Source organism: Pseudomonas sp. MTM4 (assembly GCF_019355055.1).
Lineage (GTDB): Bacteria > Pseudomonadota > Gammaproteobacteria > Pseudomonadales > Pseudomonadaceae > Stutzerimonas.
The window spans coordinates 1829417-2060102 of sequence record NZ_CP048411.1 but is presented as its reverse complement, the minus strand read 5'-3'; the positions used below and the strand labels follow the sequence as shown (position 1 = coordinate 2060102).

General features: G+C 59.4%; 197 protein-coding genes, 2 tRNA genes, 1 other RNA gene, 11 pseudogenes, 1 riboswitch and 1 other annotated feature (2 of these 213 cut by a window edge). Of the genes and pseudogenes, 118 read left to right on the top strand and 93 right to left on the bottom strand.

Annotation, left to right across the window (positions count from 1 at the left end; genetic code table 11):
* Window positions 1–710, bottom strand: partial view of a TerC family protein gene (locus tag GYM54_RS09395; RefSeq protein ID WP_181104995.1) — the 5' portion only. It extends 298 nt beyond the left edge of the window; 710 of the gene's 1008 nt are visible here — the first part of the coding sequence; it begins with the start codon at window positions 708–710; its stop codon lies beyond the left edge, outside the window.
* A gap of 336 nt (window positions 711–1046) precedes the next feature.
* Between GYM54_RS09395 and GYM54_RS09390 the strand changes: the two genes are divergently transcribed.
* Complete coding sequence (locus tag GYM54_RS09390) at window positions 1047–3620, top strand: mechanosensitive ion channel family protein (protein WP_231752244.1); 2574 nt, start codon at window positions 1047–1049, stop codon at window positions 3618–3620.
* Window positions 3621–3743: 123 nt separating this feature from the next.
* Here GYM54_RS09390 and GYM54_RS09385 read toward each other — a convergent pair whose 3' ends face one another.
* Window positions 3744–4877 carry an SRPBCC family protein gene (locus tag GYM54_RS09385; protein WP_197445816.1) on the bottom strand — a complete coding sequence of 378 codons (1134 nt, stop codon included), beginning with the start codon at window positions 4875–4877 and terminating at the stop codon, window positions 3744–3746.
* An 87-nt stretch (window positions 4878–4964) separates the two neighbouring features.
* On the opposite strand from GYM54_RS09385, the gene GYM54_RS09380 reads away from it, so the two are divergent.
* Window positions 4965–5873, top strand: a complete 909-nt coding sequence (locus GYM54_RS09380; protein WP_197445815.1) for a LysR family transcriptional regulator — start codon at window positions 4965–4967, stop codon at window positions 5871–5873.
* Between the two features lie 707 nt (window positions 5874–6580).
* On the opposite strand, the gene GYM54_RS09375 is transcribed toward GYM54_RS09380, so the two are convergent.
* Together GYM54_RS09375 and GYM54_RS09370 are read right to left on the bottom strand one after the other, a co-directional pair.
* Entirely contained in the window at window positions 6581–6787 is a 207-nt protein-coding gene (locus GYM54_RS09375; RefSeq protein ID WP_197445814.1) for a hypothetical protein, read from the bottom strand.
* 68 nt (window positions 6788–6855) lie between these two features.
* Complete coding sequence (locus GYM54_RS09370) at window positions 6856–7752, bottom strand: LysR family transcriptional regulator (protein WP_079329350.1); 897 nt, start codon at window positions 7750–7752, stop codon at window positions 6856–6858.
* 140 nt (window positions 7753–7892) lie between these two features.
* Here GYM54_RS09370 and GYM54_RS09365 point away from each other — a divergent pair, with 140 nt between their 5' ends.
* The 5 genes and pseudogenes from GYM54_RS09365 (at window position 7893) to GYM54_RS09345 (ending at window position 10722) form a co-directional block, all read left to right on the top strand.
* Entirely contained in the window at window positions 7893–8882 is a 990-nt protein-coding gene (locus GYM54_RS09365; protein ID WP_041756905.1) for a zinc-dependent alcohol dehydrogenase family protein, read from the top strand.
* A 149-nt stretch (window positions 8883–9031) separates the two neighbouring features.
* Window positions 9032–9343, top strand: a pseudogene (locus GYM54_RS09360) (transposase); the annotation flags it as partial.
* Window positions 9327–9794, top strand: coding sequence for an inositol monophosphatase family protein (locus GYM54_RS09355; RefSeq protein WP_157372375.1), 468 nt, complete (start codon window positions 9327–9329; stop codon window positions 9792–9794). The pseudogene GYM54_RS09360 and the gene GYM54_RS09355, both read left to right, overlap by 17 nt.
* Before the next feature lie 101 nt (window positions 9795–9895).
* Entirely contained in the window at window positions 9896–10222 is a 327-nt protein-coding gene (locus GYM54_RS09350; RefSeq protein ID WP_015275815.1) for a type II toxin-antitoxin system PrlF family antitoxin, read from the top strand.
* Window positions 10219–10722, top strand: a complete 504-nt coding sequence (locus GYM54_RS09345) for a type II toxin-antitoxin system YhaV family toxin (RefSeq protein ID WP_015275816.1) — start codon at window positions 10219–10221, stop codon at window positions 10720–10722. Before GYM54_RS09350 ends, GYM54_RS09345 begins: the two co-directional genes overlap by 4 nt.
* Window positions 10723–11366: 644 nt before the next feature.
* Here GYM54_RS09345 and GYM54_RS09340 read toward each other — a convergent pair.
* Window positions 11367–11669 carry a putative quinol monooxygenase gene (locus GYM54_RS09340; RefSeq protein ID WP_007182542.1) on the bottom strand — a complete coding sequence of 101 codons (303 nt, stop codon included), beginning with the start codon at window positions 11667–11669 and terminating at the stop codon, window positions 11367–11369.
* 66 nt (window positions 11670–11735) lie between these two features.
* Between GYM54_RS09340 and GYM54_RS22025 the strand changes: the two are divergent.
* The 3 genes and pseudogenes from GYM54_RS22025 to GYM54_RS09330 all read left to right on the top strand — a co-directional run.
* Window positions 11736–12317 (top strand): annotated as a pseudogene (locus tag GYM54_RS22025) (DJ-1/PfpI family protein); the annotation flags it as partial.
* A gap of 123 nt (window positions 12318–12440) precedes the next feature.
* Window positions 12441–12749, top strand: a complete 309-nt coding sequence (locus GYM54_RS22020; protein ID WP_369806812.1) for a helix-turn-helix domain-containing protein — start codon at window positions 12441–12443, stop codon at window positions 12747–12749.
* Window positions 12750–12953: 204 nt separating this feature from the next.
* Window positions 12954–13148, top strand: a pseudogene (locus GYM54_RS09330) (transposase); the annotation flags it as partial.
* Window positions 13149–13251: 103 nt separating this feature from the next.
* Here the strand turns inward: GYM54_RS09330 and GYM54_RS09325 are convergent.
* The 5 genes and pseudogenes from GYM54_RS09325 to GYM54_RS09305 all read right to left on the bottom strand — a co-directional run bounded on the left by GYM54_RS09325 (window position 13252) and on the right by GYM54_RS09305 (window position 17412).
* Window positions 13252–14587, bottom strand: a pseudogene (locus GYM54_RS09325) (DUF3422 family protein).
* A 185-nt stretch (window positions 14588–14772) separates the two neighbouring features.
* Window positions 14773–15171, bottom strand: coding sequence for a VOC family protein (locus GYM54_RS09320; RefSeq protein WP_003291554.1), 399 nt, complete (start codon window positions 15169–15171; stop codon window positions 14773–14775).
* A gap of 43 nt (window positions 15172–15214) precedes the next feature.
* Window positions 15215–16324 (bottom strand): S-(hydroxymethyl)glutathione dehydrogenase/class III alcohol dehydrogenase, encoded by a 1110-nt coding sequence (locus tag GYM54_RS09315; protein WP_003291553.1) that lies wholly within the window; start codon window positions 16322–16324, stop codon window positions 15215–15217.
* A 59-nt stretch (window positions 16325–16383) separates the two neighbouring features.
* Window positions 16384–16608, bottom strand: coding sequence for a metal-sensing transcriptional repressor (locus tag GYM54_RS09310; protein WP_013970887.1), 225 nt, complete (start codon window positions 16606–16608; stop codon window positions 16384–16386).
* Between the two features lie 60 nt (window positions 16609–16668).
* Window positions 16669–17412: an SDR family oxidoreductase gene (locus tag GYM54_RS09305; protein WP_031633346.1), complete on the bottom strand. Its 744-nt coding sequence runs from the start codon at window positions 17410–17412 to the stop codon at window positions 16669–16671.
* A 144-nt stretch (window positions 17413–17556) separates the two neighbouring features.
* Between GYM54_RS09305 and GYM54_RS09300 the strand changes: the two genes are divergently transcribed.
* From GYM54_RS09300 to GYM54_RS09275, 7 genes and pseudogenes are all read left to right on the top strand, one after another.
* A complete protein-coding gene (locus GYM54_RS09300; protein ID WP_021702752.1) occupies window positions 17557–18471 on the top strand; it encodes a LysR family transcriptional regulator in 915 nt (304 codons plus the stop codon).
* A 355-nt stretch (window positions 18472–18826) separates the two neighbouring features.
* Window positions 18827–20049, top strand: a protein-coding gene (locus GYM54_RS09295) for an IS3-like element ISPst4 family transposase (protein WP_219232623.1) whose coding sequence is annotated in 2 segments (ribosomal slippage) — window positions 18827–19112 and window positions 19112–20049 — 1224 coding nt in all. Because the reading frame shifts where the segments join, the coding sequence is not laid out codon by codon here.
* Window positions 19105–19221, top strand: a sequence feature (AL1L pseudoknot). It overlaps the preceding gene by 117 nt.
* 306 nt (window positions 20050–20355) lie before the next feature.
* A complete protein-coding gene (locus GYM54_RS09290) occupies window positions 20356–21495 on the top strand; it encodes a glutathione-independent formaldehyde dehydrogenase (RefSeq protein ID WP_003291480.1) in 1140 nt (379 codons plus the stop codon).
* A 730-nt stretch (window positions 21496–22225) separates the two neighbouring features.
* Window positions 22226–22368 (top strand): annotated as a pseudogene (locus tag GYM54_RS22015) (hypothetical protein); the annotation flags it as partial.
* A 129-nt stretch (window positions 22369–22497) separates the two neighbouring features.
* On the top strand, window positions 22498–23802 hold the full coding sequence (locus GYM54_RS09285) for a VRR-NUC domain-containing protein (protein WP_307876493.1): 1305 nt from the start codon (window positions 22498–22500) through the stop codon (window positions 23800–23802).
* A pseudogene (locus tag GYM54_RS09280) lies at window positions 23799–24375 on the top strand (ATP-dependent DNA helicase); the annotation flags it as partial. The gene GYM54_RS09285 and the pseudogene GYM54_RS09280, both read left to right, overlap by 4 nt.
* A gap of 8 nt (window positions 24376–24383) precedes the next feature.
* Window positions 24384–27035: an excinuclease ABC subunit UvrA gene (locus GYM54_RS09275; RefSeq protein ID WP_197446077.1), complete on the top strand. Its 2652-nt coding sequence runs from the start codon at window positions 24384–24386 to the stop codon at window positions 27033–27035.
* A 79-nt stretch (window positions 27036–27114) separates the two neighbouring features.
* On the opposite strand, the pseudogene mobH reads toward GYM54_RS09275, so the two are convergent.
* The 7 genes and pseudogenes from mobH to GYM54_RS09240 form a co-directional block, all read right to left on the bottom strand.
* Window positions 27115–28956: pseudogene (mobH, locus tag GYM54_RS09270) on the bottom strand (MobH family relaxase).
* Between the two features lie 177 nt (window positions 28957–29133).
* A pseudogene (locus tag GYM54_RS09265) lies at window positions 29134–29628 on the bottom strand (IS66 family transposase); the annotation flags it as partial.
* 267 nt (window positions 29629–29895) lie between these two features.
* Window positions 29896–30201, bottom strand: a complete 306-nt coding sequence (locus GYM54_RS09260) for a helix-turn-helix transcriptional regulator (protein ID WP_015275824.1) — start codon at window positions 30199–30201, stop codon at window positions 29896–29898.
* 138 nt (window positions 30202–30339) lie between these two features.
* Window positions 30340–31323 (bottom strand): LLM class oxidoreductase, encoded by a 984-nt coding sequence (locus GYM54_RS09255; protein ID WP_015275825.1) that lies wholly within the window; start codon window positions 31321–31323, stop codon window positions 30340–30342.
* A gap of 66 nt (window positions 31324–31389) precedes the next feature.
* On the bottom strand, window positions 31390–32514 hold the full coding sequence (locus tag GYM54_RS09250; protein WP_015275826.1) for an alkene reductase: 1125 nt from the start codon (window positions 32512–32514) through the stop codon (window positions 31390–31392).
* A gap of 63 nt (window positions 32515–32577) precedes the next feature.
* Window positions 32578–34077, bottom strand: coding sequence for an aldehyde dehydrogenase family protein (locus GYM54_RS09245; RefSeq protein ID WP_003291466.1), 1500 nt, complete (start codon window positions 34075–34077; stop codon window positions 32578–32580).
* Window positions 34078–34676: 599 nt separating this feature from the next.
* Window positions 34677–34928, bottom strand: coding sequence for a hypothetical protein (locus tag GYM54_RS09240; RefSeq protein ID WP_003291464.1), 252 nt, complete (start codon window positions 34926–34928; stop codon window positions 34677–34679).
* A gap of 920 nt (window positions 34929–35848) precedes the next feature.
* Here GYM54_RS09240 and GYM54_RS09235 point away from each other — a divergent pair.
* From GYM54_RS09235 to GYM54_RS09210, 6 genes are all read left to right on the top strand, one after another.
* A complete protein-coding gene (locus GYM54_RS09235; protein ID WP_049326336.1) occupies window positions 35849–36253 on the top strand; it encodes a hypothetical protein in 405 nt (134 codons plus the stop codon).
* On the top strand, window positions 36253–36567 hold the full coding sequence (locus tag GYM54_RS09230) for a hypothetical protein (protein ID WP_003291462.1): 315 nt from the start codon (window positions 36253–36255) through the stop codon (window positions 36565–36567). Before GYM54_RS09235 ends, GYM54_RS09230 begins: the two co-directional genes overlap by 1 nt.
* A gap of 517 nt (window positions 36568–37084) precedes the next feature.
* Window positions 37085–37738, top strand: coding sequence for a 3'-5' exonuclease (locus tag GYM54_RS09225; protein ID WP_197446076.1), 654 nt, complete (start codon window positions 37085–37087; stop codon window positions 37736–37738).
* Between the two features lie 208 nt (window positions 37739–37946).
* Entirely contained in the window at window positions 37947–40430 is a 2484-nt protein-coding gene (locus GYM54_RS09220; RefSeq protein ID WP_197446075.1) for a TerB N-terminal domain-containing protein, read from the top strand.
* Entirely contained in the window at window positions 40427–41722 is a 1296-nt protein-coding gene (locus GYM54_RS09215; protein ID WP_003291459.1) for an ATP-binding protein, read from the top strand. The genes GYM54_RS09220 and GYM54_RS09215 overlap by 4 nt, the downstream gene beginning before the upstream one ends.
* Window positions 41697–43916 carry a DEAD/DEAH box helicase gene (locus GYM54_RS09210; RefSeq protein ID WP_197446074.1) on the top strand — a complete coding sequence of 740 codons (2220 nt, stop codon included), beginning with the start codon at window positions 41697–41699 and terminating at the stop codon, window positions 43914–43916. Before GYM54_RS09215 ends, GYM54_RS09210 begins: the two co-directional genes overlap by 26 nt.
* 189 nt (window positions 43917–44105) lie before the next feature.
* On the opposite strand, the pseudogene GYM54_RS09205 reads toward GYM54_RS09210, so the two are convergent.
* Window positions 44106–45286 (bottom strand): annotated as a pseudogene (locus tag GYM54_RS09205) (IS3 family transposase); the annotation flags it as partial.
* Between the two features lie 509 nt (window positions 45287–45795).
* Here GYM54_RS09205 and GYM54_RS09200 point away from each other — a divergent pair.
* From GYM54_RS09200 to GYM54_RS09145, 12 genes are all read left to right on the top strand, one after another.
* The gene (locus GYM54_RS09200; protein WP_197446073.1) at window positions 45796–46686 is read left to right on the top strand and encodes a nitrilase family protein; all 891 of its coding nucleotides are present in this window, start codon (window positions 45796–45798) and stop codon (window positions 46684–46686) included.
* A 19-nt stretch (window positions 46687–46705) separates the two neighbouring features.
* Entirely contained in the window at window positions 46706–47860 is a 1155-nt protein-coding gene (locus GYM54_RS09195) for a substrate-binding protein (RefSeq protein WP_197446072.1), read from the top strand.
* Window positions 47861–47873: 13 nt separating this feature from the next.
* Window positions 47874–48710: a branched-chain amino acid ABC transporter permease gene (locus GYM54_RS09190; RefSeq protein WP_197446071.1), complete on the top strand. Its 837-nt coding sequence runs from the start codon at window positions 47874–47876 to the stop codon at window positions 48708–48710.
* Window positions 48703–50496: an ATP-binding cassette domain-containing protein gene (locus GYM54_RS09185; protein WP_197446070.1), complete on the top strand. Its 1794-nt coding sequence runs from the start codon at window positions 48703–48705 to the stop codon at window positions 50494–50496. The genes GYM54_RS09190 and GYM54_RS09185 overlap by 8 nt, the downstream gene beginning before the upstream one ends.
* Window positions 50493–51200, top strand: a complete 708-nt coding sequence (locus tag GYM54_RS09180) for an ABC transporter ATP-binding protein (RefSeq protein WP_197446069.1) — start codon at window positions 50493–50495, stop codon at window positions 51198–51200. Before GYM54_RS09185 ends, GYM54_RS09180 begins: the two co-directional genes overlap by 4 nt.
* Before the next feature lie 92 nt (window positions 51201–51292).
* On the top strand, window positions 51293–51982 hold the full coding sequence (locus tag GYM54_RS09175) for an urease subunit beta (RefSeq protein WP_197446068.1): 690 nt from the start codon (window positions 51293–51295) through the stop codon (window positions 51980–51982).
* A 3-nt stretch (window positions 51983–51985) separates the two neighbouring features.
* Window positions 51986–53701 (top strand): urease subunit alpha, encoded by a 1716-nt coding sequence (ureC, locus tag GYM54_RS09170; RefSeq protein WP_197446067.1) that lies wholly within the window; start codon window positions 51986–51988, stop codon window positions 53699–53701.
* 13 nt (window positions 53702–53714) lie between these two features.
* Window positions 53715–54326 carry an urease accessory protein UreG gene (gene ureG / locus GYM54_RS09165; protein WP_120125103.1) on the top strand — a complete coding sequence of 204 codons (612 nt, stop codon included), beginning with the start codon at window positions 53715–53717 and terminating at the stop codon, window positions 54324–54326.
* Entirely contained in the window at window positions 54326–55141 is an 816-nt protein-coding gene (locus GYM54_RS09160; RefSeq protein WP_197446066.1) for an urease accessory protein UreD, read from the top strand. The genes ureG and GYM54_RS09160 overlap by 1 nt, the downstream gene beginning before the upstream one ends.
* A gap of 9 nt (window positions 55142–55150) precedes the next feature.
* Entirely contained in the window at window positions 55151–55663 is a 513-nt protein-coding gene (locus GYM54_RS09155; protein ID WP_197446065.1) for a hypothetical protein, read from the top strand.
* Window positions 55664–55784: 121 nt separating this feature from the next.
* Window positions 55785–56369 carry an urease accessory protein UreF gene (locus tag GYM54_RS09150; RefSeq protein WP_197446064.1) on the top strand — a complete coding sequence of 195 codons (585 nt, stop codon included), beginning with the start codon at window positions 55785–55787 and terminating at the stop codon, window positions 56367–56369.
* Window positions 56370–56394: 25 nt separating this feature from the next.
* The gene (locus GYM54_RS09145; RefSeq protein ID WP_197446063.1) at window positions 56395–57939 is read left to right on the top strand and encodes an ABC transporter substrate-binding protein; all 1545 of its coding nucleotides are present in this window, start codon (window positions 56395–56397) and stop codon (window positions 57937–57939) included.
* A gap of 169 nt (window positions 57940–58108) precedes the next feature.
* Here GYM54_RS09145 and GYM54_RS09140 read toward each other — a convergent pair.
* Window positions 58109–58249, bottom strand: a pseudogene (locus tag GYM54_RS09140) (IS3 family transposase); the annotation flags it as partial.
* 274 nt (window positions 58250–58523) lie between these two features.
* On the opposite strand from GYM54_RS09140, the gene GYM54_RS09135 reads away from it, so the two are divergent.
* Both GYM54_RS09135 and GYM54_RS09130 read left to right on the top strand, forming a co-directional pair.
* Window positions 58524–60188, top strand: a complete 1665-nt coding sequence (locus GYM54_RS09135) for a DUF262 domain-containing protein (RefSeq protein WP_231752261.1) — start codon at window positions 58524–58526, stop codon at window positions 60186–60188.
* Between the two features lie 270 nt (window positions 60189–60458).
* The gene (locus GYM54_RS09130) at window positions 60459–61352 is read left to right on the top strand and encodes an integrase (protein WP_003291594.1); all 894 of its coding nucleotides are present in this window, start codon (window positions 60459–60461) and stop codon (window positions 61350–61352) included.
* Between the two features lie 574 nt (window positions 61353–61926).
* Here the strand turns inward: GYM54_RS09130 and GYM54_RS09125 are convergent.
* The gene (locus tag GYM54_RS09125) at window positions 61927–62229 is read right to left on the bottom strand and encodes a helix-turn-helix transcriptional regulator (protein ID WP_025297873.1); all 303 of its coding nucleotides are present in this window, start codon (window positions 62227–62229) and stop codon (window positions 61927–61929) included.
* A gap of 83 nt (window positions 62230–62312) precedes the next feature.
* Between GYM54_RS09125 and GYM54_RS09120 the strand changes: the two genes are divergently transcribed.
* The 6 genes from GYM54_RS09120 to GYM54_RS09095 all read left to right on the top strand — a co-directional run bounded on the left by GYM54_RS09120 (window position 62313) and on the right by GYM54_RS09095 (window position 67947).
* A complete protein-coding gene (locus tag GYM54_RS09120; RefSeq protein ID WP_031653041.1) occupies window positions 62313–63404 on the top strand; it encodes an NADH:flavin oxidoreductase/NADH oxidase in 1092 nt (363 codons plus the stop codon).
* A gap of 124 nt (window positions 63405–63528) precedes the next feature.
* Window positions 63529–64518, top strand: coding sequence for a zinc-dependent alcohol dehydrogenase family protein (locus GYM54_RS09115; RefSeq protein WP_100548378.1), 990 nt, complete (start codon window positions 63529–63531; stop codon window positions 64516–64518).
* Window positions 64519–64616: 98 nt separating this feature from the next.
* Complete coding sequence (locus GYM54_RS09110; protein WP_197446062.1) at window positions 64617–64910, top strand: putative quinol monooxygenase; 294 nt, start codon at window positions 64617–64619, stop codon at window positions 64908–64910.
* Window positions 64911–64920: 10 nt separating this feature from the next.
* Window positions 64921–65940, top strand: coding sequence for a zinc-binding alcohol dehydrogenase family protein (locus GYM54_RS09105; RefSeq protein WP_003288728.1), 1020 nt, complete (start codon window positions 64921–64923; stop codon window positions 65938–65940).
* Between the two features lie 340 nt (window positions 65941–66280).
* Window positions 66281–66913, top strand: coding sequence for a TetR/AcrR family transcriptional regulator (locus tag GYM54_RS09100; RefSeq protein ID WP_078465107.1), 633 nt, complete (start codon window positions 66281–66283; stop codon window positions 66911–66913).
* Between the two features lie 47 nt (window positions 66914–66960).
* Complete coding sequence (locus GYM54_RS09095; RefSeq protein WP_003288722.1) at window positions 66961–67947, top strand: MDR family oxidoreductase; 987 nt, start codon at window positions 66961–66963, stop codon at window positions 67945–67947.
* 399 nt (window positions 67948–68346) lie between these two features.
* On the opposite strand, the gene GYM54_RS09090 is transcribed toward GYM54_RS09095, so the two are convergent.
* The 10 genes from GYM54_RS09090 to GYM54_RS09045 all read right to left on the bottom strand — a co-directional run bounded on the left by GYM54_RS09090 (window position 68347) and on the right by GYM54_RS09045 (window position 80376).
* Entirely contained in the window at window positions 68347–69777 is a 1431-nt protein-coding gene (locus GYM54_RS09090) for an IS1182 family transposase (RefSeq protein WP_046622663.1), read from the bottom strand.
* Between the two features lie 150 nt (window positions 69778–69927).
* Window positions 69928–70680 (bottom strand): 2-keto-4-pentenoate hydratase, encoded by a 753-nt coding sequence (locus tag GYM54_RS09085; protein WP_042929873.1) that lies wholly within the window; start codon window positions 70678–70680, stop codon window positions 69928–69930.
* Window positions 70677–72116 carry a dihydropyrimidinase gene (hydA, locus tag GYM54_RS09080; RefSeq protein ID WP_079328412.1) on the bottom strand — a complete coding sequence of 480 codons (1440 nt, stop codon included), beginning with the start codon at window positions 72114–72116 and terminating at the stop codon, window positions 70677–70679. The genes GYM54_RS09085 and hydA overlap by 4 nt, the downstream gene beginning before the upstream one ends.
* Before the next feature lie 149 nt (window positions 72117–72265).
* Window positions 72266–73027 (bottom strand): SDR family NAD(P)-dependent oxidoreductase, encoded by a 762-nt coding sequence (locus tag GYM54_RS09075; RefSeq protein ID WP_197445535.1) that lies wholly within the window; start codon window positions 73025–73027, stop codon window positions 72266–72268.
* A gap of 9 nt (window positions 73028–73036) precedes the next feature.
* A complete protein-coding gene (locus tag GYM54_RS09070) occupies window positions 73037–73945 on the bottom strand; it encodes an allantoinase PuuE (RefSeq protein ID WP_042929870.1) in 909 nt (302 codons plus the stop codon).
* A 170-nt stretch (window positions 73946–74115) separates the two neighbouring features.
* Complete coding sequence (locus tag GYM54_RS09065) at window positions 74116–75075, bottom strand: NAD(P)-dependent oxidoreductase (RefSeq protein WP_079328416.1); 960 nt, start codon at window positions 75073–75075, stop codon at window positions 74116–74118.
* The gene (locus tag GYM54_RS09060; protein WP_170915843.1) at window positions 75072–76730 is read right to left on the bottom strand and encodes an ABC transporter ATP-binding protein; all 1659 of its coding nucleotides are present in this window, start codon (window positions 76728–76730) and stop codon (window positions 75072–75074) included. Before GYM54_RS09060 ends, GYM54_RS09065 begins: the two co-directional genes overlap by 4 nt.
* On the bottom strand, window positions 76727–77572 hold the full coding sequence (locus tag GYM54_RS09055) for an ABC transporter permease (RefSeq protein ID WP_079328418.1): 846 nt from the start codon (window positions 77570–77572) through the stop codon (window positions 76727–76729). The genes GYM54_RS09060 and GYM54_RS09055 overlap by 4 nt, the downstream gene beginning before the upstream one ends.
* Window positions 77569–78609: an ABC transporter permease gene (locus tag GYM54_RS09050; RefSeq protein ID WP_170915844.1), complete on the bottom strand. Its 1041-nt coding sequence runs from the start codon at window positions 78607–78609 to the stop codon at window positions 77569–77571. The genes GYM54_RS09055 and GYM54_RS09050 overlap by 4 nt, the downstream gene beginning before the upstream one ends.
* A 63-nt stretch (window positions 78610–78672) precedes the next feature.
* Complete coding sequence (locus tag GYM54_RS09045) at window positions 78673–80376, bottom strand: ABC transporter substrate-binding protein (RefSeq protein WP_231752212.1); 1704 nt, start codon at window positions 80374–80376, stop codon at window positions 78673–78675.
* A 320-nt stretch (window positions 80377–80696) separates the two neighbouring features.
* On the opposite strand from GYM54_RS09045, the gene GYM54_RS09040 reads away from it, so the two are divergent.
* Complete coding sequence (locus GYM54_RS09040; protein WP_197445536.1) at window positions 80697–81455, top strand: GntR family transcriptional regulator; 759 nt, start codon at window positions 80697–80699, stop codon at window positions 81453–81455.
* A gap of 124 nt (window positions 81456–81579) precedes the next feature.
* On the opposite strand, the gene apbC is transcribed toward GYM54_RS09040, so the two are convergent.
* Window positions 81580–82689, bottom strand: a complete 1110-nt coding sequence (apbC, locus tag GYM54_RS09035; RefSeq protein ID WP_197445537.1) for an iron-sulfur cluster carrier protein ApbC — start codon at window positions 82687–82689, stop codon at window positions 81580–81582.
* Between the two features lie 303 nt (window positions 82690–82992).
* On the opposite strand from apbC, the gene GYM54_RS09030 reads away from it, so the two are divergent.
* Window positions 82993–83226 (top strand): AAA family ATPase, encoded by a 234-nt coding sequence (locus tag GYM54_RS09030; RefSeq protein WP_197445538.1) that lies wholly within the window; start codon window positions 82993–82995, stop codon window positions 83224–83226.
* Here the strand turns inward: GYM54_RS09030 and GYM54_RS09025 are convergent.
* The 8 genes and pseudogenes from GYM54_RS09025 to GYM54_RS08990 form a co-directional block, all read right to left on the bottom strand.
* Window positions 83213–83296: pseudogene (locus tag GYM54_RS09025) on the bottom strand (transcriptional regulator); the annotation flags it as partial. The gene GYM54_RS09030 and the pseudogene GYM54_RS09025 sit on opposite strands and share 14 nt — an antisense overlap.
* Window positions 83297–84390: 1094 nt before the next feature.
* Entirely contained in the window at window positions 84391–85650 is a 1260-nt protein-coding gene (locus tag GYM54_RS09020) for a site-specific integrase (protein WP_197445539.1), read from the bottom strand.
* Window positions 85651–85815: 165 nt separating this feature from the next.
* A complete protein-coding gene (locus GYM54_RS09015) occupies window positions 85816–88257 on the bottom strand; it encodes a site-specific integrase (protein ID WP_197445540.1) in 2442 nt (813 codons plus the stop codon).
* Window positions 88258–88355: 98 nt separating this feature from the next.
* Window positions 88356–88734: a transfer-messenger RNA gene (gene ssrA / locus GYM54_RS09010) on the bottom strand.
* 150 nt (window positions 88735–88884) lie between these two features.
* Window positions 88885–89193: a hypothetical protein gene (locus tag GYM54_RS09005; RefSeq protein ID WP_131650808.1), complete on the bottom strand. Its 309-nt coding sequence runs from the start codon at window positions 89191–89193 to the stop codon at window positions 88885–88887.
* A gap of 163 nt (window positions 89194–89356) precedes the next feature.
* Entirely contained in the window at window positions 89357–92191 is a 2835-nt protein-coding gene (locus tag GYM54_RS09000) for an FAD-binding and (Fe-S)-binding domain-containing protein (protein WP_197445541.1), read from the bottom strand.
* Between the two features lie 50 nt (window positions 92192–92241).
* Complete coding sequence (gene lldD / locus GYM54_RS08995; RefSeq protein ID WP_197445542.1) at window positions 92242–93411, bottom strand: FMN-dependent L-lactate dehydrogenase LldD; 1170 nt, start codon at window positions 93409–93411, stop codon at window positions 92242–92244.
* A 166-nt stretch (window positions 93412–93577) separates the two neighbouring features.
* Window positions 93578–95272 (bottom strand): L-lactate permease, encoded by a 1695-nt coding sequence (locus tag GYM54_RS08990; protein WP_197445543.1) that lies wholly within the window; start codon window positions 95270–95272, stop codon window positions 93578–93580.
* A 271-nt stretch (window positions 95273–95543) separates the two neighbouring features.
* Here GYM54_RS08990 and GYM54_RS08985 point away from each other — a divergent pair, with 271 nt between their 5' ends.
* Complete coding sequence (locus tag GYM54_RS08985) at window positions 95544–96326, top strand: GntR family transcriptional regulator (protein WP_131650804.1); 783 nt, start codon at window positions 95544–95546, stop codon at window positions 96324–96326.
* A 52-nt stretch (window positions 96327–96378) separates the two neighbouring features.
* On the opposite strand, the gene smpB is transcribed toward GYM54_RS08985, so the two are convergent.
* Entirely contained in the window at window positions 96379–96861 is a 483-nt protein-coding gene (smpB, locus tag GYM54_RS08980) for an SsrA-binding protein SmpB (RefSeq protein ID WP_131650803.1), read from the bottom strand.
* A 237-nt stretch (window positions 96862–97098) separates the two neighbouring features.
* On the opposite strand from smpB, the gene GYM54_RS08975 reads away from it, so the two are divergent.
* Window positions 97099–97533, top strand: a complete 435-nt coding sequence (locus GYM54_RS08975; protein WP_181100271.1) for a type II toxin-antitoxin system RatA family toxin — start codon at window positions 97099–97101, stop codon at window positions 97531–97533.
* Window positions 97526–97846 (top strand): RnfH family protein, encoded by a 321-nt coding sequence (locus GYM54_RS08970; RefSeq protein ID WP_181100273.1) that lies wholly within the window; start codon window positions 97526–97528, stop codon window positions 97844–97846. Before GYM54_RS08975 ends, GYM54_RS08970 begins: the two co-directional genes overlap by 8 nt.
* Window positions 97847–97879: 33 nt before the next feature.
* Here the strand turns inward: GYM54_RS08970 and GYM54_RS08965 are convergent, their stop codons facing one another.
* On the bottom strand, window positions 97880–98380 hold the full coding sequence (locus GYM54_RS08965) for an outer membrane protein assembly factor BamE (RefSeq protein ID WP_131650800.1): 501 nt from the start codon (window positions 98378–98380) through the stop codon (window positions 97880–97882).
* A gap of 93 nt (window positions 98381–98473) precedes the next feature.
* Between GYM54_RS08965 and fur the strand changes: the two genes are divergently transcribed.
* The gene (gene fur / locus GYM54_RS08960) at window positions 98474–98881 is read left to right on the top strand and encodes a ferric iron uptake transcriptional regulator (RefSeq protein WP_131650799.1); all 408 of its coding nucleotides are present in this window, start codon (window positions 98474–98476) and stop codon (window positions 98879–98881) included.
* A gap of 57 nt (window positions 98882–98938) precedes the next feature.
* Here fur and recN read toward each other — a convergent pair whose 3' ends face one another.
* Entirely contained in the window at window positions 98939–100612 is a 1674-nt protein-coding gene (recN, locus tag GYM54_RS08955; protein ID WP_181100275.1) for a DNA repair protein RecN, read from the bottom strand.
* Window positions 100613–100865: 253 nt separating this feature from the next.
* Between recN and grpE the strand changes: the two genes are divergently transcribed.
* The 8 genes from grpE (at window position 100866) to GYM54_RS08915 (ending at window position 111053) form a co-directional block, all read left to right on the top strand.
* Window positions 100866–101435, top strand: a complete 570-nt coding sequence (gene grpE / locus GYM54_RS08950; RefSeq protein ID WP_131650797.1) for a nucleotide exchange factor GrpE — start codon at window positions 100866–100868, stop codon at window positions 101433–101435.
* 99 nt (window positions 101436–101534) lie between these two features.
* Window positions 101535–103448: a molecular chaperone DnaK gene (gene dnaK / locus GYM54_RS08945; protein WP_131650796.1), complete on the top strand. Its 1914-nt coding sequence runs from the start codon at window positions 101535–101537 to the stop codon at window positions 103446–103448.
* 120 nt (window positions 103449–103568) lie between these two features.
* Window positions 103569–104696, top strand: coding sequence for a molecular chaperone DnaJ (gene dnaJ / locus GYM54_RS08940; RefSeq protein ID WP_131650795.1), 1128 nt, complete (start codon window positions 103569–103571; stop codon window positions 104694–104696).
* Between the two features lie 84 nt (window positions 104697–104780).
* Window positions 104781–105587, top strand: a complete 807-nt coding sequence (gene dapB, locus GYM54_RS08935; protein ID WP_181100277.1) for a 4-hydroxy-tetrahydrodipicolinate reductase — start codon at window positions 104781–104783, stop codon at window positions 105585–105587.
* Window positions 105588–105765: 178 nt separating this feature from the next.
* Window positions 105766–106914 (top strand): glutamine-hydrolyzing carbamoyl-phosphate synthase small subunit, encoded by a 1149-nt coding sequence (gene carA, locus GYM54_RS08930; RefSeq protein ID WP_197445544.1) that lies wholly within the window; start codon window positions 105766–105768, stop codon window positions 106912–106914.
* 35 nt (window positions 106915–106949) lie between these two features.
* Complete coding sequence (gene carB / locus GYM54_RS08925; RefSeq protein ID WP_181100287.1) at window positions 106950–110171, top strand: carbamoyl-phosphate synthase large subunit; 3222 nt, start codon at window positions 106950–106952, stop codon at window positions 110169–110171.
* Window positions 110168–110644, top strand: a complete 477-nt coding sequence (greA, locus tag GYM54_RS08920; RefSeq protein ID WP_131650791.1) for a transcription elongation factor GreA — start codon at window positions 110168–110170, stop codon at window positions 110642–110644. Before carB ends, greA begins: the two co-directional genes overlap by 4 nt.
* A 10-nt stretch (window positions 110645–110654) precedes the next feature.
* Window positions 110655–111053: a DUF4149 domain-containing protein gene (locus GYM54_RS08915; protein ID WP_131650790.1), complete on the top strand. Its 399-nt coding sequence runs from the start codon at window positions 110655–110657 to the stop codon at window positions 111051–111053.
* A gap of 27 nt (window positions 111054–111080) precedes the next feature.
* On the opposite strand, the gene GYM54_RS08910 is transcribed toward GYM54_RS08915, so the two are convergent.
* Window positions 111081–111392: a YhbY family RNA-binding protein gene (locus GYM54_RS08910; RefSeq protein WP_131650789.1), complete on the bottom strand. Its 312-nt coding sequence runs from the start codon at window positions 111390–111392 to the stop codon at window positions 111081–111083.
* Between the two features lie 82 nt (window positions 111393–111474).
* Between GYM54_RS08910 and rlmE the strand changes: the two genes are divergently transcribed.
* From rlmE to GYM54_RS08830, 16 genes are all read left to right on the top strand, one after another.
* The gene (gene rlmE, locus GYM54_RS08905) at window positions 111475–112101 is read left to right on the top strand and encodes a 23S rRNA (uridine(2552)-2'-O)-methyltransferase RlmE (protein ID WP_131650788.1); all 627 of its coding nucleotides are present in this window, start codon (window positions 111475–111477) and stop codon (window positions 112099–112101) included.
* Window positions 112102–112308: 207 nt separating this feature from the next.
* Window positions 112309–114219, top strand: a complete 1911-nt coding sequence (gene ftsH, locus GYM54_RS08900) for an ATP-dependent zinc metalloprotease FtsH (RefSeq protein ID WP_131650787.1) — start codon at window positions 112309–112311, stop codon at window positions 114217–114219.
* 13 nt (window positions 114220–114232) lie between these two features.
* Window positions 114233–115084 (top strand): dihydropteroate synthase, encoded by an 852-nt coding sequence (folP, locus tag GYM54_RS08895; protein WP_131650786.1) that lies wholly within the window; start codon window positions 114233–114235, stop codon window positions 115082–115084.
* A gap of 10 nt (window positions 115085–115094) precedes the next feature.
* Window positions 115095–116432 carry a phosphoglucosamine mutase gene (gene glmM, locus GYM54_RS08890; RefSeq protein WP_131650952.1) on the top strand — a complete coding sequence of 446 codons (1338 nt, stop codon included), beginning with the start codon at window positions 115095–115097 and terminating at the stop codon, window positions 116430–116432.
* Between the two features lie 66 nt (window positions 116433–116498).
* Window positions 116499–117254: a triose-phosphate isomerase gene (gene tpiA, locus GYM54_RS08885; RefSeq protein WP_197445545.1), complete on the top strand. Its 756-nt coding sequence runs from the start codon at window positions 116499–116501 to the stop codon at window positions 117252–117254.
* A gap of 4 nt (window positions 117255–117258) precedes the next feature.
* The gene (gene secG / locus GYM54_RS08880) at window positions 117259–117642 is read left to right on the top strand and encodes a preprotein translocase subunit SecG (RefSeq protein WP_131650784.1); all 384 of its coding nucleotides are present in this window, start codon (window positions 117259–117261) and stop codon (window positions 117640–117642) included.
* A 7-nt stretch (window positions 117643–117649) separates the two neighbouring features.
* A tRNA-Leu gene (locus GYM54_RS08875) sits at window positions 117650–117735 on the top strand.
* 92 nt (window positions 117736–117827) lie between these two features.
* Window positions 117828–117904, top strand: a tRNA-Met gene (locus GYM54_RS08870).
* Between the two features lie 128 nt (window positions 117905–118032).
* A complete protein-coding gene (rimP, locus tag GYM54_RS08865) occupies window positions 118033–118491 on the top strand; it encodes a ribosome maturation factor RimP (RefSeq protein WP_131650783.1) in 459 nt (152 codons plus the stop codon).
* 48 nt (window positions 118492–118539) lie between these two features.
* Window positions 118540–120021: a transcription termination factor NusA gene (nusA, locus tag GYM54_RS08860; protein ID WP_197445546.1), complete on the top strand. Its 1482-nt coding sequence runs from the start codon at window positions 118540–118542 to the stop codon at window positions 120019–120021.
* Window positions 120022–120050: 29 nt separating this feature from the next.
* The gene (infB, locus tag GYM54_RS08855) at window positions 120051–122537 is read left to right on the top strand and encodes a translation initiation factor IF-2 (protein WP_197445547.1); all 2487 of its coding nucleotides are present in this window, start codon (window positions 120051–120053) and stop codon (window positions 122535–122537) included.
* 100 nt (window positions 122538–122637) lie between these two features.
* The gene (gene rbfA / locus GYM54_RS08850; protein ID WP_131650780.1) at window positions 122638–123027 is read left to right on the top strand and encodes a 30S ribosome-binding factor RbfA; all 390 of its coding nucleotides are present in this window, start codon (window positions 122638–122640) and stop codon (window positions 123025–123027) included.
* A 3-nt stretch (window positions 123028–123030) separates the two neighbouring features.
* Entirely contained in the window at window positions 123031–123948 is a 918-nt protein-coding gene (gene truB, locus GYM54_RS08845; RefSeq protein ID WP_197445548.1) for a tRNA pseudouridine(55) synthase TruB, read from the top strand.
* A gap of 119 nt (window positions 123949–124067) precedes the next feature.
* Entirely contained in the window at window positions 124068–124337 is a 270-nt protein-coding gene (gene rpsO, locus GYM54_RS08840) for a 30S ribosomal protein S15 (RefSeq protein WP_003280896.1), read from the top strand.
* 169 nt (window positions 124338–124506) lie between these two features.
* Window positions 124507–126612 (top strand): polyribonucleotide nucleotidyltransferase, encoded by a 2106-nt coding sequence (gene pnp, locus GYM54_RS08835; RefSeq protein ID WP_181100302.1) that lies wholly within the window; start codon window positions 124507–124509, stop codon window positions 126610–126612.
* Window positions 126613–127030: 418 nt separating this feature from the next.
* Complete coding sequence (locus GYM54_RS08830) at window positions 127031–127402, top strand: BON domain-containing protein (RefSeq protein ID WP_181100305.1); 372 nt, start codon at window positions 127031–127033, stop codon at window positions 127400–127402.
* Between the two features lie 63 nt (window positions 127403–127465).
* Here GYM54_RS08830 and GYM54_RS08825 read toward each other — a convergent pair whose 3' ends face one another.
* The 17 genes from GYM54_RS08825 to dksA all read right to left on the bottom strand — a co-directional run bounded on the left by GYM54_RS08825 (window position 127466) and on the right by dksA (window position 147621).
* Window positions 127466–127774, bottom strand: coding sequence for a DUF2845 domain-containing protein (locus tag GYM54_RS08825; RefSeq protein WP_197445549.1), 309 nt, complete (start codon window positions 127772–127774; stop codon window positions 127466–127468).
* 11 nt (window positions 127775–127785) lie between these two features.
* Window positions 127786–128082: a DUF2845 domain-containing protein gene (locus GYM54_RS08820; protein ID WP_374105183.1), complete on the bottom strand. Its 297-nt coding sequence runs from the start codon at window positions 128080–128082 to the stop codon at window positions 127786–127788.
* Window positions 128082–131015 (bottom strand): DUF748 domain-containing protein, encoded by a 2934-nt coding sequence (locus GYM54_RS08815; protein WP_197445550.1) that lies wholly within the window; start codon window positions 131013–131015, stop codon window positions 128082–128084. The genes GYM54_RS08820 and GYM54_RS08815 overlap by 1 nt, the downstream gene beginning before the upstream one ends.
* Window positions 131016–131100: 85 nt before the next feature.
* The gene (locus tag GYM54_RS08810) at window positions 131101–132117 is read right to left on the bottom strand and encodes a class I SAM-dependent rRNA methyltransferase (RefSeq protein WP_181100312.1); all 1017 of its coding nucleotides are present in this window, start codon (window positions 132115–132117) and stop codon (window positions 131101–131103) included.
* 82 nt (window positions 132118–132199) lie between these two features.
* A complete protein-coding gene (locus GYM54_RS08805) occupies window positions 132200–133378 on the bottom strand; it encodes an acetyl-CoA C-acetyltransferase (RefSeq protein ID WP_197445551.1) in 1179 nt (392 codons plus the stop codon).
* Window positions 133379–133471: 93 nt separating this feature from the next.
* Window positions 133472–134347 carry an oxygenase MpaB family protein gene (locus tag GYM54_RS08800; protein WP_197445552.1) on the bottom strand — a complete coding sequence of 292 codons (876 nt, stop codon included), beginning with the start codon at window positions 134345–134347 and terminating at the stop codon, window positions 133472–133474.
* 115 nt (window positions 134348–134462) lie between these two features.
* Window positions 134463–136127 (bottom strand): glucose-6-phosphate isomerase, encoded by a 1665-nt coding sequence (gene pgi / locus GYM54_RS08795; protein WP_181100316.1) that lies wholly within the window; start codon window positions 136125–136127, stop codon window positions 134463–134465.
* Window positions 136128–136480: 353 nt separating this feature from the next.
* A complete protein-coding gene (gene panD / locus GYM54_RS08790) occupies window positions 136481–136861 on the bottom strand; it encodes an aspartate 1-decarboxylase (protein WP_003298244.1) in 381 nt (126 codons plus the stop codon).
* Between the two features lie 99 nt (window positions 136862–136960).
* The gene (gene panC, locus GYM54_RS08785; protein WP_181100318.1) at window positions 136961–137824 is read right to left on the bottom strand and encodes a pantoate--beta-alanine ligase; all 864 of its coding nucleotides are present in this window, start codon (window positions 137822–137824) and stop codon (window positions 136961–136963) included.
* Window positions 137821–138621 carry a 3-methyl-2-oxobutanoate hydroxymethyltransferase gene (gene panB / locus GYM54_RS08780; protein ID WP_181100320.1) on the bottom strand — a complete coding sequence of 267 codons (801 nt, stop codon included), beginning with the start codon at window positions 138619–138621 and terminating at the stop codon, window positions 137821–137823. Before panB ends, panC begins: the two co-directional genes overlap by 4 nt.
* A 166-nt stretch (window positions 138622–138787) precedes the next feature.
* Entirely contained in the window at window positions 138788–139282 is a 495-nt protein-coding gene (gene folK, locus GYM54_RS08775) for a 2-amino-4-hydroxy-6-hydroxymethyldihydropteridine diphosphokinase (protein WP_197445553.1), read from the bottom strand.
* Complete coding sequence (locus GYM54_RS08770) at window positions 139282–140682, bottom strand: polynucleotide adenylyltransferase PcnB (RefSeq protein WP_197445554.1); 1401 nt, start codon at window positions 140680–140682, stop codon at window positions 139282–139284. The genes folK and GYM54_RS08770 overlap by 1 nt, the downstream gene beginning before the upstream one ends.
* Before the next feature lie 653 nt (window positions 140683–141335).
* Window positions 141336–142754: a sigma-54 dependent transcriptional regulator gene (locus GYM54_RS08765; RefSeq protein ID WP_181100326.1), complete on the bottom strand. Its 1419-nt coding sequence runs from the start codon at window positions 142752–142754 to the stop codon at window positions 141336–141338.
* 202 nt (window positions 142755–142956) lie between these two features.
* The gene (locus GYM54_RS08760) at window positions 142957–145911 is read right to left on the bottom strand and encodes a sensor histidine kinase (protein ID WP_181100328.1); all 2955 of its coding nucleotides are present in this window, start codon (window positions 145909–145911) and stop codon (window positions 142957–142959) included.
* The gene (locus GYM54_RS08755; protein ID WP_003095129.1) at window positions 145895–146071 is read right to left on the bottom strand and encodes a hypothetical protein; all 177 of its coding nucleotides are present in this window, start codon (window positions 146069–146071) and stop codon (window positions 145895–145897) included. Before GYM54_RS08755 ends, GYM54_RS08760 begins: the two co-directional genes overlap by 17 nt.
* Before the next feature lie 111 nt (window positions 146072–146182).
* Window positions 146183–147085, bottom strand: a complete 903-nt coding sequence (gene gluQRS, locus GYM54_RS08750) for a tRNA glutamyl-Q(34) synthetase GluQRS (RefSeq protein ID WP_181100330.1) — start codon at window positions 147083–147085, stop codon at window positions 146183–146185.
* Window positions 147086–147177: 92 nt separating this feature from the next.
* Complete coding sequence (dksA, locus tag GYM54_RS08745) at window positions 147178–147621, bottom strand: RNA polymerase-binding protein DksA (protein WP_131650762.1); 444 nt, start codon at window positions 147619–147621, stop codon at window positions 147178–147180.
* Window positions 147622–147814: 193 nt separating this feature from the next.
* Here dksA and GYM54_RS08740 point away from each other — a divergent pair, with 193 nt between their 5' ends.
* Together GYM54_RS08740 and sfsA are read left to right on the top strand one after the other, a co-directional pair.
* Entirely contained in the window at window positions 147815–148987 is a 1173-nt protein-coding gene (locus GYM54_RS08740; protein ID WP_181100332.1) for a pyridoxal phosphate-dependent aminotransferase, read from the top strand.
* Window positions 148987–149694 carry a DNA/RNA nuclease SfsA gene (gene sfsA, locus GYM54_RS08735; RefSeq protein ID WP_181100334.1) on the top strand — a complete coding sequence of 236 codons (708 nt, stop codon included), beginning with the start codon at window positions 148987–148989 and terminating at the stop codon, window positions 149692–149694. The genes GYM54_RS08740 and sfsA overlap by 1 nt, the downstream gene beginning before the upstream one ends.
* A 6-nt stretch (window positions 149695–149700) precedes the next feature.
* On the opposite strand, the gene GYM54_RS08730 is transcribed toward sfsA, so the two are convergent.
* The 4 genes from GYM54_RS08730 to GYM54_RS08715 form a co-directional block, all read right to left on the bottom strand.
* Window positions 149701–151026, bottom strand: a complete 1326-nt coding sequence (locus GYM54_RS08730) for a sorbosone dehydrogenase family protein (protein ID WP_197445555.1) — start codon at window positions 151024–151026, stop codon at window positions 149701–149703.
* Between the two features lie 43 nt (window positions 151027–151069).
* Entirely contained in the window at window positions 151070–151603 is a 534-nt protein-coding gene (locus tag GYM54_RS08725) for an MgtC/SapB family protein (protein WP_131650758.1), read from the bottom strand.
* Window positions 151604–151667: 64 nt separating this feature from the next.
* On the bottom strand, window positions 151668–152690 hold the full coding sequence (locus GYM54_RS08720) for a DUF5924 family protein (protein WP_131650757.1): 1023 nt from the start codon (window positions 152688–152690) through the stop codon (window positions 151668–151670).
* Between the two features lie 202 nt (window positions 152691–152892).
* Window positions 152893–153375 carry a DUF2726 domain-containing protein gene (locus tag GYM54_RS08715; RefSeq protein ID WP_197445556.1) on the bottom strand — a complete coding sequence of 161 codons (483 nt, stop codon included), beginning with the start codon at window positions 153373–153375 and terminating at the stop codon, window positions 152893–152895.
* A 982-nt stretch (window positions 153376–154357) separates the two neighbouring features.
* Here GYM54_RS08715 and GYM54_RS08710 point away from each other — a divergent pair.
* On the top strand, window positions 154358–155269 hold the full coding sequence (locus GYM54_RS08710) for an SDR family oxidoreductase (RefSeq protein ID WP_197445557.1): 912 nt from the start codon (window positions 154358–154360) through the stop codon (window positions 155267–155269).
* Between the two features lie 66 nt (window positions 155270–155335).
* Here GYM54_RS08710 and dauA read toward each other — a convergent pair whose 3' ends face one another.
* The gene (dauA, locus tag GYM54_RS08705) at window positions 155336–157054 is read right to left on the bottom strand and encodes a C4-dicarboxylic acid transporter DauA (RefSeq protein ID WP_197445558.1); all 1719 of its coding nucleotides are present in this window, start codon (window positions 157052–157054) and stop codon (window positions 155336–155338) included.
* Window positions 157055–157239: 185 nt separating this feature from the next.
* On the opposite strand from dauA, the gene GYM54_RS08700 reads away from it, so the two are divergent.
* From GYM54_RS08700 to GYM54_RS08690, 3 genes are all read left to right on the top strand, one after another.
* The gene (locus tag GYM54_RS08700) at window positions 157240–157527 is read left to right on the top strand and encodes a PA4642 family protein (protein WP_131650753.1); all 288 of its coding nucleotides are present in this window, start codon (window positions 157240–157242) and stop codon (window positions 157525–157527) included.
* 315 nt (window positions 157528–157842) lie between these two features.
* The gene (gene mqo, locus GYM54_RS08695; protein ID WP_257626599.1) at window positions 157843–159348 is read left to right on the top strand and encodes a malate dehydrogenase (quinone); all 1506 of its coding nucleotides are present in this window, start codon (window positions 157843–157845) and stop codon (window positions 159346–159348) included.
* A gap of 176 nt (window positions 159349–159524) precedes the next feature.
* The gene (locus tag GYM54_RS08690) at window positions 159525–160109 is read left to right on the top strand and encodes a YajG family lipoprotein (protein ID WP_131650751.1); all 585 of its coding nucleotides are present in this window, start codon (window positions 159525–159527) and stop codon (window positions 160107–160109) included.
* Window positions 160110–160408: 299 nt separating this feature from the next.
* Here the strand turns inward: GYM54_RS08690 and GYM54_RS08685 are convergent, their stop codons facing one another.
* Window positions 160409–161785 (bottom strand): DUF1329 domain-containing protein, encoded by a 1377-nt coding sequence (locus tag GYM54_RS08685; RefSeq protein WP_131650750.1) that lies wholly within the window; start codon window positions 161783–161785, stop codon window positions 160409–160411.
* Window positions 161786–162268: 483 nt separating this feature from the next.
* On the opposite strand from GYM54_RS08685, the gene GYM54_RS08680 reads away from it, so the two are divergent.
* The gene (locus tag GYM54_RS08680) at window positions 162269–162487 is read left to right on the top strand and encodes a hypothetical protein (RefSeq protein ID WP_181101455.1); all 219 of its coding nucleotides are present in this window, start codon (window positions 162269–162271) and stop codon (window positions 162485–162487) included.
* A 23-nt stretch (window positions 162488–162510) separates the two neighbouring features.
* Here GYM54_RS08680 and GYM54_RS08675 read toward each other — a convergent pair whose 3' ends face one another.
* A complete protein-coding gene (locus GYM54_RS08675; RefSeq protein WP_177493055.1) occupies window positions 162511–163674 on the bottom strand; it encodes a 1-acyl-sn-glycerol-3-phosphate acyltransferase in 1164 nt (387 codons plus the stop codon).
* 105 nt (window positions 163675–163779) lie between these two features.
* Between GYM54_RS08675 and GYM54_RS08670 the strand changes: the two genes are divergently transcribed.
* From GYM54_RS08670 to GYM54_RS08655, 4 genes are all read left to right on the top strand, one after another.
* Window positions 163780–163962, top strand: a complete 183-nt coding sequence (locus GYM54_RS08670; protein ID WP_131650747.1) for a CPXCG motif-containing cysteine-rich protein — start codon at window positions 163780–163782, stop codon at window positions 163960–163962.
* The gene (locus GYM54_RS08665) at window positions 163963–164223 is read left to right on the top strand and encodes a DUF2007 domain-containing protein (protein WP_181100348.1); all 261 of its coding nucleotides are present in this window, start codon (window positions 163963–163965) and stop codon (window positions 164221–164223) included.
* Between the two features lie 76 nt (window positions 164224–164299).
* Window positions 164300–164920: an SOS response-associated peptidase gene (locus GYM54_RS08660; protein ID WP_197445560.1), complete on the top strand. Its 621-nt coding sequence runs from the start codon at window positions 164300–164302 to the stop codon at window positions 164918–164920.
* A gap of 154 nt (window positions 164921–165074) precedes the next feature.
* Window positions 165075–165884: a M48 family metallopeptidase gene (locus tag GYM54_RS08655; RefSeq protein WP_131650744.1), complete on the top strand. Its 810-nt coding sequence runs from the start codon at window positions 165075–165077 to the stop codon at window positions 165882–165884.
* A gap of 20 nt (window positions 165885–165904) precedes the next feature.
* On the opposite strand, the gene GYM54_RS08650 is transcribed toward GYM54_RS08655, so the two are convergent.
* The 4 genes from GYM54_RS08650 to GYM54_RS08635 form a co-directional block, all read right to left on the bottom strand.
* Window positions 165905–166348 carry an ester cyclase gene (locus tag GYM54_RS08650; RefSeq protein WP_131650743.1) on the bottom strand — a complete coding sequence of 148 codons (444 nt, stop codon included), beginning with the start codon at window positions 166346–166348 and terminating at the stop codon, window positions 165905–165907.
* A gap of 83 nt (window positions 166349–166431) precedes the next feature.
* Complete coding sequence (locus GYM54_RS08645; protein ID WP_197445561.1) at window positions 166432–167019, bottom strand: TMEM165/GDT1 family protein; 588 nt, start codon at window positions 167017–167019, stop codon at window positions 166432–166434.
* A gap of 111 nt (window positions 167020–167130) precedes the next feature.
* Window positions 167131–167236, bottom strand: a riboswitch (yybP-ykoY riboswitch).
* Window positions 167237–167280: 44 nt separating this feature from the next.
* Window positions 167281–168279 (bottom strand): class I SAM-dependent methyltransferase, encoded by a 999-nt coding sequence (locus tag GYM54_RS08640; RefSeq protein WP_197445562.1) that lies wholly within the window; start codon window positions 168277–168279, stop codon window positions 167281–167283.
* A 62-nt stretch (window positions 168280–168341) separates the two neighbouring features.
* On the bottom strand, window positions 168342–169304 hold the full coding sequence (locus tag GYM54_RS08635) for a 2-hydroxyacid dehydrogenase (RefSeq protein ID WP_131650740.1): 963 nt from the start codon (window positions 169302–169304) through the stop codon (window positions 168342–168344).
* A gap of 55 nt (window positions 169305–169359) precedes the next feature.
* Here GYM54_RS08635 and GYM54_RS08630 point away from each other — a divergent pair, with 55 nt between their 5' ends.
* Complete coding sequence (locus GYM54_RS08630) at window positions 169360–169989, top strand: LysE family translocator (protein WP_131650739.1); 630 nt, start codon at window positions 169360–169362, stop codon at window positions 169987–169989.
* A gap of 176 nt (window positions 169990–170165) precedes the next feature.
* Window positions 170166–171848: a fatty acid--CoA ligase gene (locus tag GYM54_RS08625; RefSeq protein WP_197445563.1), complete on the top strand. Its 1683-nt coding sequence runs from the start codon at window positions 170166–170168 to the stop codon at window positions 171846–171848.
* A 2-nt stretch (window positions 171849–171850) separates the two neighbouring features.
* Here GYM54_RS08625 and GYM54_RS08620 read toward each other — a convergent pair whose 3' ends face one another.
* Window positions 171851–173947: an ATP-binding protein gene (locus tag GYM54_RS08620; RefSeq protein ID WP_231752215.1), complete on the bottom strand. Its 2097-nt coding sequence runs from the start codon at window positions 173945–173947 to the stop codon at window positions 171851–171853.
* Between the two features lie 475 nt (window positions 173948–174422).
* On the opposite strand from GYM54_RS08620, the gene GYM54_RS08615 reads away from it, so the two are divergent.
* From GYM54_RS08615 to GYM54_RS08605, 3 genes are all read left to right on the top strand, one after another.
* Entirely contained in the window at window positions 174423–175079 is a 657-nt protein-coding gene (locus tag GYM54_RS08615) for an OmpA family protein (protein ID WP_131650737.1), read from the top strand.
* A gap of 155 nt (window positions 175080–175234) precedes the next feature.
* Window positions 175235–178954, top strand: coding sequence for a response regulator (locus GYM54_RS08610; protein WP_197445564.1), 3720 nt, complete (start codon window positions 175235–175237; stop codon window positions 178952–178954).
* Window positions 178955–179050: 96 nt separating this feature from the next.
* Window positions 179051–181180: a bifunctional diguanylate cyclase/phosphodiesterase gene (locus tag GYM54_RS08605; protein WP_131650735.1), complete on the top strand. Its 2130-nt coding sequence runs from the start codon at window positions 179051–179053 to the stop codon at window positions 181178–181180.
* 65 nt (window positions 181181–181245) lie between these two features.
* On the opposite strand, the gene GYM54_RS08600 is transcribed toward GYM54_RS08605, so the two are convergent.
* The 3 genes from GYM54_RS08600 to GYM54_RS08590 all read right to left on the bottom strand — a co-directional run bounded on the left by GYM54_RS08600 (window position 181246) and on the right by GYM54_RS08590 (window position 185812).
* A complete protein-coding gene (locus GYM54_RS08600) occupies window positions 181246–182154 on the bottom strand; it encodes an acyltransferase (protein ID WP_131650734.1) in 909 nt (302 codons plus the stop codon).
* A 255-nt stretch (window positions 182155–182409) separates the two neighbouring features.
* A complete protein-coding gene (gene pta, locus GYM54_RS08595; RefSeq protein ID WP_197445565.1) occupies window positions 182410–184518 on the bottom strand; it encodes a phosphate acetyltransferase in 2109 nt (702 codons plus the stop codon).
* Between the two features lie 106 nt (window positions 184519–184624).
* The gene (locus GYM54_RS08590) at window positions 184625–185812 is read right to left on the bottom strand and encodes an acetate kinase (protein WP_181100362.1); all 1188 of its coding nucleotides are present in this window, start codon (window positions 185810–185812) and stop codon (window positions 184625–184627) included.
* A gap of 230 nt (window positions 185813–186042) precedes the next feature.
* Here GYM54_RS08590 and GYM54_RS08585 point away from each other — a divergent pair, with 230 nt between their 5' ends.
* The 4 genes from GYM54_RS08585 (at window position 186043) to GYM54_RS08570 (ending at window position 189033) form a co-directional block, all read left to right on the top strand.
* Window positions 186043–186528 (top strand): peptidylprolyl isomerase, encoded by a 486-nt coding sequence (locus GYM54_RS08585; RefSeq protein WP_131650731.1) that lies wholly within the window; start codon window positions 186043–186045, stop codon window positions 186526–186528.
* A 104-nt stretch (window positions 186529–186632) separates the two neighbouring features.
* Window positions 186633–187115, top strand: a complete 483-nt coding sequence (locus tag GYM54_RS08580) for a glutathione peroxidase (protein WP_131650730.1) — start codon at window positions 186633–186635, stop codon at window positions 187113–187115.
* A 148-nt stretch (window positions 187116–187263) separates the two neighbouring features.
* Window positions 187264–187860 (top strand): TetR/AcrR family transcriptional regulator, encoded by a 597-nt coding sequence (locus GYM54_RS08575; RefSeq protein WP_181100364.1) that lies wholly within the window; start codon window positions 187264–187266, stop codon window positions 187858–187860.
* A 63-nt stretch (window positions 187861–187923) separates the two neighbouring features.
* The gene (locus GYM54_RS08570) at window positions 187924–189033 is read left to right on the top strand and encodes an NADH:flavin oxidoreductase (RefSeq protein ID WP_181100366.1); all 1110 of its coding nucleotides are present in this window, start codon (window positions 187924–187926) and stop codon (window positions 189031–189033) included.
* A 173-nt stretch (window positions 189034–189206) separates the two neighbouring features.
* On the opposite strand, the gene GYM54_RS08565 is transcribed toward GYM54_RS08570, so the two are convergent.
* The 7 genes from GYM54_RS08565 to GYM54_RS08535 form a co-directional block, all read right to left on the bottom strand.
* Window positions 189207–189815: a flavodoxin family protein gene (locus GYM54_RS08565; RefSeq protein ID WP_181100368.1), complete on the bottom strand. Its 609-nt coding sequence runs from the start codon at window positions 189813–189815 to the stop codon at window positions 189207–189209.
* Between the two features lie 57 nt (window positions 189816–189872).
* A complete protein-coding gene (gene cysZ / locus GYM54_RS08560) occupies window positions 189873–190631 on the bottom strand; it encodes a sulfate transporter CysZ (protein WP_197445566.1) in 759 nt (252 codons plus the stop codon).
* Window positions 190632–190959: 328 nt separating this feature from the next.
* Entirely contained in the window at window positions 190960–191301 is a 342-nt protein-coding gene (locus GYM54_RS08555; protein ID WP_131650725.1) for a HopJ type III effector protein, read from the bottom strand.
* Window positions 191298–191591 carry a DUF1244 domain-containing protein gene (locus GYM54_RS08550; protein ID WP_181100372.1) on the bottom strand — a complete coding sequence of 98 codons (294 nt, stop codon included), beginning with the start codon at window positions 191589–191591 and terminating at the stop codon, window positions 191298–191300. The genes GYM54_RS08555 and GYM54_RS08550 overlap by 4 nt, the downstream gene beginning before the upstream one ends.
* 97 nt (window positions 191592–191688) lie before the next feature.
* On the bottom strand, window positions 191689–192063 hold the full coding sequence (gene folX, locus GYM54_RS08545) for a dihydroneopterin triphosphate 2'-epimerase (protein WP_181100374.1): 375 nt from the start codon (window positions 192061–192063) through the stop codon (window positions 191689–191691).
* Between the two features lie 16 nt (window positions 192064–192079).
* Window positions 192080–192790: a dihydromonapterin reductase gene (gene folM, locus GYM54_RS08540; protein WP_181100376.1), complete on the bottom strand. Its 711-nt coding sequence runs from the start codon at window positions 192788–192790 to the stop codon at window positions 192080–192082.
* Between the two features lie 162 nt (window positions 192791–192952).
* Window positions 192953–193597, bottom strand: a complete 645-nt coding sequence (locus tag GYM54_RS08535) for a PilZ domain-containing protein (protein WP_181100378.1) — start codon at window positions 193595–193597, stop codon at window positions 192953–192955.
* A gap of 214 nt (window positions 193598–193811) precedes the next feature.
* Here GYM54_RS08535 and GYM54_RS08530 point away from each other — a divergent pair, with 214 nt between their 5' ends.
* Window positions 193812–194264 (top strand): flavodoxin, encoded by a 453-nt coding sequence (locus tag GYM54_RS08530; RefSeq protein ID WP_131650720.1) that lies wholly within the window; start codon window positions 193812–193814, stop codon window positions 194262–194264.
* 101 nt (window positions 194265–194365) lie between these two features.
* Window positions 194366–195142, top strand: a complete 777-nt coding sequence (locus tag GYM54_RS08525; protein WP_181100379.1) for a class II aldolase/adducin family protein — start codon at window positions 194366–194368, stop codon at window positions 195140–195142.
* A gap of 3 nt (window positions 195143–195145) precedes the next feature.
* Here GYM54_RS08525 and GYM54_RS08520 read toward each other — a convergent pair whose 3' ends face one another.
* Entirely contained in the window at window positions 195146–195730 is a 585-nt protein-coding gene (locus GYM54_RS08520) for an ACP phosphodiesterase (RefSeq protein WP_181100380.1), read from the bottom strand.
* Between the two features lie 403 nt (window positions 195731–196133).
* On the opposite strand from GYM54_RS08520, the gene GYM54_RS08515 reads away from it, so the two are divergent.
* The 3 genes from GYM54_RS08515 (at window position 196134) to GYM54_RS08505 (ending at window position 198229) form a co-directional block, all read left to right on the top strand.
* A complete protein-coding gene (locus tag GYM54_RS08515; RefSeq protein WP_131650950.1) occupies window positions 196134–197294 on the top strand; it encodes a phosphatidylserine/phosphatidylglycerophosphate/cardiolipin synthase family protein in 1161 nt (386 codons plus the stop codon).
* 44 nt (window positions 197295–197338) lie between these two features.
* The gene (locus GYM54_RS08510; RefSeq protein WP_181100381.1) at window positions 197339–197920 is read left to right on the top strand and encodes a DJ-1/PfpI family protein; all 582 of its coding nucleotides are present in this window, start codon (window positions 197339–197341) and stop codon (window positions 197918–197920) included.
* A gap of 84 nt (window positions 197921–198004) precedes the next feature.
* Window positions 198005–198229: a VF530 family DNA-binding protein gene (locus tag GYM54_RS08505; protein WP_181100382.1), complete on the top strand. Its 225-nt coding sequence runs from the start codon at window positions 198005–198007 to the stop codon at window positions 198227–198229.
* Window positions 198230–198427: 198 nt separating this feature from the next.
* On the opposite strand, the gene GYM54_RS08500 is transcribed toward GYM54_RS08505, so the two are convergent.
* Window positions 198428–199951: a fumarate hydratase gene (locus GYM54_RS08500; RefSeq protein WP_131650715.1), complete on the bottom strand. Its 1524-nt coding sequence runs from the start codon at window positions 199949–199951 to the stop codon at window positions 198428–198430.
* A gap of 355 nt (window positions 199952–200306) precedes the next feature.
* On the opposite strand from GYM54_RS08500, the gene GYM54_RS08495 reads away from it, so the two are divergent.
* Complete coding sequence (locus tag GYM54_RS08495; protein ID WP_181100383.1) at window positions 200307–201437, top strand: diguanylate cyclase; 1131 nt, start codon at window positions 200307–200309, stop codon at window positions 201435–201437.
* Window positions 201430–202365, top strand: coding sequence for an iron-sulfur-binding ferredoxin reductase (locus tag GYM54_RS08490; protein ID WP_181100384.1), 936 nt, complete (start codon window positions 201430–201432; stop codon window positions 202363–202365). The genes GYM54_RS08495 and GYM54_RS08490 overlap by 8 nt, the downstream gene beginning before the upstream one ends.
* 79 nt (window positions 202366–202444) lie before the next feature.
* Here the strand turns inward: GYM54_RS08490 and pyk are convergent, their stop codons facing one another.
* Window positions 202445–203899, bottom strand: coding sequence for a pyruvate kinase (gene pyk, locus GYM54_RS08485; RefSeq protein WP_131650712.1), 1455 nt, complete (start codon window positions 203897–203899; stop codon window positions 202445–202447).
* A gap of 169 nt (window positions 203900–204068) precedes the next feature.
* Here pyk and GYM54_RS08480 point away from each other — a divergent pair, with 169 nt between their 5' ends.
* The 4 genes from GYM54_RS08480 (at window position 204069) to sbcB (ending at window position 206943) form a co-directional block, all read left to right on the top strand.
* Window positions 204069–204446, top strand: a complete 378-nt coding sequence (locus tag GYM54_RS08480; protein WP_131650711.1) for a tol-pal system YbgF family protein — start codon at window positions 204069–204071, stop codon at window positions 204444–204446.
* Window positions 204447–204484: 38 nt separating this feature from the next.
* Window positions 204485–204913 (top strand): DUF4124 domain-containing protein, encoded by a 429-nt coding sequence (locus tag GYM54_RS08475; protein ID WP_131650710.1) that lies wholly within the window; start codon window positions 204485–204487, stop codon window positions 204911–204913.
* Window positions 204914–204961: 48 nt separating this feature from the next.
* Window positions 204962–205396, top strand: a complete 435-nt coding sequence (locus GYM54_RS08470; RefSeq protein ID WP_181100386.1) for a PilZ domain-containing protein — start codon at window positions 204962–204964, stop codon at window positions 205394–205396.
* Window positions 205397–205515: 119 nt separating this feature from the next.
* Window positions 205516–206943 carry an exodeoxyribonuclease I gene (gene sbcB, locus GYM54_RS08465; RefSeq protein ID WP_181100388.1) on the top strand — a complete coding sequence of 476 codons (1428 nt, stop codon included), beginning with the start codon at window positions 205516–205518 and terminating at the stop codon, window positions 206941–206943.
* A gap of 79 nt (window positions 206944–207022) precedes the next feature.
* On the opposite strand, the gene mvaT is transcribed toward sbcB, so the two are convergent.
* Entirely contained in the window at window positions 207023–207400 is a 378-nt protein-coding gene (gene mvaT, locus GYM54_RS08460) for a histone-like nucleoid-structuring protein MvaT (RefSeq protein ID WP_131650707.1), read from the bottom strand.
* A gap of 415 nt (window positions 207401–207815) precedes the next feature.
* Between mvaT and purU the strand changes: the two genes are divergently transcribed.
* The 3 genes from purU to GYM54_RS08445 all read left to right on the top strand — a co-directional run bounded on the left by purU (window position 207816) and on the right by GYM54_RS08445 (window position 210409).
* Complete coding sequence (gene purU, locus GYM54_RS08455) at window positions 207816–208667, top strand: formyltetrahydrofolate deformylase (protein WP_131650706.1); 852 nt, start codon at window positions 207816–207818, stop codon at window positions 208665–208667.
* 26 nt (window positions 208668–208693) lie between these two features.
* Complete coding sequence (locus GYM54_RS08450) at window positions 208694–208879, top strand: hypothetical protein (RefSeq protein ID WP_131650705.1); 186 nt, start codon at window positions 208694–208696, stop codon at window positions 208877–208879.
* A gap of 63 nt (window positions 208880–208942) precedes the next feature.
* Window positions 208943–210409 carry a helicase HerA-like domain-containing protein gene (locus tag GYM54_RS08445; RefSeq protein ID WP_197445567.1) on the top strand — a complete coding sequence of 489 codons (1467 nt, stop codon included), beginning with the start codon at window positions 208943–208945 and terminating at the stop codon, window positions 210407–210409.
* 72 nt (window positions 210410–210481) lie between these two features.
* Here the strand turns inward: GYM54_RS08445 and GYM54_RS08440 are convergent, their stop codons facing one another.
* The 3 genes from GYM54_RS08440 to yaaA all read right to left on the bottom strand — a co-directional run bounded on the left by GYM54_RS08440 (window position 210482) and on the right by yaaA (window position 213920).
* On the bottom strand, window positions 210482–210691 hold the full coding sequence (locus GYM54_RS08440) for a hypothetical protein (protein WP_197445568.1): 210 nt from the start codon (window positions 210689–210691) through the stop codon (window positions 210482–210484).
* A 326-nt stretch (window positions 210692–211017) separates the two neighbouring features.
* A complete protein-coding gene (locus tag GYM54_RS08435; RefSeq protein ID WP_131650702.1) occupies window positions 211018–212463 on the bottom strand; it encodes a mannose-1-phosphate guanylyltransferase/mannose-6-phosphate isomerase in 1446 nt (481 codons plus the stop codon).
* Between the two features lie 680 nt (window positions 212464–213143).
* Window positions 213144–213920 carry a peroxide stress protein YaaA gene (gene yaaA, locus GYM54_RS08430; RefSeq protein ID WP_181100392.1) on the bottom strand — a complete coding sequence of 259 codons (777 nt, stop codon included), beginning with the start codon at window positions 213918–213920 and terminating at the stop codon, window positions 213144–213146.
* A gap of 138 nt (window positions 213921–214058) precedes the next feature.
* Between yaaA and dmeF the strand changes: the two genes are divergently transcribed.
* From dmeF to moaE, 5 genes are all read left to right on the top strand, one after another.
* On the top strand, window positions 214059–215018 hold the full coding sequence (gene dmeF, locus GYM54_RS08425; RefSeq protein WP_197445569.1) for a CDF family Co(II)/Ni(II) efflux transporter DmeF: 960 nt from the start codon (window positions 214059–214061) through the stop codon (window positions 215016–215018).
* A 261-nt stretch (window positions 215019–215279) separates the two neighbouring features.
* Entirely contained in the window at window positions 215280–216668 is a 1389-nt protein-coding gene (locus GYM54_RS08420) for a PhoH family protein (protein WP_131650699.1), read from the top strand.
* A gap of 117 nt (window positions 216669–216785) precedes the next feature.
* Window positions 216786–217256 (top strand): cyclic pyranopterin monophosphate synthase MoaC, encoded by a 471-nt coding sequence (moaC, locus tag GYM54_RS08415; protein WP_181100396.1) that lies wholly within the window; start codon window positions 216786–216788, stop codon window positions 217254–217256.
* Window positions 217253–217501, top strand: coding sequence for a MoaD/ThiS family protein (locus GYM54_RS08410; protein WP_181100398.1), 249 nt, complete (start codon window positions 217253–217255; stop codon window positions 217499–217501). The genes moaC and GYM54_RS08410 overlap by 4 nt, the downstream gene beginning before the upstream one ends.
* Before the next feature lies 1 nt (window position 217502).
* Window positions 217503–217955, top strand: a complete 453-nt coding sequence (gene moaE / locus GYM54_RS08405; protein ID WP_197445570.1) for a molybdopterin synthase catalytic subunit MoaE — start codon at window positions 217503–217505, stop codon at window positions 217953–217955.
* Window positions 217956–217957: 2 nt separating this feature from the next.
* Here moaE and GYM54_RS08400 read toward each other — a convergent pair whose 3' ends face one another.
* From GYM54_RS08400 to GYM54_RS08385, 4 genes are all read right to left on the bottom strand, one after another.
* Window positions 217958–218122 carry a hypothetical protein gene (locus GYM54_RS08400; RefSeq protein WP_165914247.1) on the bottom strand — a complete coding sequence of 55 codons (165 nt, stop codon included), beginning with the start codon at window positions 218120–218122 and terminating at the stop codon, window positions 217958–217960.
* Between the two features lie 152 nt (window positions 218123–218274).
* Entirely contained in the window at window positions 218275–219687 is a 1413-nt protein-coding gene (rhlB, locus tag GYM54_RS08395; RefSeq protein ID WP_181100402.1) for an ATP-dependent RNA helicase RhlB, read from the bottom strand.
* Window positions 219688–219785: 98 nt separating this feature from the next.
* A complete protein-coding gene (locus GYM54_RS08390; protein WP_181100404.1) occupies window positions 219786–220721 on the bottom strand; it encodes a GGDEF domain-containing protein in 936 nt (311 codons plus the stop codon).
* 213 nt (window positions 220722–220934) lie between these two features.
* Window positions 220935–221591 carry an alpha/beta hydrolase gene (locus tag GYM54_RS08385; protein WP_181100406.1) on the bottom strand — a complete coding sequence of 219 codons (657 nt, stop codon included), beginning with the start codon at window positions 221589–221591 and terminating at the stop codon, window positions 220935–220937.
* 339 nt (window positions 221592–221930) lie between these two features.
* Between GYM54_RS08385 and GYM54_RS08380 the strand changes: the two genes are divergently transcribed.
* The 6 genes from GYM54_RS08380 to GYM54_RS08355 all read left to right on the top strand — a co-directional run.
* The gene (locus tag GYM54_RS08380; protein WP_131650690.1) at window positions 221931–222959 is read left to right on the top strand and encodes an amino acid ABC transporter substrate-binding protein; all 1029 of its coding nucleotides are present in this window, start codon (window positions 221931–221933) and stop codon (window positions 222957–222959) included.
* A gap of 88 nt (window positions 222960–223047) precedes the next feature.
* On the top strand, window positions 223048–224232 hold the full coding sequence (locus GYM54_RS08375) for an amino acid ABC transporter permease (protein ID WP_181100408.1): 1185 nt from the start codon (window positions 223048–223050) through the stop codon (window positions 224230–224232).
* Between the two features lie 10 nt (window positions 224233–224242).
* The gene (locus GYM54_RS08370; protein WP_181100410.1) at window positions 224243–225340 is read left to right on the top strand and encodes an amino acid ABC transporter permease; all 1098 of its coding nucleotides are present in this window, start codon (window positions 224243–224245) and stop codon (window positions 225338–225340) included.
* A 10-nt stretch (window positions 225341–225350) separates the two neighbouring features.
* Window positions 225351–226127: an amino acid ABC transporter ATP-binding protein gene (locus GYM54_RS08365; RefSeq protein ID WP_197445571.1), complete on the top strand. Its 777-nt coding sequence runs from the start codon at window positions 225351–225353 to the stop codon at window positions 226125–226127.
* Window positions 226128–226303: 176 nt separating this feature from the next.
* Complete coding sequence (gene purL, locus GYM54_RS08360) at window positions 226304–230200, top strand: phosphoribosylformylglycinamidine synthase (protein WP_197445572.1); 3897 nt, start codon at window positions 226304–226306, stop codon at window positions 230198–230200.
* Window positions 230201–230398: 198 nt separating this feature from the next.
* A protein-coding gene (locus tag GYM54_RS08355; RefSeq protein WP_131650682.1) for a YqfO family protein crosses the window boundary here: on the top strand, window positions 230399–230686 show its 5' portion. It continues 30 nt past the right edge of the window; only the first 288 of its 318 coding nucleotides appear in the window; its start codon is at window positions 230399–230401; its stop codon lies off the right edge, out of view.

The following is a 230686-nucleotide window of genomic DNA, read 5'->3' as shown; positions in this document are numbered from 1 at the left end:
ATGGCGAAGATCGCCGGCACGCTGTCCACCGCGAACACCAGGTCGGCACACTCGATCAGCACCAGCGCCAGGAACAGCGGTGTGGCCCAGACGACCATGCGGCCGCTGGCATCCGGCTGGCGCACGAAGAAACGCCCCTCATGCAGACCGTCCGTGACGCGCATGTGCCGACGCAAGAATTTCACCAACGTGTTTTCGGACAGATCCGGATGGTCATCGACCTTGCTGAACAGCATCTTCACACCGGTCAGCAGCAGGAAGACGCCAAATACATAGAGAATCCAGCTGAACTCGTGTATCAGCGCGGCGCCGAGGCCGATCATGATGGCGCGCAGCACGATCACGCCGAGAATGCCCCAGAACAGCACCTCGTGCTGGTACTTACGCGGGATGGCCAGGAAGCTGAAGATCATCGCCATGAGAAACACGTTGTCCATGGACAACGACTTCTCGATCAGAAAGCCGGTGTAGAAATCCATACCGGCGTCGCCGCCCTTGACCTGCCAGACCCAAAGGCCGAAGAGCAGGCCGGCCGTGATGTAGCCGGCGGACAACAACAGGCTTTCCCGGACGCCGATTTCGCGATGCTCACGGTGAAGCACCCCGAGGTCGAAGACCAGCAGGCTGATGACAACGGTGATGAAGACGAGCCACAACCAGGTGGCAGTGCCGAGGAACTCGGCCATGAAGAACGGTTCTAGGGTGCTCATGAGCCCCTCCTAAGTCGAAGTTGTACAAACTGCAACTCCGACATGGCAGCTGGGTAGCTGTCAGAGGGGCCCGGCGTCGCGGCGCTAATCTAGCAGGCGCCGTGTGCCGCTCAAGCAATCACTCATTGCAAGGTATTTCATCCTGACAGGCACTGGAGCTGTTGCTGTTTCAGCCGCTTACGCACCGTGACTACGCTGAACGGAGGGATGTACGCATTGCTTGAAACTCAGTGCCTCCCTAGATGCCCAATGCGAAGCGGTCACTGGGCTTATCGATCCAGTTCCTGTCTGGAACGCCAGTCCCGCTTCAGCCTACCCCAAGGTCCCATTCGACTCATGCATAGCTCACGTTCAAGATTTCTTAGTGTTCCGCTCATTGCCGCTCTGCTGCAGTTGGCTGCGCCGATGCAGGCGCAGGCGCAGAGTGATCCGTCGTTTCTGTCCGACGAGGTCTCTTCTCAGGATGCACGGCGTGCGGCCGAGGTGCTCCAGGATGAGGGGCGGCGCGCCGATGTTCTGGCGACGCTCAGAGTCATTGCGAACGACCAAACCGTGGTTGCGGCAGTAGATGGGACCGGTGCCGATGCCGATGGTGACGCGGCGCCGGCCGAGGCGCCGGTAGCGGCTGAACCAGAGCCGGAGCCGGTGATAACGCCTTTGGAGGAGGGCGGTCTGATAGCGCAGATGCTGGGGCAGGTCTCGCGTTGGGCCGATGGCCTTGGTCAGCAGGTGGGTCAGGTCAGGGACGCTCTGCTGGAACTGCCCGCGTGGTTCGATTCGATTTTCAGATCCCAGGCGGGCCGGGCATTGTTTGTCGATGCGCTGATCGCCCTGACGGTGGTGTTTTCCCTCGGTTTGCTTGTCGAGTGGGGCATGCGACGTTTACTGCGTAGACCCAGCATGGCCTTGCAAGAGCACGCGCGGGAGATCGAGGTGCGTGCGAGCGCTGCCGGGGCGGCTGAGCCTTCTCTACGTGTTCGGCAGCAGCCCGAGCAGATGGACGCCGAGCGTGCCGCCGCAGCGGCCGCGACCCAGCCTGAGCAGTCTGGCGTCGCACTGATGCAAACCATTCGAGACGGAGTCGAAAGGGTTGAGGCCATTCCTCTAGGCGGTTCCGAGCAGAAAGTTGCGGGGACCGCTGACGCGGGGCCGGCGATAGCCGGTGAAAGCGAAGAGTCGAAACCCGCTGCGGCAGAACCCAAGGGTCGGCATAACAGCAGCTTTGGCGACCATCGCGGTGCTCTGCGGCACTTGCCGTTCGCGCTTGGCATCTTTCTGCTGGATCTGTTGCCGCTGGTCTTGTTTTTCTGCGTTGCCGCGCTGGTCGCGCATCTTTACCCCAGCCTCGACGAGCGGACCCGCGAAGTCACCGGCGGGTTCGTTCTCGCTTACCTCTTCACCCGCTTCACCATGGCGGTGGTGCGCCTGCTGTTATCGCCGACGGGCTATGGCCTGCGAGTTTTCAGGGTAAGCGGAGAGACGTCGCGGCTGCTGAACAGCTGGGCGCTGTGCTTCGTGGCGCTGGCGGCTTTCGGTATCGCGCTGGCGGATGCGTTGCAGCATCTCGGCAGCGGTGCGGCAGGGCGCGCCGCTATCCTGAAATTCATCTCGCTGCTCGCCCATTTGATGATCGTCATGCTCATCTTCAAGCTGCGGCGGCCGGTGCGCGACGCCATCGCGCCCAAAGCGGGCAGCAGCGGGCCGCTCGTGCTGCTCCGCCGTTGGGCCGCGCAGGTCTGGGCCATCGCCGCCGCCGCGTTTGTGATGGGCCTGTGGGTCGTCTGGGCTCTCGGCGTTGAGAACGGGTTTCCGAAGCTGATCGAGTTCATCGGGTTGACCGGTGGCATCGTAGTGCTCGGCCGCCTGGCCGCGGTACTGGCGCTCGGTGCGCTGGAGCGGGCATTCGTCGGTGACCAATATGGTGATACCGATACTGCGCAAACATCAGATGGCGTGCGCAGCCGGTTGGTCGAGCAGCTGTATCCGCTGGTGCGCTGGCTCATGTCGGCGTTGATCGCCGTCTGTGTACTGGTCGCGCTCTTTCAGGCCTGGGGCTTCGATGCGATCAGCTGGTTCGCAGCGGGAACCATCGGCCGCAGCCTGGCCGGCGCCGTGATGACCATCGCGATTGCGGTGATCCTGGCATTGGTGGTCTGGCAACTGACCAATGCCGTGCTCGAGCGGCGTATCACCCGCTGGAGCGAAAGCGGGGAACTGATGCGGGCCGCGAGGCTGCGCACGCTACTGCCGATGCTGCGTACGGGGTTGATGATAGTAATTTTGCTGGTCGTCGGCCTGACCGCTCTTAGCGAGGTTGGCATCAATACGACGCCTCTGCTGGCGGGCGCGAGCATCATCGGCGTCGCCCTGGGTTTCGGCTCGCAGAAGTTGGTCCAGGACTTCATCACCGGCATTTTCCTACTGATGGAAAATGCCATGCAGGTGGGCGACTGGGTGACCGTCGCGGGCGTCTCCGGCACGGTAGAAAATCTGTCGATCCGCACCGTGCGGCTGCGCGCGGGCGACGGTTCGTTGCACATCGTCCCGTTCAGCTCGGTGTCCACGGTCAACAACACCAACCGCGGCATTGGCAATGCTGCGGTACGGATCAGTGTCGGCTACGACACCGACATCGACCAGGCGATCGCCGAGCTGAAGAGGATCGGCGCTGAGTTGCGTGCTGACCCGGCGTTCGCCGACCTGATCATCGACGATCTGGCCGTATGGGGCGTCGATTCGGTGGATGGCTCGATGGTGACGCTGGCTGGGCAGATGCGCTGTATCGACAAGGGGCGCTGGGGCGTTCAACGCGAGTTCAACCGGCGCATCTTCGAGCACTTCCGCGAGCTGGGCATTCAGATCGCCGATCCGCGCGAGCGTTTCATGATGGCGCAGGAGCCGACCGCCTAGTTTTCATTCGTAGGCATTAGGGTCTGGCTGCGGCATTGCGGGTGGAGGCCGATGTGGCAATCCACCCAGCAAGCGCGGGGCCCTGGCAGCCAAGGGCGGCCTGGCGCGAACCAGAGCAGCATGCTAGCGGGTCGGAGGCGGCGAAGACGCAGGAATCACTTTCTCGGCCACGGAGCTGAGGTTACCCAGTAGGTCCGCCGAATCCTTCTCGATCCGCTTGTGCAGGAGGAAGTGGTTGGCCAGGCGCCCGATCAGGTGGGAGAAGCGATATTCCAGTGTGCGCGTGAACCGGGTCATCGTCCCCATCGGTTCGCACTCATAAGTCACGAACATCACCAGGCCGTATTTACCGCGCGCGCGCGCCTGCCAACGATGCCCCGGCACGTATTCGATGACATTCCAGAGCAGGTACCCCGCGCGGCCGCCCGTGTACTCAAACTCGGCGCCGGCAGGCAGTGGGCCGGCAGAGCCTTTTATCTCCACCGGATAGTGATGCCATTCGTGCCAGCGCGTTGGAGTGCTGAGATAGCCCAGCACCTGCTTCGGCGACCGGCAGATGTCGATGTGGTGCTGCACCGAGATCATCTTCTTGCGATCTTCGATATGGCCGTCGTTTTCCCAGTACATCGTCCCGTAAATCCAGTCCCAGAGCGGGAACACCACGTTGAAGTTGAACCTGTGCATCAAGCCACGGGCGTGGTGCAGCTCGTGCAGCCGACGCATCTGGCGCACCCATGGCAGCTTCGAGATGGGATGCTGTTCCGGCAGATGTTCGCAGGCATGGAGAATTTCGTAGGCGAGGTAACCGAGCAATAGCGTTCCGCTGAACAGGGCCGCAATGTTGGTATTCCAATGGCTCAGCGCCCAATAGCTCGCCAAATTCACCGCCGCGAAGATGATGATCAGCCACGCCGGGAAAAAAATGACCCGCCAATCCTGGGCGCGCTCGTAGCTCATCTGCCCATAAGCGAAGAAGCTGTGATGGTCGCCGGTATGACGCTGGTAGAACATCTTGCTAAAGCGGCGTTTGAAGTGGCCCAGGTGCTGGTGAATCATGTACTCCCCCCAGTTCTGGAGGATCAGCGCTAGCGGCACCGCCAGCCACTCCCACGGTTGTACGTTCTCGGCACGGCTCCAGAGAAAACCAATGCAAAACGCGCCGAACAGAAGAACAAAACCGCCATGCAGCCAGGCGCTGTAGCGGGGCTTGATATTCGCGCGATACCGCGCGCGAAAGCTGGTCGTATCGAACTGCATGTCTTTGCCCATCCAGTCTGGAAATTGACCGGACGATAGGGCGTGGAGTAATATTTTCCTAATGGATATTAAGAAAGTCCTTTATTCATGATTACGAATTTGCGACAGATCGATTTGAATCTGTTGTTGATCTTCGATGCGCTGATGCAGGAACAAAACTTGTCGCGAGCCGCTGTGCGCTTGCACTTGAGCCAGTCGACGGTCAGCAACGCCTTGGCCCGCTTACGCGAGCAGTTGGGCGAGCCCTTGTTCCAACGTACCTCACGGGGGATGGTGCCTACCCCGCATGCGCATACCCTCTATGGGCCGGTGCGCCAAGCATTGCATCTGCTGCGCATCGGACTGGGTCCACAGGAAGCGATCGATGCCGAGAGCGACCTGCTGTTTCGGGTATCTATGAACGATTACGCGCAGGCCGTGTTTCTACCGAACGTTCTGGCGAAATTGCAGGCAACGGCGCCACGACTGGTGCTCTCCGTGCAGTCAGATAATGCAGACACCCTTGTAAAGCACCTGGGGACCGGCGAACTGGATCTGGCCATCGACTATCTGCACTTCGACGATGACGATCTGCATTACCAGCCGCTGCGTGAAGAAGAACTTGCGGTCATTGCCTGTGCGAATCACCCCGAGCTCAAAGGGCGGCTGACAATGGAGCAGTACCAGAATTGCCATCACGTCTCGGTTCATCCACGCGCCGGGCGTGGGTCGCCATTGGAGATCGTTCTGGGCTCTGCAAAAGTGCAGCGGAAGGTGCAGCTGCTCGTACCGCACTATTTGGCGATTCCCTCGATTGTTTCTCGCTCCCACTTGCTCGGAACCGTGCCCAGACCACTCGCTGAGCATTTCGCCCAACAGTACTCCCTCCAAATTCTCTCTCTTCCTATAGCCATGGCGTCGGTCCAGGTGAACTTGATCTGGCACAAGCAGCAAAACGCAGCCGTCGGGCTGAAGTGGTTGCGCGAGCAGATTGTCTCCGTAGTGAAGGCCCGATAAGAACGTATGCATGGCGGCGGCTGGCAACGGGGTCAGGCTGCCAACATCTCGGGCGTATTCTGAATATTCTTTACGCCTTCCCAGCTCGCTCAGCCCCCTGCCGATTGGAATCTATCCATCGAGCGTACACCGTCATCAGCATGTGCTTTGACTAGCGGGCGCAGCGAGGCGGGAACACCATGCGGTAGTAAAAGGTTCTGTGACGGTTCTGGGTGAGGTAGGTAGGGGCGAGTTTCATCCTAGGCATCTGTTGATGCCCCACTTGGATGTGACTACTTGATGTAACACCCGCCGAAACGGCAGGTCCAGACAGCACAAAGCCCCGGAGTACGGGGCTTTGTGCTTGAAGTGGTGGAGCCGGGGGGATTTGAATCCCAAACTTCAATATCCCGGCCAAATCAAGGCTTCAGCGCATTATGCAAGAAACCTTGATTTGTTGGATTGCTCACAGTGAGCGCGAGTATATGAACCTTTCGAGCCTTGTCAAGCATCGCAGTCACCTATCTGTGAGAGTGGCTTTGCGTGCGTTGGCGAGTAGAGCTGCCCGCAGTCGGTTGGGTTTAGGCTGCGTTGAAGCCAAACGCTCCTGAGTTTGAAGTTACCAATGATCTAGGGAGGCGTCTTGGGTTTCTAAGGTGTTCCCGTTGGCACCCGATCATAATCACCTCAACTCAATTTACGGTCTTATTTTGACTGCGGTTTGAGGTTCATGGAGCAGGATTGCCTGGTGTGATTCCAGGTTTCAATCGCGAGGTGCGAAAATGGATGGGGCGATTCACCCGCTCCTGGATCAGGCGGTCCAGCACCTTATGGACCTGCGGCCCCAGGCCAACGAACACGGCATCCTTCAGTTCTTCGACTTCCGCCGCGAAGTGCTCCAGCAGGTACTTCCTCAGCAAGGGGTGCTTGGTCATATCCGGTGAGCCACGGTAATCGTCGTCCTTTACGAATACCGGATAGCGCAGACATTGATTTTCGTGCGTTAGAGAGGGCCTCGCTGCCCAAAAGCCTCACGCGCAAACTCCAAGAAGCTGCGCAGCTTTGGAGTCATTCTTCGGTCAGGGGTATAGAGGATGTGCATTGCGGTATTCGGCACGGGGTACTGCGGCAACAGACGCACCAGTGTCCCATCGCGCAGTGCATCGCTAACCAACTCTATCGGCTGTAGAACCACACCTAGACCAGCTACAGCCGCTGCCAGCAGTGGATCACCTTGATTGATCGTTAATTTGCTTGTAATAGGAACATCTATACGCCCCTCCGGGCTGTCGAAGCTCCAGTGTGAGCGGCCATCAGAATAGGTAAACCCCAGACACTCCTGCTGCTGTAGATCCCACGGATTGATGATGGGAGGGCGACGTGCAAGATAGGACGGCGCAGCGCATAAAACCATCTGATAGGGCTCCAGTGGCACTGCCTTCAACCCACTGCTCACCAGCTCGCCGATGCGAAATACCACGTCGTAACCATCATCAACGATATCGACCAGTTCGTTCGATAACGTTAGGTCAACAGACACCTGAGGATACCGAACCATGTATTCCAGCAGGCGTGGCGAAAGCGTGCGAATTCCGAACGTGACCGGCGCGTTGATGCGAAGGCGGCCACTTGGTGTGCCCCGAGTGAGGGCGGCCAGGTTCTCGGCAGACTGCATGTCTGCAAGGATCAGTTTTGCTCGCGGGTAGAACGCCCTGCCGAAGTCGGTGAGGCTTTGCCTGCGCGTAGTCCGGTGCAGCAGGGAAACACCCAGATGTTGTTCGAGCATTTTCACCTGTTTCCCTACCAATTGAGGGGAGAGATTCAGGTCGTCCGCAGCGGCGCTGAATGAACCCAGCTCAACTGTTTTGACGAACGTGGCCATCTGGGTCAGGCGATCCATTATAAACACTCTGTTTCTAGTAATGCGCCATCGTAGGCCTTTATCTAGCGCCAACCAATGACTAAATTTTCGTCACCTTTCGAGTGCCCGGATACCTTCCGGATGTACGTCGAGGCCCATTGATAAACGAGATATCTATGATGGCACGCATTGTCAGAATTCATGAATACGGTGACGCCAGCGTTCTGAAGCTGGAAGATCTGGAAGTATCGGCACCAGCAGCAAACGAGGTGCAAATTAGTGTTAAAGCCATTGGCTTGAACCGAGCCGAAGTGATGTTCCGCAATCACGCATACCTACAAGAAGCGGAGTTCCCCAGCCGCTTAGGCTACGAGGCCGCAGGCATCGTAACGGCAGTTGGGAGCGACGTAACCGAGATCACGATTGGTGACTCGGTCGCTCTGATCCCACCTCTGGATATTGCTCGCTGGGGCACCTACGGCGAGTTGGCCAATGTACCGGCCCACCTGGTGGTAAAGAGCCCTGAGAACTTGTCCTTTGAAGAGGCAGCGGCGTCTTGGATGCAGTACGTCACCGCCTGGGGGGCATTGATTGAACAGGCGAAGCTACGGCAGGGCGATTTTGTCATCGTTACCGCCGCGTCAAGCAGTGTTGGCTTGGCCGCCTTCCAAATGGCTCGTATGGTCGGCGCCACATCGATTGCGATCACTCGAACTCACGCGAAGAAGCAAGCCCTACTTGATGCAGGCGCTGCGCATGTCATCGTCAGCGATGAAGAGGATATCGTCGAGCGTGTTATGACGATAACTGCCGGTCAAGGCGCTCGCGTTGTATTCGATCCTGTAGGCGGGCCGTCCTTTGAACCTCTCACGCAGAGCATGGCGCGGGGCGGAATTTTGCTGGAGTACGGCGCACTTAGCTCTGAACCGACACCATTCCCACTGTTTACCGTGCTGGGCAAAAGCCTGACTTTGAAGGGCTATATCTACGCAGAGATTGTGGCCGACCTTGAAGCCCTAGAGAGAGCAAAGGCTTTTATTCTGCAAGGGTTGAAGTCCGGTACGTTGCGCCCGATCATCGCAAAGACATTCGCACTTAGCGACATCCAGGATGCCCATCGTTTCCTTGAAGCCAATCAGCAGATCGGCAAGATCGTGGTAACTGTCTGACCAGCAATTATGGGGCTGAGAGCGTAATCCTTCGGCCCCGATTCAAGCCAGCCCTGATGACCGCTATTGGCCGATTCTGTTGAAAAAGTAGCTGCTCCCCCCATGCTGTTGGCAGAATTGCTCTGTCAGCTAGCGCGTGGGCGAACAGCATGATGGGACAGTTACCAGGAGGACAGCAGTGCCTGTTCTACTCGTTCAATCTGGAAGACCACGTTCCGCCCCAACACCTCTTACGCAGCATCGACCAGTGCCTGGATCTCAGCGATCTGCGTGACTACCTGGCGGATTTCTATAGCCCCATCGGGCGCACCTCGATTGACCCGGAATTGATGGTGCGGATGCTGGTCGTCGGCTACTGCTATGGCATCCTTTCCAAACGGCGATCGTGAGAAGAGGTGCACTTAAACCTGGCCTATCGCTGGTTCTGCCGACTGGGCTTTGAGGATGAAGTACCCAATCACTGGTGATTCCGACTGCGTCGCATGGGCAAAAGGGGCACCGTGTGTGCTTCGCAATGGGAGCCCCATTAAAGCGACACTCGCCCAAAAAGAATGGAATCAAGACAGCAGAGTTATGGTCAGCACTGCGGCAACGAACAAGCCCGAAATCAATTCTGAATTGTGCTCACCAGGTTGCTTTGTGGCGATGCCCAGCATCGCCTATCGGTTGGCACGAGTCGCAGCAGGTGATGGGGATGCAGGCGTATCGCTTGTGCCGGTTTCAGCACACGATGTGGCTGCAGGTCATGCGCTGCTAATTGGCGCAGGGGGTGTGCTGATTGACCAGGATGGGAACAGCATCACTTATGTCACTGAAGCCGACATGCAGACAGTATCTCGGAGATGTTTTGGCGGCACCTCAGAAGCATGTAAGACGCTGGTTACCCGCAACTGGAGCACGGTATTCAGCTAGCCCATTGCTCGACTATCGCCCCAGCTCAGACAATGCAACCGCATTGACAAGGTAATGCATCCGCATTACCTTGAAACAACTCACACGAGCCGGAGCAAGTCATGGCCAGAGCACTTGAAGTCGAATCCACCCTTACCGACCGCTATCAGACGACGGTACCAGAAACGGTTCGCCGCGCACTTCAGCTAAACAAGCGCGACAAAATCCATTACTCGATTCGCCCCAGCGGTGAGGTCGTGCTGAGCCGTGCTGAGCCCACTGAGGATGACCCGGCAATCGGCCAGTTTCTCAGCTTTCTTGCACATGACATCGCAGCGAACCCTCAGCACCTGCGAGCCATAGATTCAGATCTCGTGGCACGCATTCATTCGCTGGTCGATAGCAACGATATAGATCTGGATGCCCCGCTGTCGGCAGACGATGAATGAGCCAAGACCAAGGTAAGCCACTGGTTGCTCATGGCTGGACAGTATTTGCGCACCCCTTGTTTCTGGATCAGCTCGAAACCCTCATTCAGCAAGTTGAGCTCTCAAAACAAAAAGACCCCGTGGGTTATCGCAAGAATAATGCAGCCAAGCGGCTGGCAGCCATCACCAAGCTGGCTTTTGACGTTATCCCACAAGACCCGAGCAAGCCCGAATACCGCCAAGGTGGCACATTTGGCGAGGAACATAAGCACTGGTTCCGTGCCAAGTTTTTTCAGCAGTATCGGCTGTTCTTCCGGTACCACGGCCCAAGCAAGGTAATCATCTTGGCGTGGGTTAATGACGAAGACACCAAGCGTGCCTATGAGAGCAGCGATGACGCCTACAAGGTGTTTCGAAAAATGCTCGCAAGCGGACATCCACCTGACTCGTGGGATAAGCTGCTGAATGAAGCCACGCAGGAAAACGCACGATTAAATTCGGCCGCCACCTCGGTCAACTGAGCCCCCAACAAGCTGCCGGTTCAAATCCCTATCGAGGATTTGAACCCAGAACATCCTTCCCGCACCGCGCGGCGCCTTTAAACTGGAAATCGTTTTGGTTGCGCTCTTGACGGAAGGCTCAAGGTTCCTATATTGCTTAAGAGTGAAATCCTACAAATCAGTTTTCAGAGACCAAGTGACTGAAACGCTGATTTGAGCTGGGTATTTTTGTCTTTGGATTCAAATCCCCCGGCTCCGAGCCCCCGCAGGAGTTCGAATCGTTACGTACGAACCCCCAGAAACCCTCACTAGCCCGCACGGCCCGATGCTAGGTCGTTGATTTTCAACAAACCGCTCTATCGGTCCGCGCTTGCGGACTGCGGACTTTCGATTGGCCGGAAATCTGGCTCGCCCAGACGGCTCTCGGTACCGACACGTTGCAAACAGTCGGTACTTCTCGATAACTACCCGACGAATCGGAACATCACAGCCAGCCCTGATGTTGCCCCTGCTTGCTGACGCAGCTTGGAAGTTCTGGCTGCAATATTGCCCCCCATCGCTGTGGAAAGTAGCTCCCTGGGCAAGTGCAATCGAGGGGGGGATCGCTGCGTAGAGCTTGTGACCCCCATCCTGCAGCGTGACCTGATTGGGTCAAGGCCGGGTTGTCATGCAGGCAGTTTGGCTGCAAGCAGTTCGACCTTCTCGATATTGGGCGGAGAACTGAGCAAGGTCGCGGCGTTGGCCATCAAGGCCGCGGCGATCTGGCCGTTCAGATGTGCTTGGCGACCTGCCTCATCGGCAAAGGCATCGAACACACCGAACGTCGAAGGGCCAAACTTCAATGCGAACCAGGCAGTGGTGCCGGACTCTGCGTTGGCGAGTGGCAGTGCGCTGGCCAGGAAGTCGGCAAGCGCAGCCTCCTGGCCGGGTTTGGCTTCGAGGCGAACAAACAGGGCGAGCTTGGTCATGCTGTAATCCTTGGGGTAAATGGAAAAGTGGGTGAAGGGATCGACGAGACAGCAGCCTAAGTCTTCATGATAGACATCTCTATAGGCAATAATGACAACATTGATATCATTGTTGCCATGAAAATCCACATCCTTGTTTGTGATGGCGTGTTTGATCTGGGGCTTGCGGCCCTGACTGACACCCTTGGCTTGGCCAACGCAATGGCGGGCTCGCTGCCACAGGCTCCCGCGCCCATCGAGATCACGCTGGTGGCCGTGCGGCGTCGCATCCGGACTGCGCAAGGCTTGACGGTCCCCGTGGTCACTGCGCGTGGTGTGCCAGAACCAGACGTCGTGCTCGTGCCCGCGTTTGGTGACAAGATGCCTGACACGCTCTCGGCTCGGCTCACACGCCCCGACGTGCCCGATGCGGTCGCCGCGCTACAGCAGTGGTCCACCGCTGGCGCGCACCTTGGTGCCGCCTGCTCCGGTAGTTTCTTGCTTGCAGAGAGTGGCCTGCTTGATGGGCATCGTGCGACGACGTCATGGTGGCTGGGGCCGATGTTTCGGCAGCGCTATCCGAACGTCACGCTGGACGAGTCACGCATGATCGTGAACTCGACACGCTTCACTACCGCGGGTGCCGCTTTGGCCCACGTCGACCTGGCCTTGCGCATCATCCGGGGGCGCAGTCCGGCGCTGGCGGCCCTAGTAGCACGCTATCTGCTGGTCGAGGCACGCAGTTCGCAAGCCGAGTTCGTGATTCCCGACCACCTTGCGCATGCCGACCCGATGGTGGAGCGCTTCGAGTGCTGGGCCAGAAGTCAGCTCGCGAAGGGGTTCTCGCTGGCCGAGGCGGCCAGCGCCGCGGGCACAAGCGAGCGCACCTTGGCGCGGCGGCTGCAAAGCGTTTTGGGCAAGACACCGTTGTCGTATTTCCAGGACCTGCGCGTGGAGCATGCCGTCCATCTCTTGCGCACCGGAAACGCGAGCGTCGACCAAGTCGCCGCACAGGTCGGGTACTCGGATGGGGTGACCCTGCGGGCCCTGTTGCGCCGCAAGCTGGGCCGGGGTGTCAGGGAGTTGCGACGCGGTGGATGACCAGAGGCGTTTGGTGTATGTACAGCTGGAGACCGCCGGGAAACTGACGCAGGCCAAACGGCGCATTTGGACCTGATAAAACTACTGCGCCACGTTATTTGAACTGGTTTGCTAGGGTCTGTTGCCATTTCGCGCTAACCCATTGATCTATAAGAGCAAGCCCGTATCGTTGAAGCTCTGACCCAACATCGATACGAGCTTGCAATGCCCCGATTACTGCTCAGCGATGAGCATTGGTCGAAGCTGCGGGAAATTCTGCTGCACAAGGCCATCTACAACAAGCGTGATCTACGAATGACCGTGGAGGGCATGCTGTACCGCATGCGCACGGGATGTCCCTGGAGAGACCTGCCCAAGGCGTTTGGCTACTGGAATAAGGTCTACAAACGCTTCAATGCAGGCCGCAGCGGTACAAGAGGATTCACCGAAAGAATTGCTTGGCATGTTGTTCTCCTCTGTTCAAACGGACGGCGCAGCTATCGCGCGCCAGGACGGCAGCTCGTCAGGAAGATTTCTCTTCCGCCGCCGTGTCGCTGTGGGCGTGTCTTATCCTGCGGACGATCCACCAGATCGTCAGCATCACCGCAGGTACCAGAACCGCCATCACCGGCGCCACGCTGTCGTGAACGATCGGAATGCCCTTGAGCAGGTAGCCGAGAAGACTCACGACGTAATAAGAAATTGCCGCGACCGACAGGCCTTCGACGGTTTGCTGAAGGCGCAATTGCAACTTGGCCCGGTTGTTCATCGAAGCCAGCAGATCGCGGTTCTGGCGTTCAAGTTCGACGTCGATCCACGAACGCAGCAAGGCGATGGCTCGGGTCAGTTTGTCGGAGAGCTTGGCCTGGCGCTCCTTTACGGATTGGCACTCCCGCATGGCTGGAGCGATGCGACGCTGCAGGAAATCCGCCCAGGTGCTGTATCCGGATACGGCCACTTCTGAAAGCGCAGCCAGCCTTTCCTCGACGATCTCGTAGTAGGCACGGCTGGCGCCGAAGCGATAGAGATTTGCCGCGACGCCAGCTTCCAGTTCGGCGGCCAGACCTGTCAATTCGGAAAGCAGCACGTCGCTATCGCGGCGTTCTACCAAATTCGTACACATCTCGTCAGTGATCGCAGCAAGGCGCGATTCCATGCGTCGCAGCTCCGACGTCATCGATCGCGTCAACGGCAGAGACAGCAACGCCAAGGTACGGTACGTCTCGATCTCCAATAGAAGTTGAGCCAGCGCACCTGCCCGCGCCGGGGTCAAATCACGAGCAAGGATGAGGATCTGCGTCAGGCCATCCTCATCCTGTCGGAAGTCGGTCAAGATGGCGGCAGAGCCGTTCTCTACCAACGAGTAGCACAGGCTGGCAGGATCGAAGCGATCAGCCTCCTTCTCCGTTTCTGGTATCCACGGAAGAAGTCTCAAGCGGATGCCGGATATGACCGGGCCCGGAGGAACAAATCCATGTTTGAAGGGATTTTCTCCGCAAGGCTCTCCCGTCTTGGAATCCAGCGAAGCGCACCAGAGATACGTAGAGAACTCGGTGTGCTTTTCACAGTGAAGGTCTCCCTCATCCCATGTCATGCCGTGTAGCGGCGTAGCGTGGTCGGGCTCGGCAACGCCGAAGCGATGAGACAACTCGCTCATCGCCATCTGATCCCTGGTCTGGTCACCTTCGGTCATGAAAAGCGAGCTGCAATATACCGCGGGGGGCCTCAAGCAACAGATGCGGGCGCGCATGCACTTCACCCACGGCTGCAGCACGATCGGCATAAGCCGGCATGCCGTACACGGTGGCGGTTGGGGTGGGTTGTACGGTCGTCGTATTGATATTGGCCGGCTCTTTCATAACGACCTCATTGCTCATTGGTTGAAAAGCACGCTTCAAAACAAATGCCCGCAGCCATGCGTTTCACACATGGCTGCGGGCCGATCTTCATGAGCATGCACCGCGTTACGCAGTCCGTCTAACAGGCTCGCCGTATAATAGAGGCTTGTGCTGACCCTGTCAGAACGCTCTCAGCTTCCTTGCTTTCAGACGAAGGTGTACGAGCAGACCTTGTTGCCCGCCGGATCACGCAGGTAGGCAGCATAGGCACCCGGCAGGTGACCACGTGCGCCAGGTTGGCCCTCGTCAGTGCCGCCTGCGGCAAGGCCGGCGGCGTGGAAGGCATCCACTTCAGCGGGAGTGGCGGCCGCAAAGCCGATCGTCACGCCGTTGCTGGAAGGCGCTTCACCATTGCCCGGGCGGGCGATGATGAAAGCCGGCTTTTCGCGACCGAAAAGTACCCATCCGTTGTTGAAAGGACCGAGGTTCTTGATGCCAAGAGCACCCAGAGCGGCGGCGTAGAACGCAACCGACTTCTGAAGGTCGGCAGCGCCGATAAAGATGTGCGAAAAGATGCCATCGCCAGAAATGACAGGAGTGGACATGATTAATTTCCTTGGTGGTTGGCGTTGAATGGGTAGTGGGCGATCAGTAGTGGATCACCGTGCGAATCGACTTGCCTTCATGCATCAGGTCGAAGGCCTTGTTGATGTCGTCGAGGCCCATGGTGTGGGTGACGAACGGGGCGAGATCGATCTCGCCTTTCATTGCGTCCTCCACCATGCCGGGAAGTTGAGTGCGGCCCTTGACCCCGCCGAAAGCCGAGCCCTTCCAGGTGCGACCGGTGATCAACTGGAACGGGCGCGTCGAAATTTCCTTGCCTGCACCAGCCACGCCGATGACGATCGACTGGCCCCAGCCACGATGTGCTGCTTCCAGTGCCGAGCGCATCACGTTGACGTTGCCGATGCACTCGAAGGTGTGATCGACACCCCAACCGGTCATCTCGATGAGAACCTCGTGAATCGGCTTGTCGAAGTCCTTCGGGTTGAGGCATTCGGTCGCGCCGAAGGTACGAGCCAGCTCGAACTTCGCTGGATTGGTGTCGATGGCGATGATGCGACCCGCCTTGGCCTGGCGTGCCCCCTGAATCGCAGCGAGCCCGATGCCGCCGAGGCCGAAGATGGCCACAGAGTCACCCGGCTGAACCTTGGCCGTGTTGTGAACAGCGCCGATGCCGGTGGTCACACCGCAACCCAGCAGGCAGACATGCTCGGGATTGGCGTCCGGGTTGATCTTGGCCAGCGAGACTTCGGCCACCACCGTGTATTCGCTGAAGGTCGAGCAGCCCATGTAGTGGTAGATCGGCTGGCCGTTGTAGCTGAAGCGGGTGGTGCCATCGGGCATCACGCCCTTGCCCTGGGTGGCGCGCACCGCCACGCACAGGTTGGTCTTGCCGCTCTTGCAGAACAGGCACTCACCGCACTCGGCGGTGTACAGCGGGATCACGTGGTCACCCGGCTTGACCGAGGTCACGCCCTCGCCGACCTCGACCACGATGCCGGCGCCCTCATGGCCCAGCACCGCCGGGAACACGCCTTCCGGGTCCTCGCCCGACAGGGTGAAGGCGTCGGTATGGCAAACGCCGGTATTCGTGATCCTGACAAGCACCTCGCCCTTGCGCGGCGGCTCGACGTCGATCTCGACGATTTCCAGTGGCTTTCCAGGCCCGAAGGCAACTGCTGCACGTGATTTCATGATGTCGCTTCCTTTACTAGCTAACTAAATTTTCCCTCACCGAGGGCACCCTGGTGCCTCTACCGCAGGTAGGAGCGGACGATGGAGATGGTCTCGTCAATGGACTTGTTCTGCGAATCGCTCCTGATTTCGCTACTGGGAAACTCTTCCCGTAGATAGCTCTCCATAACCGTTGCCATCAATCCGTTGTCAGCCCCACGAACAGCTGCAAGCTGCTGAAGAATTGCAGGGCATTCAGCACCTGCATCGAGCGCTTGCTTCTTTTCTTCCGGGCCATGTGGCACTCACCGCTTTTCACTCCAGATAAGCGGGGCCTGACGCCGAAGAGACAGGCCCTCAACTCATTAGAATTCCTGCACGGTTGGGCGCAGAACGATCTCGTTAATATCCACGTCAGCAGGCTGCTCAATTGCGAAGGCGATAGCTCGAGCGACCGATTCGGCGGGAATTGCATGCTTGTAGAAGTCCACCACGAAATCGCGGCTCTGTTGGTGGGTGCTGCCGAATTTCAGTTCGGAGTCCACGGCGCCCGGTTCGATAGTCGTGGTGCGGATGCTGCCACCGACTTCGTGACGCAGTCCTTCGGAGATAGCCCGCACAGCAAACTTGGTGCCGCTGTACACGGTGCCACCTGGGCTGAACACCTTCAGGCCTGCAACCGATGCGATGTTGATGAAGTGACCACTGTTTTGTTTCTGGAAGACTGGCAATGCAGCCGCGACTCCGTACAGCAGACCCTTGATGTTGATATCGATCATGCGATCCCACTCGTCAGTGCGAGTATCGCTGAGCGGTGCAATCGCCATCAGTCCGGCATTGTTGATCAGTACATCAATGCGACCGTAGGTGTCCACGGCACCTTGAATGAGCGTTTTGACCTCTTCCTGAGAGGTAACATCGGTCTGATACGCGATTGCCTGACCACCTGCATTGGTCAGCTCAGCCACCAATGCGTCGAGTTTATCTTTGCGACGTGCAGCCAGCACTACGCGAGCGCCAAGCGCAGCAAGGTGGCGTGCAGTAACCTCACCCAGGCCGCTACTGGCACCGGTGATAACGACAACTTTTCCAGAAATGTTATTGCTCATGCTGAGAACCTCATCGGCGGGTTTGTACTTCGCCATGGCTGGTTAACCTGGCAGTGCGCAAACTTTAGACCCATGATTGATCTCAATAAATGGAAATGATTGGATTATACTATTCCTGAAAATGGAATAAACGGGAGGGGCAACATGCTTAACCGCATGGAGATGGTTAGGATTTTTTGCACAGCAGCAGAGGCAGGTAGCTTCCGCGAAGCGGCAACTCGATTAGGCATCTCCCCACAAGGGGTGACTCGAGCCATTCAAGCCCTGGAAACTGAGCTTGGCGAATCACTGTTCCACCGCAATACCCGCCAGGTGAGCATCACTGCTTTCGGTCAGGATTACGCCAAAGATGCCAGGTCAGCTCTGGATCATTTCGATACGCTATTCCGGTCGCACAGGACGGAGCCTGAGCTGTCAGGTAGGGTGGGGATTACGGCTCCACATGCTATTGGCAGGCGCTTCCTGATACCGTTTCTTCAGCCCCTGGCCGCTGCACATCCTGACCTGCAATTCGATCTCCGCTTGGAAGATCAGATGACTGATGCTGTTGAGGCGCATATCGATATTGGTATCAGGGTGGGGGTTATTCGCGACCGGCGCTACGTTGCACGTGCCTTAGCTCCCGTGCCGTTTTACGTTGTCGCGTGCCCGTCTCTCATAGGCCAAAAGACACCACCTAAATCTTTGGATGCCTTAGCTAAGCTGCCACTTTCAGTCCTGATCGACCGGAAAAATGGCCGCCCTTGGCCTTGGCTATTTGCCGACGGGCAAACGTTCACGCCCAGGCAGCCAGCTCTTATCTGTGATGATCCAGATACGGAATTGGAAGCCACCCTGGCAGGCATGTGTTTTGGCCAAATTCCTGCCTATCTGGCTGAGCCTCATCTGCGGTCAGGAAAGCTGGTTGCTGTTTTGGCTGATCTCGCTCCAGCGCCATGGGATCTGTTCATATACCGCCCGCAGCAGGGTCCTGTATCGAAGCGGGTGCGATTGGTGTACGACCACCTTAAGCAGGCTTTCTCAAACCCCAAGCTATTTCCCCAGGGCCTGGGGACATAGCTTGAATACCTGCCAGCAATCGTCCGCTTTTGGCCCAGAGTGTGTAAAAACACTTTCACATCTTGTATGCCCCAGCCCACTGCGCCTGGGCGTAGTGATTTCCCGAGCATTTGCCACGATCAGCGCCGGTGGCGCGTCAGAGCGCTTATAAAGCACTGTGGTACCTCTTGGGACAGTAAAAACCGGGGCTTTTACGCCGTCATCGCCTTCAATAAGCCTTCGGTACCCATGATTTTCATCACCCGCTTCAAATTATAGGCAAGCACATTCAAGCTCATTTCTGCACTCACCCCGTTCAGCTTTCGTGAATCACCCCGGGTTTCGTGGAGGCCTCAGCTCTTGAGAAGATGAGGCCATGAGAAAGACTACTACCTACTCCCCTGAAGTCCGTGAGCGTGCTGTGCGCATGGTTCTGGAACACCTGAACGACTATCCGTCCGAGTGGGCAGCCATTGAGGCCATCGCTCCGAAGATTGGCTGTGCCGCGCAAACCCTGCATGGCTGGATTCGTCGCCAGCAGACCGATGCGGGGCAGCGCCCCGGTCAGACCAGTGAAGAGCGCGAGCGCATCAGAGCCCTAGAGCGCGAAAACCGCGAACTGCGTAAGGCAAACGAGATATTGCGCCTGGCCAGTGCGTATTTTGCCCAGGCGGAGCTCGACCGCCGCACCAAGTCCTGAGGGCGTTTGTCGATCAGCATCGTGACCGTCTCGGGGTCGAGTCGATCTGCCGCGTGTTGCAGATCGCCCCGTCCGGTTACCGCAGGCACGTGGCTCAACAGCGCAACCCGGCACTGCGCTGTTGTCGTGCTCAGCGCGATGACGCATTGACCCTGGAAATCCAGCGAGTGTGGGATGCCAATATGCAGTGCTATGGCGCGGTGAAGGTCTGGAAGCAGCTGCGGCGAGAAGGCATCGAGGTCGCCAGATGCACGGTGGAGCGGTTAATGCGTCGGGCCGGATTGCAGGGCATTAGACGTGGCCAGATCGTGCAGACAACGGTGGCCGGCGACAAGGCCCTTTGCCCGCTGGATCGTGTCCAACGCCAGTTCCATGCCGACCGCCCGAACCAGTTGTGGGTGTCGGACTTCACCTATGTATCGACCTGGCAGGGCTGGCTGTACGTGGCGTTCGTGATCGACGTCTTTGCACGGCGGATCGTCGGCTGGCGAGTCAGTACCAGCATGAAGACAAACTTCGTACTGGATGCCCTAGAGCAAGCCTTGTATGCCCGTCAGCCGCATTGCTCGGGTGGTCTGATCCATCACAGCGACCGTGGAAGCCAGGATGTCTCGATCCGCTATACCGAACGGCTGGCAGAGGCCGGCATTGAGCCTTCGGTTGGCAGCAAGGGAGACAGCTACGACAACGCCTTGGCCGAAACCATCAACGGGTTGTACAAGGCCGAGCTGATTTACCGTCAGTCATGGAAGAGCCGCGAAGCCGTCGAAATGGCGACTTTGAAATGGGTGCACTGGTACAACCACCAACGCCTGCTGAGCTCAATCGGATATATCCCGCCTGCGGAGGCTGAGGCAAACTTCCACCAGCAACAAGCAGGTCAGGCCATGGCGGCCTGACTTAAACGAAACGGCCTCCACAAAACCCGGGGCGATTCAGTTGCGAATGCTTGAATCTTAGCGGTCTCCATTGGGCATCTCGATTTGTCTGCAAAAACGGAAAGTTTAGTCCAGTGCCGAGCAACGGCGACGTGCGCTTCAATAGAGGAAAATGGTCGTTTTAGAGCTGTTGCATCAGCCTCGAACGCGGTACCGCCCGTCAGGCTTTGACCAGTTTTCCGGAACAACGCGCGTTGCATGGGAGACGAACCAAGGTAGGAGCGAAAGCGCAATCGGCGCTCCTTTGAACTGACTTGGAGAACCCAGATGAAAGCAATCGTCTACAACGGCCCGCGTGACGTCAGCGTCCAGAACGTCCCAGATGCGAAGATCGAGAGACCAACGGATGCTCTCGTTCGAGTCACATCCACGAATCTTTGTGGTTCCGATCTGCACATGTACGAAGGCAGAACCACCTTCGAGACGGGTCGAGTCTTCGGTCACGAGAACCTCGGTGAGGTGGTCGAGGTAGGTGCAGGAGTTGAGCGCGTTAAGGTTGGAGACATGGTCTGCTTGCCCTTCAACATCGGCTGTGGTTTTTGTGAAAACTGCGAGAAAGGACTTACCGGCTATTGCTTGACCGCCAATCCAGGCAGCGCTGGTGCCGCCTACGGCTTTGCAGAGATGGGCACTTATGACGGTGGCCAGGCCGAGCTGCTGCGAGTTCCCTTCGCGGACTTCAACTGTCTCGTGCTGCCTGAGGATGCGAAGGAGCGCGAGGACGACTACGTCATGCTCTCCGACATTTTCCCCACGGGATGGCACGCAACAAGGCTGGCGGGGCTGCAACCAGGCGAGTCCATTGCCATCTACGGCGCAGGCCCGGTCGGCTTGATGGCGGCGCACTCCGCGCTTATCCAAGGCGCTTCGCAGGTCTTCGTAATAGACGATCAACCAGACCGCTTGAAACTGGCTGCCCAGATGGGGGCCACGCCAATCAATTCCGTCGAGCAGAAGGCTGTCGATGAAATCCTGAATTACACCGATGGTAAAGGCACGGATCGTGGGTGCGAATGCGTGGGCTACCAGTGCTGCGACAAACATGGCCACGAGGTGAATCACCTGACCATGAACAACCTCGTCGCCTCGACCAAGGCAACCGGTGGTATCGGAGTAGTCGGGGTATTCGTTCCCCAAGATCCGGGTGCCAAGAACGAGTTAGCCAAAGAAGGGAAGATGGCTTTCGACTTCGGTTCCTTCTGGTTCAAAGGGCAGAAAATCGGCACCGGGCAAGCCAACGTCAAGGCGTACAACCGCCAGTTGGCTGAGCTAATTCATCACGGGCGTGCCGCACCCTCGCAGATCGTTTCCCATCGATTGAAGCTGGATGATGGCCCAAGTGCTTATAAGCACTTCGATGCACGAGACAAGGGGTGGACGAAGGTTGTGATGAAGCCTGCGGCTTAGTGTTTTGAGTAGCCGTCTCCTGCTCGGGGCGGCTACTCGGATGCTGTATCGTTCGAATCCATGCGAGCATCAATGATGCTCAGGCAGGATCCAAGTTTCGCCGGTCATGAAACATCGTTCTGAGCGACTCATGGCGACTTTGGAAATCTGCCAATCGCCATGCTGTTCCTAAGCTTGAGTACCGACGGCTTGTGATCCTGATGAGAGAACGAATCGAATCTGCCAACCAGCAGCATCTTGTATTAGTCAGTTAGCAATGGATCTAAGGATTATTGCTGCGTGAGCTCCAGTCGCTGCCTTATGGTGAATCATCTCTATGGTATCGCGACTGACCTCTATTGGCCCAGAGTGTGTAAAAACGCTTCGTCAAAATTGAAGTACTCGCGTCTACGTGAAATCTGGAGTTTATCGGCACGTCAGCAAATGTGGATTTCTCCCAGATGCACGATTTCTAGCTTGTGTTTGAGTACCTGCCGCACTTGAAAACGTTTTTACACAGTCTCGGCCGGTACCTGCCTAACGCGACAGGCAGATACCGGCCGGGAGTCGCCAGTAGCATCGGGCTGGAGTTGGCCACTTTCACCTGCTGATACCGTCAGCTTCTGCGCCAGTTGATCCTCGGCACCGCAACACGGACAATCCTGTACAAGAATACAGTGATCACTACCATGTCCGTCTCGTTAGCCCCTGAGCTTTACTACCTCAGCATTTCCGTACGGCACTCGCCTGGGTGGCTGAGCGCTATGCAGATCTACTGGCGGATGAAGAACGTGCCTTTCTCGACACCTTCAATACCCTGCCCTGGCCATCCCAGGCCTTGCTGGTGCGCATGATTAGCGCAAGGGCTGTCATTTTCGTCTGAGCAAGCTCGTTTACCCGGAAATCGGCGACTGCCTGGCTGCTGCCGATCCACTGCTTGAACAGGGATGGATCACCGAGCAGGCGCTGCTCACAGCCGATGAGATTGCCGAGCTGCTGCGCAAGGATGAGGTGCTGACTCATATGCCGCTCACAGACCGCCGCGCGGCGCAGAAAAAGGCCGAGCTGCTCGAACAACTGCGCGCAATGGAGCTACCTGCCCAGACCTTCACGGACTGGTGCCCTATGTTGGATGATCAGTTACTCAGCCTGATGGTGGGCGAGTTGTGTGATCGTTTGCGCCTGATGTTCTTTGGCAATCTGGCTCAGGGCTGGTCCGAGTTCGTGCTGACGGATCTGGGCATCTACCGTTACGAATCGGTGGATATAGGCCCGGAGTCACGTGGTTTTCAGTGCCGCCAGGATCTTGAGGATTACCTGCACCTGCGCCAGTTACGCGTCAGCGTTGAGCAAGGCGCAGACCTGGCGGACATTGTACCGCCGTTGCTGGCGTTCAGTTCAAGCAACCCATACCTTTGCAGCCGCCAATCGTGCCTGCTGTTTCAGATCGCCCAGCAACTGGAGAGGAGCGGTGAGCTGGAGCAGGCCCTGCTGCTTTATCAGCAAAGCGCGCATGGCGAAGCCCGCTGGCGACAGATTCGCGTACTGGAACAACTGGGGCGCGATGCCGAGGCCTATGATCAGGCCCTGGCCTTTAGCCAAACCCCAGGCAGCTATGAAGAAAGCCAGCGCCTGGAACGAGCCCTCACCCGCCTGCAGCGCAAGCTCGGCCTGCAGATGGTGAAAAAGCCCAAGGCTGCGAGCGAAACCCGCATCGACTTGGTATTGCCGGCGCCGACACATGGCAGTGTGGAGATAGCTGTGCGTGATCACCTGCAGCAGGATGATGCTCCGGTGCACTATGTGGAAAATACCCTGCTCTGCAGCCTGTTCGGCTTGCTGTGCTGGGAGGCGATCTTCGCACCGCTGCCGGGGTCATTTTTTCACCCGTTCCACAGTGGCCCGGTGGACCTGCACAGCCCGGACTTTTATGCGCGCCGCCAACACCTGTTCAAACGCTGTCTACTGCAACTTGAACAACCCGACTACAGGCAATTGGTCAAGGCCCGGTATCAGGAAAAGTTCGGCCTGCAATCACCCTTCGTCTTTTGGGGCATGCTCGATGAGGCGCGCCTGGAACTAGCCCTGCAGTGCATTCCCGCTGCACACCTGCACGCCTGTTTTACCCGCCTGCTGCGAGATCTGAAAGCCAACCGCGCCGGCATGCCCGATCTGATCCAGTTTTATCCGCAGGAACATCGCTACCGGATGATTGAGGTCAAAGGCCCCGGCGACCGCCTGCAGGACAACCAGAAACGCTGGCTCAGTTTCGCGGCTGAGCACGGTATCGCCGTTGTAGTTTGCTACGTGCGCTGGGCTGAGGCATGAGCTATCGGGTAGCGGTGCGGGCACTGTGCGAGTTCACCGCCAAGGAAGGTGACCTGGATCTGCGCTTCACCCCTTCCCCCACCGCTCAGGAAGGCATGGCTGGGCACCAGACAGTGGTTGATCGGCGGGGAGACGGCTATATCGCCGAGTTACCTCTAAGTGGCAGCTACCCCGGCCTGCTGGTCAGCGGCAGGGCCGACGGGTACGATCCGCAAGAGCGGCGCCTAGAAGAGATCAAAACCCACCGTGGCGATATCAGCCGCATTCCGGCCAACCACCGGCTGCTGCATTGGGCGCAGGTCAAGGTCTACGGCTGGCTGCTCTGCCAGCAGCTTGAGCTGGAAGAGTTGGAATTGGCTGTGGTGTATTTCGACGTGATGAGTCACGCCGAGCATGCCTTCAGCGACCACTTCACAGCCGCTGAACTGGAAGACTTCTTCAATCAGCAGTGCCAATTGTTTCTGAGCGGGGCTGAACAGGAAGAAGCACCGCATCAAGCGTGACGAGCATCTGCAGAGCATCAGTTTTCCCTACCACTCAGGAAGTCCCGTCCTGAGCGGGGCGAACTACAGGATAAGAACATGCCAAACAATACTTTCGGTGAATCCTCTTGTACCGCTGCGGCCAGCGGCCTCGTGCAGGTGCGTGGCGCGCGCGAGAACAACCTCAAAGAGGTGGACGTCTCCATCCCGCGGAATGCGCTGGTGGTGTTCTCGGGTGTCTCCGGCTCCGGGAAGTCCTCGCTGGCCTTCGGCACCATCTATGCCGAGGCGCAGCGACGCTACTTTGAGTCGGTGGCCCCCTATGCACGGCGCCTGATCGACCAGGCGGGCGTGCCGGACGTAGATGCGATCGACGGCCTGCCACCAGCGGTGGCGCTGCAGCAGCAGCGGGGGTCCAGCAATGCGCGTTCCTCCGTGGGCAGTGTGACCACCCTGTCCAGCCTGGTGCGGATGATGTATTCGCGCGCCGGCGCCTATCCCGCCAACCAGCCGATGCTGTACGCCGAGGATTTTTCGCCGAACACGCCGCAGGGGGCGTGCCCGACCTGCCACGGCTTGGGTCATGTGTACGAGGTGACCGAGGCGATCATGGTGCCCGACCCCTCCCTGAGCATCCGTGAGCGGGCGATTGCTTCCTGGCCACCCGCCTGGCAGGGCCAGAACCTGCGCGACATCCTGGTCAGCATGGGCTACGACGTTGACCGGCCGTGGAAGGACCTGCCGAAAAAGGATCGCGAGTGGATTCTGTTCACCGAGGAAACACCAACGGTGCCGGTGTACGCCGGTTTCACGCCTGCCGAAACCCGCACCGCGCTCAAACGCAAGATGGAGCCGAGCTACATGGGCACCTTCACCGGCGCCCGGCGGTATGTGTTGCACACCTTCGCCAATACCCAGAGCGCGCTGATGAGAAAGCGCGTATCCCGGTTCATGGAGGGCAAGCCGTGCCCCACCTGCCACGGCAAGAGGCTCAAGCCCGAAGCGCTGTCGGTCACCTTCGCTGGGGTGGACATCGGCGCGTTTATGCAGATGCCGCTGGACCACTTGGCGGCATTGCTCGAACCCATCGCACAGGGCGATTTCCGCGCCCATGCAGCGGGTGCGGCTACGGACAAGGAAGCGACCCGGCGCGAGCGTGCCGAACGCGCTGCCACCGGCCGTGCGGTCCATGCGGTATCGCCCGACGTGCGCCGTACCTCCGCGCTGTCGGAAGAAAAGCGCCTCGCCGCACAGCGCCTGGCTGGAGGCGTGATGGCGCGCCTGCGCCAACTGCGCGGGCTAGGCCTGGGCTACCTGACGCTGGACCGGGCCACGCCGACGCTTTCGGCCGGCGAGTTGCAACGCTTGCGGTTGGCCACGCAATTAAGTTCCCTGCTGTTCGGCGTCGTGTACGTACTCGACGAACCCTCGGTGGGCCTGCATCCCTCCGACAGCCAGGCCCTGTACGATGCACTCGACCGGCTGCGCGACGCGGGCAACTCGGTGTTTGTGGTGGAGCACGACCTGGACCTGATGCGCCGCGCGCAATGGCTCGTGGATGTCGGGCCGGATGCCGGGGAGCGTGGCGGCCGCGTGCTCTACAGCGGCGAGCCGGATGGCCTGCGCAAGATTGCCGAATCGCGTACTGCACGTTACCTGTTCGACGAAATTCCCGCACCCGGAAGCCGAGCACGCGAAGCGACCGGCTGGTTGGAGCTGCAGGGCATCCACCGCCATAACCTGCATGGCGTGGATGCGCGCATTCCGCTGGGCGTGCTGACAGCCGTTACCGGCATCTCTGGCTCCGGCAAATCCAGCCTCGTCGCGCAGGCCCTGCCGGAATTGGTGCTGCTGCACCTGGGCCACGAGCCTGAAGACGATGCCGCCGAAAGCGCCACCAGCGAAGGGCCGGCAGTGGTCGAAGCGACCGGCGGCCATCTGGCGGGCGACGTGGACGCCATACAGCGCCTGGTGCAGGTGGACCAGAAGCCGATCGGGCGCACGCCGCGGTCGAACCTGGCTACCTACACGGGTCTGTTCGACCATGTGCGCAAGCTGTTCGCCGCCACGCCCGATGCTCGACGCCGCCGCTATGATGCCGGACGGTTCTCGTTCAACGTCGCCAAGGGGCGCTGCGAGACTTGCGAGGGCGAGGGTTTCGTTAGCGTGGAACTGCTGTTCATGCCCAGCGTGTACGCGCCGTGCCCGACCTGCCATGGCGCGCGCTACAACGAGGCCACGCTGAAGGTGCAGTGGAACGGGCGCAACATCGCCGAGGTGCTGCAGATGACCGTGGACGATGCCAGCGAATTCTTCGCGGGTGAAGACGCGGTGGCAAGGCCCCTGCAACTGCTGCGCGACATCGGACTGGGCTATCTGCGCCTGGGGCAACCGGCCACTGAGCTTTCCGGTGGCGAGGCGCAGCGCATCAAGCTGGCGACCGAGCTTCAGCGCAGCCAGCGCGGCCGAAGCCTGTACGTGCTCGACGAGCCGACCACCGGGCTGCACGCGTCGGATGCCGACCGGCTGCTGGTGCAGTTGCAGCGCCTGGTCGATGCCGGTAATACCGTAGTGATGATCGAGCACGACATGCGTGCGGTGGCCCAAGCCGACTGGGTGATCGACGTAGGGCCAGGCGCGGGCGCTGCCGGCGGCAGCATCGTGGTGGCGGGTTCCCCTCAGCAGGTGGCCCGAAAGTCTGGCAGCCGAACCGCTCCGTTCCTTGCACGGGAGTTGGCGCGGGCCGAGTAGCTTAGTTCGCCAAATGTTGCCAGCTTCGCGGGGCATTGATCGTCGCCACACGGTGGTGACGGTCGCTGCCCGAGTCGCGTCATCCTTCCTGAGTCAGAGCAAGATAGGGATTGTTGGGCGGTATTTCGGCGAATACCAAGGACCCATTTTCGAGGAGGTAGCCATGCAGTCGGCGGGACTTCCTCGGGCCCGTGACTTCACAGGTCCAAATGTTCAGGCCATTTGGGTGCTTGCGGTATAGCTGCAGTTTCTAAAAGCGCTTTTGCACCCACTGCCAATCCGGTTGCTTGTCCTGCCTGACCAGCGCATCCACCTGGGGATGTTCCTACGCATAGCGCTGGAACACGCTGGGACTGACCAGGTAGGCGGTGTCGCTCACCGTATGCACGAGCGCCTTGGCGTCGTTGATGATGAGTCGCCGCGCGGCGACTCCCTGTTGCAGCCACGTCATGAAATGCTCCCCGGATGGTATCGCGACTATTGGAGTTGATGCAGGTCCAGGCGCAGGGGTAAGTGGCAAGGGAGACGCTGCGGCTGTGGTTGGGGCAGGGACTTTCTCCACTGGATCTTCACCCTTCCCCATGTCGGCCGTGCGATCCAATCCAACCATCGCCAGCATGTCCTCCATGACGTCAGGCACGGGCGGGGCCGCAGTCGGCAAGGCGGTATCGCTGCGAGGGCATTCCCAAGGGGGAGTCTCCAGACCTTCGGGGGTTGGCTGCCCCACGACCGCGGGCGGTGTGCCTGGTGCACTGCCGTTGGTTTCCGCTGGCGTCGTGTCGATCGCCACCGTGCCTGCGAAAAGCGCTGGCCGCTCGCCGGATTCCCAGATCAGCGCGGGCGCGAGGCGCAACAGGGTCAACGAGTAGGACCAGCCGGTCGCACTGGTCACGGTCGCGCGCCAGACCGCCTTGCCGTCTGAGGTGGGCTGGAGCATGCCGTGGTTCTGCAGCACGTTGAAGACGGCGGTGTTGTTCACAGGAATGCCGTCGATCCCCTGAGACAGCAGGTGCGCGCGCAGCTTGTCCGAGACAGTCTTGCTCACCAGCCACAGCCCATCCTCAGTGAGCCAGCCATCGGAGGCTTCCGGCTGATTCAGCTTCAACGGTTCCTTGAGCAGGAAGCGCAGCCCGTCCAGCAGCTTGCGTTGCAGCGCGTGCCTGGGCGCGGCCATGGCGCGCGCGGGATCGCCGCCCAGTTCCTGTGCCACAGAAGCGCGATCAGCCTGCACGACCAGTTCACTCAGCACGCCGGCGTGCTCGTACTGCCCGGCCAAGACGTAGAGCAATGGTGCCCACAGAGACGGATAGCCGCTGAGCCAGTCTAGGAGCGGACCATCGAGCAATTGGCGGTAGAGCAGCCCTGTTGCGGCGCTGTGCAACCGGTACTCGCGGTCTTCGCGGTAGCGGAAGCGGTACGACTGGTGCAGCGGGCCGTGCCAGGGATGCCACAGCGAGCCGTCTGCCAGCACGACCAACAGATCGACGGCCACCTTGCCGATGTCGTGCAGCAGCGCGGCGTAAGCAACGGCGGCGGTCCAGGCTTCCGACTGCGCCGCCTGGTCTTCGGGGCTGGCGCCGATGGGCAACAGATGGGACTGCCGCAGCTTGAGCGCATAGGCGACGATCTCCAACCCGTGATCCAGCATGCCGCCGGGGTAAGCGTGATGATGGCTCTCGGAAGCGGGGAATTGCTGGACCAGCTCGGCGTAGCGCTCCAGCGGCGTGCGGTACAGCGTGGCGAACTGCCGGCGCGACAGCGACGTGCGCTGCCAGATGTGTTCCAGCAGCTTCTGTCGGCGCGGTGTCGCCAGCAGCGATGCGGCCGATTCGGGCCGTAGCAGCCCTTTGGGGAGGTCGGTGGCGGGCGCTGGTGATGGTGCAGTGACCGGAGGCCGTTTTCGCTGGAACAGGGAGAGCATGTGGGTGTCCTCTGGGGGGGCGGCCGGGATGCCTTTTCGCCTTTTCGAGGTAGGGCCTTTCCCCTTGCACCCCCATTCCCTTGCCGTTTCGGCCCTTTGGCCTTTAACCGCTTCGGTATAGCGGGAAATGGGATGCGGCTCCAGCGTCAATGGGGAACCCGCTGGAATGGAATGGTCAGCGTCCTTCAGGTCACGCTCGATGCCGTAGAGCTTGTTGATCAGGCTCAGCGCCACGTCGGCACGCCCAGTCTTGCCCTTGGGCTGCACCTTTTGGGCTTCGACGAACTTGCGTCGCGCATGCGCCCAGCAGCCCAGGCGTTCGATGCCGTCGCGTGCAGCCACGGCGTTGTAACCGGCGTAGTCGTCGGTCATCAGGTAGCCGCGGTAGCCATCGAGCAGGCGTAGCGGCACCTCCTGCGCGCGGCTGGCTGTGTAGTCGAAAAGGATCACCGGCTTGTCCGGCGGCCCACCGCTTTGCACCTACATCCAGGATTGTGCCGAGGGGTCTCGTCCCGGTTCATGCAGCACCTGCAAGCGCGTTTCGTCGCAGTGCAACACGGGGTAGTCCAGCAGCTTGTCGCGCATCAGGTTGAGCAACGGTTGCAGTTGCTCGCCACTTTGGATCACCCAACGCGCCAGGGGCTGGCGTGGGATGTCGACGCCGTGGCGGCTGCCCCCTAAAGAAGGTTGGCCGTAGAAGAGCACTTGAAGGGCTTCGCGTCCCTCTCTGGAGTGTGCTGTCTTTTGCGTGTACAGCCCCTGGTTTCAGCGTTGTCAAGTGGCAGTTTTGCTATAGGAGCGTTTTTTCCGCGCACCGCATCACTGGTAATGCTGTTCGATCACTCGAAGCTTCGGATGATCTGATCGTTATTTGGTCAGATTGCTGTTTTTGACATCGGCAAAGACTGAAATCAGTCAGAAATACAAGGGTGTGCAGCCCTAGATTCTTTCTTGCAGCGCCTTGAAGAAGGCATCGATATTCTCATCGTGGCGTTTGTAGTAGGTCCAGGGGCCGATCCGCTGCGATGTCACCAATTGCGCGCGCTGTAGAGCTGCGAGATAAAGCGATGTCGTTGACTGCGAGAGGCCCGTGCGCTCTTGGATGATACTGACGCACACGCCTACCGTTTCTGGGTCGACTTCCTGCTCGGGAAAGACTGTCCTGGGATCCTTGAGCCAATTGAGGATGGCAAGGCGCATCGGGTTCGCCAATGCTTTCAGGGCTTCGTTGACGTCAATAGTCATGAATTTTTTGAGACCTGTTTTTTTCGATATCTAGATATCTTCCTGATTCGCGCATCAAATTGGAAGGCTTCGCCATGATCTCTGCGCGCCTGCCCGTCGCAATGACGGGCTGGTTTGGACTGGAATCCTATTGTCCTGTCAGGTAGGACTATCGGGCACCTGTGCGCCGAATTGCGGGACGATATGTTTGCCAAGTTCCTCGATAACCTCTGCTGCGGGGCGTTTACTATACTTGAGGTTCAGGATGACGTGATCTACACCGATTTCCTGAAGTGTATCCAGCAAGGCCCGCAGGTGGTTACGTCCCAGTCGGAATCCTAGATGGATAGGCGAGGGTGGCGTGGATGGGTGTTCGTCCAGGTCGATATACAGCGATTGCAAGAACGGCTTGTAGATAGTGCCACATTGTTTAGCCGTTTCCTGTCGCCAATCTTCCACGATGAGTCGCTGCATTTTTGGCGGACGTGGATAGTTGATCCATCCATGGCTTTCACGCGCGATCCAATCGAGCGGCTGGCGGCTGTGTCCGGTTACGAATAGCGGTATTTCCCGAGTCGTAGGTTTGGGAACGAGATCGGCCCCCAGTAACTCGCCGTGACTCCAGCGAATGGGCTCGAAGTGTGTTCGATGGGCTTGGCGTATCACATTGAGGTTTTCTTGAAAGGTCTCGCCACGCTGTTCTGGATCAACGCTGAATGCGGGAAACTCCACGGGACGATCGCCAGAGGCTACTCCCAGGAGCAAGCGACCTCCGCTCAATTGATCAATGCTCGCTGCGGCCTTTGCCGTGTGCAAGGGATTACGCAAAGTAAGGGCGATGGAGGCGGTGCCTAGTGCGATTTTTGTTGTATGGGCTGCGATGTAGCCCAGATACACCCAAGGGTCGAAAACCTGGCCGACATCACCGAAGCTTGGGTCCCTGAGCGGGACGTCGCGAAACCAGAGCGCCGAAAAACCAAGTGCCTCTGCACGTTTGGCCAGCGCGACCTGATCTAGCATGCTCGGTGTATCACCTTCGAAAGCCTCCAGGGGAAAGAACAGCCCAAGGCTTAGATGACCCTGCCTGAAGGTTCGTTTGAATCCCCTATGCTCTTGGTAGGGGATCGTGCTCGGTTGGTACATGCTTAACTTCCTCGGTCAGCAAACGCTGAGCCACGCCCCTGAGTTATGGGGCGTGGCTCTGAGCGTTTAGGATTTGTAAGTCGGGTAGTCGGTGTAGCCCTTATCGGTACCGCCGTACATGCTGCTTGGATCAACTGGGTTAAGCGGCCAGTTGTTGGCGATACGAGCGGGCAGGTCGGGGTTCGCAATGAAGGGGCGGCCAAAAGCGATCAGGTCGCCCCAGCCAGCTTTTATCACGCGATTTCCTCGTTCAGCGGTGTACTTGCCGGCATAGATAATCTTGCCGCTGAAGGTCTTACGAACAGCTTCCCGGAACGTCTCAGGCAGCTCGGGTGCGTTTTCCCAATCGGCTTCGGCGAGCGACAGGTAGGCAATGCCTACTTCCTCGAGGATCTTCACTGCCTCGATGTAGGTTTGGTGAGGATCTTCTTCGACCAGGCCAAGGTAGACGCGGTCTTCGTCTGTGGTCGCGAACAGCGGGGCGAAGCGAACGCCAACGCGCTCCTTGCCGACGACACCAGCAACGGCGAGGGTGATTTCGCGCAGGAAGCGAAGACGGTTCTGCAGCGAACCGCCATATTCATCATCACGCTGGTTGGTATGCGCCGAAATGAACTGGTTTACCAGGTACCCATTCGCGCAGTGAAGCTCCACCCCGTCAAAACCTGCGTCCAAAGCATTTCGGGCTGCTTGGGCGTAGAGCTCAACCAGTTCCTTTACCTCCTTGGTGGACAGGGCTCGTGGGGTCGAAGGGTCGGCCAGTGTACCCGTGCCGGGGCCAGTTTCGATGAACACCTTGACGTTGTCCGCGCGGATGGCTGATGGCGCGACGGGCGCTTCACCACCGGGTTGCAGCGACGTGTGCGACACGCGGCCCACATGCCAAAGTTGAGCAAAGATCACCCCCCCTTCGGCGTGAACAGCGTCGGTGACCTTACGCCAGCCTTGTATCTGTTCCGGGCTATGAATGCCAGGTGTCCAGGCATAACCCTGTCCTCGGGGTTCGATCTGTGTGCCCTCGGTCACCATGAAGCCAGCACCGCTGCGCTGACGGTAATATGTGGCCATTAGGTCGTTCGCAATATTGCCGGGTTGAGAGCTGCGTGAACGCGTCAGTGGCGGCAGAACGATACGGTTCTTGAGGGTGTATGGGCCCAGCTGAGTGGTTTTAAAAAGTTCTGAGTGTGTCATTTTGCTTACCTGCATATCTAAGATATTCGATGTTATAAGTCAAAAAAATATGGTTCAAGGAGGTCAGAAGAGCCCGAGCGGTGCTTCGTTGAGGCTGACGTAGATGTTCTTCTTCTGGCTGTAGGCTTCCAGCATTGACTTGTGAGTTTCCCGTCCTAGGCCAGATTTCTTATAGCCACCAAAGGGGGCATGGGCAGGGATCTCATGGTAGGTATTTACCCACATACGTCCGGTTTCCACCGCGCGTGCCACACGTAACGCCCGGTTGATGTCTTGGGTCCAGACTGCACCGGCTAGGCCGTACTCGGAGTCGTTGGCCATGGCGATGACCTCCGCTTCATCCTTGAAAGGAATGACGCACAGAACAGGGCCGAAAATTTCCTCGTAGGCGACGCGCATATCGTTGCGAACACCGACCAGAATCGTTGGCTGGATGAAGAAGCCGGCATCGTAATTGGCACCTGTGAGACGACCGCCGCCGATCAGTACCTCAGCGCCTTCCTGTTTGGCGATATCGACGTAGCCGAGGATCCGTTCCATCTGGGACTTGCTGACCTGTGCACCCATCATGGTGTCCGGGTTCAGTGGGTCACCCACACGTACAGCTTCGAACTTATGCTTGAGCTCAGCTAGGAATCGTTCGTAGATGGATTCGTGAACGAACAGCCGTGCGCCGGATTCGCAGACTTGGCCTTGGTTCCACAGGATGGCGAGGACTGCGCCTTCCACGGCCTTGTCCCAGTTCGCATCGGGGAAAACGATGTTGGCCGACTTGCCGCCCAGTTCAAGGGTGGCGGGAATGATTTTCTTCGCTGCCGCATTGGCGACGAGTTCGCCGACACGCGTCGAGCCGGTAAAGGCAAGCTTGCGCAGGTCCGGATGATCCAGTAACGCCTGCCCAACTGTGGTGCCTAAGCCTGTGACGATGTTGACCACGCCGGCTGGAAGTACCTTAGCGAAGATCTTCGCCAGTTCGAGGATGGTTACCGGGGTCAGCTCGGAAGGTTTGATGACTACGGTGTTACCCGCTGCGATGGCCGGAGCGATCTTCCAGGCGGCCATAAGCAGCGGGAAGTTCCACGGAATCACTTGGCCCACAACTCCGAGGGGTTCACTGAGAGCGATGCTGAGTGTTTGCTCATCCAGCATGACCGCCTCATCCGATTGGCTGCGGATTACGCCGGCGAAGTAGCGGAAGTGATCAATTGCCAGCGGGATGTCGACGGAGCGACTTTCACGAATGGGTTTACCTACATCAAGGGTTTCCAGAACGGCGAACCGATCGGCATCGGCTTCCAGCAGGTCGGCGATCTTCAACAACGCATTGGCGCGTTCCGCAGGTGAGGTGGTACGCCAGGTCATGAAGGCGCGCTGTGCGGCCTGCACCGCGCGGTCGACGTCGGCAGCTGTGGCGTTTGGGATGTTGGTGAGAATTTTTCCGTTGGCGGGGTTGATAATGTCGAGGGTTTCACCGTATTCGTCCGAAACCCACTGGTTGTCAATAAACAGGCCGTAGCTGCTGTCGGGAAGGTGATTCGGATGGGTATCGCTGGAATCTTTCATGGGGGGTGCCTCCTGAGGTTTCTAGCGCGGGTTACGAGTCCAGGCTATTCGCAATATTCATATATGTCAATATAACGCTATTGGTTCCGGCACGTGTGCATATTTCCACGCCCTTGCAGCTCACTTCTGGATCAGCTGGGAACGCGCCGTGCTTCGCGCCAGGGTTGCCTATGCAGCCAGCTCCCTTGAGCTTTTCATCATGGAGGCTGGCTGCATCAGGTATTGATGTTTGCGTTGATGTGCAGATGAAGTTAGAACGGCGCGTCAATATCGATGACGCTAATCAGCTTGTGATTGACGAATTCCTTGATGCCCAAGCCGATTAGCTCGCGCCCGTAGCCGGAGCGTTTGATTGCGGATTCCACGCTGACTCGGACACCCATTCCACGCACATCCGGACAGTGATTCCACGCTGACCCGGACACTCATTCCACGAGCATCCGGACACCGATTCCACGGCCATCCGGACACTTTTCAGGCAGGCAGACGGCTTGTATGGTCATTAGACATCCCGTTACGACAGGGTATCGAAGGCTGGCGCATTCAACCGACGTGCTTGATTGGCCCCGAATACTTCGCTATAGCATGATTATTGGTTACTAGGATGAAGCCTTCCGAAGCGGCTTGTCCGATGAGCATCCGATCAAATGGGCGCTGTGAAGGAGAGGCGAGGCCGCAGCCGTAATGGCGTGTCGGCTGGTCATGGACAGCTCCTTGTAGTCGCCGTCCAGAAGAGACCTTCTTAGTACTCCTGTATCGAACTGAAAGCTGGCTTTGCCCATCGCGTTTTGGCCGATTTCCCAGATGCTAGCGGCGCTGATGAACAGCTCATTGGCGCGATCCTCGATCATCTCCACAGCCCCGAGTTAGCTAACCTACTTAGTCTATCCCCTCGTTGGAGGGGCAGCTGTCATGGTCAATTGCAGGCTGTAAATAATTGCGGTTTTTCCGTGACGCTGCGGTTATATGGAATTATGGCTCAGCCATAATTATTGCTGAGCCATAATTTCCATCATTTTGTGGCCCCGCCGTACAGCTCGACGCGTGACGCGCTTCGTGCGTGCACTAGATAGGCAGCTAGATGTTAGTGAGCAGATCTCAGCGTACGCAGACTTTCTCGAACCTGCCCCTCGCTACAAATTACTCAGGTCATCCGCTTTCGTTTGCAATTTAAGCAGTCGCGAGGAGTCGCGGTACCCTTCCGCGTCACAGACGCGCCTCGCTTGTGGTGATTACCAACGGTGCGAAATTTCAAAATTCGAAAAGACGACTCCGAGCCGGTTGGATCAGCCTCGCATCGTCCGTGGAGATATGTCTTGATCTCAAATAGTCATTGGCCGCGCCTAGGGTAAGTCCGATAAGGATTATCTTTCTTGCTCTTCTGGTGCGTGAGTTCTGGCAATCCTTGTCAATATATACGTATTACAAATACCGATGGTCAGTGGTTGGCTTTTTCTTTTCTAAAAGTGCTTGACGAGCAGTGGTTGGAGCTGGATTATTTTATTGCATTGGTTTCAGGTTGCTGTTTTTTGTCCAATACTGAGCGTAGTGGGGCGATGCCATAGGCTTGCATCGATGAATAAGGTACTTAGTTTAATAATGGAGGTTGATGGGGTTGCGCTGCTCGCCTTTTAGACTCAGGCCATATATTAATAGTCAGAACTGACGCTCATTGGGAAACAAGCTTTTCATACTTGGTAGGTTTGTCAAGGTAGGGACGTTTTGCCCAGATTCTGCCTCTAGACATCTATGGCTCAGATAGAGAGATGGTATGGACGATTTAAAGAAAGTATCTCATTTGTTATACGCCCCGGGTGAGGTAATGCCTGGTATCGAGATGTCGTTAGCAGAGGCGTGCGCGCGTGGTTCAGCGGCTGCGTTGCTTGACGAGGTGCCTTTCTGTGTTGTGCGTGACTGGATCTGGATCGATCTCATCGTGCCTGACGCGATACGAGAAACGTTACAGGCGGCCGGGCAACAGCCCGCGATGGTGTATGCCGGCCGCGTGTTGTACGACAGTGCCAACCGTTTCCAAGAGGGTGACTGGGTGCGTACAACACAACTGATTGAGTTTGCCGATGGGTGCATTTTCAGAACGCGCAATACGCGATATGTGCTTGCTGGCCCAGGGGCTCGCAAAAGCGCCGAGCTCACTACTGTGTTGAAGATTTTTTGATGCGTCGTCAGATATTGGCGGGCATGGACGTACCAGACAACCGACACCCCGATGTGCCTTGCGACGTCTGTGGTACCTCCATGCGAGTGCCTGGGTACGGCGAACAGTTCGGTGTGCTGCAAGCGCACTGGGGATACGGCGCGCGACATGACGGTGAGCGTTATCGCGTACGGATGTGTGAAACCTGCTTCTTCATGACCTTGGCGTACCTGCGACAGGAGCGACGCATACATCATTTGTTTGGCGACGCCCCGCAGCATGAAGACTACAAGTTTGGGCGTATTGCTCGAGACGATTATTGGTTGGACAGCTAGCCGTTAGTGGGGGGGGCAACGAGTTTTGATCCGAATTTGGGTGCTGACGTGATGAGTTCAACTAAACGAAGTATCGACCAAACACGTGATGTATCTGACGCGTTGTCGCGAGCAATGGATATGTGTTTTGGTAGGGAAGTTACGGCGTATCTCACGGACGCTTATTTAATCGCAGGCTGTTGTATCGGCGTGGTTCATCGTCACGTGCGGGCGGATGTGTATGGAAGGTTCCAGGACGGTCACCGGGTTCGGACCTCAGATGTACTGAAAGCTCATGAGCAAGGCGGTTTTTGGGCGCTGTTTACCGCCACGGGCAGCTTGTACGTTATTGTGACTTTCAAAGAAGACGGGCGCCTGTCACTGGATTGGCTGTTGGCACAGAGGGCAAAAGGCATACACGCAACCCCGGTAACGATTCAGTGATCCGTTTCTCGTGTCACTACTATAAAACTGAGCCCACGGTCCGTGCTGATGCTCGTAAGTTTATATCCTCTGAGGAAAAGAAGGGCGGGGTGTCATGCAGGTAAAGCGTTGGGGGCAGCTTGATGCGCTTCGTCAACAAATTGGAGAAAGTCGCTGGTTACTTTGCGTGGATCTGGAAGCGACTTGCGATGAATACCCTGCCGGCCTAAACGAGGCGGCCCGGAACGCTCACGTATTGAAGGTCCAGCGCGACGAGATGGAGACGATCGAAATTGGCATCGCGCTGTTGGATGTTCAGTTGGAGTACAGGATTGTCGATCATTTCGGACAGTTTGTCCGACCGCTACTTCGCCCCACGCTAACTGAGTTTTGCACGGGGCTGACCGGCATATCTCAATCTGACGTCGATACTGCAAAGCGTTTCGCGGAGGTACAAGATCAGCTTGGTGACTGGCTGAGGCCGCGAAATACAGAAGGCTGGCGCTGGTGCTCTTGGGGCGATTACGACCGAAACCAGCTGAAGGAGGACGCTTTCAGAGCAGGGGTAGATGTATTGCTGGATCCGGCGCGTCATATCAATCTAAAGAAGTGCTTTTGGAAGATTTTCGCTTGCCGTGCGCTAGGGCTGAAGTGTGCAGTGGAAAACATGGGCCTTTCCTGGGAGGGTGAGCATCACAGGGCCATCGACGATGCGCGTAATCTGGCACGGTTAGCGCAGTTACTGCTCAGCGCGAGGCAACCGACGTAGTAGGGCGGACGGCGCTGTGCCTGCTCATCAATTCTACCCCGTGGCCGCCCGGCTCGCATCGAGCCGCCATCTCACCAGTGCATACGGAACACATCTGGATAACATCATAAAGAGATTCAACATGTAGCTTGGCGTGAGGTATTGGCTGATGCACCCGAATTGCCGATACTGCTAAATGGCCAGCATGCTTGTATAGGGAGTCGAAGCGATGGCAGGGAAGCGTAAGCGCAGCAGCAAGTCTGGCGTATCTGGAGCGATGGTTCTGTGTGCCCTAGTGATTGGGGGGCTAGCTTCCGTTCCCAAGGGTGTTTGGGTTTTCTTGGGCGGAGCACTCATTGTCGGCATAGGCGGGTGGCTAGTAATAAAGGCCTTCAGCAAACCGTCAGTCATGTCTTCGGCAACAACTATGCGGCCACCTCAAGGGGGAACTCGTTCAAGTTCCTCGGACCTCGGCATAAGCACCGGCCTGACGTTTTCATTGGATGAGGTCTCGCCACTAAATGAGCCCTCTGCTCCTGCGCAAGTCTCGGCGTCGCCCCGGCAGGTTTCGGCAAAGCGAGACGACTCTGGCTTTTTTACCGTAACTTTGGAGGCCACTGAGCGGTCTTCCCACCGAATTCCGAGCGCGCCGGCGAACCTGAATAGTGCCAACGTGCGGTGGCTTTCTGCTGGCGAAAGCATCGAAGTGGCGGGCGAAAATATCCCAATTGGTCTGATCTACGTCGGCGAAGATAAAAACAGGCGCAATGGACCTTCGGAACCGTCACTGATCAACCCGAAACTGAAGGTCGCACGGGGCATCGTCGATATATCTGAGCGTCTCACCTCTTACTGGCCCAGTTACGACAGCATCTCTCCTGAGGCCCGCCGCGCATATTTGCAATGGCTATCCAGTGGTCGTAAGGCTCCGCATGCCAACATCGGCTACGTGTTCCTATTCTTCTACGGTCTTGAGCGTAGGGTTTTTGTCGACGCCAAGACGGATCAGGCTGCGGCGGGCGACATACCTATCATAATTGCCGAGGTAGAGCGGCTGCTCTCGATCTATGGCAAGAATAACTCTTTCAATAACTACGCCAGTCGCTTCGTAGACTTCCTCCGCCAAGGCCAAATACTCGCCAGGCGCTATCAAAAGGCGCCGCCGGCACCATTACCTTACGGCTACGAAATGCCTGTAGAGCTGCGTATTGGCCTGGGTCAGTTGGCGGCTGACAAGCAACCAATGCCGGCTGACTGGGCGTTGGCCTGGGTGCTGTCTGATCACAACGTCGGGAAGCGAACACCCGTAACCCGTTGTAAAGAAGCGTTCGCCCAGTTGTTCTGCATGCGCTACGAGGAACGTTATGGCGCCGGTATGGTGCTCCCTCAGAACAAGACCCGTCTGAGACTCCAATACAACACCGCTTCTGCGGGTCTACCACCCCAAGAACTGGATGGCCTATCCGGTATTCCTGACGTCACGGCGACTAGCGCAGCTCGGAAGAAGCTGCAGCAGTTGGTTGACGAATGCACGGTGCAGTTGGAGCCCTACAGTCGTTATCTCGGCCGCAACCCCGACACTCCTGATGCACTAGAAGGGCTGTTACAGCTGCCTGTAAACCTGTGGCCGCCAACAGCTCGAACAGCGCTCGCCGAGCTAAAGCAACGCATCGGCGACGGCATGGTGGTCATGAGCTTCGGTGAGCTGGCAGGACGACTGCAGAGTGCAGGTAGCCTGTCGCGAGAAAAGGTTCTGACGCTCGCCCGCGCGCTGGAGTTTTTACACATCGGTATCGAGCCGGATGTGCTGACAGGCAGCCGAACACCCAAGTCTGAGGACAATGTGGCGCTCTTTGCGACCCAGGCTGACGATGGTGATCTGCGGTCTTCGCCGGCTTATAGCGCCGCCTCTGTTACGTTGGACCTTGCTTGTGCTGTGGCTGCGGCCGATGGTGACACGTCGCCGCAGGAAATTATGCTGCTATCCCAGCATATAGACTCTTGGAGTCACCTGAGCGGTGCTCATCGGAAGCGCCTGAAGGCCCACCTGCGCCTGCAGCTTAACCAGCCACCAACCCTGCAGAGCCTGAAGAAGAAACTGGAGCCCCTGGCCGAGCCGGCGAAGAGGGTTGTGGCGGCTTTTCTCGCTCACTTGGCGCAGGTCGACGGCGAGGTTAGTCCCGCAGAGGTGAAGTTGCTGGAGCGCGTCTACAAGACCCTGCAGCTGGATCCGCAATCGCTGTACAGCGACCTTCATGTGGCCTCCAGTGGCAGCTCCGTTGGCTCATCGCAGACAACGCCTTCCATACCCGGAGCAAGTCCGTCCAAGCCCGTTGGCGGATTTGCTCTGGACCAGGAGCGCATCGCTCAGCTGCAGCGTGAAACGGAACAGGTATCTGCGCTGCTGGCTCAGGTTTTCGTTGACGACAAGCCTGCTGAGCCAGATGACGTAGTTGTGGAAGAGACTGTTGAGGATACTTCCTCCATTTGTGGCTTAGACGCCGATCACTCAGCCTTCCTGCGTGTACTCGTATCCCGTACCGAGTGGTCTCATGACGAGTTGGAGGCCGTTGCAAGCGATATGGAGCTCATGCTCGACGGAGCATTGGAGCAGATCAACGACATGGCATTTGAGCATTTCGATATGCCAGTCACCGAGGGGGAAGACCCCTTCGAAGTCAACCCTGACATTATGGACAAATTACCGCTATGAGCAGCATCAGAGCCAAGGACCGCGATGCGGTCATCCAGTCCCTGCGCGCCGGCGTCGTTCCCCGTGCAGGCCAGCACCTGATTCAAGTGGGGCGTGTCGGGGAGCTGGAAGCACTCATCCGTGATGTGGAGCGCCTCGCGGAAAGCGGTTCCGCGTTCCGCGTAGTGATCGGTGAGTATGGTGCAGGCAAGACATTCTTCCTCAACCTGGTTCGTTCTATCGCGATGGAGCGCAAGCTCGTCACCATGCATGCCGATCTGAACCCAGATCGTCGTCTCCATGCTACTGGTGGCCAGGCTCGCTCGCTGTATGCCGAATTGGCCAAGAATATGTCCACCCGAACTAAGCCTGATGGCGGCGCTCTGCAAGGAATAGTCGAGAAATTCGTGGCACAGGCCAAGACGGAAGCCAAAGCGTCCGGCAAAGACAGTGAGGCTGTGATTCGCGAGCATCTAGACCAACTGACAGAGATGGTCAACGGCTATGACTTTGCTGATGTAATCGCGGCCTATTGCAAAGGCTTCGAAGAGGGTAACGAGCAGCTCAAGGCCGATGCTATCCGCTGGTTGCGTGGCGAGTTCACTACCAAGACAGATGCCCGCACCGCACTGGGGGTGCGAACCATCGTCGACGATGCGTCGGTCTACGATCAGCTCAAGCTGCTTGCTCGATTTGTTCGGTTGGCCGGCTTTAGCGGGTTGATGGTATGTCTCGATGAGCTGGTGAACCTGTACAAACTTTCCAACACCCAAGCTCGTAACGCTAACTACGAGCAGATTCTTCGTATCCTCAATGACTCCCTGCAGGGCTCTGCTGAGGGGCTTGGTTTTGTGTTGGGCGGTACACCCGAATTTCTCATGGATACTCGCCGCGGCCTCTACAGCTATCCGGCGCTGCAGTCGCGTCTGGCTGAAAATAACTTCGCCAAGTCCGGGCTGGTAGATCTGTCCGGCCCTGTCATACGCCTCACTAGTCTGACACCTGAGGATTTCTACGTGCTGCTGCAGAAACTGCGTCATGTATACGCGGCAGGCGTGAACGAGCGCTATTTGCTACCCGACGAAGCATTGCCGCTGTTTATGGCCCACTGCAACCAGCGGATGGGTGAGGCCTACTTCCGTACCCCGCGGACGACCATTACCGCATTCATCAGCCTGCTAGCGGTGTTGGAGCAGAATCCTGACGCTGATTGGCGGACCCTGTTGGGTGCCGTGGAGATTGCACCGGATCGAGGCGGTGAGGCCGATATCCAAGTGGATGCGGACGATGAGCTTGCCACCTTCCAGCTCTGAATCGGTTGGCTTCGAACTCCTTGAACCGCGAATCCAGCGCTGGATATGGACCGAGGGCTGGACCTCCCTACGCGATGCCCAGGAGCGTGCTATCCCTGCGCTCTTGGGGGCCGACCAGGATGTCATCATCGCGGCGGCTACAGCTGCAGGCAAAACCGAAGCCGCGTTTCTGCCCATCCTTACCAATCTCCTGCAGGACACGGAAAAGCCTGGGGCGGTGCTTTACATCAGCCCGCTGAAGGCTCTCATCAATGACCAGTGGGATCGTTTGGCGAGGCTTTGCGATGAGCTTGAGCTTCCTGTCATTGCTTGGCATGGGGATATCTCAGCGAGCCGCAAACATCGCTTCCTCAAGTCCCCGGAAGGCATTCTGTTGATCACGCCGGAGTCGCTCGAAGCTCTGTTCGTGAACAAGGGAACCAGCCTAGCGGGATTGTTTGCCAACCTGCGGTACCTGGTGGTGGATGAGCTCCATGCCTTTATCGGCAGTGAGCGAGGCAAGCAGCTGCAGTCACTCATGCATCGTGTTGAAACAATCATTGATCGCCCCCTGCCCAGGGTTGGTCTTTCCGCCACGTTGGGCGACATGACGCTGGCTGCTGCCTTCTTGCGTCCCAATGCCCCTCATCATGTGTCGGTGATCGAATCCAAGGGTAGCGGCCAGATACTTAAGGCTCAGATCAGAGGGTATGTGGAGTCCAAGAAAGCGCTCCCGGTACAGCCTGAAGGTGACGATGTTTTTTCTCCGGACCATGCCATCGCAGAGCATCTCTTTCAGGTCCTACGCGGCAGCAATAACCTGATCTTCCCCAACAGTCGAACTCAGGTTGAGTGGTTCGCTGACAATCTGCGGCGCCGTTGCGAGCAGAATGGTGTACCGAACGAGTTCTGGCCGCATCACGGCAGTTTGGCGAAGGACATTCGAGAGGAAACCGAGAAAGCGCTGAAAGCCGGTGACCGGCCTGCCACCGCAGTCTGCACTACCACGCTGGAGCTTGGGGTCGATATCGGCAGCATCAAGACGGTAGTGCAGATCGGGGCTCCGCCATCGGTAGCTAGCTTGCGTCAACGCTTGGGGCGATCCGGACGCCGTCCGGGAGAGGCAGCCATTCTCCGAAGTTACTGTAAGGAGCGTCAGCTAGACGATGGCTCGCCCCTGTCGGATCGACTTCGCCAGGGTTTGCTGCAAAGCATCGCGATGATCCGGTTGTTGATGCAGGGCTGGTTCGAGCCTCCTCGTGTTCATGGTCTTCATTTATCGACGCTGGTACAGCAGTGCCTCTCGGTGATAGCCCAGCGGGGTGGAGCTACAGCTGCAGAGCTGTGGAGCACCTTGATACGCAGTGGTCCGTTCACTGGGGTGGAGCAGGGCGGCTTCCTCAGTTTGCTTCGTGCCCTCGGTGAGCGCGATTTGATAACCCAGGAAACATCGGGGCTCCTGCTGCCGGGCGTAGTGGGGGAACGCCTGATCAACCACTACGACTTCTACAGTGCATTTGTCAGTAATGAAGAGTTCCGCCTGGTATGCGATGGGAAACCACTTGGCGCATTGCCCGTCTCCAGGCCATTGACCGTCGATCAGCGAATCATCTTTGCTGGGCGCCGCTGGCGGGTGACGAGCGTGGACACTGAGGCCAAGGTCGTTGTCGTGAGATCCGATCCCGGTGGTGCTCCCCCGTCCTTTGACGGGCTTGGAGCCCGTGTACATGATCGGGTTCGGCAAGAGATGAGGAGCGTCTTGTTGGAGGCGGACGTCTACCCCTATCTTGATACTACGGCACAAGAGCTACTAGCTCAGGCACGTAGCGCTTTTTCGGACCTTGGACTGGCACATTCGAGCATGACCGAAAGCGGAGGTAAGACTTACCTTTTCAGCTGGCGAGGCGATTGGACAAACGATGCCCTAGCCATCTTGTTGACGCACACCGGACTAGCCAGTGAGAACAGCGGGTTTGTCATCGAGGTTGAGGGAGATCGGACGTCGCTTGAAAGCAAGCTGCGTGAGATCGCCGAGTGGGACGGTATTGATGAATCCGCTGTTCTGGCGGACGTACAGAACATGGCTCAAGAAAAATGGGATTGGGTGCTTCCGCCAGCATTACTCATGCAGTCTTACGCCACGATGCATTTGGACTTGGGTGGAGCAAAGGCCTTGGCATTGGCTCTAGTGAGCCAGCCTGCGGAGACGGCCTGAATCTAGCTTATTTGTGTGGTGCCTGCTTTGTTGAAAGCCGACTTTGGTTCATCTGCTGTAAACGAACCTAATTCCCGGTACGTCCAACGCGGCTAGAAGGGGGACGAGTAGCGCATTGGCTTGAGCTGGCTTCGGCGGGAAAGAATGGTCTCGATTTGCGAGAGCCTTACTAGGTCTGTAGTGGTCAATCCATCCCGGATAGTGGGTTAAGTTTTCCTCGGCCACCGCAGGTGGTAGCCCGTCGTTAAATTGATGCGGTCTGATCCAGTTGTAGCGGTGCATTAGGTAGTGGCTGATGTCTCGCTGGGCCTCTAGGGCTGTCAGATAACCTGTTGCCGGGATCCATTCTGACTTCAGGCTGCGGAACAGGCGCTCCATCGGCGAGTTGTCCCGTCAAAGCTTGCATCCACCCTGCGGGTCGCCCCATAGACACCTCGATCAAAGGTGTTGCGACGACCGGTTGAATCCGCCCTGGCTGCCCTGATCCGAATGAAACAGCACCTGTTGTGGCTGGCCGCGTTGTTCGTAGGCCATGTCGAGGGTCTTGATTACCAGCTCGGCATCCGGTTTGGCGGAGAACGCCCAGCCAACCACCCGACGCGTGTGCAGATCCAGCGCCGCGGCCAGATAATGCCAACGACCTTGCGCCCAAACGTAGGTGATGTCGCCGCACCACACTTGGTTCGGGCGCTGGACAGCGAAATCGCGGTTCAGTCAATTCGGGATATCCGGGCGCTCAACTGTTGCCTGCTTATATGCGTGCGAGCCCGGTTGCTTGCTGACGAGGCCCAGCTCACGCATCAACCGGCGCACACGGAAACGGCCGATCGTCATGCCTTCCTCGCGCAGCATGCCCAGGATGCTTCGGCTACCAGCTGAGCCTCGACTTTGGCTAAACAATTCGTTGACCCGACTACGCAGCGCAATACGACGAACATCGATACGGCGGCGGCGGCGGCGGCGGCGGCGGCGGCGAAGGCGATGGGTGTAATAGCACGACCGCGCTACATCGAAAGCTGAACTGACCACTTCTACCGGCTCCTGCTCACTTAACTGGTCTATCAGCGCGTACGATCGAATTCGTCCGACATCAAGAGAGCGGTAGCCTTTTTTAATATCGCTTTCTCCCGCTCCAGCCGGTTGATACTGGCTTCCAGCTCCTGAATCTTTTGCTGCTCGGGTGTCAGCGCTTTGCTCTTTGGGGTAACCCCCTGGCGCTCGTCTTGGAGTTGCTTAACCCAGCGGCGTAATGCCGAGTCCATGATGCCTAACGAACGGCAGGCCTCGATATGGCTATAGCCTTGATCCAGCACTAAGGCAGCTGCCTCGCGTTTGAACTCGGCGGAAAAAGTACGGCGTTGCTTGCTCATCGGACACCTCTTAATGGCGAGGATTTTCGCCTAAATCGGTGTCCGGAATCAGTAGACCACTACATCAATTCGACAACGGGCTGCCGCCTGCGGTGGCCGAAGACAAACTTAACCCACTTTCCGGGATTGGTTGACCACCACACAGGCCATGCAACTTTTGAGCGCAACCTTGCCGATCAATGTACCACTCCGGTGCGTCGCTTGACCTAAATCGGAGCGGCCACCGAGGAAGACGCAATCGAAAAAGCCTTTCGTTTCGCGTACTTTCGGTCGTTAAGGCCCCGAAATCAGGGATGTTTCATTCGCTTACCTGGGTGGCACGCCCGTTGCTTATGTCAGGATCGCGCAGCTATCGTTTTGATTCGTTTGATATATCGGTAGCGAAATATTCAGTGATCATCTGGGAAATTCAATTATCCCTTATGAGGCGGTAGCGGTAGCGGTAGCGGTTGTGTTTTGGTTTTGTAGTGCGCTATCTCGGCGCGCGACCGGTCGGAGGAGCTGATCTGGTGCTTAGTCCCCTTGGTCACTCTGGTCTCGACCAGAGCCCACAAAAGCTGAAAATTGCCTGCATCCAGTTTGAGCCAAAGTTTGGCGAGGTCGAGCACAACGTCACACGCAGCATCGACCTGATTAAGCAGGCTGCCGGCTACGGCGCTCGCTTGATAGTTTTGCCAGAGTTATGCAGCACCGGCTATATATTTCAGTCGCGGAACGAAACTCTTACATTATCCGAGCGTGTGCCTGAAGGGCCTACTACTAATGCCTGGGCCGAAGCTGCTCGCCGGCTAGAAGTGACAATCGTCGCCGGGCTAGTAGAGCGCGACGGAAATTGTCTCTATAACAGCGCAGTTATCATCGACCCTTCAGGAGTGCTAGGGGTTTACCGCAAGCTTCACCTATGGGCAGATGAGAAGCTCTATTTCGAGCCGGGCGATCGTGGTCTACCCGTGTTCGATACTCTAGTGGGCCGGATCAGTGTCGTTATTTGTTATGACGGTTGGTTCCCTGAGATGTTTCGTCTGTCGGCCTGCCAAGGTGCAGAGATAGTATGTGTGCCAACCAACTGGGTGCCCATGCCAGAGCAACCGGCAGGCCACCCAATAATGGCAAACATTCTTCATATGGCCGCGGCTCACAGTAATTCGATAGTCATTGCATGCGCTGACAGGGTGGGCATCGAGCGTGGGCAACGATTCTTAGGGAATAGTGTAATCATCAATCGTTCAGGCTGGCCTGTAGCCGGGCCGTGCTCTGAAAGTGAAGAAAAGATCCTCGTCGGGGAAGTGGATATGGACCCTAGGCGCGAACCCAGCTGGAACAGTGTCAATCACCCGCTAACAGATAGACGAACAGATGTATACGGCGAGAATTTAGGCGCAGATATCCAATTAGCCTGACAAAGTTAGAGGCAGAGCAATGAAAATACGTACACTTTTACTTGGTATCGGTCTCTCGGTTGGAGCTTCAGCATATGCAGCCGACCCTATAAAAATAGGTATACCAGTAGGTCTGAGCGGCGCAAACAGTGTCGTTGCACCTTCGGTCGTCCAAGCCTCGGAGTTAGCTGTCGAGGAGATAAATTCGCAAGGGGGAGTCTTGGGGCGTCAGCTGCGGCTTGAAATTGCTGATGATGGATCAGGAGCCCAGGGCGCTCAGCGCGCCTATGACAGTCTCGTTTTTCAACGGAAAGTTGACGGCATTGTAGCAATGGAAACTACGGCTGCCAGAAATGCTGGCTTACCAATCGTCAATCGCGGCAGGGTCCCCCTCATCTACACGTCATTTTACGAAGGACGTTCATGCTCTCCTTGGATGTACATCAATGCCTGGGTGCCAGAGCAGCAGGTCGCCCCGGTTGTCGACCATTTTATGGCCGAGAACGAGGCCAAGAAGTTTTTCTTGATTGGCAGCGATTACGCCTTTGGTCGCGGCATGCTGCAGTACACTCGAGAGTACGTCGAGAGTAAAGGAGGCAGTGTGGTGGGCGAGGCGTACTTGCCGATGGATGGATCAGATTGGACCGCAGTCATTTCTCAACTACGTTCGGCCAATCCGGACGCCTTGATTACGTCAACGGCCGGCGGCGCGCCAAATGTGACGCTCACCAGACAGCTGCGCGCTGCAGGTATCTCGATCCCCTATGGTAACTACGCTCTCGATGAAGGCACAGCCAAAAGCATGGGGGATAACGCCGAGGGGATATACATTGTCGCATCTTACCTCTCAAGCCTAGAGACTGATGCGAATAAAGCCTTCCTTGAGGCGATCGAGAAGAAGTTTGGAAGCAGCACCGAGACGCCGAACGAGTTGTCGGTGCCGCAGTACGAAGCCATATATGCGTACGCGGCGGCTGTCGAAAAGGCCGGTTCGACTGATTCTGCTGCTGTTATACAAGCGCTAGGAGAAGTGACAGTGGAAGGGCCCCGCGGCTCCGTCCTCATGAATAAGCAACGTCATGCGTCGCTCAATATGTATTTGGGCCGCGTCGCTGCTGATGGTTCAGTTCAGCTTGTCAAATCGTTCCCAAATGTCGACCCGGGCGAACAGTGTCCGCAATTCGCTAACAAGTAACGGGAGACACAACGTGGAGGCTTTAGCGCTTGACGTTTTGACGACCGCCGCAATTTTGTTCGTGGTTTCGACGGGCCTCATGATCATCCTCGGTGTAATGAAGCTAATCAATTTTGCTCATGGAGCATTTTTGACCACTGGCGGATACATAGCTTATCTTGTCGGCGCTGCTGGCCTCAACCCATGGCTTGCTGTCCCGGCGGCAGCCATCTTGGGGCTCTTGGCGGGGCTGGTGATTGAACGAACCATTATCAGACCGCTTTATCATCGGCCCTTGGATGCGATATTGGCCACATGGGGGCTAGGCATTGTCATCGGGCAAGTATTTGCATTGACTTTCGGGCGGGGCGTGCAGTTCGCGCCCTCGCCGATCCTAGGTACGATAGATATTTTTGGAAGTGAATACTCTGGATATCGGCTGGCCATGCTAGCTATTGCCATAGTGTTGGCAGTTGCGCTTAGTGCTTTGTTGAGTTTCACCCGCTTCGGATTGAATGCACGTGCAGTCATTGCCAATGAACCGCTGGCTAGGGGCTTAGGTATAGATAGCGCGAATGTTCGATCCATAACTTTCGGCTTGGGTGCAGGACTAGCGTGCGCAGCCGGAGCGTTAATCACCCCATTGCTCTCGGTCGATCCAAACATGGGGCTGCCTTGGTTGATGAACAGCTTTATGTTAGTGATGATTTCGGGTGTTTCGTTTCCGAGCCTGTTGGTCGCTTCGCTGCTACTTGGTGGATCGCAGGTCCTTGTTAGCACCTACATCAGTCCCATTCTCGGCGGCATGACTATCGTTGTTCTTGCTGCACTGATTCTGCGTTTAAAGCCGAAGGGGTTTAGCCGTGCCTGATAATCGCCTTTCTATGTCTTACACACATCGTGCTGCATTGATTGGGTGCCTTTCAGGCTTGGCCATCATCGCTGTAGCGCCGCTCTTCCTCGATGTCTATCTGACAAATATTCTGATCCGTACATTGTTTGTGGCGGCAGTGGTGATGACTGTCGACATACTTTGGGGGTATACGGGTGTTCTAACATTCGGTCAGTCGGCCTTTTTCGGCATTGGAGCTTATGCCTGCGGACTAATCTTTACCCATTACGGATTTGGTCCTGGATGGGCACTTGCCGCGCTCGCTGTTGCGCTTAGCACGGCTGCAATCGTTGCTGCTGCTGTTGGATGGCTGGCTTTCTTTCATGGTTCATCGCCTCTGTATTCTTCCATAATAACGCTAGCATTGCCCATTGTGCTGACTCAGATAATATATTCAGGAGGCAGCTTTACGGGATCATCGAGCGGGCTTTCAGGATTCCCTACATATTACTGGGACTTGAAAGTTTGGTTCTGGATTGCAGGGGGCTTTTTGGTGCTCACGACTACGGCCGGCTGGCTTTTGGTGCGTAGCGATTTTGGTAGGGTCCTCATAGCCATACGTGAGAACGAAGAGCGTAGCGCCTATCTGGGCATCCCCGTCTCTCGCATCAAGACTATGTTGATGGTATTCGCCGGCATGGTGGCGTCTGTAGCGGGCTTCGGCTATGCGGCTTTCTCCAATGTTGTTGCTCCCGAAATGGCAGGATTTCAACTGGGCACGGAGCTACTTATTTGGACCGCACTGGGCGGGAGGGCCACGTTACTGGGGCCGGTCTTCGCGGCGATCGGGATCGATACAATCTCCTCATGGCTTTCCGGCGCTATGCCCTTTGTCTGGAAGCTTTTGACAGGCGTCGCTTTTGTTTTGGTCATTGTGCTCCTGCCCCGAGGGCTGGCGCCGTTGATAGGCGCATTATGGCGTAAGCTTAGTCCCAAGCGTGTCCCGAAAATTCACGCGATCAGGCTTAACCCGGCACCCGCAGGCCGGATGCTGCATGCGTCTTTCGGAGATGCGCCGCCCCTATGCCTGAGCCAAGTATCTCGTCGATATGGGAGCTTACAGGTCCTGCGTGATGTGAACTTGGATGCGCACGGTACTGAGCTGCTGGGAATTATTGGACCCAACGGGGCTGGTAAGACGACATTGATGCGTTGCATTAGTGATGGCAACGAGCGCACCGGCGGCGCTGTTCGAGTCAACAACGTCGAAATAGCGCGGGGATCGCCCCAAGATATCGTTGGACTTGGGGTGGGACGCAGTTTCCAGAATACAAATCTATTCGACACTCTGACTGTCGGTGAATGCCTTCAGTTGGCTCGGTATCGTGTCGATGGCGCAAACTTGTTCGACAGGCGCGAAACCGTTTCGCTTCCCCAGCCAGCGCTAGACATTCTGAAGACCACGGGCCTCGATAAGATGCTAGCGGAGGAGACGCGTAACTTATCGCACGGAATGAAGCGGGGACTGGAACTGGCGATGGTGCTGGCAACTGAGCCTTCAGTACTCCTACTTGACGAGCCGACTGCAGGCTTGACCCGGCCTGAACGCATGGCCATCGGCGCGGTGCTCACGCGCCTGACGCAGGAATTCGGCTTGTGCATTATGCTTATAGAGCATGATCTCGACTTCGTGCGTGCTATCTGCAATCGAGTAGTCGTTTTGCATCAAGGTGCGATCTTGATGGAAGGGACTGTTGAAGAGGTAGTGGCGTCGGACTTGGTTAAAGCTGCCTATACAGGCCTAAAAAAGGAGGCGGTAGCATGAACCAAGAGCTTCTGAGCGTCCAGGGGCTCACCAGTGGTTACGGCACAGCTGCTGTACTGCGAAACATTTCACTGAGCGTTTCCAAGGGAGAGATAGTCGCTGTGCTAGGAAAGAACGGTATGGGTAAGTCCACCCTGCTGAAAACGATCATGGGCTTCGTAAGTCCATTCAGCGGTACTGTCTCGCTGGACGGGGATGATGTTACGAACATCCGACCGCACATGATGGCACGCTCCGGTGTGGCTCATACCCCCCAAGAGCACACGCTCTTTCCCGATCTGACGGTCGAAGAGAATCTCCGGCTGGGCGTAGCTTCGAACCGGCTTTTTCACGAGCGCCTGCCTTCTCTCGAAACCCTTTTCCCCCGAATGCTTGAGCGCCTAAAACAGCGGGCCGGAACGTTGTCTGGAGGTGAGCAAAAAATGCTGTTGATGTCGCGTGGCCTAATCGCCCAGCCAAAGTTGATGCTTATTGACGAAGTCAGTGAAGGGTTGCAGCCTGCGATGGTCGACCGCATGGGCGAGGTCCTTATCCGAGCACGGGATGAGTTGGGCATTGCGGTCTTGCTTGTGGAGCAGAACCTCGACTTTGCCCTGTCGGTCGCTAATCGCTTTATGGTGCTCAAGCTCGGCGAGATCGTAGAACAAGGGAACGTTGATGATGTTGCCTCGACCCAAACTCTCTCGAATCACCTGGCCGTTTGACAGCATTCGCGACGGACCATGTGGTTATGGTTCCAAAACGGCCACTACGGTGTTAAAGGCGCAAGCAGGCCGACCAAGACAGGAAGAGAATGATGCGTTTACTGCCCCGTGAGGTGGATCGACTTCTTTTGCGCCAGGCTGCTGAACTGGCGCGATCGCGCCAGGCGCGCGGCCTTTTACTCAGCGAGCCCGAGGCACGCGCGATTATTGCGGATACCGTCTGCGAAGGTGCGCGCGGAGGAGGTACGGTTACCGAGATGGTTTCGATCGCGTCCGGGCTGTTGACCGAAGACGACGTGATGGAAGGGGTATCAGAGCGCCTCGATGCTGTCATGGTCGAGGGTTTCTTCCCGGACGGTCAAAAGCTGGTTTGCATACACGACCCCATCGGCCCAGGCAAATCCACTGTCCCTGGCGCGCCTCACCGGCCCCGCTGGCGCCTGGGTGAGCAGCCGGTGTTAATCAATACGGATCGGCCAACGGTGACTTTGCGTGTCCAAAGCACCGCGGACCGGCCCATTCAGCTTGGATCGCACTATCACTTCTTCGAGGTCAACCCCGCCCTGCGCTTCGATCGTGCCGCGGCCTATGGGTTCCGGCTCGACATCGCAGCTGCAACCACGGTGCGCTTCGAGCCGGGAGACACCCGCCTGGTTGACTTGGTGGCTATTGGGGGAGCCCGGGTTGTATATGGTCTGGCAGGCCTGGTGAACGGGCCCTTGGATGACCCAGCAGTGCGCTCTGCTGCGATGATCCGTTTGGAATATTTTTTACAGGAGTAGGGTATGGCTCAGTCTATTGAGCGCTCTAGATATGTATCACTGTACGGTCCTACGGAAGGAGACTGCGTAAGGCTGGGCGACACTGGGCTCTGGGCGAAGGTGGAGCGCGATTTCTGTGTAGGGGGCGATGAGTTAGTCTTTGGCGCGGGGAAGACGGTACGAGGGGGCGCCGGTTGTGACGGTGGGCTGACAGCTGCCGACGGGATTCTGGACCTGATCATAACCAACGCACTGATCATTGATGCCGTTGCGGGCATCATCAAGGCCGATATCGGCATTAAGAATGGCCGGATCGTAGGAATCGGCAAGGCTGGCGACCCCAATCTCATGGATGGCGTAACGCCAGGGCTCACGGTGGGCGTGAATACGGATATCCGGGCTGCGGAAGGACATATCGTTACGGCGGGCGGAATCGACTGCCATGTGCATTTCATTGATCCGGGACAAGTCGATGAAGCTCTTTCGGCGGGGTTCACCACGCTTATGGGAGGAGGGCTCGGACCCACTACGGTTCCCATTGCGTCGACAGGCACAACTAACCTGGGGCTAATGCTCCAAGCAGCTGAGGCCTTTCCGATAAACTTCGGTTTCATTGCAAAGGCGGCCTCGCATGCCGTCGAGCCTTTGCTCGAACAGCTTGCTGCAGGCGCAGCGGGTTTGAAAATCCACGAGGATTGGGGGGCAACTCCGGCCATCATCGATGCCGCCTTGAAGGCCGCGGAGATCGGCGGCGGGCAGATCCACTTGCACGCAGACACGCTGAACGAGTCAGGATTTGTAGAGCACACTCTGCGCGCCATGGCCGGACGGTGCATTCACGCCTATCACGTCGAGGGCGCCGGGGGTGGGCACGCGCCAGACATTATCCGCATGTGCGGCATATCGAACGTATTGCCCTCATCTACGAACCCTACGAATCCATTCACCATCAACACCTTTGATGAACATTTCGACATGGCGATGACGAGCCATCATCTCAATCCACGTTTGCCTGAGGACGTGGCGTTTGCGGAAAGTCGGATTCGAAAAGAAACCATTGGCGCCGAAGACGTTTTGCACGACATGGGAGCGATCAGCGCGATCGGTTCCGACAGCCAGGGGATGGGGCGCATCGGTGAAACCATCGCTCGCTGTTGGCAGCTTGCTGACACCATGCGTGAGTTACGGGGCGCTTTGCCCGAGGATAGCGGCAGCGGTGCGGACAATTTCCGAATTCGTCGTTATATCGCCAAATATACTATCAATCCTGCTCTTATGTTCGGCATCGCAGATGAAGTGGGCTCGATTGAGCCTGGAAAGCTCGCAGACCTTATTTTTTGGAAGCCGGACAGCTTTGGCATCAAACCGGAACTAGTATTGAAATCTGGCTTCCCTGTCTGGGCTCCCTTGGGCGAGGCTAACGCTTCTCTTATGACCTGCGAACCAGTGCGTTATCGCCCGATGTGGGGGTACTTTGGTCGCGCTCCGCAGTCACTCGGCGTGCGTTTTGTCTCTCCATCCGCCATCGCAGCCGGGGTGGCCCAGCGACTCGATTTGAAAGCTACCTTGCGTCCAGTGGCCGACACGCGCCGTCTCACTAAACGCGATATGGTGCTGAATGATGTGTTACCTAAAATTGACGTCGACCCTGAAAATTTTCGGGTTTACATCGATGGACAGGCCATCGACAGCCCTCCCACATCGCAGGTCTCTCTCGGCCAATCATATATGTTGAAATAAGGAGTGCAAACCTTTGACTGCAGTGCGTTTAGGTTTCGGAGGGCCGGTAGGCAGTGGCAAGACGCGCTTGGTCGAGCGATTGCTCCCCTTGTTCGCCGCGCGAGGAATCTCTGTCGCCGTGATCACTAATGATCTGGTTACTCACGAGGACGCAGAACGGGTTCAGCGCTCCGGCCTCATCGATCCTGAGCGTGTTCTTGGAGTTGAAAGCGGGGCCTGCCCGCATACTGCTATCCGTGAGGACCCTTCGGTAAATCTTGAGGCAGCAGCTTGGCTGGAGCAGCGCTTTCAGCCTGACGTGATTCTCATCGAAAGCGGGGGAGATAATCTGGCCGCTACATTTTCTAGCGAGCTCGTGGACTGGTGGGCTTTCGTGATTGATGTTGCCGGTGGAGACGACATTCCCCGGAAGAATGGGTTAGGCCTGTTAAGGGCAGACCTGCTGGTCGTAAATAAGATCGATTTGGCGCCTCATGTTGATGTCGATATGACGCGCTTTAGAGCGGACGTAGCCGCAGCTCGTCCCGATCGCGCTTCAGTATTTACCGATTTGCGAAATGGCGAGGGTGTGCAGCTCGTTTTTGAACAAATTGTCCATAGCGCGCTGTTTGGGCGGAAACCCTGATGGGCAACGGAGTGCTGTCGTTGCGCTTTGCTCGTGATCGACATGGTCGAACGCGACTTGCTGCACGACAACAGCGCTACCCGTTGACGACTACCGCCGTTTTGCCCATGGAGTCGGAATCTGGTGCGCTAATATATGTGCAAAACGCGGCAGGATCAGTGTTTGGCGGTGATCGCCTGCATATTGCCGTACACCTTGAGGCTAGCGCTGAACTTTGTCTCTCAACACCGTCCGCTACGCGCCTGCAAGGTGAAGCGCTATCAGTACAGACGACGATGATCGAGCTGAGCGAAGGAGCCTTCTTCGAGTACATCCCGGATATGATAATCCCGCATGCGCAAGCGGAACACCGGCAGCACACCTGTATTGCACTGGCCAACGGAGCCGAGGCCATTTTCATGGAGAGTTTCGCGGCTGGCCGGGTGGCGAGAGGCGAGGAGCACCTTTATCGAAGCTTCTCGACGCGCCTTCAAGTCAGTTTTAGCGCGCGCCCTGTGCTTGTTGACGCTTCGAGTTTCCGTCCTGGGGAGGCGAGCCCGGCCTTAGAGGGGGCGTTAGCGTCGAGTGGTTTTGTAGGAACCATATTCGCGTTGTCCCAACAGGGCGACCATGAAGAATTGGCGACTCTTATCAGTCGACGGTTAGCGTCCTTGCCGGGTGTGTATGGTGGTGCAGCTGCGTTAGCCTCAGGCTATGGTGCGGTGGGGCGTTTTCTAGCTGACGATGCGCCAAATCTTCGGATGGCGACGCAGGTGGCTTGGGATGTCGTCCGTCGCCACATGCGCGGCCGTCCCGCTCCATTACTAAGAAAATGAAGAGGGATAATGCTTTTAGTGAATAATATTCTGGGCCACGTCAACGACCAGAATTTTTTCGGTCGTCAGACGGACCGTGTATGGATTGCATCGGCCGACGCGGGTCGCCGCCGGTTACGCACTTGCAGCGAGGGGGGCGTAGATCTAGGCATCGAGCTGCCCCGTGTGAGCTGGATGTTTGACGGCGCAGTTTTGCATGATGATGGACTGTGTATATTGGTTGTCTCCCGCCGCCCCGAACTGGTGATGGTAATCTCGGTCAACGAACTGGGCGCTGAGGCGGTGTTCCGGATCGGCCACGCTCTCGGGAACCGTCACAGTCCTACGGAGCTACGCGATAACGAGATCCTCGTACCGGTGACCGATACGCCTGATCTTGTCGCGAGATCGGTCCAGGCCCTTGGGTTGCCTGGGCTAACGATAAGCTTCGAAGAAAGACCTTTTGCTGCTGGAAAACCGCCAAATGGGGTGGGAAGTGCACACGAGCACCATCACCCCGTCGCTAATTCTGACGATGCTTGAACGCGACCTAGCCGTGCGCGCTGGCCCATTGTTATCCCTTATGCAACTTGCCGACTCCGCGTTGCCGATAGGCAGGCACGCCCATGCGTTCGGCCTTGAGCGAATGCTTCGGGATGGGCGCGTGACCACGCCAGACGCGCTCCGTGAAATGATCGTCTCGGCCTTGATTCATGGCAGCGCCCGCGCAGACGGTGCGGGGACCGCGTTGGCTCATACGGCATTTGGGGATCGGAACTTAGAGGAGCTGAAAGCAGTAGATGCGCGGCTTGACCTACTGAAGTTAACGGCTCCAGCACAGGTGGCCTCACGTCGCTGTGGAAGTCGCCTAGCGGTGTTAGCACCGTCACTTCATGCAGACCCGATGTTGGCGGAATACGCCACCGCGGTGGCGGGCAAGGTTACGCCGGGTCATTTAGCGGTCATATCAGGAGCCCTGGCGGCGGCAATGGGGGTTAGCCGTGAGAATGCTGTGCTAGCTGAGCTGAGAGGTGTGGCTACGATGATTCTTTCTGCGGCCGTTCGCCTGGATGTGCTTTCTGCCACGGCGGCCCAAGGAATGCTGGTAGCTCTTTCCAAGCAAATTATCGCAGCGGCAGAGATTGCGCTTGTAACTCGCCCGGATGAGATGGAAGGTGGCGCCGCTGTGGGGCTAGACATAGCTGCTATGCGCCACGCTCGTGAGCACGGTCGGCTATTTGCAACTTGACAATGCTAATTAGGATGCACCCATTATGAATGAAGACAAGATTCTGCGCGTTGCGCTTGACTGGGCTGTGGACGAGGTCGACCCGCCCCGATCATTCGGGGGTTGGAATACAGGCCGCGTGGTTCATCAAACACATGAAAGCCTGTTTGAAGATGACTTCGGAGAGTTACCTGCTTCGGACGGCGCGCCCACCAGCGTTGTTCCGCGACTAGCGACCCATTGCATAACGTCACCAGACGCCCGCCGTTATACTTTTCGAATCAGAGAAGGGGTTCGTTTTCATGATGGGTGTCCGCTCGACGCGGAGGCTGTAGTTATCAACTACGAGAGAATGTGTTGCTCAACCTCGCCCTTTTTCTCTCCGGTTGTTGCGGACTTCAATCGCATGGGTGTTGGCCTCATTGAAGAAGTTCGAGCTTTAGACTCGATGACCGTAGAGTTCAAGTTCTCCGAGCCGTTTCCTGAATTTCTGCGTTACATGACCCAAGAAGACACACCCGGTGCTCAGTCGCTGATTAGTCCGGCGGCCATTCGCAAACTTGGTCCTGACGGTTGTGCCGACAAAGCTCCTGGTACCGGTGCGTTCCGGTTTCATTCTCGTTTTGAGACGGATGGAGGATCTGCGGTAGAGCTGCGGCGGAACGATGACTACTGGTCCGGCCCGCCACAGATAGAGGGGATCCGGTTCCTACCTTTTCCTGACCTCAAGGCTCGCGTCCGGGCATTGGTTGAGGGGAAGGTGGATGTCGCCTATAGCTTAGAGGGCGCTGACCTTGAGGAACTGGCGGCGCTAGGGTTCACCGTGCCCTCATTTAACCCACCATATCTCTGGTATTTGGTATTTAACTTGCGCGATCCGCTTATCGCAGATTTGCGCGTTCGCCAGGCAATTGCGTACGCTATTGATAGAGAGGCATTATGCGCTGAGTTATTTCCGGGGGCGGCTGTTCCGGCGCATAGTGCGCTATCTCCAGGCTCCCCTGCTCATGACCCGCATGCAGCAAATCGCTATGGCTACAATCCCGAGCGGGCAAGGGAGCTCTTGGCCGAGGCAGGGGCAAGCGATGGGTTGGTTTTGGATGTCATTGCGGCGCAAGCGGGGTCTGCGCAGCTCGATCCAGGGGCCATTTATCAGCGGCTCGCGCTCGATCTAGCCAAGGTTGGCATTCGCTTAAATGTAACGCTGCATCCGGATTGGGTAGCTTACTGCAACCAGTGGCGTGAGGGGGCGCCGTCTGGCATTGCGTTCAGTGAAATGAGTTGGGGGATGTCGTGCGATCTTTGGCTATCACAGATCCTACATGGGGCAAATCAGTCTCCCCGAGGTTTTAACGCTGGGTATAACAACGACCCTCATCTCGACGGATTTTTAGATCTCGCTCGCGCTACGCTTGACTCGTCGGAAAGAACCGCGCTATACCAAGCAGCAGACGCAAGGGTCATGGAATCGCTCCCGATTCTTCCCCTGTTCACGTCCCGTCGAGGTATGATCGCGTTTTCGCCCAGGGTAAAGGGGCTCACCGTCGTAAACCAATGTTGGCAAGACTTCCGAAGAGTTAGGCTCGAATGATCGATTCGTTCCCATGATCAAACAAGAGTCGGCGAGCGAGCTTCTGGAACAATGCGTGCGGAGAGGCCTTTCCGCAGTTTTCAGGCAAGCCTATTCCAAGCTGCACCTTGATATGCATAGAGGTGCAGCGGCACCATAGTTCTTACCTAAGCTCAGACTTTTGAAGTGGTTAACCCATCCCGGACAGTGGGTTAAGTTCCTCTTCGGCTACCGCTGGAGGTAGCCCATCGTTGAATTGATGGGGTCTAATCCAGTTGTAGCGGTGCATCAGCTAGTGGCTGATATCCCGCTGAGCTTCCTGTGCCGTCAGACTGCATGTCCGGAAAGTCAATCGAGCCGGACACATCCTCAGTGAAAATCGTACGTCGTTGCTTGCTCATCAGACGCTTCTCTAACGGCGAGATTTTCGCCTAAATCGGTGTCCGGGATCAGTAGACCACGACAATCAGCACCATCTCTTCACAAAAGTACTCCGTCAACCAACACCTGATCGAAACTCTGCTGAGTTGGGTTAAATCCGGCGAAATCGCCATTCCAGAAATCCAGCGTCCTTTCAGTGGGATGCCACAAAGGTTCGAGACCTAATGGACAGCCTGTATCAGGGCTTTCCTGTCGGTTACATCATTGCTTGGCGAAACCCCACGGTGAAGCTCAAGGATGGCTCGCTGGCCGAGGGGAAGAAGGTGCTGATCGATGGCCAGCAGCGGGTGACGGCGCTGACTGCTGCCATCGCCGGGCAGCAGGTGATCAACCAAGATTACCAACAGGTGCGTATTCGCATCGCTTTCCACCCCATGGAAGAGCGCTTCGAAGTTAGTAACCCGGCCATCGAGAAGGACAAAGCGTGGTTTGCCGATATCGCACCTATCGTTAGTGGTGAGCTGAAGGCGCATAAGCTAGTGCCAGGCTATGTCGCCGCTAATGCCGGGGTGAGCGAGGATCTGGTCTACGAGCGGCTGGACAGGTTGTGCGATATTACCAAGAAGCAAATCGGCCTGATCGAACTGGCGGCGGACCTCGACATCGAGACGGTGACCGAAATCTTTATCCGCATCAACTCAAAGGGCGTGGTGCTCAGCCAGGCGGACTTCGTCATGTCGAAGATCGCGGCCAACGAGGAGTTTGATGGCAACACCTTGCGCAAGGCCATTGACTACTTTTGCCACCTGTCCATCGCGCCGGAGTTCTACGCGCATATCGAGAACAACGATAAGACTTTCGTGCAGACCGATTACTTCAAAGCTATGCGCTGGCTGAAGAGTGAGAACGACGACCTCTACGACCCCAGCTACTCGGACATGCTGCGGGTAGCGTTCACTACCAAGTTCAATCGTGGGAGGCTGTCGGATCTGGTCGGGCTTCTCTCTGGCCGTAACTTTGAAACCCGCAGCTATGAGAAGGAAATCGAGGAAGCGTCCTTCAAGACCCTGAGCGAAGGAGTCAGGGAGTTCATCAACGAGACGCACTTCAAGCGCTTCCTGATGATCATCCGCTCGGCTGGCTACGTGGACAGCTCACTGATCGGCTCGGTAAACGCACTGAACTTTGCTTACGTGCTCTATCTCAAGCTCAAACGCGACCTAGGCAACAATCCCAATATCGAAAGCTGGGTGCGTCGCTGGTTCGTGATGTCGCTGCTCACTGGCCGCTACTCTGGATCGCCGGAGTCACGGTTCGACAAGGACATCAAAGCTGTACACGACCGGCCGTTTGCTGATGTGTTGGCGGAGATCGAATCGGCTGACCTTTCCGACGCCTTCTGGGACTTCGGCTTGCCGCAGGCGCTGAACACCTCTTCAGTGAATGCTCCGGCCATCAAGGTGTTCTGGGCCGCGCAGGCCAATCGGGGTGACAAGGGCTTCCTGTCTAAGGACATCACCGTGCGTGACATGCTCACGCATCATGGCGACATCCACCATATCTTCCCGAAGAACTTCCTTAAGAATCGAGGGTTGGCCAAGAGCAGGTACAACCAGGTGGCTAACTTCGTGTTTGTACAGCAGGAAGTGAACATCAAAATTGGCCATACCGCACCGGCTACCTACATGGCCGATGTGTTAGCCCAGTGTGAGTCGGGTGAAGCACGCTATGGAGCCATCACTTGCCTGGATGACCTCAAAGGCAACTTGGCCGCCAACTGCTTACCGGAAGAATTGGCCGCCTACCGGCCTGAACGGTTTGATGAGTTTCTGGCTGAACGTCGTAGGCTGATGGCGCAGAAGATCAAGCAGTATTACTGGGGGCTGTGAGCAACTGTATCGGGGAGTTCTGTGATGTCATGGCCTGCGCATGTATTATTTTATGGTTAAGTGAGCGTTGTGGATACGATATCGTCCTTGGCCAACGAACCAAAGTCCGGAATGCGATATAGAAAGGATAGAATTTTTGCACCTTTGCAATGTTTGGCTTTTGGGGTTATATAAAAAATAATGCTCTGGTTGTTGTTTTTTTGTTTTCGTATTTGCAATAATTGATTGTGTGGCATGTGTCACGCAAATAATAATAATAAGAAGAATAATATGAATGCAGAGACTCAAAGCGCCTATATTAGTTTGGCCAGTAATTTTTATGCGACTCGGATGCAGGGCGTTGAGCTTGATGAGCTCAATATTATTGGTGCTTTACTACGGGCGGCCCCTGATTACCGCCCGGATTATTATCGGCGCCTACGTAACGCTTTGGCGTTTGATCAAAAGCATCGAGGAAATTTCTGGGCTGCCCAAGAAATCAATCGTACGCTCAATCCGGTCACTGTGTTAAATCTGCCGCGAAAGAAAAAGCAGCGACGTCCGCAGAAGCTTTCTACCGCTGATTTCGAAGCGTGGCTACGGTGTCTGGCTGAACGAGATATGCCTGTCGAAGCGGGAGCTTTAATGGTGATATCTCTTACCGGAGCGCGACCATGCGAGCTTAACGGAATTTCTATCGATGGCCGGCGCATCCATATATCCGGTGCAAAGCTTAGCCACAACGGTTTACGCGGCGCTAGCCGAACGCTTGAGGCTGATGGAGACGTCTGCAATATCTTGAGAAACGCTCTCGCTGCTTTTAAATGTCAGCCGCGCAGTATGGATTCAATACGCGTTGCGCTTCACCAAGTCGCTACTGAGCTATTCGGTAGGAGGAAGGTGCCGAGTATGTACACACTTCGTCACCAGTTCGGCTCAAATCTGAAAGCCTCAGGCATGTCCGCAATAGAAATGGCATACGTCATGGGGCACCAGGCTACCGATTCGATTAGCCGCTATGGCGATAAAAGATTTGGACGTGCAGAAGCGGTTAAGGTTAAGCCTGCAAGCGATGCTGACTTTTCAAAGGTGAGAGATACAGTGCCTGCTCGAATGCGTGCGGACGCCGTGGCTCTTAATGATCAGCGAGACTTGGATCGTAGGACTGAGGTCGCTGACGGCTGAGGTGATGTGGTCATTTCAGCGGACAATCATGAATTCCTTAGGCTATAGAGCGTTTGTATCTAGCTCTGGTTTTGATAGCGGTTTCCACCTTTACGTCGTCAACGCTCAGGTATCTGTTACGTAATCTTGGACACATGGGTGTCGCTCACCGGCAGCTTGCGGCCGATTCTGTTGAAAAAGTCCCTTTGCGATTTCTGACCACAAAAGAGCGTTGCCTACGTTGAAATCTGAGTCGTACGGGAGACTGAACTGTCTTGGTTTTCACGCAGCAACGCCCAAATCGTGCGTTTTTTGAGTTCTGAAAAGGCGGCTCCGGCCAAGACCGACTTTTTCAACAGAATCGGCCACTAGCGGCCTGTCGTAAGCGGCGTAATCTGTAGACGAGCCACCGATACTGCGCACAAGCGAAACGCTCCAGCTGCTCGATTGAGGCCATCTGGGTAAGGCGTTTACGTCGGGACTAGTCATGCTTCCGCAGTCAGCGGCGAGGTAGTCCCTGAGCTCACTGGAGCCCAGGGTTTCGAAGCAGGCCGTCTTCAGCGTCTTCCTCGATGAATTGACTCTCAAGCCAGCCTTAGCCGCGCTGAGATAAGATCGTCTCGAGCAAACCAGGAAATCGATTGTTCAAATCATCCCTGCGCAACGAGTTCATATGGGTCGTGCCGATGGTTTGGGTTTGGACCAACCCGGCATCTCGCAGCACCCTGAAGTGATGGGACATGGTGGACTTTGGTCGGCCACCGTCCAATTCGCCACAGCTGGCTTCGCCCAGTTCGGCAAGGCGTCGGACGATCTCCAGGCGCACAGGATCGCTCAAGGCGTATAGCAGACGCTCGAGGACGAATTCAGTGACGGGAGGGTGTTTGTAGGGGCGCATGAACGAAGCATACACGGGTTTGCTCTATCTCCATAGTTCGAATACTATCGAATTAACGTAATAGACAACCCTCGGAGAAACCAATGTCTGCGCTGTTCCAACCCTTCACGCTTAAAGACGTCACGCTTCGCAACCGTATTGCGATTCCCCCTATGTGCATGTACTCGTCAAACGATGGCCTGATCAACGAGTGGCACAGAGTTCACTACGCCTCCCTTGCGCGTGGCGGGGCGGGGTTGGTGATTGTCGAAGCAACCGCTGTAGCGCCAGAAGGGCGGATCACTCCTGGCTGTGCGGGTATTTGGAACGATGAGCTGGCCCAGGCCTTCGTACCGGTGGTGCAGTCGATCAAGGCAGCCGGCTCGGTCCCCGGCCTGCAGATCGCCCACGCCGGTCGCAAGGCAAGCGCAAACCGTCCATGGGAAGGCGATGACCACATCGCTGAAGATGACGCCCGTGGCTGGCAGACCATCGCTCCATCGGCCATAGCTTTTGGCGGTCACCTGGCCAAGCAGCCGCAAGCCATGACGCTGGAAGACATTGCCCGTGTGCGTGAGGATTTCGTCGCAGCCGCTCGCCGTGCGCGTGACGCTGGCTTCGAGTGGCTGGAGCTGCATTTCGCCCATGGTTATCTGGCCCAGTCGTTCCTGTCCGAACACTCCAACCATCGCGATGACGCCTACGGCGGCAGTTTCGACAACCGTAGCCGCTTCCTGCTTGAAACGCTGGCGGCTGTTCGTGAGGTTTGGCCGGAGCACCTGCCGCTAACCGCTCGTCTAGGGGTTATCGAATACGACGGCCGGGACGAACAGACGCTGACCGAGGCTATCGAACTGACACGTCGCTTCAAAAATGGTGGCCTGGATCTGCTGAGCGTCAGCATTGGTTTCACCATCGCTGAAACCAACATTCCCTGGGCGCCTGGCTTCATGGGCGAAGTTGCCCAGCGCGTGAAGCGTGAGGCGGGGATACCAGTGGCTTCGGCATGGGGCTTCGGCACGCCAAGCGTTGCCGAAGAAGCGGTCAAGAGCGGTCAGCTGGACTTGGCGATGATTGGGCGAGCACATCTGGCCAATCCAAATTGGTCCTATCTTGCCGCCCAAGAGCTGGGCGTAGAGCGTGCGTCCTGGACCTTGCCGGCTCCCTATGCTCACTGGCTTGAACGCTACAAGTGACCCGCCGGTGCGAGACGGCTGACCTGGCCTGATCGCCCGCTGCCCCAGCGCTATGAGCGCTGGTGGCTACCTGGCTGAGCCGCTCATGGCTCGGTCCTTCCGATAGATAGCTGAGGATTACGCTATGTCTCGCGTCATACGCTTTCATCGCACCGGTGAACCGGAGGTTCTCCAGATCGACGAGATCGACGTGCCAGCTCCCGGCGCGAACGAGGTTCAAATCAACGTCAGGGCGCTCGGCATCAACCGGGCTGAAGTGATGTACCGCACAGGCCAGTACGTCATCGAACCGACGTTTCCCGCCATGCTGGGCTATGAAGCGGCTGGGAACGTGGCTGCAGTGGGGCCCGGTGTGGTCGGCTTCGCTGTTGGCGATGTGGTCAGCGTAGTGCCCGCGTTCTCCTTTGACGAATACGGCTTGTACGGTGAGTTGGTCAACGCACCGGCTCACGCGGTGGTCAAACACCCGGAAGTGCTCTCTTTCACGGAGGCAGCAGCGACCTGGATGAAGTTTGTCACCGCCTATGGCGCATTGATCGAGCTCGGTGGGCTGCAGGCCGGGGAGGCTGTGCTGATCCGTGCGGCGTCCAGCAGCGTGGGGCTTGCCGCTATCCAGATTGCGAACATGGTGGGCGCCGTTCCTGTGGCGCTGACCCGCACCAGCGACAAGCGCGAAGCCTTGCTTCAAGCGGGGGCGGCGGCAGTCATCGCGACCCAGGAGCAGGACATGGTGGCTGAGGTCATGACGGTGACTCATGGCAAAGGCGCTCGCATGGCCTTCGATCCCGTTGGCGGACCCGAAGTGGCCTTGGTGCTCAAGGCGCTAGCGAACCACGGCATCTTCTTCCAGTACGGCGCTTTGGACACTCGGGATATCCCTGTGTCGGTCATGGACCTGCTCGGCAAGCATCTGACGCTGCGCGGTTATCAGCTGTTCGAGATCACCCAGAATCGAGAAAAACTCGAACGGGCCAAGCACTTCATCAATGAAGGGCTCGCCTCTGGACAGCTGCGTCCGGTGATCGACCGTACATTCAGCTTCGACGAGATGGCCGAGGCTCACCGGTACATGGAATCGAATGCCCAGGTGGGCAAGATTGTTGTAACGCTGTAAACCACGTTCAGGTCTTCGCGGCATGGCCGGTAGGGTCACCTTCGGTAAGCCCATGCCAGTTCGATGCGTCTTTCACACATGCACAGACAGGAGGTTCGATGAGCACCCCACTCACACTGGTTGCCACATTGGTCGCCAAGGCCGGCTCCGAAGATGAGCTCCAGCAGACGCTGCAGGATCTGCAAGGCCCAAGTCGCGCCGAAGCGGACTGCATCCAATACGACTTTCATAAAGATGCAGAACAGCCTCGCACCTTCCATATGGTTGAGCAGTGGCGAGACGAAGCGGCGCTGACTGCGCACGAGGCCACCCCGCATTTCCAGGCAGCGCTGCCGGTTATCGAGCGCGCCGCCGAAAAATTCTCCGTCATGAAAATGTACCGCGTCTCCTGAGGAGCTCCGAATGAAAGCGATTGCACACTTCAAATGCCTGCCTGTTGAGAACCCTGACGCCCTCGTGGAGATCGATCTACCCGAGCCAGTGCCGGGGCCGCGCGACCTGCTGGTAGAAGTCAAGGCCGTATCGGTCAACCCGGTCGATACCAAAGTCCGCCAGGGCTACGTGCCGCATACAGACGAAACACAGCCGCGCATCCTCGGTTGGGACGCTGCCGGCGTGGTCAAGTCGGTCGGTTCCGACGTAACGCTGTTCAAGCCCGGTGACAAGGTGTGGTACGCCGGGTCGCTGATCCGCCCGGGCAGCAACAGTGAGTTGCAGCTGGTAGACGAGCGCATTGTCGGATCGATGCCACAGTCGCTGGAGTTCGCCCAGGCCGCGGCGCTTCCCCTGACGTCTCTGACCGCTTGGGAATTGCTATTTGATCGCCTCGGCGTAGCGCGCGACACCACCGACCGTGGCGAAACGCTGCTGATCATTGGCGCTGCAGGCGGGGTGGGTTCAATCATGACTCAGCTGGCGCGTCAGTTGACCGGCCTGACCGTCATTGGTACGGCTTCGCGCCCTGAAACCCAGGCCTGGGTCACCGAACTCGGCGCCCATTACGTGATCGATCACACCAAACCACTGAGCGAAGAGCTCAAGCGCATCGGCCTTCCGCAGGTCAGCTACGTCGCAAGCCTGACGCAGACCGATCGGCATTACGAGCAGATCATCGAGTCACTGAAGCCACAGGGCAGGTTGGGCCTGATCGATGACCCGGCCACGCTGGACGTCGTACCGCTCAAACGCAAGAGCCTGTCGCTGCACTGGGAGCTGATGTACACGCGCTCGCTGTACGAGACCGAGGACATGCAGGAGCAGCACAACATCCTCAATGAAGTGGCCCGCCAGATCGATGCGGGTGTGTTGCGCACCACCGTTGGCGAAAACTACGGGCGTATCAGCGCCGAAAACCTACGTCGCGCCCATGCCTTGCTGGAGAGCGGCAAGGCAAAGGGCAAGATCGTTCTGGAGGGCTTCTGACGGTATCTGGCTACCGGCTCATGCGGTAGGTAGCCAATGCTGGATTCAAGAGTAGCGCCCATGAGCGATTCAGTGAGCGCCTTGAAATGCCTCCTATTGAGATCGTCTCGCAAGACCATCACCCAGCCGTCAACGACTTCATCCGAAACGTCCAACTAATAGGAACCCCATATGAACAACGCTACCGGCTATGCCGTCGATATCTCGGGATCGAGGTAGATGACGCTTTGGAAACGGCAGAGCAGACGTTTGGCCATGCATAAAGCACTGAATCCCAAACCGCATTTACGACAAGCAGACAGAATGTTGACATTGTAGACAGTCGGTCTAATGTATTCCCATGACTACTTCAAAGCCCCAAGCCCGCCGTGGCCGACCACCCAAAGTCGCGAGAGGCTTTGACGACACTCGCGAGGCATTACTGTGTTGCGGCATGGAAGTGCTGACCGAACAGGGTTTTGCCGCCACCGGCATAGATGCCGTCCTGAAGCGCGTGCGCGTACCAAAGGGTTCGTTCTATCACTACTTCGACAGTAAGGAAGCCTTCGTCCAAGAGGTGCTGCAGCGCTATGCCGCTTATTTCGCGCGCAAACTGGATCGCTGGCTGCTGGACGATCAGGTACCGCCCCTGCAACGCCTGAGCAATTTCGTCGATGATGCCAAAGCCGGCATGGCCAAGCATGAGTTTCGCCGAGGTTGTCTGGTCGGCAACCTTGGTCAGGAGATCACGGCACTACCCGCCAGTTTTCGCCAAGCACTGGAGGATGTCCTCCTCGACTGGCAAGACCGGCTGGCCAATTGCCTGGTTCAGGCAGTCAACCACGGGCAGCTGGAGCCCGACAGCGATTGCGATGCGCTTGCCGCTTATTTCTGGATTGGCTGGGAAGGCGCAGTACTACGCGCCAAGCTGGCGCAGAACGCCCAACCACTAGACACCTTTGCCAAGGGCTTTCTGGCCGGTGCCGCGAGGTAGTGTTTTTTCGACCATTTAAAGACGATCAGTCTAAATAAGGAGAGACCATGTTCCACGCATTACTCATCGAGAAAAACGACGACAACTATCAGACGCGGCTGACCGAGCTTGATGACTCGCAGCTGCCTGAGGGCGACGTTACCGTGCGCGTCGAGTACAGCACGCTCAACTACAAGGATGGTCTCGCCATCAGCGGACGTAGTCCGGTGGTACGGCGGTTCCCCATGGTTCCTGGCATTGACCTGGCAGGCGTTGTCGAAGCCAGCGATCATGCTCGTTACAAGGTTGGCGACCGGGTGTTACTCAATGGTTGGGGCGTTGGTGAGACGCACTGGGGGGGCCTTGCTCAAAAAGCCAGGCTTAAAGGTGACTGGCTGATTCCCCAGCCCGCTCAACTGAGCGCACGGCAGGCCATGGCAATCGGTACTGCCGGTTATACCGCCATGCTGAGCCTGATCGCACTGGAGCGTCACGGCTTGTCACCAGAGAGTGGTGAAGTGCTGGTCACAGGTGCCAATGGTGGGGTTGGTAGCTTTGCCATCGCACTGCTAGCCAAGCGCGGTTATTCGGTAACCGCTTCAACCGGTCGTCCGGCCGAAGCTGACTATCTGAAGCACCTGGGTGCTAGCACAATCATCGATCGAGCCGAGCTGGGTAGCCCAGGGCGCCCCCTGGCAGCAGAGCGCTGGGCAGCAGTAATCGACTCGGTGGGTAGCTATACTCTGGCCAATGCCTGCGCCAGCACACGTGCAGATGGCGCCGTTGCGGCATGCGGCCTGGCCCAGGGCATGGATTTCCCAGCCACTGTCGCCCCCTTTATCCTGCGCGGGGTCAGCTTGCTGGGAATCAACAGTGTGACCCGCCCCTATGAGGAACGGGTAACGGCTTGGCAGCGCCTGTCCTCAGAATTGGGCTTGGCGCTACTGGATGAAATGACTCGGGAGATCGCGCTCAGCGAGGCCATTGACATGGCCCATGATCTGCTCAATGGCAAAGTCCGAGGGCGCGTTGTGGTTGATGTCAACCGTTACTGATACCCCTGCTTTTAACAAAGCCCTTCCTGGGTTCGGCTCCCCTGACCTGACCCAGGCCGCCTGATCTAGGTCGGTTGGCACTTGAAGCCGTTGCTAACCGGCCTGACGAGCCCTTCAGGAATGTCGATTTTATCGAGCCTTAACACTCGCCAACCAGCCCTGTACGGATGGTATTTCGCGACAAGCCTTGGCTTCACTGGCCCATCACACTGTTAAACCATTGTAAACGACCGCTATTGGCCCAGAGTGTGTAAAAACACTTTTCTTATCGTGCGTGCTTCAGCCCATTGCTCTTGGGCGTGGCAATTTCCCGATTATTTACCGCGATCAGCGCCGGTAACGCTTCAGAGCGCATATGAAGCGCTTTGGCACCTCTTTGGGGCAGTAAAAGCCGGGCTTTTACGCCGCCATCGCCTTCAACAAGCCTTCGGTGCCGATGATTTTCATCACCCGCTTCAAGTTATAGGCGAGCACATTCAAGCTCATTTCAGCGCTCACCCCGTTCAGTTTTCGAGTCAGGAAGTGCGTTGCTCCCATCCATTGCTTGAGCGTCCCGAAGGGATGCTCAACAGTCCGCTTTCGAACCCGCATCATCTCCGGTGCTTGGTTCAGCCGGCGTTGCATTTTCTCCAGCACAGCTTCATGTTCCCAGCGCCTTACTCGACGATTTGTGCTTGGCGTGCACTGGGTTTTCAGCGTGCAACTCTGGCACTTTGAACTCCAGTAGCAGTGCATATTCATGCCTTTCTCAACGCTGGAGAATCGCCAGATCAGTGCCTCTCCCGCCGGGCAGGTGTATTCGTTTTTCGTCGGGTCATACACGAAGGCATCTTTGTTGAATCGGCCATCAGCCTTGGCGCTTGAAGTCATTGGCTTAGGCACGTAGGCCGTGATGTTTGCGTCGTGACAGGCAAGGATTTCTTCACCCTTGAAGTAGCCTCGGTCAGCCACCACGGACAGCGTTTCTGCGCCGACAGCTTCACGAGCCTGCTTCGCCATTGAACTGAGTTGGTCACGGTCGGAACCGCTGTTGGTGACCTCATGAGCAACTATTAAATGGTGCTGCGTATCGACAGCCGTCTGCACGTTGTAGCCGACGATACCGCTGCCGCGCGTCATCATCGAACGGGCATCCGGGTCGGTCAGCGAAACCTGTTTGTCAGGGGAATCGTTGAGCTGAGTTTCGATCCCCTGAAGCTCTTTCATCTGCGCTTTGAGCTTGGCGATTTTATCTTCCAGGCTGGCAGTGTCTGGCACGGAGGCGCTAGGAGTCTGTCGATCAGCCGCATCGAGCGCAGCCAAATAACGGCTGATGCTCGCCTCGATTTCTTCCATGCGCCGCTTCAGTTTGGCGCTGGTGAAATTGCGGTCACGGTTGTTCACTGCCTTGAATTTGCTGCCGTCGATGGCAACCAGATTTTCGCCAAACAACCCCAACTGTTGGCACAGCACAACGAACTGGCGGCACACGCCGCGAATGGCTTTGCTGTTGTCTTTTCGGAAGTTGGCGATGGTTTTGAAGTCGGGCATCAAGCGCCCGGTTAACCACATCAATTCGATGTTGCGCTGGGCTTCTCGCTCAAGACGTCGACTAGATTGGATGCGGTTGAGATAGCCGTAGATATAGATCTTCAGCAAAATCGCAGGGTGGTACGCAGGTCTGCCGGTTTCGGCTGGAATGACGCCATCAAAACCCAGCGTGACCAAGTCGAGTTCATCGACGAAGACATCAACCACCCGTACCGGGTTGGTATCGCTGACGTAGTCGTCGAGGCTCTCGGGAAGTAAGGTGCTTTGCCCTCGGTGCTCACCCTGGATAAACCGTTTCATGGGCTTCCCTTGCGATGAAATTCTCAGAAATCATAGCAAGGATATGTCCGGGCGTTTTTACACACTCTGGGCCGATAGCAGCCGTCTGTGAAAGACCGCTTCGGCCACAAGCGGAGGGTGCCATGAGCGCCTCCCGTAACAGCTTCATCGTCAGGTCAGTAGAGTGGCTTTTCCGAATTTGCCAAAGCCGACATCGATGCGCTGCCCCCAGCTCGCCCAGTAGAGGCCTGTCCAACTGCCGGTGGCAATCAGGTCGCCGGCACGCAAAGGCGTATTTTGCTCGGCAGCGTGTCGGGCCAGCCAGGGCAACGAGGCCAGTGGATCGACGAAGGGATGCGAGCCGGTGGCTGCGAGCTGTTTGTGACCATTTACCTCCAACACAACCGGTTGCCGTGTCCATTCGGGGAGATCAACTAGCAGGAAAGGCTCACCCAGAATTAGCGCGCGGTTGAGCTGCTGGTCGGCTAACCGCAGCAGAGGATCGACCCTGGCGTCTTCCTCCAGGCGGGTGTCGCACAGCTCGATTGCTGGCAGCCAAGCGTCGATGGCAGCACGAATCTCAACTATGTCCGGCGTATCTGACAGGTCCCGTCCCAGCCGGATCGCCAGTTCGCCTTCGATCCCGAGTCCCACAGCATAACGCGCAGGGACCTGCCACCCCGATGGATGGATCGAGTTGCTCGGTATGGCGGCGCAGCTGACCAGTCCGCCCGGCGCGCCGCCGAGTTTCCAAGCACATGGGCGGGTGCCCTCGAACCAGCCAAGACTTTCAGTGACCAGCCGTTGTACGGCATAGGCAGCATTCGCGTCCGGCAGCGAGAGCCCTGACACAGGCTGCCGCCGGCCGCTGTGCCAGCTGTCGATCAGTCGATCGGCCACGGACTTGATCAGCGTCTCGCTCACAGCGGAATCTCCGTCTGGCGGCGACGTGGCTTGGCCGGGTCTGGCCGAGCACAGGGTAGGAACTGACCACGGCCCGCATCGCCGCACGGCTGTTCGCCATCCCACACGACATCGCCACGCGATAGCGTCATTGCTGGCCAGGCGCTGAGGTGCATGCCTTCATAGGGGGTGTAATCGACATTGTGGTGAAGGCGATTGTTGTCCAGGTGGAAGGTTTGATCTTCGTCCCAGATCACCAGGTCTGCGTCCGAACCGATGGCGATGCTGCCCTTGCGCGGGTACAAGCCATAGAGCTTGGCGGCATTGGTCGAGGTCAGCGCTACGAAGCTCTGGGGAGTGATCCGCCCGGTGCGTACGCCTTCGGACCAAAGCAGGGCCATGCGCGTTTCGATACCGGGAATGCCGTTAGCGACTTTGTCGAAGGACACCTGTTCGCCGTGTGCTTTCTTGCCGTCCGGGCCATCGTAGCGGAAGGGTGCGTGATCCGAGGAGAACACCTCGAATGAACCATTTTCCAACCCGTCCCATATGACCTGTTGATTGGCCTTGTCTCGCGGCGGCGGGCTGCAGATACACTTGGCGCCCTCGAAGCTGTCGTCGCAACCCATCGAGTCGGCGGTCAGAAACAGGTACTGCGGGCAAGTTTCGGCGTACACCTTGAGGCCGTTGCTTTGCGCCCAGCGAATCTGCTCGACAGCTTCTCGCCCGGAAACGTGGACGATCAGTATTGGCACGTCGACCAGCTCAGCCAGGGCAATGGCGCGGTGTGTCGCCTCACGTTCTACCAGCATCGGTCGCGAGGTCGCGTGGTAGCGCGGCGCGGTGTGGCCGGCGGCGAGCAGGCGCTCGGTGAGCCAGGCGATGCAGTCGGCGTTCTCCGCATGCAACATGACCATCGCACCTTCGCTGCGGGCGACCGACAGGGTATCCAGAATCTCGCGGTCGCTGAGTTTCAGGGCGTCGTAGGTCATATAGATCTTGAAAGAGGTATAACCCTCAGCGATCAGCGCCGGTAACTCGTCGCGCAGGATTTCCGGCGTCGGGTCGGTAACGATCATGTGGAAGGCATAGTCGATCACCGGCTTCTGACCGGCGCGGCGGTGGTAGTCCTCCACGGCGGCGCGCAGGCTCTTGCCTTTTTGCTGACAGGCAAACGGGATCACCGTAGTGGTGCCGCCGCAGGCTGCGGAGACTGTGCCGCTGAGAAAGTCGTCAGCCATGATCGAACCGTCTCCGGTCGGCTGGTCCAGGTGCACATGGCTGTCGATTCCACCTGGCGTCACGTGTCGGCCTTTGGCGTCGATTTCCTTGAGGCCAGTCGGCAGGTCAATTCCCAGCGCCGCAATGCGCCCGTCGCGAATGCCAATGTCGCTAGTAAAAATATCTGCCGCGGTGACTACGCGGGCATTGCGGATAACTGTGTCGAATGTATTCATTCAAGTCTCTGAAATAGTGACCGGCCCGCCGGCAATGGCCCGAGGAAACTGCGATCCGCAGACTGCGGAACAAAGTTTTTCCCATGCGCCGTTGCGCCATGAAGCCGCCAGGAGCTGCCGCACGGTGCCAGTCATTTACTGATATGGATTCAAAGCATCACATCGCCACCATTTGGTGACAGTGTCTGGCCGGCATAGAACGCGCCCGCTGCAGACGCCAGCAGGAGGGCGGTTGGGGCTATTTCGGCTACATGCCCGAAGCGTCCGATTGGCAATTGCGCCTTCTTGGCCTCAAGCCATTCCTTGCTGTGGTTGCGCAGGAGTTCGGTGTCTACCGGGCCCGGGGCAATGGCGTTCACCATCACGTTGTATGGCGCCCCTTCATAGGCGAGCGCTCGCGTGAAGCCCACGACCCCAGCTTTAGCCGCGCAATAGTGGGCAAGGCCGGGGGCGCCTTTATAGGCCAATTGAGACGCGACGTTGATGATGCGGCCATAGTTGCGTGAAACCATCGCTCCGAAGAAGGCTTTGGTGACTAACATGGTTCCGCGGAGGTTCACTCCAACGATTCGGTCCCAATCGCTGTCGTCTGTCATCGAGAACGGGCGGTCGCCGCCACCCAGACCTGCCGAGTTGACGACGATATCCACGCTGCCCATGCGCTCCTGCGCCCATTCGGCGAAGGCCGCTACCGCTGCGGGATCCGATACATCGCATTCGGTGGAATGAAGCTCAAGCCCCCTGGTTTTCAGCCGATCTTTGAAGCTTTCAGCATTGTCGTGGTCATCGAGATGGCAGATCGCAACCTCCGCGCCGTGCTCCAGGAACAGTTCCGCTATCGCACCGCCAATACCTCGGCTACCACCGGTCACAACGGCCTTGCGGCCCGTCAGATCAAATACGTTAGTCATGATGCATCCTTAGTTGTGAGGTGCGGGATGAACGCTCATCCAATGCTTGGCAATATCAATGCGCCGCGTGATCCAGACGTCGGGGAAGGTCGAGACATAGTCGAGGAAGCGCTCGAGCGCTGCTGCTCGGGCTGGGTGGCCCACAAGTCTGAGATGAAGGCCGACAGACATCATCTTGGGTTGCGTCCGGCCTTCTTTGTAGAGCATGTCGAAGGCATCCTTGAGGAAGGAAAACCATTGATCTCCGGTACTGACGCCTGCGGCAAACTGCCCGTCGTTATTGGTCAGGGAGTAGGGAACAACGAGATGCGGCTTTCCGCCGACTTGAGTCCAGAAGGGTAATTCGTCTCCGTAATAATCCGAGTCATAGAGAAAGCCTCCTTCCTCCACGAGCAAACGTCGTGTGTTGGTGCTCGGCGAGTAACGGCAATACCAGCCTTGAGGGCGAGTGCCGATTGTTCGTTCAAGAGAGTCGATAGCGCGGCGGATATGCTCTTTCTCTTCCTCTTCGGATAACCCGTAATGCTTGATCCAACGCCAGCCGTGCGAACAGACATCAAAGCCCGATTCTCTGATGGCTACGCAGGCATCCGGATTTCGCTCTAGGGCGAGCGCACAGCCGAATATCGTTGCCATCATCGAACGCTCCTGGAAAAGCCGCATGACCCTCCAAAAGCCGACGCGACTTCCGTACTCGAATAAACCCTCGGCAGCGAGATCACGGCCCAGAACGCCGGTGTTGAGTCCGCTGCTTTCGGTAAACCAGGTTTCAGTGGAGCTCTCGCCGTCTTGTATCGACGGCTCCGACCCTTCCTCATAATTGAGTACGAAATTCAAAGCGAGGCGTGCTCCGCCAGGCCATTTGGGGTCTGGTGGATTGCGGCCATAGCCGACGAAATCTCTTTCAGAATCGTTCATATGCGCGATACCTGTTTAAGGTTGAGATCGTGGCCGACTTCGCACGGACGAGAGTTTTCATCGTCGAGCATGTGAAGTCGGTGATAGGTAGGTTGCCCGCTGTGCCAGAGATGAATCGTCCGCTCAGGCTTTAAAACGTCTGCGCATTGGATTCGATCTGCGGCCCGGCTTTAGCCTGCGGTTTTTGGGTCATCAGATTCCTTACTCTGAGCCATCGTGATCCAGTTCGCGTAAGCGCGTATGCCTTGCTCAAGAGCAACCCTGGGCTCGTATGCAAGATCTCGCCGCGCAGCTTCAATGCTGAACTTTTCCTGGAGTTCGTCGACTGGATCCGGACCCGGCTGCAACTCGATGTCAGCATCCTTGAACACAGCGCGCACCAACGCTGCGACTTGCTCAAGCGTCGTTCGGGTGTCGCCGGTGATGTTGTATGTCGCCCTTGGCAAGGTGGGGGCGTCGAGTGCGCTCACCAGCCCATCAACCGCATCGTCGACATGGATAAATTGGCGAGGGAAGTCCGAGCCAAAAGGCAGCCTGGTAGGGCGATTTGCTAGCGCATCCTCGATCATGGTGCGGATGACACAGGGAGTGGTCCGGCCAGGTCCGTATACCCAGGAGAGCCGAATGCTCGCAGCGGAAAGTCCGTACTGATTGGCATAGGCAGTGGTTATATATTCCGAGGCGACTTTGCTGGCGCCGTAGAGGCTCGCTGGTCTAAGCGCGCTGTCTTCCATAACCGGTGACGATTTGGTAACGCCATAGGCGCTAGTCGAGGAGCAGTAAACGAACCTTCGAGCGTTATGAATGCGCGCAAGCTCAAGCATGTTGGCAGTGCCAACGATGTTCACTTGCACCATTGAGTAGGGCGCATCACGGGCGACCATTGGGCCCGAATAAGCACCGCAGTGCACGACCGAGTCGATGCCATGTTGGGCTATGGCGTGTAGTCCGTGTACGTCACCGAGGTCGCATTCCTGAATCTCGATTCCCTCCTCAGTTACTGAAGAAAACCGGTCGACTGCCAGAACGGAGCGCCCCTGCTCGGATAGGCGGCGCACTAACTGGCGCCCTACAAGGCCAGCCGCACCGGTGACGAGGACGGGTTTGTTCGACGAGAGATCGCGGTTCATAGCTCCTCCGCGGTCTGGAGGCTGCGCGCGTCCACGTCAGGCCGAATTTCGATGGGGAGCTCCGCATTCAGGAGCTTGCGTGTGTACGATTCCCTCGGGTTAGCGAAAATCTGCTCGGTCGGCCCTTGCTCGACGATTTTGCCGTGACGCATTACCGCGACGTAATGCGCCAGTGAGCGAACAGAGTTGAGGTCATGTGTGATGAAAAGGGCGGATAGCCCCATGCGCTTTTGAAGATCGCGCACCAGGTCGATGATCTGGGCTCGTACACGGATGTCCAGAGCGGTTGTCGGCTCATCGAAAATCACAAAATCAGGGTTGACCGCTAACGCTCTGGCGACGCCGACGCGCTTCTGTTCGCCGGCTGTCAGCTCGTGCGGATAAACCTCAGCTTTCGATCTGGCGATGCCGACCAGATCCAGCAATTCCAGCACACGCGTCGCTTTTTGTGAGCGCGTCAAAGGCTCTCCGAGGTTCAGGGGCTCGGCCACGAGATCGCGAACACGCCACCTCGGGTTCAGGGCCACGTAGGGTTCCTGGAAGACCATCTGCATGCGACGGCGTACCGCCCTGAACTGCTTGTCTGAGTAGGTAGACGTTTCGGTACCGTCGAATCGGATTGATCCCGAATCGGGCTGCAACAGGCGAACCAGGCATTGCCCCATGGTCGTCTTGCCCGATCCGCTTTCGCCGACAAGCGCCAGCGTCTCACCACGTCGGATCGAAAGAGACACGTGGTCGACCGCACGAACGACCTCCGATGTCCCCTTGATATGGAATGTCTTCACGAGGTCTGTAACCTCGAGCAACGGTGCTGTATCCACCTCGCTATGCACATGCTTTGTGCTCATGGGAAGAGGCCGGACTTTCGCAGCTTCGAGTAGCTCGCGGCTGTAAGGGTGTTTCGGGCCATCGGTCAGGAATGAGCGAATGCTTTCGAGCTCAAGCAACTGGCCTGACTTCATGATCCCTACGCGATCGCAGTAGCTCGCGACCATGCCGAGATCATGCGTAATCAATACGACAGCCAGCCCGAGCTCGCGGCCTTTTTGCACCAGCAAGTCCAGCACTTGCAGCTGTATGGTTGCGTCCAGGCCGAGTGTTGCATCGTCGGCAAGCAGTATTTTCGGCTGCGCGATCAGCGCCATGGCAATGACTACGCGCTGTGCCATGCCACCCGAGAGTTCGTGTGGGTAGGCATGGGCTCTTCTTTCGGGATTAACAATCCCCACCTGCTCGAACAGACGGATCGACTCGTTCCAGGCTTCGGCTTTACCGATGCCTCGGTGTGCGCGCAGGACTCTGGCGATCTGCTCGCCAACCGTTACTACCGGGTCTAGAAGGGCCTTGGCATTTGTGCCGATGAGCGCGACTTCACCCCCGCGAAACCCTCTTTTCTGCTCATCAGTCATCCTGGAGATTGATTGGCCATTCACCAGGACTTCGCCCTCGGTGATGCGCGCTTCCGCGGGGAGCATATCGATAATGGCTCTGGCCAGCAGAGACTTCCCTGCGCCCGTTTCGCCCACAATGCCCAGGATCTCGCCTTTGCCTAGCGTGAAGCTCACATCACTCAATGCCGGCGGCTTTGCAGGGTTATCAAAGCGGACGGAGAGATTGCGTACGTCCAGCAGCAGTTCCGTGGCGTCCATCATGAAATGCTCCTGTTCTGAGGGTCGAATATTTGCTTCGCAGCGTCTCCAAGCAGCGCGAAAGTCAGTACTGAGAAGACGATGGCAAGACCGGGGAACAAAGCGACCCACCAGATTCCGAGAATCATATGCTGAGCACCGTTGCTCACCATGAGCCCCCATTCAGGCGTTGGCATCCGTACCCCGGCGCCGACGAAGGAGAGACCCGCTGTCAGCAAAATGGCCATACCGATGCTGATCGAGATTTGTACAATCGCGGGAGTGAGTGCATTGGGCAGGATGTGTTTGAACATGATCGTCTGGTCTGTCGCGCCACTGCACCGCGCGGCCGCTATGAAGGGGCGGTCACGAAGTGACAAAACTTCCGCGCGGATCAACCGAGCGAACACCGGTGTGAAAAGAACGGCCAGGACGATGGCAACGTTCCAGATTTCCTGGCCCATAACCGACACCAGAACCATGCCCAGTACGAATACCGGGAATGACTGCACAAAGTCGAATATGCGCATCGCTAAAGAACTGATCCAGCCCTTGTAGTATCCGATCGCGAGACCAATCGGGACGCCGATAGCGAATGCGATGGCAACGGCCGTTACGCTAATCAGCAGGTTGATGCGAGTAGCGAAAACAACGCGCGAGAAGATATCCATGCCCGACACATCGGTGCCGAACAGATGCTTCAGGGATGGTTCTTGAAGCGCGTTGATCGGATTTGCATCTACAGGCGAATACGGCGCGATCCAGGGAGCGAACACAATTGCCAGGAACTGCATGGCGAGCAATATCAAGCCGATCGTCAGGGTTGCCCTGGCTGTTGCCCTGCGTGGTCCAGGAGCTATTTTCATACTTCAATCCTCGGGTCGGCGATGCCGTAGAGGACATCCACGACCGTGTAAACAATAAGGATGAATGCGGCCGCTACCAGGACGAATCCTTGCAATGCTGGATAGTCACTGTTCATTACAGCGGAGACGGCATACTGCCCAAGGCCGCCCCAGGCGAAGATCGTTTCTACAAGTACAGCGGCGCCTAGCAGGAAGCCGAAGAGGAACCCGACCATCGTAATGATCGGCGGCAGGCTATTGCGCAATGCAATACGAACCAGCTTCCACTCGGATAATCCACTTGCACGTGCGTGCCGGATGTATTCGCTGCGATAGCTGTCTGCAAAGACCATCTGCGTCATTTTCATCAATGCGCCTGCGTTGACGGTGGCCAACGTAAGCACAGGCAGAAACAGCCGACCCACTGCGGAGGCAAACGCCTCGGTGTCGCCTGCTAACAACGTATCTATGGTCAGGAAGCCGGTAACCGGAGGAGGGGCTGAAATTATTGGGTCCAGGCGCCCGAATGGTGCAGGGGCGATGCCGGCTACATAAAAGAGGAAGTAAATGAGCAACAGCCCGACCCAGAAGTCAGGCACTGCACCCGCGGCAAGCCCATATACTTTACTGAACTTGCTAACCAGCCCCTTGGGCTTGATTACAGAAACTACCGCGAGCGAGACGGCGATAATAATGGTGACGAGCATTGCATAAGTGATCAGCTCAAGCGTCGCTGGAACCCGATCGAGCAGGTCTACCACCACCGGGTTGGAGGTAAACATGGATGTTCCAAGATCACCTTGGATAACCGTGGACAGGTAACTGGTGAACTGCGTCCAGACACTGGCATTCAGTCCGAGTTTTTCTCGCAGACTTTCGATCTGATCGGGAGTGGCCATGTTGCCAAGCATCAGCAGGGCCGGGTCTCCCGGTAATAGGCGGATGAGCAGAAACGTTGCGAGCAGAACGCCGAACATCTGCGGAACGAGTATGCCTATTCTCCCCAGAACGATACGTAGCGGGCGCGGTAGTGACCTTAGCAACATGCCAAATTTCATAGGGTTGTCCTTGTAATCACGCGAAGCGTGAGGGCACAAGCAGCTGTGCCCCCTTTGGCCTTCTTATTCTTTGTAGAAGTCGTACCAGCTGTTGCTGTTTGGTGTGTACCAGCTGAAGCCGGCCACGTTGGCTCGGGTTGCGAGTTGATAACCAGGGTTCATCAGGAATATCCAGGGCGCTTGATCCATGACTATTTGCTGAACACGCTTCATGCCGGCATCACGCTTCGCTTCATCGGTACTGGACAATGCCTCGTTGATGAGCTGATCGACTTCCTCGCTCTTGAACTTCGGGTAGTTGATAAGAGAGGCGCTGTTTAACCAGAGGTTTGCGACGTACGCGGCATCCGGAACAATGGCCATGTCACGATAGAAGTACATGGGGATGGTTCCCGTGGAGTACTTCTCGACGAGCGTGGAAGCCGGTAACTTCACGAGCTCCAGGTCGACGTTTGCGCGGGCGAAGGCAGTTTTCAGAATGACGGCTATTTCTTCCTCGATCTGATCGCCTGTGCGGTAACCAAGTTGGGTTTTAAAGCCTGATTCCTGTCCTGCTTCTTTCAGTAATTGCTTAGCCTTTTCGACGTCCTGTTCGTATTTAAAGTACTCGTCGGTATAGGACGGGTAGATCTCCGAGATAGGGCTTTTGGTCTGGCGTGCCTTGCCGTAATAGACGGCCTTCAGGATGTCTTCGCGCGGTACCAGATAGTTCAGCGCCTGTCGTACCTTGGGGTTGTCGAAAGGCGGCGTCGTATTGTTCATCTCCACACGCTGGATGTAGTTGCCGAACACCTGCCAGATCTTTAACTGGGGGTTCTTTTCCAGCATGGTGAGCTCTCGGGGAGAAAGCCATTCCGCTACGTCGACCGCTCCAGCTTGAAGCGCGGCCAGGCGATTCGCAGAGGTCGGCATCTCGCGGAAGATGACTTTTTCGAGGCGTGGTGCTCCGCGGTAGTAGTTCGGGTTGGCCTCATAAACGACCTCTTGTCCGGAACGAAACTTGGTCACTTGATAGGGGGCGAACGAAGCAGAGTGGGTCGACAGCCAGCTGGAAGCCCAGGGGTCATCCTCAGTGACATGTTGCTTGACAGCTTCAGCGTCCAGAATACCCAGGTCATTGTTGACCCAGATCCGTTCGATCAGCGGCGAGGTTTTAGGCACCGTGACCTTAACCGTCATGTCGTCGATCTTTTCGAACGCGTCGTTGTAATTCTGGATGCCGAGGATCTGGCCCATATACCAGCGGAAGTTGGCGTTCTTGTTCCAGCCGCGCTCGAACGACCACATGACATCGTCAGCCGTCATCGTGTTGCCTGCTGGGCTCTTAACCCCGTCACGCAGGTGAAAGACGATGCTGGTCATGTCATCAGAGACTTCCCAGCTTTCAGCCAAGGCTCCGACGAGCTTGTCAAAGTTCTCGGTCTGAACGCCGTCCATCTCTTTTGGTGCATAGGCCAACAGGCGCTCGTAAATATTCCTTTTGGATTCGTGAGTCGCTTCAGTTGGCGGATATTCCTGGTCGAGCGATTCTGGAGTTCGCGGCCCCGCCACTACCAGGATCGAATTTCTTTCCTGAGCAAGCGCGTTCGGAACCATCGCCATGCTGAAGAGCGAAAAAAACGTAAGGGCAACAGCTGTCGGCCTCTTGAAGACGTGCATCAGTTTATTTTTCATTACGTAGGTCACTTCGCAAGTGGTTTGGATTAAGCCTTCGAAAAGCTGGGGATACCTTGCAGGTAACGCCTGCGGGACATCGTTGGCTTTCATTGGCGCATCAAGCCATCGGTAATGGAGGTTAGTTGTCGTTTCTGATTGTGGCAAAAAACTAAATGCCTGTGGCAATCCAAAGCAAGGGCTGTGCCATTGTTGTGTCATACTGCTCTTAGCAATGTTGCCAACTCGAAATCCTAGCTAAGCCCTTGATAAATGGGTCTTTCTGACCATTTTGGCCGGCTATAAAATCGTTAGAGAGTGCGAAAGCCAGCGCTGATACGCTGCATGCACTTGGTGCGAAACCGCTAACCGGTGATAAGTTTTAGTGCGGGTGTGGACAGCTTTTGAGATTTTGTGACAATCTGCTCCAGCATATGGCACTTATTACTGAGGAATTTTTCGTGCTTAACGAAGGAAGCTCGCCGACAGGCCCTCGCAAAGCTCGTAGCACGGGCCAGATTCTTGGTACTGCAGATAAGCGAGATAGCATTTACGAACGCATCCTTAATGCGGTGATGGAACACCGTTTAATGCCGGGTACTAAATTGGTTGAGGAAAAGCTTGCGCGCGTTTTCGAGGTGAATCGCACACGCGTACGCGAAGTACTGGCGCGACTCGCTTATGAGGGGGTAGTTATTACCATCCCCAACCGTGGGGCTTACGTTGCTAGCCCCTCCGTTGAGGAGGCCAGACACGTTTTTGAAGCGCGCCGCATTCTTGAGCCCGCTCTGATTCGTACGTTGGTTGCCAAGGCTGACGGCGGTGCATTCAAACGTCTGTATGACCATGTGGCCCTGGAACGGGCCGCCCGTGAGGATGGCGACAAGCGGGCAGTAATTCGCTTATCCGGGGAATTTCATACGCTGATCGCCCAAATGGTTGGTAGTCCGCCATTGATCAGGCTAATGCGTGAACTGGCGTCCCTGACATGCTTGATAATTTTGCTCTACGACTCACCCAACGTTCCGGCCTGTCCCAACCATGAGCACTCCGACATCATTGCAGCGATGGAAGAGGGTAATCCCGATAGAGCTATTGCATTGATGCTCAGCCATCTTAATCACGTTGAGGCTACGCTGGATCTTTCGCTTCCCGAGGACTCGGAGGCGGACCTCGAGGCGATCTTCGGCTGAGCTGATCCATCCGAAGACTTGTGCGCCATGTTTTCAATCCGACAGCTGCTCGCTGCAGCGCGGTGCGGTGGCATTAACGCCGTTGCTTCGGAACGGTCCAGCGATACCATTTTGAAACTGTTCGTCAGGCTTCAATCACTGCTGGCAATACGGTAGATGCCGCATGCTGCGCTCGTAGCGACAACCGTGCTGCCGCCCGCCGAGCGATCGTCTGGTACGTCCGTGCCAGAGTCGCCGTCGGTTCCGCGATGACAACCGGCACGCCGTCGTCTGCGCCCACGCGAATACGCATATCCAGCGGCAATTCACCAAGTAGCTCGCTACCGTACTGGTCGGCCATGCGTTGTGCCCCACCGCTGCCGAAGATGTGCTCTTCATGACCGCACTCGCTGCAGACATGCAGGCTCATGTTCTCGATGATCCCGAGCACCGGCACGTTGACTTTCTCGAACATGCGCAGCCCCTTGCGAGCATCCAACAGCGCCAAGTCCTGCGGCGTAATAACAATCAGCGCGGCGGATACCGGCATCCGCTGCGCCAGGGTCAGATGGATGTCGCCGGTGCCCGGCGGCAGGTCGACGATGAGGTAGTCGAGATTCTCCCAGTGGGTTTCCTGCAGCAGGCGGGTCAATGCCTGGGTGATCATCGGACCTCGCCAGATGACCGGCGACTCCTCATCGACGAGAAAGCCGATCGACATGCATTGCACACCGTGGCCGATCATGGGTTGCAACTTTCCGTCGCGAGTATCTGGTAGACCGCTAAGACCCAGTAGCCGCGGTTGGCTGGGCCCATAGAGGTCTGCATCGAGCATGCCGACGCGGGCGCCGTCGGCAGCCAGGGCCAGCGCCAGATTGACCGCGGTGGTGGATTTGCCCACGCCGCCCTTGCCCGAGGCGACCGCGATCATGTGTTTGACGCCCGGGAGGGTCTGGCGGGTGATCGAGGCCGCGCTGACAGCCCATTCGATTTCTATCTCCACCGAAGCCGCATTGGTATGGGCCAGAAGCAGAGCCTTCACCGCCCGGCTCAGTGACTCACGGTAGCCTTCTGCCGGAAAGCCCAGCTCGTTATGCAGGTGCAGGTGCAGGTGCGTCCCGTCGCTGCGTAGCTCGCGTATGGCTCCTGCACTGATTAGGTCGCAACCGAGGCAGGGTTCAATCCATTGGGACAGGGCATGTTCGGCCTGCTGTGTTAAATGGATGCTGAATGTCGCAAAGCGGTGAAGTGTCATGGTGAGCTCCCGTGCGGACGGTGAAGTGTCCTCTCAATCACATTTTTTTAGGAGCGAGGGGGACGCCAAGCCTTTGCTCGCTCGCGAATAAGGCGATAAAGCTTTTCGCGAGCAAGCTCGCTCCTACAACAAAAAATGTGAAGGGCAGCTTTTGGCTAGCGGTCATCGGCGAGAGGCACCTTCCAGCCAACAGCGGTCATCTGGTATCTAGGAAAACTGGAGCGATTCATTTCTACTATGGCTGGGCAGGTTTGGCTGGTTGAGCCAAGCTGCGGCGTCGAGCCAGCATAAGGATCTGCGAAAGTGCGCATTATCAATCTGAAGATTGAGAATTTTCGGGGTGTGAAGTCAGCGGATCTTACGTTTGACGGACATACCCTGCTGGTAGGGGGCAACAACGTCGGGAAGAGCACGATTTGCGAGGCTTTAGACCTTGTGCTCAGTCCAGATAGGCTTTCTCGCTTTCCCCCGGTTCAGGAGTTTGATTTTTACAATGCCTCGTACCTTGATGCTGACGGGACCAGTCGTCATTCTTAAGAGCATCAAGCTGCTTGAGCTGGGCTGCGAGCTGGGCTTCTAGAGCTTTGAATTCGGCGAGTTTGGACATGGGTAACCTTCGGAGAACGAAACTGCTTTGTGTGTCTCAGTCTACCGCTTGGGCACGGAGGGAGAAAACTAAGGACCGACCGATTTCGTGAGTAATTCAGTCATCGAGAAGGCTGGTACAGGGATGGCGCTGCGGAGTGTTTGTCAGCCAGAGAGGTGCGTACTTCCTGACATATGAAGTGGTGGGTTAGCAAAATGGGAGGTGACCAAGCGGCGGCCGTTGCATAGAAACGTCGCGCATCCCGTAGAGGAAGCGGACGTGAGCAGGCTTCTTCTGCTTTAGCAGAGGTAGCCATGCATAGCATCGAAATTGGAGCTAGCCATTTACCTGCGGCAAATGAAGAAAGCTGCCTTTTTTGACAACAATGGCAGCCGCTTCGCGAAGGCAGTTGATCATTTTGGTCTTATTGCTCGGTCTCGCTCCACATTCGTTTCGCTTACCTGCAAACGCCCAAAATGCTCAACTGCCCCATACTTGAAGGTTTCAAGTATGGGGCGCGGGGGCATACTTGAAGGAACGCTTCGCTGCTTCAAGTATGCCCCCGCAATTTTGTTGTCAAATCATAGCCGCCAGGCGTTGCCTGGCCGAAATGGCGATTGTGCACAGACGTGAGCTGCGCCATTCGCGGGCGCTGCCGCCCCGGCCTCAATCATAAGCCCGATCACTGCGGCACACTTGTCTTACGACCGCCATGTCACATGACTCGAGTGCTGCAGTCTCGCCGTGTCACTCGTAGGGCTTGCGGCAGTTAGTGAGTGTCGATGCGCCGGGTGACCGTGCCGTGTGTCTGTCACAGTGGCGTTATGAAGCGGTGTCCGGTCTGATGCCAAAGCGCCCACGCTTCAACTGAAATTTGTGTGGCAGCAGCCGACTGTCACGGAATTCTCGTCGCAGCGGATGCAAGTTCTTCGATGGTGGACTGTGCTCAGCGATAGGGCGTGCCAACCGTCGCCGCAAGCGATGCCCGGAGTTGCGTGAAAATTCGGTTTCTTTCCTGTTGTGTTCAGAACGAAAAAGGCCGCAGATTGGCTGCGGCCTTTTATTCATCCTGTCTCATAATCATCTCCAAGCGATGATCGTTCCCGCTCTATGCATTAGTGAAGCTGCAGCTTACTTTTCCTCCCGCGCTTTCCGCGTCCCGCTTGGCTATTGAGCAGCTTTTTAAAATGCTCCCAGCGAATCTCGTCGGTCTGGATGTTGTAAGTCAGGCCGCGTTCCATCTGCTCCAGTAATCTCAAACTCAGCGGCTTTTCCAAGTAGTGGTCTGCTGTGACCTCCGGAGCACCGCCCTCATGGCCCAGCAGATGGGCGATCGTGGATGGAGATATGCCTGACCGTTCCAGTCGCACGGCAAACGAGCGACGGAGACTTTTAAAATTCAGCCCGCCATTAACCGCCGGTGGGCAATGCTGGCCAATATAGCCTGTTCCCGTACATGGCCCGCAGAAAAAGCGACTCGGATCGCGGGAGTATAGGTGCTTCGGATCGAAGCTCAGCTCGCCGAAAAGCAATGCATCGTTGCCATCGGCCTGACGTCGTTCCTCTACGAAATTTATAAAACCCATCTCCACAAGCTTCGTGCAGATCGGAATCTGCCGTGCCGATGAGCCCGTTTTCAGCGACTTGTTGTACCCGTTATCGTTTATGTCGATGAGTTCTACGCCGTGGAGATCCCGGATCACATCATGCACACGAAGCTGGCAGAGTTCATTGAGCCGCGCGCCGGTGTAGAGCCCGAGAGGAAGCAACCAGAACCGATACGGTTTGGCGTCCTGGTAGACCTTGGGCAGTGTGCCTGCCAGGTACTTTTGGTAAGGCCAGCCGGCGAGCATCTGAATCAGGTTGCTATCTAGAAATGGCTTGGTGACCTCGGCCTGTTTTGTACTGCAAGTAGCAACCTTGATCGCATCGGTAATCAGCTTGCTCTCCAGCGCCTCGTCCAGCATGCGATTGAACAGCTGGTAATAGGTCGTGAGGTTTGCGCCTTTACTTCCCGAAGCCGAGTTCTGCTTCAGTAACAATGGCAGCTGATCCTTTAGACGCTGCACATCAGCTCGATCAAGCTCAGCGACTCGGCGTGTAGGGTTATCTCGGGTCAGGATGACCTTCAGCTTTTCCATTCGAGCCCGCAGCATATGCTCGGACTTTCCTGCGTAAGTGTTTTCTCGCAGGAAGCGGGACAGCGTAGTGTCCATGAACTCGGTAAGTAACGGTGAAGAGTGGAAGCGGTTTATCGCGTCCGTTACCGCGGAGATGTTCGCCAAGGCGATTCGCAAGTGCTCTTCATGGCCAGGCTCTACGATCAGGCTCAGACCCTTATAAAAAGGAATGGAGATAGGGGACGTTACATTCATATATACCTCACGGTGGGTGAGGCTTGAGATTATTACTGTATAAATGAACAGTCAAGATAATCTATTGGAAAGGCACCTTCGATAGCTTTTATTGACACTTTGTCAATAATTAAGGGATGTGTAAAAAGGGCAGGAGCAGGGCTCCCGCCTCTGTTTGGCTAGGCCTTATGCGTACGATTTCCAGTGGCGTTTAGGGGCTCGCACGTTCGGAAATGGCGTGCCCACCGGCCGCCCGACTTTGAAGTCACCTTGTGCTTTTTTTAGCTCCTGATAGTGCCGGTAATGGATGTGATCCAAGCCAAGCCCGAAATCGATTTTGTCGATCTCGTCCTTGAGGACGTCTGACGGATAGCAGTCGCCATAGCCGCCAGTTGTACTTTTATCAGCGTGACCCACGAGTGCTTTAGCTTTCGCGAGGTCCAGGTTCTGTCTGCGGAATTGGTTAATAAAGGTGTGGCGCAGGCCGTGATACGTCAGGCCCTCCTCTCCAAGGCCGCAGAGCCCCAAATAGCCATGACTGCGCTGGCTTGAGCCCAGGTACCAACGACTCGCAACGTGCCCAGGAGAAAGATCACCGTAGACACGGATATTTTCAAAAAGGGGAGCTTTTACATCGTGCTCTACTATGTCCAAGCGCGCTTGGTGATACTCAAGGAAGCCTGTTTCGATCAGCTGTTTATGTATGGGCACTAGCCGTTCAGAGTCGGACGTTTTGAGCTGCTTCGACCCAGTCCGATTGATGCTGATGATCCAAACGCCGAGCTCCTGCCGAATGTCTTCCAGCCGAAGCTGGCACAGCTCGCTGAGCCTCGCGCCGGTATAGAGGCCAAGCAGCGGCAACCAAAACTTGTAGTCGTCCAGACGCCAGCGAGGCGGCTGGGTCAGTGTGTAGGCCGGGCCGTGAAGAAGTTTCTCGATCTGGCTTGGGCTATAGGTGCGCTTCCTTGGGGCCTCGGCACCTTTGGTGCTGAATGCCAATCCGGCCGCGATGTTTTCGGTGATGTGGCCTTGATCATGGGCGTAGGTGACAAGCGCCCTTGCCAGCTCAAAGAACTTTTTCGCAGTGCGCGGGTTGATCGGCTCAAATTTCCCGTCGCTGATGATCTTACTCAGCGGCTGGTTACGGGTGGCGCGAAGGCGGTGCCGGTTCTTCGGATAGCTGCGCAGATGATCGCGTAGCGTGTTGAACTCAGCGCGAGTTAGCGTTTCGACTTGCCGGTGCCCGCCAAGCAGCTCGCACAGGCCTTCCAGGCGGGCCTTTGCGGTAATGCGAGTCCGCGGGTTAGCCCAGGCTCCTTCACGAATTTGCCGTTCTTCGTATTCCTTTGCCAAAGCTGCGAGGCTTAACCCTGCGTTTGGACCGCACGCCGGCGAGACGATGCGTTCGTTGACAGAGGGCTGCGAAAAGAGGGTTTCAAGCCTGGCTTTCTGCGAGTCGGGCAGAACGCTCCCGAGCGCATTCAGCAACGCGAGCGTGCCAGGATCCTGCGGCGGTGCCACAGCATCTGCCGGTGAGTTCAGCTCCGGAATCGTCTGCATAGGCTCGGTGGTTGCAGCAGAGCTCAACATCCGCCGAACGAGGTCACCGATCTCCTGCATCGCCTGGGCGTAAGGATCTTCGTGATCGTCTTCCTGAAAGTAACGCAACAGCACCTTATCAACCTTCTGCAGCGTATACGTCAGCATGAGGACCGCAATGATGATCGAGCTGGTGAGCAACTCAATCCGAAAGCTTTTCTTTTCTCTCAGATGCGCTTTCATGCACAGCGGATCGAGTTCGATAAGCATCACATAAAGCCCGGACTCTTCCTGCACCAAGAGCGCACGATCGATGATGCGTAGCTTCAAATGCATCGCGTTGGCTTGCTGAAGATGAAAATGCAAAGCTTGCCGAGACTGCGGTAGTGCTGGGGGGATGTGCATGAGATTCCGACCCTGGTCTGGGCGGGCATGGCACAGGTATTCATAAAGCGTCATCGCCGCAAACGCAGGAGATTCTTTCGAATACCGACCTGGAGAGGGTGGGACAGTCTCAAGCACATCAAGGGCGGCGTAAATGTACCGGGCAGCGTCGCTGGCGACGTTCTGGTTGCTGGTTCCGAGCGGCCAGTCAAAGCGTACGAACCCGACCCCAAGCGCTTTTACCAACGCGGGTGTTGGCGTGAGGGCGAAGAAGATTTCGCCGCCTGGCTCATGGCTATAAAGCACCACACGCTCGGCACTCTCTTTCATCATGCGAGCGTGGGCGGCCGATAGGTCTTGGTTCGCGAGCTTCATTGGCGACGGGCGTACTTTCCAAACTCGGTCGGCGAATTTGAGTGCTTCCGTTACCGCCAAGTGAAACCTTTGGAGGTCAGCCAGCAGGCGGTCAGAAAAGAGCTCGACGTAGTGCTCGGTCGCCTTCGCAAGAAACTGCTCGAAAGAGGCGTTCAAATACCTTGCGAGGTCACGTGCAAGCGCTTCGTCGTGGCTGAGCGACCATCGGATTTGCGCAGGCAGTTTCGGATTAGCTGCGAAGTGCTTCGGGAATGTGAGGTAGTACTGGAAGCCGGTGTTGGCTTGATAGACCAGGTGAGGGACACCTGTTTTGCTTTGACGCTTGGACATGATGGCATACCTTTTGGATTCACAGACGGACTGTGAGTAATCCAATGCCATCAAATCTGGTCTGAAACCCGCGTTCTAGACGGGTTTCAGTGTTGAATTGGTGGAGCCGGGGGGATTTGAACCCCCGTCCGCCAGTTCTCCGCTGTCGGTACTACATGCTTAGCCAGATCTATTGAGTTAACTCCGCGCCGCCCGATTGGCAGGGTGCTTGGAGCGAGCTGTATGAGTTTTAACCGTTACGTCTACAGCGAACTTGGCGGCGATCCTGTTCTATCTGACAGTCATTTCGGGTTTACAGGCATCCCCTCATGACCGCTGGCGCCGAAGCGACCAGATGAAGGTTAGGCGGCTAGCGCGTACCCTTCGTAGTTGTCGTCGTTGGCAACTATAAGTTTGCAACAGTGGATTTACGAGTTCTGTTACCAACTCGGCATGCACCTAGAGTTTCGTTACCGGCGTCGAATCCTAATCGGCCCCATGAAGCGGTCTGCAGCTTCATGTGCGGCGCAGTCTACGCCAAAGCAGAGGCTGCGTCGAACGCTTGATGGATTAGGTAAGAGCGTCTTGTCGGATTTCACGGGCTCTGGCTGCGAAGAGCGGGCAGGTCACCTGCCCGCGCTCAGTGGGTCAGTTGCCTGCGCCTGAACCCGATCCGCTGGTGCCGCCGCTGCCAGAGCTACCTGGGCCTTTGAGTTCCTGCAGTGCCTTGGTCGAGTGGCTGATGCAGGCCTCGGTGTCGCCGGACTGCTGTGCCTGTCTGGCCTGTTCGATGTGTTCTTCGATCTGGCTCTTGGCTGGTTCTCCAAGGGTGGCCATGTTGGTGGCCATGTTGTCGTCGACCTCCTGCATGTTGAGTTCGCAGAGATTTTTATCGGCGGCGAACGCAGCGGGGCTGGCGAGCAGTGCGGCTGCGGCGAGTAGGGCTAATCGTTTCATGAGCGTCCTCCAGGGAGTTGTCTTCCCGGCGGGCCTGCCTGAATCAGTCTGTCGTGGCGGCGCCGAGGCGATTGGAGCCCTCAGACTGCCGGGCTCTAAATTTCGGACTGCGGCTGCGCTCAAGCGTTTCATTTTTATGATGGCATCCTTGTCCATCGGGTGTTCAGGCGGGCTGGCTGACCTTGCTGCGGCTGACGCGATCGACCAGATAGACCAGTCCGTGATAGTCGATCTCGCCATGGCGGGAGAGGCCGATTTCGCAAGTCCGGCTGGTGGAGATGCCTTCGCTGCACACCTGCACGGCGTTCTTGAGGCTGCGCAGCGCGTGGGCGTTGAGTTCCGGCGTGGTGAAGCCTTTGTCGCCAGCAAAACCGCAGCAGTGGATGCCTTCGGGGATCACCACCTCCTTTGCGCAGCGTCGGGCGATGTCAATCAATGCCTGCGCCTCGCCCAGGTGTTGTGTGCTGCAGGTGACATGGACGGCGATCGGCGCTTCCTGCGGGACGAAGTCCAATCGGTCGAGCAGGTGCGTGCGGATGAAGCGCACCGGATCGTAGAGGTCGAGGCGCTGATCGGTCAGGCCTTGGACCATGCGCAGGGTGCAGGGACTGGTGTCGCAGTAGATCGGGTCGAGCCCGCCGCGGCTGGCCTCAAGCAGCGCATCGAGCATCTGTTGGCGCTTGCGTTCGCCCTGCTCGGCATAGCCTTTGGAGGCGAACGGCTGGCCGCAACATAGATCGTTCAGGTTGTCCGGGAAGATCACTTGGTAGCCGGCTTTCTCTAGCAGCGTGCGAGTCGTGTCGAGCAGGGGCTCCTGTTCCTGATCGCGTGCTGCCGGGCCCATGGCGCGGGAGACGCAGGCGGCCAGGTAGATCACGCGCGGGCGCTCGTCCTGCGGGGCAGGCTTGGGCAGGTGCAGGCGCTGCAAAGGTTGCGGCATGGCCGGCGTCCACTGCGGCACGCGACCTTTGCTGAGCCTGGAGAATGTCGCAGAGGTTTTACTCAGTGCCTTGGTGCCCATGATCAGATGCGCGCCGTTGGCAGCATGCAGCATGAAGCGCGTGCCCTGTACGGCGGTGCTGAAATGATCGGCCAGCCAGTTGGCGGTGCCGGTCTTGTTGGCTTCCTTGCCACGCAGCTTGCGCACCAGATCGCCGGTGTTGATGCCCACTGGGCAACGTTGGGCGCAAAGACCTGTGGCGGCGCAAGTTTCCACGCCGTGATAGTGGTAGAGGCGTTCGATTTCGGTGGTATCGACGCCGGCGCGCTTCTTCGCCTGGATGTCGCGCCAGATGACGATGCGCTGGCGCGGCGTCAGGGTCAGGCCATTGGATGGGCAGACCGGCTCGCAGAAGCCGCACTCAATACACTTGTCGACGATCTCGTCGGCGGCGGGCATCGGCTTGAGGTTCTTCAGGTGGATCTGCGGGTCTTCGGAGAGCACCACGTCCGGGTTGAGGACGCCGGTGGGATCGAGCAGGCGCTTGATCTTCCACATCAGCGCGTAGGCTTCGCTGCCCCATTCCAGCGCGACGAAGGGCGCCATGTTGCGCCCGGTGCCGTGCTCGGCCTTGAGCGCGCCGCCGAACTCCACCGCCACCAGCTGGGTGACGTCGTGCATGAAGGCTTCGTAGCGGGCGACCTGGGCCGGATCGTCGAAGCCCTGGGTGAAGACGAAGTGCAGGTTGCCTTCCAGGGCATGGCCGAACAGGATGGCCTCGGTGTATGCGTGCTTCTCGAACAGCTGGATCAAGCGGTTGACGCCTTCGGCCATGCGTTCGATGGGGAAGGTGACGTCCTCGATGATCACCGTGGTGCCGGTCTGGCGCACGGCGCCGACGGCGGGAAAGGTGTCCTTGCGGATGCGCCAGAGCTGGTTGTAGACCACCGGGTCTTCGCTGAAGTCGACCTGCTTCTCCACCGGAAAATGCGCGATGGAAGTCATGATCAGGTTGATCTGTTCGTGCAGCAGCGACTGGCTGGCGGCGCGGGATTCGATCAGCAGCGCGCAGGCGTTGGCGGAAAGGTCCTTGACCCACTCCGGCAGGCCTTTCATGTTTTCTACAGAGCGCATGCTGCGACGGTCGAGCAGTTCCACCGCCGACACCGGTTGCTGCTTGAGCACCGGCACGGCCAAGCAGCAGGTTTCCACATCGGGGAAGACGACCAGCGCGCTGGCCTTGTGCGGGTGGTCGGGCACGGTGTCGTAGGTCACTGCACTGATGAAGCCCAGCGTACCCTCCGAACCGACCATCAGGTGGTTGAGGATATCCAGCGGCTCGTCGTAATCGACCAGCGCGTTGAGCGAGAAACCGGTGGTGTTCTTCAGTCGGTACTTGTGGCGGATCTTGGCCGCCAGTTCGCTGTTGGCGCGGGTCTGGCGACCCAGTTCGGCCAGCTCATCGAGCAGCGCGCCGTGGCTCTGGCGGAAGGCGCTGACACTGACGGCATCTTCGCTGTCGACCACGGTGCCGTCGGCCAACACCAGGCGCAGGCCAGCGAGGGTCTTGTAGCTATTCTGCGCGGTGCCGCAGCACATGCCGCTGGAGTTGTTGGCGACGATGCCGCCGATCTTCGCGGCGTTGATCGAGGCCGGGTCTGGGCCGATCTTGCGGCCCAGCGGCGCCAGCACGGCGTTGGCGTTGGCGCCGATCACGCCAGGCTGCAGACGGATTTGTGAACCGCCGTTGCGAATCTCGCGGCCGTTCCAGTTGTCGCCGAGCACGATCAACACCGAGTCGGAGATCGCCTGGCCGGAGAGACTGGTGCCTGCGGCACGGAAGGTCACGGGCACGTTTCCGGCGTGGGCCAGCTTGAGCAATCCCACCACTTCGGCTTCGGATTCGACGCGCACCACCAGCTTGGGTATCAGCCGGTAGAAGCTGGCGTCGGTGCCGAAGGCCAGCGTGGAAAGTGGGTCGTCGAAGCGCCGCTCCGCCGGGATCAACTGTTCGACTGCTGCGAGAAAGTCGCTCGGCAGGGTTGCAGGCGCGTTCATGCGGGCTCCGGGATATCAAACGGGCCGCGTAAGCGCGCGGCTCGTGGGGCTCATTCGACGTGTTTGGTGCTTTGGTACTGACCCAGCTCGCGAACCAGCGAATCGGTGGTGATTTCGCTGATGGACTTGGCGCCGGTCAATACCATCGCCACGCGCATCTCCTTGTCGATCAGGTTCAGCAGGTTGGTCACACCAGCCTCGCCGTCCGCAGCCAGCGCATAGGCGAAGGCGCGGCCGAGCATGATGGTGTCAGCGCCCAGAGCGATCATGCGAACCACGTCCAGGCCGCTGCGGATACCGGAGTCGGCGAGGATCTTCAGGTCGCCTTTGACCGCATCGGCGATGGCCGGCATGGCGCGGGCGCTGGAGAGCACACCGTCGAGCTGGCGACCGCCATGGTTGGAGACGATGATGCCGTCGGCACCGAAGGTCACGGCATCGCGAGCGTCCTCGGCATCGAGGATGCCTTTGATCACCATTGGGCCGTCCCAGAACTCACGAATCCACTCCAGATCCTTCCAGGAAATCGACGGGTCGAAGTTGGCCGCCAGCCAGCCAATGTAGTCTTCCAGCCCGGTCGGATGCCCACGATAGGTGGAGATGTTGCCCAGGTCGTGCGGCTTGCCATGCAGGCCCACGTCCCAGGCCCAGAAGGGATGGGTCATGGACTGCAGCATGCGGCGCATGTTGGCGTTCGGGCCGCTCATGCCGGAATGCGCGTCGCGGTAGCGAGCGCCGGGGGTCGGCATGTCGACGGTGAATACCAGAGTGGTGACGCCGGCGGCCTTGGCGCGCTCCAGGGCGTTCTTCATGAAGCCGCGGTCCTTCAGCACGTAGAGCTGAAACCACATGGGCCGCTTGATTGCCGGCGCGACTTCCTCGATCGGGCAGACCGATACGGTGGACAACGTGAACGGAATGCCCTTCTTGTCCGCGGCGCGGGCGGCCTGGACTTCGCCACGTCGGGCGAGCATGCCGGTCAGGCCGACCGGTGCCAGGGCGACGGGCATGGACAGGGTTTCGCCGAACAGCTGGGTTTCCAGGCTGAGTTCGGACATGTTGCGCAGTACGCGCTGGCGCAGAGCGAGGCTGGCCAGGTCTTCGACGTTGCGACGCAGCGTGTACTCCGCATAGGCGCCGCCATCGACGTAGTGGAATAGGAAAGGCGGCAGTTTGCGTTTTGCAGCAGCGCGGTAATCCGTAGAGGCAGAAATGATCATCGTGTGTTCTCACCGAATGAAACGAGGTAAGTCTCGTGGTGCTCCCGTCTGTGACGAAGGCTGTGTTCCGATCTGGTTGTCCCGATCAGGCGAGGCTGAGCGTGAACGGGACAGCATTCCAAACGTCGTTGCCCCGGGCGTACCGGGGCAACGGTCGTGCATTACATCAGACGCCAACCAGTGGGTCCGTCACGCCCAGCAGGTAGATCGCCAGCATGCCGATCACACCGGTGAACAGCACATAGTACAGAGTAGGCCAAACGGTCTTGCGCAGCGTGACGCCCTCACGACCGAGCAGGCCTACGGTAGCCGAGGCGGCGACTACGTTGTGGATCGCCACCATGTTGCCCGCAGCCGCACCGACCGCTTGCGTCGCGACGATCATCGCGCCCGAAATGCCTAGCGACTGCGCAACGCCGAACTGGAACTGGCTGAACATCATGTTGCTGACTGTGTTGGAGCCCGCAATGAAGGCACCCAGTGCACCTACGGAAGGCGCCAGTAGCGGATAAATCCCACCCACGCTATCGGCGACGTAACGCGCCATGATGATCGGCATGCTGGCCAGGTCCGCGCCGTTGACGCCGGAGTTGATCAAGATGCGCACCATCGGCACGGTGAACAGCAGCACGAAGCCGGCACTGAGCAGCACGCCACTTGACTCCTTCACGGCGGCCTTGAGCTCCGATGCGCGCATGCCGTGCAGGAAGAAGGTGATCAGCACCACCGCGACGAGAATACCGCCGGGCAGGAACAGCGGCTCGATACTGGCGCCGATTCCTGTCTCGCCAAGAATGTTACCGAAGGCGATGGATACCGACTTCAGCGCGCTGCTGACTTCGGGGAAGACCCGGCTGATCACCAGGATCAGGCCCACCAGCACATAGGGCAGCCAGGCGCGGAAGGCACTCATCGGGCGCGCCGCGATGTCTTCTAGCTTCATCTCGACAGTGCCCAGCCATTCGGCCGGCCATTCCTTGGCATCGGCGAAGTCCCAGGCGTTCTTCGGTGTCAGGAAGTTGAAGCGAGCCGCGGTTGTAACGACGGCCAGACCGATGAGACCGCCCAGCAGCGACGGGAATTCTGGACCTAGGAAGATCCCGGTCGCGACATAGGGCAGGGTGAACGCCAGGCCTGCGAAAATCGCGAAGGGCAACACTTCGAAGCCGGCTTTCCAGCTTTTCTCCTTGCCGAAGAAGCGCGTCAGCATTATTGCCATGACCAGCGGCATCACGGTGCCCACAATGGCGTGAGTGATCGCAACGCTGCTGGTGATCTGCTGCAGGAAAAGGTTCCAGCTGGAGCCCTGGGCGGCCAGTTGAGCACCGATGGTGGCGGTGTCCAGGCCACTGTTGATGCCTACCACGATAGGGGTGCCGACTGCGCCGAACGATACCGGCGTGCTTTGAACCAACATCCCCATCAGTACGGCAGCCATGGCCGGGAAACCGATGGCAACCAGCAGGGGGGCGGCAATCGCTGCAGGTGTGCCGAAGCCGGAGGCGCCTTCGATGAAGCATCCGAACAGCCAGGCGATGATGATGGCCTGGATGCGGCGGTCAGGGCTGACGGTGGTGAAGCCGGCGCGAATGGCGGTGATGCCACCGGAGTGCTTCAGGGTGTTCAGCAGCAGGATGGCGCCGAAGATGATCCACAGCAGGCCAAGGGTGATTACCAGGCCTTGCAGCGTCGAGGCGATGATCCGGTTGAAACTCATATCCCAAACGAACAAGCCGATGGCAGCAGTGAACAGATAGACCAACGGCATGGCACGGCTGGCGGGCCAGCGCAGGCCAATCAGCATGATGGCGGCGAGCAAAATGGGCGTGAAGGCGAAAAGTGCAAGCAGTCCGGTAGACATGTCAGGCTCCCCCTGTGGTTGGGTTCAGACAGGACCCTGAGCGGACCGTGGAATAGGCGCCGGATAAAGATCTCATGATGAGTCCTCGTTATTATTGGCTTCCTGTAAATTGGTAATACCACTTAGCATGGAAGTGCCGCCAGCGTAAGAGCATCTCTGTTTTGCCGTCAATTAACTCGCTATAGACTTTGGTCGCAGGATCTACTCTTGCGAGTATTCAGCGCGATCGCTAGGCTCGTACTTATTGGTAAGACCACTCGAGGAGTGGAATATGGAAGTGGGAATGGTGCGTCACCGCCGGTTGGCGGATGACATCGTGACGCAATTGGAAGCGATGATTCTCGAAGGCACGCTCAAGCCGGGTGAGCGGTTGCCGGCGGAACGAACCTTGGCGGAACAGTTCGGCGTATCGCGACCGTCGCTGCGCGAGGCGATCCACAAACTGGTGGCTAAGGGTTTGCTGGTCAGCCGGCACGGTGGCGGAAACTTCGTGGCGCAGTCTCTGGGTACGACCTTCAGCGATCCGCTGTTACATCTGCTGGAGAACAACGCCGATGCTCAGCGTGATTTGCTGGAGTTCCGGCACACGCTGGAGGGCAGTTGCGCCTATTACGCCGCATTGCGCGCTACCGAGGTCGATCAGCAGCGCCTCGGCGAAGCCTTCGCCGCGCTACAGGATTGCTATTCGCGCGAGGGCGCCGTAAGCCGGGCGGAAGAAGGTGCCGCCGATGCACGCTTCCATCTGGCTATCGCCGAGGCCAGTCACAATACGGTCTTGCTGCACACCATTCGGGGCCTGTTCGATATGCTCAAACGCAATGTGGTGACCAACATTGGTGGCATGTATGCGTTGCGCGATGAGACGCGCAACATGCTCATGAAGCAGCATCAAGAACTGTACGACGCGATTATCGGGCGGCGCGCGGACGAGGCGCGGGACGTGATCCACCGCCATATCAATTACGTGCAGGAAGTGCTCGCCGAAGGTCAGCAGGAGGCCCGCCGCCTGGCGCGCGCGCAGCGCCGGCATGGCGACAAGGTAAAGGGTTCGTAGCGAATCTGGCGCCGAAAACCGCCCGGGATGGCTTCAAGCCTCGGGCGCGGACCTAATCGTCCTTGCCCTTGGTGCGCATGGCGCGCTGGATCTCGCGGGCCGAATCGCGCTCTTTCTCGGTGTGGCGCTTGTCGAATTCTTTCTTGCCCTTGGCAAGAGCGATATCGCATTTGATCAGATGCTTTTTCCAGTACAGCGAGAGGGCGACGCAGGCGTAGCCTTTCTGCTGCACAGCACCGAACAGCTTGCCCAGCTCGCGCTTGTTGAGCAGCAGCTTTCGGGTGCGCGTCGGGTCGGCGATGACATGGGTGCTGGCGGTGGTCAGCGGCGTGATGTGACAGCCCATCAGCCACGCCTCGCCGTCCTTGAGCAGCACGTAGCTATCCACCAGTTGCGCCTTGCCGGCACGCAGGCTTTTCACTTCCCAACCAGCCAGAACGAGGCCCGCCTCGAATTTCTGCTCGATGAAGTAATCGTGTAGCGCTTTCTTGTTCAGCGCGATGGTCCCGGGGGACTGTTTCTTCTGTTTGGCCATAGGTTGCGCATTATAGGGAGAGACGCTGCGGCTGGCGATAAGCGCTGAGCTGCGACGGCATGAAACTTGAGAGGGACGGGCTTATCCCCGACAATGTGCCATCTTTTCGTCCGCCCGTGCCGGTCGTGCTGCGTGCCGGAGGATTGTACGGGTGCCCTAATTCTTGCCATCGATGCCGTTGGCGTTCGTTTGGCTGTGGCGGTCTTTGGCTGTCGAATAATGAAGTAGAAGGTCTGCATGACGACACATATCCAACGCTCGGCATTGCTGCCATATCCGGCTCACGCATTGTTCGACATGGTCAACGACGTGGCCAGCTACCCCAAGTTCCTGCCCTGGTGTTCCGCCACCGAGGTGCTGTCTGCTAGCGAGACGCAGATGCAGGCCAGCATGACCGTGGCGAAAGCGGGGCTGAGTCAGCGCTTTTTGACACGCAACGAGCTGCAGCCGGGCAAGCGCATCGAAATGAAGCTGGAGGAGGGGCCGTTCAGCCACCTGCATGGTATCTGGGAATTCAAAGCGCTAGGAGAGAAGGCTTGCAAGATCAGCCTGGACCTGACGTTCGACTACGCCGGGCCACTGGTCAAGGCCACTCTCGGGCCGCTGTTCAATCAGGCGGCCAATACCTTGGTCGATGCCTTCTGTGACCGCGCGAAACAGCTCTATGGATAAGCAGGCCATCGCCATCGAGGTCGTCTACGCCCGGGCAGACAAGCAGAAGCTGCTTCGCCTGACGGTGCCACAGGGTACGAGCGTGCGTGCGGCGGCGCTGCAATCGGGAATGGATGCGCATTTTCCCGAGCTGGATCTGAATGCGGCGCCGCTGGGGATCTTCGGCAGGGCGGTGCTCAAGCCGGACGAGCGAATGCTGGAAGAGGGCGAGCGGGTAGAAATTTACCGGCCTTTGATTGCCGATCCGAAAGAAGTACGCAAGCAGCGTGCCGCGAAGGCAGCAAAGAACAAGGCAGAGGCGACAGGGAGTTGACGAGCCCGGGCGATCCGCGCTCTGCCTCGCAGCTTAGTTGGTTTCCAGAGGTTCCGGGATCGGCACCGGTACCGGCTCGGCTGCATCGACATCGCGCTGAATTTGCTCCAGCAGCGAGCCTGGCGCGGGGCTTTCTTCCCCAGTCGCCGCGGGCTCGACGGTCGTCGGCTGGCCGCCTAGGATTGCCTCGTCACGGCTGACGCCCGGCATGAAGTCACCGGCCAGGCCTGCGAGTTGATCGTTGCCGTTGAATACCAGGCTGACTCGCTCCTGCTGGCGCTGCCCGCCGCCGGGCTGGATGCTGTACAGATAATCCCAGCGGCTGGCGTTGAAAGTATCGGTGATAAGCGGGCTACCCATGATAAACCGCACTTGTGACCGGGTCATTCCGGGGCGCAACTGGTCTATCATGTCCTGCGTAACGACATTGCCCTGTTGAATGTCGACCTTGTAAACCCCGGGGAATGAGCAACCGGCGAGTGCGAACAGGCCCACGAGCGTGAGGCTGGACAGCATGAGCTTGGCATTTTGCATCGGTGGGTGACTTCCACTATCTTGGCTGGGCAAAGCCTGGATCATACCCGTATTGAAGGAGGCTGCGAAACAGCAGCAACGAGAAAGCCAACCATGGTTGAAAATAGCGAACTACGCAAAGCCGGCCTCAAAGTGACCCTGCCACGGGTCAAGATTCTGCAGATGCTGGATACCACCGATCGGCGCCATATGAGTGCCGAAGATGTCTACAAAGCGCTGATGGAGGCGGGCGAGGATGTCGGCCTGGCCACGGTTTATCGCGTGCTCACGCAATTCGAGGCGGCGGGGTTGGTGGTTCGCCACAACTTCGATGGCGGCCATGCGGTATTCGAGCTAGCCGACGGTGGCCACCATGACCATATGGTTTGCGTCGATAGCGGTGATGTCATCGAATTCTTCGATCATGACATCGAGAAGTTGCAAAAAGAGATCGTCCAGCGCCACGGCTACGAGCTCGTTGATCACAATCTGGTGCTCTACGTGCGCAAGAAGGCCGAGTGATTATTTAGTGCTGCGTAAAAAGGCGACCTTTCGGTCGCCTTTTTTCGTTGTGGCCGTTTACACCTGGACTGAGCTGATCATCTGGCGGGCGTGGGCCAGCGCTTGTTCGGTCAGGTCGACCCCGCCGAGCATGCGTGCAATCTCCTCGACGCGCTCGCTTTCCTGTAGCACGGCGACCGCCGTATGGGTCTCGTTCTGGCCGCGTGCTTTGTGCACGAACAGGTGGTGATGCCCCTGGGCAGCAACTTGGGGCAAATGGGTAACGGTCAGCACCTGTCCTTGTTCGCCGAGGCGGCGCAGCAGTTGACCTACCACTTCAGCGGTAGGACCGCCGATGCCGACATCGACTTCGTCGAACACCAGTGTCGGTACGTGTGAAGTCTGCGCGGTGATCACCTGGATCGCGAGGCTGATTCGCGACAGCTCGCCGCCGGAAGCGACCTTCGCCAGCGGACGCAGTGGCTGGCCAGGGTTGGCACTGACGAGAAATTCCACCTGTTCCAGCCCGTATGGAAGGTGCTCGCCTTCAGTGCAGGGCTTGAGCACGACTCTGAACTTGCCACCCGGCATACCTAGGCGCTGGATTTCCGTCTCCACCGAAGATGCGAGCGTCTCGGCTGCTTGCCGGCGAGCGTTGCTCAGCTCGGATGCCTTGTCTTGATAATGCCGGCTGTAGGCGGCCAGCTCCTCGCTCAGGCGCTCCAGCGCTTCGTCATCAGCGTTCAGGCTTTCGAGCTCTTCCAACAGGCGCTGCTGCAAGGGGGGCAGTTCGCCTGGTTGTACGCGGTGCTTGCGTGCCAGGGTATAAATGTTGTCCAGCCTTTCTTCCAGTGTCTGCTGACGCTCGGGGTCGGCATCGAAATGATCGACGAAACGATTCAGTTCGCCCATGGCCTCCTCGACCTGGATCTGCGCGCTGGCCAGCAGATTCACCGCTTCAGCCAGTGCGCCGGGCTGGTTCTGGAAAGCGGACAGGCGTTGCAGGCTGCCCGTCAGTGCCGACAGCACGTTACCGGCATCGCTCTCGCTGCACATGTCCATGACCTGGCGGCAGGCGCCGAGTAGCTGTTCGGCATTGGCCAGGTTCTTGTGCTCCTGTTCCAGTTGTCCCAGTTCACCTTCGCCAAGGGCGAGATTTTCCAGCTCTTCCAACTGATAGCTGAGGAGCTGATGGCGTGCGCGCTGCTCGTCGCTGCTATTGCTCAGGCGTTCGAGTGTCTGGCGGGTCTGGCGCCAGCGCTGTGCGGCCAGCTGTACCTGGCGCGCGAGTTCCTGGCTGCCGCTGTATTCGTCGAGCAGGCGCCGGTGGGTATCGGTTTTCAGCAGCGACTGGTGTTCGTGCTGGCTGTGGATATCGATCAGCAGCTCGCCGAGTGCCTTAAGGTCGCCCTGCGGGCAGGGGGTGCCGTTGATGTAGCCCCGCGAGCGGCCTTCGGCGGTGATGACGCGGCGCAGGATGCATGGGCCGTCATTGTCCAGGTCGCGCTCGGCGAGCCAGGCACGCGCATCGGGTATGTCGTCCAGATCGAAACTAGCAAGGATGTCGGCCTTGTCCGCGCCGATGCGCACCGCACTGCTGTCGGCGCGATCTCCCAAGGTAAGCCCGAGGGCATCGAGCATGATCGACTTGCCGGCGCCGGTTTCCCCGCTGATCACGCTCATGCCGCGCTGCAGTTCGAGATCGAGGTGTTCGACGATGGCGAAATTATGGACGGACAGATGAACCAGCATGGCAGGGCTCCCGAAAGCGTGGCTGGCTATTTATACAGTAGTTTTTGAGGCGGCTTCAAGCAGGAAGAAAAAGCAGTGACGAGCCGTAAGCTGCAAGCTCGAGAGGGAATACAAAGGTAAAGCATCTCGATGCAGCTCGAGCCGCTCATGCGTTTAGCTTGCTGGCCGCCCCTTGAACCAGGATTCCGTGCCCCCATATAGCGGCACAAGCGCGGGTTCGACAGCCCGCTGACGTTTTGATGAGGAGGATCGCATGGCCGACGAGCAGAACCTGGACAACCAGAACCCTGAAGAGAGCGAGGAATTGCAAGCCGAGGTGACCGAGGATCTGGCTGCGCGCGTGCATTCGCTCGAGGAGCAGCTGGCGGCGGCGCAGGACCAGTCTCTGCGGGTTGCCGCCGAGTTGCAGAACATTCGCCGCCGCGCCGAGCAGGACGTGGAGAAAGCGCACAAGTTCGCACTGGAAAAATTCTCGGGTGATCTGCTGGCGGTGGCTGACAGTCTGGAGCGCGGCCTCGAGCTGTCGAGCCCAGATGAAGAGGCCGTCAAGGCCGTGCGTGAAGGTCTCGAGCTGACGCTCAAACTGCTACTCGACACACTGGCACGCCATCAGCTGACGCAGCTCGACCCGCAAGGCGAGCCCTTCAATCCCGAGCATCATCAAGCCATGGCAATGGAAGAAAGCACCCACGCTGAGCCTGGCAGCGTGCTCAAGGTCTTCCAGAAGGGCTATCTGCTCAATGGCCGCCTGTTGCGCCCGGCAATGGTCGTCGTCAGCAAGGCGCCGGCGCAAACCCCGCCTTCGATCGACGAGAAGGCTTGAATTTCGGCTGCGGACCCCCATCTGGTAGCCAAGCGTTTTTGTGTTACCCGCAGCCGGTAAACAGGCGCGGATTTCATCCAAGATTTCGGAGATAGATAAATGGGCAAAATCATCGGTATCGACCTGGGGACCACCAACTCCTGCGTCTCTATTCTGGAAAACGGCAAGGCCAAGGTCATCGAGAACGCTGAAGGCGGTCGTACCACGCCGTCGATCATCGCGTATGCAAACGACGGCGAGATCCTGGTCGGCCAGTCTGCCAAGCGTCAGGCCGTGACCAACCCGCACAACACCCTGTACGCAGTGAAGCGTCTGATCGGCCGCCGCTTCGATGAAGAAGTCGTGCAGAAAGATATTCAGATGGTCCCGTACAAGATCGTCAAGGCTGACAACAGCGACGCCTGGGTGGAAGTGAACGGTCAGAAAATGGCGCCGCCGCAGATTTCTGCGGAAATCCTCAAGAAGATGAAGAAGACTGCCGAAGACTATCTCGGCGAGCCGGTCACTGAAGCGGTGATTACCGTACCGGCCTACTTCAACGACAGCCAGCGCCAGGCCACCAAGGATGCCGGTCGCATCGCTGGTCTGGACGTCAAGCGCATCATCAACGAGCCGACAGCGGCAGCACTGGCTTACGGCATGGACAAGGCCAAGGGCGACCACACCGTGATCGTCTACGACCTGGGTGGCGGTACCTTCGACGTATCGGTGATCGAGATCGCTGAAGTCGATGGCGAGCACCAGTTCGAAGTGTTGGCCACTAACGGCGACACCTTCCTCGGTGGTGAGGACTTCGACATCCGTCTAATCGACTACCTCGTCGACGAGTTCAAGAAAGAAAGCGGCATGAACCTCAAGGGCGACCCGCTGGCCATGCAGCGCCTGAAGGAAGCTGCTGAGAAGGCCAAGATCGAGCTGTCCTCCAGCCAGCAGACCGACGTCAACCTGCCGTACATCACTGCCGATGCGAGTGGTCCGAAGCACCTGAACGTGAAGATTTCCCGCGCCAAGCTCGAAGCGCTGGTCGAGGATCTGGTGCAGCGCACCATCGAACCTTGCCGCATCGCGCTGAAGGATGCCGGTATCGATGTATCGAAGATCGACGATGTGATCCTGGTCGGCGGTCAGACCCGCATGCCGTTGGTGCAGCAGAAGGTTGCAGAGTTCTTCGGTAAGGACGCGCGCAAAGACGTCAACCCGGACGAGGCCGTTGCCATGGGCGCTGCCATTCAGGGCGCGGTACTGGCCGGTGACGTCAAGGACGTGCTGCTGCTGGACGTGTCCCCGCTGACCCTGGGTATCGAAACCATGGGTGGCGTGATGACCGCGCTGATCGAGAAGAACACCACCATCCCGACCAAGAAGTCGCAGGTGTTCTCCACTGCCGATGACAACCAGAGCGCCGTGACCATCCACGTGCTGCAGGGCGAGCGCAAGCAGGCCAGCGGCAACAAGTCACTGGGTCGTTTCGACCTGGCCGAGATCCCGCCGGCACCGCGCGGCATGCCGCAGATCGAAGTCACCTTCGACATCGACGCCAACGGCATCCTGCACGTGTCCGCCAAGGACAAGGCCACCGGCAAGCATCAGTCCATCGTGATCAAGGCCAACTCCGGTCTGTCCGAGGAAGAAATCGAGCAGATGGTGCGCGACGCCGAGGCCAACGCCGAGGAAGACCGCAAGTTCGAAGAGCTGGCCGGTGCGCGCAATCAGGGTGACCAGTTGGTCCATGCGACTCGCAAGATGATCACCGAGGCTGGCGACAAGGCCACCGAGGAAGACAAGGCCAGCATCGAGAAGGCCCTTGCCGAGTTGGAAGTTGCTATCAAGGGTGACGACAAGGCCGAGATCGAGGCGAAAATCGCGGCGGTGTCCCAGGCCTCTACACCCCTGGCGCAGAAAATGTATGCCGAACAGCCTCAGGGTGGCGAAGGCCAGCCGGCCGGTGACAATGCGCAGCCTGGTGACGACGTGGTCGATGCCGAGTTCGAAGAGGTCAAGGACAACAAGTAAGCCTGGCTTACTCCGCTCCAGTCCGTCCCGACTGCGTTCGGGCGGGCCAGATCGCTGCGCGGGGGCTTGCTCCCGCGTCGGCGTGTCTGGAGGGTACGAATTTGAAGGTTCAGGAAATTTATGGCCAAACGTGATTATTACGAAGTGCTGGGCGTCGAGCGTGGCGCCAGCGAGGCGGAGCTGAAAAAGGCTTACCGTCGTCTCGCCATGAAGCACCACCCCGATCGCAACCCAGGGGATAAGGCGGCCGAGGAGAGCTTCAAGGAAGCCAACGAGGCTTATGAAGTGCTTTCGGACGCCAGCAAGCGCCAGGCCTACGATCAGTACGGCCACGCCGGTGTCGATCCGCAGATGGGAGCCGGCGCGGGTGCAGCCTATGGCGGCGCCAATTTCTCCGACATTTTCGGCGACGTGTTCAGCGATTTCTTTACTGGTGCCCGCGGCAGCTCCCGTGGTGGTGCGCAGCGCGGCAGCGATTTGCGTTACACCCTCGAGCTGGATTTGGAAGAGGCCGTGCGCGGCACCACCGTGACCATTCGTGTGCCGACGCTTGCCGAGTGCAAGACCTGCGATGGCTCCGGCGCCAAGAAGGGCACCAGTCCGGTTACTTGCACTACTTGCGGTGGCATCGGTCAGGTCCGCATGCAGCAGGGCTTCTTCTCCGTTCAGCAAACCTGCCCGCGCTGTCATGGCAGCGGCAAGATGATCTCCGACCCTTGTGGCAGCTGTCATGGCCAGGGGCGTGTTGAAGAGCAAAAGACGCTGTCGGTGAAGGTGCCGGCGGGTGTCGATACGGGTGACCGCATTCGCCTGACCGGCGAGGGCGAGGCCGGAACTCAAGGTGGCCCGGCGGGTGATCTATACGTGGTGGTCAACGTGCGAGAGCACGCGATCTTCCAGCGCGACGGCAAGCATCTGTATTGCGAAGTGCCGATCAGTTTTGCTGACGCGGCGCTGGGCGGTGAACTGGAAGTGCCAACCTTGGATGGTCGCGTCAAGTTGAAGATCCCCGAGGGCACCCAGACCGGCAAGCAGTTCCGCTTGCGTGGCAAGGGTGTGGCGCCGGTGCGCGGTGGTGCGGCGGGCGACCTGCTGTGCCGGGTTGCGGTGGAAACACCGGTTAACCTGAGCAAGCGCCAGCGCGAAATGCTCGAGGAATTCCGCGGCACGCTGCAGGGCGACACCTCTCATTCGCCCAAGGCCAGCGGCTGGTTCGAAGGTGTGAAGCGCTTTTTCGGCGATGTCTGAGCGGAAGCTGGAAGCTTGAAACCGGAAGCCTGAAGCGCGCCGGAGCAGCTTTCAGCTTCAGGCTTTCCAGCTTGGAGCTTTGTTATGCGACGTATTGCAGTGATGGGCGCCGCTGGGCGCATGGGCAAGACCCTGATCGAAGCGGTGCAGCAGACCGCTGGCGCCGCCGGACTTACCGCGGCGATCGATCGGCCTGATAGTACGCTGGTCGGCGCCGATGCCGGCGAGCTGGCGGCGATCGGGCGTCTGGGGGTGCCGCTGATTGGTGACGTGGCCAAGGTGGCAGATGAGTTCGACGTGCTGATCGACTTTACCCACCCTTCGGTCACCTTGAAGAATCTGGACGTGTGCCGGCGTGCCGGCAAGGCGATGGTGATCGGTACGACCGGTTTTTCCGACGCTGAAAAAGAACGCCTGGCTGCCGCTGCGAAGGATATTCCCATTGTCTTTGCCGCCAATTTCAGCGTTGGGGTCAACCTCTGTCTGAAGCTGCTCGATACTGCGGCCCGTGTGTTGGGCGACGAGGCTGACATCGAGATCATCGAGGCGCATCACCGGCACAAGGTCGATGCGCCATCCGGCACTGCGCTGCGCATGGGTGAGGTGGTCGCCGAGGCGCTGGGGCGCGATCTGCGCAAGGTCGCGGTCTATGGGCGCGAAGGCCAAACCGGCGCGCGCGAGCGGGACACCATCGGCTTCGCCACGGTGCGTGCCGGTGATGTGGTGGGCGACCATACCGTGCTGTTCGCTGCCGAAGGCGAGCGGGTCGAAATCACTCACAAGGCCTCCAGTCGCATGACCTTCGCCAAGGGCGCGGTACGCGCAGCTTTGTGGCTGGATGAAAAGCCGGCCGGGCTGTACGACATGCAGGACGTGCTTGGCTTGCGCTGATTCGCCGTCGGGTGGATTGCGGCTGGACCGCAAGAGGGGTTTTCTGTAAGCTTCCCGCTTTAGTGTGTCCACTAAAAGTTGCGCAGAATGACTCCAATAAAAAGCGGGATGACCTTCATACGTCATCCCGCTTTTTTACAATCTGCGCCTGCTTCAGCCTTGATCTTTGGGAGGTCTCTTGACTAAGCCAGCCCCTACGCCAGCCATTCTGGCCCTTGCCGATGGCAGCATTTTTCGCGGCGAATCCATCGGCGCCGATGGTCAGACCATCGGCGAGGTGGTGTTCAACACCGCCATGACCGGCTATCAGGAAATCCTCACCGACCCGTCCTACGCCAAGCAGATCGTGACCTTGACTTACCCGCATGTGGGTAATACCGGGACCAACCCTGGCGATGCCGAATCCTGGAAGGTCTGGGCCGCCGGCCTGGTCATTCGCGACTTGCCTTTGTTGGCCAGCAACTGGCGCAACCAGCAGTCGCTGCCCGACTATCTCAAGGAGAACGGCACCGTCGCCATCGCTGGGATCGACACGCGCCGCCTGACCCGTATCCTGCGCGAGAAGGGCGCTCAGGATGGCTGCATCCTGGCGGGTGAAGATGCGACCGAAGAGAAGGCGTTAGAGCTGGCGCGAAGCTTTCCAGGCCTCAAGGGCATGGACCTGGCCAAGGAAGTCAGCGTAACGGAACGCTACGAATGGCGCTCCAGCGTGTGGTGCCTGGAAAACGACCAGCACGCGGAAACTCCGGCCAGCGAGCTGCCGTACCACGTGGTGGTCTACGATTACGGGGTGAAATACAACATCCTGCGCATGATGGTTGCGCGTGGATGCCGTCTGACCGTCCTGCCAGCGCAGACGCCTGCCAGCGAAGCGCTAGCGCTGAATCCCGACGGTATCCTGCTGGCTAACGGTCCGGGCGATCCGGCGCCGTGCGATTACGCCATCAAGGCCATCCAGGAGATCCTGGAAACCGATACACCGGTACTCGGCATCTGCCTGGGCCATCAGCTGCTAGCGTTGGCTTCCGGCGCGACCACAGTGAAGATGCCCAATGGGCACCACGGTGCCAACCATCCGGTGCAGGACCTGGACACAGGCGTGGTGATGATCACCAGCCAGAACCACGGTTTTGCCGTAGACGAAGCCAGTCTGCCAAGCAACCTGCGCGCCACGCACAAGTCGCTATTCGACGGCACCTTGCAAGGCATCGAGCGCACCGACAAGGTGGCCTTCAGCTTCCAGGGTCACCCCGAGGCCAGCCCAGGCCCGCATGACGTAGCGCCGCTATTCGACCGATTCATCGAAGCCATGGCCAAGCGCCGTTAAGCCTGCCGACTGACCAAAGGATTCGAGAGTAGACCATGCCAAAACGTACAGATATCAAAAGCATCCTGATCCTCGGCGCTGGCCCCATCGTCATCGGCCAGGCCTGTGAGTTCGACTATTCCGGCGCCCAGGCCTGCAAGGCACTGCGCGAGGAAGGTTTCCGCGTCATTCTGGTGAACTCCAATCCAGCCACCATCATGACCGATCCGGCCATGGCCGACGCCACCTACATCGAGCCGATCAAGTGGGCCACCGTGGCCAAGATCATCGAGAAAGAACGTCCCGACGCCCTGCTGCCGACCATGGGCGGCCAGACCGCGCTGAACTGCGCGCTGGATCTGGAAAAGCATGGCGTGCTTGAAAAGTTCGGCGTCGAGATGATCGGCGCCAACGCCGACACCATCGACAAGGCTGAAGATCGCTCGCGCTTCGACAAGGCGATGAAGAACATCGGCCTGGCATGCCCGGTTTCCGGCATCGCGCACAACATGGACGAAGCTTACGGTGTGCTCGACAAAGTCGGCTTCCCTTGCATCATCCGTCCATCGTTCACCATGGGTGGCACCGGTGGCGGCATCGCCTACAACCGCGAAGAGTTCGAAGAGATCTGCGCCCGCGGTCTCGATCTGTCGCCGACCAGCGAGCTGCTGATCGACGAGTCCTTGATCGGCTGGAAGGAATACGAGATGGAGGTGGTCCGCGACAAGAAGGACAACTGCATCATCGTCTGCGCCATCGAGAACTTCGACCCGATGGGTGTACACACAGGTGACTCCATCACCGTCGCCCCGGCGCAGACCCTCACCGACAAGGAATACCAGATCATGCGCAACGCCTCCCTGGCGGTGCTGCGCGAGATTGGCGTGGAAACCGGCGGCTCCAACGTGCAGTTCGGCATCTGCCCGAACACCGGCCGCATGGTCGTTATCGAGATGAACCCGCGCGTGTCGCGCTCCTCGGCGCTGGCCTCCAAGGCCACGGGCTTCCCGATCGCCAAGATCGCCGCCAAGCTGGCGGTGGGTTACACCCTCGACGAACTGTCGAATGACATCACCGGCGGTCGCACCCCGGCGTCCTTCGAGCCGGCCATCGACTACGTCGTTACCAAGATCCCGCGTTTTGCCTTCGAGAAATTCCCCAAGGCCGACGCTCGCCTGACCACTCAGATGAAATCCGTCGGTGAGGTCATGGCCATCGGTCGTACCTTCCAGGAGTCGGTACAGAAAGCGCTGCGCGGTCTGGAGGTTGGTGTTGCTGGCTTCGATCCGAAGCTGGATTTGGCCGATCCGGAAAGCGAGAGCACACTCAAGCGTGAGCTCACTGTGCCTGGTGCTGATCGCATCTGGTATCTGGGCGACGCTTTCCGCGCCGGCAAGTCGGTGGAGGAGGTGTTCGATCTGACCCGGATCGACGAATGGTTCCTGGTGCAGATCGAAGATCTGATCAAGGATGAAGAACGCATCAAGACCATGGGCCTGTCCAGCATCGACCGCGATGTGATGTACAAGCTCAAGCGCAAAGGTTTTTCCGATGCGCGTCTGGCGAAGCTGCTTGGCGTGACCGAGAAGAACCTGCGCAACCATCGCCAGAAGCTAAAGGTGTTGCCGGTCTACAAGCGCGTCGATACCTGTTCGGCCGAGTTCGCCACCGACACCGCCTACATGTACTCGACCTACGAGGAAGAGTGCGAAGCCAATCCGTCGAGCCGCGACAAGATCATGATTCTCGGCGGTGGGCCTAACCGTATCGGCCAAGGCATCGAATTCGACTATTGCTGCGTACACGCGGCGCTGGCGATGCGCGACGACGGTTACGAGACCATCATGGTCAACTGCAATCCGGAAACCGTCTCGACCGATTACGACACATCGGATCGTCTGTACTTCGAGCCGGTGACGCTGGAAGACGTGCTGGAAATCGTCCGCGTCGAGCAGCCCAAGGGCGTGATCGTTCAGTACGGTGGCCAAACCCCACTGAAATTGGCTCGTGCGCTGGAAGAAGCTGGTGTGCCGATCATCGGTACTAGCCCTGACGCCATCGACCGTGCCGAAGATCGCGAGCGCTTCCAGCAGATGGTCGAGCGCCTCAATCTGCGCCAGCCGCCAAACGCGACTGCGCGTAGTGAAGAAGAGGCGCTGGCCGCATCTAAGGTCATTGGCTACCCGCTGGTGGTGCGTCCGTCCTACGTGCTTGGCGGGCGTGCGATGGAAATCGTCTACCAAGAAGAAGAGCTGCGTCGCTACATGCGCGAAGCGGTGAAGGTCTCCAATGACAGCCCAGTGTTGCTCGACCATTTCCTCAATTGCGCTATCGAGGTCGATATCGACGCGGTGTGCGACGGCGAGCATGTGGTGATCGGGGCGATCATGCAGCACATCGAACAGGCGGGTGTGCACTCCGGTGACTCGGCTTGCTCGTTGCCGCCGTATTCGCTGCCGGCACATATCCAGGACGAGATCCGCGATCAGGTCAAGAAAATGGCTCTGGAGCTCGGGGTTGTCGGTCTGATGAACGTGCAGATGGCGGTTCAGGGCGAGGATATCTTCGTCATCGAAGTGAACCCGCGTGCATCGCGTACCGTTCCCTTCGTCTCCAAGTGCATCGGTGTGTCGTTGGCGATGATTGCCGCGCGTGTCATGGCGGGCAAAACGCTGGAAGAAGTTGGACTGACCGAAGAGATCATTCCCAACTTCTATAGCGTCAAGGAGGCGGTGTTCCCGTTCGCCAAGTTCCCGGGCGTCGACCCGATCCTTGGTCCGGAAATGAAGTCCACCGGTGAGGTAATGGGCGTTGGTGACAACTTCGCCGAAGCCTTCGCCAAGGCGCAGCTGGGCGCGAGCGAGATTCTGCCGAACAGCGGCTGCGCGTTTATCAGCGTGCGTGACGACGACAAGCCCCACGTGGCTCAGGTCGCGCGCGATCTGATCGAGCTCGGTTTCGAGGTGGTTGGTACGGCCGGCACCGCCAAGATCATCGAAGCTGCCGGACTGCCAGTGCGCCGGGTGAACAAGGTGACCGAGGGGCGCCCGCATGTCGTCGACATGATCAAGAATGACGAAGTCACCCTGATCATCAACACCACCGAGGGGCGTCAGTCCATTGCTGACTCCTACTCGATTCGCCGTAATGCTCTGCAACACAAGATCTGCTGCACCACCACGCTCGCAGGTGGCCAGGCGATCTGTGAGGCGCTCAGGTTCGGTCCCGAGAAATCCGTGCGCCGCTTGCAAGACCTCCACGCAGGAATCAAGGCATGACTAAATACCCTATGACTGTCCAGGGTGCGCGAGCCCTGGAAGAGGAACTCAAACATCTGAAAACCGAGCTGCGTCCGCAGATTACCCAGGCCATCGCCGAAGCGCGTGAGTTGGGAGATCTCAAGGAAAACGCCGAATACCATGCCGCTCGGGAGCAGCAGGGTATGGTCGAGGCGCGTGTCCGTGACATCGAGGGCCGTTTGCAGAATGCTCAGGTCATCGACATCGCCAGCATCCCTCATACAGGCAAGGTAATTTTCGGCACCACCGTTGACATTGCCAACGTCGAAACGGATGAAACCGTGACGTACCAGATCGTTGGTGACGATGAGTCCGACATCAAGCGCGGCAAACTATCTGTCAGCTCGCCCATCGCCCGTGCCCTGGTGGGCAAGGAAGAGGGCGATGTGGTGGCAGTTAAGACGCCTAGCGGTGTGGTGGAATACGAGATCGTCGAGGTTCGCCATATCTGACCGCCAATCAATGCGCGCCGGGGTGATCAGCTGGCAGCTGGCCCAGACGTTCTGGGTCGGCGGCCTTTGGTTACTGCAATTCGTGGTGTTGCCGGCGCTGGCAAAAATTGGCCTGGCGCCGCTATTGATCGAAGAGATTGCATCCAGCCTTCGGCCACTGCTGGTGGGCTTTGCTGCGTTCTGTGTCGGGCTGCAGGCAATTGTATTAATCCAGTCCGAAGGCTTTCGCAGTCTTTGGCGAGATGTGCGTGGTCAATTGTTGTTGACCGTATTGCTGCTTGCGGCGAGCCACTTCGTCGTGCGCGCAGGCGTCATTGAATCAGCGTACTGGTTGGTTTTCAGCTATTTGGTAATGGGGTTGTGCGGGCTGATGCTGGTGCTGCAGGTCGCTCCCGGACGGGAGCGATAGGCTAAAGGCGCTGAAGGCGAAAGCGGTTCAGCCCTGAAAGCGATGCACATTCGATAGTTGCTTGTTTACTTTCGGATTCTTCCGGTAGACCAATGCCATCTTGCCGATGGATTGAACCAGTTCGCAGCTGCCGATCTTGCAGAGTTCTTCCATTACCGCATGGCGATCGTCGCGCTCGGTGATTCGCAGCTGTACCTTGATCAGCTCGTGATCGTTCAAAGCGCGCTCCAGTTCGGCCTGCACGCCTTCGGTCAGGCCGTTCTCGGACACGATCAAAACCGGCTTCAAATGATGGCCGATAGATTTGTACTGTTTCTTCTGCTCGTTGGTGAGCGGCATAATTCGACCCTTGCGTCAGAACTCTTGAAAACGGCGGCTAGTGTAACTGACACGTCCTGAGCCGCACAGATGAGGTATCAGCTTGGCACGTTCCAAGACCAGCCCGCGTTGGCTGAAAGAGCATTTCGATGACCCCTATGTGAAGATGGCGCAGCGCGATGGCTATCGTTCACGGGCTAGCTACAAATTGCTCGAAATCCAGGAAAAGGACCGGATTCTGCGCCCGGGCATGACGGTGGTCGATCTGGGGGCGGCTCCGGGAGGATGGTCTCAGGTCACCAGTCGTGTCATCGGTGACCGCGGCCGCCTGATAGCCTCTGACATCCTGCCGATGGACAGCATTGCCGATGTGACCTTCGTGCTCGGGGACTTTACCGAGGAGGAGGTCTTCGCAGAAATTCTCCAGGCCATCGGTGATACGCAAGTCGACCTTGTGATTTCGGATATGGCCCCCAATATGAGTGGGGTGAAAGTAGCTGACCAGGCGCGCGCGATGTTTCTCTGCGAGCTGGCATTGGATTTGGCGATGCGTGTATTGCGCCCCGGTGGCGATTTTTTGATCAAGATCTTTCAGGGAGAGGGTTTCGATGCCTACCTGAAGGACGTGCGGCAGAACTTCGACAAGGTGCAGATGCGCAAGCCTCTATCTTCACGGGATCGCTCACGCGAACAGTATTTGTTGGCGCGTGGCTATCGTGGCGAGGAGTAGTCCCTCGGAGCCCCTGCTCCAGTGGTCTGATAGCGATTCCGGCTGGCGCCAACTGCAGGATTACGGGCTAGCATGTTTCATATCGGGTTACAGACCAAGCTGCCCGTTCAGTAACGTTGTGTAGTAAGTTAGGCCGAGAGCGAACCATCGGCCGTCATGCGGGCTCTCGACAACGAGCTCGCTCTAGAGGGTAGTGAATTGAACGACATGGCAAAAAACCTGATTCTGTGGTTGATCATTGCCGCTGTCCTGGTGACGGTGATGAACAACTTTTCCAGCCCGACCGAGCCCCAGACGCTCAATTATTCTGATTTCATCGAGCAGGTGAAGGAAGGTGGGGTGGAGCGCGTGACCGTCGACGGCTTCGTCATTACCGGCAAACGCAGTGATGGTGAAACCTTCAAGACGATTCGTCCGGCAATTCAGGACAACGGTCTGATTGGCGATCTGATCAATAACAATGTGGTGATCGAAGGCAAACAGCCGGAGCAGCAGAGCATCTGGACGCAGTTGCTGGTCGCTAGTTTCCCGATCTTGGTAATCATCGCGGTTTTCATGTTCTTCATGCGTCAGATGCAGGGCGGAGCGGGCGGCAAGGGCGGGCCGATGAGCTTCGGCAAGAGCAAGGCGCGCCTGCTGTCCGAAGACCAGGTCAAGACCACTTTTGCCGACGTCGCCGGCTGCGACGAGGCTAAGGAAGAAGTAACCGAGCTTGTCGAGTTCCTGCGCGATCCAGGCAAGTTCCAGCGCCTTGGTGGCCGTATTCCGCGCGGTGTGTTGATGGTGGGGTCGCCAGGTACCGGTAAGACATTGCTGGCCAAGGCGGTCGCTGGCGAGGCCAAGGTTCCGTTCTTCACCATCTCCGGTTCCGACTTCGTCGAAATGTTCGTCGGTGTGGGCGCGAGCCGTGTGCGCGACATGTTCGAGCAGGCCAAGAAGCACGCGCCGTGCATCATCTTCATCGATGAAATCGATGCCGTCGGTCGTCACCGTGGCGCAGGTCTGGGTGGTGGTCATGATGAGCGCGAGCAGACGCTCAACCAGCTGCTGGTCGAGATGGACGGCTTTGAAATGAACGACGGCATCATCGTCATTGCTGCAACCAACCGTCCTGACGTACTCGATCCGGCATTGCTGCGCCCTGGTCGTTTTGACCGCCAAGTGGTGGTTGGATTGCCCGATATTCGTGGTCGCGAACAGATTCTTAAAGTTCATATGCGCAAGGTTCCGCTCGGCGACAGTGTCGAGCCGGCGTTGATCGCTCGTGGTACTCCTGGCTTCTCGGGTGCCGATTTGGCCAACTTGGTCAACGAAGCCTCGCTGTTCGCCGCGCGCGCTGGTAAGCGCCTGGTTGAAATGAAAGAATTCGAGTTGGCGAAGGACAAGATCATGATGGGCGCCGAGCGCAAATCCATGGTCATGTCTGAGAAGGAGCGCCTCAATACTGCCTATCACGAGGCGGGTCACGCCATTGTTGGGCGCGTCGTTCCTGAGCATGATCCGGTTTACAAGGTTTCAATCATTCCTCGTGGTCGGGCGCTTGGCGTCACGATGTTCCTTCCCGAGGAGGACCGCTACAGCTTGTCCAAGCGTGCTTTGATCAGTCAGATCTGCTCCTTGTTCGGTGGTCGTATCGCCGAGGAGATGACGCTTGGCTTCGATGGTGTTACGACCGGTGCATCGAATGACATCATGCGCGCTACCCAGCTGGCCCGTAACATGGTCACCAAGTGGGGCTTATCCGAAAAGCTCGGTCCTCTGATGTACGCCGAAGAAGAAGGCGAAGTATTCCTTGGGCGCAGTGCCGGCAGTCAGCACACCAATGTTTCCGGGGATACAGCCAAGCTGATCGACCTTGAGGTACGCAGCATCATCGATCACTGCTATGACACGGCCAGGCAGATTCTGGCTGACAACCGCGACAAGCTCGATGTGATGGCCGAGACGCTGATGAAATACGAAACCATCGACTCCGACCAGATCGACGACATCATGGCGGGGCGAACCCCGCGCGAGCCTCGCGATTGGCAGGACGGTTCAGGCCCAACGGGAACGCCCGTTCAGCCTGAAGGCGATCGCCCGCAGGCTCCAATCGGTGGCCCCGCTGGCGAGCACTAGCTAAGGCTTTTAAATGACTGAAATGTTGCACCCAACCCGGCTGTCTTGTGGCAGCCGGGTTCTTGATTTATCGCGTCCACATGTCATGGGCATCCTCAACGTCACGCCTGATTCGTTCTCTGACGGAGGCCGGCATGTCGGCGTCAATGCGGCGTTGCGTCACGCTGATGCGATGGTGTCTGCCGGTGCGACACTGGTTGATATTGGCGGGGAGTCGACGCGCCCGGGTGCACGTGTCGTTTCGCCGTTAGAGGAGCTGGAACGTGTGGCGCCGGTGGTCGAAGCGATATCGCGCGAGCTCGACGTGGTCATCTCGGTGGATACCTCGACGCCGGCAGTGATTCGCGAGAGTGCACGTCTTGGCGCTGGTCTGATCAATGACGTTCGTTCGCTTTCCCGCGACGGCGCACTGGACGCAGCGGCCGATAGTGGTCTTCCGGTGTGCTTGATGCACATGCGGGGCGAGCCGGCCAACATGCAGATCGATCCGCGCTACGACGATGTCGCGGCCGACGTGTTGGGCTTCCTGCGCGAGCGCATGGAAGTTTGTATTGGCTCGGGCATTCCTGTGGAGCGGATCGTGCTCGATCCCGGGTTTGGCTTCGCGAAGACCCTTTCGCATAATCTCAGTCTGTTTAAGCATATGGAGCAGCTTCACGAGTTGGGGCGGCCGTTGCTAGTTGGTATCTCGCGAAAGAGCATGATTGGACAGACGCTCGGTCGTGATGTGGCGCATCGTCTCTATGGAAGCCTGGGGCTTGCCGCGCTCGCAGTAGCGAAGGGGGCCTGCATCCTGCGTGTGCATGACGTTGCCGAAACGATTGATGTGGTTCGAATGGTTGCCGCCGTGCAAGCGGCGGAATAGGAATTTAGTCATGGCTAGAAAGTATTTTGGAACTGACGGCATACGCGGCCATGTGGGGCAATTTCCAATCACCCCGGACTTTATGCTCAGGCTGGGGTGGGCGGCCGGGATGGCGTTTCGCAAGCAAGGCAAGTGCCGCATCCTGATTGGCAAGGACACCCGCATATCTGGATACATGTTCGAATCGGCGTTGCAGGCCGGGCTTTCCGCGGCAGGTGCCGACGTGCTGCTGCTCGGTCCAATGCCGACACCCGCGGTCGCTTATCTGACTCGTACCTTCCACGCTGACGCGGGTATCGTGATTAGCGCCTCGCACAATCCTCACCACGACAACGGCATCAAGTTCTTCTCTGGACGGGGTACCAAGTTGCCGGATGAGGTTGAGTTGATGATAGAAGAGTTGCTCGATACGCCAATGACAGTCGTGGAGTCCGCTCAGCTCGGCAAAGCATCGCGCATCAACGATGCTGCTGGTCGCTACATCGAGTTCTGCAAGAGCAGCGTTCCCACCAGTACCGACTTCTCCGGCATGAAGATCGTGCTCGATTGCGCCCACGGCGCGACCTACAAGGTGGCTCCTAGCGTCTTTCGTGAGCTTGGATCGGAAGTGGTGGTGATCGCTGCCCAGCCCGACGGGCTGAATATCAACGCCGACGTTGGATCGACTCACATCGCACAATTGCAGAAAGCTGTGGTCGAGCACGGCGCGGATCTCGGTATCGCCTTCGATGGTGACGGCGACCGAGTGATGATGGTCGACCACACTGGTGCGCAGGTGGATGGGGACGAGTTGCTCTACATCATCGCCACCGACTTGCAAGAGCGCGAGTGCCTGGCGGGCGGGGTTGTTGGCACCCTGATGAGTAACCTGGGCCTCGAGCTAGCACTGAAGACGCGCGACATTCCCTTCGTACGAGCGAAGGTTGGCGACCGTTATGTAATGGCGGAAATGCTAGAGCGTAACTGGGTGCTCGGCGGGGAAAACTCAGGGCACATTGTCTGCGCGCAGCATGTGTCCACCGGAGATGCCATCATCGCAGCGCTTCAGGTCGTGCTTGCTCTGAGGAGGCGCGGGCAAAATCTGGCGCAAGAGCGGCTGGCCTGGAACAAGTGTCCGCAGGTCCTGATTAACGTGCGTTTCGCAGGTGATCGAGATCCGATCTCGCACCCCCAGGTTCAGGCCGTCTGTGACAGTGTCACCGAGCGAATGGCTGGTCGGGGGCGTGTATTGTTGCGCAAATCCGGGACCGAGCCTTTGGTGCGCGTGATGGTCGAAGGCGACGACGAAAAACAGGTTCGCAACTACGCCGAGGAGCTAGCCAAAGTGGTTGCTGAAGTTTGTGCATGATTCCCGCTTGCCAGGTGTGTTGCCGTTGAGTACCATCTGCGCCCACTTTGACCGACGAGGTAAAGCATGCGTCGCCCACTGGTAGCTGGTAACTGGAAGATGAACGGTACCCGCGCCAGCGTCGCAGAGCTGATCGATGCGCTTCGTCAGCAGGATATGCCTGCCGAAGTAGAAGTAGTGGTATTTCCAAGCTGTCTGCATTTGGCGCAGGTAGTTATCGATCTGGATGGCAAGGCGATCGCGGTAGGTGCCCAGGATTGCGCAGCGCAGGCTGGCTTCGGTGCCTTTACCGGTGAGGAATCCGCATCGCAGTTGGCTGATGTGGGATGCAAGTGGGTGCTGGTTGGCCATTCTGAGCGACGCCTGATAATGGGCGAGAGCGACGATGTGGTAAGTAGAAAATTCGCAGCGGCATTGGAGTGTGGGATGACTCCGGTGCTTTGTCTGGGAGAGACGCTTGAACAGCGTCAGGCCGGACAGACGTTAGAAGTGGTAGGGCGTCAGTTGGCTCGAATAATAACTGATGCCGGTATCTCTGCTTTCGAGCGAGCAGTTGTGGCATATGAGCCGGTGTGGGCGATAGGTTCCGGGCTCACGGCGACTCCGCAGCAGGCTCAGGAAGTGCATGCGGCCATTCGAGGGCAGCTGGCGCTGGAGGATCAACGTATCGCTGATGGCGTGCGTCTTCTCTATGGCGGCAGTGTGAAGGCGGAGAACGCTTTCGAGCTTTTCGAGATGGCGGATATTGATGGGGGGCTTATAGGTGGTGCCTCTCTGAAATCGAATGATTTCGGCGCGATCTGTCGTGCCGCAGGGAACTGATCAGATGTTGCAGACTGTTGTGATTGTGGTGCATCTGCTGGTTGCCATTGGTGTGGTTGTGCTGGTGTTGCTGCAGCAGGGCAAGGGGGCGGACGCTGGTGCGTCTTTCGGTTCGGGTGCTTCGGCAACTGTTTTCGGGAGTCAAGGTTCCTCTACCTTTCTAAGTCGTTTTACTGCTATACTCGCCGGCGTTTTTTTCGTGACGAGTCTGGGGTTGGCGTTCTTTGCAACGCAGCAGGCCGATCAGATGTCGCAGGCAGGTTTGCCGGATCCGGCGGTGCTGGAAGTTCCAGTCAGCAAGCCAGTGGTTGAAGATGTTCCGGTCTTGGAATCTGCTCCGTCCGCGCCTAGCGCAGATGATGTGCCTCAGATTCAGGAGCAGCAGTAAGGTTTTTGCCGAGGTGGTGGAATTGGTAGACACGCTACCTTGAGGTGGTAGTGGCCATAGGCTGTAGGGGTTCGAGTCCCCTCCTCGGTACCAAACAAGCAGGCCCGCAGATGCGGGCTTTCTTGTTTTCAGGTGTTTGGGTTGACCTGTTTTGTATGCGGTCGTATAATTCGTGCCCAGTTTGACGCGGGGTGGAGCAGTCTGGTAGCTCGTCGGGCTCATAACCCGAAGGTCGTTGGTTCAAATCCAGCCCCCGCAACCAGTTAATGAGAAGCCCCTGTCGAGGGGCTTTTTATTAGCTTCAAGCCAGATCGCCGGCATCTACAGGCGATCATAAGGGATGGGCGTTTCGCCCATTTTTCATTTGTACAGCATGCGCGAGGGACTTCGATGTCGAGCAAGCTAGAACAGTTGCAGGCCTTGTTGGCCCCGGTGGTCGAGGCGCTCGGCTATCAATGCTGGGGCATCGAGTTCATTTCGCAGGGTCGGCATTCCTTGTTGAGGGTCTATATCGATCACTCCAATGGGATTCTTGTCGATGACTGCGAGAAGGTCAGCCGCCAGCTGAGCGGTATTCTCGACGTCGAGGATCCGATCAGTTCCGATTACACGCTTGAAGTGTCCTCGCCTGGTATGGATCGACCGTTGTTCACACTTGAACAGTACTCGGCGCACGTAGGCGAACAGGTCAAAATAAAGCTGCGCTCGCCCTTCGAGGGCCGGCGCAATTTCCAGGGTCTTCTCCGCGGGGTTGAAGAGCAGGACGTGGTAGTGCTGGTAGATGATCACGAGTATCTGTTGCCGATCGATATGATCGACAAGACCAACATAATTCCCCGTTTTGAGTGAATCGCGGATCCCGCGGACCCCAATGGATTGCGAAAGGCGAGGCGTACGATGAGCAAAGAAGTACTGCTGGTTGTGGAGTCGGTATCCAATGAAAAAGGCGTACCGGCCGGTGTGATTTTCGAGGCATTGGAGCTGGCTCTGGCCACGGCTACCAAGAAGCGCTTCGAAGACGAGGTGGACCTAAGGGTTGAGATCAATCGGCAGAACGGTAGTTACGAGACCTTCCGCCGCTGGACGGTGGTCGAAGAAGAGGATTTCGACGATCCGGCGCATCAGGTGACTGTCGATATGCAGCAGGCGCGTGAAGCCGACGCCAAGCTCGGTGACGTTCTGGAAGAGAAGATCGAGTCGATTGAGTTCGGCCGCATTGCTGCGCAGACAGCCAAACAGGTCATCGTGCAGAAGGTACGAGAAGCCGAGCGCGCACAGGTGGTCGAGGCTTATCGTGATCGCCTGGGCGAGATCATCTCCGGCACGGTGAAGAAGGTTACCCGTGACAGCGTCATCGTCGACTTGGGCAACAATGCCGAAGCGTTGTTGGCCCGCGAAGATATCATCGCTCGCGAAACCTTCCGGGTTGGCGCTCGCGTTCGCGCGCTGCTCAAGGAAATCCGTACCGAAAACCGCGGCCCGCAGCTCATTCTGTCCCGCACCGCGCCGCAGATGCTGATTGAACTGTTCCGTATCGAAGTGCCGGAAATCGCAGAAGGTCTGATCGAAGTGATGGGCGCTTCGCGTGATCCAGGCTCGCGCGCCAAGATTGCCGTTCGCTCCAAGGACAAGCGTATCGATCCGCAAGGCGCTTGTATCGGCATGCGTGGTTCGCGCGTACAGGCTGTATCCGGCGAAATCGGTGGCGAGCGCGTCGATATCGTGCTCTGGGACGAGAATCCTGCCCAGTTCGTTATCAACGCGATGGCGCCAGCGGAAGTCGCTGCCATCATCGTCGATGAAGATGCCCACGCCATGGATATCGCCGTCGGTGAGGACAATTTGGCTCAAGCCATCGGTCGCGGTGGTCAGAACGTGCGCCTCGCCAGTCAGCTGACCAGCTGGACGCTGAACGTGATGACCGAGGCGGATATCCAGGACAAGCAGCAGGCTGAAACTGGCGATATTCTGCGCAATTTCATCGAAGAGCTGGATGTCGATGAGGAACTCGCGCAGGTACTGGTCGAAGAGGGCTTCACTTCGCTCGAAGAGGTTGCCTACGTCCCAATGGAGGAAATGCTCGGCATCGAAGGCTTCGACGAAGAGATCGTCAATGAGCTGCGAACCCGTGCCAAGGATCGTTTGCTGACCAAGGCGATCGCAACGGAAGAAAAACTGGCAGATGCCCAGCCGGCCGAGGATTTGCTCGAGCTGGACGGCATGGACAAGGAACTGGCGGTCGAGTTGGCAATGCGGGGTGTCATCACCCGCGAAGACCTGGCCGAGCAGTCGATTGACGACCTGCTCGACATAGACGGCATAGATCAAGAACGTGCCGGCAAGCTGATCATGGCCGCCCGAGCCCATTGGTTCGAGTAAGTAATTTAGCGGCCTGAGGAGAGAGATGCATGACGCAAGTCACGGTGAAAGAACTGGCCCAAGTGGTCGACACACCGGTCGAGCGACTGCTGCAGCAGATGCGTGAGGCAGGACTGTCGCACACCAGCGCCGAGCAAGTAGTGACCGATAACGAAAAGCAAGCGCTGTTGGCGCACTTAAAGAGCAGCCACGGCGCCAAGGTGGATGAGCCGCGCAAGATTACGTTGCAGCGCAAGACCACCACCAAACTGAAAGTGGGTGGTAGCAAAACCATCAGCGTTGAAGTTCGCAAGAAGAAAACCTTCGTCAAGCGTAGCGCCGACGAAATCGAGGCCGAGAAGCAGCGCGAGCTGGAAGAGCAGCGTGCCGCTGAAGAGGCGACTCGTCAGAAGGCTGCCGAGGAAGAGCGCCTGCGCGCCGAGGAAGAGGCTCGCCTCCAAGCGGAAGCAGCGGCGCAAGCAGCAGTTTCTGCACCAGTCGAGGCACCGGTTGCGGCAGTTACTCCTGAGCCCGCTCCGGCCGTCCCGGTCGAAGAGCGCAAGAAGGATGAGCCGCGTCGCACAGACAAGGCCCGGAGCGACGATGATGAGCGTCGTGATCGTAAACAGGCGCAGCATCGTCCTTCGCTGAAGGCCAAAGCGCCACTGTCGCGTACCGTCCGTAGCGGCGAAGACGATGCGGACGGCTTCCGTCGCGGTGGTCGCGGCAAGTCGAAGCTGAAGAAGCGCAACGCGCATGGTTTCCAGAGCCCGACTGGCCCGATCGTTCGTGAAGTCGCCATTGGCGAGACCATCACTGTCGGTGATCTGGCACAGCAGATGTCGGTCAAGGCGGCTGAAGTCATCAAGTTCATGTTCAAGATGGGCAGCCCGGTAACCATCAACCAGGTGCTGGATCAGGAAACTGCTCAGCTGATCGCCGAGGAGTTGGGCCACAAGGTCAAGCTGGTCAGCGACAACGCCCTGGAAGAGCAATTGGCTGAACTGTTGAAATTCGAAGGCGAAGCGATCACCCGTGCGCCGGTCGTGACCGTAATGGGCCACGTCGACCATGGTAAAACCTCGTTGCTCGATTATATTCGTCGCGCCAAGGTAGCGGCTGGTGAGGCGGGTGGCATCACTCAGCACATCGGTGCCTATCACGTGGAAACCGAGCGTGGCATGGTCACCTTCCTCGATACGCCCGGTCACGCTGCGTTTACCGCGATGCGTGCTCGTGGTGCGCAGGCGACAGACATCGTCATCCTCGTGGTCGCTGCCGATGACGGCGTGATGCCGCAGACGATCGAAGCGATTCAGCATGCCAAGGCCGCGGGTGTTCCGCTGGTTGTGGCTGTGAACAAGATCGACAAGCCGGGTGCCGACCTTGATCGGATCCGTAGCGAGTTGTCCGTTCATGAAGTGACTTCCGAAGAGTGGGGCGGTGATACGCCATTCGTGTCGGTTTCCGCCAAGATGGGTACCGGCGTCGACGACCTGCTCGAGGCCGTTCTGCTACAGGCCGAGATTCTCGAACTGACGGCAACTCCGTCCGCTCCGGGGCGTGGCGTTGTGGTCGAATCGCGTCTGGACAAAGGACGTGGCCCGGTCGCTACGGTTCTAGTACAGGACGGCACGCTGCGTCAGGGTGACATGGCGCTGGTTGGCTCGAACTTCGGTCGTATTCGCGCCATGCTCGACGAGAATGGTAAGCCGATCAAGGAAGCCGGCCCGTCGATTCCGGTCGAGATTCTTGGTCTCGACGGTACGCCAGACGCAGGTGACGAGCTCAGCGTGCTGGCAGACGAGAAGAAGGCACGTGAAGTGGCCCTGTTCCGTCAGGGCAAGTTCCGCGAAGTGAAACTGGCTCGCGCTCACGCCGGCAAGCTGGAAAACATCTTCGAGAACATGGGGCAGGAAGAGAAGAAGACGCTCAACATCGTCCTCAAGTCCGACGTACGTGGCTCACTCGAAGCGCTGCAAGGATCGCTCAGCGGTCTGGGCAACGACGAAGTGCAGGTTCGCGTGATCGGTGGCGGTGTCGGTGGTATCACCGAAAGCGACGCCAACCTGGCCCTGGCTTCCAATGCCGTATTGTTCGGTTTCAACGTTCGCGCTGATGCCGGTGCCCGCAAGATCGTCGAGCAGGAAGGTCTGGATCTGCGTTACTACAACGTGATCTACGACATCATCGAAGACGTCAAGAAAGCCCTGACCGGCATGCTTGGCAGTGACGTTCGGGAGAACATCCTCGGCATCGCTGAAGTTCGCGATGTATTCCGTTCGCCGAAGTTTGGCGCCGTCGCAGGCTGCATGGTCATCGAAGGCATGGTCCACCGCAATCGTCCGATCCGCGTTCTGCGCGACGACGTGGTCATCTTCGAAGGCGAGCTGGAATCCCTGCGTCGCTTCAAGGATGACGTCGCCGAAGTGCGCGCCGGTATGGAGTGCGGTATCGGGGTCAAGAGCTACAACGACGTCAAGGCTGGTGACAAGATCGAAGTGTTCGAGAAGGTCGAAGTGGCGCGTTCGCTCTAAGCAAAACGCTAGCTTGAAGCTGGAAGTCAGAAGCCGGAAGCCGCTCGTGCAGCTTCCGGCTTTGGGCTTCCAGCTTTCGGCTTTTAAGAAGGTATGAAAGATGGCAAAAGATTACAGTCGTACCCAGCGTATCGGCGACCAGATGCAGCGCGAGCTGGCACAGCTGATTCAGCGTGAAGTCAAGGACCCGCGTTTGGGTTTGGTAACCATTACCGGGGTCGAGGTCAGTCGTGACCTGTCCCATGCCAAGATATTCATCACCGTCATGGGCAAGGATGACGATGAAGACGCCGTCAAATCCAGCCTTCGGATTCTCAACGAAGCGAGTGGATTTCTGCGTATGCAGCTGGGCAAGGCGATGAAGTTGCGCACGGTGCCGCAGTTGCACTTCAACTACGACGCCAGCGTCCGTCGCGGTGTCGAGCTGGCCTCGCTGATCGAGCGTGCTGTCGCGGAAGACCGCAAACACAGCGATGATGTTGGAGAGTAACGCGTGGCCCAGGTAAAACGTGTTCGCCGCGCAGTTAGCGGCATCATTCTTCTCGATAAGCCTCGTGGATTCACGTCTAACGCGGCGTTGCAGAAGGTTCGCTGGTTGCTCAACGCCGAAAAGGCGGGGCATACAGGGAGTCTGGATCCGCTGGCGACCGGCGTGCTGCCGTTGTGTTTTGGCGAAGCCACCAAGTTTTCCCAGTATCTACTCGATGCCGACAAGGGCTACGAGACCGTTGCCCAGCTCGGCGTGACCACCACCACGGCTGATGCCGAGGGAGAGGTGATCGAGCGCAAGCCTGTCGCCGTCAGCGCAGCGCAGATCGAGGCGCTTCTACCGGAGTTTCGCGGTGACCTGCAGCAGGTGCCGCCGATGTATTCGGCACTCAAGCGTGACGGTCAGCCACTGTACAAGCTGGCGCGTGCCGGAGAGGTAGTGGAGCGCGAGCCGCGTTCTGTTACCATTGCCCGCCTGGATTTGCTCTCGCTGGAAGACGATAGGGCGCGTTTGGCCGTCGCTTGCAGCAAGGGTACTTATATCCGCACGCTCGTCGAAGATATCGGGCTGAAGTTGGGTTGTGGTGCACACGTAGCCGAACTGCGGCGGACTCAGGCTGGACCTTTCGATCTGACCCAGACCGTCAGTCTCGAAGAGCTCGAGCGGGTCCATGCCGAAGGCGGGGCAGAGGCGGTGGATGCCTTTCTCAAGCCGGTCGATAGCGGGCTGGAACACTGGCCACTGCTGCAGCTGTCAGAGCACAGCGCCTTTTATTGGCTGCACGGTCAGCCGGTACGGGCACCGGAAGCGCCGAAATTTGGCATGCTGCGGGTGCAGGATCATAACGGTCGCTTTATCGGCATCGGTGAAGTGAGTGAGGACGGGCGCATTGCGCCGCGTCGACTGATTCGGTCGGAATGACCGATACGCAATGCGCCTCGGTGGTGTGTTGCGTCACGAGGATGGCTGTTGGCAGGCACGGTCAGCCCTCTTTTAAAACACGGGATGCGTCCCGGCCTGTTCACTGTAAGGAGCCCATCATGGCACTTAGCGTTGAAGAAAAAGCCCAGATCGTTAACGAGTACAAGCAAGCTGAAGGCGACACCGGTTCTCCGGAAGTGCAGGTAGCCCTGCTGACCGCCAACATCAACAAGCTGCAAGGTCACTTCAAGGCCAACGGCAAAGACCACCACTCGCGTCGTGGTCTGATCCGTATGGTTAACCAGCGCCGTAAGCTGCTGGACTACCTGAAGGGCAAGGACACTACTCGTTACAGCACCCTGATCGGTCGTCTGGGTCTGCGTCGTTAAGACGTAGCGAGCTGGAAGCCTGGAGCTGGAAGCTTGAAGTCGTAAGTTGGAGAAATCTCCGCTTCTGGCTTCGAGCTTCCAGCTTTTTGGCTTTTGCAGGAGAGATCGGGTCCGACTCCCGCCGCTCCCGCCAATTTCCCCCAAAGGCAACAGAGAGAAGGAAAGCACCGTGAACCCGGTAATCAAGAAATTTCAGTTCGGTCAGTCGACCGTAACCCTCGAGACTGGCCGCATCGCCCGTCAGGCATCCGGCGCCGTGCTGGTCACCGTTGATAACGACGTAACCGTGCTGGTCACGGTCGTTGGTGCCAAGACGGCCGACCCGAGCAAGGGCTTTTTCCCGCTCTCGGTCCACTACCAGGAAAAAACCTACGCAGCCGGCAAGATCCCCGGTGGCTTCTTCAAGCGCGAAGCACGTCCTTCGGAAAAAGAAACCCTGACTTCGCGTCTGATCGATCGCCCGATCCGTCCGCTGTTCCCGGAAGGCTTCCAGAACGAAGTGCAGGTCATCTGCACCGTAGTATCGACCAGCAAGAAGACCGATCCGGACATCGCTGCGATGATCGGTACCTCCGCCGCGCTAGCCATCTCCGGTATTCCGTTCAATGGCCCCATCGGCGCCGCGCGCGTTGCCTTCCATCCCGAAACCGGTTACCTGCTGAACCCGACCTACGAGCAGCTCAAGGCCTCCAGCCTGGACATGGTCGTAGCCGGCACCAAAGATGCCGTTCTGATGGTCGAATCCGAAGCTAAAGAGCTGACCGAAGACCAGATGCTGGGCGCGGTACTGTTCGCCCATGACGAATTCCAGGCTGTGATCCAGGCCGTTGCCGAGCTGGCAGACGAAGCCGGCAAGCCAACTTGGGACTGGCAGCCGAAAGCTGAAAACACCGAGCTGCTCAATGCCATCCGCAGCGAGTTCGGCGAGGCGATTTCCCAGGCCTATACCATCATCATCAAGCAGGATCGCTATGCGCGCCTGGGCGAGCTGCGCGAGCAGATCGTTGCCAAGTTCTCTGGTGAAGAAGGCCAGCCGTCCGCTGGTGAAGTGAAGGAAGCCTTCGGCGAGATCGAATACCGCACCGTTCGCGAAAACATCGTCAACGGCAAGCCGCGTATCGATGGCCGTGACACTCGCACCGTTCGTGGCCTGAACATTGAAGTTGGCGTGCTCGACAAGACCCACGGCTCGGCACTCTTCACCCGTGGTGAAACCCAGGCGCTGGTGGTGGCTACCCTCGGAACTGCCCGTGACGCGCAGCTGCTCGACACCCTGGAAGGCGAGAAGAAAGACCCCTTCATGCTGCACTACAACTTCCCGCCGTACTCGGTCGGCGAATGTGGCCGCATGGGCGCTACCGGCCGTCGCGAGATTGGTCACGGTCGCCTGGCCCGTCGTGGTGTAGCTGCCATGCTGCCGGGCGCTGACGAATTCCCGTACACCATCCGCGTGGTATCGGAAATCACCGAGTCCAACGGCTCCAGCTCGATGGCGTCGGTCTGTGGTGCTTCGCTGGCACTGATGGACGCTGGTGTGCCGATGAAAGCACCGGTTGCCGGTATCGCCATGGGCCTGGTCAAGGAAGGCGAGAAGTTCGCCGTACTGACCGACATTCTCGGTGACGAAGATCACCTGGGCGACATGGACTTCAAAGTTGCCGGTACCGCTAAGGGCGTCACCGCGCTGCAGATGGACATCAAGATCCAGGGCATCACCGAAGAGATCATGGAGCAGGCGCTGGAGCAGGCCCTGGAAGCGCGTCTGAACATCCTTGGCCAGATGAATCAGGTCATCGCGCAGTCGCGTACCGAGCTGTCGGCCAACGCACCGACCATGATTTCGATGAAGATCGATCAGGACAAGATCCGCGACGTGATCGGCAAGGGTGGCGCCACCATTCGCAGCATCTGCGAAGAAACCAAGGCCTCGATCGACATCGAAGATGATGGCTCGATCAAGATCTTTGGCGAAACCAAGGAAGCGGCCGAGGCTGCCAAGCAACGTGTACTGGGCATCACCGCCGAGGCTGAGGTCGGCAAGATCTACGTCGGCAAGGTCGAGCGCATCGTCGACTTCGGCGCCTTCGTCAACATCCTCCCCGGCAAGGACGGTCTGGTACACATTTCGATGCTGAGCGATCAGCGTGTCGAAAAAGTCACCGACGTGCTCAAGGAAGGTCAGGAAGTCGAAGTGCTGGTGCTGGACGTGGACAACCGCGGTCGCATCAAGCTGTCGATCAAGGACGTGGCGGCGGCGAAAGCTTCGGGCGCCTAACGCAGCGATATAAAAGGACCCTTAAGGTTCTTTTCGATTGAGACGAACCCCGCCAAACGGCGGGGTTCGTTTTTTCAGGCAGGGGTATCTCTTCTAGCGGTCTCTTGGGCTGGCACCTGAGCTTGCGACGATTCATCCAGCCGGCCACGCAACGCATTGCTTTCGTTAGTTGCTCGTCGTCGCGTCAGGTCGTGTTTGTAGCCTATCGAGCAGCGAAAGAATCAACGGCTATTGCAAGTTGCACGCTTCGCTGGAGTGGAACATGCAGTGTGCTAGTGGCGTTCAGCTACTTGAATTCTCAACTTATTGATTTTATTGAGATTTAAAAAACAAAAAGATGGCATGGCGCTTGCGATATTACCTGTGAATCTGCGTCGGAGTGATGCCGCAGACATTTGAAGAAAAACAGGAGTGCCATATGAACATTCAGAACCCTCTTACCGCTGTTGCCGTCGCCGCTGCTCTGAGCTTGCCGATGGCAGGTGCCGCTTTCGCCGACACTACTCCAGCACTGGATAAGACCGATACCGTCATGCTGGCAACCAACGACACCATGAAGGAAGCCGGTGACGCCACGTCCGATACCTGGATCACCACCAAGGTGAAATCGTCCCTGCTGGCGGAAGACGCTACACCGGGCATGGATATCGAAGTGGAAACCAAAGACGGTGTTGTATCGCTGTCAGGCACTGTAGCCACCGAAGCTGAGCGTGAGGCGGCGATCAATAAGGCCAAGTCCATCAAGGGCGTACGTGAAGTCTCGGCAGACGGCCTGAAAGCTGCCGACTGATATTCGCTGCCGTCGCAGGAACAAATGAAGCCCCACTTTACAGTGGGGTTTTTTATATACGTTTCAGCGACCGCGCTGGCTTTCGATCCGGCGCAGCCGGTTTCCTTCGAAACGCAAGAAATGGTACATGCCGTTGGTTGGGCCGTAAGTCCATTCCTCAACTGGGACCTCATGGCGAAAGCCATAGTCATCGAGGATTTCCTTGTAGCCAACCAGGGCGGAGCTGGAGGGCTCGCCGCACTTACTGCTGACCTCGCTGGTGGACGCTTCAAGGCTAACGAGCGCACTGCCGCAGCGATGCGTAGAAGACGCATGAGCACCGATGGAGAGCACGATCAGGCTCAGCAGGAGCAGGGGTGAGCTGGGGAACATGTTGAGGCCTCTTAACGAGCGCGACGGGATTCGATGCGTACCAGCCGGTTGCCTTCGAACGTAAGGATGCTGAGCATGCCGTTGTCAGGCCCATACAACCATTCCTCGACTACCATTTCCCGCCTGGCGTGTGGGCCCAGCGCGTAGCCGACCAGATCCCGCCGCACTGGCGCGCCGCACTTGTTCTCAACTTCGAAAGGCCGATCGCCAGTACTGATCAGCGCGCTGCCGCAGCGTAGCGTTTCCGCCTGGGCGAAAGGGGCTGCCAGGATAGTGCTGAGCAGCAGCGTATGGATTATGGCAGGCATCATTCGCTTCCCAGATGCAGGGGCGTTGGGATCTGTCCGTCTTGCTCGGCTTCCGCAATGCCGGTGTCTAGCAGGTACACACGCGAAGCATCGAGGCCAGCCTGATCGACCAGATAATCCTTGATCGAAGCGGCGCGGGCGCGGCTCAAGCGGCGTAGCAGGGCAGTGCTGTCGGCTCGGCTGGTCAGTATGGCGTCGCGCATCTTCTCGCTGCGTACCTGCTCGTCGAGCTCGCTCCATTGAGTGGGCGGTTGTTGGCCGAGACGGCTGCGATAGATGCCTTCGAGCATGGCGGCTTTCTCCTCATCGCCAATTTCCAGTTGCCCAGCGTCGGCAGGTACCTTGTCGCCGCGACGCTGCAGCATCTTGTACCAGGTTTCCTGATATTCGTTCTGCAGCCATTGTTCGGCCAGCAGCGGTCCGTCGGCCTGAGGTGAGCTCTGTCCTTCGACTTCGAGGCGCAACACGGGGCGCTCATTCAGCGCACGGCCCAGGGTGTCCAGGTTGGCGCGCGCCGGCTGATCAAGTTCACTGCTGCCGGGTGCGAAGAGCACTTGGCTGAGATCTTCCTGGTCGCCGCCGACGACACCGGCGAGAAATTTGAACGGTGCTTTGACTGCACGAGTAAGGAGGTTGCGCAGCGTCTGCCAGACGATCGGCATGACATCGAACTGAGGGTTGTTGAGGTCGCCCTGAACCGGCAGCTCCAACGAAATCGTGCCACGACTGTCCTTCAGCAGCGCGACGGCCAGGCGTACTGGCAGATCGACCGCTTCGGGACTGTCCACCTTCTCGCCAAGCTGCAGCTGTTGCAGCACGACCTTGTTCTCGGCGTTCAGTTGGCCCTGCTGAATGCGGTAGTGGAGATCGAGATCCATGCGGCCTTTGCGGATGCGATAACCGGCGAACTTTCCAGAGTAGGGCGAAAGGTTGGTCAGTTCGACCTGCCGGAAGCGCGTGGCGATATCGAGGCTCTGCAGCGGATCGAATGGCGTGAGGTTCCCTTTGATGCTGACTGGCGCATAGCGATCAACCTTGCCGTTGATGTCGACCGTGGCCGGTTGCTGCGCCTGGTTGTCGATCGTACCGATCTCGCCGCTGAGCTCCTGCACGGCCGTTATGAAGGGAGGGCGCAGACTGAGGTCGGAAAAATTGGCCGAACCCTCATTGATGGTAATGCCCCCTATGCGAATACCCATCGGCTCTGCTTGCTCGGTTGTCGCAGTAGCCGCGCTATCGCTGTCGGCCGCGGTCGTCTTGTCCACCAACAGATCATTGATATTGGTGGTGAGGTCCGGATTGATGATGAAGCGCGCGTAGGGTTGGGTCAGGTCGATGCGTTCGATCTGCAACTGTTGGGGATGCTGGTAATCCAGCCCGCCGAGTTGCAAGCGCTGCCATTTGACGAAGTCGCGATTGTTGATGGTATCGAGCGTATGCAGCTGGGTAATCTCGGCTGCCCCTCCGAGATTGAACGCCAGTGGTTCGGTGCCGGTCAGCTCAAGTTCCAGCTGACTGGCCAGCATGCCGCTGCGCAATTCGAGATGCACGAAAGGCGTCAGGTAGGCCTGAGCGATGCGCAGGTCGATATCCTGCGTGCTGATGCTCAGTCGTCCAGACGCAGGCTGCAATTGCAACTGTCCCGCCGCTTGCAAGGTGCCCTGGTTGCCTACGCCGGTGGTCAGTTCCAGCCCGAAAGGCGAAGTGCCCAGGCTGTCGAAATCGGACACGGCAAGATTAAGCGGACCCAGCTGCAGCGCGACCTCATCCGCCGGCACACGGTCACGCAGATGTACCCGGTAGTCGCGTAGCTGGGCGTCACTCAGCAGCACCTGCCAGGCTGTCGACTGGTCGTCGGCGGTAGCTGCTTGTACGGGTCCGACGGCGTCCGTCTGTTCGGCGGTTTCCGGCTGGGTGTTGGCGGACGATGGGGTCAGCAGTTTCTGCCAGTTCAGCTCGCCGTCGGGTTCGCGGGTTACCCAGGTTTCCAGAGCATCGCTGCGCAGCTGGCCGATCACAACCTGTTGCTTGGTCAGATCCAGTGATGTCTGGCTGATTTCAAGCTTGTTCAGGCGAACCATTGGCTGCCCGTCGGCGGTATCGAGTTCGAGTGGTGCCAGTTGGGCGTTCAGGTTGCTCAATTGCAGCTCGGTGCGCTCCGCCAGATCGAGCCGATAATCGCTGGCGAAACTGAGCCGGCCTTGCTGCAGGCGCAGTGGTACGGCGTCATGGGCGTAGGCCCAGAAGTCCTTCAGTGCCAGATTGCTGATTTTCAGCTGGCCGGACGAGCTGATGGTTGGCGCCAGATTGAACTGTCCGTTCCAGTCCACCCGGGCACCGCTGGGGCCGGTCGCGACCAGCACCGCATCGGCTGCGTCATCCGAGCGGGTGGCGAAGTTCAGCAGCTCGAAACTGAGTGAGTCGAGGAGGAAGTCGATGGGCTCTTCAGGGCGCTGGTCGGCGAAGCGGACCGAGCCCTCCACCAGCTGCAGTCGGTTGATATGCAGGGCGAAGGGTTCTTCCGGCTCTTGCGGCTCTTCATCTTCAGCAGACGGTGGCAGGTCGAACAGTCGTGTCAGGTTGAGCGTACCGTCTTTGTCGAACACCACTTCGGTGTGCAGCTGGGTCAGCTCGATATTTTCTATCTGCAGGGCGCGGTGCCAGAGGCTGCTCCATTGCAGATCGAGATACAGACGTTCGAAGCCGAGCTGCGGCTGATCAGCCTCGCCGAGGCGCAGGTCGTACAGCGTCAGTTCGAGACTGAATGGGTTGAATTCGATTCGTTCCAGGCGCGCCGGCACCGTCGCGTACTGGATTAGTTGCTGGTTGACGACACGCTGGGCGACACCAGGCAGTATCAAGAAGCCAAGCAGGCAATAGCAGACCAGTGCGGTCATCAGGCAGATGAGTGCGCGCTTCATTCCGTTGGGCATGCGGACCTACATTCCGAGCGATGGACTGCCTTGGAGTATGGCACGCCATGCGGGTTCCTCTATGCCACCGGTAACCCGTACCGCTTCACAATTGCAGCGTGAGAATCTTCAATGGCGGTCGCCCGTCGGCGGAAGGGAAGTCCAGCGCCGGCGACAGCACTCGGCAATCGCGTACCGGCCGTCCGGCCTTCGTTGCGCACCGCAGAACCTGCTCGCGCCAGTCGTCGAGGTCGACCTTCGCCAGGTTGTTGCAGCAGACCAGCACGCCATCTTCAGCGGTGACAAGCAGTGCAGGCTTGAGCAGGCTCTGATAATCGCGCAACAGATCGACGGTGCCGAATGCGCTTTTCGACCAGGCTGGCGGATCGAGCAAGACCAGATCGAACTGTTGCGGTGCAAGGCGCGGATAGTCGGGCAGCGCTCGCCCGCGGCGCTGTGGGACCGGCAAGCCCGCCAACTGACGGATCGCCGGAAAATAATCCGACTGGATGAACCGCATCGGCGCCAGTTCGGGATTGAGCGCGCCGTTCTCCCGTCCGACCGCGAGGTTGCTTTCGGCAAAGTCCAGATTGCACACCTCACGCGCACCACCTGCAGCCGCGCAGAGGCCGACGCCACAGGTGTAAGCGAACAGGTTGAGCACCGACTTGCCGGCGCTGTTGGCCTTGACCCAGCCGCGTGCGTTGCGCAGATCGAGAAACAGCAGCGGATCCTGCCCGCTGTGCCGCGCGCGGACTCGGTAGTTCAGGCCCCATTCCCGACCGACCTGATCGTCCAGCGCCGCCGGATCGGCGCGATAGACCGAGTCGCTGCGGTCGATACGCGAGTTCCCCTGGGAGCGGTCGTTGTAGACCAGCGAGAGGGTTTCGCCGATGGCGGTGCAAAGCTGTTCGTGCACGGCCAGTAGCACGTCGCGTTCGAGCGGCTGATGAAAGCTTTGCACCAGCAACTGCGGGCCGTAACGATCGATCGTCAGGCCGGGCGCGCCTTCCTGGCTACCGTGGAAGAGTCGGTAACAGTCGGTGGCCTGGTCGTGCAGTTGGTCGAGCAGAGTTTCGCGATGGCGGAAGGCGGCGCGCAGCGCCTGTTCCAGAGAAGACATGCGCGGCGACTCGGAGGGGAGGGCCGCGCAGTTTATCGGAAATAGCCGGCGCTGGGCCGGCTGGGTGCTTAGCGGCGCGCGATCAGCGCTTGATCGCCAGCGCAACGCCCTGACCGCCGCCGATGCACAGCGTTGCCAGCCCTTTATGGGCGTCGCGGCGGATCATTTCGTGCAGCAGGGTGACCAGGATGCGGCAGCCGGAGGCACCAATCGGATGGCCGATGGCGATGGCGCCGCCGTTGACGTTGACCTTCTCCGCGTCCCAGCCGAGCTCCTTGCCAACTGAAAGCGCCTGGGCGGCGAATGCCTCGTTGGCTTCGATCAGGTCGAGCTGATCGAGGCTCCAGCCTGCCTTTTCCAGGCATCGGCGGGTGGCCGATACCGGGGCGATGCCCATGATCGCCGGATCGACACCCGCATTGGCGTAACCGGCGATACGCGCCAGTACCGGCAGACCCAGCGCCTTGGCCTTGTCCGCACTCATCAGTAGCACGGCGGCGGCACCGTCGTTGAGGCTGGAGGCGTTACCGGCCGTTACGCTACCGTCCTTCTTGAAGGCGGGCTTGAGCTTGCTCAGGCTCTCGGCTGTGGTGCCCGCGCGCGGCTGCTCGTCGGTTTCGAACACCAGCGGATCGCCCTTGCGCTGCGGAATCTCGATCGGCGTGATCTCCTCGCCGAAGCGCCCTGCCTCGATGGCGGCAACCGCCTTCTGTTGGGAGGCTGCGGCGAAGGCATCCTGTTCCTCTCGCGTAATGCCGTACTTCGCGACGAGATTTTCGGCGGTGATGCCCATGTGATAGTCATTGAAGGCGTCCCACAGCCCATCCTGGATCATGCTGTCGAGCAGCTTGCCATGACCCATGCGCAGTCCCGTGCGGGCCGCAGGCATGACGTAGGGCGCCAGGCTCATGTTTTCCATGCCGCCGGCAATCACTACTTCGGCGTCGCCGCAGCGGATAGCCTGTGTCGCGAGGTGCAGCGCTTTCAGGCCGGAGCCGCAGACCTTGTTCAGCGTCATGGCTGGGACCGCGGCGGGCAGGCCGGCATTGATTGCAGCTTGGCGCGCCGGGTTCTGGCCGGCGCCCGCGGTGAGAACTTGCCCGAGGATGACTTCGTCCACCTCGGCGGGGTCGATGCCTGTTTGTTGCAGCAGACGGCGAATCACCGCCGCGCCCAGGTCGGCTGCAGGAATATCGGCCAGCGCGCCCTGAAAGCTGCCGACGGCGGTACGGGTGGCGGCGACAATGACGACTTCTTGCATGCAGGTTGACCTCGAAAAGAGCGGGATTCGCGCGGGGCGCCCATGTTGGCATACCGCTTTGGGCGGCTCCAATTGCGGAACCTGCCGGTCACGTTATCGGCTGGGCAGTCCCATGCGTCGGCGTGCCCGATGTACCGAACCGTTGCGCACGGCCCAGCGCAGCACTGGAGCGGTGCGTCTGACGCCGAACCGTATCAGCTGGCGCTGAGCCGGGCTCTGCTGCAGTCCGAGCATGGCGCTGGCCCAGTCCGGTAGCAGCTCGACTCCCGCCTGCATCATCAGGGCGCCGAATGGCCGGGCCAGCGCGCTGGGTGCCGGTGCGTCGAACAGCACGCGGAGAATCTCCCTCGAGCGCTCGTCGCACTGCAACTGCGGCTGTACCTCTTGCAGATACTCCGCAACCTGCTTTCTTGAACGCGGCACCTGGCATGCGCCAAGAGACTCGGCGATCCGTGCGACCTCATCGTAATAACTATCCTGATCATCGCCAGACAACGCAGGGTTGAGGTAACGCAGGTGCGCCTTGAGAAAACTGCTGACCTCGGCTACGTGCACCCAGGTCAGCAGTTCGGGATCGTAGGCGGCGTAGGGGCGGCCATCGGCTGCATGACCCGTGATCTGCAGATGGATCGAGCGGACACGCTCGATCAGCCGTTGTGCATCCGCCTGGCTGCCGAAGGTTGTCGCCGATATGAATTGCCCGGTACGCCGCAAACGGCCGAGCAGGTCTTCGCGGAAGTTCGAATGATCCCAGACGCCGGCCAGCGCCAGCGGATGCAGGGCTTGCAGCAGCAACGCGGAAATGCCGCCGATCAGCATCGAAGTGAAGTCACCATGGACCCGCCAGCAGACCGAATCCGGGCCGAATAAGCCTGGGTCGCCCAGGGGCTGTTCATAGTCGACGCCTCCAATGGCCAGGCCGGTGAGGCTGAGCACCTGTGTTTCGATACGACGGCGGATGAATTCCATGGCCAGGCATTCTGCTTCGAGTGAAGCCGGAATGTTACCCGATGGATGCCGTTACCGATTCAGGGGGAAGTGGGGTTCAACCGGACAGCGTTTGCCGCCCGGTTGCAACGTAGGCTCAGCCGCGATGGCGACCGCGGAAGAAATCGATCAGACCCTGGGTCGAGGCGTCTTCGGCTGGCGGTGCGTCGAAGCTGGTCATCTGACCGTACACGGCCTTGCCCAGATCCTTGCCCAGCTCCACGCCCCACTGGTCGAAAGAATTGATCCCCCAAATCACGCCTTGTACGAACACCTTGTGCTCGTAGAGCGCAATCAGCGCGCCGAGGCGGCCGGGGCTGATGGTCTCCATCACCACGGTATTGCTCGGGCGATTGCCTGGAATCACTTTGTGCGGCGCCAGGCGCTCAATCTCGGCTTCGCCAAGCCCCTTGGCCCGCAGCTCGGCTTCGGCTTCCTCGCGGGTCTTGCCGCGCATCAGCGCTTGGCTCTGCGACAGGCAGTTCGCATACAGCCACTCATGGTGGTCGGCCACCGGGTTGTGGCTGACCACGGGCACGATGAAGTCGGCCGGAATCAGTGGCGTGCCCTGGTGCAGCAGCTGGTGATAGGCGTGCTGGCCGTTGGCGCCGACGCCACCCCAGATCACCGGGCCGGTGCCGCAGGAGACCGGCGTACCGTCCTGGCGCACGCTCTTGCCGTTGGACTCCATGTCCATCTGCTGCAGGTGTTTGACGAAGTTGCGCAGGTAATGGTCGTACGGCAGGAAGGCGTAGCTCTGCGCGCCCCAGAAGTTGTGGTACCAGACGCCAAGCATCGCCAGCAGCACCGGCATGTTGCTTTCGAACGGCTCGCTGAGGAAGTGACTATCCATGCTGTAAGCGCCGGACAGCAGATCCTTGAAGTTGGACATGCCGATGGCCAGCGCGATGGGCAGGCCGATGGCTGACCACAGCGAATAGCGCCCGCCGACCCAGTCCCACATAGGGAAGATGTTCTTTTCGCGGATGCCGAACTCAACGGCCGCCTTTTTGTTGCTGGTCACCGCGATGAAGTGGCGGTAGAGCTTCTCCTCTGTGCCGCCCTTGCCGAGATACCAGGTACGTGCGGCCTGTGCATTCTTCAGCGTCTCGAGCGTGCCGAAGGTCTTGCTGGAGATGATGAATAGTGTGGTTTCCACGTTCAGCTTGGCAGTCACTTCGCGGAATTCGCTGCCGTCGATGTTCGCCAGGTAATGCGTGCGCACGCCATGCTGAGTGAAGGGCAGCAGTGCCTCGGAAACCAGCTGCGGACCGAGGAACGAGCCTCCGATGCCAATGTTCACCACGTCGGTGATGGTCTTGTCGCTGAAGCCGCGCCAGAGATTGTTGTGGATGCGCGTAACGATGTCGGTCATCTGCGCCAGCGCGGCGTGCACGTCGCGCATGATGTTCTGCCCGTCGACCATCACTGAATCGCCCATCGGGCGGCGCAAGGCGGTGTGCAGGACCGGACGATTTTCCGAGGCGTTGATCCGCTCGCCTTCGAACATGGCGCGCGCGGCCTGCTCGACGCCGGCTTCACGGGCCAGGTTCACCAGCAGGGTGCGCGTCTCGGGTGTGATCAGGTTCTTCGAATAGTCGAGAAACAGGCCGCAGCAGGAAACCGACAGATCATCGAAGCGCGTCGGGTCGGCCTTGAATGCGTCGCGCATGCTGAAGTTCTGCATGGCAAGGCGGTGTTCTTCCAAGGCCTTCCAGGACGACAGGCCGGTGGCATCGAGAGGGTGCTCGTAATAGCTCATGGTAGTGCGGCTTCCTTTGCTTGGCGGACTGTCTCGATTCCGCGCCGCCCCAGGCGTAGCCCTGGAGCTGCGGTTGGACAGTCATTCGATGATGCTGACACGCTGGCACTCATCCTGAATGCATCGGGCGCGTACCGCTTCGATTCAATGAAGCTAGGGTGGCGCATCCTGCGCCGCCGAGACAGTCTGACTGGGAAAAACGCCCGGCGTTCCGAATGCTCGCCGCGCCTGCTATCGATACCCGCCATAGCCCTCTACGACCATTACAGATTAGCGCGTCAGGGGGAACCCTCAGGGCACAAAAAAGCCCGCAACGCGAAGGGCGTGCGGGCTTTCGAACGACTCATTCGCAGTCAGGCGACCTGGACCGGAATGGCGTTGCTGGTGTGGCTGAGTTCGCCATCTGCGCCCATGTAGAGGACGTGTGGCTTGAAGCTGGCCAGCTCGGCTTCGCTGTAATGGGCGTAAGCGCAAATGATCAGGCGATGACCTACGCCGGCCTTGTGCGCGGCTGCGCCGTTGACGGAAATGATCTTCGAACCCTCTTCGCCACGGATGGCGTACGTGGTGAAGCGCTCACCGTTGTCGACGTTGTAAATCTGGATCTGCTCGTATTCACGGATGCCGGCCAGGTCCAGCCAGTCGCCGTCGATGGCGCAGGAGCCTTCGTAATCCAGCACCGAGTGGGTTACCTGGGCGCGGTGCAATTTGGCCTTGAGCATGATGGCGTGCATGGCGGGTTCCTCCGGGTGCGCAAGCGGCGCAGAGTGTGCCCGAACCCACAAGTGTGATCAAGACCGAGGGACGGGCAGGGCGGTGCCGATGGTCGGCGGTTATACCGATGCGGGTCTGATATCGACCAGCAGGTTATCGATCAGGCGGGTTTTGCCGAGAAATACCGCTGCGAGAATGATCAGTTCGCGTGTATCGCCTGTGGCTGGCTGCAGATCCGTCGCGTTGCGAATTTCCAGGTAGTCGGGACGTAAGCCGGCTGCCTGCAGTGCCTGTTGTCCCTCGGCCAGTAGCGTCGGGTAGTTGCGATGCCCGTTGCGAATCGCGTCTGCCAGCTGGTTCAGCGTGCGATACAGGGCTGGAGCGATGGCGCGTTCCTCGGTATTGAGGTAGCCGTTGCGCGAGGACAGTGCCAAGCCGTCTTCGGCACGCATGGTTGGCTGGCCAATGATCTGCACGGGCATGTTCAGGTCGCGAACCATGGTGCGGATCACCGCCAACTGCTGGAAGTCCTTCTGGCCGAACACGGCAAGATCGGGCAGTACCATGTTGAACAGCTTGCTGACGACGGTCGAGACACCATCGAAATGGCCGGGTCGGCTACCGCCACAGAGCCCTTCGGATACCCCCGGCACCCGCACGATGGTCTGCATCGACTGGCCGTGGGGATACATCTCCTCGACGCTGGGTGCGAACAGCAGATGGCAACCCGCCTCGAAGAGCTTTTCCTGGTCCGCCGTGAGCGTGCGCGGATAACTGGCCAGATCCTCGTTCGGGCCGAACTGCAACGGGTTGACGAAGATGCTGGCGACCACGAAATCCGCGCGCTGGCCGGCCTTCTTCACTAACGCGATATGTCCTGCGTGCAGGTTGCCCATGGTTGGCACGAAGCCGATGCGTTTGCCCTCGCCACGTGCGCGGGTCACCGCGGCGCGCAGGTCGGCGACGGTTTTCACCACGTTCATGACGAGAATCCGTGTTCGGCGGCTGGGAACTCCACGCTTTTCACCGCCTGGGCGTAGGCAGCGATGGCGGATGTGATGTCGCCGTGTTCGCGCATGAAATTCTTCACGAATTTAGGCGCGCGTCCGCTGAGGGACAATCCGAGCATGTCGTGCAGGACCAATACCTGACCATCGGTGGCGCTACCGGCGCCGATGCCGATCACTGGCACCGAAACCGCCTGGGTGATGCGGGCCGCCAGCTCGCTGGGCACGCACTCGAGCAGCAGCATGGCAGCGCCCGCCGCCTCGAGCGCCTTGGCGTCGGCAATCATCTGCAGCGCCTGGGCCTCTTGGCGGCCTTGCACCTTATAGCCGCCCAGTATGTTGACGGTCTGTGGCGTGAGACCCATGTGGGCGCAGACCGGGATGCCGCGTTCGGCCAGCAAACGGATGGATTCGGCCAGCCATGCCGCACCCTCGACCTTGACCATGTGCGCGCCGGCCCGCATCAGCGTGGCCGAGTTGTCCAGGGTCTGCTCGATGGTGGCGTTGGCCATGAACGGCAGATCGGCGACGATCATCGCGCCACGGTTGCCACGTTTGACGCAGGCGGTGTGGTAGGCCATCTCTTCAATGGACACCGGCAAGGTGCTGTCGTGACCTTGCAGGACCATACCCAGCGAATCGCCGATCAGCAGCATCTCGACTCCCGCTTCGCACGCGGTCTTGGCGAAGGTGGCGTCATAGCAGGTGAGCATGACGATCTTCTCGCCTTTCTGCTTGAGGCCTTGCAGGGTGGTCAGGGTTACGTCTGGCATGAATGCCGTCCTCCTAGAGCCTCTGAGGGATCACGGTAGTCGGAGCGTCACCGATGGGCAGGATTACCAATTCGATGCGTGCCGGCAGAGGGCGCTTATAGTCCTGATGGCGGCGAGCTAAGTCAATCGTGAGTGTTACCCACACGTTACATCTGTTACCGGTGGGTTACAGCGGTTCGTCGAGGCGTTCGAGGCCTTCGAATGAGCAGGCTGCCAGCAGATCGGCTAGGTTGCGTCCATCTGGAAGCTGCAGATGCTGCGGTGCAATTTCGGCGAGTGGATAGAGCACGAAGGCTCGGGCATGCAGATGATAATGCGGGACGGTCAGGCGCGGCTCGTCGAGTAACCGATCGCCGAACAGCAGGATGTCGAGGTCCAGTGTTCGCGGTCCCCAGCGCTCTGCCTTGCGCTCGCGTCCCTGAGCCTTTTCGATGGATTGCAGCGCGTCGAGCAGATCCAACGGGGCCAGCAAGGTATCGAGCGCGGCGACGGCATTGTTGTAGCGCGGCTGATCCGGTGGGCCGAGCGGGTCGCTGGCGTATAGCGAAGACACCGCAACGAGCCGAGAAGAGGGGACGGCCGCCAATGCCTTGAGCGCACCGCGCAACTGCTCGCGTGGTTCGGCCAGATTGCTGCCCAGGCCGATATAAACCCGTTCCATTATTCGTCGGAGGTCGGTGCGCTTTCGTTCGGGCCGCGCTTGCGTCGATTGTTGCTGCGGCGGCGTTTGCGCGGCGCTCCGTTGGCGTTGTCCTTGCTGCTGAGGCCGCGAATCATGTTGCGACGTTCGCTGTCGCTGGCCTCCTGATAGTCGGTCCACCATTCGCCCAAACCGTCGGTCTGCTCGCCGGCACTCTCGCGCAGCAGGAGGAAATCGTAGCCCGCACGAAAGCGCGGATTGTCCAGCAGCTGATCGGCGCGACGACCCTGACGGCGCGGCAGACGCTCCTGCATGTCCCAGATTTCCCGCATCGGCATGGTGAAACGTTTGGGTATGGCGGTGCGCTGGCACTGTTCCCAGATCAGCTCATGCGCGGCATCCTGCATCGCCGGTATGGGCGGCAATCCTCTGGCCTGCGCTTCGGCGACGCGCGCCGGCAGCGCCGGCCACAGCAGGGCGGCGAACAGGAACGCGGGAGTGACGGGCTTGCCTTGGGCAATGCGCTGATCGGTATTGGCCAGCGCATTGCGGATCAGCGTGTCGGTGTACTCGGGATTGTCTTCCAGCGCCTCGGCGCTAGCCGGGAATAGCGGCGCGAAAAGGTCGTGCTCCAGCAGCAAGTCGAAGGTGCGCTCAGCCTTGCCGCTGAGGAACAGCTTGATGATTTCGTCGAATAGGCGGGCTGAGGGTACATCGTTCAGCAGATCGGCCAGTTCGGCAATGGGTTCGGCGCTGTGCTGCTCGATCTCGAAGTCCAGTTTGGCGGCGAAGCGGACCGCTCGCAGCATGCGCACCGGATCTTCCTGATAACGCTGCTCGGGATCGCCGATCAGGCGGATCAGCCTATTTCGAATGTCATGTACGCCATGGGTATGGTCGAGGATGCGCTCGGTCGAGGGGTCGTAATACAGCGCGTTGATCGTGAAGTCGCGACGCTGGGCATCGTCTTCCAGGCTGCCATAGACGTTGTCGCGCAGGATGCGGCCGCTTTCGTTGCGCGAAGCCAGGTGGCTGGCCTCGTCGTCATCCTCTTCCGGATGATTGGCGCGGAAGGTGGCGACCTCGATGATCTCGCGTCCGAAATGCACATGGACCAGCTTGAAACGTCGACCAATGACTCGAGCGTTACGAAATTCGGCGCGTACTTGCTCAGGCGTGGCGCTGGTGGCGACGTCGTAGTCCTTTGGGTCCAGATCCAGCAGCAGATCGCGGACACAACCGCCCACGACATAAGCCTCGTACCCGGCATGCTGAAGCCGCTCGACCACGCTGACGGCATGTCGGCTCAGATCATTGCGGTGCAGCGAGTGCTGCCGGCTGGACAGTATTTCGGGTGTGCGACGGGGATGCGGCAAACGGCGCAGGGGCAAACGAAAAGACTGGAACAGCTTTTTCAGCATGGGAGGCACTGTGTGGCGAAAGGACTGAGTGGCGAGGCGAATGGCCACGAACGAGCGTGGATTCTAGCACCGGGAGCCGGGATGGTGAACGAAGCGCGGGGAGGTGTCAAAAATGGCCGGGGCCAGAAAGCACTAAGGGGAGCCGAAGCTCCCCTTTTAAATGATGTCGCGTGCTTTGTTGTTATTAGTATTTCGGGCGTGTTGTTTTTGTTTGATCACCCGTTCCTTTCAGCTATCGCTTCCAGGAATTGCTCCTACATTGGGAGCAAAGAGCAAACGGATTGCTTTGGTCGCTGACTTGCCATTGATCATATGATCCAACCAGTTCAGGCTCTGCTTATGCAGTTTTTGTTGTTCTCAGCCTGGTTATGGGGCAAAACCCCATTTGACAGTTCCTCTCCAAAAGAATCAGTTAGCTACGCCTCCGCCTTCTTGTATTTATTCTGCTAGAGCCGGTACGTCTTGTTCTTATTGTGGGTCTGCTTGTTATTGTTGTTGTGCCAGATATAAAGCATTTGCTGTGCCAGTTTTTGAAAGTCCTTATAAAACAGCTGGTTAGCTTTTTTCATCGTCTTTTCGGCCTACAAAAAACCGGGTTCCCGTTACCGATGAACCCGGTTTCTGTTACGTCTCGATGGGGTGGGTAACAACCGCTACCCGGTGGCGCTCGATTTGCGTCGCGGGATTCCCAGACGCTGGCGACGCTCCCATAAGCATTTCCGGCTGATGCCCAGCTTGCGGGCAAGTTCGGTCTCGGTCATGTGATCCTGATGCTCGAGCACGAAATGCTGGAAGTAGTCTTCCAGGGAAAGGTCCTCGGTCGGCTCGTTGTTGGTCGAGACGGCGCCGCCCAGTGGAGCGCAGGGCTCATCGAAGTCGTCGTCGAGAGCGTCGAACTCGATGTCGATGCCCAGCAGCTCCGCGCTGATTTCCTCGCTCTCGCTGAGGATAGCGGCGCGCTCGATGGCATTCTCCAGTTCCCGCACGTTACCCGGCCAGGTGTAATGCCGTACCGCCTGCTCCGCCTCGCGGGAAAAGTGCATCTCATCGGAACCCATGCGTTCGCTCTGCCGCGCCAGAAACGCCTTGGCGATTTCCAGGACGTCGGCGCCGCGCTCGCGCAGGGGCGGCAATTTCAACGCGATGACATGCAGCCGGTAATAAAGGTCTTCGCGAAACTGGCCGTTCTTGGCCAGCGTTTTCAGGTCGCGGTGGGTCGCTGCGATCAGGCGTACGTCGACCTTTTGCGACTGGGTAGAGCCGACGCGCCGGATTTCGCCTTCCTGTAACACGCGTAACAGTCGCGCTTGTGCTTCCAGCGGCAGCTCGCCGATCTCGTCGAGGAACAACGTGCCGCCATCGGCCGCTTCCACCAGGCCGGCGCGACCGGCACTGGCGCCGGTGAACGCACCTTTCTCATGGCCGAAGAGTTCGGATTCGATCAGAGTTTCAGGAATGGCGGCGCAGTTGACCGAGATCATCGGGGCCTTGGCGCGGCGGGAAAGATTGTGCAGCGCGCGTGCGACGAGCTCCTTACCTGTGCCCGATTCACCCTGGATCAGCACGTTGGAATCGGTTGGTGCGACCTTGCGAATCTTGCTGAACAGATCCTGCATCGGGCCGCAGCGGCCAATGATGCCGATCTCGCCGTTACCGGAGCCGCTATCTGTTACCGGGCCCGCGGCGCTGCGCGAGGCGGCAGCCGGAGCGGTGGCTGCCTGCTGTCGATCGTGGAGGATGCGAGCTACGGTCTGCAGCATTTCGTCGTGATCGAAAGGCTTGGCGATGTAGTCCACCGCGCCCATTTTCATCGAGTCCACCGCGGAGCGCAGGCTCGCGTAGCTGGTCATGATCAGCACCGGAGTGCCTTCGGCGAGCTTGATCAGCTCGGTGCCGGGCGCGCCGGGAAGGCGCAGATCACTGACGATGAGGTCGAAACCCGGAATGCTGTAGCGCTCCTGCGCTTCCTGCACCGATCCGGCTTCGCTGACTTCGTACTGGTTGCGTTCGAGGAGTCGGCGTAAGGCGGAGCGGATGATGGTTTCGTCTTCGACGATCAGAATATGTGACATCAGTACTCTCTCGACGGTCTGAAAGCGGCTGCAGCTCGGTAGGAAAGGGCGCGTCGCGGAGCCTGTTCCGCAGCCTGTGCAAGCGGTCGCGATGGGGCGGGGCCTGCCGCCGGGCTGGAGGCCACTTTCGCAAGCCCCGACTCGGCCGGTTCCCCGCTGAGTTGTACATGGCAGCTATGCCTGAACAACGCCCATCGCCTCGTCAATCAACGGTATCGTTCGTCCCGACATATCGCGGCAGGGTAATGCGGAAACGAGTTCCGCGTTGGGTTTCAGCATTTGCCGGACTGTCGATGTTGATCTGCCCATAATGCTCTTCCACGATCGAATAGACCAGCGCGAGGCCCAGTCCAGTGCCTTCGCCTGGATCCTTGGTAGTGAAGAACGGCTCGAAAAGACGGTCCAGAATCGATTGCGGAATACCGCTGCCTTCGTCTTCGACGATGAGGTAGACGGTCTGCTCGGACACCTCGCTGCGGACCCGGATCGCGTCGCCGGGCTCCGATGCATCGCGAGCATTGGATAGCAGGTTGATCAATACCTGAGCGAGACGCTGAGGGTCGCCTTCGGCCAGATGCTCGGGGTCGCACAGGTTGAAAAAGCGCACCTCGGTTCCGTGGCGGTTGAGCGACAGCAGAGCGATCGCATCCTGCGCCACTTCCGCGAGGCTGACCGGATAAAAATCCTGCTGCCTGCCGCCAGCGTGGGCAAAACTCATCAGCGACTGGACGATGCGCGAAACGCGCTTGGTCTGCTCGACGATCTGGTTGCTGATTTCGCTGATCTCATGATCGGCTTCGCGCTCCTCGCGTAGATTCTGCGCCAAGCAGGCGATGCCGGTGATCGGGTTACCGATTTCGTGGGCGACGCCGGCTGCCAGGCGCCCGATGCTGGCCAGGCGTTCGGAGTGCACCAAGCGGTCTTCCAGCTGCTGGGTTTCGGTGAGGTCTTCGATCAGCAGGACCAGGCCGCTGTTGCCGGGCGCCAGCGGCTCGGCGATGGCAGCCTTGTGCAGGTTCAGGCAGCGGCTGTGGCCGTCCAGTTGCAGTCTCTGCTTATGCAGGTGCTCGTCGCTCTGTCCGATGAAATCCATCAGCAGGCTCTGCCAGGGTTCGGCGATGGTCGACAGGCGCGAGCCGACCACTTGCAGCGCCGGAATCTCGGTAAGTTCCTCCAGCGCACGGTTCCACATCAGGATTTCCTGGTCCTTGGCCAATGAGCAAACGCCCATGGGCAGCTCTTGCAGGGTCTGGCGGTGATAGCGGCGCAGCGCATCGAGCTCCGCGGCGAGGCCGGTGAGGCGCGAGTGATAATCCTCAAGGCGGCTTTCGATGAAGTGGATGTCTTCGGTCACGTAGCCGCTCGCGCCGTTCTTGTAGGAGAGGAAATTCTCCACGATATCCTGGGCAACGCTCGGCCCCATCAGCCCGGACAGGTTCGCCTCGATGCGATCGCGCAGCCGGCGCAAGGCGTAAGGACGGTGTTCATCGAACGGCAGCTGCAGATCTCTCAGCGCCTGTTCCACCTCGCGCTGTGCGGTCTTGGCGCCCAGTGGCTTGGCGAGTTGCGTGGCGAATTCTTGTGGCGAGGCTGCGGCCAGTTCGCGTCGCTGTGGCCGGCGCACGTTCTCGACGGCGCAGGCTTCCGCCGCGGCCTGTTCCTCTGCGCTGGTCTCGGTGAAGATTGAGAACAGCGAGAAAGCCAGCACGTTGACCGCCAGCGAGGCGATCGCCGCCAGGTGCCAGCTGGTGTCGTCGAGCACGTAGACGACGTTGAACAGCGGGATGTAGATGCCATCCAGATTGCCTACCAGTGGCAGCAGCATGGTCAGCACCCAGACCGCGATGCCGGCCAGCAGCCCGACGATATAACCGCGGCGATTGGCGGTCGGCCAGTAGAGCACCGAGAGCACGCCCGGCAGGAACTGCAGCGTGGCGACGAAGGCGACGATGCCTAGGTTGGACAGGTCCTGCTCGGCGCCGAGCAGTAGATAGAAGCCGTAACCGGCCATGATGATTGCCAGGATCAGGCTGCGTCGGGTCCATTTCAGCCAGCGATAGATGTTGCCTTCGGTAGGCGGCTGGTACAGCGGCAACACCAGATGGTTGAGCGCCATCCCCGACAGCGCCAGGGTGCTGACGATGATCAGCCCGCTGGATGCCGAAAGGCCTCCGACGAAGGCCACCAGCGTCAGCATTTCACTCTGCGCGCTGATGCCGAGGCCCAAGGTGAAGTATTCCGGGTTGGTGCTGACGCCGAGTTTGAGGCCAGCCCAGAGAATCAGCGGCACGGCCAGGCTCATCAGCAACAGATACAACGGCAGGCCCCAGCTGGCGCTCACCAGCGCCCGAGGATTGAGGTTCTCTGTGAACGTCATGTGGTACATGTGCGGCATGACGATGGCCGAGGCGAAAAATACCAGCAGCAGGGTTCGCCAAGGGCCTTCCTGCAACGGTGTGTGCAGTGCCTGCAACGCAGACTGATTCTGCAGCAGCCAGATCTCCAGCTGATGCGGGCCGCCGAACACGACATAAAGGGCATAGACGCCAATGGCGCCGAAGGTCAGCAGCTTGACCACCGACTCGAAGGCGATGGCGAACACCAGCCCCTCGTGCTTCTCGCGTGTCGCGATATGCCGAGCGCCGAAGAGGATGGTGAACAGCATGATCATCACGCAATAACCCAGCGCCACGCGCTCCTGCAGCGGCTCGAGCGTGAGAATGCCGATGGCGTCGGCTACCGCCTGAATCTGCAGGGCCAGCAGCGGCAGCATGCCGACCAGCATGACGATGGTGGTCAGCGCGCCGGCCCAGGTGCTGCGAAAGCGGAAGGCGAACAGGTCCGCCAGCGAGGCCAGCTGGTAGGTGCGGGTGATACGCAGGATTGGATAGAGCAGCACCGGCGCCAGCAAAAAGGCGCCGCAGACACCTAAATAAGTGGCAAGAAATCCGTAGCCGTACTGATAGGCCAGGCCGACCGTGCCGTAGAACGCCCAGGCGCTGGCATAGACGCCCAGCGACAGGGTGTAGGTCAGCGGGTGGCGGATCACCCAGCGCGGAATCAGCCCGCGCTCGCTGACCCAGGCGACCCCGAACAGCACCAACAGATAGGCGACGCTGATCAGGATCAGATGGCTGAGGCTAAAGCTCGTCTGCATCGCGCTGGCTCTGAAGGATGAAAGTCACCACGATGAGGATCAGCCACAACAGATAGGGCCGATACCAGGCGCCGTTGGGGTCGATCCACCAGTCCATGATCGCAGGGGAGAACAGATAGATCCCCACCACCAGGAGCAGCACCAGTCGGTAGATGTACATGCTGGAACTCGTGTCGGAAGTTGGGGATGGTAAAGGAAGCAGCTGGAAGCTTGAAGCCGAAAGCTTGAAGCCATAGCGCGGCGATTCTCACACTTGGATTAGCTTCCAGCTTTAGACCAATTGCGCCTCAGCCAGCGTCAGTGTGCGCGGGATGAGGTCGGCATCCCAGCGCGGGACCGCCCAGGCGAGGACTTCGCCGGGCAGGGCGTCGTTCAGTTCTGGGGCGGTTGGTTGGCCGAGGGCGCGCAATGCGCGGAGCAGCAGCGGGGTGGCTTGCTCGGGTTGCAGGGGCGGTGAGCGGTAGCTTTTGCCCAGCTTGTGCCCGTCCGGCTGAATGATCAGCGGCACATGCAGATAGCGTGGCTGCGGCAGGCCGAGCAGTTCTTGCAGGTACAGCTGGCGCGGCGTGGAGTCGAGCAGATCGGCACCGCGCACCACGTCGGTCACGCCCTGCCAGGCGTCGTCTAGTACCACGGCAAGCTGATAGGCGAACAAGCCGTCGCGGCGACGAATGACGAAGTCGCCGACCTCGCGTCCCAGGTGCTGGCCGAATTTGCCCTGTACGCGGTCGGTGAAGCGATATTCCAGGTTCGGCACGCGCAGGCGAATCGCGGCGTTTTCCAAGGGCTGGCCCGCGTCGCGGCAGAAGCCGGGATAGGGCCCTGGATAGGCTTCGAGCTGCTTGCGCGAGCAAAGGCACGGGTAGGCCAGGCCCTCGCGCAGCAGCCGTTCGATCATTTCCTCATACACCGCATGGCGCTCGCTCTGGCGCTGCATGGAGCCATCCCACTCGAAACCGTAGGCTTCCAGCGCCTGCATGATGGCGTCCTGCGCGCCGGGCATCTCCCGTGGCGGATCGAGGTCTTCCATGCGCAGCAGCCAGCGGCCGCCCACGGCACGGGCATCGAGGTAGGAGGCGAGTGCGGCAATCAGCGAGCCGAAGTGCAGGTAGCCGCTGGGTGTCGGGGCAAAGCGTCCAATGTAGTTGGATGTCGAGGGCAGGGGAGAAGGCATGGGCCGGCTCGGGTGGTGGATCAGCGAGGCGGGATACTGCGCAGACGCGCGAGGTGGAAATGAAGCGGGGCGCCGAAGCGCCCCGTTCGGGATCAGGAACCGATCTGCTTTTCCTTGATCTCCGCCAGCGTCTTGCAGTCGATGCACAGCGTGGCAGTAGGGCGGGCTTCCAGACGGCGGATGCCGATCTCGACGCCGCAAGAGTCACACCAGCCGTATTCGTTGTCTTCGATCAGCTGCAGCGTCTCGTCGATCTTCTTGATCAGCTTGCGCTCACGATCGCGTGCGCGCAGTTCGAGGCTGAACTCTTCTTCCTGGCTGGCGCGGTCGGCTGGGTCGGGGAAGTTGGCCGCTTCGTCCTGCATGTGGTGCACGGTGCGATCGACTTCCTCCATCAGCTCCTGCTTCCACTTGTTGAGAATGCCGGTGAAGTGAGCGCGCATGTCGTCGCTCATGTACTCCTCACCCTTGGATTCCTTGTAGGGCACGAAGGCGCGAATCAATTGGTTGTTGGGTGTTGTTTTGGTAATGGGCATGGATGAACGCCTCTCGCTATGTCCATTGCGCAGGATAATGAAATCCCTCTGCCGGCCCGTGCCGGCCCTGCGGCTGCAAGCGGGCGAACTTACCAGATCGTATCGGGGTGCGCTACTCCCGAGTATCACGGTGGCTGCGGTGTTAGAGGGACCTTCGGTAGAATTCACGTTTTGTACTCTTCAGGACGGTCAGATGACCTCGTCATATAGCGCGCGTAGTCGTGCAATCGAACCCTTTCATGTCATGGCACTGCTGGCGCGAGCCAACGAGTTGCAGGCGCTGGGCCGTGACGTCATTCACCTGGAAATCGGCGAGCCGGACTTCACCACCGCTGCGCCCATCGTCGCGGCCGGTCAGGCTGCCCTGGCGGCCGGCCATACCCGTTATACCGCTGCCCGAGGGTTGCCACAGCTGCGCGAGGCGATTGCCGGTTTCTACGAGCAGCGCTATCAACTGTCTATTGACCCCGAACGCGTGCTGATTACTCCCGGCGGATCAGGTGCGCTGCTGCTTGCCAGCAGCCTGCTGGTCGATCCGGGCAAGCATTGGCTGCTTGCCGACCCCGGCTACCCCTGCAATCGGCATTTCCTGCGCCTGATCGAAGGCGCCGCTCAACTGGTGCCGGTGGGCGCCGATGTCCGCTATCAGCTGACGCCCGATCTGGTCGAGCGCCATTGGGACCAGGATAGCGTTGGCGCCCTGGTCGCCTCACCGGCCAATCCCACCGGAACGCTGCTCAACCGGGACGAATTGGCGGGCCTATCTGCGGCGCTGAAGGCGCGGGGCGGGCATCTGGTGGTGGACGAGATCTACCACGGCCTCACTTACGGCACCGACGCCGCCAGCGTGCTGGAGGTGGATGACGAAGCCTTCGTGCTGAATAGCTTTTCCAAGTATTTCGGCATGACCGGCTGGCGCCTGGGCTGGCTGGTGGCACCGGAAGCTGCCGTGCCCGAGCTGGAGAAGCTGGCGCAGAACCTCTACATCAGCGCACCGACCATGGCCCAGCATGCGGCGCTGGCCTGCTTCGAGTCGGCCACGCTGGAAATCCTCGAAGCGCGCCGCGCCGAGTTCGCCAGACGTCGCGATTTCTTGCTTCCGGCCCTGCGTGAGCTGGGTTTCGGCATCGCCGTGGAGCCCGAGGGCGCTTTCTATCTATATGCCGATATCAGCGCTTTCGGCGGCGATGCCTTGGCCTTCTGCCAGCACATGCTGGAAACCGAGTTCGTCGCGATCACGCCGGGTCTCGATTTCGGTCGTTATCAGGCCGGGCATCATGTGCGCTTCGCCTATACCCAGGACCTGTCGCAGCTAGAAGCGGCGGTCGAACGTATCGCTCGTGGCCTGCAGAGCTGGCAAGGCTGATGCGCTTCGCTACGCCCCTGGAAACGGGCCGGCTGGTCCGGCGCTACAAGCGCTTCCTCGCCGATATCGTCACCGATAGCGGCGAGCATCTATGCATTCACTGCCCCAACACCGGTTCGATGCTCAACTGCATGGGTGAGGGCGCGCGTGTCTGGTTTCAGCGCAGTAGCGATCCCAAGCGCAAGCTGCCGGGCACCTGGGAGTTGGTGGAAACGCCGCAGGGGCGGCTGGCCTGCGTGAATACCGCGCGTGCCAATCGCTTGGTGGAAGAGGCTCTGTTGGCCGGCGTGATCGAGGAATTGGCGGGTTTCACCGCGCTCAGGCGTGAAGTTGCCTACGGCATTGAAAACAGTCGGGTGGATTTCCGCCTGGATTATCCGACGGGGCCAGCGTTCGTCGAGGTCAAGAGCGTCACCCTTGGTTTTGGCGATACGGCGGTGGCGGCCTTCCCCGATGCGGTAACCACTCGCGGCGCACGCCATCTGCGTGAGCTGGCTGCGCTGGCGCGTGACGGTATACGCGCGGTGCAGTTGTATTGCGTGAACCTGTCAGGCATCGAGGCGGTCCGCCCGGCGAGCGAAATCGACCCGCTGTATGCCGCCGCGTTGCGCGATGCGGTGGCAGCCGGCGTCGAGGTACTGGCCTACAGCGTCGAGCTTTCGCCCGAAGAAATTCGCCTGTCGCGCCGGCTCCCGGTGATTCTGTGAGTTCTCTCAGTCATCGTTTGGCGTCACGCGCCAGATGATGTCACCGACGTCATCGGCCACCAGCAGCGCGCCAGTCTTATCGACGGCTACACCCACCGGACGGCCCAAGGCTTCCTCGTCGGCGCTGAGAAAGCCGGTAAGGATGTCCTCGGCCGCGCCGTCCGGTTTGCCATTGTCGAACGGCACGAATACCACCTTGTAACCACTGCGTGGATTGCGATTCCAGGAACCGTGCTGGCCGATGAAGGCGCCGTGACGGTAACGCTCCGGCAGCAGAGCGCCTTCGTAGAACGTCAGCCCCATCGAAGAGGTATGGGCGCCCAAGGCGTAATCGGGAACGATGGCTTTTGCCACCCGATCCGGCCGTGGTGGCTGGGCGCGCTCGTCGACATGCTGACCGAAGTAGCTGTAGGGCCAGCCATAGAACCCGCCGTCCTGCACCGAAGTCATGTAATCGGGCACCAGATCGCTACCAATCTGGTCGCGCTCGTTGACCGTCGTCCAAAGCCCGCCGCTGTCCGGTTGCCAGGCCAGACCATTGGGATTGCGCAGGCCCGAGGCGAACAGGCGCAGGGTCTTTTTCTGCGGATCGACTTCCAGGATGGCGGCGCGGTTTTCCTCGGCCTCTATCCCGTTTTCCGCGACGTTGCTGTTGGAGCCGCTGGTGACATAGAGACGCGAACCGTCCTGGCTGGCGATCACGTTCTTGGTCCAGTGATGGTTGATCGGCCCGGCGGGCAGGGCGACGACTTTCTCGCTTTCGCTTTCGCTGTCGATACGGATGGCGCTCTCTTCATAGGGGAAGCGCACCAGCGCATCGGTGTTGGCGACATAGAGCTGATCACCCACCAGCGCCATGCCGAACGGTGAATTCAATCCTTCGAGGAACACGCTACGTTTTTCCGGCGTGCCGTCGCCATCGGCGTCGCGCAGCAGGGTGATGCGGTTGGCGCTCTGGCCGCCGGAGCCGGCTCGGGCCATGACCTTCTTCGTGATCCAGCCGCGCAGGCCCTTGTTGCCTTCCGGTTTTGCCGGCGCGTCGCTTTCGGCCACCAGTACGTCGCCGTTGGGCAAGACATAAAGCCAGCGTGGATGATCCAGATCCCGCGCGAAGGCTTCGACCCGTAGGCCGGGCGCCGCTTGCGGCTTCGCTTCATCAGGCCAGCCGGTAGCCTTGGCGATCTTGACGGTGGGTATCAGTGATTCGTTCGGCTCCGGAAGGACCGGGTCCGGCCCGTAACCCGACTCCACAGGAACCGTTGCGGTATCGCCGCAGCCAGCAAGGATGAGCAGCAAGGTGACGGCGACAGGGTAGGCGTAGCGGCTTGGCATGGCGGTATCTGCTTGTGTGGCTCAGTTGTGAAGCCGCGCCGAATCAAGGGTGTGGTTCGCGGTCGCGGCCCTGTTTTTTATCGTGTTCGTCAACGGCCGTTTTGGTGGCGTGTTGCTCCAGCCGCGGCATGATCAGGAAGATGGCCAGCGCAAAGCAGGTAGTCAGTACTGCCGTTGCTTCGTGGCCGAGCCCGGCAGCGACGCCGATGGTGGCGGTCAGCCAGATGCCAGCCGCAGTGGTCAGCCCTTTGACGTCGCGCTGCGAGCTGCCCTTGAGAATGGTGCCGGCGCCGAGGAAACCGATCCCGGTAATGATGCCCTGCATGACTCGCGACAGATCCTCGAGTGGCATGCCAGCCTCGAGCGGTACCAGCACGAACAGCGCGGCGCCGAGTGCCACCAGCATGTGCGTTCGCAGGCCCGCCGCCTTGCCTTTGTATTCCCGTTCATAGCCCAGAATGCCACCGAGTGCCGCCGCCAGGAGTAAGCGCATCGACACGCGAATCAAATGCTCCAGATCAGGGATGTCGGAGAATTCCGATGCAACGGTGCGGCTCAATATTTCCCACCATTCCATGCATGCCTCCGCCTGGCTCCACGCTGGTGACTGTCTGAGTTCGAGTCGTGACAGGCATGGCGGTTCACTGGGTGACTTCGAAGCGCAGCATGCCGATCATTTGCCCGGCTTCGGTCAGGACCCGCACGCGCCAGCGGCCTTCCGGCTTGCCTGGGAAGTTGCGCTTGTGGGTCCAGGCGCGATAACCCGCCTCGCGTCCTCCGCTTATGTCCAGGGGAATGCGGTCGACGCGTCGGCCGTTGTGCTCCCAGACATGGTAGATGCGTTCCTTCAAGCCGCGTGGTGCATTGATTGCGGTAAAGGCATAGAGGCCATTGCCGTGCAACTCCTGGCTGGATAGCTGGCGCAAGCGGTTGCCAGGCTTGCGCGAGGCATCGTCGATGCTCATGGTCACGGCAACGTCGGTCAGCCACAGCGTCGCCGGCGGGACCCAGGTGCGACCCACCCAACCCGCCAGCCCGACGCTGAGCGCAAGCAACGGGATGGCGATCAGGCTTTTCCAGTTCCATTCGGGGAAGAAGCTGAGAAGGCTGGGCAATGCCAGCAACACGGCAATGACCAGAGAGCACAGGTAGCTCTGCGGCGTGGACAGGTGAAAGATGATGGGCAGCGCCGTCAGCAGGACCGCGAACAACGTCAGCGCATGGAAGGCCAGATAGATCCAGCGACGCGGCGCCAGCCATTTGTAGTACAGCGGGTCGATCAGCGAGACCAGCGCGGCGACCCCCAACAACACTGTGAACGCCGACTGGCCACTGTTCCAAGTGGTGGTAATGAAGAAGAACGGAATGATGAAGAACAGGCTTTCCTGATGCACCATCTGCGTGACGTAACGCAGCAGCGGAGGCGGGACCTTCCAGCCGAACCGGCGTTCCACGCCGCGACGCAGGCTGTTTTCCAGCATCAACCAGAGCCAGCTGGCTAGCATCACTGCCGCGATCACCTTCGCCAGCCCGGCATGGCGCTCCACAAGAACGAAGCTGGCAATGCCCGAGCAGAATCCGAACAGCGCGACGACGCCTGGATAGCGAAGGATCAGGCGCGAGGCCAGATTGAAAAGGCCGGCAAGGCGGGATTTCAGTAGCATCTCGGTTTCACGCTAAGCGGTACCTTCTGTAACTGTTTGGGGCCGGCTGGAGACTGGAGAGTCTGTGCAAGCTAGTCGTCTGATTAATCGCGACACACGTGAATGCGCTATGCGTCTTCAGGCGGCGATTATCCGTTACCGAATAGACATTGGCTCCCTTGTCCGTTCAAGCGTGCTGAAGTCGGACCGCATGGATAGCTGGCTACTGACGATCAACAGTGGCCTGAACGATCGCAGCCCGTACATCCGTATAGGAACGTGCCGTTTCCGGCGACAGGCGTACCAGCGGCAAGCCGACGGTCTGGCTGAGTTCATCGAGAAAGGCATTGGCTTCGGTTGCCTGCTCCATCTCGATTGCGCAGCGAGGCTCCAGCGTCTCCCGGTCGCACAGAAGAAAGTCGAAGCGCGCCGCCGAAATCCGATTGACTGCCTGATACCAGGGGGCTCGCCGTGGTATCGCCGTCACCTCGATCACGTCGGCGACCCGTACCTTGCTGAGAATCAGATAGTCGTCTGCCGCTTGCTGTAGTAGCGCCAGAAGTTCAGTTTCGCTTGGTTGAAAGAACGGGCGTTTCAGCTGGTAGGGCATGCGCAGCGCAGGATGCCTGTATTGTCGCTGCTTGATGAAGAAGACCAGGACGAAACAGGCGAACGCCACCAGTACCAGTCCTATGAAACCAGTCATTTCACCCCCGGCGATTGCGCGCGCGCCTGGGTTGTCGCAACAGGACGGACAAGCATGCGGATACTCCAGCTCAAGTTGAATTCGAACATTGGAGCGAGCGGATGCAGGCGAGTTCGTTCATCGCGACCGTGGTGGTCGTGTTTCAGCTGTGCGGGTTTGGGCGGGGTGTGTGGTCGCCTGCTTGAAAGTTAGATAGTTATCCCCGGTTACTGTGGAGATGCTTGTGGATAAGCCCCGGCGAACACTATGGAGGAGCCGGTATAGCTGAGCTGTAAGCCATTGTTCGATTTTTATCCGCCGTGGGTCCGAGAAAGCGATGCATGGCAAGCGGGCCGGTTAAACGACCGGTTCGCCAGCGCAACTGCCGGCGACAGCCGAAGCGTAATTGGCGAACAGTGTTTGAAAGAAGTTGAAGTTAGGCATCGTCGCGGTCCTTGTGAAATTGGAAGAAGGTTATCGCGCTGTATCGTCGGTCGCTCTTAGTTTATGGCCATGGCTACGATAGTCACTCGCGGTGCGTACAGTTATCCCCGTCCGCTGTGCAACGATCTGTGGATAAGCTCTTCGTGCTTTTCTATGTGCCGCGCCGATAGCGGTGTTGAGCTGGCTGGTTATTTTTTATCCAAGCTCGTCTTTAATAGATGTAAACCTTTGAAAATGCGCCATCAACAGGCCGAGTCGAGGCAAATAGATGAAACGGAGATGGGGTTTTGCACTTATCCCGAATAGCTGTGGGGCGTTCTGTGGATAAGGTGGGGAGATGAGCTGTCCGAGCCCGTTGCGGCTGGTTTGCAGACGGTCGTACAAAAAATAGCCAGCGTTGCGCTTGATCATTCGAACCGGCACCGACCTCGCTATCATCCCGCAGCGTTATGCCGCGGCATTCATTCATGGCCGTTTGATTGTGAGCCGTACTCGCCTCGTCGACACTCGCGGCACCTTTGCAACGTCATCCAATAACAATCTGCTGGAGGAATCTCGTATGACTGAAGCCATCCGCTTCGAAGACAAGGTGGTGATCGTGACCGGCGCCGGTGGCGGGCTCGGTCGCGCCCATGCACTGCTGTTCGCTCGTCATGGTGCCAAGGTGGTGGTCAACGATCTCGGTGGCAGCGCTCAGGGCGAAGGCGCCAACAGCTCGGCTGCCGATCGCGTGGTCGAGGAAATCTGTCAGGCTGGCGGTACGGCCGTCGCCAACCACGACTCCGTAACCGACGGCGAGAAGATCGTCCAGCATGCGCTCGACGCCTTCGGGCGCATCGATGTGGTGGTGAACAACGCCGGCATTCTGCGCGACAAGACCTTCCACAAGATGGACGACGCTGACTGGGATCTGGTCTACAAGGTGCACGTCGAAGGCGCTTACAAAGTCACCCGCGCCGCCTGGCCGCACATGCGCGAGCAGGGTTATGGTCGAGTAATCTTCACCGCGTCCACGTCCGGTATCTACGGCAATTTCGGCCAATCCAACTACGGCATGGCCAAGTTGGGTCTCTACGGCCTGACACGCACCCTGGCACTGGAGGGACGCAAGAACAATATTTTGGTCAATGCCATCGCGCCTACCGGCGGCACGCGGATGACCGAGGGCCTGATTCCTCCGCAGGTCTTCGAGCAGCTCAAGCCCGAGTTGGTCAGCCCACTGGTTGTGTACCTGGCCAGCGAGCAATGCCAGGAGACATCCGGGCTGTTCGAAGTCGGTGGTGGCTGGATGGGCAAGGTGCGTTGGGAGCGCAGCCTGGGCGTCGGATTCGATCCGAAGGCGGGCTTCGATGCCGAAGACGTCGCGGCCAACTGGCAGCAAATCTGCGATTTCGAGAATGCCGCGCACCCGGCTGACAACCTGGCAGCGTTGAAGGAAATGATGGCCAATCTGCAAAAGTTCGCCGGCTAAGCTGCCGCGTGGTACCGGGGCTCAGCGCGCAAACGCGCCCTGAGCCTATCACCGGATTTGAACGGGTCAGCCTGCTTTAGCCGGCAGCAGGCGCAAGGCCTTGGCGCGCGCCTGGGCCAGATCGCGCACGTAGTACAGGTGCCCTTCGAGCCGACGAATGCCGGCGCGGCGTAGCTTGAATCTCACTCGGGCATTGCTGCCGCAGAGAATCAGCGTAATGCCCTGCTTGCGATAGTCCAACAACACGTTCTCCAGCGCCGCCAGAGCGGTCATGTCGAGCATCGGCACACCGCTGATATCCACGATCACGATCCGCACGTCCGGATTGAAACGTCGCAGTACGCTCAATGCCTTTTCCGCAGCGCCAAAGAACAGCGGGCCGCGAATCGCATAGGCTGCAACGTGCTCGGGTAGATCCTGGAGCAGCTGATTCTGGCCATGACGCAGGCTGGTGGTATCGGTCAGCTCGCTCATCCGCTTGATGAACAGCCCGGCGGCCAGCAACAAGCCGACGCCCACCGCCATTACCATGTCGAACAGCACCGTCAGGATCAGGCAGGTCAGCAAGACCAGCACGTCGCTGCGCGGCGCGATGCGCAGTGTCCTGACCACATGCGGCGCTTCGCTCATGTTCCACGCCACGATCAGCAGCAATGCCGCCAGTGCCGCCATCGGCAGGTAGCTGAACAGCGGCGCGAGCCAGAGGATCGCCACCAGCACCACGCCTGCATGGATGATCGCCGCCAGCGGCGAGAAAGCGCCGGCGCGCACGTTGGTGGCGCTACGGGCAATGGCCGCGGTCGCAGTAATACCGCCGAACAGCGGCGCGACCAGATTGCCGAGGCCCTGGCCCAGAAGCTCGGCGTTCGGATCGTGATTGGTGCCGGTCATGCCGTCGGCGACCACGGCGCAGAGCAGCGATTCGATGGCGCCCAGCATGGCGATGGCGAAAGCGGGCGCTAACAGTTGATGGAACAGCTCGAAGCTCAGTACCAGCGGTTGCCCGTCCGGGCCGGGCAGCAGCCAGGGCCAGGCGAAACCCGGAAGCAGCGGTGGGATGCCAGGATGCGCGACGCCATCGACCGTGTAGCTGAAACGCTCACCCAGTGTGGCCACGGCTAGACCGGACGATTCCAGCGCCATTCCTGCCAGCGCACCGACGATCAGCGCCACCAGATGACCGGGCACCATGGGCACCAGGCGCGGCCAGACGATCAATATCGACAGGCACAACGCGGCGACGAGTGCATCGCCCAGCTGCGCGCTGGGCAGTGCGCGAGCCAGCATGCCCAGTTGTTCGACGTAGTGGTGGGGTTGTTCGGTAATCGTCAACCCCAGGACGTCCTTGAGCTGCAGGGTCGCGATAACGACACCGATGCCCGCAGTGAAGCCCAAGATGACCGGGTAGGGCACGAAGGCAATCAACTTGCCGGCGCGCAGCAGCCCGAGGGCGATCAGGATGAGCCCGGCAAGCATGGTGCAGAGCAGCAGGCCGCCGAGGCCGAACTGTTGGGTAATCGGCAGCAGAATCACCACGAAGGCTGCGGTCGGCCCGGATACGTTGAAGCGCGAGCCACCAGTTAAGGCGATCAGCGGCGCGGCGATCAGCACGGTATACAGGCCATGCTGTGGCGCAACGCCGACTGCGATCGCCAGCGCCATGGCCAAAGGGATCGCGATGATCCCAACCGTCAGCCCGGCAGTGATGTCTCCGCGTAGCGCGGCGCCACCGTAGCCCGACCGAAGGGCCTGACGCCAGGCAGCGAATAACGGGGGAACGTTCATGGTGGCCACGTCCTGTGCGCAAAGCGCCAGTATAGGCGCCGGCTTGGTCTGCCTGAGGGCGACATCGCCGCCAAATCGAGGATTTTCATGTACGACCTTGGTCGCAAGAATCCCTGGCGCGTTGAGTGCGCTCGCCTCGCGGAGTAAACTGCCGCCCCCGTAAGGCCCGTCGAACCGGAGAACGCATGCGCAAAGACAAGAAACAGGTGATCGGCGAAGAGATCAGCGACGAAGCGATCAAATTGTTTCTCGAGCCGGAACCGGCTGATGAAACACCAGCGTCGTTGTACAAGTTGATCAAGGCCTACCGTGGGTTGCGAGTCGATGATTTCGAGCGTTTTCTGGGCTTCTTCGTCGAAGCCGGCTTCGACCTGAACGCGAAGGACGCCAAGGGGCAGGACTTCGTTGCGCTGATCGCCGATCAACGCCAGGCCGAGCCTTATATCGAACTGATCAAGGCCGCTCGCGGCTGATACAACGGCTTTGGCGGCAAGTCCGCCGGAGTAGGAAACACCCTTGACCCCGGCTGAGCAAGCGGCAGCCACAATCGTTTTTCTCGCTGCATGGATTCCGTAGAGCCCAGGCCTGTCGCCTCGCTCCGGGATGTTTCGAAGCGAGGGGAGAGAAGGCCAAAAGCCGTTCTCCCGACAGCGGACCGACACCCTTGGGTACCGGTCTTCGGGCACAAGCCCGAGCAGCGGCATGGAAACCTTCCTCCGTTTCTAGCCGCCTGGCTGGTGGTTCTACACGATGGCGTACTGCGGTCGTGACAGTTTAATGCTGTGATTCTGGAGAACGCGTTAATGACGCAACACGATAGCGAAGCCGTGGACTTGGTGCTGGTGGGAGCCGGCATCATGAGTGCGACTCTGGCAGTACTGCTCAAGGAACTCGATCCCAACATCAAGCTGGAGATCGTCGAACTGCAGGAGTCCGGGGCCGTCGAGAGCTCGAATCCCTGGAACAACGCTGGCACCGGCCACGCCGGATTGTGTGAGTTGAACTACACCCCGGACAGTAAAGACGGCTCGATCGATATCAAGAAAGCCGTCACCATCAATACCCAGTTCGAGGTTTCCAAGCAGTTCTGGGCGTATCTGACGGGTCGTGACGGCTTCGGCAGTCCCAAGGACTTCCTTAATGTCGTGCCGCATCTGAGCTTCGTTCGCGGCGAAAAGAACATCGACTATCTCAAGCGTCGCTTCGATGCGATGAAGACCCACCACGCGTTCGAGAACATGGTCTACACCGAAGACCGCGCCACAATGGAAGAGTGGATGCCGCTGATGATGCCGGGGCGTCCGGGCGACGAGCCGATCGCCGCCACCCGCGCGCTGAACGGTACCGATGTCAACTTCGGTGAGCTGACCCGGCAAATGCTGGTGTACCTCGAGAGCAGGCCCGGCGTGAAGATGTCCTATTTCCAGAAGGTCACCGGCCTGGAGCGCAACGGCAAGGGCTGGCGCGTGGAAATCAAGAACACCCGTGATGGCAGCAACCGCGAGATCGATGCGGGCTTCGTTTTCCTAGGCGCGGGTGGCGCGGCACTGCCGCTGTTGCAGTTGTCCGGTATCGAGGAAGGCAAGGGCTACGGTGGCTTCCCGGTCAGCGGCCAGTGGCTGCGTTGTGACAACCCCGAGATCGTCAAGCAGCATCAGGCCAAGGTCTACAGCCTGGCCGCCGTCGGTGCACCGCCGATGTCTGTTCCGCACCTGGATACCCGCGTTGTGGACGGCAAGAAGTCGCTGTTGTTCGGGCCTTACGCGGGCTTCACCACTAAGTTCCTCAAGTATGGATCGCCGCTCGACCTGCCGATGTCGATCCGTCCGAGCAATCTCAAGCCGATGCTGGCCGTCGCGCGCGACAACATGGACCTGACCCGCTACCTGATCAAGGAGGTTCGCCAGTCCATGGCGGATCGGCTGGAAACCCTGCGAGGTTTCTACCCCGAAGCCAAGGCTGAGGACTGGCGCCTGGAAGTGGCCGGCCAGCGCGTGCAGATCATCAAGAAAGACCCGAAGAAGGGCGGCATCCTGCAGTTCGGCACCGAACTGGTCTCCGCCAAAGATGGTTCGATCGCCGCGCTGCTGGGCGCATCGCCTGGCGCGTCGGTCACGGTGTCGATCATGCTCGACCTGATCGAGCGTTGCTTCCCGGAGCAGGCGCAGAGCGAAGCCTGGAGCCGCAAGCTCGGCGAAATCTTCCCGGCCCGCGAGAAGGTGCTGCAAGCCGATGCTGCGGCGTATCGCGAAGTGAATGAGATGGTCGACAAGCGTCTCGGTCTGGCCGTCTAGCTACAACGTTCGTGCTTCACCTGAAGCCGCGCCGCTTTGACGAGCTGCGCGGCTTTTTAATGCATGGCTCCCAGACACGTGGTATTCGCCGGCCCCCAGCAAGGCATCCGCTGTCAGGCCGTTGCACGGCTGGTTATACTGCGTGCCATTCATTCCTAACTCTGGAGAAAGACAGCATGCTGAAACGCCTGTTGTTCAGTCTTGCCGCCGCGTCGGCACTGGTGCTGACCGGTTGCGCGCATAGTCCGCAACAGCTCGATCCAACACCGAAGATCACTGGCACCATCAACCCTGTCGGTCAAGGGCAGCCGGTAACGGTACGCGTCGTGGATGGCCGGCCTTCGCCGACACTAGGTACGCGCGGCGGCCTGTATCCGGAAACCAGCGCCGTGATCGTGCCGAAGGAAAAAGTCGTACCCAAGCTTCAGGCTCAGGTCGAAGCGGCGGTACGTCTGCTGGGATTCACGCCATCAGCCAATGCCTATAACGCCCCGCAGCTGACCCTGACCCTGGCTGAGCTGAAATACCAGTCGCCGAAGGAAGGGCTCTACGTCACCGAGGCCACCATTGGCGCAACACTTCGTATCGAGGTGCAGAACGGCGGTCGTCGCTATACGGGTCGCTATGGCGCTTCGCTGAACCAGCGCTTCGGGATGGCGCCGAACGAGCAGACCAACACCAAACTGGTCAGTGAAGTATTGAGTGATGCGCTGAGCCGCGCATTCCGTGACCAGAGCATCGGTCAGGTGCTGGCTCAGTAACCTTCAGCGCTCAACCGGCCTGCCTGAGTCGCCGAAGCCCGCATCTCGATGCGGGCTTTTTTTTCCATCCGAGCATTTGGTGAATTCCGATCTGTCGATCCGAGCGCAACCAGATGCTGCTGACGTCGCATTAGAAGCTGGCCGTCCGTTGTGCTCGTACGGCGGGCGGAAACCAAAAGGCCCGGGTCCGGTGCAATACCGAACCCAGGCCTTGAGCCCCTAACCGTAACTGTCCGACGCTTCTGGACAGTTCAGGGGCAGGATGTTCCTTGGTGGGCCATCAGCCCGCAGCGCTCGAATCAGCGCACGCCGGAGTTGCGCAGGGCAGCCGGGGTGTACTGGTTGGAGTTTGCTTTGTAATCGTAGGTGTAGGGATTCTTTTCCTCGTTCTTCATGCCCATCACCAGGTAACGGCCAGACACCAGGTCGTACAGGGTTTCCATCGCATACAGTGGAACCTGATAGTTGTAGACGTACTGGGCGTGGGCCTCAGCTACGCGCCACAGCGTGTCGCGACCGTCGTAGTGGTCGATCACAGCGGCTTGCCAGGTATCCTCGTCGATGAAGAAATGACGCTTGGCGTAGATGTGGCGTTCGCCAGTCTTCAGCGTCGCTTCGACTTCCCACACGCGATGCAGCTCGTAGCGCGTCAGGTCCTGGTTGATGTGCCCGGCCTTGATGATGTCGTCGTATTTCAGCGTCGGCGAGTCCAGGCGATAGGAGTTGTACGGGATGTACATCTCTTTCTTGCCGACCAGCTTCCAGTCGTAGCGGTCTGGCGCGCCGTTGAACATGTCCAGGTTGTCCGAGGTGCGCAGGCCATCGGCAGCGGTACCCGGACCATCGTAGGCGACCTGTGGCGCACGGCGTACGCGGCGCTGGCCGGCGTTGTAGATCCACGCCATGCGCGGCTCTTTCACCTGGTCCAGGGTTTCGTGTACCAGCAGAACGTTGCCGGCCAGCCGCGACGGCTCGGTCACCTGCTGCTTGAAATAGAACAGCACGTTGCCGTGCTTTTCAGGATTGAAATCGCTCAGGGTGTCGGTATACACCACTTCGTCGACGAACTTGACCAGGCTGTAACTGCCGTTGACCTGCGGTGTAGCCTGCGCTACGACCCGACGGGCAGAGCCGCCGCGGTAGCGCGTGATGTGGTTCCAGGCGACTTCAAGGCCATCCTGCGGAATCGGGAAGGCGACCGCTGTATCGAAGTTCGCCAGGCCATTGCCGCCGCGGACCAGTTCGGTCTGGGTTGCGTTCTTCTTCGCCGCGTCGTAGATCCGCTGCGGTACTGCGGCGCTGCGGCGGGTCTCGAAGACCGGCAGCCGGTAAGTGTCAGGATAACGCTTGAGCATGGCGATCTGGCCGGGGCTCAGGTTGTCCTTGTACTGTTCGTAGTTCTGCGCGGTGATAGTGAATTTGGGCTGATCGTTCGGGAATGGATCGCTGACGAAGCCATCGGCGGTAATCGCTGCGGCATCTTTCGGCAGGCCGCCCGTCCAGGCCGGAATGGTGCCGGCGGCGTTGCCGGCCTTCTCGGCTCCAATCGGGGTCAGGCTGTCGCCGAGCTTGGCTGCTTCCGATTCGGATACTGCCGCTATGGCTCCGTTTGCCAGCAGGGCGCTTGCCAGCAAAGAGAGTGTGAGGGCCCCCGTCTTAAACTTGTTCTTATTCACTGTTCGGTCCTGTTGATCTTGATAACTGGTTTCCTGTGAGCCTACTGCCGTAAGCGCGGCGCTCTCAGGAGGCGACTTCCATGAAGTAGCGGGCCATTGGGCCCGGTAAATGACGCCACGGTCGTAGCGATTTACAAGTTGCCGTTTGCTCGATCCGCGGCAGTTTCGCCCAGTTGCTCAGGCCGGGCGCACGCTCTATTTCGGTTGCTCGAGACAAGATGAGGGTGAAGCCGGAAGGGACTATAAGTCAACAATCGAGACGGCGCCTACCTGCATAAATGGCACAAATACCCGGCAAATTGCCAGCTCAGGGGCGCGTTCCGTTTGGTCGGGAAGTGGCTGAAGCAGCGGGCGTGCTTAGGTAGACTCGCTGCCGCGTCACTGGTCGGTTCGAGCCAGTAGCTTTCGCGGTTCGTGGGGGTTGGATTGTTACTGAATATTGATATTTCGCAGCTGGCCGTTCTGGCCCCTCTGCTCAATTCGATGGCCTTACTGATTGCGATGTGCGGCGCCTGGTTGCTGCTGGCGACGCGCTGGCGTCAGCGGCTCGCGCTCGATGCGGCGCGGTTAACGGTAATTCAGTCGGCAGGGCGGCGGGCTGGAGTGGCGGAGACGCAGCGAATCGACCGGTTCTTCCATGGCTTCGGTCTTGGCAGCCTAGCGCTGGCCTGCTTGCTTTCTTGGTTTTCCCGGCTGGTCTGATTGCCAGCCGGGTCTATTAAGCGTCAGAGGCTTAGACCCGCCTTGAGCTTGTGCTGATTGCGTACCGGAGTGGCGTACTGCTGGATCAGGTAAGGCTGCTGCACGCTCGGGCAGGCAGCCAATCGCTTGCTCCACTCGGCTTCGGCAGCGGCAATTTCCTCGCGGCTGAACAGTTCGGCGATCTCTGGTATCGGCAGCTGCGGATCGCGCCCATCCCATATCCGGTACGCCAGGTAATTCACCGGGAACAATCGGTAATCGCCAAGGATCTGCTGATCGATCGCGATGGCCAGTTGCTTGGGGTCGTCGGGAACATCGGTGATCGGCGTGCCGAAGCTGACGTGTACGCGCCCTTTATAGCCGGTGATGCCGAGTGCAATGCTGGTGTCATCTTCACCTGGCGCCTTGGTGTAGGTGCCGGTGGTGGCGCGGATATAGAGTTCGCGGGCCTTGGCCTGATCGCAGGGGTCGTACTCGTAGCTGATCGATACCGGTGTGGGTCGCAGCGCCGCCAGTGCCTCGGCGAAGGGCTCGTCCTTGCGGCTCATGTGCAGCATCTTCAGGATCGCCGAGTCGGTGCGGTCGTCGCCATCCTTGGCGCGCCCCTCGGCCTGAGCGATCCAGATCGACTCGCCGTCGTTGCGAATCGAGTGATTGATGTAGGCGGAGAGCACTTGATAGGCCGCGAGCTTCTCGCGCCGGCCGGTAACCGAACGGCGCACGATGAAGCTCTTGTTCAGTCGCATCAGATCGCTGACGAACGGGCGTTGTAGCAGGTTGTCGCCAATGGCGATACGCGGTGTACGCATTTTTGCGTGGAACACCGCGTAGTTGACGAAAGCCGGGTCCATCACGATGTCGCGATGGTTGGCCAGGAACAGATAAGCGCGGCCCGGCTGAAGGTCTTCCAGGCCGGAATAGGTGATGCCGTCCGTTGCACGTTCGATGGTGCGGTCCAGGTACAGCTCGATCCGCGACTGCAGCGTATCGACCGAATGAATGCCGGCGAACTCGCGCCGCAGGCGGTGCGCTATGAGTGGTTTCAGCATCCAGCCCATCGGGCTGGCCAAGCGCGGGAAGCGGAAATGCGCCAGGATGTCGAGGAACTCCCGGTCGGCGAACAGCCGCGCCATCACGGCAGGGACTTCAGCGTCGGCGTAGGGTCGGATGGCTTCGAATTCGTCCATCATGCTCTCTGTAAGAAACTGAATAACCCCAATCGTTTGGGGTCGGTATTAGGTGCTGGTGACACTGGACGGCGATTATAGCGGCAAGTCACGCGGGAGACGCTGATGCTCGAATCACAGGATTATCAATGCCCCTATTGCGGCGAAACGGTGGAGGCGCTGCTTGATCTGAGTGGCGGTGATCAGCGCTATATCGAAGATTGCTCGGTCTGCTGTCGACCGATCGTCTTCGATCTGCGAACCGATGGTGCGGACTGGCAGCTCGATGTACTGCGGGAGGATGAATAGATGCTGCGTATTTACGAGCCCCGCGATCTGCTGGAAGCCGAAATGCTGTGCGGCATGCTGAACGCCGAAGGGATCGAGGTGTTTCTGACCGGACGGCATCTGGTCGGTGCGGTCGGCGAGCTTCCGGCGGCTGGTCTGCTTGGGCTGATGGTGAATGGCGAACAGGCCGAGCGCGCGCGGCAGTTGATCGCTGAGTACAATGGCGCTGAGCCGCTGCCCGGTGACGAGCCGGAAAGCTATCCGGGCGAACTCATCTGTTGAGGCAGGCCGAATGGCCGTCTCACTGTCGTGCCGGTCGTCCGGTACCCTCGGCCCCCTTTTGCTACGAGTCTATTTCATGTGTGGCCGCTATGCCCTGTTTCGCTGGAGTCCGGCCTTCGCCGCGCTGCCCGGTTTTCCCGCTGATCAGCAGCCGCATTGGAGCCTGGCGCCTGGCGCGTCGGTCCTGTTGCTGCGGCAGCTGAACCACGAGCTGCAGCTCGACAGCGTGCGCTGGGGGCTGACCCCGGCCTGGCTCACCGACTTCACACGGACACCGGCCCAGGCGCGGGCGGAAACACTGGCCGAGCAGCCGATGTTTCGTGACGCCTTTCGCCTTCGTCGCGGCGTGCTGCCGGCCAATGGCTTCTACGAATGGCGCGGCGCGGCACGCAAGCGGCCGTTCTGGATGACCGCCGAAGATTCCCTGATGTATTTCGCCGCGATCTGGGAGGCCTATCCGGTGCAGGGTCACATTTATTTGAGCGCTGCGGTGGTGACGCTGCCGGCGGCCAATCAACGGCGGCCGCTGATGCTGGATCAGGCGGGGATGACTGCCTGGCTCGATCCCGAAACCCCACTGGAGACGCTTCAGGCGCTATTGGCGACGCCCCAGCCGCCACTGCGAGAGCGCCCCTTGGCGACATTTATCAACGACCCCAAACTGGACGCTCCAGAGTGCCTGACGCCAGTGAACTAGGCGTCCACTGTGACCATTGAGCGCGCTGCGCCAGTGATGCCGGCCATGTTGGCCAAGACGGTAATGCGGGACGGTGAGCGTTATGCCGATGGCTCGGTTGCCCGGCAGGCGGGCTCGCTCTAGCATACGGCGCAGAAATCACCGGAGACGCGACATGCCCAAACCGCATTCATTAACACTCTTTCTTGCAGCCTCCGCGCTTGCGGGTTGCCAGGCGGTCAATACCACCAGCGGTGGTGCAGTCGGAGTCGAACGCAAGCAATACATGTTCAGCATGTTGTCGACCGATCAGGTCAATCAGATGTATGCCCAGTCCTACCAGGAGACCCTGAGCGAGGCGTCCCAGAAGGGCGTGCTCGAGAAAAACAGCGCGATCAATAAGCGCGTGAATACCATTGCCCAGCGGCTGATCGCCGAGGTGCCGGCGTTCCGCCCGGATGCGGCGCAGTGGAACTGGGAGGTCAACGTCATCGACAGCCCGGAGCTGAACGCCAATTGCGGACCGGGCGGCAAGATCATCTTCTATACCGGGCTCATCGAGAAGTTGAAGCTGACCGACGACGAGATCGCTGCCGTGATGGGCCACGAGATCGCTCACGCGCTACGTGAGCACGGTCGCGAGGCGATGTCCAAGGCTTACGGTGTGCAAATGGCGACGCAAATTGGGTCGGCCTTTGGCGTCGGTGACGGCAGCCTGCAGCTGGCCAACATGGGTGTCGAGTACCTGATGACGCTGCCCAACAGCCGCAACAACGAAAACGAGGCTGACCTGATCGGCTTGGAGTTGGCGGCACGCGCCGGTTACAACCCGAACGCGGCGGTCAGCTTGTGGCAGAAGATGGGCGCCGCCGGCGGCTCGGCACCGCCGGAGTTTCTCAGCACGCATCCGTCCTCGAGCAGTCGCACGCAAGCGTTGCAGCAAACCATTCCGAAAGTGATGCCGCTGTACGAACAGAACCGTTGAGTTCGTTTGCCGCTGTCCGCTCAGGTCAGCGGCAGCGTAACCGGAATGGGACTTTCCATGCCCAGCTGCTTACGGGCGCTTTCCAGATCGAACAGCGTGTTGATTTCTTCGATGTCGCCAGCCGGATTGAGCGTCCAGATCGACATGGCGGCGATGGTCAGGATCTTGTTGCTTGGTGCCAGTCCGAACACCGCTTTCTCCAGGGTGCCGAACAGCGTACTGGAGGTAACCACGCGGTTGCCTTCGCTGAGGCATTCGTCCACTACGACTTCCAGATCGGGTATTGCCTGGCGAATTTCGCGCACGATCAAACCGAAGCCGGCGTTGTTGACCGGCTGGGCAATGAACGAACTCTTATAGGTGAAATAACGGCTTTGTAGCTGTTCGGCCAACGCCAGTCGGCCTTTGCTCCAGCTCAGGTCGATGTGCTGCCGAACCCGCCGTTTTCGTTCCTCCGGTGACATGCCGCCTGCTCCCGTCAATGCCGCTAGAACGCGGTGAGGTCGCACTCTAGCAGCACCTGCGCTGCGGCAATTTGCGCTGCGTATCAGACTGGAAGCATGCCGCTCAAGCTCAAGGCCTGGTAGGCGGCATACAACGCCAGGGCGGCGAAGCCGATAGCGGCGATGCGGCGGATCAGCGTGAGCGGCATGCGGTCGGCGGCGAAGTTACCGGCCAGTACCACCGGTACGTTGGCGATCAGCATGCCCAGCGTCGTGCCGATGATCACCAAAATGAAATCGGGATACTGCGCGGCGAGCATGACGGTCGCCACCTGGGTCTTGTCACCCATCTCCGCTAGGAAGAAGGCGATCAGGGTGGCGACGAAAGGACCGAAGCGGCGTCCGCGCGAGGCTTCGTCTTCTTCGAGTTTGTCCGGTACCAGCGTCCACAGCGCCACGGCGGCAAAGGATGCGGCGAGAATCCAGCTCAGGATCGAGGGGGAGACCAGCGAGGATACCCAGTTGCCCACAGCTCCGGCGACGGCATGGTTGGCCAGAGTGGCGACGACGATGCCCCAGATGATTGGCATCGGGCGCCGATAACGAGCGGCCAGCAGCAGGGCGAGCAGCTGAGTCTTGTCGCCAATCTCGGCGAGCGCAACGATCAGGGTGGGGATGTAGAACGATTCCAAGCGGACTTCCTTGCAGGGGCGGGTCGACGAAATCACCATGACACGCAACGCCTGCCCGCCCCGGGTCAGGTGTACGTGTCATGGGTCTTGTCAAACCGGGCACGACTGCTGAAGCAGCCCGTGCGGGTCGCATGCGCCATGGTCTGTGGACCAAGTATGTTGACGCATGCCAGGCGAGCAGGACGCTCGCCGGAGACTACTCCCCCAGGACGGGCCGGAGTTTGCCCAAGCATGCCGCGTTGTGCAAGTCAGAGCTGGCAATCAGCCGCGTTTGGCGCGGTAGATGCGAAAGCCGTCCGCGTTGATGAGGGTTTCGCAGGGCCCTAGATGGGTCTCGATCAAGGGTGGATATTTGAGGAATGCGTTAGCCACCAGGCGTAGCTCACCGCCGGGCCGAATATGACTGGCGGCGCGCTGCAGCAGGGTTTCGCTGGCCTCGTAGTGGGTATGCACGCCCTGATGGAATGGCGGATTGCTGATGATGGCGCTGCAGCCGTCCGGCGCGGCGTCGATGCCATCGCCGGCGATAACCTCGGCTTCCAGGTCGTTGGCTGCCAACGTCATGCGGCTGCTTTCGACAGCGAATGCATCGACGTCCAGCAGCACGACTTCGCTATCCGGATAGCGCTTTTTCAGCGACGCGCCGATGATGCCGGCGCCACAACCGAAATCCAGTAGTCGGCCGATCGGCAAGCCGCCGAGTTGGTCCAGCAGCAATTCGGTGCCGCGATCGAGCCGGCCATGGCTGAATACGCCAGGCAGGCTGACGATCTGCAATGAGCCATCCGGCCGTTCCAGCTGAAAGTGTTGCGCCAGAGCCTGCAAGTCAGGCACCGGCGGGCTGTTTTCCACCCGGACCTGCCAAAGCTGGCAATGGCGGGCGCTGTCGAGCTTGCGCGCCTCGCCGAACGGTGCCAGCTGTCGGGCGGCCCGTTCGACACCGGCGCGCTTTTCGCCGACCAGATAGAGCAGGCCGCCCGGCAGTCTGGCTGCCAGTGCGTTCAGCAGGTAATCGGTCAGCTCTCGGGACTTGGGCAAAAACAGTACCGCTGCCTCGAAAGCAGTCGTGGGGGGCTCAACACCGAAGGTACAACGCCCGGCGAAACGAGCCTGCAGCCGCTGGTGATCCCCGGCGTGCCAGCTCCAGCCAGTGGCTTCGGGCAGTTGGCCGAGCAGATCATCGGGCTGCAAGCCGGCGAGCAGCAGGTTTCCGCTGAACAGGTCGGCCTGGCGCAGCAGCACTTCGCTTCGGGGATCCATGTTGCCTCCGGGCAAAAGCGGGCGAGCTTAGCAGCCTTGTCGCCGGCTGCATAAGCGGTGCGTCAGCCGACCTGGCGCTTCGGTGTGCCGGCGAAAAACGCCTCGGCGTTTTCGACCATCTGCCCAACGATGCGCTGCCGCGCTTCGCGGCTGCCCCAGGCGCTGTGCGGCGTCACGATCAAACGCGGCACGTCCGCCGCCAGCAGCGGGTTGTCATTGCTCGGTGGCTCGCTGATGAGTACATCGGTGGCGGCGCCGCCCAGATGCCCACTGCGCAGCGTGTCCGCCAACGCCTGCTCGTCGATCAGGCCGCCGCGGGCGGTATTGATGACGAATGCCGATGGCTTCATCAGCTGCAGTTCGCGGGTGCCGATCAGGTTGCGGGTCTGTTCGGTGAGCGGGCAATGCAGCGTCAAGGCGTCTACCTGAGGCAGCAGTGCGTCGAGCTCCAGGCGATCCGCACGCGGCGGGCGCCCCGGCAAATTGCCGGTCAGCACCTGCATGCCTAACGCTTCGGCCAGTCTGGCCACGGCGCTGCCCAGCTCACCATGACCGAGCACGCCGAGGGTCTTGCCCGCCAGCTCGACGATGGGGAAATCAAGCAGGCAGAATTGCCCGCTCTCCTGCCAGCGACCGCGGGCCACGGCCGCCTGGTAGTCGGGCAGTCGCGTAGCCAGCGCGAGTAACAACATCAGGGTGTGCTGAGCCACGGTGGCCGTACCATAGGCCTGACAGTTGCTGACTACGATGCCGCGCTGCCTGGCAGCCGGCAGATCGATGTTGTTGACACCGGTCGCGGCGACCAGAATCAGCTTCAGGTCGGGGCAGGCGGCGAACACCCTGTCGTCCAGCGCAATCTTGTTGACGATGGCGACTTCGGCGCCCTGCAGCCGTTCGATGAGCTGCGTTTCGCTGGTCTGTGCATGGCAGATCAGCTCATCGAAGGCTGACTGCAATGGCGTCAGGTCCAGGTCACCCTGGTCGAGCGGGGAAAAGTCGAGGAATACGGCGCGGCGATTGGTCATGGACTTTACTCGTATGAATCAGCAGGCAGATGCCCGGAAATAGCGGAGTCGATAGATGTACTGGATGGAATTTCTCACCGTGGCGCTGGTGCACCTGCTCGCTGTGGCCAGCCCCGGACCGGACTTTGCGGTGGTCGTGCGTGAAAGCGTGACCCGCGGTCAGCGGAGCGGCAGTTGGACGGCCATCGGTGTCGGCAGCGGAATTTTGCTGCATGTTGGTTATTCGCTGCTCGGGATTGGCCTGATCGTCTCGCAGTCGATCGTGCTGTTCAACCTGTTCAAGTGGCTGGCGGCCGGTTATTTGTTCTATCTCGGCTTCCAGGCGCTGCGCGCAAAGCCGATGGGTGTCGACGAGCTGGCGCCTTCCGGCGCCGGTGGCGTGCACTCGAGCCGACGCGCTTTCATGGTGGGGTTCGTCACCAACGGCCTGAATCCCAAGGCAACGCTATTCTTTCTGTCGCTATTCACGGTGGTTATCGACCCTCATACCCCGCTCGCCGTTCAGGCTGGCTATGGGGTATATCTGGCGTTCGCGACCGGCCTGTGGTTCTGCCTGGTGGCCTGGCTGTTCAGCCGTGAGCGCGTCCGCGCCGGTTTTTCCCGTATGGGGCACTGGTTCGACCGGGTAACTGGCGCCGTGCTGATCGGTCTCGGCGTGCGTCTGGCGGCAAGCGAGATCGCTTGATCGGCACCTGTGCAATCTGTTGTTGCACAGTGGCGGCTCGGAGGGTGAACGGCTGCGATGCCGATGGTCGGAGTGGAGAGGTGCAGCGCAGTCCGGCGGCAAAGGCGCCGGCAGAATCGATAGCCGGATTCAGACCCTAGCGTGCCTCGCATAACATCAATAAAAAGGAAGCCCCTATGTTGCAGACCCGAGTGATCAAACCCGCCGCCAATGCCTACCAATATCCGCTATTGATCAAGAGCCTGCTGCTGTCGGGGCAGCGCTATGAGCGCACCCGCGAGATCGTCTATCGCGACCAACTGCGGTTCGACTATCGCACCCTCAATCAGCGCATCGCCCGGCTCGCCAACGTGTTGACTGCCGCCGGAGTCAAGGCGGGGGACACCGTGGCGGTCATGGACTGGGACAGCCACCGTTACCTCGAATGCATGTTCGCGATCCCGATGATCGGTGCGGTGGTTCATACCATCAACGTACGGCTATCACCCGAGCAGATCCTCTACACCATGAATCACGCCGAGGATCGCTTCGTTTTGGTCAACAGCGAGTTTGCGCCGCTGTATCAGGCGATCGCCGGACAGCTCACTACGGTCGATAAGACCTTGCTGATCACCGATGCCGAGGACAAGACCTGCGACCTGCCCAACTGCATCGGTGAATACGAAAGTCTACTGGCGGAGGCGGAGCCGCATTACGACTTCCCGGACTTCGATGAAGATTCGGTGGCGACCACCTTCTACACCACCGGCACGACCGGTGACCCCAAGGGCGTCTATTTCACCCACCGTCAGCTGGTGCTGCATACCCTGGCCGGGGCCGTGACGGTCGGTTGTCGCGAGAACCCGCAGTTGTTGGCGGCCGGCGACGTCTACATGCCGATCACGCCAATGTTCCATGTCCATGCATGGGGGCTGCCGTACATTGCGACCATGTTAGGACTCAAACAGGTCTATCCCGGGCGTTACGATCCGGAGTTGCTGATCGAGCTGTGGCGCCGGGAAAAGGTGACCTTCTCCCACTGCGTACCGACCATCGTGCAGATGCTGCTCAATGCCAAGGCAGCTAAGGGCGTGGATTTCAGCGGTTGGAAGCTCACCATCGGCGGTAGCGCGCTGACGCGCGGTCTCTACGAATCGGCGCGTGCCTGCGGCATGCAGCTGGTGGCCGCCTATGGCATGTCGGAGACCTGTCCGTTGATCTCGGGTGCGCATATCAACGATGAGTTGCGTCAAGCCAGCGAAGACGAGCAGATCGGCTATCGACTCAAGGCGGGAATACCAGTGGTGCTGGTCGATGCCGCGATTCAGGCGCCAGATGGCAGCTTCCTGCCGGCCGATGGCGCATCCCAGGGCGAACTGGTGCTGCGTGCGCCATGGCTGACTCAGGGTTACGCCGGAAACCCGGAAAAGAGCGAAGAGCTGTGGGCGGGTGGATGGCTGCATACCGGCGACGTCGCGACCATCGACGAAATGGGCAATATCGATATCCGTGATCGCATCAAGGATGTCATCAAGACCGGCGGCGAGTGGCTTTCTTCCCTGGCGCTGGAAGGCTTGATCAGCCGCCACGATGCCGTGCGTGACGTGGCAGTGGTAGGCGTGCCGGATGAGCGCTGGGGCGAGCGACCTTTCGCCTTGCTGGTGCTGGGCGAGGGCAAGCAGCTCGATGCGCGGACGCTGCAGGGCTTTCTGGAGCCTGCGGTGGAGCAGGGGCATATCAACAAGTGGGCGATCCCGCAGCAGATCGCGGTCGTCAACGAAATTCCCAAGACCAGCGTCGGCAAGCTGGACAAGAAGCGTATACGGGTAGACATCGCACGTTGGCTGGAAGAGGGCAACAGCGCGATTTCGTCGGTTTAGACCTAGCCCGTATCCTGGCCAGGCTCCAACATGCTGCGAACCTTTTCTTCGAGGTCGGTGATGGTGAAGGGTTTGGTCAGGACTTCGTAATCCGACATGGTGTTGCTACGGTCCAGTACCGAGCTCTCGGCGTATCCGGTGATGAACAGTACGCGCAAGGACGGCCGTTTTTCCCTTGCCGCATCGGCAAGCTGGCGCCCGTTCATGCCGCCGGGAAGGCCGATATCGGAAATCAGCAGGTCCAGGTGTGCATCACTATCGAGGATACGCAAGCCGCTTGGGCCTTCGGCAGCCTCCAGGGTGTTCAGCCCCATTTCCTGCAAGACCTCCGTTACCAGGGTGCGAACGTTGGGCTCGTCATCCACCACCAGAACGGCTCGGCCCTCGACCGATGTGGAGGCCGGCTCAGGCGTCGCCGGCGCGTGCAGGCTGGCCGACTGGCCGTGATAGCGGGGCAGGTAAATCCAGACGCTGGTTCCTTCGCCCACGGTACTTTCGATACGCACGGCACCGCCCGATTGCTTGGCGAAACCGTAGACCATCGACAAGCCAAGCCCGGTGCCTTCACCCAGCGGTTTGGTGGTGTAGAAAGGATCGAAGACATAGCCGAGCCTCTCCGGAGGAATGCCGACACCGGTGTCGCGTACGCCGAGCGCGACATATTCACCTGGCGGCAGCGTGAGTTCTTCGGTGAGCGGCTCGCCCAGCACCAGGTTTTCGCTGGTCAATGTCAGCTGACCGCCATCGGGCATGGCGTCGCGGGCGTTGATGGTCAGGTTCAGCAGCGCGTTTTCCAGCTGATTGGTGTCGCAGAGTGTCAACCAAAGATCATCGGACAGCTGCGTCGAATAACTTACCAACGGGCCTATGGTGCGCTGCAGCAGCTCCATCATCCCTTCTATCAGGGCGTTCAGATCGGTAGGGCTGGGGTCGAGCGTCTGTCGACGGGAGAAGGCCAACAGGCGATGGGTTAGCGCCGTTGCCCGATTGGCTGAGGTCAGCGCACTGTGAATGTAGCGCTCCAAGTCCCCCGTGCGGCCTTGCTGCAGGCGTACGGACAGCAGCTCCAGCGAGCCGATTACACCCGCAAGCAGGTTGTTGAAATCGTGGGCGAGGCCGCCGGTCAGTTGGCCTACCGCTTCCATTTTCTGCGACTGGCGCAGCGCCGCCTCGGTTTTCGCCCGCGCGGCTACTTCGGCGTTGACCCGTTGTTCGAGGGTTTCGTTGAGGCGCTGCAGCGCCCGCTCGGTGCGTTTGTGCTGGGTGATGTCGAGACAGGCACCAACCATGTACGTGGGTCTATCGTTGCTATCGGTGAAAGTTTGCCCCTTATCGAATATCCAGCGCTCGGTGCCCTCCGGCAGGAGGACCCTGAATTGCATTTCCAGATCGTCACCGTAGCGCGCGCAGCGTTCGCACTGCTGGGCAATGGCAGCCCGATCATCTGGATGAATCCTGTCGAGAAGATCGTCGAGCCAACCCGAAGTCAGCCCCTCCAGGCCGAATAGCCGCTGCATGGGCAGGTCCATGTCCAAGCGGTTATTACGTAAATCCCAATAGAAGGTGCCGGTGCCGGACGCCAACAATGCCGCATTCAGACGCTCGTCGCTCTCGCGCAGACGCAGCGCCGCCGATTCCTGCTCGAGCAGACTTTCGGTGACATCCTCGGCCTGGTGAATGATGTAGGCGACCTGGCCCTGTTCATCGAGCACCGGAACGTTGACGACGTCCCAGTAACGATTCTCGTAATGGTCGCGTTCGTCATGCGGGACGCGCAGCGGATAGCCGACCGTTTTCAGCTGTTGCGCGAGCCCGGTGCGTGTCACTTCAGCCAGTGATGCACGCAGCTGGTTGACGCCGGAAGAGCTCGATACCGAAGTCGTTCCGCCGTTGTAGATATGGAACAGAGGATGACCAATGACGTCTTCACGACGCGTCATGGTCGCCCGCAGGCGCTCTTCGCTGGCGGCCACCATCGTGTAGTCGGCATCATTGGCGACCACGAGAAAGTTTCCAGGCAAGGCATCGAAGACGCGCTGCAAATCCGCAATGTCGATGGTTCGGCTCTCCGGCTGAGCGGCACGCCGTACGTGCCGCACAAAACAACTATTGGCTGTTTACGAAAAAATTCGGTTTCTGAGACTGTCAGAACTGCAATGCCGCATGTTGGTTCGCCCGACAGGCCTTGCAGCTCTGAATTCATAGCCGATCGGCCACGAAGCGTTGCGGCATCGCACAGTCTACGCCGGGCATTGATTACGCAAGACGAAGCCTGTGAGAGGCGATGTCCAGTTTCGCTGAGTTGGCCGCGCGATCTGCGGGGCGGCGATTATGCCACCATCGAGGGATGGAACAGTTAGATGGCTGTAGCGTCTCGACGAATGCAATTGAACGCCACCGCCTTCGATGTTGATGACGATGCGCAAAAATCTTTTTGCCAGGTATTGATCCGGTGCGGGTTCGTCGGTCCGTTCCGGTTCTGCGCTCAGTCGGGTGTTAACCTAGCGCCGCATTTTCAGCCTGTGACGGATTCACTGCCGGCAGGCTGACGTCCCGGAGATGAAGGAAGTAATCATGAAAAAGCTCAGCAACCTGACCGTAGCCGCCGCCACCATCGCCCTGCTGGCGGGCTGTACCACTAATCCCTATACCGGCGAGCGCGAGGCCGGCAAAGCAGGCATCTATGGCGGTATCGGCGCGGTCAGCGGCGCGGTAATCGGTGCCGCCACGTCCAGCAAGAAGGATCGTGCCAAGGGCGCTCTGATCGGCGCGACGGTCGGCGGTGCTGCTGGCGGTGGCTATGGTTATTACGTCGATACCCAGGAAGCCAAGTTGCGTCAGACGCTGCAAGGCACTGGCGTTCAGGTTCAGCGCGAAGGCGATAACCTGACGTTGATCATGCCAGGCAACATCACCTTCCCCAGCAGCTCGGCTGATATCTCCAGTAGCTTCTATCCAACCCTGAACTCTCTCGTCCAGGTGTTCAAAGAGTTCAACAAGAACGGCATCGATATCGTCGGACACACCGACAGCACCGGTTCGCAACAGCTCAATCAGGACCTGTCCAACCGTCGTGCCCGTAGCGTGGCCGCCTACCTCGAAGGCAACGGTGTCGCCGCGTCACGAATTTCTTCTTATGGCGCGGGCCCGAGCCAGCCGATCGCCAGTAACGATACGGCGTCCGGTCGCGCCCAGAATCGTCGTGTAGAGATCAACTTGCGGCCGCTGTAAGTCGCTTCGAACAGGCGGGACTGCAACGGTCTCGCCTGTGACATTTAAGTGACGCCATTTTTATATCTTTTCTCTATCCGCCATTGAACCTCTGGACGATACGTGACTCTGAAGCTCGTGACAGCGAGCCATAGTAGTGGCACTGAGGAGGTCGAATGGATGATCGTTCCGCTCTCCATTCCCGTAAGCCTTGGCTGCCATTGGTAGTAACGCTGGTTCTGATGGCGGGGCTCGGGGGATGGGTCGGCTGGCAATGGCATGTTCAGGAAGCGCGTATCCACGCAGAGCAAGCGCAGCGATTCAATCTGGTGGTCAACGACCTCGAGACTAGTCTGCGTGAGCGCATGCGTGCCTACGAGATGGTCATGCGCGGTCTGGCCGGCTTGTTCGTTGGGAGCGATACCGTCAGTCTGGAAGACTGGACTCGCGCTTCCGATCAGCTTCAGCTACAGGACTTCTATCCCGGCATCCAGGCGATCGCTTTATCGCGTCATGCGCGCGCGGATAACCTGGCTTCGGTGCTGGAGAAGATGCGCGACGGTGGCCGAAACGTCCGCATGTATCCGGCCGGTGAGCGCGCCGAATATCTGATCACAGATTACATACATCCCCTCGACTGGCGTAATCGCCGGGTGCTGGGCTTCGACCTGATGAGCGAGGGAACCCGCAGGGAAGCCGTCGTTGCCGCGCGTAATATTGGCACGCCAATGCTGACGGGGCCTTTGCGTCTCAAGCAGGAGACCGGGCAGAACGTTCAGGTGGGTATTTTGTTGTTTCTTCCCCTGTACCGGGTCGGTGAGCCCATCACCACCCTGGAGGAGCGCCAGAACGCCTTCGCCGGCACGCTACACGGCGCCTTTCGGCTGACCGATCTGTTGGAAGGCGTGCTGGGGTCGCGGAGCAAACTGTTTCAGATACAGCTGTTCGACGCCGGGGCCCCGGATGAGCCTCTGCTGATGGGCCGTGCACCGGTCAGCGCCGATGCGAGTTTCCGTCGCACCCGAAATATCTATATGTACGGCCGTAGCTGGCAACTGGATGTGGCCAGTACGCCGGAGTATGAAGCCATCCTGACCCGAGCCAGCGGAGCCTTCAACCTGGCGGCTGGACTGTCCGCGGCGGTGCTGTTTGCGCTGTTGATAGGCGGCTACCTTTACCTGCGTGAAAGGGCGCTACGCAACAGCCAGGCGCTCGGTGCGCAACTTCAGGAGCGTGAGGCACGCTTCCGTCAGCTGATCGAGCAACTGCCCGTGGCGACCCTGATGTGCGATGGTCAAGGGCGAATCGAACTGGCCAACCAGAGCGCCGCTGCGCTGCTCGGAAGCAGTGCTGGTCTGCTCGCTGGCGAGCGTCTTGGCCGTTATGTACCCGGCGTGCTAAGCGAGGCTGCAGGTGGGCAGCGGCTGGAAACCAGCAATCAGGAAAGCCACGCGTTACGGGAGGATGGCACGCCGATACCGGTTTCACTGAGCCTGACCAGCTTCAATCGCGATGACGGTATCCACCACCTGCTCAATCTGGTCGATCTGCAACAGCGCAAACGGGACGAAGAGCGCTTCCGCAATGTCGTCGAGGCGTCGCCGAATGCCTTCATTCTGTTCGACCAGGAAGGGCGAATCGTCATGGTCAATCGACAGACCGAGCTGCTGTTCGGCTATAGCCGGCAAGAGCTGGTGGGCGAGCCGGTCGAGCTGCTGATCCCCGAGTCGATGCGCAAGATATATCTCGAGATACGCCATCGTTTCGCCCAGGAACCCGAGTCGCGCCGCCTGGGTGAAAACCGCGAGCTGTTCGGTCGTCACAGCGATGGTCGTCTGTTGCCCGTCGAGGTAGGTCTGTCGCCGCTGCGCAGCGGTGAGGAGCAGCTGGTGCAGGCCGTGGTGATCGATATCGGTCACCGCAAGGCGGCGGAGCGGCGTCTGCGCGATCAGGCCAACGAGCTGGTCGTTGCCAATCGCTACAAGTCCGAGTTCCTTGCAAACATGTCTCACGAGCTGCGTACGCCGCTCAACAGCATCCTGATCCTCAGCGATCAGTTGAGGCAGAATGCGGCGGCCAATCTGACCGAGAAGCAGGTTCGGCACGCCGATATCATTCATCGGGCCGGGCATGACCTGCTGCAGCTGATCAATGATGTGCTCGACCTGGCCAAGATCGAAGCGGGCCACATGCAGATCAAGCCGGAACCGCTCAATCTGGCTGAGCTACTGGCGGAACTGACCAGTGGGCTCCAGCCGATGGCCGAGCAGAACGGGCTGGCGCTCGGTACCCGAATCGCGCCGGATGTGCCGGTGACGATCGTTACCGACCGCGCACGCCTGCAGCAGATTCTGCGCAATCTCGTCACTAACGCATTGAAGTTCACCGAGCAGGGCTTCGTGGATATCCATGTCACCTGCAAGCCGGCCGAGCAGCCTGCTGATGAAGACATGCTGCAGATCTGTGTGACCGATACCGGTGTTGGCATCGCTGAAGACCAGCACGAACGGATCTTCCAGGCCTTCCAGCAAATCGACGGCTCGATCAGCCGGCAATACGGCGGCGCCGGGCTGGGATTGGCCATCGCACGGCAGCTGGCCGAAGTGCTGGGCGGCGGTATTCATCTGCGAAGCGCGCCGGGTCAGGGCTCGAGTTTCACTATCGAGTTGCCGCTGAGACTGGCCGCAACCACGGAAATCCGGACGCTGCGGCCGTTTCAGCTCCGAGGCCAGGGCGGCGGCGTATTGATCGTCGAGGATGATGCCGATTTCGCTTCTGTGGTAGCTGAGGTTGGGCAATCTCATGGCTTTCCCAGTACCGTCTGCGGCACCGGGCAGGAGGGGCTGGAGGCCTTGGAACGCGACCGTTTCGCGGCCGTCATCCTCGATATCCTGTTGCCCGATATCAGTGGCTGGCAGGTCCATCGGGTCCTGCGAGAGGATGCCCGGCACCAGGGCACGCCGGTGTACATCATTTCGTGCGTGCCGCAGCCGCATGGCTGGTCCGATGACAATTCGCGCTATTTGCTCAAACCTGTGACGCACTCGGAGCTCGAACGCCTGTTCGTCGACCTGGCTCGGCAGGAAGCCAGTCCAACGCGATTGCTGCTCGTGGAAACCGAACCGGAGCGGCGACGTCAATTGCATGAGCATTTCGAGCGTCTTGGATACCGTGTCACCGACTGCCAGAGCAGCGAAGATGCGCGGCTGGCCTATGCGGAGCATGCCTTCACGGTACTGGTCATCGATTTCGATCTGCCTAACGAAGACGGCCTGGAGCTGCTCGAGGCGCTCGACAGGCTACGTTCGCTCAAAGATGCACGAGTCATATTGAACAGCCGGGCACCGCTTTCAGAAAAGAATCTGGAGCGGCTACGGCGTTACTCATCGGTTGCGTTGTCAAAAACAGAGGGACTGGAGCATATGGAAGATGCATTGAAGCCCGCTGTGGCTGAGGCTGAGGCTGAGGCTGTGGCGCTGAACATGGACGAGGTGGAGCATCCCCTGCTGGGGCGACGGGTGCTGTTGGTGGATTCCGACGTGCGGTCGATATACGCCATCAGCGCCCTGCTCGACGAGCAGGGGCTGCAAGTGGTGCCGGCTACGACAAGCACCGAAGCGCTTGAACGATTCGATGAGGATGCCTTCGATCTGGCATTGGTGGACATGGCATTGCCCAATAATGACGGCCCTGCACTGATACGCCAGCTCAGAAACGACTATGGTTGTCAGGTGCCGATTGTGGCGCTGGCGGCCGGAGCCGATCCGGCCGTCCGCGATCAGAGCATTACTGCAGGTGCCGACGATTTTCTGTTCAAACCGGTCGAACGCGCCAAGCTGGTCGAGTTGCTGCGACGCTGCCTGGGGCGCGTCGATGGCCCTCACGAGAGTCCATGAGGAGAAGTACGTGACGCATCGTTCGTCCAGAGTCGGCCGCCGTGCCGCCGCCATTGAAATCGGAAGTAACTGCGCAGCGGGCAGGAGAGTCAGGTAATGGCGCGGGCACAAGCCAAATCACAACCTCGTACCCGCACACTGCTGGTGGTGGACGATCGCGAAGCGAATCTGGTGGCTATGGAGGCCCTGCTCGGTGATGGCGACTGGCAGGTGCATACGGTCAATTCCGGCGAGGCTGCGTTGCAGGCGCTGCTCGATCTGGACGTGGAATTGGTCTTGCTGGACGTGCAAATGCCAGGCATGGATGGCTTCGAAGTGGCGCGCCTGATGCGTGGCAGCCCGCATACACGTTACACACCGATCATCTTCGTCTCGGCCATTGCGCATACCCGCGAGTCGGTGCTGCGCGGTTACGCAACGGGTGCGGTTGATTTCATCCTCAAGCCTTTCGATCCACAGGTGCTCAAGCACAAGATCAACACCCTGCTCAGCCATGAACACAACCGGCGCGATCTGCAGCTGCTGACCCAGCAGCTCGACAGCGCGCGCGCCTTCAATGCCTCGGTGCTGAACAACGCCGCCGAAGGCATCCTGGTGGTGGGTGAGGATGGCTACATCAGTTTCGCCAATCCGGCGATCGCGCAGATGCTGCACACCAGTGTCGATGATCTGCAGGGCACTGCGCTGGTCGATCATCTGGCCTCCCCGCAAATGCCCGAAGTCTGGCGCGATACCGACTTCTACAAGCAGTGGCGTAGCGGCAACACCTACCGCCTGCACGAGGCGCAGCTCTACACCGCCAATGGCGGTACCTTGCCGGTTGCCTTGTCCTCCTCGCCACTGCCTCGCCAACAGCGCTCGATGGTGGTGATCGCGCTCGATATGTCGGTGGTGCGTAACCTCCACGTCCAGCTGGAAACCCAGGCGGTAACCGATTCGCTGACCGGGCTGCTGAATCGGCGTGGGTTTCATCAGGCGCTGGAGTCGGCCTTGGCGCGGATCGATCGGAACGGCAAGCGCATGGCCATCCTTTATATCGACCTCGACGGCTTCAAGCGCATCAACGACTCGCTAGGCCACGATGCCGGCGACGAGATACTTTGCCGCGTCGCGCGGGTGCTGGAAGCCTGCATGCGTCCCTACGACATCATCGCGCGGATGGGCGGGGACGAATTCACCGCCTTGCTGGATTCCCTCGATCATCCCGAAGACGCGGCGAAAGTTGCAGAGAAGCTCATCGAACTGATTTCGGTCCGGCACACCATCAACGGCACCGACGTCACCTTGGGCGCGAGCATCGGCATCGCACATTTCCCCGATTGCGGGCAGAGCGTTGAAGAGCTGCTCCGCTCGGCGGACATGGCCATGTATGAGGCCAAGCGCGCCGGACGCCAGCAATACCGCTTCTTCTCCAGCGAAATGAATGGCCGCGCCCATGCGCGTCTGATGATGGAGGAAAACCTGCGCAGCACCATCGAGCGCAATGGTTTCGCGCTGGCCTATCAGCCGCAGATAGAACTCGAGACCGGCGAACTGCGCGGATTCGAGGCTTTGCTGCGCTGGGATTACGCCGGACGCGGCGAAGTCGAACCCAACGTCTTCATCCCCTTGCTGGAGGAGACTCGACTGATCGATCGGGTTGGCGAATGGGCGCTGCGTGAAGGACTGGCTCAATGTCGAGATTGGCGCGAGCGCTTCGGCGACAAGCTGATACTGAGTTTCAACGTCAGCCCGGTGCAGTTTGCCCGGGCTGGACTGATAGGCGAGCTACGCCGTCTGCTTGATGAGTATCAGCTCGACCCGCGCCAGTTGGAGCTGGAGGTCACCGAAGGCGCGCTGATGCAGGACCTGGAGCAGAGCTGTGACAAGCTTCGGCAATTGCGGGAACTGGGCGTCAAAGTCGCGGTGGATGACTTCGGCACCGGCTATTCGTCACTGGCCTATCTGCGCCATTTCGATCTGGATACGCTGAAGATCGACCGGTTGTTCATTGCCAATATGCTCGACTCGCCCCGTGACGCGGCGGTCGTCAGCACCATCATCGACCTTGGGCGGAACCTGGAGTTGGAAGTGATCGCTGAGGGGGTTGAGACCCTGGCTCAGCGCGATTGGCTGATTGCCCATGGCTGCCAGGTCATGCAGGGTTTTCTGGTGGCGCCAGGCTTGGCCGTCGAGGACGCCCTGGTCTTTCCAAGGCGCATAGACTGGCAGCAACTCGACCGTTGAGACCGGGTGCCGCCGGGTTCAATGGAGTTGGCTCCGTCGCGGCCGCGACGAAACGGGACCGGACCCTAGCGACTTGGCGGATATTGGCGATGCAGCTCTTCGAGTTTGGCGTCCTTTTCGCTCCATAGCTCGTTGACCCACTCCTGGAAACTGAGTCGATAACGCTCATCCTGATCGTAGCTGCGGTGCAGGAATTCAGCCGGGATGGGCTGCGAGTCGATGCGCATCACCACTTGGCTGATCCGACCACAGAGCAGATCCCAGAAGCTCGGATTGCCATTGGGGTAGTGGATGGTGACGTTGATTAGCGAAGTCAGTTGCTCACCCATCGCATCGATCACGAAGGCAATGCCGCCGGCTCTGGGTTTGAGCAGATAGCGGTAGGGCGAAGCCTGCTCGGTGTGCTTGTCCTCTGTGAAACGCGTGCCTTCGAGAAAGTTGAACACCGACACCGGGTTGGTCCGGTAGCGCTCGCATGCCTTACGGGTCGTGGCCAGGTCCTGACCGCGCTTTTCCGGATATTTGGTCAGGTACTCCTTCGTGAAACGTTTCATGAAGGGAAACTCCAGCGCCCACCAGCATAGGCCGATGACCGGCACCCAGATCAGCTCCTGTTTGAGAAAGAACTTCAGAATCGGCATTCGTCGGTTCAGCTGGTACTGCAGCATCAGAATGTCGGCCCAGCTCTGGTGGTTGCTGGTGACCAGATACGAGTGTTGCATGTCGACCTTTTCCAGCCCCTGCACATCCCATTCGGTGCGCCGCACCCGATCCATCCAGAAGCCGTTGACCGCCATCCAGGATTCGGCGATCCAGTGCATCCCGAAGCGCAGCGCGCGCTGAACGCGAGGAATCGGCAGCGCCAGCTTAAGCAGCGAAAGGAAGAATAGCGGCCAGCACCAGAACAGTGTGTTCAGCGCCAGGGTCAGGCCGGCGAGGGTGCCTCGCAGGGGGGCGGGAAGGAAGCTCAGCATAGGTCGTCTCGTCGATACGGCTGGTTCGAGGCGCCAAGGGTAGCGATTGCGCGCCGAACTGCAACTGTCGCGAATGCCGGCCTAGCGACGTTTTCAAGCAGATAGGAAAAATGCAGGGGAGCGGGCGGCGCTCCGTTACAGAACGTAGGGAGCGCCGCCCGCACACCTTAGGTTACTTGGGCGCGCTTTGGTGGGCTGAAGCCCACCCTACGGATTGGCTGGCCCTATCGCTGGTAGGGCCGCCAAGCTTGTGTTTCATGCTTCAGGCCTGCTGCCGTTGCTATCGGCCTGCAGCGCGGTGAGTGCGATGGTGAAGACGATGTCATCCACCAGTGCGCCGCGAGACAGGTCATTCACCGGTTTGCGCAGGCCTTGCAGCATCGGGCCGACGCTGATCACGTTGGCGCTACGCTGAACCGCTTTGTAGGTAGTGTTGCCGGTGTTCAGGTCAGGGAAAATGAACACGGTCGCCTGACCGGCAACCAGGCTGTTGGGTGCCTTCTGCTTGCCGACGCTGGCGACCGACGCGGCGTCATACTGCAACGGGCCGTCGATTGGCAGGTTGGGTGCGCGCTCTTGGGCGATGCGTGTGGCTTCGGCGACTTTCTCTACCTCAGCACCGCTGCCGGACGTACCGGTGGAGTAGCTGATCATGGCTACTCGCGGATTCACGCCGAGGGCGACGGCCGACTCGGCACTCTGCAGAGCAATCTCCGCGAGCTCCGTGGCGCTCGGGTTGGGATTGACTGCGCAGTCGCCATAGACCAGTACCTGATCCGGCAGCAGCATGAAGAACACTGAGGACACCAGGCTGTAGCCAGGGGCGGTCTTGATCAGCTGGAGCGCCGGGCGAATGGTGTTGGCGGTGGTATGCACGGCGCCGGAAACCAGGCCGTCCACTTCGTCCAGCGCCAGCATCATGGTGCCGAGCACGACGGTGTCCTTGAGTTGCTCGCGGGCATCGCTCGGGGTGAGCCCCTTCGACTTGCGCATCTCGCACATGGGCTCGACGTACTGACCGATGATCAGCTCCGGATCGAGAATCTCCAGCCCGGCCGGCAGGTTGATGCCCTGTTCGCGGGCGACCGCCTGCACTTCATCCGGCTTCGCCAGCAGGACGCAGCGGGCAATGCCTCGCTCCTGGCAGATAGCCGCGGCGCGAATGGTGCGCGGCTCGTTGCCTTCCGGCAGGACGATGCGCTTGTTCGCCTGCTGGGCGCGCTTGACCAGTTGATAGCGGAACGCCGGTGGCGAAAGGCGCAGCTCGCTACGCGGTACGCTGAGACGTGTGTGCAACAGGTCGGGCTGCAGGTGCGTGGCGATGAAGTCGGTCACCTGGCTGGCGCGCTCGATGTCGTCGGAAGGGGTTTCCTTGTTCAGGCCGAACAGGTTGGTCGCGGTGTCGTAGGAACCGGTCTGCACGGTCATCACGGGCAGGCCGCGGTCCAGGGCCGCCTTGCACAGTTCGAGAATGCGTGGGTCTGGAGCGAAGTCGCTGCACAGCAGCAGGCCCGCGAGATCGACCCCGTTGAGCGAGGCGAGGCTGGCAGCGAGGATGATGTCGTCGCGGTCACCCGGCGTGACTACCAGCACGCCGGGCTGGAGCAACTGCACGGTATTGGGAACTGCCCGGGCGCACAGGACGATCTTGCTCACGCGACGATGTTCGGCCTCGCCGGCGTGAAGCACCTTGGCATCCAGCAGCTGAGCGATGTCCCGGGTGCGCAGGGCGTTCAACTCCTCGGCGAAGGGAATCGCGCCGAGTAGCTGAAAATCCTGGGTGCCGAGCAGCGGTAGCTGTTCCTTCAGGCGTTCGACGAAGGCCGCCACGCCGTCGTCGCTCTTGACCTTGTTCAGGACCAGGCCGAGCACCTTCGGGTCCTTGGCGCCGCCGAACAACTGCGCTTGGATTTCGATGCGTTCGGCCAGGCGCTTGAGCGTGTCGTTGCCCTGCGCGGCGATCAGGATGATTTCCGCATCCAGACTCTTGGCCAGGTGCGTATTGATTCGCGAGGTGTGGTTGAACTCTCGCGTCGGCACCATGCCTTCGACGATCACTACGTCCTTGCCCGCTGCAACCTCCTGGTAGCGGCTGACGACATCTTCGAGCAGGAGGTCCAGTTCGCCATCGGCCAATTGGCGCTCCACCTGTTCCAACGGGAGCGGCTCTGGCGAAGAGATGTTCAGTGTGTTTTCCACCAGCACGCAGGAGCGCTCGCGGCCCTGATCGAGCGGAAAGGGCTGGGCGATGGGCTTGAAGAAACCGACTTTCAACCCGGCACGTTCCAAAGCACGGATCAGGCCGAGGCTGATGGAGTTGAGGCCGCCACCGAAACCGCAGGGGGCGAGGAAGAGCGTATGCATGGTGATCTCCTGTCGAGCAAAGGGCGAAGGCGATGCTGATTGGACAAAACCCGACGCCTTTCTCGGTCGTCGGGTTTTGCAGAGGCGCGTTCGTGTCGGCGGGTTGTCAGGCGTCGAGCAATGCCAGCGTGTCCAGCGCGATCTGGCGTTCTTCGTTGGTAGGAACGACCAGAACGCGCGGGCTGCCTGCGGCCTGGATTTCTCCACCGACGCCACGTGTGCAACGTGCGTTGGCTTCTTCGTCGAGTTTGAAATTGAACAGCTTGAGGTGTTCCAGGGTGCGGCTGCGCACCGCTACGGAGTTCTCCCCGATGCCGCCGGTGAAAATCAGGCCGTCGAGCTTCGGCAGGGCGCAAGCCATGCTCGCCAGGGATTTGGCCAGGCGATAGCAGAACACTTCGAAGGCCAGATTAGCGCCCGGATGGCCGGCAACACGTGCCTCGTACAGAGTGCGCATGTCGTTGGACAGGCCCGACAGGCCCTTCAGGCCGCTGTCATGGTTGAGCACGCGATCGATCTGCTCGAGGCTCCAGCCCAGCGTGCGGTTCAGGTAGCTGTGCAGGTTGGGGTCGACATCGCCGCTGCGCGTGCCCATCACCAGCCCTTCCAATGGCGTCAGGCCCATGCTGGTGTCGCGGCTTTCGCCGTTGACGATGGCGCAGGTCGAGCAGCCGTTACCCAGATGCGCGGTCAGCCAGCAGCTGTCACCCGCTGCCAGTCCGGTCATTTCGGCGGCACGCTTGCTGACATAGTTGTGGCTGGTGCCGTGGAAACCATAGCGACGGACGTTGTGCTCCTTGTAAAGGAACTCGGGCACGGCGTAACGGAAGGCGTGTTCGGGCATGGTTTGGTGGAACGCCGTATCGAATACGCTGACTTGCGGCAGGGTAGGGAACAGCGCGATGGCGGCTTCGATGCCGACCAGGTTGGCTGGGTTGTGCAGCGGGGCCAGTTGGGCGCTGTCACGAATGGCCTTGAGCACGTGCTCGTCGATCAGGCTGGAGCCGGTGAAATGTTCGCCACCATGAACGACCCGATGTCCGATGCCGTCGAGCTTGCCGCCGGCCGCTTCCTGCGCGAGCGGTAACAATCGCTCCAGTGCGGCGCGATGGTCGGCGCCCGGGATTTCCAGCGTCTGCTTGTCGTCTCCCCGCTGCCAGTGAAGCACCGCTTCAGGACTGCCTATGCGTTCTGCCAGGCCTTGCAAAGGGAAGGTCGCTTGCGTTTCGTTGACCAGTGCGAATTTGATCGACGAACTGCCGCAGTTAATCACCAGGATGTTTCGAGCCGACATCGGTGCTCCTCGGGACGCGCATTAATTATTGGAAGTTTCGCTTAGCTTGCGTGGACGGATACTGACATAGCTCATGACTGACCGATGCTCTCCAAAGGTTGTATGCGGCACCTCGCATCGTAGGGTTTTGTCAACCAGTTGCTGGTCCCGTTTATCCGGGCTCGGTTCGCAATCGTCGCAGCTCGCGGTTAAACTTCGACATCACATTCCCCAGCAAAAGGTTTTGCCTCATGCAGATTGCCGCGAACAAGGCTGTGTCAATCGACTACACACTCACCAACGACGCTGGTGAGGTAATCGACAGCTCGGCCGGCGGCGCGCCGCTGGTCTACCTGCACGGTGCAGGCAACATCATCTCTGGCCTGGAAAAGGCCTTGGAAGGCAAACAGGGCGGTGATCACGTGACGGTCGCCATCGAGCCGCAGGACGCCTACGGTGAGTACACCCCGGAGCTGGTAGCGACGCTCAATCGCGCCATGTTCGAAGGCGTTGACGAGCTGGAAGTTGGCATGCAGTTCCATGCATCCGGTCCGGACGGCGGTATGCAGATCGTCACTATCCGTGACGTCGAAGGTGATGACGTGATCGTCGACGGCAATCATCCGTTGGCTGGTCAGCGCCTGAACTTCGATGTCAAGATCGTCGACGTGCGTGATGCCAGCGAAGAAGAAGTTGCCCATGGCCACATCCATGGCGAAGGTGGTCATCACCACTGATCCCCTCGCAGCAAGCGGGTGGCGACAGGCCCGGCCGAGGCGGTCGAGCGACGAAGCGCTTCGGTAATGCCGGAGCGCTTTTTTTACCCTCTGGAGAAGAGCGAATGAGCGCGTTCCACGATTTGGTCCTACCCGGCCTCGCTGGCCAGGAGCTGTCCCTTGCGCCGCTAAAGAACCAGCTGACGCTGGTGGTCAATGTGGCTTCCGAGTGCGGCCTGACTCCTCAGTACGCCGGGTTGCAGGCGTTGCATCAGCGTTATCAGGATCGTGGTTTCGGTGTGCTCGGTATTCCCTGCAACCAGTTCGCCGCGCAGGAGCCGGGCAGCGACGCGGAGATCCTGCGATTCTGTAGTGAGAACTACGGCATCAGTTTTCCGTTGAGCAGCAAGCTCGAAGTCAACGGCCCGCAACGTCATCCGCTCTACCGCCTGCTGGCGGGCGAAGGGGCCGATTTTCCCGGTGACATCAGCTGGAATTTCGAGAAGTTTCTCGTCGACAAGGACGGCCGTGTGCTGGCGCGTTTCTCGCCTCGTACCGCCCCGGACGATCCAGCGCTGATCCAGGCGATCGAAAACGCGCTCGTCTGATCCTTCGCTTCTCTGCGCGGCGGTATTGCCGCTGCGCTTTTCCCTTCTTCGCTCAATCAACGCCCCGCCATCGTCGCGATCGTATCGGCGAAATAAGCGCCATGGATGATGCTGTTCGCGCGAGACGACCGGTCATATGCTCGGTTTCATGAACAGCCGAGCTCGAATCGACAAGCGTGAACTGATCCTGGCCAAAGGCGCGCAGGTGATGACCCGTCGTGGCTATCACGGCACCGGTGTGCTGGAGATCGTCCAGGCTGCCGGCATTCCCAAGGGGTCGTTCTATCACTACTTCGCCAGCAAGGAAGATTTCGCCCTGCAGGCCCTGGAGCATCTCTATACGCCACGTCTGGCGCGCTACCAGGCTGCGTTGACCAACTCTGTGCTGAGTCCGCGTGAGCGAGTCCTCGCTTATTACGCTGAACTGGTCGCGCATTTCGCTCGCCAGGAATCTCCGGAGTATCACTGCTTTATCGGGAGCCTGAGCTTCGAGATGGCCGAGTTGTCGCAGCCGATCGGGTGTCAGGTGGAAGCCATTCTGCTGCGCTCCGTCGAGGTGCTGGCGGCCTGCCTCGAGCAGGCCCGCAATGCAGGAGAAATAGATCGGAGCACTGATTGTCAGGCGCTTGCCGAATTCATCGGCAACGCCTGGGAAGGCGCGCTGCTACGCATGAAGGTGGGTCGCAGTGTCGTGCCGCTGAACAGCTTTCTGACCCAGCTGGAGCGTCTGCTGACGTTGCGCTGATTTTTTGTGACGAACGGTGAGACGACCGGTCGCTTTTGAACCCGAATCAACAAGGAGACAACGATGTCCGCAGCCGTAAATGCCCTGTTTCAGCCATTCCAGCTTGGCAGTCTGCAATTGCCGACCCGCGTGGTAATGGCGCCGATGACCCGTTCCTTCTCGCCCAACGGTGTGCCGACCGCTGACGTCGTCGAGTACTACCGTCGCCGTGCCGCTTCGGGTGTTGGGCTGATCATTACCGAGGGCACCACGGTCGGCCACCAGGCTTCCAATGGTTATCCGCAGGTGCCGCGCTTCCATGGTGAGGATGCTCTGTCTGGCTGGAAGGTAGTGGTCGATGCGGTGCATGCCGCGGGTGGCAAGATCGTTCCACAGCTCTGGCACGTCGGCAATGTGCGCCGCAAGGGTACCGAGCCGGAGCCGGAAGTGCTGGGGTATGGGCCGATGGAGAAGCGCAAGGACGATCAGGTCGTCGTCCACGGCATGACCAAGCAGGACATCCAGGACGTGATCGCGGCTTTCGCCCAGGCGGCTGCGGATGCCAAGGCCATCGGCATGGATGGCGTCGAAATTCACGGGGCTCATGGCTACCTCATCGACCAGTTCTTCTGGGAAGGTAGCAATCAGCGCACCGATGAATACGGTGGCAGTCTGGCCAACCGCTCGCGCTTCGCCATCGAGCTGATCAGCGCGGTGCGGGCTGCGGTGGGCGCGGAGTTCCCGATCATCTTCCGCTTCTCGCAGTGGAAGCAGCAGGACTACACCGCACGCCTGGTGACCACGTCAGAAGCGCTGGGCGAATTCCTCGCACCGCTGTCGGCTGCAGGCGTGGACATCTTCCATTGCTCTACGCGTCGTTTCTGGGAGCCGGAATTCGAAGGTTCGGATCTCAACCTGGCCGGCTGGACACGCCAGCTCACCGGCAAGCCGACCATCACCGTGGGTAGCGTGGGGCTGGACGGTGAGTTCCTGCAGTTCATGGTCAAGACCGACAAAGTGGCGCAGCCGGCCAATATCGAAGGCCTGCTCGAGCGTCTGAACAAGGAGGAGTTCGATCTGGTTGCGGTAGGGCGCGCGCTGATCTGCGATCCGGATTGGGCGCTGAAAGTGCGTGACGGACGCATGCAGGACATCCTGCCGTTCAGCCGTGAGGCGTTGAAGACGTTGGCTTGAGCCGGCCAATTGCCTGAGCGCGTCGTTGCATCGTCGCGTGCCTAACCAATCAGATTGAAGGGTTTCGTCTACGCGGCCCCCTCCTCTCTACAAAAGGGGATGGGTCGGGTCGCGTAGGTGCACCCATCAGCCGTATCGCCGCCGAACGTGCAGTCCTGGCGCTGATCTACATGCTACTCCGAGGCTCCCGGATAACCGGACTGTTTGAGCAGTTTCGCCAAGTGCACGGCGTTGCGAGCCAGCATCGCATTGGTATTGGCGGTTTTCTCGCGCGGGCCTGCATCCTTGTAGTCCGTCGAACCCATAGCCTCGCCGACCCAGTAGGTACAGCCGTTGGCGGGGATGCTGAAGCCCACATCGTTCAGCCCCTGGTACAGCTCGGCCACTACGTGGTGGGCGCCGTCTTCGTTGCCGACCACGGCGACGCAGGCGACCCGACCATAAGAGACCATCCGTTGCTGATCGTCGGTTTCGCTGAGAAATGCGTCGAGACGCTCGAGTACTCGTTGGCAGATGCTGGACGGATGCCCCAGCCAGATGGGCGTGCCCAGCAAAAGAATGTCTGCGGCGAGTATCTTCTCGCGGATCATCGGCCAGTCATCGCCCGGGCCTTCGTCAGAGGTCACGCCCGGTTTGATGTTGAAATCCACCGCGCGTAGCTGCTCGCAGGACACGCCGAGCTTTTCCAATTCCCGCTCGGCCTGGCTCAGCAGCAAGCTGCAGGACGACGTGTTGGGGGAGGCTTTGAGTGTGCAATTTATCGATAGTGCGGAAAGCGCCATTGGGAAGGGCTCCTGAATTCGATGTGTTCGAATCTAGACAGCAACCCCTCCCGCAGTTCACTGAGTGGCGACAGGCACCAAGTGTTTCTGGCCGCCTTCTCGAACCCAGAATAGGGTCGCGCCCGCTACAGCGGCAGGCGTGATCAGCAGGTTCAACACCGGCACCAGCAGCGCGGCATAGGTCACCGCACCGAAGCTCAGGCTTTTCCAGCGCCTCTGACGCAGCCAGACCATCATTTCCGCCCAGCTCAGCTTGTTGTTGTCTGCCGGATAGTCGATGTACTGTACGGCCATCATCCAAATGCCGAACAGCAGCCACAGCGGCGCGGCGAACAGGTTGACCACCGGGATGAACGAAAGAATCAGCAGTGCTAGCGCGCGCGGGGCGAAATAGGCCAGCTTGCGTGCTTCACGGCCAATGGTGCGCGGCAGCATGGCCAGCAACTCGGCCCAACTGAACGGTGGCGAACTGTCTTCGCCGCGCGCCACCGTTTCGACCTTTTCAGCGAGAAAGCCGTTGAACGGGGCCGCGATGATGTTGGCGAGCATGGTGAAGGTGAAGAACACCATCAGCACCACCAGAATCACGAACAGCGGCCAGAGGATGTACTCCAGAAACATCAGCCACTCGGGCAGGCTCGGCATGAGCGCATCGACCCAGACGCCGAACTGGCGCAGGGCGATATAGATAAGCCCGCTGAACAGCAGCAGGTTGACCGTCAGTGGCAGGATGACGAACAGCCGTAGCCCTGGGCTCAGGATTAGCTTCAGACCTTCACGCAGGTACTGTGGGCCGGAAAGGGCGGCGATGGGCATGTGGAGTACTCCGGTAAGACGGTTCGGACCTTACCGGCTTTGGCTGAGTGGGAAAAGCCTGACAGGGTCTATGCAAAGCATTCGGCAACGCCAGCAAGGTGACTCCACGATTGAGGCCGGCTCACCGTTGCGGCAATCCCTGCAGTTTCGATTTGGCGGAACCGCACCGGCCTGTTTTTGCAGCCTTGGTCCAATAGCACCTGCCTATTCCGGTAATCGGGATTACGCAATGGCCGGCGTTGCTTCGGACCGTCAGACTCGCCCGGCCTCTTTGGTTTCAGGGCCGTCCATTATCAAGCCTTCCCCAAGTGCCTGGCCGGCCCTTTTTTTATTCCTTGGCTGTCAGCGGCTGCTGATCGAAGCGCACGCCCGGCAGGCCGGTTTCCATCAGTGCGCGGATGTTGCGGTGGTCGGTTCCGCTGGGGTTGGCCAGCACCGATTGATAATGCTCGCCGAACGCCAACAGCGCCTCTTCGGTGGTGAATCCTTCCAGCACTGCCAGCCCAAGCGTCTTGCACGAGCCTTCGTTTTCTCCGGCGGCGTTTTCCACGTTGCCGTTGATGAAGCGGCTGGGCTGGTAGTCATAGACACTGTCGATATAGGCCAGCGTCTCGCTGAAAGGGTGCTTGCGATTGCGCAGGCTGGCGCGGAAGTCAGCAAGGCTGGTCATGAGTTTTGCCCCTTGTCGAAGGCGGCCTGCTGCTCGGGTGTGGCTTCCTTCTGGTAGCGCTTCTTCCACTCGGAGTAGGGCATTCCGTAAACCTCTTCGCGCGCCTCGTCGAGGCTGACTTCGATGTCCAGATCGTCGCCGGCGGCTTTGTACCACTTCGACAGGCAGTTGCGGCAGAAGCCGGCCAGGTTCATTAGGTCGATATTCTGCGCATCGGGACGGCTACGCAGGTGCTGGACCAGGCGGCGGAATGCGGCAGCTTCGAGTTCGGTGCGTTGTTGATCATTCATCTCATGGGCCTCGGCGTTGCAGACGTGGGCGGATCATAACCTTGGCGGTTGCCATGGGCCAGACAACGAGACCAACCCGCCTTCCGGTGCGGGATGCTCAGTCGCGATGCGCGGCAAGCGTGATCGACACCGATTCGGCGAAGCGCAGCGCGTGCGGTTTGTCCACTTCGACCTCGGCGTAACGCACCTGCGGATGCGTCATGACCAGGTCGAGGATTTCCTGAGTGAGCCGTTCGAGCAGGGCGAAGCGGTTGTTCTCGACGTGTTGAATGATCGCCTTGGTGATGGTGCGGTAATTCAGTGCGTATTCAATGTCGTTGTCGCGCACGGCGTCCGCTGCGGGATACAGCATCGTCAGGTTGATCAGCACGTCCTGCTGGTTGAGGATTTCCTCTTCCTTGATGCCGATGAAGGTGCGTAGTCGCAGATCTTTGACGCGGATGCGCGCCATGGCGGGTTCCAGTCTAGGCATGGGATTCCTTCGCAAATCAGATCAAATGACGGCCGCCATTGACGGTCAGTGTGGTGCCGGTGACGTAGGGATTATCGAGCAGATAACGCAGGCTCTGGTAGATCACCTCGGCGCCGGGCTCGATACCCAGCGCGGATTTTGCCAGCGCCTTGCGTCGATAGTCCTCGTCGTCACCTTCGTTGAGCTGTATCAGGGCCGGCGCGATGCCATTGACCTTGATGACCGGCGCCAGGCTGGCGGCAAACGAAAGGGTGAGGTTGTCCAGTCCGGCTTTACTGGCGGCATAGGCGATGTGCCTCTTGCTGCCGATACGGGTGACATCGTCGCCGATGTGGATGATATCCGCCGGGCCTCCGTGCCGCAGCAGCTCCGCGCAGTGAAGGTTGATCAGATAGGGCGCGAGCATATGCACGTCGAACATGCGCTGGAACACCTCGGCTTCCTTGCCCGATGCTTCGGGAAGCCAGTCCGATGCGTTGTGGACGATCGCACGTAGACGGCGGGTCTGCTGTTTGAGAGCTGCGATGAAGGCATGAATGCCCGCCGCTCCGGAGAAATCCGCCTGCAAGGTCACGGCACCGCGTTCGCGTAGCCGGGCGAGGCTCGGTCGATCTGTTCGGTAAGTGACGACCACCGGTTGCCCATCATCGAGCAAGCGTTCAGCGCAATGCAGGCCGATGCGCTGGCTGGCACCGGTAATCAGGATTGGGGCCGTTGGCTGGGTCATGTCTTCTGGGGTCGACTGTCGCTGGTGAACGATCGCGCACGGCTGCGATGCTGGCGCCACGCATGGCCCGTCAGCTTACACCAGGGTGATTTCTGGCAGTACTCTGCAGCCTTTAAATGGCCGCGTCTGGCGAAGCGGCGCGGTATGAAATAGGAGCGAGCCCTACGAATGGCTGGGCGTGTCGACGAGCATGTCGACCGGGAGTTCCGGCTGCAACTCTGGATGCAGGCGCTGATGCTGCTCGTACAGATACGAACGGATGCGTTCGGCGTCCTTGTCATGTGGCTGTTCGACTTCATAGGCCGCCAACCCGTCTTCAGCAACGCGTACCCGGCGTGCGTCGATCATGAACGGTGTCTCGCCAGGCAGCGCCAGCCTCACATGCAGATGCTTGGGTGCCTTTTGGGGGCCGGCGTCCACCAGCAGCCCGTTGGGTGATAGCTCATGGACGCTCAGCGCGGTCTCGTCGCCGTTATCGGAGAGCAGGGGCAGGGGTTCGTCCAGGTGCAGGCGCCAGGCGCGAAGAACCGGCCCACGCTCGTATATGGTGGGGGGGGCGAGTTGTAGTCGGATTGTCTGAAGTTCGTCGCGGGTCAGCTGCAGCGGGAACGACATGCAGTAGTCGTCGAGTTCCGCGTCGAGCGTCAGGTTGGCTTTCGCTGCAAGCTGCAGTAACAGGCCGTTGGCGCGCTCGCCGCCGTCGAGCTGAAAACCGCCCCGTGCTTCGCCCGATTCGGTTTGCGGGCCGCTGGTAAGTTGATTGATATACGCCAGCTCGGCGCTGGTGAGTACGGTCTTTTCTGGCATCAGATTTCCCTCTCAATGGCAGCAGGCCTGCCCATGCCTAGTGGCTGCGTCCGCAAATCCTCTGTCAGGACCGCCTTGCGACAACTTGCTGGACGATTAATTCCCTTGTCGCCTAGAGTCTGCGCGCCACCGTTATCAGCGTAGCTCCACCCAAGCGGGGCGTCGGTGCCAAATACGGCATAATGCTCGGCTTCAATTCGCAACGGAGCCCATTATGAAAGTCGCCATCCTTTCCGGTACGGTCTACGGCACAGCCGAAGACGTCGCCCGCCATGCCGCCGCAAAGCTGAAGGCGGCGGGTTTCGACGCCTGGCATGATCCGCGCGCGCAGCTGCCTCAGATTCTCGATTTCGGCCCGCAGGCGCTGCTGGTCGTAACCGCCACGACTGGCATGGGCGAGCTGCCCGACAACTTCATTCCGCTGTATACGGCCATCCGCGATCAGGTTCCGGTCTGGCAGGGCATGCCTGGCGGCGTCATCGCGCTGGGCGACGCCAGCTATGGCGATACCTTCTGTGGCGGTGGCGAGCTGATCCGTGAACTCTACGCCGAGCTGGGTATGCGTGAAACGCAGGAGATGCTGCGCCTCGATGCCAGTGAAACGGTCACGCCCGAAAGCGACGCCGAGCCTTGGCTGGAACGTTTCGCTGCAGCCCTGCGGGGCTGAGCGTGTCCTCTGCGGACATCAGGCTGGCTGCAAAGGCGACTTCCGAACAGGCAGACGCTGGCTAGAATTCAGGCACCGTAAAACAACAAGAAGAGGTGCCCGTGACCGCTCTGCATTCGATCCAATCGCTGAAGAATCAGGTCAGTGCCGCCGAATGGCGGGCTCGCGCCGATCTGGCTGCCTGCTATCGACTGGTCGCCCTGCATGGCTGGGATGATCTGATCTTTACCCATATCTCGGCGAAGATCCCTGACACCGATGAATTCCTGATCAACCCCTACGGGCTGATGTTTCAAGAAATGACTGCCTCCAGCTTGGTGAAGATCGATTTGGCCGGCAACAAGCTGATGGACACGCCCTACGACATCAATCCGGCGGGTTACACCATCCACAGCGCCGTGCACGAGGTGCGTCACGACGTGGCCTGCGTGATGCACACCCATACCGCTGCCGGCGTGGCGGTGTCGGCGCAGAAGCAGGGGTTGTTGCCGATCAGCCAGCAAGCGCTGTTCGTACTCGCCAGCCTTTCCACGCATGGCTACGAAGGCGTGGCGCTCAACCATGATGAAAAGGCCCGGTTGCAGGCCGATCTCGGCGAAACCGGCTTCATGCTCCTGCACAATCATGGCCTGATGACCTGCGGCGGGAGCATTGCCGATACCTTTCTGATGATGTTCATCTTCCAGCGTGCCTGCGAAATACAGGTGATGGCCCAGACTGGCGGCGCCGAGCTGATTCCGATCCCCGAGCAGATTCTCGCTGGAGCCAAGGCCATGGCCGCCGGTGTCACGCGCAGCAAGCAAGGCATGGGCGGTGCGTTGGCCTGGCCGGCGCTGCTGCGCAAGCTCGACCAGCAATGCCCCGGTTATGACAGCTGATGGTTACTTCGTCTCGGCTTCGCTGAGCCGAACGAACGCCTGCAGCTGCGGGTAGAAGTCGCGAAAATCCTGCTGGAGCGGCAGATATAGCCGTTCCAGCTCCTCGAACCCGCCGGCGAGGCCTTGCGGACGCGACAACCGGCTACTCATGCCTGCCACGACTTGTTCCATCACGGCGAAATTTCGGTAGCTGCCGAGCCAGTCCTGAGCGGCCATGCGTGGCGCTATCTGCGCCAGCTTGCCGGGCAACTCGGCTTCCTCTCGTAGAACCCGATACACGCGAGTGGTGAATTCCTGCAAGGGCTCATCGGCGTAGTCATGCCAGTGCGCGGCCAGGCAGTGGTCGAAAAACAGGTCGATCAATATGCCGGCATAGCGTCGCCGTTCGCCGGGAAAACGCTGCTTGGCCTGTAGTACCAGTGGGTGGCTGTCGGTGAACGCATCGATCTGCCGGTGCAGGCGAATGCCGGCTTCGATATCGGGGGGCCAGCGGCCCTGCAAGGAGCCCTTGACGAAATCGCCATACAGGCTGCCGAGCAATTCGCCGGGCTGCGGGCCGCCAAGGTGGAGGTGTGCGAGATAGTTCATGCGACGAGTTTAGAATCTTTTCCCGTTTCGCTGTTGCACGATAACGCTGAACAGTCCCTTGAGATGCTTGCCGCCTTAGTTGGCATCGGGACGTGCCGTGATCGAGTTGCCGTTAGGGTGAAGGTCCATAGCTGCCAAAGCACCATCGGCGTTTTCGGTATGTCTGAACCGGCCTCGTTCGGCTCGTGGCGGAGATGTCGGACCGTTATATCCGGGAACTCTGCGCTGCCGTACGGACCTATAACAGGCGTGCCGCAACGGCGCTGGGTCATCGCTCCTGCGTTTGGCTGCTCATCGGAAGCACGTCGCAGAGAACTCATCAGGACACGGAATGAATGTCTAGCCGCTATAACGAAATCCTCCCTCGGAGCGCGGCTTCGGTTGCCCGGAGGCTCCTCTCGTGATGCTCGCCGGGGAGATTTTTCCTTGGCGAGACGGCAACCGTTTTCGCTTGCTGATCGACGGTCCGGCATTCTTCCCGCGAATACTGGAATGCATCGAGGCGGCAGAACGACGGATCGACGTTGAGCTTTATCTGGTAGAAGACGGCCAGTGCGCCGATCTGTTGATCGACGCATTGGCGGCTGCGGCCACGCGTGGTGTGAGGGTGCGTTGCCTGTTCGATGGCTTCGGCTGTTTGAAGCTGGGGCAGAAGGCGCGGCAGCGGCTATCCGACGCGGGTGTCGAGCTGCGTCAGTACAACCCGCTGAAACTGCGGCTGCGATTTCGCAACCTGCATCGCGACCATCGTAAGTTGATCATCATTGATGACAGTTGCTGCTTCGTCGGTGGTGCCGGGGCTACCGACGAGTTCTGGAACCCAACCAAACCGGATGAGCACTGGCACGAGGCGATGGTGGAAATCGCGGGGCCATTGATAGAGAACTGGCGGCGGCTGTTCGACACGCAATGGACACTGTGCCTGAAGCGCCGTATCTGGCAGTTGCCGCTGCCACAACGGCTCCCGAAAATTCCGGCCAACCCCCGTGGTGGAGTGGGGTTGGGGCGGGTTGCCTACGCGGCGGCGCGGCAGCATAGCGACATCCTTCATAGCCTGCTGCGAAACCTGCAGCGCGCGGAACGGCGCATCTGGCTGGCGACCCCTTATTTCCTACCCACGGGCAGGGTCCGCCGAGAGCTGATGCGTGCGGCAAGGCGCGGCGTCGAAGTGCGCTTGCTTCTGACCAGCCGCAACACCGATCACCCGTCGGTGCGCTACGCCGGCCAGCGCTACTACCCGCGACTGCTGCGGGCCGGCGTGCGTATTCATGAATATCAGCCACACTTTCTGCACTTGAAAGTGGTATTGGTTGACGACTGGGTCAGCATCGGGTCGTGCAACTTCGATCACTGGAATCTGCGCTGGAATCTGGAAGCCAACCTCGAGGCGCTTGATAAATCGCTCAGCACCGAGGTGGCAGAGAGCTTCGAGCGAGACTTTTCACACAGTTTGGAGATCGACCTGCAACGTTGGCACGCCCGCCCGCTGCGTCTGCGCCTTTATCAAAGAATGTGGGGGTTGCTTGATCGACTGGTGATCAACATATTCAACCGAAGCGGCTGACCGGGCGTTGGCCGTTAACCAACACTGACTGGGAGTGTGTTTCGATGGCTGCGAAGAAGATTCTGATGCTGGTCGGCGATTACGTCGAAGATTACGAAACCATGGTGCCGTTCCAGGCGCTGCAGATGGTCGGGCACAGCGTGCATGCCGTCTGCCCGGATAAGAAAGCGGGCGATACGGTGCGCACCGCGATTCACGATTTCGAAGGCGATCAGACCTATAGCGAGAAACCCGGCCACAATTTTGCGCTGAACTTCGATTTCGCTTCGGTGCGTGCCGAAGACTACGACGCGCTGGTGATACCTGGCGGTCGCGCACCCGAATACCTACGACTGAACGAGCAGGTATGCAACCTGGTACGGGCGTTCGACGACGCGAAAAAACCCATTGCTGCGGTTTGCCATGGCGCTCAGTTGCTCGCCGCCGCGGGCGTGCTGAAGGGCCGTGCCTGTAGCGCCTATCCAGCTTGCGCGCCGGAAGTGAAGCTGGCCAGCGGTGAATTCGTGGACATCCCGGTCGATCAGGCGCATACCGAAGGCAACCTGGTCACGGCACCGGCTTGGCCGGCGCATCCGGCGTGGCTGGCAGCGTTTCTGGAGCTGCTCGGTACGCGCATCACGCTGTAAGATGCTGACGGGACGAAGGACCTGGCATTCGCTGGGTCTTTTGCTATTGGCCGTCTCGGACGGTTTCGGATACAGAGGCCCTCAGTGCGAGAACCCACGAAAGACCCGCTCCATGGCATGACGCTCGAAGCCATCCTTGTCGAGCTACAGGCGCGGTACGGCTGGGACGGGCTAGCGCAGCGCGTCGATATTCGCTGCTTCAAGAGCGATCCCAGCATCAAATCGAGCCTGACCTTCCTGCGCAAAACCCCGTGGGCGCGGGAAAAAGTCGAGGCGTTGTTTATCAGGCTGCACCAAGCCCGGCGGTGACGTCACTGCTGTAAGTAAAAGGCCTGCACCGTGCCGCTTCGGTGAGACGCACCTCACGGTGAATGCTCTCCCATGGACTCGCCGATGTTCATAGAGTCAGTAGGTCATTCAAAAACGACATGCCCTGAAAAACGAACCCCGCTAAGATAGCGGGGTTCGTCATCACTCTGCGCCGGCAATAGCGGCACCTAGTTGAAGTTATTGCACTTCAACCGCCAGGTTTTCGGCAATCTTGCTCTGCCAGATCGCAGGCCCGGTGATGTGCACCGACTCGCCGTTAGTGTCTACAGCGACGGTCACCGGCATGTCCTTCACTTCGAACTCGTAAATGGCTTCCATGCCCAGTTCGGCAAAGGCCAATACCTTGGACTTCTTGATCGCCTGGGCCACGAGGTAGGCAGCACCGCCAACTGCCATCAGGTAGACGGCCTTGTTGTCCTTGATCGCGTCGATGGCGATGGGGCCGCGCTCGGATTTGCCGATCATGCCCAAGAGGCCGGTGCTTTCAAGAATCTGGCGGGTGAACTTGTCCATACGGGTCGCAGTGGTCGGGCCTGCCGGGCCGACCACTTCGTCGCCAACCGGGTCGACCGGGCCGACGTAATAGATGAAGCGGCCTTTGAGGTCCACCGGCAGCTCTTCACCCTTGTTCAGCATGTCGACCATGCGCTTGTGCGCCGCGTCGCGACCGGTGAGCATCTTGCCGTTGAGCAGGACGGTTTCGCCCGGCTTCCAGCTCTGTACTTCTTCCGGGGTGATGGTGTCGAGGTTGACGCGACGCGCGCTCGGGCCGGCTTCCCAGACAATTTCTGGGTAGGCATCCAGTGGCGGCGGCGTGAGTTCGGCTGGGCCGGAACCGTCGAGCACGAAGTGCGCGTGGCGGGTGGCGGCGCAGTTGGGGATCATGCACACCGGCAGCGAGGCGGCGTGGGTCGGGTAATCCATGATCTTGACGTCGAGCACGGTGGTCAGGCCGCCCAGACCTTGAGCGCCGATACCCAGCTGATTGACCTTCTCGAACAGCTCAAGGCGAAGCTCTTCGATGCGGTTCTGCGGGCCGCGAGCCTTGAGCTCGTGGATGTCGATGGACTCCATCAACACTTCCTTGGCCATCACCGCGGCCTTCTCGGCGGTACCGCCGATACCGATGCCGAGCATGCCCGGCGGGCACCAGCCGGCACCCATGGTCGGAACGGTCTTGAGCACCCAGTCAACGATGGAGTCGGACGGGTTGAGCATGGCCATCTTCGACTTGTTTTCCGAACCGCCGCCTTTGGCTGCGACGTCTACTTCGACTTTATCGCCAGGGACGATGGAGTAATGGATGACGGCGGGCGTGTTGTCCTTGGTGTTCTTGCGGGAACCTGCCGGGTCGGCCAGGATCGAAGCACGCAGGACGTTTTCCGGCAGGTTGTAGGCGCGGCGAACGCCTTCGTTGATCATGTCGTCCAGGCTCATGGTGGCGCCGTCCCAGCGCACGTCCATTCCCACGCGCACGAATACGGTGACGATGCCGGTGTCCTGGCAGATCGGCCGATGTCCGGTGGCGCACATGCGCGAGTTGATCAGAATCTGCGCCATGGAGTCACGCGCGGCTGGCGACTCTTCACGCAGATAGGCTTCGTGCATCGCCTGGATGAAATCGACGGGGTGGTAGTAAGAAATGAACTGCAAAGCGTCTGCAACGCTTTGAATCAGGTCGTCTTGCTTGATCACGGTCATGCAGCGCGTCCTCTTGGCGGGGCGGAGACGGGCGTGTCGAGAAGAGACCGACACGCGCGGGATAAAAAAGGCGCGGCAGTATAACCCGCCGACCGGGCGGGTACACAGACGGACCAAAGGTGAAGGGATGCACAGAGGAACCGGGGCGGCGCGGCCGTCAATCGATCATCAAACGAGAGAACGAGCCGCAGGCTTCATACAGGCGCAAGGTATATGAAGGTTCGTTGGCAGAAGGCGACAGAATGGTCGCAATCGAGTCGATTGATATCTCGCCGCAGCTTCGAAACGGCTGCTTATGGGCTTTTTCGCTCGGTCAGCGTAAAGTGCGTCGAATTGCCACTATGGGATGGATTCCATGCGCACGCTTCGTGACGAAAGCGATCAGCAGGCGCTTCAGCAACTGGTGACCAAACGTTTCGGCATGGCGGCCGGCACCTATGGCCTTGCTTTGCTTTTGACCTGGATCACCGTGGCCGGTGGGTTCTACCAGGCGCCGCTGGACACTGCGATAGTCGGTTCGGTGATGATTCTGGCCAGCCAACTGGTGTTCTTCGGGATCTTCTACCGAGGCCACAATCTGCGCTTTCGCGACCCCAGCCTGACCGAACCGCAGGTGCTGGTTGCGCTGGTCTGGCTGACCTTCTTTCTGTTCAATCTCGGCGACAACCGCGGCTCGCTGCTGGTGCTTTATGTGCTGGTGCTGATGTTTGCGGTATTTCTCCATCCAAAGGTCTTCACCCGCTACGCTGTGCTGGCGTTGCTCAGCTTCGTCGGCATGTCGTTGTATGACGCTCAGCAGGGGCAACTGCGCGACCCGCAGGTGGCGTTGCTGCAGACCGGTGTGTTGTTGGTCACTTTGATCTGGATGTGCCTGTTCGTCGGGTACGTCTATAAGCTGCGTCAGCGCATGCGCCAGCGTCGTTTCGCCCTCCAGGCGCATCAGGAGACGCTGCGCGGCATGATGAGGCAGCTGGAGGATCTGGCGTCCACGGACGAGCTGACCGGGCTGTACAACCGTCGGCATTTTCTCCGGCGAGCCGAGGATGAGCTGAACCGGCTGCGTGCGGGGCACAGGTCTGGTCTCGCCCTGATCGATCTCGATCATTTCAAACGGATTAACGACCTGCACGGACACGCCACGGGTGATCGTGTGCTGCAGACCTTCGCCTCGGTGGCGCGCTCGTGTCTACGCGACGGCGACATACTCGCTCGTTACGGCGGCGAGGAGTTCGTGTTGCTGCTGCCGCACACCGACGCCGAGCAGTTCAGTGCCTGTTGTGAGCGCCTGCGCGAGGCGTTCGCTAATGCCCAGCCACTGGATGTGAATATGCAGGCAGGGCATCTCAGCCTGTCGGTCGGGCTTACGTTGCTCAATGCCGGCGATGACCTGGGCGAGGCGTTGCAACGGGCGGACGAGGCGCTGTACCGCGCCAAAGAAAATGGACGTAACCGCTGCGAAGCAAGCTGGGCGGCTGTCGATGCCTGAGATCCGTTGCGGGGCTCGGTCCTGGCGCGTGAGTGAGGGCAGCAACCTGCTCGATGCGCTCAACTGCGCGGGTCTGAACGTGCCCTACAGCTGCCGTGCGGGGCGCTGCCATGCCTGCCTGGTACGGTGCGTGGCGGGTGAACCAGAGGATGCTCGCCCGGATGCGCTCGATGTCGGTAAGCGTCTGCAGGGCTGGCGGCTCGCCTGTCAATGCACCGTGACCGAAGACGTCGAAGTCGCCCCGTTCGACCCCCAGCGAGAGGGCGTGGCGACGCGCGTGGAGGGGCTCGACTGGTTCGGTGGGGATGTTCTTCGGTTGCGCCTGATGCCCGATCGCCCTGTGCGCTACCGCGCGGGTCAGCATGCGCTGCTGTGGACTGGCGACGGTATCGCGCGTTCCTATTCGCTCGCCAGCGTTCCGGGCGAAGAGCCTTGGCTTGAGTTCCACCTGGACTGCGCCAGACCCGGAGCCTTCAGCGAGGCGGCGCGCAACCTGATTCTTGGCGATAGCCTGCGTCTCGGCCAGCTACACCAGGGCGCGCTGCATTACGACGTCGGCTGGCAGACCCAGCCCTTACTGTTACTGGCTGCCGGCACCGGGCTTGCGCCGCTCTGGTCCATTTTGCGCGAAGCGCTGCGGCAGGGGCATACCGGGCCTGTTCGGCTGCTGCATTTCTGTCGGGGTGAATCCTATCTGCGAGCCGAACTGGAGCGTCTCGCCGGGCAGCACGAAAATCTGAGCGTGAAATATTTCGAGCGGAGGCAGGCGCAAGACGTGCTGCAAGCGCTGCGCGTGGCGTCGCGGCAGGAGCGGGTTTTGATCTGCGGCGGAGCTGCTTTCGTCGAGGAAAGCGCCAAACACATGTTTCTGGCGGGGATAGCCCGAGGTCAAATTCTGAGCGATGCGTTCCTGGTCCGTCAGGCCTGAGCGAGGACGCCCGCGATTGGTTGAAAATGAAGCGTGCCGAAAGGCATGGCAGCACGGGCCATACCTTTCGGCGTGGTTGTCAGCTCAGCGGATCGCCGACGCGTAGGATCTTCATGGTGTTGGTGCCGCCCGTGGAGTCGTGATAGCTGTCGCCCTTGGTCAGGATGACCCAATCGCCCGGCTGCACGATGTTGCGCTTGACCAGTTCGTCTACCGCCGCCTGGCTGACTTTGTCGGCCGGCAGTGCGGCTGGGTCGAACGGAACGGTCTGCACGCCACGGAACAGTGCCACGCGGGCTTGGGCATCGCGATGCGGGGTGAAGGCGAAGATCGGCACCGAGGAGCGGATGCGCGACATGATCAGCGTGGTATAGCCGCTTTCGGTCAGGCTGATGATCGCCTTGACGCCCGGGAAATGGTTGGCGGTGTACATCGCCGCGAGCGCCGTGCTTTCATCGCTGCGCTCGAAGCGCTGGCCGAGGCGGTGGCCGGACTTGATGCTGGTCGGATGTTTCTCGGCGCCGACGCAGACGCGCGCCATCGCCTTAATCGCTTCGATCGGGTATTCGCCAGCGGCGCTTTCCGCCGACAGCATGACCGCATCGGTGTAGTCGAGCACGGCGTTGGCTACATCGGAAACCTCGGCGCGGGTCGGCATCGGGCTCTGGATCATCGACTCCATCATTTGGGTCGCGGTGATCACCACCTTATTGTTGCGACGTGCGTGGAGAATGATCTTCTTCTGAATGCCAACCAGCTCGGCATCGCCGATTTCCACGCCCAAATCGCCGCGAGCGACCATCACGCCATCGCTGGCACGGATAAGCCCGTCGAGGGCTTCGTCGTCGGCAACCGCCTCGGCGCGCTCGATCTTCGCGATCAGCCAGGCGCTGGAGCCGGCCTCGTCGCGCAGGCGGCGGGCCAGTTCCATATCGGCGGCGTCGCGCGGGAATGAGACAGCCAAGTAGTCCAGCTGCAGATCCGCGGCCAGCTTGATGTCGGCCTTGTCCTTGGCGGTCAGCGCGGGAGCGGTCAAGCCACCGCCGCGACGGTTGATGCCTTTGTTGTCCGACAGCGGACCGCCGATCAGCACGGTGCAGTGCAATTCATCGGCGGTCGTCGCATCGACGCGCATGACCACACGGCCATCGTCGAGTAGCAGCTCGTCGCCGACGCTGCAATCCTTGACCAGGTCCGGATAGTCGATGCCGACCACTTCCTGATTGCCAGCGTCGCGCGGGTGGGTGACGGAGAAGCGAAAGCTGTCGCCTTCGGCCAGCTCGATGCGCTTGTTGGTGAACTTGGCGATGCGAATCTTCGGTCCCTGCAGGTCGCCAAGCAGCGCGACGAAGCGGCCATGTCGTGCGGCGATATCCCGTACCAGTTGCGCCCGGGCGCGATGCTCATCCGGCGCACCATGAGAGAAGTTCAGGCGCGCGACATCGAGTCCGGCCAGGATCATTTTTTCCAGTACTTCCGGCGAGCTGCTGGCCGGGCCTAGCGTGGCGACGATTTTGGTACGGCGCGAAGTCATTCATTGCTCCTTTTTCTGAATGGGCCGGAGGCTACTATGGCGTGCGGCTGTAGTCATCGTTGGCTTTCACTACTCTTTAAGGGGCGGGACGGCACATCGTTCGGGCGCCGAGCGGGCTGCAGTTTTTCTCGTCATGGTCGATAAGCCGGCATCGGAGGATTACTAACCCATGCGAACCCTTGCCATTCTTTTTCTGGCCACTCTCAGCGTAGGCTGTAGCAGCAGAAGTGCACTCGACCGCCATCTTGATGCCGCCTATACCCATTACCGCAACGACGATTGCGACAAGGTGATGCTCGAACTCTCCCAGGCCGAGCGTCGCAGTCGTCCCCGTGACAACCTTCAGCCGGAAATTTCGCTGTTGCGTGGCCAATGCCTGGAGCGCCAGGGCTTGTTCGTCGATGCGGCGGAAACCTATCGATTCATCCAGGCCCGTTATCCAGCTAGCGAATACGCCTTCCGTGGCCGCGCCAGACTGGAGACGTTGCGTCAGTTGGGGCACTATCAACCCGAGGAGCGGGTAGTGACCCATCCCGTCAAACCGTGAAACTGAGCTGGTCATCGTGACTGGACGGGAAGGAACCCATGCGTGTCGCATCCATACTGTTCGCAGGCTTGCTGGTCGCGCCGTGTGCAACGGCTGGTATTTACCGCTGGGTAGATTCCCAGGGAAATGTACATTTCGGCTCGCAGCCGCGCGCCGGTGCTGAGCAGGTCGAGGTGCGACCGCAGGTCATCGAGCGTGACGACGCGACTCGCGAGCGGGAGGCGCGTACCGAACGATTTCACGAGGCCCGTCGGCAAGAGCAGCAGCTGGCCGATGACGCCGCCAGCACACGCCGTGCCGAGCGCGAGCAGACGTGCCGTCAGTTGCGTCAGGAATTGTCGAGTCTGTCCCGAGGTGGCCGCTACTTTCGTGCCGATGCAAACGGAGGACGGGTCTACTACAGTGATGAGGAGATAGGGGCGGCGCGGCGGCAGTTGGCCAGTCGTATCAGTCAGAGCTGCAGCTGAGCGGCGGGCGATGGTCACGGCAATCAAACGTGCGGCAGGCAGGGAACGATGAACATGACCAATCAGCGCAGTATCCAGCGGCACCAGTTGCCGTACTACCTCAACGTTTTCAATCGTTTCACCGACAAGCCACTAGGTTTCATCGGCAACCTTTCAGAGACCGGGCTGATGCTCATCAGTCCCTATCCGATGATGGTCGATGCGCGCTTCGAGATGCGTCTGAAGATTCCCGGTCAGCATGGCCAGCTGCGTTGCGTCGACTTCAGTGCAACCTGCCGCTGGTCCCGTGAGGACGTCACGCCGGGCAGCTTCGATTCCGGTTTCGAACTAGTATCCGCGCCCAGCGAAATACGTCACATGATCGACGCGCTGCATCATTACTTCAGCTTTCGTCCGATGTCGAGCATCCCGCCGGCCCGCCTGCCGCTCAACGATGCTCCACGGCGCACGGCCGTCGACGAGGATCACTACCACGGTGGCTGAGCGATTCGGTTGCGTGGCCGGGCTTTGGTGGGTGGCGCTGATCGTTCGTGGTCCCGGTCAGCACGCCGGAAATGGTGCGCTGCTAGACTGGCGCCCGAACACCGATAGGGACGCCCCACGTGACATCCAGCATCTTCTGGTATGACTTTGAAACCACCGGTATTTCCCCGCGTTGCGACCGGCCGCTGCAGGTTGCCGGTATCCGTACCAACGAGGCGTTGGAGGAAATTGGCGAGCCGCTGAATATCTATTGCCGCCTCAGCGACGACATCCTGCCGCATCCGGCTGCGTGTCTGGTAACTGGCATCACCCCCACGACCTTGGCCGAGAAAGGCTTATGTGAGGCGGAGTTCATTACTCGCCTGCATCAGGAGCTGGCGCTGCCGGGTACCTGTGGTGCGGGTTACAACACGCTGCGTTTCGATGACGAAGTGCTGCGCTACAGTCTGTACCGCAACTTCTTCGACCCGTATGCACGCGAATGGCAAAGCGGCAACAGCCGTTGGGATCTGATCGATCTGGTTCGCACCGCTTATGCACTACGCCCCCAAGGACTGGTCTGGCCGGAGGAGGACGGACGAGTGACGCTCAAGCTGGAGCGCCTAAGTGCGGCCAACGGCCTCGAACATCTACAGGCGCATGACGCGTTATCGGATGTGCGAGCAACCATCGCACTGGCCCGTTTGATACGGGATCGTCAGCCCCGGCTCTATGACTACCTATATAGGTTGCGCCGCAAGAATGCAGTCATCGAGCAGATCGAGCTTTTGAAACCGATGGTACATATCTCGGGGCGCTTTTCTGCCGCTCGGCATTATCTCTCCATAGTTCTGCCGCTGGCCTGGCATCCACGTAATCGCAACGCACTGATTGTTTGCGACCTCAACTCCGAATGCTCACCTTTGTGGGAAGAAACTTCCGATGATCTCCGCGAGCGGCTGTATACCCGGCGGGAAGATCTTGGCGAGAAGCTGCCAACCCCGCTGAAACTGGTACATGTGAACCGCTGCCCCGTATTGGTGCCCATGAATGTCTTGCGCGCCTCCGATATCGATCGACTGGGCCTGGATCTGCGTTGTTGCGAAACCAGGGCGCGCGATCTGCGCGGCCGAAAGGCAGAATGGAGCACGAAACTCGCCGATATTTATCAAGAGCAGGGGTTCGCTGACTTAGCGGATCCTGAGCAACAACTTTATGAAGCTTTCCTGGGCGAGCGTGATCGGCGTCTGTGCGAACAGGTCAGAAATCTGGTGCCGACTCAGACTTCGAGCGAAGTGCCGCCGTTTGATGATGCGCGTCTACCGGAACTGCATTTTCGTTACCGCGCACGCAACTTTCCTGAATGCCTTTCGGCGGCCGAGAAGCAGCAATGGGATGAGTTCTGCCGGCAACGCTTAACCGCGCCCGAGTTTGGGGCGCCCAATACGCTGGAGCAATTCGAAAGTACTCTGCAAGCGCAGTTGACGACCGCGACCTCGCAGCAGGCGCAGCTACTTCAGCAATGGGCTTCGTATGCCCAGGGCTTGCGTGAGCGGTACCTTCGCTGATTTGAGCGGACACAAAAAAGCCATTTGATCCGCATGCGTGGCATGAGGCGTCAGATGGCTTTCAGCTGTAGCGGAATAATTAGCCGAGCAGAGTGGCCCAACCTTCAACCTCTTCCGAGCCCCACTGCGCTTTCCACTCTTTCAGCGTCTTGTGATTACCACCTTTGGTTTCAATCACTTCGCCGTTATGCGGATTCTTGTATTGCTTGATACGGCGGGCGCGCTTGGTTGCGGCTGGTGCCTTTGCGGTACGTTGTGTCTTGCTGTTTCGGGCATCCGGATCAAGCAGCGCAATGATGTCGCGAAGCGATTTTTGATATTCGCCCATCAGTTCACGCAGTTTGCCTTCGAATTCAAGCTCTTTTTTCAGCTTGTCGTCTGCAGAAAGAGATTTCAGGCGTTCCTGCAGTTCCTTGATGGCTTCTTCAGTGGCGCGGTATTCATTGATTAGCGACATGTGACTTCCTTGGTATAGGTTTGAACGCAAGTGTTGGTAATCATAGACAGCCGCAATGCTCAAGTAAATATAGCGTTGAATAAAGTTTGACTATGGTTCTCTTTGAAATTGGCCGTTAAAGCCGTTCAGTTAGTCTTCGGCGAAATAATTCTTCCTTGAAGTTAGCGCTACGTCAGGTCCCGGTTACCAGGCGCCCCGCTCTGCATCGGCGGAGTCGCTGTCCGCGACACAATATTACGAAACCGGTATCGGGCGCTGTATAGGATAACCCTCAGGTTATTGGGGTTCATGTGTACCTAAAATGGTGGCCCGGCGGCGAACACCGGGGAAGGGTGCGCGCTGGTGCGATCATGTGGTTACGGTTTTCTTCGCTGCGCTAGAATGCGCCACCTTTTTATAGCCGGAGTTAACTTTCATGCGCACGTTCAGGCTGGTTATTGCCTGCCCCGATGGCGTTGGCATTGTCGCCAAGGTCAGTAATTTCCTGGCCACTTACAATGGGTGGATCACCGAAGCCAATCATCACTCCGATCATCAGAGTGGCTGGTTTTTCATGCGTCATGAAATCCGTGCTGATTCGTTGCCGTTCGATCTCGCAGGTTTTCATCAGGCGTTCGCGCCGATAGCGCGTGAGTTCTCCATGGAGTGGCGCATTACCGACTCGGAACAGCGCAAGCGCGTGGTGCTGATGGCCAGTCGCGAGTCGCATTGTCTGGCCGATCTGCTGCACAGATGGCACAGCGGTGAGCTGGATTGCGATATTCCCTGCGTGATTTCCAATCACGACGACCTGCGTAGCATGGTCGAGTGGCATGGAATTCCGTTCTTCCATGTGCCGGTCAAGCCAGGACACAAGGAAGAGGCGTTTGCCGAGGTGTCGCGTCTGGTGCGTGAACATCAGGCCGATGTGATAGTGCTTGCCCGCTACATGCAGATCCTTCCGGCCGAGCTGTGTGAAGAGTTCGCGCAGCGCGTGATCAACATCCACCACAGCTTCCTACCTTCGTTCGTAGGGGCCAAGCCCTACCATCAGGCTGCGCAGCGAGGGGTCAAACTGATCGGCGCAACCTGCCATTACGTAACCGAAGAGCTGGATGCCGGGCCGATTATCGAGCAGGACGTGGTGCGTGTCAGTCACCGCGACAGCATCGAGGACATGGTGCGGCTGGGCAAAGACGTGGAAAAGATGGTGCTATCGCGTGGCTTGCGCTATCACTTGCAAGAGCGTGTGCTGGTTCACGGCAACAAGACCCTGGTATTCAACTGACCACCGTTTTCGGTACGGGAGGATGCATGACCGATCCATTGGCAAAGGCCGGTGCTAGCGCGCCGCCGATCATTGGGAGTGGTTGTACCCAGCGCTACGATCCGGAGCATCTCGGCGCTGAACTCGGAACCGACTTTCCTGGCGCCGAAGCGTTGTGGAAACAGCGGATTGCTGCTGAGGTCGCCGCCTCGGCGGCGCCGCCGACTGAATGATGGGTGAGGCGCCCGGCTGGCGTTGCTCGGTCATCCACGGTTATCCGTTCTGGAGACGGTCAGATGAAACATAACGATCGCGTCGTGCTGGGTGTGGATGCCACCGGTGAGGCCAATACGCATCCGCTTCGGCTGATCAATCGTCACGGGCTTGTCGCTGGCGCGACAGGGACTGGCAAGACGGTGACCCTGCAGCGACTCGCCGAGCAATTCAGCAATGCGGGCATCTCGGTGTTTGCGGCGGATATCAAGGGCGATCTGTGCGGGCTGGGTGCGACTGGAGCGCCCCAGGGAAAGATTGCCGAGCGCATCGCCAGCATGCCTTGGCTCGCCCACCAACCGCAGGCCTATCCCGTGATGCTCTGGGACGTGTACGGCCTGAGCGGACATCCGCTGCGCACTACGCTTACCGAAATGGGCCCGCTGCTGCTGGGCAGCTTGCTCGAGTTGACAGATAGCCAGCAGGCCGCGCTCTACGCAGCGTTCAAAGTGGCTGATCGGGAAGGCCTGTTGCTTCTGGATCTGAAGGACCTCAAGGCACTGCTCGGTCACCTTAAGGCGCAACCCGAGGTGTTGGGTGAGGATGCGGCACTGCTAACCAATGCATCGTCACAGGCATTGCTGCGGCGGCTGGCGGGCCTGGAGCAGCAGGGCGCCGAAGCGTTGTTCGGTGAGCCGGCGCTGGCGCTGGAAGATATCCTTCAGCCTGCGCACGATGGGCGCGGCAGGATTCATCTACTGGATGCCAGCCGGTTGGTGCATCAGGCACCCAAGATCTACGCGACGTTTCTGCTGTGGTTGCTGGCCGAGCTGTTCGAACAGTTGCCCGAGCGCGGCGATGCGGACCGTCCGCTGCTGGCACTGTTCTTCGATGAGGCGCACCTGCTGTTCAATGACACCCCGAAGGCGCTGCAGGACAGACTGGTTCAGGTCGTTCGGCTGATTCGCTCCAAAGGTGTGGGCGTCTATTTCGTTACCCAGTCTCCGGCGGATCTGCCAGATGATGTTTTGGCGCAGCTGGGGCTGCGTATCCAGCATGGGTTGCGGGCCTACACGGTCAAGGAACAGAAGGCCTTGCGTGCGGTAGCCGATGGTTTCCGAGCCAACCCAGCGTTTTCCGCGCTGGACTCGCTGGTCGACCTCGGAATCGGTGAGGCGCTGGTGGGCGGGCTCGAAGACAATGGCACGCCGGCCATGGCCCAGCGCGTGGCTATCGCTCCTCCAGAGTCGAGAGTGGGGCCGCTCGACGACGAGGAAAGACGTGCACTGATTGCCGATTCACCGTTGCGCACACGCTACGAGAAGGCAATCGATCGGGAGTCCGCCTATGAAATCCTGCGCGAGCGGGTAGGGCAGGCAAGCAAGATCGAGCCACAGAAGAACACCCCGGCATCAAAGAATGAAGCAGGTGACGCTTTCGGTGATCTTGCCGAGCGAATGTTCAAGAGCGCCATGCGCCAAGCGGCGTCGCAATTAGGGCGGCAATTGGCAAGGGGTTTGATGGGCTCGCTGCTCGGTGGGAAGCGCTGACCGGAAGAAATAAAGAAGGGTGGTTCGGCTCGGGTCGCTTTGAATAGCAATCGGGCCGAGCACCGAAGAGCTTTATTCGGTCTCGGTTACCTTTTGCGATAGTTCTTTTTCTATTTTTTCCAATTCTTTCTGGAACATCTGATCGTAAACTGTCTGCTTTTTCCGCCAAGGCTTGCGTTCGGGGTCGGGCTGCGCGGCGTAGGTGGTTACTTCGCCCCCATATACGGTCTGGAAGCGCTTGGCCTGCCGTTCAAGTTCGGCGCGTAATTCATCTTTGGTCACTCTTTATCTTTCCTTCCTATAGTTTCGGCGCCGATGCACTGACCGATGCCGATAGCGGCCCGGGCAGATAAGTCTGGCGATGGCTTTATTTAATGGGCTGGCCGGCTGCTTTGCAAGCATGGGGCATGAACAAGTGTATGCGAAAGTTATCGCAAGGCGCTGGGCTAACAGATTGTCAGCGTAACACCCGATGATTCGATGGTGTTCCCTGCTTATGTAACAGCGCTATGTTTCGTCTGAACTGAGTATTCATCAAATGGAGCTGCACTTCGTTCAGATACGACAAGGCCGCGCCTGACGCTGGCGCGGCTTTGGTGCAGCGTGATTCAGCGGGCCGAATGACTTGCTACATCGTCACGGGCGCGACCGTATACGTCGTCCAGTCGCTCGATGTCGTCTTCGCCGAGATAGCTGCCCGACTGAACTTCGATGATCTCCAGCGGAATTTTGCCGGGGTTGGCCAGTCGGTGGATGGAGGTTACCGGGATATAGGTCGACTGGTTCTCGGTCAGCAGGAAGGTCTTGTCATTGCAGGTCACCTGGGCGGTGCCGGATACGACGATCCAATGCTCAGCGCGGTGATGGTGCATTTGCAGGGAGAGCTGCGCGCCCGGGTTGACGCATATCCGCTTGACCTGGAAGCGACCGCCCATATCGACCGAGTCATACCAGCCCCAAGGGCGATACACCGCGCAATGGTTCACCGTTTCGGAGCGCTTCATGTCATCGAGCTTGTTCACCAGCTTCTTGACGTCCTGGACTTTATCCTTGTGCGCGATCATCGTCGCGTCCTTGGTTTCGACCACTACGATATTGTCCAGGCCGACCACGGTTACCAATTTGCCGTTGCCGTGAACGAGGCAGTTGCGACTGTCTTCGACGATCACGTCGCCTCTGGTCACGTTGCCGTTCTCGTCCTTTTCCAGCACGTCCCACAGCGATGACCAGGAGCCAACATCGCTCCAGCCTGCCGACATGGGCACGACGCAGGCCAGTTCGGTCTTTTCCATCACTGCGTAGTCGATCGAGTTGTCTGGACAGCAGGCGAAGGTCTCCGGATCGATCAGGACTTCATTACCATTTTTGGCGCTGCGCTCCAGCGCGGCCCAGCAGGTGTCGTAGATGTCCGGGTCATGTTTTTTCAGTTCTTCCAGGAATACGCTGGCGCGGAACAGGAACATGCCGCTGTTCCAATAGTAATCACCCGACTCGACATATTGCTGGGCACGCGCTTCGTCAGGTTTCTCGACGAAGTTGGTGACGCGGTTGACGCCTTCCGGCAAGCCATTGCGCTCGTTGTGATCGCACTTGATGTAGCCATAACCGGTCTCTGGGCTAGTCGCGGGGATGCCGAACAGCACCATCTCACCGTTTTCCGCCGCGTTCGTGGCAAGCGCCAGCGAGCGCTGGAATGCTTTGTGGTCTTCGATCACATGATCCGCTGGGAGAACCAGCAAGAGTTCATCGCGGCCTTCTTCAATCAGCTTCATCGCCGCGATGGCGATTGCCGGTGCGGTATTTCGGCCGAAAGGCTCGAGCATAAGGCCCTGAATACTCAGCTTGCGTGCGGCCAGTTGCTCCTTGACGATGAAGCGGTGCTCCTGGTTGCAAACCAGCAGAGGCGGCTGCATGCCTTCGAAAGCGAGCCGCTCGATGGTTTGCTGGAACAGCGTCTGCTCAGCCGTGAGGGCGAGAAACTGCTTGGGGAACGCTTTGCGCGAAAGAGGCCAGAGCCGGGAACCGCTACCGCCTGAAAGGATGACCGGAATCATGTTGTTTCTCCTGAATCGTTGAGAAGGGGAGTTCTTCTTGTCCATTTGGCTGCACGGATTCGTGCCCGTCCTACGCTTCTGGTTGGCCTTCAGCTGCGGCTCGCCGCCAGGCTCTTTTTTCCAGCAATGAAACTGCCTTCGGAGCCACTGCGTGGTCCGAGCATGGAATATGTGGTTTTGTCTGGACCGCAGACGCTATTGGTGCTGCGGCGTTGATCACCGCTCCGAAATGGGTGGCCGCAAGCCCTCCAATCCGATACGGGCAGAAGTGCGCTGTTTTCGGCTGCGCTCCGCCCCGCTGATTGTGGCGCGTGAGGCAAATGGCGGTGAGTCCCTATCTTGCTTCGGTCTGATCTCAGCGGATCATATGCAACGACCGTAGAGGGCCACTCTGGCTGATCCGTTGAGCTCTGTTTTGAAATCCACTGCACGTTCATGTGCGACGTCCCTTTCCATCTGGAAATGCCGGTACGCGCTTATGATTGCCGGTGCCTTCGGATAGTTCCCTGAGTAGCTGCCGCTGATCGGGGAGTTTTTTCGAATTGACGAATAAAGCTCGCCAGACCGCGAACTAGACGGCGACGGACGCCAGGCGGCGTAGGGATCAGCGATGAATGGCAGGCGAGAGAGGGAGCGGAAGAACCCCCGCGGCTCTCATCCGCCGCGAGGGGAGGGCGGGTTCAGGACTGAACGTCGCGCAGGAACACCAAATGGTCGCTGGATGAGTCAGACGGACTGTAACGATAGCCATCGTAAGCGAAGTTCTTCAGTTGCTCGGGCCGCTCGATGCGCTCTTTGATCACATAGCGGCTCATCAAGCCGCGCGCTTTCTTGGCGTAGAAACTGATGATCTTGTACTGGCCGTTCTTCATGTCCTTGAAATCGACATCGATGATGCGGGCATTCAAGGCCTTGCGTTTGACCGCGCCGAAATACTCATTTGAAGCTAGGTTGAGCAGGACGTCATCTCCTTGTGCCGCCAATGCGTCGTTTAGCCAGTTGCTGATGCGCTCGCCCCAGAAGGCATACAGATCCTTGCCTCGGCTGTTGACCATTTTGGTGCCCATCTCCAATCGATAGGGTTGCATCAAGTCGAGCGGACGCAGAACCCCGTAAAGCCCGGACAGCATGCGCAGGTGCTTCTGGGCGAAATCGAAATCCGGTTCGGAAAAGTCGCTCGCATTCAGTCCTGTGTAAACATCGCCCTTGAACGCGAGAAGCGCTTGCTTGGCGTTGGCCGGTGTGAATTCGGGCGTCCAACTGCCGTAGCGGGCAACGTTCAGAGCGGCGAGCTTGTCCGAAAGGTGCATCAGTTCGCCGACTTGTTGCGGCGACAGTTCGCGCAACCCTTCGATCAACTGCTGAGCGTGGTCGAGGTGCTCGGGTTGAGTGAAACGTTGGGTCGTCGGTGGGGAGTCGTAATCCAGGGTCTTGGCCGGCGATATCACCATCAGCATGCATCGGTCTCCTTTGAAGGGGGCCGATTCTAGGCTTTATCGATGCCATGGCTCCACCTATGGGCTCGATTAACCAAAAGCTTGACCTTGCCGTGGGGGAAGGGGACAAGCTCGGCATGCCGGATTCAGGAGCGCTTTATGACCGACTGCAATCATTCACACTGGAAACCGTCCCATGACTATCGTCCGCTCGAACAAGGGGCCGAGCGACAGACATGGACGGTCGTGGCGCTGACTGGGTTGACCATGGCGGTAGAGATCGCCGCTGGCTACCTGTTCAATTCCATGGCGCTGCTCGCCGATGGCTGGCATATGGCGTCCCACATGGTGGCCATCGGCATGGCGGCGATCGCCTACTTGCTGGCGCGCCGCTACGCCAATGATCGGCGCTTCGCATTCGGGACCTGGAAAATCGAGGTCCTTGCGGGGTTCGCGAGTGCCGTGCTACTGGTCGTGGTGGCGCTGATGATGATCGGCGAGTCGCTGTCGCGCTTCTGGTCGCCGGCGCGGATCGGTTTCGACGAGGCGCTGTGGGTGGCGTTCATCGGGCTGGCTGTGAACCTGCTGTCGGCCTGGTTGTTGCGCGAGCAGCATGATCACCACGGCCACGGCCACGGCCACGGCCACGGCCACGGCCATGAGGCGGCGCCAGGGCGGGATCTCAATCGCCACGCGGCCTTCGTTCACGTGTTGACCGACGGGCTGACGTCAGTCGCTGCGATTATCGCTCTGTTGGGAGGCAAGTATTTCGGCTGGAACTGGCTGGACCCGCTGATGGGCATCATCGGGGCGGTGGTCATTCTGGTCTGGGCCAAAGGGCTGTTGCGCGACACCGGCAAGGCGCTACTGGATCGCGAAATGGATGATCCACTGGTGCAGCGCGTGCAGAAGCGTTTGGAGGCGGTGCCCGATACGGATGTGGCAGACCTGCACCTGTGGCGGGTCGGCCGCGCGCAATACAGCTGCGTCGTCACGCTCGTCACCCACCAAGCGTATTCGGCTGATCGCTACAAAGCCGAGCTGGCTGACTTCTCGGAGTTGGTTCACGTGACGGCGGAGGTGAACCGGTGCGGCAAAAGTGTCCGGGTTGATTATTGAGCCTAGTCAGCGTCTGGAAGCCCGCCAAGCGCAATTCGTCGTTTCGATAAAAAAACGTCGGCGAATGGAAAAAGACTTTTTCCTGTCATCAATTTTGCGGTATTACGACATCAAGACCGCCGAAACCTGCACTCACAGGTGGCGGCCTCTGGGTGGCCCCAAGCCCCTGCCTCCCAAGTCCGCTCACCTTGCGCACGGTGGTTTTTCTGCGGCGGAGAGCATTCGGCCCTCCGTCGTCCGGCTCCGAAAAGGTGATCGTGTATGGATGACTACGGCAGACCCCGCGCTACTCAGCCCACCCTTTACGTTCTCGATACCAACGTTCTGATTCACGACCCCAACGCGATATTGAATTTCCAGGAACACCAGGTCGCCATTCCGATGACGGTTCTGGAAGAGTTGGACAAGCTCAAGACCGGCAAGCACACCGTGGCGGCAGAGTGCCGCCAGGCGATCCGTCTGATCGACAAGGTGCTTGGCGACGCGACGCCCGAGGAGGTCGAACTCGGCGTGCCGATTCAGCGCGAGAAGAGCGGGCCCTGCGGCAGCCTGTCGATTCTCATGAGCAAGGGCGCCGACTCCAGCGCACTGCCGGAAGACCTCAACGACAACAAGATCATCAACCAGGTCGTGGACCTGCAGCGGCGTCACACGGGTGTTCCGGTGGTGCTGGTCACCAACGATATCAACATGCGTTTGAAGGCGCGGGCATGTGGCGTGGCCGCGGAGGATTATCACACCGACAAGCTAGTGGACGACGTGGGCCAGCTGTCGCGCGGTTATCACAGCCTGAGCGGATCGTTCTGGGACCGCGTCAGCAAGGTCGATACCCATCAGGGACATGGACGAACCTGGCACCGTGTACAGCTAATCGACAACCTGCCGGCCGTGCACATCAATGAGTTCATCCTCGACGAGCAGGGCTTCGTCGGCTGGATCAAGGGCATCAAGGCGGACGAGCTGCTCTTGCTCGACATGCATCAGGAGCCGTTGCTACATCAGGAGGCCTGGGGGCTTCGTCCGCGGGATATCCATCAGGCGCTGGCATTGTTTGCCTTGCTTGATCCCGACATTCACCTGGTCAATCTCTCGGGCGCTGCGGGCTCCGGCAAGACCATCCTGGCACTGGCCGCCGCCATCGAGCAAACCGTGGCGAGCAAGCGTTACCGCCGGATCATCGCGACGCGCAGCGTACAGGGGCTGGACGAGGACATTGGCTTCCTGCCTGGCACCGAAGCGGAAAAAATGGAGCCCTGGCTCGGCGCGATCACCGATAACCTCGAAGCGCTGCACATGGATGACGAGAACACCCACGGCAGTGTCGACTACATCCTGCAAAAGGTGCCGCTGCAGTTCAAATCGCTCAATTACATTCGTGGGCGCAGCTTCCAGCAGAGCCTGATCCTCATCGACGAGTGCCAGAACCTCACGCCGCACCAGATGAAGACCATCATCACGCGGGCAGGTAGCGGGTCGAAAGTTGTGTGCCTGGGGAACCTGGCGCAGATCGACACGCCCTATCTCTCAGCCACCAGTTCAGGTCTGACCTATCTCACGGAGCGCTTCAAGGACTTCCCACACGGCATGCACATTACCTTGCAGGGCGTGCCTCGTTCGGTGCTCGCCGAATACGCAGAGGCCCATATGTAACCAAGGCACAAAGACCGATGGCAGCGCTGGAGAGCTGGACGGTAGCGGGCATTTCGTCCAGCCTCCAGCCTCCATCGGTTAGACTGGTGGCCTGTCCCAATAACAAAAAGGTTAGCAATGCTCACCCATCTCGATTCCCAGGGGCGGGCCAACATGGTCGACGTTACCGCCAAGGCCGTTACGGCGCGTGAGGCGGTGGCGGAGGCAAAGGTCCGCATGCTTCCCGAAACCCTGCAGATGATTCAGCAGGGCGGGCACCCAAAGGGCGACGTATTCGCGGTAGCCCGTATTGCCGGCATCCAGGCGGCAAAGAAAACCCATGAACTGATACCACTCTGTCATCCCTTGCTGCTGACCAGCATCAAGGTCGAGCTGCAGCCCGAAGGGGACGACTGCGTGCGTATTCAGGCGCGCTGCAAACTGGCCGGCCAGACCGGTGTGGAAATGGAAGCGCTGACCGCGGTGAGCATTGCCGCGCTGACCATCTACGACATGTGCAAAGCCGTCGATAAGGGCATGGTCGTGGAAGGCGTGCGGCTGCTGGAGAAGCTGGGCGGGAAAAGCGGACATTGGCAGGTGCCGACATGATTCAAGTGCAATATTTCGCTCGTTATCGCGAAGCCCTTGGGCTCGATGCCGAGCAGCTGGAGTGGAATGCATCGCTTCGGCAGGTGGACGACCTCAGACAGCAGCTGCTGGCACGCGGCGGCGAATGGTCGGTACTGAGCGAGGGGGGGCTGATGTGCGCGCGCAATCAGGAGCTGTGCGGACTCGACGAGCCGCTGGCCGAAGGCGACGAAGTGGCATTTTTCCCCACCGTGACCGGAGGTTGATATGAGCGTGCGTGTCCAGCATGACCCGTTCGATCCGGGCGCCGAGCTAAATGCGCTACACGCCGCGAACCTCGGTATCGGCGCGGTAACTAGCTTCGTCGGCTATGTTCGCGATTTCAACGATGGGCATGATGTCGCCGGTATGTTTCTCGAGCACGCGCCGGGCATGACGGAAAAGGCGTTGCAGAAGATCATCGAGGAGGCGACTGCGCGATGGCCCTTGCTCAAGCTGGAGATCCTGCACCGGGTTGGACGACTCGAACCAGGTGAGCCGATCGTCTTCGTCGGCGCAACCAGCGCACACCGCGAAGCGGCATTCGACGGTTGCCGCTTCGTCATGGATTACCTGAAGACTCGAGCGCCGTTCTGGAAGAAGGAAGACACCCCGTCCGGCCCGCGCTGGGTCGAAGGGCGCTGTACCGACCAGGCCGCCGCCGAGCGGTGGCGGCAGTAACGTCAGCCGAAGGTGATCTGCAGTTTGTAGAACAGGGTGGAAAGCATCGACAGGATGCCCAGCCCGAGTAGCGCGACACCCCATCCCCGCTCGCGAAAGTTGAAGCCGGCGCCCATCAGGATGAAGCTCGCGATGATTAGTATCAGCATGGTGTCGATGTCGACCATATGCTTGGCTCCTGCTGTGAAGGGTTTCCTTTACTGTAGGTGCTTATAGGACTTGATGGGTGATTTGCGTCAGTTCGACTGCAGTGACAGGGCAATTCGGGCATAAAAAAGGCGAAGCCGCAGCGGCTTCGCCTTTTCGCTTTCTGAGGTACTCAGCGCTTGGCCGGAACGGGCGCCAGGAGCTCTGCGGGTGGCATTTCACAGCTGATGCTGCGGCCCAGCAATGCTTCGATGGCCGGCAGGGCGAAGGCGTCATCCTCGCCGGCAAAGCTGATCGAGGTGCCGCTGGCGCCGGCTCGACCGGTGCGTCCGATACGATGCACGTAGTCGTCAGGTACTTCCGGCAGAGTGAAGTTGATCACGTGGCTGATGCCGTCGACATGGATGCCGCGTCCGGCTACGTCGGTTGCCACCATGACGCGAATCTTGCCCTCGCGGAAACCTTCCAGTGCGCGGATTCGCTTGTGTTGGGGCACGTCACCGGACATCTGCACGGCGCTGATACCGTCACGGGTGAGGCGCTCCTCGATACGGCGTACCTCGTCCTTGCGGTTGGCGAACACCATCACGCGGGTCCAGTCGTTCTGAGTGATCAGGTTGTAGAGCAGCTTGTACTTGTCACTGCCCGCTACGGCATAAACGTGTTGCTCGACCGTATCACTCGCAACGTTAACCGCTTCGATCTCGACGATCGCCGGATCGGTGGTCCACTGCTTGGCGAGGTTCATCACGTCGTCGGTAAAGGTGGCGGAAAACAGTAGCGTCTGGCGCTCGCTCTTGGGTGGCGTCTGGCGAATGATCTGGCGAACCTGGGGGATGAAGCCCATGTCGAGCATGCGGTCGGCTTCGTCGAGTACCAGCACTTCGACCATGTCCAGATGCACTTCGCCTCGTTGGTTGAAGTCCAGCAGGCGTCCCGGTGTAGCCACCAGAATGTCGCAGTAGCGGGACTCCAGCGCCTTGAGTTGCTTGTCGAAGTCCATGCCGCCGACAAAGCTCATCACGTTCAAGCCGGTGTACTTGGTCAGGTTCAGTGCGTCGTTGGCAATCTGCACCACCAGTTCGCGGGTCGGCGCAATGATCAGCGCCCGCGGCTCACCCATGTAACGGTCGCTGGGCGGCGGCGTCTGCAACAGCTGGGTGATGGTGGAAATCAGGAAGGCCGCAGTTTTGCCGGTGCCGGTCTGTGCGCGACCGATTGCATCGCGGCCTTTGAGTGTGAACCCCAGAACCTGTGCCTGGATCGGCGTGCAATACGGGAAACCCAGGTCGTGAATGGCGTGCATCAGTTCCGGGGCGAGTTTGAAGTCATGAAAGCGCGTTTTGCCTTCGGCCGGTTCGACCTGGAAGTCTTCCAGTTTCCAGGCGGGGGCGGGCGGTGCTGCGGGTTTGCGTGAGCGCTCTCGGCGAGGCTTGGGCGCTGCTGCTGCGTCGACCGACTGCTCGGTTGTTTCAGGGCGCGCAGGGCGAGGAGTGTCGATAGGTGTCGAGGTGTCGCTGGCAGGCTGGGCGGCTGGTAGCTCTGCCGGACCTTTGCCAAAAATTTTCTTGAGTGCTTTGAGCACGGTTTCCGTCTCTGTCTATAAGGTTCGCCCGCCAGTGTAATGCAAGAAGCAGATACGGCGAAGACTTGCTCTGAGCCGCCATCGCAGTTGCCCGCTCGTCAGCCGCAGACGCAGTTTCGTCCTTGCGCCTTGGCCTGATAAAGCGCCTGGTCGGCGATCTGGATCAGCCTTTTCAAATCGTCATTGGGTTGCATCGGCGCGACGCCGATAGAAATCGTGACGCCCGGCAGCGTGCCGATCGGCGAGCGGAACGAAGTGATTTCATCGAGGCTCTGGCGCAGGCGTTCGCCAACGTTGCGTGCATCGTCCAGTCCCATATCGGGAAGCAGGATCACAAACTCCTCGCCTCCGTAGCGCACCAGGCTGTCGCTCGGACGGAGCAACTTCCCAAGCGTGTCGACCACAAGGCAAAGCGCATGGTCGCCAGCCAGATGTCCGTGTCGGTCGTTGTAATCCTTGAACCGGTCGACGTCGAGCATCAGGAGCGACAGCGGTTGGCCGTTGAAGGCGCAGCGGGTGCTCTCGCGGTTATAAATATGTTCCAGCCAGCGGCGGTTGAAAGAGCCGGTCAGGGTGTCGACGTTGGCATTCTGCTCACTGTTGATGATCAAACGATCGCTCAGGCGAACACGCTGGCAAAGCAGCTCGGCAAGGTTTTGCATCAGTCTGGGCGACCGCGTCAGCAGCGGCATCGAGCGGCGATGAAGCCGCAGTAGTTCCGAAGACTCGAGCGCAACGACGTAAGCCGATGGCGGCAGATTGTCCATGAAGCTGATTTCGCCGGCGCAATCGCCAGGTCCAATGGCGCGTACGGGTGGGCTATCGAGCGAGTCGAGGTGAACGGCGAGTTCGCCACTGAGAACCAGGTAAAGATATTGATTGTGCTCCAGCGGCGTGAGCAGAACGTCTCCGGCGGCGAGCGTGCACGGCTCGAAAGCCTCCTGCATCAGCCGCAGGCAGGGTTCGTCGACATGCTCCAGAAGGCGCGCCTGTTTGAGGTGCCGCATCTCGGCCCGCCGTTCGGCAAGCTTCATTGCTGCCATATCCGGCTGGAAGGCTTATTCGTCATGGCTATCGCAAGGGCCTTGTAATGACCGGCAGGGTCGGCTTCGTCTGGCCGCGATGTGCGTTGCAATGGCAGGCGCATCGAGTTTGTTCTACCAACCCCAAGCGTAGCCTTGTTTTGTGATCAGGACAGGCGCGCGGCATCACATTTTCTTCAGCTGCGCGCTCGCCTGTCTTGCCGATCAACCGAGGCGCGCAGTGAGCCAATCGCCGATGTCGCGGATCTCATCGAGCACCACTTCGTGGGCCATTGGATAGTCCTTCCACTGGGCCGAAACCTCGTTTTGCACCAGGCATTCATAAGCGGCTCGTCCCATAGCGGGCGGCACGACGTCATCTCTCGATCCGTGCAGGCAGAGCACCGGCAGGCTCGCCTGTAATGGCGACAGCTCCAGATCATCGTTGAAGGTAGGCGCGTAGGTCGACAACGCCATAACCCCGCCGAGCGGCCCGGCCCCGCGCAGGAAGGCGGTGTGATAGGCCACCGCGCCGCCCTGGGAAAAGCCTGCCAGGAAAATTCTCCTAGGGTCGATCCCGCTGTCGCGCTGCGCCTCGATCAGCGCTATCACGGCCTGCGCCGACTGCTCGAGTTGGGCCTGGTTAATGGCCCGAGCCGGGCTCATGGCGATGATGTCGTACCAGCTTGGCATCGCCCAGCCGCCGTTGATCGTCACCGCCTGGGTAGGCGCTTGAGGCAGCACGAAGCGTGTCTGCAGCAGGCGCTGCTGCAGCGCTTCGGCCACCGGTAGGAAATCGTAGCGATCGGCACCGAGGCCGTGCAGCCAGATGACGCATGAGTCCGCGGTGTTGGCAGGTTCGATGATCAAGGGGTCGCTCATGTTGGGCTCCGTCTGGGCGCCCGCCTCAAGTTGGGGCAGGCGCGAAAGGTAAATGCGGCAATATGCGGCGAGGTTACCTGCACCGGCCCGTGCGATGAAGCGGCAAGATAGCGAGAAATGCGCTTTCGCTCGATCTGGTATGCCGCTTGCTTTGGCCCTTGCGCCATCTGCGCTGGTGTCGTCTGCGTTCTTGCAGGCGAACGCATCGGGAGGAGTTGCCGATCATCAATCGGCGGCTAGACTCAGGTCAGGTCCTTCGGCCGTTACGTCGGCAGGCATATTGCGATGCAGGCGGAAGACCCCGACCCAGCAGAATAAAAAAGCAAACTGGAGGTTTCGATGACAAGGGTTAAATCCACACTGGCCGTGCTTGGTGCCGCGACACTTTTGGGCGCCAGCGGCTTGGCTCAGGCAGGGGCGACCCTGGATGCCGTGAAAAGCAAGGGCTTCGTGCAGTGCGGTATCAGCGACGGGTTGCCGGGCTTTTCATATGCCGACGCCAAGGGCGAGTACAAGGGAATCGATGTGGATGTCTGCCGCGCGGTAGCGGCTGCGGTATTTGGCGATGCGAGCAAGGTGAAGTTCAGCCCGCTGACCGCCAAGGAGCGCTTCACCGCACTGCAATCGGGTGAAGTCGACGTGCTGTCGCGCAACACCACCTGGACCAGTTCGCGCGACTCGGCGATGGGGCTGAATTTTACCGGCGTCACCTACTACGATGGCCAGGGCTTTCTGGTGAACAAGGAGCTCGGCGTGTCCAGCGCCAAAGAACTCGATGGCGCCACTGTGTGCATCCAGGCTGGCACCACCACCGAACTGAACCTCTCCGACTATTTCCGCGCCAACAGCCTCAACTACACACCCATCACTTACGACACCTCGGATGAGAGCGCCAAGTCGCTGGAGTCCGGACGCTGCGACGTGCTCACCTCCGACCAATCCCAGCTCTATGCCCAGCGCATCAAGCTGGCCAAGCCGGACGATTACATCGTGCTGCCGGAAGTCATCTCCAAGGAGCCGCTCGGCCCTGCGGTGCGCCAAGGTGATGAGGAGTGGTTCGATATCGTGCGCTGGTCACTCTTCGCCATGATCAATGCCGAAGAGCTTGGCGTTACGGCGGCGAACGTCGAGGACACCGCGAAAAACACCAAGAACCCGGATGTTGCGCGTCTGCTCGGTGCTGAAGGCGAATATGGCAAGGATCTGAAGTTGCCGAAGGACTGGGCAGTGCAGATCGTCAAGCAAGTCGGCAACTACGGCGAAGTGTTCGAGCGCAACATCGGCTCCGGTAGTGAGCTGAAGATCGAACGCGGGCTGAATGCGCTCTGGAACAATGGGGGCCTCCAATACGCACCGCCGGTGCGTTGATCGAGCCGGGCCGGCGCATAGTCGGCCTTGTTTCAAGGATGAGCGATACCGGTGCGCTCGTACCGGCGCCGCCGAATGAGGTTTCTTGATGCGAACCATTGCCAAATCGGGGGCGGCGCGCGGCTCGCTGCTCACGGATCCACAGGCGCGTGCCTGGCTGTTCCAGGTCATCGCCGTTATTACTGTCATCGCGATCGGCTGGTTTCTGTTTCACAACACCCAGACCAATCTTGCCCACCGGGGCATCAATTCCGGTTTCGGATTTCTCGACAACGCCGCCGGCTTCGGCATCCCTCAGCACCTGATCGACTACAGCGAAAGCGACTCATACGGCCGGGTCTTTTGGGTCGGTCTGCTCAATACGCTGCTGGTGAGCGTAGTCGGCATCATTCTGGCGACTATCATCGGCTTCATTCTCGGAATAGGCCGATTGTCGCCGAACTGGCTGATCCGCCAGATCGCCACTGTTTATATCGAGATCTTCCGCAACATTCCGCCGCTGCTGCAGATATTCTTCGTCTATTTCGCTGTGCTGGCCCCTTTGCCCGGGCCGCGCGACAGCCTGTCCCTGTGGGACATCATCTTCGTCAACAACCGGGGCATACAGATGCCTTCGCCGAGCGCGGGGGAAGGTTTCTGGCCGTTCTGGATCGCGATGTTCCTAGCATTGGCGGCCATCGTCCTGCTCAACCGCTGGGAGCGGGCCCGGCGTCATGCCACGGGGCAGTCATTTCCAGTGTTCTGGACCAGTCTCGGATTGTTCCTCGGGATTCCAGGGCTGTGTGCACTGGTGTTTGGCGGGCCGTTCCTCTGGGAGATTCCGGAACTGCAACGCTTCAACATTCGTGGCGGCTGGGTGGTGATTCCCGAACTTGTGTCCATCGTGCTGGCACTGTCGATCTACACGGCAGCTTTCATCGGCGAAACCGTGCGCGCCGGCATTCAATCGGTGAGCCATGGCCAGACCGAAGCGGCCGCTTCGCTGGGGCTGCGACCTAGTCGGGTGCTGCGGCTGGTCATCGTGCCGCAGGCCTTGCGCGTGATCATCCCGCCGTTGACCAGCCAGTACCTCAATCTGGCGAAGAACTCCTCGCTGGCGGCCGCCATCGGCTACCCCGACATGGTCTCGCTGTTCGCTGGCACGGTGCTCAACCAGACCGGTCAGGCGATCGAAACCATGGCAATCACCATGAGCGTTTACTTGGCTATCAGCATCAGCATTTCGCTGCTGATGAACTGGTACAACAAGCGCATCGCGCTGATCGAACGGTGAGGGCAGGCTCATGACGACTCATATTTTCAAGCCTGACCTGCCGGCACCTTCGCGCAACATCGGCGTGGTCGGTTGGCTACGGGCCAATCTATTTTCCAGCTGGATCAATACGTTGATGACGCTGGTCGGCTTGTATCTGATCTGGGTGATCGTCCCGCCGATCATCGACTGGGCCATCATCAAGGCTGACTGGACCGGCGAGACGCGCGCCGACTGCAGCCGGGAGGGCGCGTGCTGGGTGTTCATCCAAACGCGTTTCAGTCAGTTCATGTACGGCTTCTACCCGACGGAGCTGCGCTGGCGGGTGGATACCGCCGCCTGGCTGGCGATTCTCGGTGCGGCGCCTCTGTTCCTCCGGCAGATGCCGCGCAAGGTGCATTACGGCATCGGCTATCTGTTGCTCTATCCGTTGCTGGCCTACTGGCTGCTGCACGGCGGCTTCTTCGGTCTGGAAACGGTTCCGACGTCGCGCTGGGGCGGGTTGATGCTGACCATCGTGATCGCCGCGGTGGGCATTGCTGGCGCTTTGCCGATGGGCATCCTATTGGCGCTGGGGCGGCGTTCGGACATGCCGGCGATCCGTGTGCTGTGTGTCACCTTCATCGAATTCTGGCGCGGCGTGCCGCTGATCACCGTGCTGTTCATGTCATCGGTCATGCTGCCGCTGTTCCTGCCCGAGGAGATGAACCTCGACAAGCTGATGCGGGCCATGGTGATGGTGATCTTCTTCGAGGCCGCCTACATCGCAGAAGTGGTACGCGGCGGTCTGCAGGCGATACCCAAGGGCCAATACGAAGCGGCGGCGGCGATGGGTCTGGGCTACTGGCGCAGCATGGTCCTGGTGATCCTGCCGCAGGCGCTGAAGATGGTCATTCCCGGCATCGTCAACACCTTCATTGCGCTGTTCAAGGACACCAGCCTGGTGATCATCATCGGCCTGTTCGACTTCCTCAACAGCATCAAACGCGCAACTTCGGATCCTGCCTGGCTCGGCATGTCCACCGAGGGTTACGTCTTTGCCGCGCTGGTTTACTGGATTTTCTGTTTCGGCATGTCGCGCTATTCCATGCACCTGGAGCGCAAGCTCGACACCAGCCACCGGACTTAGGGGAGACACCATGAGCGATACATCACTGCAAGCCGGGCAGCCTGAGCGCTCCGGCGAACCGGTCATCCAGATGCAGGACGTGAACAAATGGTTCGGCCAGTTCCATGTACTCAAGGACATCGACCTGAGCGTCACCCAGGGCGAGCGAATCGTGCTGTGCGGGCCCTCCGGCTCGGGCAAATCGACCACTATTCGCTGCCTCAATAGGCTCGAAGAGCACCAAAAGGGCCGCATCGTGATCAACGGCGTGGAGCTGACCAACGACCTCAAGCAGATCGAGGCGATTCGCAGCGAAGTGGGCATGGTTTTCCAGCATTTCAATCTGTTCCCGCACCTGACGGTGCTGCAGAACTGCACGCTGGCGCCCATGTGGGTGCGCAAGCTGCCGCGACGCCAGGCGGAAGAGATCGCCATGCATTACCTGGAGCGCGTGCGCATTCCGGAACAGGCTGACAAATTTCCCGGGCAGCTTTCCGGCGGCCAGCAACAACGCGTGGCCATCGCTCGTGCCCTGTGTATGAAGCCCAAGATCATGCTGTTCGACGAACCCACTTCGGCGCTGGATCCGGAAATGGTCAAGGAGGTGCTGGATACCATGGTCGGCCTCGCCGAGAGCGGCATGACCATGCTCTGCGTGACCCACGAAATGGGCTTCGCCCGCACCGTGGCCGACCGGGTGATCTTCATGGACAAAGGCGAGATCGTTGAGCAAGCCGATCCAGAGGTGTTCTTTACCAACCCAGTCAATGAGCGGACGAAACTGTTCTTAAGCCAGATACTGCATTAAAGAGCAGCGAGGGTAGGGTGGGCTTCAGCCCACCCATTGGATCTTTTGGACTTTGGTGGGCTGAAGCGGAGCGCCGCCCGGCCCACCCTACGGCGTACCCTGAGAACTGCCCCTTGCCCATCGTCATAGGCTAGAATACGCGGCCCGACTGCTCCCTCTCCGAGGCTGTTCCGACGATGTTGATCCTGCGCGGCGCTCCCGCTCTTTCCGCCTTCCGTCACGGCAAGCTCCTGGCACAACTGACCGCGAAGGTCCCCGCTGTAAGCGGGCTGTATGCCGAGTTCGCTCATTTCGCTGAAGTATCCGGCACGCTTGGTGCGGACGAGGAGCAAGTGCTCGCCCGGCTGCTCAAGTATGGCCCGAGCGTCCCTGTGCAGGAGCCGGCTGGCCGGCTGTTCCTGGTGGTGCCGCGTTTCGGCACCATTTCGTCCTGGTCGAGCAAGGCCAGCGATATCGCCCACAACTGCGGTCTCGGCAAAATCCAGCGCCTGGAACGCGGTATCGCTTTCTACGTACAAGGCGAGCTTGGCGATGCCGAGGCACAGCTGATCACCGCTGCGCTGCATGACCGCATGACCCAGCTGGTGCTCGAGCGCTTCGAAGACGCCGCCAATTTGTTCAGCCACGCACAGCCCAAGCCGCTCACCGCGGTGGATGTGCTGGGCGGTGGCCGAGCCGCGCTGGAGCAGGCCAACGTCGAGCTGGGCCTGGCCCTGGCCGATGACGAAATCGACTATCTGGTGACCAGCTTCGAAGGGCTGGGGCGCAACCCCCACGACATCGAGCTGATGATGTTCGCCCAGGCCAACTCCGAGCATTGCCGGCACAAAATCTTCAACGCCAGCTGGGACATCGACGGCGAGAGCCAGGACAAGTCCCTGTTCGGCATGATCAAGAACACCTACCAGATGCATTCCGAGGGCGTGCTGTCGGCCTACAAGGACAATGCCTCGGTGATCGTCGGCCACGAGGCCGGGCGTTTCTACCCGGATGCCGCGACCGGCGAATATGCCGCGCACCGCCAGCCGGTGCATATCCTGATGAAGGTGGAAACCCACAACCACCCGACCGCCATCGCACCCTTCCCCGGCGCAGCCACCGGTTCGGGCGGCGAGATTCGTGACGAAGGCGCCACCGGTCGCGGCTCCAAGCCCAAGGCTGGGTTGACCGGCTTCACCGTGTCCAATCTGAACATTCCCGATTTCGAGCAGCCCTGGGAAAAGCCCTACGGCAAGCCCGAGCGCATCGTCACGCCGCTGGATATCATGATCGAAGGCCCGCTGGGCGGCGCCGCGTTCAACAACGAATTCGGCCGTCCGGCGCTGGCTGGCTATTTCCGTACCTTCGAGCAAAGCATCGAAACCCCTCGCGGCGAAGAAGTGCGCGGCTATCACAAGCCGATCATGCTCGCCGGCGGCCTGGGCAACATCCGTGAAGATCACGTGCAGAAGGGCGAGATTTCGGTCGGCGGCAAGCTGATCGTGCTCGGCGGCCCGGCGATGCTGATTGGCCTCGGCGGCGGTGCGGCCTCTTCCATGGCCACCGGCGCCAGCTCGGCGGATCTGGATTTTGCCTCGGTGCAGCGCGACAACCCGGAAATGGAGCGCCGTTGCCAGGAAGTGATCGACCGCTGCTGGCAGCTGGGCGAACAGAACCCGATCAAGTTCATCCACGACGTCGGCGCGGGCGGTCTGTCCAATGCCTTCCCCGAGCTGGTCAACGATGCCGGCCGTGGCGGCCGCTTCGATCTGCGCAACATTCCCAACGACGAACCGGGCATGGCGCCGCACGAGATCTGGTGCAACGAATCCCAGGAGCGCTACGTGCTCTCGGTGGACGCCGTTGATTTCGAGCGTTTCAAGGCCATCTGCGAGCGCGAGCGCTGCCCATTCGCGGTGGTCGGCGAGGCTACCGAAGAGCCGCACCTGACCGTGGCCGACAGCCATTTCGGCAACAAGCCGGTGGACATGCCGCTCAACGTGCTGCTCGGCAAGACGCCGCGCATGCACCGCAGCGCCAACCGCGAAGCCGAACTGGGTGATGATTTCAGCGCGGCCTCGGTCTATCTGGATGACGCCGTTGGCCGGGTGCTGCGCCATCCGGCGGTAGCCAGCAAGAGCTTCCTGATCACCATCGGCGACCGCAGCATCACCGGCATGGTGGCGCGCGATCAGATGGTCGGCCCCTGGCAGGTGCCGGTGGCTGACTGCGCCGTGACCACCACCAGCTACGACGTCAACACTGGCGAAGCCATGGCCATGGGCGAGCGCACGCCGCTGGCGCTGCTGGACGCCCCAGCATCCGGACGGATGGCCATCGGCGAGACGCTGACCAACCTTGCCGCTGCGCGCATTGAGAAGCTGTCCGACATCAAGCTGTCCGCCAACTGGATGGCCGCCGCCGGTCATCCGGGTGAAGACGCGCGGCTGTACGACACGGTCAAAGCCGTCGGCATGGAGCTCTGCCCGCAGCTGGGCCTGACCATTCCGGTGGGCAAGGACTCGATGTCGATGAAAACCCGCTGGGGTGAGGGCGGCGCCGAGAAGAGCGTCACCTCGCCCATGTCGCTGGTCGTCTCCGGCTTCGCGCCGGTGATCGATGTACGCAAGACTCTGACGCCGCAGCTTCGGCTGGACAAGGGCGCCACCGACCTGATCCTGATCGACCTGGGCCGTGGCCAGCACCGCATGGGCGGCTCGATCCTGGCCCAGGTGTACGGCAAGCTCGGCCGCCAGGCGCCGGACGTCGACGATGCTGAGGATCTGCAGGCGTTCTTCGCGGTGATCCAGGGGTTGAATGCCGATGGCCTGCTGCAGGCCTATCACGACCGTTCCGACGGCGGTCTGCTGACCACTGCGCTGGAAATGGCCTTTGCCGGTCATTGCGGGCTGAACCTGAACCTGGACGCTCTGCTGGACGATGCGGACGAAATCCCCGCAGTGCTGTTCAACGAAGAGCTGGGCGCGGTGATCCAGGTGCGCCAGGACGATACCGAAATCGTCTTGGCACAGTTCAGCGCCGCCGGCCTCGGCGATTGCGTGGCGGTGATCGGCCAGCTAGCCAACAATGGCTACATCTCGATCCGGCTTGCCGGCAGCGAAGTGTTCAGTGGAGATCGCCGACTACTGCAACAGCAGTGGAGCGAGACCAGCTATCGCATCCAGCGCCTGCGCGACAACGTCGAGTGTGCCGATCAGGAATTCGATGCGCTGCTGGAAGAGGACAACCCCGGCCTCAACGTCAAGCTCAGCTTTGACGTCAACCAGGACATCGCCGCGCCCTACATCAAGCGCGGCGTGCGACCGCAGGTGGCGATCCTGCGTGAGCAAGGCGTTAACGGCCAGACCGAGATGGCGGCCGCTTTCGACCGCGCCGGCTTCGCCGCTGTGGACGTGCACATGAGTGACATTCTCTCGGGACGCATCAGCCTGGAACGCTTCAAAGGCCTGGTTGCCTGCGGCGGTTTTTCCTATGGCGACGTGCTCGGCGCCGGTGAAGGCTGGGCCAAGTCGATCCTGTTCAACAGCCGTGCGCGCGAGGAATTCAGCACTTTCTTCGAGCGCAGCGACAGCTTCGGCCTGGGTATCTGTAACGGTTGCCAGATGCTTTCCAATCTGCGCGAGCTGGTGCCTGGTAGCGAGTCCTGGCCGCACTTCGTGCGCAACCGTTCCGAGCAGTTCGAGGCGCGCGTGGCCATGGTCCAGGTGCAGGATTCGCCGTCGATCTTCCTTCAGGGCATGGCCGGTTCGCGTCTGCCGATCGCGATTGCGCACGGGGAAGGGCATGCGGAGTTCGAAAGCGAGGAAGCACTGCTCGAGGCGGATCTATCCGGCACCGTTGCTCTGCGCTACGTGGACAACCATGGCAAGGTCACCGAGCGTTATCCGGCCAACCCTGGCGGCTCCCCGCGCGGTATCACAGGTTTGACCACGCGCGACGGTCGCGTGACCATCATGATGCCGCACCCGGAGCGTGTCTTCCGTGCCGTGACCAACTCCTGGCGCCCAGATGAGTGGCAGGAAGACGGTGGCTGGATGCGCATGTTCCGCAACGCGCGGGTCTGGGTCGACTGAAGCCATGCAGTACTGAGAGAAGCCCGGACACCTGCGCGTGCTCCGGGCTTTTTTGTGAACCAGTCACCAGCGTTTCGCTGAACCAAGCCCGCGGGGACACGTCTGATCGTTGATCGGTAGCAGTGCTTGATGTTTCGGCTTCTGGCAAATTGGTTTTGTAAGCGGGCATCTGTTCCGCCCCTGGTTCCGGAGAGGCTGATGTACAAGCTGTGTTTCTATGTTCCCGAAAGCCATCTGGGCGAAGTCAAGGAAGCGGTTTTCGCAGCGGGCGGCGGTCGCATCGGGGCTTATGACCATTGCTGCTGGCAGGTGCTCGGGCACGGCCAGTATCGACCGCTGGAAGGCAGCCAGCCGTTCCTCGGGCAGCAGGGCCAGGTGCAGCCGGTTGCCGAGTGGAAGGTGGAACTGGTAGTCGCCGACGAATTGATCCACGACAGCGTCAAGGCGCTCAAGCGTGCGCATCCTTATGAAACGCCTGCGTTCGAG

Bases quoted from the DNA above. Each gene is read 5' to 3' on its own strand.
- GYM54_RS09390 (WP_231752244.1), top strand. From the start codon at position 1,047: ATGCATAGCTCACGTTCAAGATTTCTTAGTGTTCCGCTCATTGCCGCT.
- GYM54_RS09385 (WP_197445816.1), bottom strand. From the start codon at position 4,877: ATGCAGTTCGATACGACCAGCTTTCGCGCGCGGTATCGCGCGAATATC.
- GYM54_RS09380 (WP_197445815.1), top strand. From the start codon at position 4,965: ATGATTACGAATTTGCGACAGATCGATTTGAATCTGTTGTTGATCTTC.
- GYM54_RS09375 (WP_197445814.1), bottom strand. From the start codon at position 6,787: ATGACCAAGCACCCCTTGCTGAGGAAGTACCTGCTGGAGCACTTCGCG.
- GYM54_RS09370 (WP_079329350.1), bottom strand. From the start codon at position 7,752: ATGGATCGCCTGACCCAGATGGCCACGTTCGTCAAAACAGTTGAGCTG.
- GYM54_RS09365 (WP_041756905.1), top strand. From the start codon at position 7,893: ATGGCACGCATTGTCAGAATTCATGAATACGGTGACGCCAGCGTTCTG.
- GYM54_RS09355 (WP_157372375.1), top strand. From the start codon at position 9,327: ATGAAGTACCCAATCACTGGTGATTCCGACTGCGTCGCATGGGCAAAA.
- GYM54_RS09350 (WP_015275815.1), top strand. From the start codon at position 9,896: ATGGCCAGAGCACTTGAAGTCGAATCCACCCTTACCGACCGCTATCAG.
- GYM54_RS09345 (WP_015275816.1), top strand. From the start codon at position 10,219: ATGAGCCAAGACCAAGGTAAGCCACTGGTTGCTCATGGCTGGACAGTA.
- GYM54_RS09340 (WP_007182542.1), bottom strand. From the start codon at position 11,669: ATGACCAAGCTCGCCCTGTTTGTTCGCCTCGAAGCCAAACCCGGCCAG.
- GYM54_RS22020 (WP_369806812.1), top strand. From the start codon at position 12,441: ATGGTGGAGCGCTTCGAGTGCTGGGCCAGAAGTCAGCTCGCGAAGGGG.
- GYM54_RS09320 (WP_003291554.1), bottom strand. From the start codon at position 15,171: ATGTCCACTCCTGTCATTTCTGGCGATGGCATCTTTTCGCACATCTTT.
- GYM54_RS09315 (WP_003291553.1), bottom strand. From the start codon at position 16,324: ATGAAATCACGTGCAGCAGTTGCCTTCGGGCCTGGAAAGCCACTGGAA.
- GYM54_RS09305 (WP_031633346.1), bottom strand. From the start codon at position 17,412: ATGAGCAATAACATTTCTGGAAAAGTTGTCGTTATCACCGGTGCCAGT.
- GYM54_RS09300 (WP_021702752.1), top strand. From the start codon at position 17,557: ATGCTTAACCGCATGGAGATGGTTAGGATTTTTTGCACAGCAGCAGAG.
- GYM54_RS09290 (WP_003291480.1), top strand. From the start codon at position 20,356: ATGAAAGCAATCGTCTACAACGGCCCGCGTGACGTCAGCGTCCAGAAC.
- GYM54_RS09285 (WP_307876493.1), top strand. From the start codon at position 22,498: ATGCCGCTCACAGACCGCCGCGCGGCGCAGAAAAAGGCCGAGCTGCTC.
- GYM54_RS09275 (WP_197446077.1), top strand. From the start codon at position 24,384: ATGCCAAACAATACTTTCGGTGAATCCTCTTGTACCGCTGCGGCCAGC.
- GYM54_RS09260 (WP_015275824.1), bottom strand. From the start codon at position 30,201: ATGACTATTGACGTCAACGAAGCCCTGAAAGCATTGGCGAACCCGATG.
- GYM54_RS09255 (WP_015275825.1), bottom strand. From the start codon at position 31,323: ATGTACCAACCGAGCACGATCCCCTACCAAGAGCATAGGGGATTCAAA.
- GYM54_RS09250 (WP_015275826.1), bottom strand. From the start codon at position 32,514: ATGACACACTCAGAACTTTTTAAAACCACTCAGCTGGGCCCATACACC.
- GYM54_RS09245 (WP_003291466.1), bottom strand. From the start codon at position 34,077: ATGAAAGATTCCAGCGATACCCATCCGAATCACCTTCCCGACAGCAGC.
- GYM54_RS09240 (WP_003291464.1), bottom strand. From the start codon at position 34,928: ATGATCGAGGATCGCGCCAATGAGCTGTTCATCAGCGCCGCTAGCATC.
- GYM54_RS09235 (WP_049326336.1), top strand. From the start codon at position 35,849: ATGGACGATTTAAAGAAAGTATCTCATTTGTTATACGCCCCGGGTGAG.
- GYM54_RS09230 (WP_003291462.1), top strand. From the start codon at position 36,253: ATGCGTCGTCAGATATTGGCGGGCATGGACGTACCAGACAACCGACAC.
- GYM54_RS09225 (WP_197446076.1), top strand. From the start codon at position 37,085: ATGCAGGTAAAGCGTTGGGGGCAGCTTGATGCGCTTCGTCAACAAATT.
- GYM54_RS09220 (WP_197446075.1), top strand. From the start codon at position 37,947: ATGGCAGGGAAGCGTAAGCGCAGCAGCAAGTCTGGCGTATCTGGAGCG.
- GYM54_RS09215 (WP_003291459.1), top strand. From the start codon at position 40,427: ATGAGCAGCATCAGAGCCAAGGACCGCGATGCGGTCATCCAGTCCCTG.
- GYM54_RS09210 (WP_197446074.1), top strand. From the start codon at position 41,697: ATGAGCTTGCCACCTTCCAGCTCTGAATCGGTTGGCTTCGAACTCCTT.
- GYM54_RS09195 (WP_197446072.1), top strand. From the start codon at position 46,706: ATGAAAATACGTACACTTTTACTTGGTATCGGTCTCTCGGTTGGAGCT.
- GYM54_RS09180 (WP_197446069.1), top strand. From the start codon at position 50,493: ATGAACCAAGAGCTTCTGAGCGTCCAGGGGCTCACCAGTGGTTACGGC.
- GYM54_RS09175 (WP_197446068.1), top strand. From the start codon at position 51,293: ATGCGTTTACTGCCCCGTGAGGTGGATCGACTTCTTTTGCGCCAGGCT.
- ureC (WP_197446067.1), top strand. From the start codon at position 51,986: ATGGCTCAGTCTATTGAGCGCTCTAGATATGTATCACTGTACGGTCCT.
- GYM54_RS09160 (WP_197446066.1), top strand. From the start codon at position 54,326: ATGGGCAACGGAGTGCTGTCGTTGCGCTTTGCTCGTGATCGACATGGT.
- GYM54_RS09155 (WP_197446065.1), top strand. From the start codon at position 55,151: ATGCTTTTAGTGAATAATATTCTGGGCCACGTCAACGACCAGAATTTT.
- GYM54_RS09145 (WP_197446063.1), top strand. From the start codon at position 56,395: ATGAATGAAGACAAGATTCTGCGCGTTGCGCTTGACTGGGCTGTGGAC.
- GYM54_RS09135 (WP_231752261.1), top strand. From the start codon at position 58,524: ATGGACAGCCTGTATCAGGGCTTTCCTGTCGGTTACATCATTGCTTGG.
- GYM54_RS09130 (WP_003291594.1), top strand. From the start codon at position 60,459: ATGAATGCAGAGACTCAAAGCGCCTATATTAGTTTGGCCAGTAATTTT.
- GYM54_RS09125 (WP_025297873.1), bottom strand. From the start codon at position 62,229: ATGCGCCCCTACAAACACCCTCCCGTCACTGAATTCGTCCTCGAGCGT.
- GYM54_RS09120 (WP_031653041.1), top strand. From the start codon at position 62,313: ATGTCTGCGCTGTTCCAACCCTTCACGCTTAAAGACGTCACGCTTCGC.
- GYM54_RS09115 (WP_100548378.1), top strand. From the start codon at position 63,529: ATGTCTCGCGTCATACGCTTTCATCGCACCGGTGAACCGGAGGTTCTC.
- GYM54_RS09110 (WP_197446062.1), top strand. From the start codon at position 64,617: ATGAGCACCCCACTCACACTGGTTGCCACATTGGTCGCCAAGGCCGGC.
- GYM54_RS09105 (WP_003288728.1), top strand. From the start codon at position 64,921: ATGAAAGCGATTGCACACTTCAAATGCCTGCCTGTTGAGAACCCTGAC.
- GYM54_RS09100 (WP_078465107.1), top strand. From the start codon at position 66,281: ATGACTACTTCAAAGCCCCAAGCCCGCCGTGGCCGACCACCCAAAGTC.
- GYM54_RS09095 (WP_003288722.1), top strand. From the start codon at position 66,961: ATGTTCCACGCATTACTCATCGAGAAAAACGACGACAACTATCAGACG.
- GYM54_RS09090 (WP_046622663.1), bottom strand. From the start codon at position 69,777: ATGAAACGGTTTATCCAGGGTGAGCACCGAGGGCAAAGCACCTTACTT.
- hydA (WP_079328412.1), bottom strand. From the start codon at position 72,116: ATGAATACATTCGACACAGTTATCCGCAATGCCCGCGTAGTCACCGCG.
- GYM54_RS09075 (WP_197445535.1), bottom strand. From the start codon at position 73,027: ATGACTAACGTATTTGATCTGACGGGCCGCAAGGCCGTTGTGACCGGT.
- GYM54_RS09070 (WP_042929870.1), bottom strand. From the start codon at position 73,945: ATGAACGATTCTGAAAGAGATTTCGTCGGCTATGGCCGCAATCCACCA.
- GYM54_RS09065 (WP_079328416.1), bottom strand. From the start codon at position 75,075: ATGAACCGCGATCTCTCGTCGAACAAACCCGTCCTCGTCACCGGTGCG.
- GYM54_RS09060 (WP_170915843.1), bottom strand. From the start codon at position 76,730: ATGATGGACGCCACGGAACTGCTGCTGGACGTACGCAATCTCTCCGTC.
- GYM54_RS09055 (WP_079328418.1), bottom strand. From the start codon at position 77,572: ATGAAAATAGCTCCTGGACCACGCAGGGCAACAGCCAGGGCAACCCTG.
- GYM54_RS09050 (WP_170915844.1), bottom strand. From the start codon at position 78,609: ATGAAATTTGGCATGTTGCTAAGGTCACTACCGCGCCCGCTACGTATC.
- GYM54_RS09045 (WP_231752212.1), bottom strand. From the start codon at position 80,376: ATGAAAGCCAACGATGTCCCGCAGGCGTTACCTGCAAGGTATCCCCAG.
- GYM54_RS09040 (WP_197445536.1), top strand. From the start codon at position 80,697: ATGGCACTTATTACTGAGGAATTTTTCGTGCTTAACGAAGGAAGCTCG.
- apbC (WP_197445537.1), bottom strand. From the start codon at position 82,689: ATGACACTTCACCGCTTTGCGACATTCAGCATCCATTTAACACAGCAG.
- GYM54_RS09020 (WP_197445539.1), bottom strand. From the start codon at position 85,650: ATGAATGTAACGTCCCCTATCTCCATTCCTTTTTATAAGGGTCTGAGC.
- GYM54_RS09015 (WP_197445540.1), bottom strand. From the start codon at position 88,257: ATGTCCAAGCGTCAAAGCAAAACAGGTGTCCCTCACCTGGTCTATCAA.
- GYM54_RS09005 (WP_131650808.1), bottom strand. From the start codon at position 89,193: ATGAAACGATTAGCCCTACTCGCCGCAGCCGCACTGCTCGCCAGCCCC.
- GYM54_RS09000 (WP_197445541.1), bottom strand. From the start codon at position 92,191: ATGAACGCGCCTGCAACCCTGCCGAGCGACTTTCTCGCAGCAGTCGAA.
- lldD (WP_197445542.1), bottom strand. From the start codon at position 93,411: ATGATCATTTCTGCCTCTACGGATTACCGCGCTGCTGCAAAACGCAAA.
- GYM54_RS08990 (WP_197445543.1), bottom strand. From the start codon at position 95,272: ATGTCTACCGGACTGCTTGCACTTTTCGCCTTCACGCCCATTTTGCTC.
- GYM54_RS08985 (WP_131650804.1), top strand. From the start codon at position 95,544: ATGGAAGTGGGAATGGTGCGTCACCGCCGGTTGGCGGATGACATCGTG.
- smpB (WP_131650803.1), bottom strand. From the start codon at position 96,861: ATGGCCAAACAGAAGAAACAGTCCCCCGGGACCATCGCGCTGAACAAG.
- GYM54_RS08975 (WP_181100271.1), top strand. From the start codon at position 97,099: ATGACGACACATATCCAACGCTCGGCATTGCTGCCATATCCGGCTCAC.
- GYM54_RS08970 (WP_181100273.1), top strand. From the start codon at position 97,526: ATGGATAAGCAGGCCATCGCCATCGAGGTCGTCTACGCCCGGGCAGAC.
- GYM54_RS08965 (WP_131650800.1), bottom strand. From the start codon at position 98,380: ATGCAAAATGCCAAGCTCATGCTGTCCAGCCTCACGCTCGTGGGCCTG.
- fur (WP_131650799.1), top strand. From the start codon at position 98,474: ATGGTTGAAAATAGCGAACTACGCAAAGCCGGCCTCAAAGTGACCCTG.
- recN (WP_181100275.1), bottom strand. From the start codon at position 100,612: ATGCTGGTTCATCTGTCCGTCCATAATTTCGCCATCGTCGAACACCTC.
- grpE (WP_131650797.1), top strand. From the start codon at position 100,866: ATGGCCGACGAGCAGAACCTGGACAACCAGAACCCTGAAGAGAGCGAG.
- dnaK (WP_131650796.1), top strand. From the start codon at position 101,535: ATGGGCAAAATCATCGGTATCGACCTGGGGACCACCAACTCCTGCGTC.
- dnaJ (WP_131650795.1), top strand. From the start codon at position 103,569: ATGGCCAAACGTGATTATTACGAAGTGCTGGGCGTCGAGCGTGGCGCC.
- dapB (WP_181100277.1), top strand. From the start codon at position 104,781: ATGCGACGTATTGCAGTGATGGGCGCCGCTGGGCGCATGGGCAAGACC.
- carB (WP_181100287.1), top strand. From the start codon at position 106,950: ATGCCAAAACGTACAGATATCAAAAGCATCCTGATCCTCGGCGCTGGC.
- greA (WP_131650791.1), top strand. From the start codon at position 110,168: ATGACTAAATACCCTATGACTGTCCAGGGTGCGCGAGCCCTGGAAGAG.
- GYM54_RS08915 (WP_131650790.1), top strand. From the start codon at position 110,655: ATGCGCGCCGGGGTGATCAGCTGGCAGCTGGCCCAGACGTTCTGGGTC.
- GYM54_RS08910 (WP_131650789.1), bottom strand. From the start codon at position 111,392: ATGCCGCTCACCAACGAGCAGAAGAAACAGTACAAATCTATCGGCCAT.
- ftsH (WP_131650787.1), top strand. From the start codon at position 112,309: ATGGCAAAAAACCTGATTCTGTGGTTGATCATTGCCGCTGTCCTGGTG.
- folP (WP_131650786.1), top strand. From the start codon at position 114,233: ATGACTGAAATGTTGCACCCAACCCGGCTGTCTTGTGGCAGCCGGGTT.
- glmM (WP_131650952.1), top strand. From the start codon at position 115,095: ATGGCTAGAAAGTATTTTGGAACTGACGGCATACGCGGCCATGTGGGG.
- tpiA (WP_197445545.1), top strand. From the start codon at position 116,499: ATGCGTCGCCCACTGGTAGCTGGTAACTGGAAGATGAACGGTACCCGC.
- secG (WP_131650784.1), top strand. From the start codon at position 117,259: ATGTTGCAGACTGTTGTGATTGTGGTGCATCTGCTGGTTGCCATTGGT.
- rimP (WP_131650783.1), top strand. From the start codon at position 118,033: ATGTCGAGCAAGCTAGAACAGTTGCAGGCCTTGTTGGCCCCGGTGGTC.
- nusA (WP_197445546.1), top strand. From the start codon at position 118,540: ATGAGCAAAGAAGTACTGCTGGTTGTGGAGTCGGTATCCAATGAAAAA.
- infB (WP_197445547.1), top strand. From the start codon at position 120,051: ATGACGCAAGTCACGGTGAAAGAACTGGCCCAAGTGGTCGACACACCG.
- rbfA (WP_131650780.1), top strand. From the start codon at position 122,638: ATGGCAAAAGATTACAGTCGTACCCAGCGTATCGGCGACCAGATGCAG.
- rpsO (WP_003280896.1), top strand. From the start codon at position 124,068: ATGGCACTTAGCGTTGAAGAAAAAGCCCAGATCGTTAACGAGTACAAG.
- GYM54_RS08830 (WP_181100305.1), top strand. From the start codon at position 127,031: ATGAACATTCAGAACCCTCTTACCGCTGTTGCCGTCGCCGCTGCTCTG.
- GYM54_RS08825 (WP_197445549.1), bottom strand. From the start codon at position 127,774: ATGTTCCCCAGCTCACCCCTGCTCCTGCTGAGCCTGATCGTGCTCTCC.
- GYM54_RS08820 (WP_374105183.1), bottom strand. From the start codon at position 128,082: ATGCCTGCCATAATCCATACGCTGCTGCTCAGCACTATCCTGGCAGCC.
- GYM54_RS08815 (WP_197445550.1), bottom strand. From the start codon at position 131,015: ATGCCCAACGGAATGAAGCGCGCACTCATCTGCCTGATGACCGCACTG.
- GYM54_RS08810 (WP_181100312.1), bottom strand. From the start codon at position 132,117: ATGTCTTCTCTGGAACAGGCGCTGCGCGCCGCCTTCCGCCATCGCGAA.
- GYM54_RS08805 (WP_197445551.1), bottom strand. From the start codon at position 133,378: ATGCAAGAAGTCGTCATTGTCGCCGCCACCCGTACCGCCGTCGGCAGC.
- GYM54_RS08800 (WP_197445552.1), bottom strand. From the start codon at position 134,347: ATGGAATTCATCCGCCGTCGTATCGAAACACAGGTGCTCAGCCTCACC.
- pgi (WP_181100316.1), bottom strand. From the start codon at position 136,127: ATGAGCTATTACGAGCACCCTCTCGATGCCACCGGCCTGTCGTCCTGG.
- panD (WP_003298244.1), bottom strand. From the start codon at position 136,861: ATGCACGCCATCATGCTCAAGGCCAAATTGCACCGCGCCCAGGTAACC.
- panC (WP_181100318.1), bottom strand. From the start codon at position 137,824: ATGAACGTGGTGAAAACCGTCGCCGACCTGCGCGCCGCGGTGACCCGC.
- panB (WP_181100320.1), bottom strand. From the start codon at position 138,621: ATGCCAGACGTAACCCTGACCACCCTGCAAGGCCTCAAGCAGAAAGGC.
- folK (WP_197445553.1), bottom strand. From the start codon at position 139,282: ATGGAACGGGTTTATATCGGCCTGGGCAGCAATCTGGCCGAACCACGC.
- GYM54_RS08770 (WP_197445554.1), bottom strand. From the start codon at position 140,682: ATGCTGAAAAAGCTGTTCCAGTCTTTTCGTTTGCCCCTGCGCCGTTTG.
- GYM54_RS08765 (WP_181100326.1), bottom strand. From the start codon at position 142,754: ATGTCACATATTCTGATCGTCGAAGACGAAACCATCATCCGCTCCGCC.
- GYM54_RS08760 (WP_181100328.1), bottom strand. From the start codon at position 145,911: ATGCAGACGAGCTTTAGCCTCAGCCATCTGATCCTGATCAGCGTCGCC.
- GYM54_RS08755 (WP_003095129.1), bottom strand. From the start codon at position 146,071: ATGTACATCTACCGACTGGTGCTGCTCCTGGTGGTGGGGATCTATCTG.
- gluQRS (WP_181100330.1), bottom strand. From the start codon at position 147,085: ATGCCTTCTCCCCTGCCCTCGACATCCAACTACATTGGACGCTTTGCC.
- dksA (WP_131650762.1), bottom strand. From the start codon at position 147,621: ATGCCCATTACCAAAACAACACCCAACAACCAATTGATTCGCGCCTTC.
- GYM54_RS08740 (WP_181100332.1), top strand. From the start codon at position 147,815: ATGACCTCGTCATATAGCGCGCGTAGTCGTGCAATCGAACCCTTTCAT.
- sfsA (WP_181100334.1), top strand. From the start codon at position 148,987: ATGCGCTTCGCTACGCCCCTGGAAACGGGCCGGCTGGTCCGGCGCTAC.
- GYM54_RS08730 (WP_197445555.1), bottom strand. From the start codon at position 151,026: ATGCCAAGCCGCTACGCCTACCCTGTCGCCGTCACCTTGCTGCTCATC.
- GYM54_RS08725 (WP_131650758.1), bottom strand. From the start codon at position 151,603: ATGGAATGGTGGGAAATATTGAGCCGCACCGTTGCATCGGAATTCTCC.
- GYM54_RS08720 (WP_131650757.1), bottom strand. From the start codon at position 152,690: ATGCTACTGAAATCCCGCCTTGCCGGCCTTTTCAATCTGGCCTCGCGC.
- GYM54_RS08715 (WP_197445556.1), bottom strand. From the start codon at position 153,375: ATGACTGGTTTCATAGGACTGGTACTGGTGGCGTTCGCCTGTTTCGTC.
- GYM54_RS08710 (WP_197445557.1), top strand. From the start codon at position 154,358: ATGACTGAAGCCATCCGCTTCGAAGACAAGGTGGTGATCGTGACCGGC.
- dauA (WP_197445558.1), bottom strand. From the start codon at position 157,054: ATGAACGTTCCCCCGTTATTCGCTGCCTGGCGTCAGGCCCTTCGGTCG.
- GYM54_RS08700 (WP_131650753.1), top strand. From the start codon at position 157,240: ATGCGCAAAGACAAGAAACAGGTGATCGGCGAAGAGATCAGCGACGAA.
- GYM54_RS08690 (WP_131650751.1), top strand. From the start codon at position 159,525: ATGCTGAAACGCCTGTTGTTCAGTCTTGCCGCCGCGTCGGCACTGGTG.
- GYM54_RS08680 (WP_181101455.1), top strand. From the start codon at position 162,269: ATGGCCTTACTGATTGCGATGTGCGGCGCCTGGTTGCTGCTGGCGACG.
- GYM54_RS08675 (WP_177493055.1), bottom strand. From the start codon at position 163,674: ATGGACGAATTCGAAGCCATCCGACCCTACGCCGACGCTGAAGTCCCT.
- GYM54_RS08670 (WP_131650747.1), top strand. From the start codon at position 163,780: ATGCTCGAATCACAGGATTATCAATGCCCCTATTGCGGCGAAACGGTG.
- GYM54_RS08665 (WP_181100348.1), top strand. From the start codon at position 163,963: ATGCTGCGTATTTACGAGCCCCGCGATCTGCTGGAAGCCGAAATGCTG.
- GYM54_RS08660 (WP_197445560.1), top strand. From the start codon at position 164,300: ATGTGTGGCCGCTATGCCCTGTTTCGCTGGAGTCCGGCCTTCGCCGCG.
- GYM54_RS08655 (WP_131650744.1), top strand. From the start codon at position 165,075: ATGCCCAAACCGCATTCATTAACACTCTTTCTTGCAGCCTCCGCGCTT.
- GYM54_RS08650 (WP_131650743.1), bottom strand. From the start codon at position 166,348: ATGTCACCGGAGGAACGAAAACGGCGGGTTCGGCAGCACATCGACCTG.
- GYM54_RS08640 (WP_197445562.1), bottom strand. From the start codon at position 168,279: ATGGATCCCCGAAGCGAAGTGCTGCTGCGCCAGGCCGACCTGTTCAGC.
- GYM54_RS08635 (WP_131650740.1), bottom strand. From the start codon at position 169,304: ATGACCAATCGCCGCGCCGTATTCCTCGACTTTTCCCCGCTCGACCAG.
- GYM54_RS08630 (WP_131650739.1), top strand. From the start codon at position 169,360: ATGTACTGGATGGAATTTCTCACCGTGGCGCTGGTGCACCTGCTCGCT.
- GYM54_RS08625 (WP_197445563.1), top strand. From the start codon at position 170,166: ATGTTGCAGACCCGAGTGATCAAACCCGCCGCCAATGCCTACCAATAT.
- GYM54_RS08615 (WP_131650737.1), top strand. From the start codon at position 174,423: ATGAAAAAGCTCAGCAACCTGACCGTAGCCGCCGCCACCATCGCCCTG.
- GYM54_RS08610 (WP_197445564.1), top strand. From the start codon at position 175,235: ATGGATGATCGTTCCGCTCTCCATTCCCGTAAGCCTTGGCTGCCATTG.
- GYM54_RS08605 (WP_131650735.1), top strand. From the start codon at position 179,051: ATGGCGCGGGCACAAGCCAAATCACAACCTCGTACCCGCACACTGCTG.
- GYM54_RS08600 (WP_131650734.1), bottom strand. From the start codon at position 182,154: ATGCTGAGCTTCCTTCCCGCCCCCCTGCGAGGCACCCTCGCCGGCCTG.
- pta (WP_197445565.1), bottom strand. From the start codon at position 184,518: ATGCATACGCTCTTCCTCGCCCCCTGCGGTTTCGGTGGCGGCCTCAAC.
- GYM54_RS08590 (WP_181100362.1), bottom strand. From the start codon at position 185,812: ATGTCGGCTCGAAACATCCTGGTGATTAACTGCGGCAGTTCGTCGATC.
- GYM54_RS08585 (WP_131650731.1), top strand. From the start codon at position 186,043: ATGCAGATTGCCGCGAACAAGGCTGTGTCAATCGACTACACACTCACC.
- GYM54_RS08580 (WP_131650730.1), top strand. From the start codon at position 186,633: ATGAGCGCGTTCCACGATTTGGTCCTACCCGGCCTCGCTGGCCAGGAG.
- GYM54_RS08575 (WP_181100364.1), top strand. From the start codon at position 187,264: ATGAACAGCCGAGCTCGAATCGACAAGCGTGAACTGATCCTGGCCAAA.
- GYM54_RS08570 (WP_181100366.1), top strand. From the start codon at position 187,924: ATGTCCGCAGCCGTAAATGCCCTGTTTCAGCCATTCCAGCTTGGCAGT.
- GYM54_RS08565 (WP_181100368.1), bottom strand. From the start codon at position 189,815: ATGGCGCTTTCCGCACTATCGATAAATTGCACACTCAAAGCCTCCCCC.
- cysZ (WP_197445566.1), bottom strand. From the start codon at position 190,631: ATGCCCATCGCCGCCCTTTCCGGCCCACAGTACCTGCGTGAAGGTCTG.
- GYM54_RS08555 (WP_131650725.1), bottom strand. From the start codon at position 191,301: ATGACCAGCCTTGCTGACTTCCGCGCCAGCCTGCGCAATCGCAAGCAC.
- GYM54_RS08550 (WP_181100372.1), bottom strand. From the start codon at position 191,591: ATGAATGATCAACAACGCACCGAACTCGAAGCTGCCGCATTCCGCCGC.
- folX (WP_181100374.1), bottom strand. From the start codon at position 192,063: ATGCCTAGACTGGAACCCGCCATGGCGCGCATCCGCGTCAAAGATCTG.
- folM (WP_181100376.1), bottom strand. From the start codon at position 192,790: ATGACCCAGCCAACGGCCCCAATCCTGATTACCGGTGCCAGCCAGCGC.
- GYM54_RS08535 (WP_181100378.1), bottom strand. From the start codon at position 193,597: ATGCCAGAAAAGACCGTACTCACCAGCGCCGAGCTGGCGTATATCAAT.
- GYM54_RS08530 (WP_131650720.1), top strand. From the start codon at position 193,812: ATGAAAGTCGCCATCCTTTCCGGTACGGTCTACGGCACAGCCGAAGAC.
- GYM54_RS08520 (WP_181100380.1), bottom strand. From the start codon at position 195,730: ATGAACTATCTCGCACACCTCCACCTTGGCGGCCCGCAGCCCGGCGAA.
- GYM54_RS08515 (WP_131650950.1), top strand. From the start codon at position 196,134: ATGCTCGCCGGGGAGATTTTTCCTTGGCGAGACGGCAACCGTTTTCGC.
- GYM54_RS08510 (WP_181100381.1), top strand. From the start codon at position 197,339: ATGGCTGCGAAGAAGATTCTGATGCTGGTCGGCGATTACGTCGAAGAT.
- GYM54_RS08500 (WP_131650715.1), bottom strand. From the start codon at position 199,951: ATGACCGTGATCAAGCAAGACGACCTGATTCAAAGCGTTGCAGACGCT.
- GYM54_RS08495 (WP_181100383.1), top strand. From the start codon at position 200,307: ATGCGCACGCTTCGTGACGAAAGCGATCAGCAGGCGCTTCAGCAACTG.
- GYM54_RS08490 (WP_181100384.1), top strand. From the start codon at position 201,430: ATGCCTGAGATCCGTTGCGGGGCTCGGTCCTGGCGCGTGAGTGAGGGC.
- pyk (WP_131650712.1), bottom strand. From the start codon at position 203,899: ATGACTTCGCGCCGTACCAAAATCGTCGCCACGCTAGGCCCGGCCAGC.
- GYM54_RS08480 (WP_131650711.1), top strand. From the start codon at position 204,069: ATGCGAACCCTTGCCATTCTTTTTCTGGCCACTCTCAGCGTAGGCTGT.
- GYM54_RS08475 (WP_131650710.1), top strand. From the start codon at position 204,485: ATGCGTGTCGCATCCATACTGTTCGCAGGCTTGCTGGTCGCGCCGTGT.
- GYM54_RS08470 (WP_181100386.1), top strand. From the start codon at position 204,962: ATGAACATGACCAATCAGCGCAGTATCCAGCGGCACCAGTTGCCGTAC.
- mvaT (WP_131650707.1), bottom strand. From the start codon at position 207,400: ATGTCGCTAATCAATGAATACCGCGCCACTGAAGAAGCCATCAAGGAA.
- purU (WP_131650706.1), top strand. From the start codon at position 207,816: ATGCGCACGTTCAGGCTGGTTATTGCCTGCCCCGATGGCGTTGGCATT.
- GYM54_RS08450 (WP_131650705.1), top strand. From the start codon at position 208,694: ATGACCGATCCATTGGCAAAGGCCGGTGCTAGCGCGCCGCCGATCATT.
- GYM54_RS08445 (WP_197445567.1), top strand. From the start codon at position 208,943: ATGAAACATAACGATCGCGTCGTGCTGGGTGTGGATGCCACCGGTGAG.
- GYM54_RS08435 (WP_131650702.1), bottom strand. From the start codon at position 212,463: ATGATTCCGGTCATCCTTTCAGGCGGTAGCGGTTCCCGGCTCTGGCCT.
- yaaA (WP_181100392.1), bottom strand. From the start codon at position 213,920: ATGCTGATGGTGATATCGCCGGCCAAGACCCTGGATTACGACTCCCCA.
- dmeF (WP_197445569.1), top strand. From the start codon at position 214,059: ATGACCGACTGCAATCATTCACACTGGAAACCGTCCCATGACTATCGT.
- GYM54_RS08420 (WP_131650699.1), top strand. From the start codon at position 215,280: ATGGATGACTACGGCAGACCCCGCGCTACTCAGCCCACCCTTTACGTT.
- moaC (WP_181100396.1), top strand. From the start codon at position 216,786: ATGCTCACCCATCTCGATTCCCAGGGGCGGGCCAACATGGTCGACGTT.
- GYM54_RS08410 (WP_181100398.1), top strand. From the start codon at position 217,253: ATGATTCAAGTGCAATATTTCGCTCGTTATCGCGAAGCCCTTGGGCTC.
- moaE (WP_197445570.1), top strand. From the start codon at position 217,503: ATGAGCGTGCGTGTCCAGCATGACCCGTTCGATCCGGGCGCCGAGCTA.
- GYM54_RS08400 (WP_165914247.1), bottom strand. From the start codon at position 218,122: ATGGTCGACATCGACACCATGCTGATACTAATCATCGCGAGCTTCATC.
- GYM54_RS08390 (WP_181100404.1), bottom strand. From the start codon at position 220,721: ATGAAGCTTGCCGAACGGCGGGCCGAGATGCGGCACCTCAAACAGGCG.
- GYM54_RS08385 (WP_181100406.1), bottom strand. From the start codon at position 221,591: ATGAGCGACCCCTTGATCATCGAACCTGCCAACACCGCGGACTCATGC.
- GYM54_RS08380 (WP_131650690.1), top strand. From the start codon at position 221,931: ATGACAAGGGTTAAATCCACACTGGCCGTGCTTGGTGCCGCGACACTT.
- GYM54_RS08375 (WP_181100408.1), top strand. From the start codon at position 223,048: ATGCGAACCATTGCCAAATCGGGGGCGGCGCGCGGCTCGCTGCTCACG.
- GYM54_RS08370 (WP_181100410.1), top strand. From the start codon at position 224,243: ATGACGACTCATATTTTCAAGCCTGACCTGCCGGCACCTTCGCGCAAC.
- GYM54_RS08365 (WP_197445571.1), top strand. From the start codon at position 225,351: ATGAGCGATACATCACTGCAAGCCGGGCAGCCTGAGCGCTCCGGCGAA.
- purL (WP_197445572.1), top strand. From the start codon at position 226,304: ATGTTGATCCTGCGCGGCGCTCCCGCTCTTTCCGCCTTCCGTCACGGC.